Source organism: Stenotrophomonas sp. 63632_Sma, assembly GCF_056482875.1.
Genome location: NZ_CM151220.1, coordinates 2,597,799 through 2,822,836, shown reverse-complemented (window position 1 = coordinate 2,822,836; position 225,038 = coordinate 2,597,799). Strand labels below are relative to the sequence as shown.

At 66.5% G+C, this 225,038-nt stretch carries 206 protein-coding genes, 7 tRNA genes and 2 pseudogenes (1 of these 215 only partly in view); 111 read left to right on the top strand and 104 right to left on the bottom strand.

Annotated features, from left to right (window positions below):
• From ACZK45_RS13130 to ACZK45_RS13090, 9 genes and pseudogenes are all read left to right on the top strand, one after another.
• Positions 1-512: the 3' portion of a DUF4189 domain-containing protein gene (locus tag ACZK45_RS13130; protein WP_253144250.1), read on the top strand. The gene continues 25 nt to the left of window position 1, outside the view; 512 of the gene's 537 nt are visible here — the last part of the coding sequence; its start codon lies beyond the left edge, outside the window; the stop codon is at positions 510-512.
• A 44-nt stretch (positions 513-556) separates the two neighbouring features.
• Positions 557-1,321: pseudogene (locus ACZK45_RS13125) on the top strand (type IV secretion system protein); the annotation flags it as partial.
• A gap of 58 nt (positions 1,322-1,379) precedes the next feature.
• Positions 1,380-1,892, top strand: a complete 513-nt coding sequence (locus ACZK45_RS13120) for a DUF4189 domain-containing protein (protein ID WP_182266333.1) — start codon at positions 1,380-1,382, stop codon at positions 1,890-1,892.
• Between the two features lie 596 nt (positions 1,893-2,488).
• Positions 2,489-3,004, top strand: coding sequence for a DUF4189 domain-containing protein (locus ACZK45_RS13115; RefSeq protein ID WP_263010118.1), 516 nt, complete (start codon positions 2,489-2,491; stop codon positions 3,002-3,004).
• 719 nt (positions 3,005-3,723) lie between these two features.
• Positions 3,724-4,239, top strand: coding sequence for a DUF4189 domain-containing protein (locus ACZK45_RS13110; protein ID WP_164080294.1), 516 nt, complete (start codon positions 3,724-3,726; stop codon positions 4,237-4,239).
• A gap of 493 nt (positions 4,240-4,732) precedes the next feature.
• Positions 4,733-4,870, top strand: a pseudogene (locus tag ACZK45_RS13105) (TrbL/VirB6 family protein); the annotation flags it as partial.
• Between the two features lie 397 nt (positions 4,871-5,267).
• Positions 5,268-5,804: a hypothetical protein gene (locus ACZK45_RS13100; RefSeq protein ID WP_032129521.1), complete on the top strand. Its 537-nt coding sequence runs from the start codon at positions 5,268-5,270 to the stop codon at positions 5,802-5,804.
• 57 nt (positions 5,805-5,861) lie between these two features.
• A complete protein-coding gene (locus tag ACZK45_RS13095) occupies positions 5,862-6,869 on the top strand; it encodes an XVIPCD domain-containing protein (protein ID WP_182266331.1) in 1,008 nt (335 codons plus the stop codon).
• Between the two features lie 97 nt (positions 6,870-6,966).
• Positions 6,967-8,235 (top strand): hypothetical protein, encoded by a 1,269-nt coding sequence (locus ACZK45_RS13090; RefSeq protein ID WP_478444800.1) that lies wholly within the window; start codon positions 6,967-6,969, stop codon positions 8,233-8,235.
• A 54-nt stretch (positions 8,236-8,289) separates the two neighbouring features.
• Here ACZK45_RS13090 and ACZK45_RS13085 read toward each other — a convergent pair whose 3' ends face one another.
• From ACZK45_RS13085 to ACZK45_RS13075, 3 genes are read right to left on the bottom strand one after another with little or no spacing between them, the layout of a single operon-like run.
• Entirely contained in the window at positions 8,290-9,618 is a 1,329-nt protein-coding gene (locus ACZK45_RS13085) for an XVIPCD domain-containing protein (RefSeq protein WP_478444799.1), read from the bottom strand.
• On the bottom strand, positions 9,615-10,268 hold the full coding sequence (locus ACZK45_RS13080) for a hypothetical protein (protein WP_423163059.1): 654 nt from the start codon (positions 10,266-10,268) through the stop codon (positions 9,615-9,617). The genes ACZK45_RS13085 and ACZK45_RS13080 overlap by 4 nt, the downstream gene beginning before the upstream one ends.
• Before the next feature lie 43 nt (positions 10,269-10,311).
• Positions 10,312-10,968: a hypothetical protein gene (locus tag ACZK45_RS13075; RefSeq protein WP_478444798.1), complete on the bottom strand. Its 657-nt coding sequence runs from the start codon at positions 10,966-10,968 to the stop codon at positions 10,312-10,314.
• A 258-nt stretch (positions 10,969-11,226) separates the two neighbouring features.
• Between ACZK45_RS13075 and ACZK45_RS13070 the strand changes: the two genes are divergently transcribed.
• A complete protein-coding gene (locus ACZK45_RS13070; protein ID WP_478444797.1) occupies positions 11,227-11,733 on the top strand; it encodes a GNAT family N-acetyltransferase in 507 nt (168 codons plus the stop codon).
• A 22-nt stretch (positions 11,734-11,755) separates the two neighbouring features.
• Here ACZK45_RS13070 and ACZK45_RS13065 read toward each other — a convergent pair whose 3' ends face one another.
• From ACZK45_RS13065 to ACZK45_RS13055, 3 genes are all read right to left on the bottom strand, one after another.
• Positions 11,756-11,962, bottom strand: a complete 207-nt coding sequence (locus ACZK45_RS13065; protein WP_346484738.1) for a hypothetical protein — start codon at positions 11,960-11,962, stop codon at positions 11,756-11,758.
• A gap of 58 nt (positions 11,963-12,020) precedes the next feature.
• Complete coding sequence (locus tag ACZK45_RS13060; RefSeq protein ID WP_032129515.1) at positions 12,021-12,458, bottom strand: acetyltransferase; 438 nt, start codon at positions 12,456-12,458, stop codon at positions 12,021-12,023.
• Between the two features lie 68 nt (positions 12,459-12,526).
• On the bottom strand, positions 12,527-13,294 hold the full coding sequence (locus ACZK45_RS13055) for an NAD(P)H-dependent oxidoreductase (RefSeq protein WP_478444796.1): 768 nt from the start codon (positions 13,292-13,294) through the stop codon (positions 12,527-12,529).
• 78 nt (positions 13,295-13,372) lie between these two features.
• On the opposite strand from ACZK45_RS13055, the gene ACZK45_RS13050 reads away from it, so the two are divergent.
• From ACZK45_RS13050 to ACZK45_RS13030, 5 genes are all read left to right on the top strand, one after another.
• Positions 13,373-13,732 carry a winged helix-turn-helix transcriptional regulator gene (locus tag ACZK45_RS13050; RefSeq protein ID WP_253144234.1) on the top strand — a complete coding sequence of 120 codons (360 nt, stop codon included), beginning with the start codon at positions 13,373-13,375 and terminating at the stop codon, positions 13,730-13,732.
• A gap of 75 nt (positions 13,733-13,807) precedes the next feature.
• A complete protein-coding gene (gene tadA / locus ACZK45_RS13045) occupies positions 13,808-14,332 on the top strand; it encodes a tRNA adenosine(34) deaminase TadA (RefSeq protein ID WP_253144231.1) in 525 nt (174 codons plus the stop codon).
• A gap of 74 nt (positions 14,333-14,406) precedes the next feature.
• Complete coding sequence (gene orn, locus ACZK45_RS13040) at positions 14,407-14,979, top strand: oligoribonuclease (protein WP_107431636.1); 573 nt, start codon at positions 14,407-14,409, stop codon at positions 14,977-14,979.
• 156 nt (positions 14,980-15,135) lie between these two features.
• A complete protein-coding gene (locus ACZK45_RS13035) occupies positions 15,136-16,011 on the top strand; it encodes an EcsC family protein (protein WP_049398216.1) in 876 nt (291 codons plus the stop codon).
• Positions 16,012-16,150: 139 nt separating this feature from the next.
• Complete coding sequence (locus ACZK45_RS13030) at positions 16,151-17,266, top strand: alkene reductase (RefSeq protein ID WP_478444795.1); 1,116 nt, start codon at positions 16,151-16,153, stop codon at positions 17,264-17,266.
• A 129-nt stretch (positions 17,267-17,395) separates the two neighbouring features.
• On the opposite strand, the gene ACZK45_RS13025 is transcribed toward ACZK45_RS13030, so the two are convergent.
• Both ACZK45_RS13025 and ppsA read right to left on the bottom strand, forming a co-directional pair.
• A complete protein-coding gene (locus ACZK45_RS13025) occupies positions 17,396-18,289 on the bottom strand; it encodes a mechanosensitive ion channel family protein (protein ID WP_050509854.1) in 894 nt (297 codons plus the stop codon).
• A gap of 136 nt (positions 18,290-18,425) precedes the next feature.
• Positions 18,426-20,804, bottom strand: a complete 2,379-nt coding sequence (gene ppsA / locus ACZK45_RS13020; protein WP_014037623.1) for a phosphoenolpyruvate synthase — start codon at positions 20,802-20,804, stop codon at positions 18,426-18,428.
• 145 nt (positions 20,805-20,949) lie between these two features.
• Between ppsA and ppsR the strand changes: the two genes are divergently transcribed.
• The 5 genes from ppsR to ACZK45_RS12995 all read left to right on the top strand — a co-directional run bounded on the left by ppsR (position 20,950) and on the right by ACZK45_RS12995 (position 25,198).
• Positions 20,950-21,771, top strand: coding sequence for a posphoenolpyruvate synthetase regulatory kinase/phosphorylase PpsR (gene ppsR / locus ACZK45_RS13015; protein ID WP_006452040.1), 822 nt, complete (start codon positions 20,950-20,952; stop codon positions 21,769-21,771).
• Positions 21,772-21,919: 148 nt separating this feature from the next.
• Positions 21,920-22,429, top strand: a complete 510-nt coding sequence (locus ACZK45_RS13010) for a DUF1249 domain-containing protein (RefSeq protein ID WP_049398213.1) — start codon at positions 21,920-21,922, stop codon at positions 22,427-22,429.
• Positions 22,430-22,471: 42 nt separating this feature from the next.
• Positions 22,472-22,960 (top strand): NUDIX hydrolase, encoded by a 489-nt coding sequence (locus ACZK45_RS13005; protein WP_049462146.1) that lies wholly within the window; start codon positions 22,472-22,474, stop codon positions 22,958-22,960.
• Positions 22,961-23,085: 125 nt separating this feature from the next.
• On the top strand, positions 23,086-23,715 hold the full coding sequence (locus tag ACZK45_RS13000; protein ID WP_253145325.1) for a DUF2239 family protein: 630 nt from the start codon (positions 23,086-23,088) through the stop codon (positions 23,713-23,715).
• Positions 23,716-23,833: 118 nt separating this feature from the next.
• A complete protein-coding gene (locus tag ACZK45_RS12995; protein WP_478444794.1) occupies positions 23,834-25,198 on the top strand; it encodes an MATE family efflux transporter in 1,365 nt (454 codons plus the stop codon).
• A gap of 225 nt (positions 25,199-25,423) precedes the next feature.
• On the opposite strand, the gene ACZK45_RS12990 is transcribed toward ACZK45_RS12995, so the two are convergent.
• The gene (locus ACZK45_RS12990; RefSeq protein ID WP_049398211.1) at positions 25,424-26,074 is read right to left on the bottom strand and encodes a class I SAM-dependent methyltransferase; all 651 of its coding nucleotides are present in this window, start codon (positions 26,072-26,074) and stop codon (positions 25,424-25,426) included.
• A gap of 344 nt (positions 26,075-26,418) precedes the next feature.
• Between ACZK45_RS12990 and ACZK45_RS12985 the strand changes: the two genes are divergently transcribed.
• Genes ACZK45_RS12985 through ACZK45_RS12970 form a run of 4 tightly spaced genes read left to right on the top strand, consistent with a single transcriptional unit; the run spans position 26,419 to position 29,625 of the window.
• Positions 26,419-27,033 (top strand): CDP-alcohol phosphatidyltransferase family protein, encoded by a 615-nt coding sequence (locus ACZK45_RS12985; RefSeq protein WP_032130352.1) that lies wholly within the window; start codon positions 26,419-26,421, stop codon positions 27,031-27,033.
• A 22-nt stretch (positions 27,034-27,055) separates the two neighbouring features.
• Positions 27,056-28,132, top strand: coding sequence for a class III poly(R)-hydroxyalkanoic acid synthase subunit PhaE (gene phaE, locus ACZK45_RS12980; RefSeq protein ID WP_032130351.1), 1,077 nt, complete (start codon positions 27,056-27,058; stop codon positions 28,130-28,132).
• Positions 28,129-29,196, top strand: a complete 1,068-nt coding sequence (gene phaC / locus ACZK45_RS12975; RefSeq protein WP_121503565.1) for a class III poly(R)-hydroxyalkanoic acid synthase subunit PhaC — start codon at positions 28,129-28,131, stop codon at positions 29,194-29,196. The genes phaE and phaC overlap by 4 nt, the downstream gene beginning before the upstream one ends.
• Positions 29,197-29,253: 57 nt before the next feature.
• A complete protein-coding gene (locus ACZK45_RS12970; protein WP_478444793.1) occupies positions 29,254-29,625 on the top strand; it encodes a YfeK family protein in 372 nt (123 codons plus the stop codon).
• Between the two features lie 39 nt (positions 29,626-29,664).
• Here the strand turns inward: ACZK45_RS12970 and ACZK45_RS12965 are convergent, their stop codons facing one another.
• On the bottom strand, positions 29,665-30,477 hold the full coding sequence (locus ACZK45_RS12965; RefSeq protein WP_478444792.1) for an IS110 family transposase: 813 nt from the start codon (positions 30,475-30,477) through the stop codon (positions 29,665-29,667).
• Between the two features lie 416 nt (positions 30,478-30,893).
• Here ACZK45_RS12965 and ACZK45_RS12960 point away from each other — a divergent pair, with 416 nt between their 5' ends.
• The 6 genes from ACZK45_RS12960 to ACZK45_RS12935 all read left to right on the top strand — a co-directional run bounded on the left by ACZK45_RS12960 (position 30,894) and on the right by ACZK45_RS12935 (position 37,836).
• Complete coding sequence (locus tag ACZK45_RS12960; protein WP_006374017.1) at positions 30,894-31,097, top strand: PspC domain-containing protein; 204 nt, start codon at positions 30,894-30,896, stop codon at positions 31,095-31,097.
• On the top strand, positions 31,094-31,546 hold the full coding sequence (locus ACZK45_RS12955) for a hypothetical protein (RefSeq protein ID WP_346486579.1): 453 nt from the start codon (positions 31,094-31,096) through the stop codon (positions 31,544-31,546). The genes ACZK45_RS12960 and ACZK45_RS12955 overlap by 4 nt, the downstream gene beginning before the upstream one ends.
• A 789-nt stretch (positions 31,547-32,335) precedes the next feature.
• Positions 32,336-32,551: a hypothetical protein gene (locus tag ACZK45_RS12950; protein WP_005410085.1), complete on the top strand. Its 216-nt coding sequence runs from the start codon at positions 32,336-32,338 to the stop codon at positions 32,549-32,551.
• 207 nt (positions 32,552-32,758) lie between these two features.
• Positions 32,759-35,146: a Tex family protein gene (locus tag ACZK45_RS12945; RefSeq protein ID WP_478444791.1), complete on the top strand. Its 2,388-nt coding sequence runs from the start codon at positions 32,759-32,761 to the stop codon at positions 35,144-35,146.
• A gap of 207 nt (positions 35,147-35,353) precedes the next feature.
• Positions 35,354-37,543 carry a PAS domain S-box protein gene (locus tag ACZK45_RS12940; protein ID WP_164081376.1) on the top strand — a complete coding sequence of 730 codons (2,190 nt, stop codon included), beginning with the start codon at positions 35,354-35,356 and terminating at the stop codon, positions 37,541-37,543.
• A 62-nt stretch (positions 37,544-37,605) separates the two neighbouring features.
• Positions 37,606-37,836, top strand: coding sequence for a hypothetical protein (locus ACZK45_RS12935; RefSeq protein WP_049400551.1), 231 nt, complete (start codon positions 37,606-37,608; stop codon positions 37,834-37,836).
• 39 nt (positions 37,837-37,875) lie between these two features.
• Here ACZK45_RS12935 and ACZK45_RS12930 read toward each other — a convergent pair whose 3' ends face one another.
• Positions 37,876-38,964, bottom strand: a complete 1,089-nt coding sequence (locus ACZK45_RS12930) for a DUF5694 domain-containing protein (RefSeq protein WP_478444790.1) — start codon at positions 38,962-38,964, stop codon at positions 37,876-37,878.
• 95 nt (positions 38,965-39,059) lie between these two features.
• Here ACZK45_RS12930 and ACZK45_RS12925 point away from each other — a divergent pair, with 95 nt between their 5' ends.
• Together ACZK45_RS12925 and ACZK45_RS12920 are read left to right on the top strand one after the other, a co-directional pair.
• Positions 39,060-39,662, top strand: coding sequence for a GNAT family N-acetyltransferase (locus ACZK45_RS12925; protein WP_478444789.1), 603 nt, complete (start codon positions 39,060-39,062; stop codon positions 39,660-39,662).
• A 254-nt stretch (positions 39,663-39,916) separates the two neighbouring features.
• Positions 39,917-41,743: a methyl-accepting chemotaxis protein gene (locus ACZK45_RS12920; protein ID WP_478444788.1), complete on the top strand. Its 1,827-nt coding sequence runs from the start codon at positions 39,917-39,919 to the stop codon at positions 41,741-41,743.
• Here the strand turns inward: ACZK45_RS12920 and ACZK45_RS12915 are convergent.
• From ACZK45_RS12915 to ACZK45_RS12905, 3 genes are all read right to left on the bottom strand, one after another.
• On the bottom strand, positions 41,740-43,176 hold the full coding sequence (locus ACZK45_RS12915; protein ID WP_478444787.1) for a GGDEF domain-containing protein: 1,437 nt from the start codon (positions 43,174-43,176) through the stop codon (positions 41,740-41,742). The genes ACZK45_RS12920 and ACZK45_RS12915 overlap by 4 nt on opposite strands.
• Positions 43,177-43,291: 115 nt before the next feature.
• Positions 43,292-43,834 carry a GNAT family N-acetyltransferase gene (locus ACZK45_RS12910; RefSeq protein ID WP_478444786.1) on the bottom strand — a complete coding sequence of 181 codons (543 nt, stop codon included), beginning with the start codon at positions 43,832-43,834 and terminating at the stop codon, positions 43,292-43,294.
• Positions 43,835-43,904: 70 nt separating this feature from the next.
• Positions 43,905-43,990 (bottom strand) — tRNA-Leu (locus ACZK45_RS12905).
• A gap of 132 nt (positions 43,991-44,122) precedes the next feature.
• Here ACZK45_RS12905 and ACZK45_RS12900 point away from each other — a divergent pair.
• Entirely contained in the window at positions 44,123-44,503 is a 381-nt protein-coding gene (locus ACZK45_RS12900) for a response regulator (protein ID WP_032129385.1), read from the top strand.
• 69 nt (positions 44,504-44,572) lie between these two features.
• A complete protein-coding gene (locus ACZK45_RS12895) occupies positions 44,573-44,770 on the top strand; it encodes a hypothetical protein (RefSeq protein ID WP_010484956.1) in 198 nt (65 codons plus the stop codon).
• 45 nt (positions 44,771-44,815) lie between these two features.
• On the opposite strand, the gene ACZK45_RS12890 is transcribed toward ACZK45_RS12895, so the two are convergent.
• Positions 44,816-45,772 carry an SOS response-associated peptidase family protein gene (locus tag ACZK45_RS12890; protein WP_182266312.1) on the bottom strand — a complete coding sequence of 319 codons (957 nt, stop codon included), beginning with the start codon at positions 45,770-45,772 and terminating at the stop codon, positions 44,816-44,818.
• Positions 45,773-45,849: 77 nt separating this feature from the next.
• Between ACZK45_RS12890 and ACZK45_RS12885 the strand changes: the two genes are divergently transcribed.
• Entirely contained in the window at positions 45,850-46,266 is a 417-nt protein-coding gene (locus tag ACZK45_RS12885) for a GNAT family N-acetyltransferase (protein ID WP_010484960.1), read from the top strand.
• 165 nt (positions 46,267-46,431) lie between these two features.
• Here ACZK45_RS12885 and ACZK45_RS12880 read toward each other — a convergent pair.
• The 7 genes from ACZK45_RS12880 to ACZK45_RS12850 form a co-directional block, all read right to left on the bottom strand.
• Positions 46,432-46,507: transfer RNA gene (locus tag ACZK45_RS12880), tRNA-Glu, on the bottom strand.
• Positions 46,508-46,554: 47 nt separating this feature from the next.
• A tRNA-Ala gene (locus tag ACZK45_RS12875) sits at positions 46,555-46,630 on the bottom strand.
• A 46-nt stretch (positions 46,631-46,676) separates the two neighbouring features.
• Positions 46,677-46,752: transfer RNA gene (locus tag ACZK45_RS12870), tRNA-Glu, on the bottom strand.
• Positions 46,753-46,801: 49 nt separating this feature from the next.
• Positions 46,802-46,877: transfer RNA gene (locus tag ACZK45_RS12865), tRNA-Ala, on the bottom strand.
• Positions 46,878-47,062: 185 nt separating this feature from the next.
• Positions 47,063-47,138: transfer RNA gene (locus tag ACZK45_RS12860), tRNA-Glu, on the bottom strand.
• Positions 47,139-47,192: 54 nt separating this feature from the next.
• Positions 47,193-47,268 (bottom strand) — tRNA-Ala (locus ACZK45_RS12855).
• Between the two features lie 89 nt (positions 47,269-47,357).
• Positions 47,358-47,771, bottom strand: a complete 414-nt coding sequence (locus ACZK45_RS12850; RefSeq protein ID WP_032129382.1) for a heavy metal-responsive transcriptional regulator — start codon at positions 47,769-47,771, stop codon at positions 47,358-47,360.
• Positions 47,772-47,957: 186 nt separating this feature from the next.
• Here ACZK45_RS12850 and ACZK45_RS12845 point away from each other — a divergent pair, with 186 nt between their 5' ends.
• From ACZK45_RS12845 to ACZK45_RS12810, 8 genes are all read left to right on the top strand, one after another.
• Complete coding sequence (locus tag ACZK45_RS12845; RefSeq protein WP_478444785.1) at positions 47,958-49,025, top strand: GlxA family transcriptional regulator; 1,068 nt, start codon at positions 47,958-47,960, stop codon at positions 49,023-49,025.
• An 80-nt stretch (positions 49,026-49,105) separates the two neighbouring features.
• Positions 49,106-49,909, top strand: coding sequence for a TlpA disulfide reductase family protein (locus ACZK45_RS12840; RefSeq protein ID WP_032129380.1), 804 nt, complete (start codon positions 49,106-49,108; stop codon positions 49,907-49,909).
• A gap of 30 nt (positions 49,910-49,939) precedes the next feature.
• The gene (gene dsbG, locus ACZK45_RS12835) at positions 49,940-50,782 is read left to right on the top strand and encodes a thiol:disulfide interchange protein DsbG (protein ID WP_478444784.1); all 843 of its coding nucleotides are present in this window, start codon (positions 49,940-49,942) and stop codon (positions 50,780-50,782) included.
• A gap of 517 nt (positions 50,783-51,299) precedes the next feature.
• On the top strand, positions 51,300-52,733 hold the full coding sequence (locus ACZK45_RS12830) for a DcaP family trimeric outer membrane transporter (RefSeq protein WP_478444783.1): 1,434 nt from the start codon (positions 51,300-51,302) through the stop codon (positions 52,731-52,733).
• 76 nt (positions 52,734-52,809) lie between these two features.
• On the top strand, positions 52,810-54,162 hold the full coding sequence (adiC, locus tag ACZK45_RS12825; protein WP_006461445.1) for an arginine/agmatine antiporter: 1,353 nt from the start codon (positions 52,810-52,812) through the stop codon (positions 54,160-54,162).
• Between the two features lie 20 nt (positions 54,163-54,182).
• On the top strand, positions 54,183-56,471 hold the full coding sequence (locus ACZK45_RS12820) for an Orn/Lys/Arg family decarboxylase (RefSeq protein ID WP_006373744.1): 2,289 nt from the start codon (positions 54,183-54,185) through the stop codon (positions 56,469-56,471).
• A 28-nt stretch (positions 56,472-56,499) separates the two neighbouring features.
• A complete protein-coding gene (locus tag ACZK45_RS12815; protein WP_329913723.1) occupies positions 56,500-57,402 on the top strand; it encodes a cation diffusion facilitator family transporter in 903 nt (300 codons plus the stop codon).
• A gap of 176 nt (positions 57,403-57,578) precedes the next feature.
• Complete coding sequence (locus tag ACZK45_RS12810) at positions 57,579-58,013, top strand: RidA family protein (RefSeq protein ID WP_100434884.1); 435 nt, start codon at positions 57,579-57,581, stop codon at positions 58,011-58,013.
• On the opposite strand, the gene ACZK45_RS12805 is transcribed toward ACZK45_RS12810, so the two are convergent.
• The 9 genes from ACZK45_RS12805 to ACZK45_RS12765 all read right to left on the bottom strand — a co-directional run bounded on the left by ACZK45_RS12805 (position 58,010) and on the right by ACZK45_RS12765 (position 65,892).
• On the bottom strand, positions 58,010-58,723 hold the full coding sequence (locus ACZK45_RS12805) for an energy transducer TonB family protein (RefSeq protein ID WP_478444782.1): 714 nt from the start codon (positions 58,721-58,723) through the stop codon (positions 58,010-58,012). The two genes, ACZK45_RS12810 and ACZK45_RS12805, sit on opposite strands and share 4 nt — an antisense overlap.
• The gene (locus ACZK45_RS12800) at positions 58,716-59,516 is read right to left on the bottom strand and encodes a ChaN family lipoprotein (protein ID WP_478444781.1); all 801 of its coding nucleotides are present in this window, start codon (positions 59,514-59,516) and stop codon (positions 58,716-58,718) included. The genes ACZK45_RS12805 and ACZK45_RS12800 overlap by 8 nt, the downstream gene beginning before the upstream one ends.
• The gene (locus ACZK45_RS12795; RefSeq protein ID WP_478444780.1) at positions 59,503-61,974 is read right to left on the bottom strand and encodes a TonB-dependent receptor; all 2,472 of its coding nucleotides are present in this window, start codon (positions 61,972-61,974) and stop codon (positions 59,503-59,505) included. The genes ACZK45_RS12800 and ACZK45_RS12795 overlap by 14 nt, the downstream gene beginning before the upstream one ends.
• A 64-nt stretch (positions 61,975-62,038) precedes the next feature.
• Complete coding sequence (locus ACZK45_RS12790; protein WP_032129372.1) at positions 62,039-62,965, bottom strand: FecR family protein; 927 nt, start codon at positions 62,963-62,965, stop codon at positions 62,039-62,041.
• A complete protein-coding gene (locus ACZK45_RS12785) occupies positions 62,962-63,471 on the bottom strand; it encodes an RNA polymerase sigma factor (RefSeq protein WP_478444779.1) in 510 nt (169 codons plus the stop codon). Before ACZK45_RS12785 ends, ACZK45_RS12790 begins: the two co-directional genes overlap by 4 nt.
• Positions 63,472-63,594: 123 nt before the next feature.
• Positions 63,595-64,101, bottom strand: a complete 507-nt coding sequence (locus ACZK45_RS12780) for a hypothetical protein (protein ID WP_478444778.1) — start codon at positions 64,099-64,101, stop codon at positions 63,595-63,597.
• Between the two features lie 98 nt (positions 64,102-64,199).
• Positions 64,200-64,424: a hypothetical protein gene (locus ACZK45_RS12775; RefSeq protein ID WP_032129370.1), complete on the bottom strand. Its 225-nt coding sequence runs from the start codon at positions 64,422-64,424 to the stop codon at positions 64,200-64,202.
• A complete protein-coding gene (locus ACZK45_RS12770) occupies positions 64,421-65,122 on the bottom strand; it encodes a glutamine amidotransferase (protein WP_478444777.1) in 702 nt (233 codons plus the stop codon). The genes ACZK45_RS12775 and ACZK45_RS12770 overlap by 4 nt, the downstream gene beginning before the upstream one ends.
• A complete protein-coding gene (locus ACZK45_RS12765) occupies positions 65,119-65,892 on the bottom strand; it encodes a YggS family pyridoxal phosphate-dependent enzyme (protein ID WP_121503549.1) in 774 nt (257 codons plus the stop codon). Before ACZK45_RS12765 ends, ACZK45_RS12770 begins: the two co-directional genes overlap by 4 nt.
• A gap of 76 nt (positions 65,893-65,968) precedes the next feature.
• Between ACZK45_RS12765 and ptsJ the strand changes: the two genes are divergently transcribed.
• Positions 65,969-67,255 carry a MocR-like B6 salvage transcription factor PtsJ gene (gene ptsJ / locus ACZK45_RS12760; RefSeq protein ID WP_125894573.1) on the top strand — a complete coding sequence of 429 codons (1,287 nt, stop codon included), beginning with the start codon at positions 65,969-65,971 and terminating at the stop codon, positions 67,253-67,255.
• A 134-nt stretch (positions 67,256-67,389) separates the two neighbouring features.
• Here ptsJ and ACZK45_RS12755 read toward each other — a convergent pair whose 3' ends face one another.
• The 7 genes from ACZK45_RS12755 to ACZK45_RS12725 all read right to left on the bottom strand — a co-directional run bounded on the left by ACZK45_RS12755 (position 67,390) and on the right by ACZK45_RS12725 (position 76,161).
• On the bottom strand, positions 67,390-67,896 hold the full coding sequence (locus ACZK45_RS12755; RefSeq protein ID WP_006373615.1) for a hypothetical protein: 507 nt from the start codon (positions 67,894-67,896) through the stop codon (positions 67,390-67,392).
• Positions 67,897-67,977: 81 nt separating this feature from the next.
• Entirely contained in the window at positions 67,978-71,088 is a 3,111-nt protein-coding gene (locus ACZK45_RS12750; RefSeq protein ID WP_478444776.1) for an error-prone DNA polymerase, read from the bottom strand.
• A 6-nt stretch (positions 71,089-71,094) separates the two neighbouring features.
• Positions 71,095-72,504, bottom strand: a complete 1,410-nt coding sequence (locus ACZK45_RS12745; protein ID WP_125894577.1) for a Y-family DNA polymerase — start codon at positions 72,502-72,504, stop codon at positions 71,095-71,097.
• A 9-nt stretch (positions 72,505-72,513) separates the two neighbouring features.
• A complete protein-coding gene (gene imuA / locus ACZK45_RS12740; protein WP_125894579.1) occupies positions 72,514-73,128 on the bottom strand; it encodes a translesion DNA synthesis-associated protein ImuA in 615 nt (204 codons plus the stop codon).
• Positions 73,129-73,424: 296 nt separating this feature from the next.
• A complete protein-coding gene (locus ACZK45_RS12735) occupies positions 73,425-74,432 on the bottom strand; it encodes a cyclase family protein (protein ID WP_125894581.1) in 1,008 nt (335 codons plus the stop codon).
• A gap of 35 nt (positions 74,433-74,467) precedes the next feature.
• Positions 74,468-75,118 carry a DsbA family oxidoreductase gene (locus tag ACZK45_RS12730; RefSeq protein ID WP_478444775.1) on the bottom strand — a complete coding sequence of 217 codons (651 nt, stop codon included), beginning with the start codon at positions 75,116-75,118 and terminating at the stop codon, positions 74,468-74,470.
• 92 nt (positions 75,119-75,210) lie between these two features.
• Positions 75,211-76,161, bottom strand: a complete 951-nt coding sequence (locus ACZK45_RS12725) for a LysR family transcriptional regulator (RefSeq protein ID WP_478444774.1) — start codon at positions 76,159-76,161, stop codon at positions 75,211-75,213.
• A gap of 131 nt (positions 76,162-76,292) precedes the next feature.
• Here ACZK45_RS12725 and ACZK45_RS12720 point away from each other — a divergent pair, with 131 nt between their 5' ends.
• Complete coding sequence (locus tag ACZK45_RS12720; RefSeq protein WP_478444773.1) at positions 76,293-77,183, top strand: sterol desaturase family protein; 891 nt, start codon at positions 76,293-76,295, stop codon at positions 77,181-77,183.
• A 9-nt stretch (positions 77,184-77,192) separates the two neighbouring features.
• Here ACZK45_RS12720 and ACZK45_RS12715 read toward each other — a convergent pair whose 3' ends face one another.
• Both ACZK45_RS12715 and ACZK45_RS12710 read right to left on the bottom strand, forming a co-directional pair.
• Complete coding sequence (locus tag ACZK45_RS12715; RefSeq protein WP_478444772.1) at positions 77,193-77,897, bottom strand: helix-turn-helix domain-containing protein; 705 nt, start codon at positions 77,895-77,897, stop codon at positions 77,193-77,195.
• A gap of 300 nt (positions 77,898-78,197) precedes the next feature.
• Positions 78,198-78,632 carry a VOC family protein gene (locus ACZK45_RS12710; RefSeq protein WP_049429041.1) on the bottom strand — a complete coding sequence of 145 codons (435 nt, stop codon included), beginning with the start codon at positions 78,630-78,632 and terminating at the stop codon, positions 78,198-78,200.
• 337 nt (positions 78,633-78,969) lie between these two features.
• On the opposite strand from ACZK45_RS12710, the gene ACZK45_RS12705 reads away from it, so the two are divergent.
• Positions 78,970-81,765 carry a beta-glucosidase gene (locus tag ACZK45_RS12705; RefSeq protein ID WP_478444771.1) on the top strand — a complete coding sequence of 932 codons (2,796 nt, stop codon included), beginning with the start codon at positions 78,970-78,972 and terminating at the stop codon, positions 81,763-81,765.
• A gap of 100 nt (positions 81,766-81,865) precedes the next feature.
• Here the strand turns inward: ACZK45_RS12705 and ACZK45_RS12700 are convergent, their stop codons facing one another.
• A complete protein-coding gene (locus tag ACZK45_RS12700; protein ID WP_346486951.1) occupies positions 81,866-82,762 on the bottom strand; it encodes a LysR family transcriptional regulator in 897 nt (298 codons plus the stop codon).
• 105 nt (positions 82,763-82,867) lie between these two features.
• Here ACZK45_RS12700 and ACZK45_RS12695 point away from each other — a divergent pair, with 105 nt between their 5' ends.
• From ACZK45_RS12695 to ACZK45_RS12685, 3 genes are all read left to right on the top strand, one after another.
• Complete coding sequence (locus ACZK45_RS12695; RefSeq protein ID WP_346486953.1) at positions 82,868-84,226, top strand: MFS transporter; 1,359 nt, start codon at positions 82,868-82,870, stop codon at positions 84,224-84,226.
• Positions 84,226-84,612 carry a DUF4440 domain-containing protein gene (locus tag ACZK45_RS12690; RefSeq protein WP_346486955.1) on the top strand — a complete coding sequence of 129 codons (387 nt, stop codon included), beginning with the start codon at positions 84,226-84,228 and terminating at the stop codon, positions 84,610-84,612. Before ACZK45_RS12695 ends, ACZK45_RS12690 begins: the two co-directional genes overlap by 1 nt.
• 219 nt (positions 84,613-84,831) lie before the next feature.
• Positions 84,832-86,742 carry a CocE/NonD family hydrolase gene (locus ACZK45_RS12685; RefSeq protein ID WP_478444770.1) on the top strand — a complete coding sequence of 637 codons (1,911 nt, stop codon included), beginning with the start codon at positions 84,832-84,834 and terminating at the stop codon, positions 86,740-86,742.
• 404 nt (positions 86,743-87,146) lie between these two features.
• On the opposite strand, the gene ACZK45_RS12680 is transcribed toward ACZK45_RS12685, so the two are convergent.
• The gene (locus tag ACZK45_RS12680) at positions 87,147-88,100 is read right to left on the bottom strand and encodes a helix-turn-helix transcriptional regulator (protein WP_049398445.1); all 954 of its coding nucleotides are present in this window, start codon (positions 88,098-88,100) and stop codon (positions 87,147-87,149) included.
• Between the two features lie 57 nt (positions 88,101-88,157).
• On the opposite strand from ACZK45_RS12680, the gene ACZK45_RS12675 reads away from it, so the two are divergent.
• The 3 genes from ACZK45_RS12675 (at position 88,158) to ACZK45_RS12665 (ending at position 89,914) form a co-directional block, all read left to right on the top strand.
• Positions 88,158-88,451, top strand: a complete 294-nt coding sequence (locus ACZK45_RS12675) for a hypothetical protein (protein WP_125894599.1) — start codon at positions 88,158-88,160, stop codon at positions 88,449-88,451.
• A gap of 95 nt (positions 88,452-88,546) precedes the next feature.
• On the top strand, positions 88,547-89,305 hold the full coding sequence (locus ACZK45_RS12670) for an SDR family NAD(P)-dependent oxidoreductase (RefSeq protein ID WP_049398446.1): 759 nt from the start codon (positions 88,547-88,549) through the stop codon (positions 89,303-89,305).
• A gap of 159 nt (positions 89,306-89,464) precedes the next feature.
• Positions 89,465-89,914 carry an MgtC/SapB family protein gene (locus tag ACZK45_RS12665; protein WP_032129616.1) on the top strand — a complete coding sequence of 150 codons (450 nt, stop codon included), beginning with the start codon at positions 89,465-89,467 and terminating at the stop codon, positions 89,912-89,914.
• A 70-nt stretch (positions 89,915-89,984) separates the two neighbouring features.
• On the opposite strand, the gene ACZK45_RS12660 is transcribed toward ACZK45_RS12665, so the two are convergent.
• On the bottom strand, positions 89,985-90,377 hold the full coding sequence (locus ACZK45_RS12660) for a hypothetical protein (protein ID WP_049422813.1): 393 nt from the start codon (positions 90,375-90,377) through the stop codon (positions 89,985-89,987).
• Between the two features lie 238 nt (positions 90,378-90,615).
• Here ACZK45_RS12660 and lldP point away from each other — a divergent pair, with 238 nt between their 5' ends.
• The 5 genes from lldP to ACZK45_RS12635 all read left to right on the top strand — a co-directional run bounded on the left by lldP (position 90,616) and on the right by ACZK45_RS12635 (position 96,985).
• The gene (lldP, locus tag ACZK45_RS12655) at positions 90,616-92,274 is read left to right on the top strand and encodes an L-lactate permease (protein WP_369353638.1); all 1,659 of its coding nucleotides are present in this window, start codon (positions 90,616-90,618) and stop codon (positions 92,272-92,274) included.
• A gap of 53 nt (positions 92,275-92,327) precedes the next feature.
• A complete protein-coding gene (gene lldR / locus ACZK45_RS12650) occupies positions 92,328-93,092 on the top strand; it encodes a transcriptional regulator LldR (protein WP_012480578.1) in 765 nt (254 codons plus the stop codon).
• Positions 93,093-93,096: 4 nt separating this feature from the next.
• Positions 93,097-94,236 carry an FMN-dependent L-lactate dehydrogenase LldD gene (gene lldD / locus ACZK45_RS12645; RefSeq protein WP_014037557.1) on the top strand — a complete coding sequence of 380 codons (1,140 nt, stop codon included), beginning with the start codon at positions 93,097-93,099 and terminating at the stop codon, positions 94,234-94,236.
• Positions 94,233-95,939, top strand: a complete 1,707-nt coding sequence (gene dld, locus ACZK45_RS12640) for a D-lactate dehydrogenase (protein WP_478444769.1) — start codon at positions 94,233-94,235, stop codon at positions 95,937-95,939. The genes lldD and dld overlap by 4 nt, the downstream gene beginning before the upstream one ends.
• Before the next feature lie 161 nt (positions 95,940-96,100).
• Positions 96,101-96,985, top strand: a complete 885-nt coding sequence (locus ACZK45_RS12635; protein WP_049398451.1) for a hypothetical protein — start codon at positions 96,101-96,103, stop codon at positions 96,983-96,985.
• 95 nt (positions 96,986-97,080) lie between these two features.
• Here ACZK45_RS12635 and ACZK45_RS12630 read toward each other — a convergent pair whose 3' ends face one another.
• Positions 97,081-97,377 (bottom strand): I78 family peptidase inhibitor, encoded by a 297-nt coding sequence (locus ACZK45_RS12630; protein ID WP_006373100.1) that lies wholly within the window; start codon positions 97,375-97,377, stop codon positions 97,081-97,083.
• Between the two features lie 171 nt (positions 97,378-97,548).
• On the opposite strand from ACZK45_RS12630, the gene ACZK45_RS12625 reads away from it, so the two are divergent.
• Positions 97,549-98,205 (top strand): decarboxylase, encoded by a 657-nt coding sequence (locus tag ACZK45_RS12625; RefSeq protein WP_134951461.1) that lies wholly within the window; start codon positions 97,549-97,551, stop codon positions 98,203-98,205.
• Positions 98,206-98,272: 67 nt separating this feature from the next.
• Positions 98,273-99,049: a CDP-diacylglycerol diphosphatase gene (locus ACZK45_RS12620; RefSeq protein ID WP_478444768.1), complete on the top strand. Its 777-nt coding sequence runs from the start codon at positions 98,273-98,275 to the stop codon at positions 99,047-99,049.
• On the opposite strand, the gene ACZK45_RS12615 is transcribed toward ACZK45_RS12620, so the two are convergent.
• Positions 99,046-99,645, bottom strand: a complete 600-nt coding sequence (locus ACZK45_RS12615; RefSeq protein WP_121503533.1) for a GNAT family N-acetyltransferase — start codon at positions 99,643-99,645, stop codon at positions 99,046-99,048. The genes ACZK45_RS12620 and ACZK45_RS12615 overlap by 4 nt on opposite strands.
• Positions 99,646-99,864: 219 nt before the next feature.
• Here ACZK45_RS12615 and ACZK45_RS12610 point away from each other — a divergent pair, with 219 nt between their 5' ends.
• Entirely contained in the window at positions 99,865-102,591 is a 2,727-nt protein-coding gene (locus ACZK45_RS12610; RefSeq protein ID WP_478444767.1) for a TonB-dependent receptor plug domain-containing protein, read from the top strand.
• A gap of 42 nt (positions 102,592-102,633) precedes the next feature.
• Here the strand turns inward: ACZK45_RS12610 and ACZK45_RS12605 are convergent, their stop codons facing one another.
• Positions 102,634-103,959: an IS4 family transposase gene (locus ACZK45_RS12605; protein WP_478445890.1), complete on the bottom strand. Its 1,326-nt coding sequence runs from the start codon at positions 103,957-103,959 to the stop codon at positions 102,634-102,636.
• Positions 103,960-104,115: 156 nt separating this feature from the next.
• On the opposite strand from ACZK45_RS12605, the gene ACZK45_RS12600 reads away from it, so the two are divergent.
• Positions 104,116-104,748 carry a hypothetical protein gene (locus ACZK45_RS12600; protein ID WP_478444766.1) on the top strand — a complete coding sequence of 211 codons (633 nt, stop codon included), beginning with the start codon at positions 104,116-104,118 and terminating at the stop codon, positions 104,746-104,748.
• A gap of 27 nt (positions 104,749-104,775) precedes the next feature.
• Here the strand turns inward: ACZK45_RS12600 and ACZK45_RS12595 are convergent, their stop codons facing one another.
• Positions 104,776-105,417 carry a hypothetical protein gene (locus ACZK45_RS12595; protein ID WP_071229110.1) on the bottom strand — a complete coding sequence of 214 codons (642 nt, stop codon included), beginning with the start codon at positions 105,415-105,417 and terminating at the stop codon, positions 104,776-104,778.
• A 185-nt stretch (positions 105,418-105,602) separates the two neighbouring features.
• Between ACZK45_RS12595 and ACZK45_RS12590 the strand changes: the two genes are divergently transcribed.
• On the top strand, positions 105,603-106,763 hold the full coding sequence (locus ACZK45_RS12590; protein ID WP_478444765.1) for an amidohydrolase family protein: 1,161 nt from the start codon (positions 105,603-105,605) through the stop codon (positions 106,761-106,763).
• 49 nt (positions 106,764-106,812) lie between these two features.
• Here ACZK45_RS12590 and ACZK45_RS12585 read toward each other — a convergent pair whose 3' ends face one another.
• The 3 genes from ACZK45_RS12585 to ACZK45_RS12575 form a co-directional block, all read right to left on the bottom strand.
• Positions 106,813-107,250 carry a DUF3806 domain-containing protein gene (locus tag ACZK45_RS12585; RefSeq protein ID WP_478444764.1) on the bottom strand — a complete coding sequence of 146 codons (438 nt, stop codon included), beginning with the start codon at positions 107,248-107,250 and terminating at the stop codon, positions 106,813-106,815.
• Positions 107,251-107,426: 176 nt separating this feature from the next.
• A complete protein-coding gene (locus tag ACZK45_RS12580) occupies positions 107,427-107,900 on the bottom strand; it encodes a DUF3806 domain-containing protein (protein WP_182266284.1) in 474 nt (157 codons plus the stop codon).
• A 162-nt stretch (positions 107,901-108,062) separates the two neighbouring features.
• Entirely contained in the window at positions 108,063-108,944 is an 882-nt protein-coding gene (locus ACZK45_RS12575; protein ID WP_033833894.1) for a LysR substrate-binding domain-containing protein, read from the bottom strand.
• A gap of 122 nt (positions 108,945-109,066) precedes the next feature.
• Between ACZK45_RS12575 and ACZK45_RS12570 the strand changes: the two genes are divergently transcribed.
• Both ACZK45_RS12570 and ACZK45_RS12565 read left to right on the top strand, forming a co-directional pair.
• Complete coding sequence (locus ACZK45_RS12570; protein ID WP_121503527.1) at positions 109,067-109,768, top strand: ankyrin repeat domain-containing protein; 702 nt, start codon at positions 109,067-109,069, stop codon at positions 109,766-109,768.
• Positions 109,769-109,820: 52 nt separating this feature from the next.
• Positions 109,821-111,278 carry an amidohydrolase family protein gene (locus ACZK45_RS12565; protein WP_049398460.1) on the top strand — a complete coding sequence of 486 codons (1,458 nt, stop codon included), beginning with the start codon at positions 109,821-109,823 and terminating at the stop codon, positions 111,276-111,278.
• 51 nt (positions 111,279-111,329) lie between these two features.
• Here the strand turns inward: ACZK45_RS12565 and ACZK45_RS12560 are convergent, their stop codons facing one another.
• Positions 111,330-112,259: a LysR family transcriptional regulator gene (locus tag ACZK45_RS12560; protein WP_478444763.1), complete on the bottom strand. Its 930-nt coding sequence runs from the start codon at positions 112,257-112,259 to the stop codon at positions 111,330-111,332.
• A gap of 93 nt (positions 112,260-112,352) precedes the next feature.
• Between ACZK45_RS12560 and ACZK45_RS12555 the strand changes: the two genes are divergently transcribed.
• Positions 112,353-113,546 (top strand): MFS transporter, encoded by a 1,194-nt coding sequence (locus ACZK45_RS12555; RefSeq protein WP_478444762.1) that lies wholly within the window; start codon positions 112,353-112,355, stop codon positions 113,544-113,546.
• A gap of 744 nt (positions 113,547-114,290) precedes the next feature.
• On the opposite strand, the gene ACZK45_RS12550 is transcribed toward ACZK45_RS12555, so the two are convergent.
• On the bottom strand, positions 114,291-114,944 hold the full coding sequence (locus ACZK45_RS12550) for a response regulator (protein WP_107432195.1): 654 nt from the start codon (positions 114,942-114,944) through the stop codon (positions 114,291-114,293).
• Positions 114,937-117,966 carry a sensor histidine kinase gene (locus tag ACZK45_RS12545; protein WP_478444761.1) on the bottom strand — a complete coding sequence of 1,010 codons (3,030 nt, stop codon included), beginning with the start codon at positions 117,964-117,966 and terminating at the stop codon, positions 114,937-114,939. The genes ACZK45_RS12550 and ACZK45_RS12545 overlap by 8 nt, the downstream gene beginning before the upstream one ends.
• A gap of 96 nt (positions 117,967-118,062) precedes the next feature.
• Here ACZK45_RS12545 and ACZK45_RS12540 point away from each other — a divergent pair, with 96 nt between their 5' ends.
• The 7 genes from ACZK45_RS12540 to ACZK45_RS12510 all read left to right on the top strand — a co-directional run bounded on the left by ACZK45_RS12540 (position 118,063) and on the right by ACZK45_RS12510 (position 124,842).
• Positions 118,063-118,395 (top strand): hypothetical protein, encoded by a 333-nt coding sequence (locus ACZK45_RS12540; protein ID WP_197615415.1) that lies wholly within the window; start codon positions 118,063-118,065, stop codon positions 118,393-118,395.
• Positions 118,396-118,445: 50 nt separating this feature from the next.
• A complete protein-coding gene (locus ACZK45_RS12535) occupies positions 118,446-118,889 on the top strand; it encodes a helix-turn-helix transcriptional regulator (protein ID WP_053091059.1) in 444 nt (147 codons plus the stop codon).
• Entirely contained in the window at positions 118,886-119,542 is a 657-nt protein-coding gene (locus ACZK45_RS12530; protein ID WP_049422794.1) for a hydrolase, read from the top strand. The genes ACZK45_RS12535 and ACZK45_RS12530 overlap by 4 nt, the downstream gene beginning before the upstream one ends.
• Before the next feature lie 2 nt (positions 119,543-119,544).
• Positions 119,545-119,970, top strand: coding sequence for a DoxX family protein (locus tag ACZK45_RS12525; RefSeq protein WP_478444760.1), 426 nt, complete (start codon positions 119,545-119,547; stop codon positions 119,968-119,970).
• Between the two features lie 119 nt (positions 119,971-120,089).
• Positions 120,090-121,937: an amidohydrolase gene (locus tag ACZK45_RS12520; RefSeq protein ID WP_478445889.1), complete on the top strand. Its 1,848-nt coding sequence runs from the start codon at positions 120,090-120,092 to the stop codon at positions 121,935-121,937.
• Positions 121,916-123,199, top strand: coding sequence for an alginate export family protein (locus tag ACZK45_RS12515; RefSeq protein WP_478444759.1), 1,284 nt, complete (start codon positions 121,916-121,918; stop codon positions 123,197-123,199). Before ACZK45_RS12520 ends, ACZK45_RS12515 begins: the two co-directional genes overlap by 22 nt.
• Complete coding sequence (locus tag ACZK45_RS12510) at positions 123,193-124,842, top strand: MFS transporter (RefSeq protein ID WP_180837646.1); 1,650 nt, start codon at positions 123,193-123,195, stop codon at positions 124,840-124,842. Before ACZK45_RS12515 ends, ACZK45_RS12510 begins: the two co-directional genes overlap by 7 nt.
• A 113-nt stretch (positions 124,843-124,955) precedes the next feature.
• Here the strand turns inward: ACZK45_RS12510 and ACZK45_RS12505 are convergent, their stop codons facing one another.
• Entirely contained in the window at positions 124,956-125,780 is an 825-nt protein-coding gene (locus ACZK45_RS12505) for an alpha/beta fold hydrolase (RefSeq protein ID WP_049398471.1), read from the bottom strand.
• Positions 125,781-125,966: 186 nt separating this feature from the next.
• Here ACZK45_RS12505 and ACZK45_RS12500 point away from each other — a divergent pair, with 186 nt between their 5' ends.
• Complete coding sequence (locus ACZK45_RS12500) at positions 125,967-126,353, top strand: hypothetical protein (protein ID WP_180844359.1); 387 nt, start codon at positions 125,967-125,969, stop codon at positions 126,351-126,353.
• 69 nt (positions 126,354-126,422) lie between these two features.
• On the opposite strand, the gene ACZK45_RS12495 is transcribed toward ACZK45_RS12500, so the two are convergent.
• From ACZK45_RS12495 to ACZK45_RS12435, 13 genes are all read right to left on the bottom strand, one after another.
• Positions 126,423-127,136, bottom strand: a complete 714-nt coding sequence (locus ACZK45_RS12495) for a DUF2968 domain-containing protein (RefSeq protein ID WP_043402505.1) — start codon at positions 127,134-127,136, stop codon at positions 126,423-126,425.
• 99 nt (positions 127,137-127,235) lie between these two features.
• A complete protein-coding gene (locus ACZK45_RS12490) occupies positions 127,236-129,395 on the bottom strand; it encodes a TadG family pilus assembly protein (RefSeq protein WP_317217159.1) in 2,160 nt (719 codons plus the stop codon).
• An 8-nt stretch (positions 129,396-129,403) separates the two neighbouring features.
• Positions 129,404-129,862, bottom strand: coding sequence for a DUF3613 domain-containing protein (locus ACZK45_RS12485; protein WP_125894364.1), 459 nt, complete (start codon positions 129,860-129,862; stop codon positions 129,404-129,406).
• On the bottom strand, positions 129,859-130,755 hold the full coding sequence (locus ACZK45_RS12480) for a tetratricopeptide repeat protein (protein ID WP_125894366.1): 897 nt from the start codon (positions 130,753-130,755) through the stop codon (positions 129,859-129,861). Before ACZK45_RS12480 ends, ACZK45_RS12485 begins: the two co-directional genes overlap by 4 nt.
• Complete coding sequence (locus ACZK45_RS12475) at positions 130,755-131,690, bottom strand: type II secretion system F family protein (RefSeq protein WP_478444758.1); 936 nt, start codon at positions 131,688-131,690, stop codon at positions 130,755-130,757. Before ACZK45_RS12475 ends, ACZK45_RS12480 begins: the two co-directional genes overlap by 1 nt.
• A 28-nt stretch (positions 131,691-131,718) precedes the next feature.
• Positions 131,719-132,675: a type II secretion system F family protein gene (locus tag ACZK45_RS12470; protein WP_346485484.1), complete on the bottom strand. Its 957-nt coding sequence runs from the start codon at positions 132,673-132,675 to the stop codon at positions 131,719-131,721.
• Between the two features lie 2 nt (positions 132,676-132,677).
• A complete protein-coding gene (locus ACZK45_RS12465; protein WP_049398477.1) occupies positions 132,678-134,027 on the bottom strand; it encodes a TadA family conjugal transfer-associated ATPase in 1,350 nt (449 codons plus the stop codon).
• Positions 134,012-135,268, bottom strand: a complete 1,257-nt coding sequence (locus ACZK45_RS12460) for a CpaE/TadZ family protein (protein ID WP_032128075.1) — start codon at positions 135,266-135,268, stop codon at positions 134,012-134,014. Before ACZK45_RS12460 ends, ACZK45_RS12465 begins: the two co-directional genes overlap by 16 nt.
• A 27-nt stretch (positions 135,269-135,295) precedes the next feature.
• Positions 135,296-136,654, bottom strand: coding sequence for a type II and III secretion system protein family protein (locus tag ACZK45_RS12455; RefSeq protein ID WP_201116484.1), 1,359 nt, complete (start codon positions 136,652-136,654; stop codon positions 135,296-135,298).
• 18 nt (positions 136,655-136,672) lie between these two features.
• Positions 136,673-137,710, bottom strand: coding sequence for a Flp pilus assembly protein CpaB (gene cpaB / locus ACZK45_RS12450; RefSeq protein ID WP_478444757.1), 1,038 nt, complete (start codon positions 137,708-137,710; stop codon positions 136,673-136,675).
• A 23-nt stretch (positions 137,711-137,733) separates the two neighbouring features.
• Positions 137,734-138,210 (bottom strand): TadE/TadG family type IV pilus assembly protein, encoded by a 477-nt coding sequence (locus ACZK45_RS12445; protein ID WP_049398481.1) that lies wholly within the window; start codon positions 138,208-138,210, stop codon positions 137,734-137,736.
• A complete protein-coding gene (locus ACZK45_RS12440) occupies positions 138,207-138,752 on the bottom strand; it encodes an A24 family peptidase (RefSeq protein WP_478444756.1) in 546 nt (181 codons plus the stop codon). The genes ACZK45_RS12445 and ACZK45_RS12440 overlap by 4 nt, the downstream gene beginning before the upstream one ends.
• A gap of 88 nt (positions 138,753-138,840) precedes the next feature.
• Entirely contained in the window at positions 138,841-139,050 is a 210-nt protein-coding gene (locus ACZK45_RS12435) for a Flp family type IVb pilin (RefSeq protein ID WP_049398483.1), read from the bottom strand.
• A gap of 686 nt (positions 139,051-139,736) precedes the next feature.
• On the opposite strand from ACZK45_RS12435, the gene ACZK45_RS12430 reads away from it, so the two are divergent.
• The 4 genes from ACZK45_RS12430 to ACZK45_RS12415 all read left to right on the top strand — a co-directional run bounded on the left by ACZK45_RS12430 (position 139,737) and on the right by ACZK45_RS12415 (position 147,224).
• A complete protein-coding gene (locus ACZK45_RS12430; RefSeq protein WP_478444755.1) occupies positions 139,737-140,717 on the top strand; it encodes an AraC family transcriptional regulator in 981 nt (326 codons plus the stop codon).
• A gap of 235 nt (positions 140,718-140,952) precedes the next feature.
• Positions 140,953-145,914 carry a YadA-like family protein gene (locus tag ACZK45_RS12425; protein ID WP_478444754.1) on the top strand — a complete coding sequence of 1,654 codons (4,962 nt, stop codon included), beginning with the start codon at positions 140,953-140,955 and terminating at the stop codon, positions 145,912-145,914.
• Positions 145,915-145,975: 61 nt separating this feature from the next.
• Positions 145,976-146,812, top strand: a complete 837-nt coding sequence (locus tag ACZK45_RS12420) for an OmpA family protein (protein WP_346485491.1) — start codon at positions 145,976-145,978, stop codon at positions 146,810-146,812.
• Positions 146,813-146,933: 121 nt separating this feature from the next.
• The gene (locus ACZK45_RS12415) at positions 146,934-147,224 is read left to right on the top strand and encodes a DUF6959 family protein (protein WP_019659952.1); all 291 of its coding nucleotides are present in this window, start codon (positions 146,934-146,936) and stop codon (positions 147,222-147,224) included.
• Between the two features lie 85 nt (positions 147,225-147,309).
• On the opposite strand, the gene ACZK45_RS12410 is transcribed toward ACZK45_RS12415, so the two are convergent.
• Positions 147,310-148,137: a class I SAM-dependent methyltransferase gene (locus ACZK45_RS12410; RefSeq protein ID WP_180844364.1), complete on the bottom strand. Its 828-nt coding sequence runs from the start codon at positions 148,135-148,137 to the stop codon at positions 147,310-147,312.
• A gap of 63 nt (positions 148,138-148,200) precedes the next feature.
• Here ACZK45_RS12410 and ACZK45_RS12405 point away from each other — a divergent pair, with 63 nt between their 5' ends.
• The gene (locus ACZK45_RS12405) at positions 148,201-148,608 is read left to right on the top strand and encodes a MerR family transcriptional regulator (protein WP_346485494.1); all 408 of its coding nucleotides are present in this window, start codon (positions 148,201-148,203) and stop codon (positions 148,606-148,608) included.
• Between the two features lie 73 nt (positions 148,609-148,681).
• Here the strand turns inward: ACZK45_RS12405 and ACZK45_RS12400 are convergent, their stop codons facing one another.
• The 3 genes from ACZK45_RS12400 to ACZK45_RS12390 form a co-directional block, all read right to left on the bottom strand.
• Positions 148,682-149,398, bottom strand: a complete 717-nt coding sequence (locus ACZK45_RS12400; protein WP_024957423.1) for an MgtC/SapB family protein — start codon at positions 149,396-149,398, stop codon at positions 148,682-148,684.
• A 101-nt stretch (positions 149,399-149,499) separates the two neighbouring features.
• Entirely contained in the window at positions 149,500-151,272 is a 1,773-nt protein-coding gene (locus ACZK45_RS12395) for a chloride channel protein (protein WP_346485496.1), read from the bottom strand.
• Between the two features lie 62 nt (positions 151,273-151,334).
• Positions 151,335-153,416, bottom strand: a complete 2,082-nt coding sequence (locus ACZK45_RS12390; protein WP_346485498.1) for a TonB-dependent receptor family protein — start codon at positions 153,414-153,416, stop codon at positions 151,335-151,337.
• A 131-nt stretch (positions 153,417-153,547) separates the two neighbouring features.
• Here ACZK45_RS12390 and ACZK45_RS12385 point away from each other — a divergent pair, with 131 nt between their 5' ends.
• Positions 153,548-154,468: a M14 family metallopeptidase gene (locus ACZK45_RS12385; protein WP_346485500.1), complete on the top strand. Its 921-nt coding sequence runs from the start codon at positions 153,548-153,550 to the stop codon at positions 154,466-154,468.
• Positions 154,469-154,569: 101 nt separating this feature from the next.
• On the opposite strand, the gene ACZK45_RS12380 is transcribed toward ACZK45_RS12385, so the two are convergent.
• A complete protein-coding gene (locus ACZK45_RS12380) occupies positions 154,570-155,421 on the bottom strand; it encodes a LysR family transcriptional regulator (RefSeq protein WP_329810551.1) in 852 nt (283 codons plus the stop codon).
• Between the two features lie 160 nt (positions 155,422-155,581).
• Between ACZK45_RS12380 and ACZK45_RS12375 the strand changes: the two genes are divergently transcribed.
• Positions 155,582-155,935, top strand: coding sequence for an SMR family transporter (locus tag ACZK45_RS12375; protein ID WP_010485170.1), 354 nt, complete (start codon positions 155,582-155,584; stop codon positions 155,933-155,935).
• Positions 155,935-156,258 carry a DMT family transporter gene (locus ACZK45_RS12370; RefSeq protein ID WP_478444753.1) on the top strand — a complete coding sequence of 108 codons (324 nt, stop codon included), beginning with the start codon at positions 155,935-155,937 and terminating at the stop codon, positions 156,256-156,258. The genes ACZK45_RS12375 and ACZK45_RS12370 overlap by 1 nt, the downstream gene beginning before the upstream one ends.
• A gap of 125 nt (positions 156,259-156,383) precedes the next feature.
• Here ACZK45_RS12370 and ACZK45_RS12365 read toward each other — a convergent pair whose 3' ends face one another.
• The 3 genes from ACZK45_RS12365 to ACZK45_RS12355 form a co-directional block, all read right to left on the bottom strand.
• Positions 156,384-159,332 (bottom strand): TonB-dependent receptor, encoded by a 2,949-nt coding sequence (locus ACZK45_RS12365; RefSeq protein WP_478444752.1) that lies wholly within the window; start codon positions 159,330-159,332, stop codon positions 156,384-156,386.
• A 69-nt stretch (positions 159,333-159,401) separates the two neighbouring features.
• The gene (locus tag ACZK45_RS12360; protein ID WP_180837634.1) at positions 159,402-160,346 is read right to left on the bottom strand and encodes a FecR family protein; all 945 of its coding nucleotides are present in this window, start codon (positions 160,344-160,346) and stop codon (positions 159,402-159,404) included.
• Entirely contained in the window at positions 160,343-160,861 is a 519-nt protein-coding gene (locus ACZK45_RS12355) for a sigma-70 family RNA polymerase sigma factor (RefSeq protein WP_346485504.1), read from the bottom strand. The genes ACZK45_RS12360 and ACZK45_RS12355 overlap by 4 nt, the downstream gene beginning before the upstream one ends.
• Before the next feature lie 147 nt (positions 160,862-161,008).
• On the opposite strand from ACZK45_RS12355, the gene ACZK45_RS12350 reads away from it, so the two are divergent.
• Entirely contained in the window at positions 161,009-161,389 is a 381-nt protein-coding gene (locus ACZK45_RS12350) for a VOC family protein (protein ID WP_106468284.1), read from the top strand.
• Positions 161,390-161,584: 195 nt separating this feature from the next.
• Positions 161,585-163,564 (top strand): choline BCCT transporter BetT, encoded by a 1,980-nt coding sequence (gene betT, locus ACZK45_RS12345; RefSeq protein WP_049400600.1) that lies wholly within the window; start codon positions 161,585-161,587, stop codon positions 163,562-163,564.
• A 76-nt stretch (positions 163,565-163,640) separates the two neighbouring features.
• On the opposite strand, the gene ACZK45_RS12340 is transcribed toward betT, so the two are convergent.
• Complete coding sequence (locus ACZK45_RS12340; protein ID WP_125894395.1) at positions 163,641-166,265, bottom strand: TonB-dependent receptor; 2,625 nt, start codon at positions 166,263-166,265, stop codon at positions 163,641-163,643.
• 245 nt (positions 166,266-166,510) lie between these two features.
• The gene (locus ACZK45_RS12335; RefSeq protein WP_125894397.1) at positions 166,511-167,488 is read right to left on the bottom strand and encodes a zinc-binding dehydrogenase; all 978 of its coding nucleotides are present in this window, start codon (positions 167,486-167,488) and stop codon (positions 166,511-166,513) included.
• A 433-nt stretch (positions 167,489-167,921) separates the two neighbouring features.
• On the opposite strand from ACZK45_RS12335, the gene ACZK45_RS12330 reads away from it, so the two are divergent.
• The 4 genes from ACZK45_RS12330 (at position 167,922) to ACZK45_RS12315 (ending at position 172,261) form a co-directional block, all read left to right on the top strand.
• Positions 167,922-170,285 (top strand): ribonucleoside-diphosphate reductase subunit alpha, encoded by a 2,364-nt coding sequence (locus tag ACZK45_RS12330; RefSeq protein ID WP_253143729.1) that lies wholly within the window; start codon positions 167,922-167,924, stop codon positions 170,283-170,285.
• 144 nt (positions 170,286-170,429) lie between these two features.
• A complete protein-coding gene (locus ACZK45_RS12325; RefSeq protein ID WP_024957408.1) occupies positions 170,430-171,470 on the top strand; it encodes a ribonucleotide-diphosphate reductase subunit beta in 1,041 nt (346 codons plus the stop codon).
• 25 nt (positions 171,471-171,495) lie between these two features.
• Entirely contained in the window at positions 171,496-171,963 is a 468-nt protein-coding gene (locus ACZK45_RS12320; RefSeq protein ID WP_478445888.1) for a flavodoxin, read from the top strand.
• Positions 171,935-172,261, top strand: a complete 327-nt coding sequence (locus tag ACZK45_RS12315; protein ID WP_049461515.1) for a thioredoxin family protein — start codon at positions 171,935-171,937, stop codon at positions 172,259-172,261. The genes ACZK45_RS12320 and ACZK45_RS12315 overlap by 29 nt, the downstream gene beginning before the upstream one ends.
• Before the next feature lie 321 nt (positions 172,262-172,582).
• On the opposite strand, the gene ACZK45_RS12310 is transcribed toward ACZK45_RS12315, so the two are convergent.
• Positions 172,583-173,914, bottom strand: a complete 1,332-nt coding sequence (locus ACZK45_RS12310; protein WP_478444751.1) for an Nramp family divalent metal transporter — start codon at positions 173,912-173,914, stop codon at positions 172,583-172,585.
• Between the two features lie 116 nt (positions 173,915-174,030).
• Here ACZK45_RS12310 and mntR point away from each other — a divergent pair, with 116 nt between their 5' ends.
• Positions 174,031-174,501, top strand: coding sequence for a manganese-binding transcriptional regulator MntR (gene mntR, locus ACZK45_RS12305; protein WP_006372477.1), 471 nt, complete (start codon positions 174,031-174,033; stop codon positions 174,499-174,501).
• Positions 174,502-174,569: 68 nt separating this feature from the next.
• Here mntR and ACZK45_RS12300 read toward each other — a convergent pair whose 3' ends face one another.
• The 3 genes from ACZK45_RS12300 to ACZK45_RS12290 all read right to left on the bottom strand — a co-directional run bounded on the left by ACZK45_RS12300 (position 174,570) and on the right by ACZK45_RS12290 (position 179,278).
• Entirely contained in the window at positions 174,570-175,130 is a 561-nt protein-coding gene (locus ACZK45_RS12300; protein ID WP_478444750.1) for a thioredoxin-like domain-containing protein, read from the bottom strand.
• Complete coding sequence (locus tag ACZK45_RS12295) at positions 175,120-177,279, bottom strand: TonB-dependent receptor plug domain-containing protein (RefSeq protein WP_125894407.1); 2,160 nt, start codon at positions 177,277-177,279, stop codon at positions 175,120-175,122. Before ACZK45_RS12295 ends, ACZK45_RS12300 begins: the two co-directional genes overlap by 11 nt.
• Positions 177,280-177,538: 259 nt before the next feature.
• Entirely contained in the window at positions 177,539-179,278 is a 1,740-nt protein-coding gene (locus tag ACZK45_RS12290) for an autotransporter family protein (protein ID WP_293794648.1), read from the bottom strand.
• A gap of 40 nt (positions 179,279-179,318) precedes the next feature.
• Here ACZK45_RS12290 and ACZK45_RS12285 point away from each other — a divergent pair, with 40 nt between their 5' ends.
• The gene (locus ACZK45_RS12285; RefSeq protein WP_258015763.1) at positions 179,319-179,921 is read left to right on the top strand and encodes a hypothetical protein; all 603 of its coding nucleotides are present in this window, start codon (positions 179,319-179,321) and stop codon (positions 179,919-179,921) included.
• Positions 179,922-180,267: 346 nt separating this feature from the next.
• Here ACZK45_RS12285 and fabR read toward each other — a convergent pair whose 3' ends face one another.
• On the bottom strand, positions 180,268-180,924 hold the full coding sequence (gene fabR, locus ACZK45_RS12280; protein ID WP_005409961.1) for an HTH-type transcriptional repressor FabR: 657 nt from the start codon (positions 180,922-180,924) through the stop codon (positions 180,268-180,270).
• Between the two features lie 92 nt (positions 180,925-181,016).
• Here fabR and ACZK45_RS12275 point away from each other — a divergent pair, with 92 nt between their 5' ends.
• Both ACZK45_RS12275 and ACZK45_RS12270 read left to right on the top strand, forming a co-directional pair.
• A complete protein-coding gene (locus ACZK45_RS12275; RefSeq protein ID WP_253143733.1) occupies positions 181,017-182,087 on the top strand; it encodes a ferredoxin reductase in 1,071 nt (356 codons plus the stop codon).
• A gap of 11 nt (positions 182,088-182,098) precedes the next feature.
• Positions 182,099-183,247 (top strand): fatty acid desaturase family protein, encoded by a 1,149-nt coding sequence (locus ACZK45_RS12270; protein WP_088026244.1) that lies wholly within the window; start codon positions 182,099-182,101, stop codon positions 183,245-183,247.
• Positions 183,248-183,252: 5 nt separating this feature from the next.
• Here ACZK45_RS12270 and ACZK45_RS12265 read toward each other — a convergent pair whose 3' ends face one another.
• The 5 genes from ACZK45_RS12265 to ACZK45_RS12245 form a co-directional block, all read right to left on the bottom strand.
• Positions 183,253-183,588, bottom strand: coding sequence for a tetratricopeptide repeat protein (locus tag ACZK45_RS12265; protein ID WP_032129997.1), 336 nt, complete (start codon positions 183,586-183,588; stop codon positions 183,253-183,255).
• A complete protein-coding gene (locus tag ACZK45_RS12260) occupies positions 183,588-184,163 on the bottom strand; it encodes a flavin reductase family protein (protein ID WP_033833194.1) in 576 nt (191 codons plus the stop codon). Before ACZK45_RS12260 ends, ACZK45_RS12265 begins: the two co-directional genes overlap by 1 nt.
• A complete protein-coding gene (locus ACZK45_RS12255) occupies positions 184,160-184,789 on the bottom strand; it encodes a superoxide dismutase (protein ID WP_049462787.1) in 630 nt (209 codons plus the stop codon). Before ACZK45_RS12255 ends, ACZK45_RS12260 begins: the two co-directional genes overlap by 4 nt.
• A 397-nt stretch (positions 184,790-185,186) precedes the next feature.
• Positions 185,187-186,707 carry a thioredoxin family protein gene (locus ACZK45_RS12250; RefSeq protein ID WP_478444749.1) on the bottom strand — a complete coding sequence of 507 codons (1,521 nt, stop codon included), beginning with the start codon at positions 186,705-186,707 and terminating at the stop codon, positions 185,187-185,189.
• A 119-nt stretch (positions 186,708-186,826) separates the two neighbouring features.
• The gene (locus tag ACZK45_RS12245; RefSeq protein WP_478444748.1) at positions 186,827-187,276 is read right to left on the bottom strand and encodes a GNAT family N-acetyltransferase; all 450 of its coding nucleotides are present in this window, start codon (positions 187,274-187,276) and stop codon (positions 186,827-186,829) included.
• Between the two features lie 66 nt (positions 187,277-187,342).
• On the opposite strand from ACZK45_RS12245, the gene ACZK45_RS12240 reads away from it, so the two are divergent.
• The 9 genes from ACZK45_RS12240 to ACZK45_RS12200 all read left to right on the top strand — a co-directional run bounded on the left by ACZK45_RS12240 (position 187,343) and on the right by ACZK45_RS12200 (position 198,430).
• The gene (locus ACZK45_RS12240; RefSeq protein ID WP_478444747.1) at positions 187,343-188,278 is read left to right on the top strand and encodes a TIGR03571 family LLM class oxidoreductase; all 936 of its coding nucleotides are present in this window, start codon (positions 187,343-187,345) and stop codon (positions 188,276-188,278) included.
• A 125-nt stretch (positions 188,279-188,403) separates the two neighbouring features.
• Positions 188,404-188,715, top strand: coding sequence for a DUF3817 domain-containing protein (locus ACZK45_RS12235; RefSeq protein ID WP_053443181.1), 312 nt, complete (start codon positions 188,404-188,406; stop codon positions 188,713-188,715).
• A gap of 154 nt (positions 188,716-188,869) precedes the next feature.
• Positions 188,870-190,066, top strand: coding sequence for an MFS transporter (locus ACZK45_RS12230; protein ID WP_125895816.1), 1,197 nt, complete (start codon positions 188,870-188,872; stop codon positions 190,064-190,066).
• The gene (locus ACZK45_RS12225; RefSeq protein ID WP_125895815.1) at positions 190,063-191,256 is read left to right on the top strand and encodes an isochorismate synthase; all 1,194 of its coding nucleotides are present in this window, start codon (positions 190,063-190,065) and stop codon (positions 191,254-191,256) included. The genes ACZK45_RS12230 and ACZK45_RS12225 overlap by 4 nt, the downstream gene beginning before the upstream one ends.
• Positions 191,253-192,905 carry a (2,3-dihydroxybenzoyl)adenylate synthase gene (locus tag ACZK45_RS12220; protein ID WP_478444746.1) on the top strand — a complete coding sequence of 551 codons (1,653 nt, stop codon included), beginning with the start codon at positions 191,253-191,255 and terminating at the stop codon, positions 192,903-192,905. Before ACZK45_RS12225 ends, ACZK45_RS12220 begins: the two co-directional genes overlap by 4 nt.
• Entirely contained in the window at positions 192,905-193,537 is a 633-nt protein-coding gene (locus tag ACZK45_RS12215; RefSeq protein WP_478444745.1) for an isochorismatase family protein, read from the top strand. The genes ACZK45_RS12220 and ACZK45_RS12215 overlap by 1 nt, the downstream gene beginning before the upstream one ends.
• Positions 193,537-193,794 (top strand): phosphopantetheine-binding protein, encoded by a 258-nt coding sequence (locus tag ACZK45_RS12210; protein WP_478444744.1) that lies wholly within the window; start codon positions 193,537-193,539, stop codon positions 193,792-193,794. The genes ACZK45_RS12215 and ACZK45_RS12210 overlap by 1 nt, the downstream gene beginning before the upstream one ends.
• Positions 193,791-197,681 (top strand): amino acid adenylation domain-containing protein, encoded by a 3,891-nt coding sequence (locus tag ACZK45_RS12205; RefSeq protein ID WP_478444743.1) that lies wholly within the window; start codon positions 193,791-193,793, stop codon positions 197,679-197,681. The genes ACZK45_RS12210 and ACZK45_RS12205 overlap by 4 nt, the downstream gene beginning before the upstream one ends.
• The gene (locus tag ACZK45_RS12200; protein ID WP_478444742.1) at positions 197,672-198,430 is read left to right on the top strand and encodes a 2,3-dihydro-2,3-dihydroxybenzoate dehydrogenase; all 759 of its coding nucleotides are present in this window, start codon (positions 197,672-197,674) and stop codon (positions 198,428-198,430) included. Before ACZK45_RS12205 ends, ACZK45_RS12200 begins: the two co-directional genes overlap by 10 nt.
• A gap of 113 nt (positions 198,431-198,543) precedes the next feature.
• Here the strand turns inward: ACZK45_RS12200 and ACZK45_RS12195 are convergent, their stop codons facing one another.
• The 6 genes from ACZK45_RS12195 to ACZK45_RS12170 all read right to left on the bottom strand — a co-directional run bounded on the left by ACZK45_RS12195 (position 198,544) and on the right by ACZK45_RS12170 (position 206,587).
• On the bottom strand, positions 198,544-200,004 hold the full coding sequence (locus ACZK45_RS12195) for an esterase-like activity of phytase family protein (RefSeq protein WP_478444741.1): 1,461 nt from the start codon (positions 200,002-200,004) through the stop codon (positions 198,544-198,546).
• A gap of 21 nt (positions 200,005-200,025) precedes the next feature.
• Positions 200,026-202,344 (bottom strand): TonB-dependent receptor, encoded by a 2,319-nt coding sequence (locus ACZK45_RS12190; RefSeq protein WP_478444740.1) that lies wholly within the window; start codon positions 202,342-202,344, stop codon positions 200,026-200,028.
• Positions 202,345-202,656: 312 nt separating this feature from the next.
• Positions 202,657-203,094, bottom strand: a complete 438-nt coding sequence (locus tag ACZK45_RS12185; protein WP_239509137.1) for a DUF2894 domain-containing protein — start codon at positions 203,092-203,094, stop codon at positions 202,657-202,659.
• Positions 203,024-203,662, bottom strand: a complete 639-nt coding sequence (locus ACZK45_RS12180; RefSeq protein ID WP_478444739.1) for an OmpA family protein — start codon at positions 203,660-203,662, stop codon at positions 203,024-203,026. Before ACZK45_RS12180 ends, ACZK45_RS12185 begins: the two co-directional genes overlap by 71 nt.
• A complete protein-coding gene (locus ACZK45_RS12175; RefSeq protein ID WP_478444738.1) occupies positions 203,659-205,923 on the bottom strand; it encodes a DUF802 domain-containing protein in 2,265 nt (754 codons plus the stop codon). Before ACZK45_RS12175 ends, ACZK45_RS12180 begins: the two co-directional genes overlap by 4 nt.
• A 10-nt stretch (positions 205,924-205,933) precedes the next feature.
• A complete protein-coding gene (locus ACZK45_RS12170) occupies positions 205,934-206,587 on the bottom strand; it encodes a DUF3348 family protein (RefSeq protein WP_478444737.1) in 654 nt (217 codons plus the stop codon).
• Between the two features lie 145 nt (positions 206,588-206,732).
• On the opposite strand from ACZK45_RS12170, the gene ACZK45_RS12165 reads away from it, so the two are divergent.
• The 4 genes from ACZK45_RS12165 to ACZK45_RS12150 all read left to right on the top strand — a co-directional run bounded on the left by ACZK45_RS12165 (position 206,733) and on the right by ACZK45_RS12150 (position 209,692).
• Entirely contained in the window at positions 206,733-207,650 is a 918-nt protein-coding gene (locus tag ACZK45_RS12165) for a M14 family metallopeptidase (RefSeq protein WP_478444736.1), read from the top strand.
• 84 nt (positions 207,651-207,734) lie between these two features.
• On the top strand, positions 207,735-208,145 hold the full coding sequence (locus ACZK45_RS12160) for a hypothetical protein (protein WP_478444735.1): 411 nt from the start codon (positions 207,735-207,737) through the stop codon (positions 208,143-208,145).
• 2 nt (positions 208,146-208,147) lie between these two features.
• Positions 208,148-208,840 carry a hypothetical protein gene (locus tag ACZK45_RS12155; RefSeq protein ID WP_032129974.1) on the top strand — a complete coding sequence of 231 codons (693 nt, stop codon included), beginning with the start codon at positions 208,148-208,150 and terminating at the stop codon, positions 208,838-208,840.
• Between the two features lie 96 nt (positions 208,841-208,936).
• Entirely contained in the window at positions 208,937-209,692 is a 756-nt protein-coding gene (locus tag ACZK45_RS12150; RefSeq protein WP_478444734.1) for a DUF3307 domain-containing protein, read from the top strand.
• A gap of 49 nt (positions 209,693-209,741) precedes the next feature.
• Here ACZK45_RS12150 and ACZK45_RS12145 read toward each other — a convergent pair whose 3' ends face one another.
• The 7 genes from ACZK45_RS12145 to ACZK45_RS12115 all read right to left on the bottom strand — a co-directional run bounded on the left by ACZK45_RS12145 (position 209,742) and on the right by ACZK45_RS12115 (position 213,905).
• Positions 209,742-210,134, bottom strand: a complete 393-nt coding sequence (locus ACZK45_RS12145) for a diacylglycerol kinase (protein WP_478444733.1) — start codon at positions 210,132-210,134, stop codon at positions 209,742-209,744.
• An 82-nt stretch (positions 210,135-210,216) separates the two neighbouring features.
• Entirely contained in the window at positions 210,217-210,843 is a 627-nt protein-coding gene (locus ACZK45_RS12140; RefSeq protein WP_478444732.1) for a hypothetical protein, read from the bottom strand.
• Between the two features lie 49 nt (positions 210,844-210,892).
• Complete coding sequence (locus ACZK45_RS12135) at positions 210,893-211,429, bottom strand: Cif family virulence factor (protein WP_478444731.1); 537 nt, start codon at positions 211,427-211,429, stop codon at positions 210,893-210,895.
• A 72-nt stretch (positions 211,430-211,501) separates the two neighbouring features.
• On the bottom strand, positions 211,502-211,849 hold the full coding sequence (locus ACZK45_RS12130) for an RcnB family protein (RefSeq protein ID WP_253145074.1): 348 nt from the start codon (positions 211,847-211,849) through the stop codon (positions 211,502-211,504).
• 161 nt (positions 211,850-212,010) lie between these two features.
• On the bottom strand, positions 212,011-213,042 hold the full coding sequence (gene arsB / locus ACZK45_RS12125; RefSeq protein ID WP_478445887.1) for an ACR3 family arsenite efflux transporter: 1,032 nt from the start codon (positions 213,040-213,042) through the stop codon (positions 212,011-212,013).
• Between the two features lie 14 nt (positions 213,043-213,056).
• Entirely contained in the window at positions 213,057-213,560 is a 504-nt protein-coding gene (locus tag ACZK45_RS12120; RefSeq protein ID WP_317217368.1) for an arsenate reductase ArsC, read from the bottom strand.
• Positions 213,561-213,575: 15 nt separating this feature from the next.
• Positions 213,576-213,905: an ArsR/SmtB family transcription factor gene (locus ACZK45_RS12115; protein WP_478444730.1), complete on the bottom strand. Its 330-nt coding sequence runs from the start codon at positions 213,903-213,905 to the stop codon at positions 213,576-213,578.
• A gap of 17 nt (positions 213,906-213,922) precedes the next feature.
• On the opposite strand from ACZK45_RS12115, the gene arsH reads away from it, so the two are divergent.
• Positions 213,923-214,651, top strand: a complete 729-nt coding sequence (gene arsH / locus ACZK45_RS12110; protein ID WP_478444729.1) for an arsenical resistance protein ArsH — start codon at positions 213,923-213,925, stop codon at positions 214,649-214,651.
• Positions 214,652-214,681: 30 nt separating this feature from the next.
• On the opposite strand, the gene ACZK45_RS12105 is transcribed toward arsH, so the two are convergent.
• Positions 214,682-215,092 (bottom strand): MerR family transcriptional regulator, encoded by a 411-nt coding sequence (locus tag ACZK45_RS12105; protein WP_478444728.1) that lies wholly within the window; start codon positions 215,090-215,092, stop codon positions 214,682-214,684.
• 84 nt (positions 215,093-215,176) lie between these two features.
• Between ACZK45_RS12105 and ACZK45_RS12100 the strand changes: the two genes are divergently transcribed.
• Entirely contained in the window at positions 215,177-215,806 is a 630-nt protein-coding gene (locus tag ACZK45_RS12100) for a cation efflux transmembrane domain-containing protein (protein WP_478444727.1), read from the top strand.
• A 1-nt stretch (position 215,807) separates the two neighbouring features.
• On the opposite strand, the gene ACZK45_RS12095 is transcribed toward ACZK45_RS12100, so the two are convergent.
• The gene (locus tag ACZK45_RS12095; protein ID WP_478444726.1) at positions 215,808-216,749 is read right to left on the bottom strand and encodes an aspartyl protease family protein; all 942 of its coding nucleotides are present in this window, start codon (positions 216,747-216,749) and stop codon (positions 215,808-215,810) included.
• 307 nt (positions 216,750-217,056) lie between these two features.
• On the opposite strand from ACZK45_RS12095, the gene ACZK45_RS12090 reads away from it, so the two are divergent.
• From ACZK45_RS12090 to ACZK45_RS12075, 4 genes are all read left to right on the top strand, one after another.
• Positions 217,057-221,715, top strand: coding sequence for an RHS repeat-associated core domain-containing protein (locus ACZK45_RS12090; RefSeq protein WP_478444725.1), 4,659 nt, complete (start codon positions 217,057-217,059; stop codon positions 221,713-221,715).
• A gap of 94 nt (positions 221,716-221,809) precedes the next feature.
• Positions 221,810-222,229 (top strand): hypothetical protein, encoded by a 420-nt coding sequence (locus ACZK45_RS12085; RefSeq protein ID WP_125895737.1) that lies wholly within the window; start codon positions 221,810-221,812, stop codon positions 222,227-222,229.
• Between the two features lie 180 nt (positions 222,230-222,409).
• Positions 222,410-222,799: a hypothetical protein gene (locus ACZK45_RS12080; protein WP_180838515.1), complete on the top strand. Its 390-nt coding sequence runs from the start codon at positions 222,410-222,412 to the stop codon at positions 222,797-222,799.
• Positions 222,800-222,809: 10 nt separating this feature from the next.
• Positions 222,810-223,145 carry a DUF6984 family protein gene (locus ACZK45_RS12075; RefSeq protein WP_125895738.1) on the top strand — a complete coding sequence of 112 codons (336 nt, stop codon included), beginning with the start codon at positions 222,810-222,812 and terminating at the stop codon, positions 223,143-223,145.
• Between the two features lie 45 nt (positions 223,146-223,190).
• On the opposite strand, the gene ACZK45_RS12070 is transcribed toward ACZK45_RS12075, so the two are convergent.
• Positions 223,191-223,565 carry a hypothetical protein gene (locus ACZK45_RS12070; protein ID WP_180838514.1) on the bottom strand — a complete coding sequence of 125 codons (375 nt, stop codon included), beginning with the start codon at positions 223,563-223,565 and terminating at the stop codon, positions 223,191-223,193.
• 569 nt (positions 223,566-224,134) lie between these two features.
• On the opposite strand from ACZK45_RS12070, the gene ACZK45_RS12065 reads away from it, so the two are divergent.
• On the top strand, positions 224,135-224,464 hold the full coding sequence (locus ACZK45_RS12065; protein ID WP_180838513.1) for a hypothetical protein: 330 nt from the start codon (positions 224,135-224,137) through the stop codon (positions 224,462-224,464).
• Here ACZK45_RS12065 and ACZK45_RS12060 read toward each other — a convergent pair.
• A complete protein-coding gene (locus tag ACZK45_RS12060; protein WP_478445886.1) occupies positions 224,458-224,862 on the bottom strand; it encodes a ribonucleotide reductase subunit alpha in 405 nt (134 codons plus the stop codon). The two genes, ACZK45_RS12065 and ACZK45_RS12060, sit on opposite strands and share 7 nt — an antisense overlap.
• Positions 224,863-225,038 lie beyond the last annotated feature (176 nt).

The window sequence follows — 225,038 nt, the reverse complement described above, 5'->3', positions numbered from 1 at the left end:
GTGTAGTACTCCTGCTGGGTGTGGGAATCATTGCCTGCCAATTGCCACAGACGGCCAATGCAGAAGGTAGGTGTCCTCCTGGTCAGTATCCAATTGGCGGTCAGGGAGTCGGCGGCTGTGCTCCCATCCCAGGTGGTACCACTGGAGCAGGCCAAGCGTCGCCTGTTGCGACAGGGCGTTGGATCAAGACTTGGGGGGCCATCGCTTTAGCGAAGGGGGGCGATGTCGGCGTGGCTCTCGGTAAGCGAAAGAAGAGGGATGCGGCTTCGGAGTCCCTTGCTAATTGCGCACAGCGGGGGGCTACGGATTGCAGGGTGGTATTGGAGTTCAATAATCAATGTGCAGCATTCGTATCCCCCAGTGATGCAAGATTTGGTGGCTCCACGTTTGCGCGTGCGGCATCTGTTGATGCTGCGAGTAAGATGGCTGTGGATGCGTGCTTAAAACAGGGGAGCGATGGCTGTAAAGTGATTTATTCTGGATGCACCGAGCCTGAGTTTGATGCCTTCTGAGGTTGCGCTTATGAGTTTCTGGCTGAAAACGTAGAAATGCCTGATTAGCCGGAAAAGACCAGGCACCGGAAGAGCAGATCGACAAGAGTCTGGCTTGGATGCAGGTGGCGCTGTCCAGTATTGATGGCATCAAGATTCTGAATGACCCTGGATTGCAGGAAGACAAGACCCGGGCCATGTGGTTCATCGGCCTCGGCACCGGTGGTCCAGCGGTAACTGCGGGTTCAATGCTTCTGCGCTACGAAGTAGCAATGGCGTTGTTCATCGGATTCGGGCCGTTGTTCATTCTTTGCCTTCTGTTCGACCAGACCAAGCAGTTGTTCCAGCGATGGTTGTTCTATGGCATCGGAACCATGTTCTCGATGGCGGTGCTGGCGGCAATGGTGTCGATCGCACTGGAGATGGTGATTCGCGTGTCCGCCTCGTTCTGGGTGACAGCGCTGGTGAACAAGTTTCCGCTGATGGGCGCGTCCAGCGACGGCATGACCAGTCAGGCGATGCAGCAGGGCGGCATGGGATTGATCCTGACGACCCTGATTCTGACTGCGCCCCCAATGGCGGCCATGTTCTTCCAGGGCACCTTGGGTAGCTTCATGGCATATTCGCAGATAGGTGGCAGTGCTGGGGCTGTGTCGCCTGGTCCGAATGGCCAACCGGCAGGGAGCTATTACGCTCCTCCGAAGCCCTCTAACAGTACTGACGCTCCGACGGCGGGTCAGGATGCGGCTGCCGGGACAGCTCGCATGACCTTGCCACAGAACTCAGCGCCAACGATTCACGACACGGGCCTTCGCGGGGTGAATCGTTAACTTGATGCGTCGCCGGGAAGTTGGCGCAAATTCTTGATCTGCTGTCGAGTGGTTTCTTATGAGAATGAATAATTTTCTATTGCTGATTCTCCTGTTCCTTGCCCCACTAGTTGCATATGGGGAGGGGCGCTGCCCGCCAGGTCAGTATCCGATTGGCGGGCAGGGTGCGGGTGGCTGTGCCCCGATTCCAGCCTCTCAGGGTGAGGGGAGTTCCGGGCCGCGTGCGATAGGTAAGTGGATCAAGACCTGGGGAGCCATATCCCGATCTGTTGTGACCGGTGATGTGGGAGCTTCGGTTGGAAAGAGATCAAAGGCCGAGGCCGTCGCTGAGGCTCAGTCCCGCTGTGCGACATATGGTGCGAAAGATTGCTCTGTAGGGATAACGTATAAAAACCAGTGCGTCGCTTATGCGGATCCGGCTCCGGGCTCTAAAGGATTGATTTCAATGGCCGGTGGTCCAACGAGAGAGGCCGCTTCCACTGAGGTTCTGAAGTACTGTGCTGCTCACGGCGGTGGGCAGTGCACGATCAAGTACACGGATTGCAGTGAGCCAATCTTCCAAGAGTTCTGATTGCTCTATGGAGCTGGGTTGACACATCCGACGTCCAACACCTATCGCACTTTGGTAGAGGGATCTGAGTGGCTGGGGCCATCATGAAATGAACTCTCGAAGCTGAATTCGGGAGTTCGGTCCCATGCCCGAAGAAGTGGGCTGCGTGCGCGTCAAAAATGCTGACGCATCTGGCCCTCAATCGCAGGCGCTTTCCCGTCGATGAGGACTTTGGCGAAGAGCATTGCGGATGACGCTGCGCGGCGCAGAAGGGGGGGGCGTGGGCTTGATCCTGACGAACACTATTCTGACTATCCCCAATGGCGGCCATGTTCTTCAAGGGTACCTTGGGTAGCTTCATGGCATATTCGCAGATAGGTGGCAGCCCGGTTGCGCAGGCGCCGGGCCCTAGTGGACAGCCGCCGGGTAGTTACTACACGTCGGCCGCGCCGGAAAAGGGGCAGTCCGGCCAAGACAGTGGGGCGCATGATCGACATGCGACCGCACGTTCAACCCTTCCGTCGTCGGAATCCTCCAGGGTTGCCGAAACCGGTCTCAGAGCTGCACATCCCGGCAATCAATAGCCCCCAAGCGTACGGAGTAGAAGTGTGAAATACATGTTTCCTCTCATTCTTGTCGGCTTGCTCCTATGTTTGTTTGTGGCGGGTGAGGCGAGAGCGGAAGGGCGTTGTCCGCCAGGGCAGTACCCCATTGGTGGTCAGGGCGTAGGTGGATGCGCACCTATTCCGGGCTCCGGTACCGGTGGCGTCCAGAGCGGCCCCATTGCTACTGGGCGTTGGATCAAGACTTGGGGGGCCATTGCTGGGGCGGCAAGCACGGGCGATATGGGGGCTTCCGTTGGAAGGCGTTCCAAGCGAGAGGCTGTCTCAGAAGCGCTTGCTCGGTGCGCGACACATGGAGCGAAAGACTGCAAGATCGATACAACGTACAAGAACCAGTGCATCGCATATGCTGACCCTGAGCCGGGCAGCAAGGGAATAGTTTCTATTTCAGTCGCCGGCTCAAGAGAGGAGGCGACCAGTCGGGTTCTCTCCTACTGTGCGAAGAACGGTGGAGGGCAATGCAAGGTGTTGTACACGGATTGTGCTGAGCCAATATTTGAATCTTTCTGAGCTATGCCAGTCGAATCACAGGTGAGATTCTTGAATCGGCCTTTGCATGGGGATGGCCTGCCGAAAAGCAGGCCATCTCATTTTTCGGCGAGCTGGAGCAGCTGATCTAGTTGGTAGGGTTAGGTGTCGTCACTAATCACCTGAGTGCAGTTGTATGGGGTCGCCCTCGTCTGGGACATGGTAATTTTGGCGTCGGATTCGTTCTGAACAACGGCGCTGGTGAACACGCCAAGTTCCGTTCGACGAGCAACCTCTCCTCGAAGTAGGCTGCGTGCGCGTCAGAAATGATGACGCATCTGGCCCTCAATCGCAGGCGCTTTCCCGTCGATGAGGACTTTGGCGAAGAGCATTGCGGATGACGCTGCGCGGCGCAGAAGGGGGGGGGCGTGGGCTTGATCCTGACGGACACTATTCTGAATATCCCCAATGGCGGCCATGTTCTTCCAGGGCACCTTGGGTAGCTTCATGGCATATTCGCAGATAGGTGGCAGCCCGGTTGCGCAGGCGCCGGGCCCGAGCGGGCAGCCGCCGGGTAGTTACTACACGCCTCCGGCTCCAGAGAAGGGGAGCACCGGGCATGGAGCAAGCGGCGTGGGGCAGATGGGTAGATCAACTGGATCTCCACATGTTGCCGATAGGCCGTCGGATACAGGCCGATTTGCCAAGGCACCTATTTAGCCCGCGGAGATGCGCGTTGTCTGTGTAAGGAGAGTTGCCTGATGAGAATGATCCATTTGCTAGCGCCGTTGGTGTTCATGTTCGCCACATCGGCCCTTGAGGCTCGGGCTGAGGGGCGATGTCCTCCTGGGCAGTACCCGATCGGAGGGAAGGGAGTCGGTGGTTGCGCCCCGATTCCTGGAGGCGAAGGTGCAGCTACCAGTGGGCCCAGAGCGACGGGTAAATGGATCAAGACTTGGGGCGCAATATCATTGGCGCCGTCGGGCGCCTCTGGCTCCTCAACAGGGCGGGTACGGAAGACGGAGGCCGTTGAAGAGGCGCAGAGGAAGTGTGCTGAATCCGGCGGAGTGGGATGTAAGGTTACAATTACATATAAGAATCAATGCGTGGCCGCCGTTGTCGCCAGCTCGGGCACAGGTGGAACCACGCAGTTTGGTACCGGTGCAACGATCGAGAGTGCCACGGAGTTTGCCTCCCGCCTCTGTGCCTCGAAAGGAGGGAGCGATTGTGCTGCCGTCTACTCCGCTTGCTCTGAGCCGATCTTCGAGGAATTCTAAAAATCCAATAGCGAGTCTGTGGTCGTCCGACTGGCGTCCTGGCACAGTCCTTTATGGAAAGAATCCGGAAGATTGAATGTCAGGCAGGTCGAAATGGTGAGGTGCCCGGTAGTTGCGCGCTGGCTCGGGCGTTTGGCGTAGAGGCGAATCGGCTTCCGTAACTCGGGTGCGTGGTGGCGGAAGGATGAGTGACAGCGGATCAGATGCTGGATCTCGCATCGCCCCGGGATTGAGTGCGAGGCGGATTGGAGACCAATCCTCAATGGCAAGGGGATTGGACGTGAAAAGGCGTCGTTCCGACCTGCGGTGAGGAAATTTGGTGGCATGAAAGCACTTGGCACCAAGCGACTCGAGAGTCTGGGGTGAGAGCCTGCGGCTGAAGAAGCTGCACGCCGAGAAGTTTGATCGAGAACGACGGCATCCAGAATGCGATGCGAAAGGCGCATCTTTCTTAGGGGGGGATGCCCGTTTGCTGCGCTGTGGAAAAGGGCCGCAAGACTACCGGATAATCACCGGTCGCAGCCGCGACTCGACGATGGTCCTGGTAACCAACATGGCGCGGGCAGCGTTGATTGTGGCCGTTGCCACCAGCATGGGCATGTTCGGGCGCGATAAGCAGCGCACGCTTTCCGCGCAACCTCAGGCCGGCGGGGCTGCGGGAGGCGATGCATCCCCGGCGCCATCCACCGCGGATCTGTTTTTCGGATAAGCCACCATTCACGTTAACTGCGCTTTTTCTGTGATCAAGTGCGCTTTTCATCCCAAGCTCCCTTCGACGAGCCCCGCCTCCTCGAAGTAAGCTGCGTGCGCGTCAAAATCCCGACGCATCGGTGCCATCGAACGCAGGAGCTTTTCCGTCCATGAGGACTCTGACGACCCACGATGCGGATGTTGATTGCGACCATCGCAGACGCCGCAGGGCCGGGGCTATCATCCGCCATGGTGGACACCGGAGCCTGCAGCGCAGCGCATGGTTTCCCGGTCGTCGCGCGGGTACTGGAAAGTCAGGATTGAAGGAGTCGCAGGGGATGCAGAAGGGGAGTGGCGTACACATGGACAATGCCTTGGCGTTCGTTCCGTCCGGCGCGAACCTGCTGGAGGCGGTACGCGGCGATCTCACCGGCAACGGGATCGACGACCAGTTGCTGGTGATCGATCAACCGGCACCCGACGGCTTGGTGCCCGGCGAGCACGGTCCTAACCGGGTGTTGTTGCTGCTGCTGGGTGACGCCGCGGGCCGATGGCAGTTGGCCGCGCGCAACGACAAGCTGGTGCCGTGCTCCACCCGTGGGGGCATTGCCGGCGACCCCTTCGCGTACGTGACCATCGAGGATGGCGCGTTCAGTGTGATCACCAACGGCGGGAGCCGTGAGCGCTGGAGCAGCATCTACACGTTCCGCTACGTTCCGGCCGACGAGGCCTGTTGGGTGCATGGCGTGCAGCGCAGGGTGGTCGACACCGAGACCGAGGCCAGTCATACACGCGATTTCTCGGCGGCCGAACTTGGTCGGGTGCGGTTCGAGGATTTCGATCCGTCCGTTGTCGCCGACGTGAGCTTGCCCTGAGTGCCATGCCTGTGAGGAGGCGGGAGTACCCAACGATGATCGAGCAGGAGTTTCACCGTGTCGCAGGATAGAGAGTCGCAGTTGCTGCGGCAGGCCACGGAGGCCGGCATCACCTCGTCCCGGGAACTGGCCAACTTCATGGCGCAGGCCGGGCACGAGTCCCGTGGCCTGAGCCGGCTCAATGAAAGTTTCAACTTCACCCGGGGTATCTCGCAGATCCCGGTGGAAGCGGCGTGGCGCAATGGCAATGGCGCGCTTGAGGACGCCCGCCAGGACGCGTTGCGCGGCCGTCCGGAGAATCTGGCCGAGCTGATGTACGGCGGGCGCATGGGCAATGATGCGCCCGGCGACGCATTGAAGTATCACGGTCGCGGCTATCTGCCGCTGGTCGGCAAAGAGAATTACGAGCGTGCCGGCAAGGCGCTGGATCTGGATCTGGTGAATCAACCGGAACTGGCCGCGCAGCCTGAGCATGCGGGCCGTATTGCGGTGTGGCAGTGGCAAACGCGCGTGCCGGAGGCGGCGCGCGAGGATGTGCGCGAAGCGACGCGCGCGATCAATGGTGGCCTTAACGGCATCGAGGCCCGCCAGCAGCGATTCGATGCGTGGCAGCAGAAGCTGACGCCTGATGTGATGGCGCGGCTGGAGCGGGGCGAAGTAGGGGCGCCGGCGCAGCAGGCCACCCTGCGCGACATGTCGCAGCCGGGCGAGCCGGGACACGCCCTGTTCCAGGGGGCACGCCAGCACCTGCAGCAGATGGGGGTGCAGAGCGGACTGCGCAGTGAACAGGAACTGGACAACGCCGCCGGCGCGCTGGCGTTGAGCGCGCAGAAGGCCGGCCTGTCGCGTATCGATCATCTGCTGGCGGGCAACGACGGGCGCACGCTGTTTGCGGTGCAGGGCACGCTGGGAGATCCGGCGATGCTGCGTGCGTCCGTTGACCGGGAGCAGGCCGCCCAGCAGCCGCTGGCGCAGAGCAGCCAGCAGTTGGCTGCCAGTGTCGCCCAGCAGGACCCGGCGGCCGCGCTCGCCCGCGAGCAGGAGCAGCGTTCTCGATCCCTGTAACACCTGATGCCGGCGGGCAGGGGACCCGCCGGCGCTTTACGTACGACGCGTGGCGCCCTGTGGCGCCGACATGGAAACCCACTCGGAAGGACACCACATGCGAATCGTTCCCTCGAATGCCCGGCACGCCGCTGTCTGCTGCAATGCATCCGTGCGCCGCCTGCCGCCGCTCTGGCTTCTGTCACTTGGACTTGCCGCGGCGTCGGCTCAGGCTCAGGAGACAGCGGCGCCCGTCGTGGAGGCGCCCATCGCCGCCGAGGCGATCGTTGACGCGCCTGCAGGGATGGCACCTGTTGCAGCGCCCATGGCCACCGAAGCCGTTGTCGCGGCGCCGGCTCCCGATGTACCGGCTGCCGTGACACCTCCTGCGACACCAGTGGTGGACGCGCAGCCGGCGCCGGCTGCAGACCCGACGCATGTGCCCGTTGCACCCGCAGCGGCGGCGCCTGTCGCTGCACCGCCTGCTGTCGTCGAGCCAGCCGTCCCGGCGGTAGCTCCCGCGCCACCCGCCTTGGTCATCGCGCCGTTGCCGCCCGAGCAGGCGACCGAGCGTGCGCTTGGTGCCCGCTGCCCGGTGGATCTTGCTGGGCGGCTGGCGGCCCAGGGCGAGCTGCTGATCGGCGCCTGCCAGGGCACGATGCCGGCGCATCTGGCCGCGCTGCTGGTCGCGCTGCCCCAGCAGGACATCCACCTGCCGCGCAGCTGGCGCGAGCGTGAGGTGCAACAGAAGGTTTGGTTCAAGGCGGTGCCGGGCTACGGCCAGCGCCCGGACTTCATCGCGCGGATGGGCGACATCTGGGTGCGTTCGCTGGAAGGACGCGACGCCGACAGCACGTTCTACCTGGTGTCGGCACCGTTCACCTGCAGCGACCGGGTCGCCAACCGCGATGAGTACGGCGCGGAGCCGGTACGTGTGCCAGCGGGTGACTGCCGCGAGGCCTATGTGGCCCAGCGTGTGTACCAGGTTCGCGGGGACGCCGCGCCGAGGGATGTGACCGCCGATGCCATGCCGGCCATGCCCCAGGTGACGGAGGCCGATCGTGCGCGGCAGCTGTCGCGCGACGGCCGGATCAGCCTGGACTACAGCAAGTTGCAGTACGGCCCGGCCATGCGCTGGTTCGTGCAGTACCCGGAGGCAGCGCAGAAGGGCGGTCCGCGTGCCTACAGTGACTGGAACCGCGAGCACCTGGCCTTCGTGGTCTGGACTGGGGATCGCTTCGAGCTGCGCGAAAAGGTCGCGCGGGCGCAGTGGCCCTGTGATCCGGTAGCGCCGGGTGATCGCGCCTGTGGTGGCTTCCCGGATTCCGGGCCGGATCTGTTCGTGATCGCCAGTGCGTCCGCGCCGGTCGCGGCCTCCAGCCCCTGAGGCAGAGGGCCGAAGTGACGCGGGAGCCGGATTGACCGGCTCCCGCGCTGTTCATCAGGCCTGCATGCTGCGGGTCTGGTTCTGCTGTTGTTCCAGTTGCTGATCGCGGTCCTGTGCCAGGCGCTGTCCCGCAGCTTGCTGATCAATCCGCTGGCTGCTCTGCTCCAGCGGGGTGTTCATCGCCACGGCCGTGTCCACCGACACGCGCAGATGCGTCGGGTCGCCGCCCAGGCCCTGCACCGCGAAGCTGCGCGAAGCATCGGCATTCATCACCACCTCGTCGATGCGCTTGCCGCCTGCAGCGTGCATCTCCGCCGCCAGGCTACCGGCCAACTGCGTACTCATCACATCCGGCACGCGGCCGACACGAATGTCCTGCGCATGCACGCCACGGATCGCGTCGTTGAACAGCGGGTTGCCCAGGTGATTGGCATCGTCCATGCGCAGCATGCTGGTGTGATGGCCGTTCTTCTCCGCCTCGCGACGGGCCGGCTCACCGGGTTGCAGCGGGCCACGGATGTGGTCGTACAGATCGATGGCGCCGCCCGGGATGCCGCGTGCTGCACGGGTAACACCGCGGCGCAGTGATTCGACGTCGTCGCGGTACTCCTCGATCATCTTGGCGTTGTCTTTCGCCAGTTTCTGCGTTTCCGGGTGCTTCAGCGCCGAGCCTTCGTTGAGGAAGTTGCCCAGTTTGTGCGCGCCGAATGAGCTGGTGGCCGCGATGATCGGACGGTCTGGAATCAGATCACGCAGGGCGTGATTGCTGAAGCCGTTTGCCGCGAGCGTCTTGATTTCATCGGGCTTGGCGTAGATGCGGACCTGGCCGAAGTGGGGCGATGCAGCACTGACCGGATCGGAGGCCATGACGTGGTTGATCATGGTGTTGCCGCCTTCCGGAATGCGGTAGCTGAGGCTGACCGCGCCGTAGGCGTTGAAGGTCTCGCCCTTGACGTTGAAGTGGTGCGAGGTGATCTGGGCCAGGGCACCGCCGAGGGAGTGGCCTGTGACGGTAACTTCGGGCGGACGTTGTCCGAGATCGTGCCCTTCCTTCTTGGCATAGGCGAGGGCGCGTTGAGTCAGCGCGATGGCGTCCGGAGCCTGCACGTTGGTGCGGGCAACGACCATGCCACCATCGGTCAGAATTGCATCGCGTGCGATCTGTTCGGTGCCGCGATGTGCGACGACAATTTCATGGGTGTCGACTCGCTGGTAGATCGTTCCCTGATAGCCGTTCAGTCGATTATCGACGTGCTCGAGGATCTTGTACTCATGCCCGTTGATCGCTACGAGCTCTTCCTTGCCAGGAGCGCGTCGACCGACCGCACGGTCCTTGTACACGTCGTCGGAAATGTCCGCGTAGTCTTGGCTGCTGAGGCTCATTGGCGGACCTCATTGGCTTCAAGTGAAGCCGAGAACAGCGCATTCTGAAGTTCAGGGCGGAATTTGGTGGGATCTTCCTGCCCGCTTGCGCCGTAGTCAGGAATCTCGTTCACGCGCGGATAGTCTGCACGAGGATAGTGGCGAGTTTCGGTCTCGCCTTTGACGAACGGCGCTGCCTCAATGAACGACAGGAAGCGCGTTTCACCCTCGGCGCCAGTGGCTTTCAGCATCGCACCGGCGCCGCTGAATTCCCACTTGCAGACGCCACGGCCGTAGTAGTCCTCGTCCAGCATGCGATCAAGGTACACGGTGCCGCGGTACTCGCCGTCGGCGACCTTGCGCAGCTCCACCGGCTCCTGGCTGGTGATGCGTGCGGCGGTACCGGTGGCCGGTTCGATGTGCCCGCACTGGTCTTCGTTGGTCACGTCGTACTGCGCGACACCTTCAACCACCGCGAACTCACCGGGTGCATCCTTCAGGCGCAGTACTAGTTCATAGGCCTTGCGCGGGCTGGGGTTGAGCTTGGCGAGGCCACGCCCACCCTGGGCGACATCGGCTTCAGCAGCGGCACGTTCCTGGTTCATGGCGGTCTCCGGATTGCAGGCGGTCAATAGAAGCAGAGCAAGGCACGGAATCATCTTGTGGCGCAATGTCGGCCTCCTTTGGGGGTAGAGGGATGGTTGAACTGGCAGCTCATGGCGCGAGTTTCTGCACAGTGGTCGTGGTCGAGAACAGTGCGTCGCGCAGATCTTCGCTGTACTCTGATGGATTCTCCTCGCCACCGGCGCCATAGTTGGCGACGGTGGCGGCGAGTGGATAGATCAACTTTGGGTAGTAGAGCGTCAGAGGAGACTCGTTCTCCATGCGCTCCTTGTCGATGAACGTCAGGAATCGCGTATCCGCCTCGCCGGTCGTAGCGCGCAACATCGCACCGACTCCCGTCAGCGCCCAATGGCAGACACCACGCCCGTAGTAATCCTCGTCCTGCATGCGGTCGAGGTAGAACGTGCCGCGGTATTCGTTCTCGCCCACCTGGCGCAGTGCGATAGGTTCCTGACTGGTGATGCGGCCCGCAGTGCCCGTTGCAGGTACGATCCGCCCACATGCTGCATAGTTGCGTGCGTCGTACTGGGCAACGCCCTCGACCACCGCGAAGGGACCGGGGGCATCCTTCAGTGTCAGCACCAGCTCGTAGCCTTGCTGCGGTGATGGGTTGAGTTTGGCCAGGCCGCGCCCACCAGCGGCGACGTCGCGCTCGGCATCAGCATAGGGCGAGCATGCGGCCAGTGGGATAAGGGCGAGCAACGCCAGCAGCGGCTGCCTTTTCCTTTCAGGGAGCGCTACTCCCATGGCCTGATCCTGCATCGTGCGTCCATGTCCATATATCCTTCCTGGGTGACAGGTTTCTCGATTATGGAGCGTGTCAGGAACGCTGCGCCACCGTCGCGACGGGTTTTTGACGCGCGCGATGCGGTGTATTCCGGCGAATCGATTGCAGCACAGGGGATTCGGGCGTCGCGTTGGCCTTGCTGGCAGGGGCTGCTCGCGGTTGAATCTGCGATGTAAATCAATAATTCACGCATTCATCACATTATCAAAGGCGTTCTCTTGAACTGCATGATCCGCACCGAAACCACGGCCGACCACGCCGCCATCCATGCACTCACCGAGGCCGCCTTCCGCGAAGCCCCGCACAGCAGCCACACCGAGCAGTTCATCGTCGACGCCCTGCGCACCCGCGGGGAGTTGAGCATTTCGCTGGTCGCCGAAACTCAGGGCCAGGTGGTCGGCCACATTGCCCTGTCGCCGGTGACGGTCAGCGATGGCTGCACGGGCTGGTTTGGTCTGGGCCCGATCTCGGTATTGCCCGCGTGGCAGGGGCAGGGCATCGGTGCGGCCCTGATGCACGCCGCACTTGAAGCACTGCGTCAGCAGGGTGCACATGGCTGTGTATTGCTGGGCGAGCCGGCCTATTACGGGCGCTTCGGCTTCCGTGCCGAGCCGGGCCTGGTGTTGCCGGGCGTGCCGGCGGAGTACTTCCAGGCGCTTTCCCTGCAGCCTCCGCTGGCTCAGGGCGAGGTGCAGTACTCACCGGCCTTCGAGGCGACGGCCTGAGCCACGGCGGGCGTGCGCCCGCTCAGGGCGCGCGCCAGACGGTCGGTTCGGGTTGCGGCTTCGGAATGCGGTAGCCGCCGATATGCTCGAGAATTTCATTGGTACGACGCTGCTCGACCAGTACCTCACGCAGCAGGTTGCGCACGGCGAAGATGGCGAACGGCACCAGGATCCAGACCAGGCTGATGCCCAGCGCAAACAGGGTCAACAGGGCTTTTGCACCATCCATGTACGGCATTCCTTGATCGAAAGCAGCCACGCTAACACGCAGCTGCTGCCAACGGATGTCAGGCCTTATGCCGAAGGTGGATCAGCGGATACGGGCGGCCCTGCGAATCCAGCGGCGAACGACCGGTTTCGACAAAGCCCATGCGCAGGTAGAAGCCCACGGCCTGCGCGTTCTGTGCGTTGACGTCGGTGCTCAGCTGCGGGTGCAGGGCCAGTGCGTGCTGCAGCAGCTGCCGACCGATACCGGTGCCGCGCACGTCCGGATCGATGAACAGTGCTTCCATGTGGGTGCCGTCGATCAGCATGAAGCCCAGCGGCCGATCCTGTGCATCGACAGCAACGGTCATCGGCGCCTGCGGCAGGAAACCGGCGACTTCGGCATCGATCGCCAGGCGATCTTCAGTGCTGAGGAAGTCGTGGGTGGCGTCGACGGCGCGGCGCCAGAGATCGACAAGGGCGGCGCCGTCGTCGGCGCGAGAGGGACGGAGGGTGGTCATGTGTTCACCAAGGTGCTTGACAGGAATACGCATTGTGAAGCTTTCCGGCCGTGCCTGCAGGTGCGGGTTCATCCGGCGTTGCGATGGCGGATGAAGGGACTGTAGGCAGTCGCTTCCGCGCGCAGCAACACGCCATCCTCGAAGTCCTCACTGTTGTTGAAGGGCACGGTCGGCCACTGCCGCCATCGCGACAGTCGCTCGCGGTAGGAAAGGGTGGCTGCAACCAATGCTTCGTCGTGGGCCTGAATGCGTTCCGCTGCAAGCCCTGAACGCACGCCGTGCACCATATACGGCTCCATCACCTCGAAGCCGACGTAGCGCAGGCTGTACATCAATGGCCAGAGCAACAGCCGGGTATCGCCTTCGCGGCCGTCAACCGCGCATGCCCGCGCCGAAGAGCCGGTGGTGACGCTCAGCAGCGCACGCTTGCCCTGCATCACGCCGCGCTCGTGGCGTTGCCGGCTGTTGTACATCGGCCCGTAGACCAGCACGCGGTCCAGCCAGCCCTTGAGGATGGCCGGCGCCGCGAACCACCACAGTGGGAACTGCAGGATCACCAGGTCCGCGGCCCGCAGCAGTTGCAGGTGATGCTGCACATCGGTGGGCAACTGGTCGTGTTCGGCGCTGTAGCGTTGTTCGCGCTGGGGATCGAAGCGCTCGGGCTGCAGGCGCCGTGGATGGTGCCAGGCGGCTTCCAGCGGATCGAAGCTTTCTGCATACAGGTCGACCATGTCCACCTGCAGATTGTCGTGCCGCAGCTGCTCGGCCGCCTGCGTGGCCAGGTGGGCATTGAAGGAACGGGGTTCGGGATGGGCCAGCAGGATCAGGGCGCGCATGGGGCGAGGTGTTCGTGGAGTGTGCGACCATCCTCGCGATGCCGGCATGCCCCGGCAATTACGCACTTTGAGGTAACCATGGCCTTTCCCGGTGATGTCTATGCCGCCGACTGCTCGGCGCGCGATGCGCTGGCACTGATCTCCGGCAAGTGGGTGATGCTGCTGCTGCCGGCGTTGGCCGAAGGGCCGCAACGCAATGGTGCGCTGCTGCGGAAGATCGAAGGCATCTCGCAGAAGGTGCTGACCCAGACCCTGCGGCAGCTGGAGCGCAACGGCCTGATCGAGCGCTGCGATCTGGGCAGCAAGCCACTGCACGTGGAGTACCGGTTGACCACGATCGCACGCACTCTGGTCGACACGCTTGCGGCCCTGGACCGTTGGGCCGAGCATAATTTTCCGGCCCTGGACGCGGCCCGCGAGCGCTTCGACGCGCGTTAGCGGCGCCTGCACGGCCCCGGGCGTACAATGCCTCCCCGGCGGCCATCCTGGCCCAGTTGATACGCGAGAACCGCCATGACCGATGCCCTGGGTGTACCGGTGCACGACGCCGATGAACACTGGATGCGCCACGCGTTGGCGCTGGCCGAGCGCGCACAACGCGAGTTCGACGAGATCCCGGTGGGTGCGGTGCTGGTCAGTGCCGACGGCCAACTGCTGGGTGAGGGCTGGAACCTCAACATTGCTTCGCACGACCCCAGCGCGCACGCCGAAATCGTGGCCATGCGTTCAGGTGGAAAACTGCTCGCCAACCATCGCCTGCTCGGCAGCACCCTGTATGTGACCCTGGAGCCGTGCGCAATGTGCGCGATGGCGATCGTGCACGCGCGCATTGCACGACTGGTCTACGGTGCCAGCGATCCCAAGACCGGGGCCTGCGGCAGTGTGTTCGACCTGCTCGGCGATGGTCGCCACAACCACCGGGTGGAGATCCACGGTGGGGTGCTGGCCAAGGAAGCCAGCATGCGCCTGACCAACTATTTCCGCGCCAAGCGCGGCAAGCCGCCGCTGTTGCTGGAAGACCACGCCAGCGAGGGCTGAGGGGCGAACGGGTATGATGGGCGCCTCTTTCCATCACCGGTAGGCCGCGCGCCTGCCCAGCAACGAGGCGACACATGGCGGACAACGGCGCGGCCAACGAACGACTGATCTGGATCGACCTGGAAATGACCGGGTTGGATACCGACAACGATTCGATCATCGAGATCGCCACCGTGGTCACCGACGCCCAGCTCAACGTGCTGGCTGAAGGTCCAGAATTCGCCATCCACCATCCGCTGGAAACGCTGGAAGCGATGGACGAGTGGAACCGCAACCAGCACCGCCGCTCGGGCCTGTGGCAGCGTGTGGTGGACAGCACGGTGACCCTTGCCCAAGCTGAAGCGCAGACGGTGAATTTCCTGGCGCAGTGGATCCCGGCCGGCCTCTCGCCGATGTGCGGCAACTCCATCTGCCAGGACCGCCGCTTCCTGCACCGCCAGATGCCGCGCCTGGAGAAGTACTTCCACTACCGCAACCTGGACGTGTCCACGGTGAAGGAACTGGCCAAGCGTTGGGCGCCGACTGTGGCCGCGGGCGTCGGCAAGAACAGCAACCACACCGCGCTGAGCGACGTGCACGATTCGATTGCCGAGCTGCGCCACTATCGCCAGTTCATGGGCGCGCTGTCGGGGCTGCCGGTTGCCTGAACAACGACACCGGGCATGGCCCGGCGCTACCGGGTGACACGCGAACTGGTAGTGCCGGCCGCTGGCCGGCAATTCAGCGGCCTTCGTGACGTGTATCAGGTCGTCGCCAGCGGCTTGCCACCCTCCGTTCAACTCCCTGGCGCTAAGATCGGCGCCATGAACGAGCCCATCCTGCTTCCCCGCGACATTGCCCACGACGCCCGCGACTGGTCTGACCTGCAGCGGGCGGTGGCCCTGCTGGAAGCGCCGACCCTGACCGCGCGCATGGCCAATCTGGTCGGCACGCCGCTGGAGTTCGCGGTGAAGGCGCTGCCCAGCTCGGTCTCCAACCGCATCCACGGCGCGGTGCAGGCGGCGCTGACCAAGTCGGCGCAGGCGGCGCTGTGGAGCATGGACAACACCCCCGGCAAGGGGGCGTCCACCCGCTGGCACAAGCTGGCCGCAGCGACCTCCGGTGCGGTTGGCGGCGCTTTTGGTTTTGCTGCGCTGTTCATCGAGTTGCCGGTGTCGACCACCATCATGATGCGCGCCGTGGCCGACGTGGCTCGCAGCGAAGGCTTCGACCTGTCCGAGTTCAGTACCCGCCAGGCCTGCCTGGAGGTGTTCGCGCTGGGTGGCAACTCGCCGCGCGATGACGCCAGCGAGACTGGCTATTACCTGGCCCGGGGCTTCACCACCGATGTGATGCGCCATCTGTCGGCTGAGCTGGCCGGGCGCGTGGTGACCGGCCGTGACCTCACCCTGGGCGTGGCACCGAAGGAAGCCGGCAAGCTGCTGGCGAAGATGGTGGAGAAGGTGGCCGCGCGCTTCGGCGTGGTGGTCACCGAGAAATTCGCCGCACAGGCGGTGCCAATCGTGGGTGCCGCTGCCGGTGCGACGCTCAACACGATGTTCACCGATTACTACCAGGACATGGCGCGCGGCCACTTCATCGTGCGCCGGCTGGAGCGCAAGTACGGCGAAGACGTGGTGCGCACGTGCTATGACCGCGTGGCGCATGGCACGATCAGGATGGAACCCCGCCTGGAGTAGATCCACGCCATGCATGGATGAGCCTTCATGCATGGCCATCCTTGCCTGCCGGGCACAACTGTTTTGCCACAACACGCCTGTTGCCTTTCGCAGGCGGTCCCCATTCTTGCTGGCACTCCCCCCGCAAGAGATGTCCGCCATGTTGTTTACCTCCCACCGCTTGGGCGCCTTGACCCTGCCCAACCGAATCGTCATGCCGCCGATGACCCGCTCGCGTGCCGCCGACGGCAACGTTGCCACTGCGGAAATGGCCGCCTACTACGCGCAGCGGGCCAGCGCGGGCCTGATCGTCAGCGAAGGTACCCAGATCAGCCCGCAGGGCCAGGGTTACGCCTGGACCCCGGGCATCCACAGTGGCGAGCAGGTGCAGGGCTGGCGCCAGGTGACCGACGCCGTGCACGCTGCCGGCGGTCGCATCTACGCCCAGCTGTGGCATGTGGGCCGGGTCTCGCACGTCGCGCTGCAGCCCGGTGGTGCCGCGCCGGTGTCGTCGTCGGCGCTGCTGGCCGAGGGCGTGAAGGTTTTTGTCGACCCCACCGGCGCCGGCCCGGAAGCGGGCGTGGGCGAGATGATCCAGCACTCGATGCCGCGCGCGCTGGCCGAGGCCGAGATTCCAGGCATCATCGCCGACTACGCGCAGGCCACCCGCAATGCGCTGGCCGCCGGCTTCGATGGTGTCGAACTTCACGGTGCAAATGGTTATCTGATCAATCAGTTCATCGACTCGCAGGCCAACCAGCGCAGCGACGGCTATGGCGGCTCGCTGCAGAACCGGCTGCGTTTCCTGCGCGAGGTCGTGCAGGCGGTGACTGCAGAAGCCGGTGGTGAGCGCGTTGGCGTGCGCCTGGCGCCGCTGACGACGTTGCAGGGCGCGGTGGACGATACGCCGCAGGCCACCTACCTGGCGGCGGCACACCTGCTGGGCGAGCTGGGCGTGGGCTACCTGCACATCGCCGAGGCCGACTGGGATGACGCACCGCTGATGCCGGTGGCGTTCAAGCAGGCGCTGCGCATGGTCTACCCGGGCACCCTGATCTACGCCGGCAAGTACACCGCCGAGCGCGCCGAGCAGGCACTGACTGAAGGCTGGGCCGACCTGATCGGCTTCGGTCGCCCGTTCATCGCCAACCCGGACCTGCCCGAGCGCCTGCGTCTGGGGGCGGAGCTGAACCCGCCGGATCGCGCAACGTTCTTCGGCGGTGGTGCGGTCGGGTTCACCGATTACGCGACGCTGGAAGAAAGCGTCGCCGCCTGATCCTGGAGGTTGCCGGCCAGCGGCCTACATCACCGATGTATGGAGATGGGGTGGGCTACCAGCGGCACGGCACTACCAGGGTGCGCGGGGCAGGGTAGTGCTCGCCGGCTTCCACATTTCTGTTTGGGATCAGGGCTTGTCGCGCACCAGCGCGTCGGCCTCGACCACGCCGCCATCCTTGCCATGCAGGTACAGGTGCATGTCCTGCTGCGGGTACGGGATGTTGATGCCGGCCTTGTCGAAGCCCAGCTTGAGCTGCTCCAGCAGCGTGACCTTGGTACCGAACCAGTCGGCCGACTTCACGTAGCAGCGGATGCCAAGATTGATCGCGTGCGCGCCCAGCTCGTACACCACCACGTCCGGTGCCGGTGTCTGCAACACGCGCGGGTCGGCCTTCATCAGCGCCAGCGCGGTGTCGCGCGCCAGCTGGATGTTGTCTTCATAGCCGATGCCCACCACCAGTTCGACGCGGCGGGTCGGCTCGGCGGTCAGGTTGATGATCGGCGCAGCGGTGATCAGCGTGTTCGGAATGGTGGTGTGCTGATTGTCGGCACCGGTGATGACGGTCTGGAAGATGCGCACTTCGCGCACCGTGCCGGTTTGCCCGGCTACGGTCACCACATCACCGACGCGGAACGGGCGCAGCGTCACCAGCATGACGCCCGAGGCGATGTTGGACAGCGAATCCTTCAGTGCCAGGCCTACCGCCAGGCCGGCGGTGCCAAGCACGGCCAGCAGCGGGGTGATCTGCACGCCCAGCGTGCCGATTGCCAGCACCACCACGATCACCAGCGACGCGGCGTACACCACGTTGCGCAGGAAATTGCCCAGCATCGGGTCCACGCCCATGCGCGCGGTGGCGCGTGGCATCGCGTTGGACAGGCGTCGCGCCACCCACATGCCGACCAGCAGCACCACGATCGCGGCCAGCAATGGCACGCCGTAGGTCTCCAGGAGGCGTTCCCAATCGAGGGAGTGGAACCAGGGTGTTGCGGCGGGGGCGGGTGGGGCAGTGGCGAGCATGCGGGCTCCTTTGCAGCGGGGGAGGTGGCGCGCGCAGACGCCAGAAACAACAAGCCCCGCAGAGGCGGGGCTTGCATGCAGCTGAAGTATGGGCCGCCGCCGATGAAAGCGACGTCAGCCCTCAGCAATCACGGTCTCAGCCGTTCGCCTTCAGCTTGGCCAGGCGCAGCCAGGTGTCGACCACGGTGTCCGGGTTCAGCGACACTGACTCGATGCCTTCCTGCATCAGCCATTCGGCCAGATCCGGATGATCGGACGGGCCCTGGCCGCAGATGCCGACGTACTTGCCCTTGGCACGTGCCGACTTGATCGCCATCGACAGCAGCTTCTTCACTGCCGGGTTACGTTCGTCGAACAGATGCGCGACGATCGACGAATCGCGGTCCAGGCCCAGGCTGAGCTGGGTCAGGTCGTTGGAGCCGATCGAGAAGCCGTCGAAGATCTCCAGGAACTCATCGGCGAGCAGTGCGTTGGACGGCACTTCGCACATCATGATGATCTTCAGGCCGTTCTCGCCCTGCTTCAGGCCGTTCTGTTCCAGCACCTCGATGACCTTGCGGCCTTCTTCCAGGGTGCGCACGAACGGAATCATGACCCACAGGTTGTCCAGGCCCATTTCGTTGCGCACGCGCAGCACGGCCTTGCACTCCAGCGCGAAGGCGGCCGAGAAGCTCGGATCTACGTAACGGCTGGCGCCGCGGAAGCCGATCATCGGGTTCTCTTCGTGCGGCTCGTAGTTGCTGCCGCCGATCAGGTTGGCGTACTCGTTGGACTTGAAGTCCGACAGGCGCACGATCACGGCGTTCGGTGCGACCGAGGCGGTGAGGGTGGCGATGCCTTCGGCCAGGCGATCCACGTAGAAGCTGACCGGATCACCGTAACCGGCGATCTTCTCGTCGATCTTCTTCTTGGTTGCCGCATCCTGGCGGTCGTATTCCAGCAGCGCGTTCGGGTGGATGCCGATGTGGCTGGCGATGATCATTTCCAGGCGGGCCAGGCCGATGCCGGCGTTCGGCAGCTGGCCGAAGTCGAAGGCACGTTCCGGGTTGGCCACGTTCATCATGATCTTCAGCGGTGCCGGCGGCATGTTGCCCAGATCGGTGGTGGTGCGCTCGAAGCCCAGCTTGCCTTCGTAGATGAAGCCGGTATCGCCTTCAGCGCAGCTGACGGTGACCAGCTGGCCATCTTCGATGACCTTGGTGGCGTTGCCCGAACCGACCACGGCCGGCACGCCCAGCTCGCGCGCGATGATCGCGGCGTGGCAGGTACGGCCACCACGGTTGGTGACGATGGCCGAAGCGCGCTTCATCACCGGTTCCCAATCGGGATCGGTCATGTCGGCGATCAGCACGTCGCCCGGCTGCACGCGGTTCATGTCGTCCAGCGTCTTGACCACGCGGGCCACGCCCGAACCGATCTTGGCACCGACGGCGCGGCCCTCGGCCAGCACGTTGCCGCCCTTTTCGGTCAGCGCGAAGCGCTCGATCTGGGTGGCATGGCTGCGCGACTTCACCGTTTCCGGGCGCGCCTGCACGATGAACAGCTTGCCGCTGACACCGTCCTTGGCCCACTCGATGTCCATCGGGCGGCCGTAGTGCTTTTCGATGACCAGCGCCTGCTTGGACAGTTCCTGCACGTCCTCGTCGCTGATCGAGAAGGTGTTGCGCAGTTCGACCGGGGTGTCCTCGATCCTGACGCGCTCACCCGGAACATCCGAATACACCATGCGGATGGCCTTGCTGCCGAGCGAGCGGCGCAGGATCGCCGGCTTGCCGGCCTGCAGGGTGGGCTTGTAGACGTAGTACTCGTCCGGGTTGACCGCGCCCTGCACGACCATTTCGCCCAGGCCGAAGGACGAGGTGACGAACACCACGTCGCGGAAGCCGGACTCGGTGTCCAGGGTGAACAGCACGCCGGAGGAACCGACGCCCGAACGCACCATCAGCTGCACGCCGGCGGACAGGAACACGTCCTCATGCTTGAAACCGTGGTGCACGCGATAGGCGATGGCACGGTCGTTGTACAGCGAGGCGAACACTTCCTTGACCTTGTGCACGACGTCGTCGGCACCGGTGACGTTGAGGAAGGTTTCCTGCTGGCCGGCGAAGGAGGCATCCGGCAGATCCTCGGCGGTGGCCGACGAACGCACGGCCACGGCCACGTCGCCGCCGCCATTGTCGGCGCTCAACTGGGCGTAGGCAGTGCGGATGTCCTGGTCCAGCTGCGGCTGCAGCGGGGCATCGATCACCCAGGTGCGGATTTCCTTGCCCGCTGCGGTCAGCGCGTTGACGTCCTCGACGTCCAGCGTGGCCAGCTTGTCGAAGATGCGCTTGGACAGATCGTTGTGCGCGATGAAGTCCTTGAAGGCTTCAGCGGTGGTGGCATAACCGCCCGGCACCGAAACGCCCAGACCGGCCAGGTTGCCGATCATCTCGCCCAGCGACGAATTCTTGCCGCCTACGCGGGCCAGATCGGCCAGACGCAGTTCGTGCAACCACAGGATGTTCTCGTTCAAGCGCGATGCTCCGTTTGGCCATCGCCCGAGGCGGGCTGGAATGGCCGCGTCCGTAGGAAGAAGCCGATATGATGCCGGGCAGAGTACCGTCGGCACAAGCTTGTGCTGGCGGCCTTTTTAGGCTTCGTAGGGGGTAAAAGCGCGCATGTCGACCATCCGTCCGGTGTTCTACGTTTCCGATGGAACCGGTATCACCGCTGAAACCATTGGGCATAGCCTGCTTACCCAGTTCTCCGGGTTCAGCTTCATTACCGATCGCATGTCGTTTGTCGACGACCCCGAAAAAGCGCGTGAAGCCTGTGCCCGGATCCAGGCGGCAGGGGAGCGGTACCAGGTCCGGCCGATCGTGGTGAACTCCTGCGTGGACCAGAGCCTGAGCCTGATCCTGGCCGACAGCGGCGCGCTGATGCTGGATGTGTTCGCGCCGTTCATCGAGCCGTTGGAGCGTGAACTGGCCAGTCCGCGCCTGGCCCGGGTCGGCCAGGCGCACGGCATGGTGGATTTCGACACCTACCACCGCCGCATCAACGCGATGAACTTCGCCCTGACCCATGACGATGGCATCGCGGTGAACTACGACGATGCCGACGTGATCCTGGTGGCGGTGTCGCGCGCCGGCAAGACGCCCACCTGCATCTACCTGGCCCTGCATTATGGGGTGCGCGCGGCCAATTACCCGCTGACCGACGAAGACCTGGAAAGCGACCGCCTGCCGCCACGCCTGCGCAACTACCGGCGAAAGCTGTTCGGCCTGACCATCGACCCGGACCGGCTGCAGCAGATCCGCCAGGAGCGCCGCCCGAACTCGCGCTACGCAAACCTGGACACCTGCAAGCGCGAGGTGGCTGCGGCCGAGGTGATGTTCCAGATGGAGCGGATCCCGACCCTGAGCACCACCCATACCTCGATCGAGGAGATTTCCAGCAAGGTGCTGGCCACGCTGGGGCTGCAGCGCGAGCTGTATTGATCCTCATCTGGTAGAGCCGGCCGCTGGCCGGCTGGTGGATGAACCCTCGGCCGCGATGCAGAGCTGCCGGCCAGCGGCCGGCACTGCCCAGGGGTTGGCTTGCACGTGCGCGCCCCCACGTTGAAGCACCAACGTGTAGGATCGACCCATGGCCCGAGCCTTGCCCCGCACCGAACGCATTCCCCGCCTGAGCCGGCTGAGCTGGCTCATGGGCCTGTACGCGGAAAACTACCGCCATCTGGTGCGTCTGTTCGAACCGGCCGGACTGGTGGCGGGCAGCTACATTTCCTCGATCGGCGACGGCCTGGATGTCCGCCTGGACGTGATCGAGTGCCACCGCTACACGGTGGAACTGCGCCTGACCTACGACCTGGCCGACCCGGTCACCGGTGAGCCGGATCCGTCGGCCTATGTGCGTCTGTACCGTGACGCGCGCCAGGCCGAGACCACCCATTGCTACGTCGGCCGCCGCTGGCAGGACACGATGGGCCTGTATCCGCCGCCGGCGGAGCTGATCAGCCACCGCATGCGGATGAACACCTTCCTCGGCAAGTGGCTGGAGTACCTGGCCGAGCGCGGCCACGGCGTGGCCACCCTGCGCCGCGATCCCGACGGTGCTGGCACACCTGCCGAGCGCCGCCTGTCGCTGGTGCGCTGATCGGCCATAATCCACGGCTGACCTGCCGCTGGATGCTGCCCCATGCCGTACACCCCGATCGTCGCCACCCTGGGCTATGTGCTGTCGCCTGATCGTCGCCAGGTGCTGATGATCCACCGCAATACCCGTCCCGGTGACCACCACCTGGGCAAGTACAACGGCCTGGGCGGCAAGATCGAAGCGGACGAGGATGTGGCGGCCAGCATGCGCCGCGAGATCGCCGAGGAAGCCGGCATCGACTGCACCGGCATGCGCCTGCGCGGCACCATCAGCTGGCCAGGCTTCGGCAAGCACGGCGAGGATTGGCTGGGTTTCGTGTTCGTCATCGATGGATTCGAGGGCACCCCGCACGGCGGCAACCACGAAGGCACGCTGGAGTGGGTGGACCTGGACAAGCTGGACACCCTGCCGATGTGGGAGGGCGACCGCAACTTCCTGCCGCTGGTGTTCGACGCCGACCCGCGCCCGTTCCACGGCGTGATGCCGTACAAGGACGGGCGCATGGTGAGCTGGTCCTTCAGCCGCCTGTGAGCCGGGAAATCGGGTAGCTGCCAACCTTTGGTCGGCACGCTCTTCTGGCATATTAATACCCGGGCAATATTGACGGGAGAGAATTACCCGGGCAATATTCGCGCACCGCCTCTGATGCCGTTGCCATGCCTGCGTCCCGACTTCCTCCCTTCAGTTGTTTCGACGGCCATCGCTTGGTCGCTTCCGGTACGCCGGAAGTGGCCGCGCTGGCGCTGAAGCAACTGCGTGTCGACAACGCTGCCGGTCCGCTGCTGGTGTTCGACAACGCCACCGGCCGCACCCGTGATTTCGATACGCGTGGCAGCGACGCAGAACTCCTGGCGCGGGTAAACGAAGCGTTTCCCGCCGCCGTGGGGACGGATGCCGACGTCACTGCCGAAGAGGCGCCCGCAACCCCACGTGGCCGTGGCCGCCCCAAGCTGGGTGTGGTCGCCCGAGAAGTGACCTTGCTGCCGCGCCATTGGGCGTGGCTGGCCGAGCAGCCTGGCGGTGCCTCGGTGGTGCTGCGCAAGCTGGTGGAGGCGGCCAGCCGTGCCGGTGCTGACAAGGACCGCCAGCGTCGTGACAGCGAGCGTGCCTATCACTTCCTGCAGACCATCGCCGGTGACCTGCCGGGTTTCGAGGAGGCGATCCGTGTCCTGTTCGCGCATGACCGCGCGGGCCTGGAAGCGGCGTTGCGGAGTTGGCCCGCGGATGTGTGCGCCCACGCTCTGCGCCTGGCCTTCGACGATCCTGCGGACCACGCCGACGGCTGAGCCATCGCGCCGTTGCTGAGCGACGGCCCCACCTGACCGCGGGTCCAGGCCCGCTTCCCCTGTGCGTGCTTTGCTGGCGGAAACGCCGGGCAGGGCGGCGCCTTGCCCAGAGAACCCCATGAGCCCCCCTGTACATCCGATACCTCCGGCAGCACCCCCGCTGTGGCGCACCTATCTGACCCTGCTGCTGCCGATGCTGCTGACCAATGCGCTGCAGCTGGCCGCAGGCACGCTGGACAACATTTACCTCGGCCATCTGCTCGGCACACAGGCAGTGGCTGCAGCGGCTGCGTTCTTTCCGGTCTTCTTCCTGCTGTTGGCTCTGGTAATGGGCCTGGCGACCGGTGCGATGGTGCTGATCGGCCAGGCCTGGGGCGCGGGCCGCCTGCAGCAGGCACGCGCCGTGGCTGGCAGCGCGGTGGCGCTGATCCTGCTGCTGTCGGTGCTGGTGATGGCTGTGGGCGGCGGCTTCGCACCACAACTGCTGGTGGCGTTGGGCACGCCGGCAGCGGTCCTCAGTGAGTCCATCGTCTATGCACGCGTGCTGCTGCTGACGGCACCGGTGTTCTTCCTGCTGTGGCTGGCCACTGCGGTGAGCCGCGCGGTGGGCGATGCGAAGACACCGCTGCATGCGCTGCTGCTGGCAACGGTGGTCGGCCTGCTGTGCACGCCGCTGCTGATCCTCGGCTGGGCCGGCCTGCCGCAGCTGGGTTCGGCCAGTGCGGCAGTCTCGGCGGCGTTTGCCTCGCTGCTGGCCCTGGCCTGGCTTATGTGGCGGTGGCAGAGGATGGAGCACCCGTTGGCGCCGGGACGTGAGCTGCTGCGTGCCATCCGTTTCGATGGCGTGCTCATCCGCGCGATGCTGCGCATCGGCGTAACGTCATCGCTGCAGATGCTCAGCCTGGCCATTGCCGAAATCGTGTTGCTGGGCTGGATCAACCGCGACGGCTACACGGCCACGGCCGCCTACGGTGCGGTCAACCAGTTGATGAGCTGGGTGCAACTGCCTGCGATGTCGCTGGGGATCACCGCCACCATCCTCGCGGCGCATGCGATGGGCGCGGGGCGTACGGCACGGCTGCCCGCCATCGCTCGCACCGGTGTGCTGCTTGGGCTGGCGATGCTGAGCGTGGTGGTGCTGCTGGTGATGGCGCTGGCGCCCTGGCTGACCGGGCTGATTCTGGCGGCCGCAGAGGTGCGCGAATTGGCCGCATCGCAGCTGCGCACGGTGGTATGGGGCGTGCTGGCGATGGGAGGTAGCGCGGTGCTGGTCGGAGTGATGCGAGGCAGTGGCACGGTGATGTTGCCAGCGTTGCTGGGCATGGCAGCGGTACTGCTGCTGGAGCTGCCGTTGGCGATGTGGTTGCAGGCGCGGCATGGTCTGGCCGGGCTGTGGTGGGCGTGGCCACTGGGGCTGCTGGCGATGCTGGTGATGCAGGTGTTCTGCTTCGCGCATTGGCGGCGCCGGGTGCAGGCTGGGTAGTGCCGGCCGCTGGCCGGCAACGCGGAACGGTCCGGGCAGCCGGCCTGCGGCCGGCTCTACCACGCGGTCGGATCACAGTCGTTGCGGCGGCTGCGGTGGGTTGGCCACTGGTGATGCAGGTGTTCTGTTTCGCTCGCTGGCGCCGGGTGCGGGCTGGGTAGTGCCGGCCGCTGGCCGGCAACGCGGAACGGCCGGGGCAGCCGGCCAGCGGCCGGCTCTACCACTTCAGCGCCGCTGTGCCAGCAGCAGATGGAAGTGCTTTTCGCGGATCTGGCCGTCATTGCCGGCTGCGGATTCCCGGTGGCTGCGCCAGGCCGAGACGCGGAAGCCCGATACCCGCAGCGCCAGCTCCACCGCGTCCAGCTCATGCAGTTGGAAGTCGGCAGCAAATGGCAGGCTGCGCATGAAGCTGGCGTCGCCAAAGGCCAGGCACAGGCGGCCGCCCCGGCGCAGCACCCGCGCCAGCTCGTCCAGCACCGGCGCCAGGTTCGGCCAGAAGTACAGGGTGTTGACCGCCAGCGCGGCATCCATCGCGGCATCGGCGACCGGCAGCGCATGAGCGTCGCCGTGTCGCATCGCGGCACGCTCGGCCAACCCGGCGCTGGCCAGGCGCTGGTTGCCGGCCTCGACCATGGCGGTGGACAGCTCAATACCCAGATAGTGGCTGTCGGTGGCCTGCAGCATCAGCGGCGCGAAGGCCGCATTGCCGGGGCCGATCTCCAGGACCCGTTCGCCAGTGCCGACGGCCAGCAGCCCGATCGCGGCCAGGTTGAGTGCGCCGTTGCTGCGGTTCATCGAGTCAGCCACCGCCAGCGCGGCCTCGCCATGGGGCTGCCGCAGCTGTGCGGCCAGAGTGGGAGCATCCAGCATCATCATCGTCCGTTGCAGAGTTTCGGACGTGGCGGCGGCGGGTCCGCCGGTGACCATAGCGCCGACCTTGTGGCTTGGGAAGTAGGGAAACCCCGCTTCGGGGTGATGAGGAAATGTCCAGCGTCGCAGTCGGTGAGATCTGGTTGTCCACAGGGGGTGTGGATTACGCGTGGGCAACTTTGTGGATAAGCCGCGACAGGCGCCACCCCCCTAGGCTGTCAAGATGGGTGGCGAAAAATTCACCGCCGGTGAGGACAGGTGAGGGAGCGGTGAAGGCTGGGGCCTGCCAGCGCTGTCGCCAGTGGCGGCGCTCGCGGTAACCTGTGGGCCTTGATGCTCCGTGAGACCCCATGAAACGTCACTTCTCGATGCTGCGCGAATTCCAGCTGGCCGACTGGTTCACCCTGGCCAATGCTTTCTGCGGCACCGGTGCGGTCTTTGCCGCAATGCGCTTCCTGCAGGACGGCGAGCGCGGCTACCTGCTGTTCGGCATGGCGTTGATCCCGCTGGCTTTCATTTTCGACGCCCTCGACGGGCGCATCGCGCGCTGGCGCAAGTCCAGCTCCACCCTGGGCCGCGAGCTGGACTCGCTGTCCGACGTGATCTCCTTCGGTGTGGCCCCGGCGGCGCTGGCCTACGCCTGCGGCATGCAGGGCGGCTGGGACTGGCTGGTGCTGAGCTATTTCGTCTGCTGCGGCGTCAGCCGCCTGGCGCGCTACAACGTCACCGCAGAGGCGCTGGCCGGCGACGAGGGCAAGGTCGCGTATTTCGAGGGCACCCCGATCCCGACCAGCCTGGTGCTGGTGATCGTGCTGGCGATCGCCGCCGGTACCGATGCCATCGGCCAGAACATCTGGTTCGGCCAGTGGCAGATCGGCCCGTGGCAGCTGCACCCGATGGTGTTGTTGTTCGCCTTGTCCGGGTCGCTGATGATCAGCAAGACCCTGCGCATTCCCAAGCCATGAGCCAGCCCTGCGGAGGCCTGCGATGACCAGCTCGGCCCACGACGCCGGCAGCAGCGATTTCGAGACCCTGGCCCGGCAGTACTTCGGCGCCTGGGGCGATGCCCTGCGCCACGCCAGCACGCCCGGTGCGCCGGCAGGTGACGACCCCGGCAGCTGGCAACGGCTGTTCGACTGGTGGGGCCAGCTGTTGCCCGAGCAGGGGCAGGGCGCGCCGGAAGATGCCGTGCGCCGCTTCCGCGAACAGGCGGGCAGCTGGTACGGAACCATGCAGGAAGTGGCTGCGCGTTTCGCCGGCCGCGACGCCAGCAGTGCCGACGTAGCACAAGCCTGGCGCGAGGCGGTGCAGGGGCAGGGCGACGGCATGCTGCAGTGGATGCTGCAGGGCGCCCGTGGCAGCACCCACGCTGGCGCCGCTGTACCGGAGTTTGCCGCCTGGCTGCAGCAGTTCCAGCTGCAGGCCGGTCCGTGGCTGCAGAGCCCGGCGTTCGGGCCCGGCCGCGAGCACCAGGCGCGCTGGCAGGCGCTGCTGCGGGCGCAGGAGGAATACCAGCAGCATTCACGCGCCTACGTCGATCAGATCAAGCAGGCACTGGACGAGGCCTTCGCGCTGTTCGAGCAGCGCCTGGCCGAGCACGAGCAGCCGGGCAGCCAGCTGACCAGCGCCCGCGCGATGTTCGACCTGTGGATTGAAGTGGCCGAGGAGGCCTACGCCAAGGTCGCCATGTCCGAACCGTTCCAGCAGGTATATGCCGCACTCGGCAACGCTCAGATGCGCCTGCGCGCCGGCCTGCAGCGCGAGGTGGAACAGATGAGTGAACGGATCGGCCTGCCGACCCGCAGTGAGATGGACGCCGCGCACCGCCGCATCGCCGAGCTGGAGCGCAGCCTGCGCCGACTGCAGGCACAGGTGGCGGCCATGGCCGGTACGGGCGAGGTCGATCCGGTGGCACAGCCGGCGCCGGCGAAGGTGAAGCCGGTCGCGCGCAAGGCCGCGAAGAAGGCCGCGCCGGCAAAGAAGGCGGCTGCGAAAAAGGCGCCTGCGAAGAAGGCTGCACCAAAGGCAGCGCCTCGTACTTCCACGCGGACGCGTGACCGATGAAAGGACCGCTGGGCTTCAACGCTGATGACCTGATGCAGGAAACCCTGGCCATGCAGCGCAAGCTGATGGAAGGGCTGAAGCTGCTGCCGCAGGTGGAAGACGTGGACTACGGCGTGACCGCGCGCGAGGAAGTCTGGCGCGACGACAAGGTGGTGCTGTACCGCTTCGTCGGCGAACAGTCACCGACCCGGCGCACGCCGCTGCTGATCGTCTACGCGCTGGTCAACCGGCCGTACATGGTCGACCTGCAGGCCGACCGTTCGCTGGTGCAGAAGCTGCTGGCGCTGGGGCAGGACGTCTACGTGCTGGACTGGGGCTACCCGGATCGCTCGGAGCGCTTCCAGACCCTGGAGGACTACCTGCTGCGCTACATCGATGGCGCGGTCGATGCGCTGCGCGCGCGCGGTGGTGGACCGGTCGACCTGCTCGGCATCTGCCAGGGCGGCGTGTTCGCGCTGTGCTACGCCGCGCTGCGCCGGCAGAAGCTGGGCAAGCTGATCACCATGGTCACCCCGGTCGATTTCCACACCGCCGACAACATGCTCTCGCACTGGGCGCGGCAGGTGGATGTGGACCTGCTGGTCGACACGCTGGGCAACATCCCGGCCGACCTGATGAATGCCAGTTACCTGATGCTCAAGCCGTTCCGCCTGAACGTGCAGAAGTACGTCGGCCTGCTCGACATCCTCGATGACAAGGCTGCGCTGGAGGATTTCCTGCGGATGGAGAAGTGGATCTTCGATTCACCGGACCTGGCCGGCGAGGCGTTCCGCGACTTCATCAAGCAGTTCTACCAGGGCAACGGGCTGATGAACGGCACGGTGCGGATCGGCGAAGAGGCGGTGGATCTGTCGAAGGTGACCCTGCCGGTACTGAACATCTACGCCGAGCAGGACCATCTGGTGCCGCCGGATGCCTCGCGCGCGATGCGTGGACGCCTGGGCACCGAGGATTACACTGAGTCCAGTTTCCGTGGCGGCCATATCGGCATCTACGTGTCCGGTCGCGCGCAGCGCGAAGTGCCGGCCACGATCGATGGCTGGCTGAAAGCGCGCGACGCGTAAAGCCGGTTTCTTTTTTTTTGTAGAGTCGAGCCATGCTCGACTGCATGGAGGGTGATGATGTCGCAAAGGATTTCGATGCTGCTTGCCACGCTGCTGCTGGCAGCACCTGTTGCCCACGCCGCACCCAGTACGGATGCACGGCGGGAGATCGCCCAGCTGATCTCCAGCCTGGACGGCTCCCAATGCCGGTTCCAGCGCAATGGCAGCTGGTACGACGGCAGCGATGCGCGCGCGCACCTGCAGCGCAAGTACGACTTCCTGCTGAAGAAGGACATGGTGGACAGCGCCGAGCAGTTCATCGAGCGCGCCGCCAGCCAGAGCAGCATGAGCGGCAAGCCCTATCGCATCCAATGCCCGGGGCAGCCTGAACAGACCGCGGCCGCCTGGTTCGGCGCCCGCCTGCAGGCCCTGCGCCACCGCACGCCGTAGACATAGGGGCGGTGTAGAGTCGAGATCCTATGTTCGCGGTCAAGCCTGCTGGAAGCAGGCTTGACCCACCTTCAGCATGGCCGGATCGAAGTCCCGGCCGCTCTTGAACACGCCCCAGGCGATCTTGGCTAGTTTCCTTGCCAGAATGTTGAAGACGGCGGTGCTGGGGTGACCGCGTTTTGACAGCTCGTCGTAGAGCGGTTGCCCCCGACGACACCGCTTGAGCCCCATGGCGGCCATGTAGAGCATCTGGCGCAGCACTGGCGCGCCCTGTTTGGACAGCCGACGCCGTCCCGTTCTGCCGCCAGACTCGTTGGGCCGGGGATCCAGGCCCGTGCAGGCGATCCACGCGTTGGCGTTGGCCAACGGCCAGCGCGTCATGTAGTAAATCAGGTGAGCGGCGACGGCGGGGCCGATACCAGGGATGGTCAACAGGCGCTTGTAGAGCGTGCCATGCTCTCCATCGCGCCCCAAGCGCTGCAGTTCGCTTTCCAGCTCGGACAGCGTCCCAGCCAGAGCGCAGAACAGATCTGACAGCTCCCCGGGGGCACTTTTGCTTACCCCGAAGGATTGCTCCAGGCGCGCGCGTGTCTTTACCAGCGTCTGCCGCTTGCGCAGCAAATCGTGCATCTGCTGCTGCTCATCGGTACGCGGTACGTATTCACGCAGGCGATCGTTCTCCTTCTTCACGTACCGGGCGATCGCTTCGGCGTCCATGGCGTCCGTCTTGCCACGCGAGCCCGTCGCCCGGCCGTAGTGCTTGATCAGACGTGGATTGATCACATAGACAACGTGGCCTGCCTGGCCAGCCATCCGAGCCAACAACTCGTAGTACCGCCCCGTCGCCTCCATGCCAATCCGGCATCGCTGGGGCAAGGTGTTGAGCCACTGGGCTATGCCGGCCGGGTGTTGGCGATCCTGTCGCCGGCCTTGCGGTCGGCCACTGCCGGTACGAACTCCTTGGAGTCCACGTCCACGCCAATATCGAGAGAATCAGACATTTGTACGGCTCCCAGCTATCTTTAAGGGGCTGGGGTGGTACCGCACCGACGTTAGCTTGCCTACATCGACGATCCCCTTTGGGTGCCGTACGATCCTTTATCGACGTTCGTGTGCGGGATGGGGATCGCTCGACTCGTCTGTCGGCTAGTATCCGCAGATGCATGCTTGACGGTCCCTCCACCCTGGCTCCTACATACCTCGTAGGAGCCGGGAGGAACATACAAGCCATGTTCGACTGCTTTTTCCCGTAGCCCAGGAGAACCGCCATGAACACCACGCCGCGCACGCTGTCGCGTTCATTGAACGACCGCATGATCGCCGGCGTGATGGGCGGCATCGCCCATCGCTTCGGCTGGAATCCCACGTTGGTGCGGATCGTGTTCGTGCTGGTCTCGATCGGTTCGGCGGCCTTCCCTGGCATCCTGGTCTACCTGATCCTGTGGCTGCTGATTCCCAACGAGGCCGATTGAAGACTCCCGTGACGCCCCGGCCGGTCTGGCTGCGCGCGCTGCAGGTGCTGGGCGCGGTGTGGACGTCCCCCAATTCACTGCTCGGCCTGATCGGTGGACTGGCCGGCATGCTTGGCGGGGCGACGCTGCGCTGGAGCGGCCGTGACAGCGCGTTGGTGTTCGATCGCTGGCCGTGGGGGCCGGGTGGGGCGATCACCCTGGGCAATGTGATCCTGCACACCGGGCATGACCTGGGCATTTCCTGCCGCACCTATGCGCATCAGGCCGGGTGGGGCGTGGAGCCGCTGATCCGGCTGGACGACCACGAGCGCGCGCACGTCTACCAGTACCTGGTGCTGGGGCCGCTGTACCTGCCGGTGTACCTGCTGTGTGGCGGGGTGAGTGCGCGCAACCCGTTCGAACGCGCGGCCGATCATTTCGCCCGGTTCGGGCACGGCTGGTGGCCGTAGTTTCCAGCCAACGGCGCAGCCCCTCGTGGCTTGGTCGCGGAATATGTTTCATGTGATTGGGCCGGGCGGGGTGGGTTCGCGGGACACGCCGTAAACCCGTCCCTGGGGGCTTAGCCGCGGCATCCATGCCGCGGATACCCCGCCACCCCCACCCACCCGGCCGCTGACAATTTCCGTGCGCGCCAAGCCATGGAAGAGAATAAAGAACAGCAAAAGCGGGTCGCGCGCTGCGCTTGCTCGTGAGCCGAGCATGGCTTGGCTCTACAGGAAGCAACAAAGCAGCCGGCCAGGCCGCTTTTGCTTTTGATCTTCTTTTTCTTTTCCGTGGCTGGACGTGCCCGAAAACTGTCGGGGGTCGGTCGGGGTGGGTTCGCGGGACCGTTGGCGCCATGGGCCCGAGGCATGCCTCGGGCGGGTTGGGCAGGACGCCCAACCCCGGTCTTGCCGTGTGCGCAGGACAGCGCACACGAGCAAGGCGCCATCGAGCCCCCATGGACGGGTTTACGGCGTGTCCCGCGGACCCACCCCGACCGACCCAATCACATGAAGCGCAATTCGCGACCAAGCCACGAGGGGCTGCGCCGTTGGCTGGAAACCCCCGATTCGTTAGTCGGAAGTTAAAGATCCGTAAGCATTCTGCTGCGATCCCGCAGTCATCTGCATGCAACCGATCGTCATTAGCCTTCGTGACGTTCCAGTCAGGTTCGACGCGGTAAGCTCTCCCTCGATGAGCTCGCAGCATCGCTCATCGAGTGCAGTACGCAGTAGCAATTTGGAGGAATACATCACATGGCAATCGTTCTTTATGTCGGTGGTAGCAAGGATGGCGAGAAGGGCGTGGTGCCCTACGGCTTCAGCAAATCCCGCGCCGACACCGCGCTGGGGCCGGAGTTCTACACGGAGCGGTTCATGGAACTGCAGGGTGTCGGCAAGGTCCGCCTGATGGCCCTGGAAGGCATGCGTGACGAGATCGTCATGCAGCGCGCCGCCCGCCACTACCGCTGACCTTCGCAACACGCGGCAGGGCGCGCCCACCATCGCGCGCCCGCGCCGGCATCCCAGCCCAGGGCCAGTCCGAGCCCTCTTTTCGCCAGGATGCCGGCGTCCACTCCGGCCTCGCTGCTGAACCTCGCCCCCTGTCAATGCCTTGTCCGGCTCCGTCGTGGATTGCCAGAATGGGGTCTTCCCGTAACGCGGCACAGACCTGAAGCAATGCACGACGCCAAGAACGCCCAGAGCGCGCTCGCCCAGCAGATCGCCCAGACCATCGCCGACGAGATCGGTGCCCAGTCCACCCAGGTACGTGCCGCCGTCGGCCTGCTCGACGAGGGCGCCAGCGTTCCGTTCATCGCGCGCTACCGCAAGGAAGTGACCGGGGGCCTGGACGACACCCAGCTGCGCAACCTGGAAGTGCGCCTGACCTACCTGCGCGAACTGGAAGACCGTCGCGCGGCGGTGCTGGCCAGCATCGGTGAGCAGGGCAAGCTCAGCGACGAACTGCGCAACGACATCCTGGCCGCCGACACCAAGAGCCGGCTGGAAGACCTGTACCTGCCGTACAAGCCCAAGCGCCGTACCCGCGCCCAGATCGCCCGCGAGGCCGGTCTGGAACCGCTGGCTGATGGCCTGCTGGCCGACCCGACGCAGGACCCTCAGGTCTTCGCGGCTTCCTTCGTCGACACCGACAAGGGCGTGGCCGACACCAAGGCTGCGCTGGAAGGTGCACGCGCGATCCTGATGGAGCGCTGGGGCGAAGATGCCGCGCTGGTCGGTGAGCTGCGCACCTGGCTGGGCGAGACCGGCGTGATCCGTGCCCGCGTGGCCGAGGGCAAGGAAACCGAAGGCGCCAAGTACCGTGACTATTTCGAACACGCCGAGGCACTGGCGAAGATTCCCTCGCACCGCTTGCTGGCGCTGTTCCGTGCGCGCCGCGAGGAGATCCTGTTCCTGGAGCTGGACCCGGGCAACGAGGCCGAGGCCGGCCACCAGTACGCCGAAGGACGCGTGGCGCGCAAGGCCGGCATCGCCGATCAGGGCCGCGCCGCCGACCGCTGGCTGCTGGATGCCTGCCGCCTGACCTGGCGTGCCAAGCTGCACACCCATCTGCTGCTGGACCTGTTCAACCAGGCACGCGAAAAGGCCGAGGCCGAAGCCATCGCAGTGTTCGGCGACAACCTGAAGGACCTGCTGCTGGCCGCGCCGGCGGGCCCGAAGACCGTACTCGGGCTGGATCCGGGCATCCGCACCGGCTGCAAGATTGCCGTGGTCGATGCCACCGGCAAGCTGGTCGCCACCGACACCATCTACCCGCACGAGCCGCGCCGCCAGTGGGACCAGTCGCTGCAGACGATCAAGCAGCTGTGCGCCAAGCACAACGTGGAACTGATCGCGATCGGCAACGGCACCGCCAGCCGCGAAACCGACAAGCTGGCCGGCGAAGCGATCAAGGCTGCCGCCAACCCGAAGCTGCAGAAGGTGGTGGTCAGCGAGGCGGGCGCGTCGGTGTACTCGGCGTCCGAGTTCGCGGCCAAGGAATTCCCGGGGCTGGACGTGTCGCTGCGTGGCGCGGTGTCCATCGCGCGCCGCCTGCAGGATCCGCTGGCCGAACTGGTCAAGATCGAACCCAAGGCGATCGGTGTCGGCCAGTACCAGCACGACGTGGACCAGTACCGCCTGGCACGGGCGCTGGATGCGCGGGTCGAGGACTGCGTGAATGCCGTGGGCGTGTACGTGAACACCGCTTCGGCCGCGCTGCTGTCGCGCGTGTCCGGCCTGTCGTCCACGGTGGCCGAGAACATCGTGCGCCATCGTGACGACAATGGCCCGTTCAAGCGTCGCAAGGACCTGCTGAAGGTCGCGCGCCTGGGCGAGAAGACCTTCGAGCAGTGCGCCGGCTTCCTGCGTATCGCCGATGGTGACCAGCCGCTGGACGCCTCGGCGGTGCACCCCGAAGCCTACCCGGTGGTCGAGCGCATCGTGGCCAGCACCGCGCGCCCGATCAAGGCGCTGATCGGTGATGGCAGCTTCCTGCGCGGCCTGAAGGCAGAACAGTTCACCGACGACACCTTCGGCGTGCCGACCGTGCGCGACATCCTGAAGGAACTGGAAAAGCCGGGCCGTGACCCGCGTCCGGAGTTCAAGGCGGCGCGCTTCGCCGAGGGCGTCGAGGACATCAAGGACCTGCGCGAGGGCATGGTGCTGGAAGGCGTGGTCAGCAACGTCGCGGCCTTCGGCGCCTTTGTCGATATCGGCGTGCACCAGGACGGCCTGATCCACATTTCGGCGCTCTCCGATACGTTCGTGAAGGACCCGCGCGACGTGGTCAAGGCCGGCGATATCGTCAAGGTGAAGGTGCTGGAGGTGGACGTGGCGCGCAAGCGCATCGCCCTGACCCGGCGCCTGGACGATACCCCGGGCCAGGCCACCAGCCGCCCGGGCCAGCGCGATGACCGCGGCCAGGGGCAGGGGCCGCGCCGCGACGCAGGCGGCCAGAACCGCGGGCCAAACCGGGGCCAGGGCAATGGCGGCCGTCCCGCTCAGTCCGCGCCCCCGGCCAACAACGCCCTGGCGGAGGCCTTCGCCCGCGCCAAGCGCAGTTGAGGACCGTGTCCCCCGTCACGCTTGATTCGTGGCGGGGGACTTGTCGATTTTCCCCGTGATTGCGCACACTTGCGCCTGAGGGGGGCGTTTGGCCTCCCCGCTGTCGCTGGGGAGGGCCATGACGCCAGCAGGACCCGTTGTCTTCGTTGAGGGCTGCAGCGTTGTGCTGCGGCTGCTGCCCGCCTGTGCGGGCCGGGGACCGGATTGATGGCGGGCCAGGGAAACAACGGCAACGGGCTGCTCGAGCGGCGCCTGCAGGAACTGGCAGAGGAGCGCCGGCGCCTGGCCATGATCATCGACGGCACCGCTGCCGGTACCTGGGAATGGAACGTGCAGACCGGCGAAATGCGGGTCAATGCGCGCTGGGCGGAGATTGTCGGCTATCGGCTGGAAGAACTGGAGCCGGTGTGCCAGAAGACGTTCCTGACGCTGGTCCATCCCGACGATATCGCCCTGTCCGACGCGGCGCTCGAGGACCATTTCGAAGGCCGCAGCGACAACTATGTCTGCCTGTTGCGCATGCGCCACAAGAACGGCCAGTGGATGTGGATCCACGACCGTGGCCGCGTGTTCGAATGGGACGGGCAGGGACGACCGCTGTGGATGGCCGGTGCGCACGCCGACGTGACCGAGCTGCAGCAGGCGCGGCAGGATGCAGCCGAGAGCCGGCAGCGATTGCAGGCCGTGGTCGACGCGTCCGATGAGGTGGCGGTGATCGCGACCGATACCGAAGGCACCATCACCCTGTTCAATACCGGCGCGGAACGCCTGCTGGGTTACAGCGCGGAAGAAGTGGTCGGCCAGCGGCGACTGGGTGATTTCCACGATCCGGACGAGCTGGCGGCCTGGCTGCGTCCGCTGGCGGCTGCGGACGGAAGCCTGCCGGGCGCGTTTGAAGCACTCAGCGCCCGCGCCGATGAGCAGACCTATTCACGGCAGTGGACACTGCGGCGCAAGGATGGCCAGCCACGCCAGGTGCGCTTGTCGATCAGCCGCATGGATGGTGCCGGCGGCGCGCGGATCGGCTATGTCGGCATGTCCATCGACATCACCGAGATCCTGCAGGCGCGCGCCGAAGCACGCCTGTCGGCAGAGAAATTCGCCGGTGCGTTCACGTCGGCGGCGCTGGGCATGGCGCTGGTGTCGCTGGAAGGACGCTGGCTGGACGTCAATGACGCACTGTGCCGGATCCTGGGCTACCCCCGCGAAGAACTGCTGCAGGTTGATTTCCAGCGCCTGACCCACCCCGATGACCTGCAGACCGACCTGGCCCTGGTGCAGGATCTGCTGGCCGGGCGGCGCAGCCACTACCACCTGGAAAAGCGCTATCTCGATCGCGACGGCAAGGTGATCTGGGCGCGGCTGTCGGTGTCGCTGGTGCGCACCGAGCACGGTGAACCGCTGCATTTCGTGTCGCAGATCCAGGACATCAGCGCCCAGCGCAGCAGCGAGCAGCGCCTGTTCGAGAGCGAGCAGCGCAGCCGTATCACGCTTGATGCGGTTGCCGACCTGGTGCTCAGTGTCAGCCTGGATGGCCGTATCGACTACGCCAATGCCGCCGCAGTACGCACCCTGGCGGGTGATGGCGCGCTGTCGCTGGCCGGGCACAAGGTGCAGGACGTGCTGGCACTGACCACCGAATATGCGCCCGGCTCGGTACTGGATGTGTCGGTCCTGCTGGACCCGGAAAGCAATGCGGTGGACCTGCACGCCGATCTTCTGCTGCGCCTGGGCACGGCCACGATCCCGGTCGACCTGACCCGTGCCTGGCTGCGCGATGATGAAGGTCATGTACGCGGTGCAGTGTGGGTACTGCGTGATGACACCCAGCAGCGCGCGCGCCAGCGCGAAGCGCGCCATCTGGCCGAGATCGATCCGCTGACCGAGCTGAGCAACCGTCGCGGTTTCGAGGTGCATCTGCAGCAGGCGATCACCCGCGTCGAGCGAACTGGCCAGGCCGCGTCGTTGATGTACATCGACCTGGACCGCTTCAAGCCGGTCAACGACACCTGGGGCCATCTGGCTGGCGATGCCGTGCTGTGGGCGGTGGCCAGCGTGCTGCGCCACGGTGTGCGCGATTCGGACGTAGTGGCGCGTCTGGGCGGCGACGAATTCGCAGTGATCCTGTCCGGCTGCACGCCGCGTCGTGCCGCGCGCATCGGCGGTGAACTGCTGCACACCCTGGCATCGCTGTCGATTCCGTGGGACCGGGACCGCCTGCATGTGGGTGCCAGCATCGGTATCGCGCCATTGGCGGGTGGGATGAGCGTGGACCAGGCCGTGGCGGCGGCTGATGCCCAGTGCTACCGGGCCAAGGCAATGGGTCGCAACAACGTACAGGTGCAGGGCGAGGCCAGTGAGCTGCCCGGCGATGATTCCGAAGCCGCCGAGGGCTGATCTCAACCTGTGAGAGGGCGTGCGCGAATACTGCGCGCACATCCACTCATGCAGGTGATCCCATGAAGGTCTGGAACCCGGTTGCGATGCGGGCCTACGCCCCGGCGATGGTTGGCTGGTGCCTCGCGCTGGCCGCCTGCCTGCGTGCGGAACAGCTGCGCGGCGACCTTCACGCGCAGGCCCTGCTGCCGGTACTGCAGGGCGGCGCGGTCGCCCTGCTGGTGTTCACGCTGTCCTGTATCGGTGCCGCCAGCATCGTGCTGTGGCGGACGGGCAGGAACGCGGTGGAGTGATGCGGTGGATGGTCACCGCATCCTCCACGTCATGTTGCGTCAGCGCAGTACTTCATCCGAACTGACCAGCTGCACGTCGTGCATCAGATCGAGGTAAGCCTCGTAGTAGCCCTTGTGCGAGGCACCGACGATGGTCAGCATGCGGGTGCCTGGATGCTGGCCCAGGATGTCGCGCATGTTGGCGACCATGCGCAGGTTGCGGGTTTCCCAGTAGCCCACGTAGTTGCGGCCGAAGCCTTCCGGCGAGGGCTCGACGAGGGTCGCGCCGAAATCGCTGTTGAAGGCCACCATCGCGGCCTCGGGGGCGTTGTAGGCGCGATACATTGCGAGCAATCCATCCGGTTGAGCAAGATTGGCCTTCAGTCGTTCATCGGCCGCCCTGCGCGCTTTGACGAAGGAATTGTCCCAGGCACCGCGTATGGCGGCAGCGTAGGCCTTCTGCTGCGATTCCGGTGTTGGCGAATCTGCAGTGTGGTCGTCGACCGACCACAGGCGCTCCAGCCCCAGGCGTGCCGCAAGTACGCCGGCCACCAGTCCGGCCTCGTTGCGGCGGGCCATGCGCGTGTCGAGGAACTGCACCAGTTCCGGTGTCAGGCTGTCCGAAGCACGTCGCTCTTCCCTGGGCAGCCGCAGCCATTGGACGACTGCCGAGCTGCTTTCGCCCGCGGCCAGGAACACGGCGGCCAATCGGCGCCGCTGGGCAGCGGTTGGCGCCTTCGGCCAATCCGCAAGCAGGCGTTCCATCTCCACGTTGGCGCTGGGCACGTCCAGGCCGGTGGCGGCCTGCGCCGGTGCCGGATCGACGCAGTAGTCCGCTACGCTCTCCGCGTATCGGGCCGGATTGCGGCGCATGAAGTCACACTGCAGGCCGGACAGGTTCTCCACCGCGATCGCGGTGGGCCGCCAGGCTTCCAGGCGCTGCAGCAGAGGTTCCAGCATCGCCGGCGTGAAGGTCTCCGGCAGGCTGGACAGGTGCGGGCTGCCCAGCACCAGCACTTCGTTCGGGCGTCCTGCGGGTGGTCCCTTCAGCTGGTCGGGGTGGAAGGCGGGTCGATAGGCGGCGTCGTTGGCCAGCGCGCTGCTGCTGCACAGGGCCAGGAAGAGAAGGCTGGCAAAGCGAGGGAACATGCGATCTCCATGTCGATAAGCATCCTGCGGGACCTTCATGCTGGTCATTTTCTCCTGCTGGGGAATCCCGCATTGGTCATGTAAACCTTTCTGCCTTGAGCTGCATCCTTCTGCTGAGCGATGCTGCACGCAATGCCCAGGCGATGCAGAAGATGACATTGGACGACTGGACCATCGACAGTCCGCGGCTGCACCTCCGGCCTTTCACGCCCGGTGATGCCGACGAGGCATTTGTGGCAATCACACCCGGGCTGACCCGCTATATGGCGTTCGAGCCGCCACCCTCGAAGGAGGCGTTTGCTGGCGTCTGGCGGGCGTGGCTGCTTACCATCGCCGACGGGACCGACATCACGTTGGTGATCCGCAGGCGCGGGGATGGGGTATTCCTTGGCCTGGCAGGCCTGCATCGAGCCCGTGAAGCAGAACCCGAACTGGGCATCTGGATCGCAGAAGTGATGCATGGGCACGGCTATGGCCGCGAGGCAGTGGCGGCGGTGTGGTCGGCGGCCTCCGGGCGCCTGCGCTGTGCTGCGTTCCGCTACCCGGTGGCGGAACGGAACCGGTCCAGCCGTGCACTGGCTGAGTCCCTTGGTGGGCAGGCTGTGGCACGTGAGCAGGGCGTGAAGTACACGGCAATCGTCTACCGCATTCCGGCTGCAATGCACGGAGTTGCGACGGACGTCGCGGAATCCCGCTAAAGCGGCCGACGGCGTCGCCGATACTTCCTCTGGATCCCGCTCCAGTCACCCGCCGCAGGACCCCAGGCTGCCCCCGACGGGTGGTCCGCGCAGTGTGTTCCGCCGTTTCCAGATGCGATCGCACCCGCAGCAGACGTTCTTCGCAGTCGCTCGAGAGGTGCCCGTTGGCACCTGTAGTCCCTGGCAACTGATGTTGCCGCCGGGCATCCCGCCCGTCGGGTCACAACCGCTTACCGGACACCGAGGATCAGACAATGCTCATTCCAGGCTTCACGGCAGGCGCGCAGGCGCCGGCCGAGCTGCATACCCGTTGGTCGCCGTGGCGTGCGCTGCTTGGCGTGCTGGCGCCGCAGCAACGCACCAGCACAGAGGCGGCGATGACCGACCGCACCGAGCTGGAAGCGCAGGTGGCCGCGCTGCATCGCGTGCAGGCCGTCATCGAGTTCGCGCTCGACGGCACCATCCTGCGGGCCAATGACAATTTCCTGCAGGCGATGGGTTACCGGCTGGAGGAGATCCAGGGCAAGCATCACTCCCTGTTCGTCGACCCCGACCAGGCGCGCAGCGCGGAATACCGCGACTTCTGGGTACGCCTGGGGCGTGGCGAATATGACGCCGGACAGTACCGCCGCTTCGGCAAAGGTCTGCGCGAGATCTGGATCCAGGCTTCATACAACCCGGTGCTGGACCGCCAGGGGCGGCCGTACAAGGTGGTCAAGTTCGCGACCGACATCACCGCGCAGAAGCTGCAGGCGGCCGACTCGGCGGGGCAACTGGCCGCGATCGCCAAATCGCAGGCGGTGATCGAGTTCAGCATGGATGGCCGCATCCTGTCGGCCAATGACAATTTCCTGGCCGCTACCGGCTACAGCCTGGACGAAGTGCGCGGGCAGCACCATTCGTTGTTTGTCGAGCCTGAGCATCGCAGCAGCGTCGAGTATCGCCAGTTCTGGGAGAAGCTCGGGCGCGGCGAATATGACGCCGGCCAGTATCGGCGCCTGGGCAAGGGCGGGCGCGAGGTCTGGATCCAGGCATCCTACAACCCGATCCTGGACCTCAATGGCAAGCCGTTCAAGGTCGTCAAGTACGCCACCGACATCACCGCGCAGGTGCACGAGAACCAGGCCATGCAGCGCGCCGTGGCGCAGACCCGCGAGGTGGTGGCTGCCGCCAAGCAGGGCGATCTGACCCAGCGCGTGGCCACCGCCGACAAGAACGGGTCGATCGCCGAACTGTGCGAAGGCGTGAATTCGCTGGTCGAGGCGATGGCCGCGATCATCGGCCAGATCAAGTTCGCCGCGGACACCATCGCAGTCGGCGCGACCGAAATCGCACAGGGCAACAGCGACCTCTCGCAGCGTACCGAGCAGCAGGCGGCCTCGCTGGAGGAAACCGCGGTGTCGATGAAAGGCCTGGCCGAGACCGTGCAGCGCACGGCCACCAACGCGCGCCAGGCCAGCCAGCTGGCCGGTGGAGCGGCCGACGTCGCCGCTCGAGGCGGCACTGTGGTGCATGAAGTGGTCGAGACGATGGCGGTGATCAATGCCTCGTCGCGGCGCATCGTCGACATCATCGGAGTGATCGACGGCATCGCCTTCCAGACCAACATTCTCGCGCTGAACGCAGCGGTGGAGGCGGCGCGTGCCGGTGAACATGGCCGCGGCTTTGCCGTGGTCGCCACTGAGATCCGCGAGCTGTCGCAGCGTTCGGCCAGCGCAGCCAAGGAGATCAAGCACCTGATCGATGAGTCGGTTGCCAATGTGGGCGCCGGCACGGCGCAGGTTGAGAGCGCGGGCCGTACCATGGATGAAATCGTGACCAACGTGCGTCGGGTCAGTGACCTGATGACTGAAATCAGCACGGCCTCGCAGCAGCAGAGCGACGATATCCAGCAGATGAATCATGCGGTCGACCTGATCGATCAGGGCACCCAGCAGAACGCGGCCCTGGTCGAGGAGGCGTCGGCGGCGGCGCGCAGCATGGAAGAGCAGTCGGCGCAGCTGCTGCAGACCGTGGCCAGTTTCCGCGTGCAGGGCGGGGCCGGGCACCGGCACGGAACAGCGGGGCTGCACGCGGTCTAGGCGCGGCGACCGGACAGGTCTTCCTTGCTATCGGTGTCGCCGCGTACGCAGTTGCGTCCGGCATGTTTGGCGCGATACAGGGCCTGGTCGGCGCGTTCGACCAGGTCGCGCGGATCGCGGTCTTCGCCGGGTGCCTGCCAGGCCACGCCGATGCTGATGGTGACGGTGGCCTCGGGGGCGGGCAGGGCTGCGGCTTCGACCGAAGCGCGCAGCCGTTCGCCCAGGCCCAGTGCGTGGGCGGCATCGGGCGAGGGCAGGGCGGCGATGAACTCTTCGCCGCCATAGCGCGCCAGCAGATCGTCACCTCGTTGCAGGCAGCCATCAAGAATGGCGGCGACCGACTGCAGGCGACGATCGCCCTCCGGATGGCCATAGGTGTCATTGAGCCGTTTGAAGTGGTCGATGTCGATCATCAGTACCGCCAGCCCGAGTCCCTGGCGGCGTGCGCGGCCACGGGCATTGCCAAGAGATTCGTCGAAGCTGCGGCGGTTGCCCAGCCCAGTCAGCGGATCGCGCCGCGCCAGCGTTTCCAGCTCATCGCGCTGGCGCTGGATCTCCACCTGGCTCAGCACGCTGCGCAGGGCATAGCCGAGCATGGCACCAATGAAGCCCACCGTGGCCAGGGTGGGCTGCAGGCGCGCGACCAGCAGCGCCACCATCATCAGCAGCAAGGGCAGCATCAACGGCACGCCGGCGTCGACGATGCGGCGCAGGCTGCGCGATACCTCCACCGCCGGATAGCGGCGCTTGCTGGCGGCCATGACGGCCAGCACCACGAACAGTCCGCTGATCAGCAGGTCCCCCCAGTTGCCGTCAGGCAGCTGCGGCTGGTAGGTGTTGATGTAGAACGCCAGCAGGAAATAGCCCAGCGCGTAGATCGCAAGTGTCCGGAAGAAATCGCGGCGGTCGGGATTGTCCTCGGCGAGGAAGCGGATCAGCGCGAAGCAGAACACCAGGCTGTTCTGTAGGTTGCTCATGGCGTTCAGGCACTGCGTCCACAATGCGGCGTTGAAATGCGCCATCGCCCGCGTGTGCCCGAAGTACAGCAGCCACAGCAGCGCGATGATCAGCAGGTCCACCGCGCGGATGCAGCGGTTGCCGCCGCCCGGGCTGGCGGCCACGTAGGTCAGGGGGATGCGGTAGAACACGTACAGGATCAGCGAAGACACGGTCATCTGCGCAGGATCGAGGCCGGCCACATTGCGGTACAGCAGGGCGAGCAGGGCCAGCGAGAACAGGCCCACGGCAGCGCCCAGCGTCCGCCATTTGCAGGCCCCCTGGCGGCTGTCACGCGCACGCCGCACGCAGGCCAGTGCAGCCAGCAACGGCGCAGTGATCAGCATCAGGTAGGAGCCGACCGGGTCCTGCGGGCCAACAAAGGCAATGACGAGCGCGTGCGTGACCAGAAAAAACAGTGCCGCACGCAACGTCATGCATTCCCCCGCCCCCAGCTCCGGCTGGGATCACGATAGGCAGAAGCACGTGTGGCTTGCAAGAAAAGTGTGCGCTGCGTCTATTCCAAAGCTTGCCGGAAGTCGCAGTTGTGTTTCAGCATGGTGACGCGGAGCCTTCGACGCGGGCGTACATCCAGAAGTCACGGGGCTGTCCTCGAACCCGCCGGTAAGCGCGCAGCAGGCCTTCGCGCTGCATGCCGATGCGTTCCAGCACGGCGATCGAGCGGGCGTTGCTGTCCAGGACAGTCGCCTGGATTCGGACCAGAGCGAGTGCGGCATGGCCCCATTCGAGCACCGCGCGTGCTGACTGCGTGGCCAGTCCCTGACCCTGCCAGCGCGGATCGAGATCATAGGCAAGTTCGCCGCGGCCATGCGACAGGTCGATTCCGTTCAGGCCAACGGTGCCGATCAGCTGGCTGTCGGCGCCCACCAGCGCCCAGCGCTGGTCCGTTGCCGTGGGCAGGTAACCGGCGATCTGGCAGCGCAGTGCCCTTTCGGAAACGTCGCCCCAGCTGGTGTGCTCGGTCACGCCCGGCAGCGAGAGATAGCGGGCCCAGGCGGCAGCATCATCCACGTGCAGTGGACGCAGCCGTGCGGGCAGGGTGGCAGGGAGCGTGGGCAGGGCGGGCGCTGGCATCGTCGCCAGTGTCGGCGCCCGGGCCCTGAAAATGCAAAAGGCCAGGTCGGTGACCTGGCCTTTGATGCAGTGGTGCCGGTGAAAGGACTCGAACCTTCATGGGGTCACCCCCGGCTGATTTTGAGTCAGCTGCGTATACCATTCCGCCACACCGGCAGGCAGCGTGCGAGTGTAACCGAGGTCGGCACGGCTTTCATAGTGGGGAGGCCGATCGGGGCGCGTCCTGTCGGCTTCGGCCCTGTCATGGCTATACTGCGGCGGCTTGAATGCCTCCAGGAGCGGTAGCCGATGACAGTGTTGCAGGACCTGAGGGTGCTGGTGGTCGAGAACGACGAGATGAGTGCCGCACTGCTGCAGATGCAGCTGGTGCATGCCGGTGCGACGGTGGTGGGGCTGGCCGCGAGCGTGGCTGAAGCGCTGCGCCTGCTGCAGGCGTCGACCCCGGACGTGGCCCTGCTCGATTACCGCCTGGCCCGCAATGAGACCAGCGAGCCGGTGGCTGCGGCACTGTCGGCGCGCGGGGTGCCGTTCGTGCTGGCCACCGGGATGCAGGCCGAGCAGCTGCCCGAGCCGATGCTGGCCGGCGTGCTGCTGGTCAAGCCCTATCTCTCGGCAGATCTGAGCCAGGCGCTGGTACGCGCAGTGGGCCGCGCCAGCGCCAGCGCCTGATTGGCGCGTGCTGAAGCGGTGGGCGTATCCTGCCCGGGCCTGAATGCTCAGGCCTACAAGGAGAGTGGCATGAAGAAGTGGATCAAGCGCATGGTAGCTGCGGGTGTCCTTTCGATGGCGGTCTTCGGTGGTACGGCCTCTGCTGCGTGGTGTGGCCAGCCCTGTTTCCAGCTCTACAAGAGCTGCATCGCGCGGGGTGGAGAGGTCGAACAATGCCTGCAGGAACAGGCCTTCTGCGAAGAGGCGATGTGCGGCGGCAATCCCTGATCCATGAACCCCGCCCAGGCGGGGTTTTTCATCTGTGCGCGTTGTTCAGCCCGCTTCTTCGTATACGTAGCGGATCTCCTCGCGGTCGTCGAGGATGCGGTACTGCCGCGCCAGGTCATCCGGATCGGGATTGAGCCAGGCATCGAGGTGTTCCTTGCGGATGGGAACGACGCCGCGGTCATGGCCCGCAGCGGCGACGTCGTGCGGAGGCGTGTCGGTGATCGTGGCAAATGACAGGAGGCGACCTTCCGGTCCTTCCCATTCCGCCCACAGGCAGGCCAGCAGCAGGTCGCGCGGGGGATCGGGCCGGAACTCCAGCACCACGTCCTGATCCTTCTCATCGGCACCCAGCGTACGGCCGGCGATGGCATGGCGTGGCACGTGCTCATAGAACGCCTGCACCACCACCACGCCGTGGCGCAGCCCGAACGCACCGCGCCAATAGCCTTCCAGGCTGTCGCGCCGCGCGTTGTAGGTGCCCGGATATAGCACGTCGTTGCGCGCAGGCTTGTCCGGCAGCCGGCACTGGTAGCGCATCGGCTTGATCACGCGTTTGCCGCTCTCGCTGACCATCACCGGTGCGTAGGTGCCGGGGAAAATACGGTTGTCGCGCGGCAGCAGCTGCACCCGGTGCAGATCTTCCAGCCGAGCCTGCGCACGATCGATGCGGTTGCCGGCCACGCGCAGGTCGTTGCGTGCCTTCTGGGTGGGGCGGGTCGCCAGCGTGGCATTGGCAATATCGCGTCGCTCGCGCTGGCGGGCCAGCTCCGCTTCCAGATCCTGGCGTTCCTGCGCATGCCACTGCTGGATTTTCGCGACGATGTCGCGGCCCTGCTCGGTGCGCGCGCCGGCGAAGCCGTCATCCATCGCCTTGGGAGTTCTGGGGCGCTTCTTCCCAGGATCGTGCGCGTACAGCTCCGCGAATTCTTCCAGCGACAGGATGGCGCCGAACTCGCGCACCAGCTTGGCGTAGTCGGCGCGGATGAGGGCGGAATAGCACATGGGAACTCTGCGGGCGTGGGTCGCAGCAGCTGCGACATGGATGAGGCAGGATAGCCCGACCTACAGGGAGATAGCGCATGAATGATTCCGTCGCCTGCCAGTTCCGCGACGCCGTGCCCACGGTCGAAGACTATTGCCAGCTGCGTGTGCTGGCGGGCCTCAGTGCCAAGAGCCAGGAGGCGGCGGCACGCGCGCTGCCCAATACCCTGTATGGCGTGTGTGCCTACCAGGGTAACGAGCTGGTGGCGATGGGGCGCATCGTCGGCGATGGGGGCTGCCACCTGCAGGTCTGCGATATCGCTGTGTTGCCGCGCCTGCAGGGGCAGGGCCTGGGCAAGGAAGTGATGCGTCGCCTGGAGGGCTGGATGCAGGCGAACCTGCCGCCGTCGGCATACGTCAGCCTTCTGGCGGATGGTGAAGCGCACCGGTTGTACGCGCAGTTTGGTTTCGCACCCACCGCACCTGCATCGATCGGGATGTATCGCCGGTTCTGAGGTGTGGCCGAGTTGAAGCCATCCACGCATGGCGTGGATCTACTGGGCCAACCGGCCGCCGGATCCATCCCGGCCCTGCAGTAGATCCGCGCCATGCGTGGATAGGGCCTTCCCAGGAATCACAGGCAAAGAAAAACCCCGGCCGAAGCCGGGGTTTTAAAGAATTGGCGTCCCCACGGGGATTCGAACCCCGGTCGCCACCGTGAAAGGGTGATGTCCTAGGCCTCTAGACGATGGGGACGCACGAAAACTTCAAGTTGTAGATCCTTCGACGGCCTAATGTCGAAGTGGTGGAGCCAAGCGGGATCGAACCGCTGACCTCCTGCATGCCATGCAGGCGCTCTCCCAGCTGAGCTATGGCCCCAATGAAACTCCGGATGATCTGCCGGGAGCAGAGTCCGTTTTGAAACTGGCGTCCCCACGGGGATTCGAACCCCGGTCGCCACCGTGAAAGGGTGATGTCCTAGGCCTCTAGACGATGGGGACGCACGAAAAACTTCAAGTTGTAGAACTTTCGACGGCCTAATGTCGAAAGTGGTGGAGCCAAGCGGGATCGAACCGCTGACCTCCTGCATGCCATGCAGGCGCTCTCCCAGCTGAGCTATGGCCCCGTGTTACCGAGCCGCCTATCATACCTGCGTGTTCACGTTTGTGGAAGCTTTTTTTTGAGCTTTTTTCGTTCCGGTTCAACCGCGACCACGAGGGCAGGGGAACCGCAACGCCACAACCTGAATGCCGGTAGGCGGTGAACAAAAAAGACCCGGTTATCGGCCGGGTCCTCGTTGTTCGTGATGAGTGGCGTCCCCACGGGGATTCGAACCCCGGTCGCCACCGTGAAAGGGTGATGTCCTAGGCCTCTAGACGATGGGGACGCAATTCTCATCAATGTTCTTTAGCGACCTTTCGACGGCCTAATGCCGAAAGATTGGTGGAGCCAAGCGGGATCGAACCGCTGACCTCCTGCATGCCATGCAGGCGCTCTCCCAGCTGAGCTATGGCCCCACGTCGCTGAGGAGCGAAATAATAGCCTTGCCCCAGGGGGTTGGCAAGCATTTGTTGCACTTTTCTTCACGTGCGTTGCGAAGCCGATGTCAGTCGCCTTTCGCCTGCGCAGCGTCGTCGGTCAGTGCCGCCAGGATCGGGCACTGGTCCAGCGCGCCGTGACCTGGGCAGGCGTCGACCAGCAGCGAAAGTGCAGTGTGCATGCGTTGCAGCTCCGCCATCCGCTGTGCGATGTCCTGCAGGCGCGCCTGCGCGGTGTCGCGCACGCTGCCCATGTCCTGCGAATGGCGATCGCTCAATGCGAGCAGCTCGCCGATCTCTTCAAGGCTGAAGCCCAGCGCCTTGGCGCGGCGGATGAATCGCAGCCGGCGCAGGTCCTGCTCGCCGAAGATGCGGTAGCCACCCGCCGAGCGGGCCGCGGTCGGCAGCAGCTGCTGTCGTTCGTAGTAGCGCACCGTATCGATCGGTACGCCCGCCTGGCGGGCCAGTTGTCCAATGTTCATGGCGGATTCCTGCAGGGGCTGCCGACCATTGTGAAGCCTGGAGTCTGGTCGAGAGTCAAGGCTTGGCCCAGGTGCGCGCATTCAGCGCACTTTGCAACTTTCTTCATAGCCCCGCCGATGGACCAGTTCCTACCCTTCGCCTGAACCGGCCGTTCGATGGCCTGCAACGAACCGAGGAGGTGGTCTGTGGAAGGATTCAGGAACGAAGGATTCGTCGAGATCGCGGTGGTTGAATACCTGGGAGGTGATCCGTCTGCCGCCTCCGTACTGGCCGAAATGGCGCACGTTGCCAATCGCCTTGCCCAGCAGCAGCGTCGGCCGTTCAAGCGGGTGCTGGTCACCCGCTGGATCGTGCCGGCCAGCCAGACCGGGGTGCATCGTATTGCGGGTGCGGAAATGCTCGATGCGGCCATCCCGGCTGTGATCGCGGTTCCCGGCCAGATCAGTGCCGGCGCGTGCCTACGCGCGGACGAGGTCCTGCTGGACTGGCTGCGCGCGCACTATGACGGCGGCAGCCTGCTGGCCGCCGCCAGTGATGGCGTCAGCGTGCTGGCACGCGCCGGGTTGCTGGCCGGGCGTACGGTCAGTGGCCCCGATCTCGGGCGCCATCCAGGCCTGCAGGCGCAGGCCGCGAGCTGGGTGCCGAGCGAGCGGGCGCTGGTGGATGACGGTGACCTGCTGACGGTCGGCGGGGCCCAGGCCTGGCGCTTCCTTGGCCTGCGATTGTTGTACCGGCTGCACGGGCAGGGCGTGGCCAGTGCGGTCGCACAGCAACTGGGCATCACCGTGCCTGCCACGATCCAGCAGGACCTGGAGCGCTTCAGCGCCAACTTCGCACATGGCGATCGTGATGTGCTGAAGGCACAGCGCTGGCTGCACACCACGGCGGCACGCGGCGCCACCCTTGCCGCGATCTGCGAGGTCTCCGGGCTGGAGCCGCGCACACTGCAGCGGCGGTTCCTCAAGGCCACCGGCCTGCGGCCGATCGAATACTGCCAACGGCTGCGCATCGCCAAGGCGCAGACCCTGCTGCAGCAGGGGGCGGGTATCGATGAGGTGGCGTGGGGTGTCGGCTACGCTGATCAGAGTGCTTTCCGCCGGTTGTTCCTGCGCATCGTTGGCATGACGCCGGCCAACTATCGGCGTCACGTCAGCAGCAAGCGTCGCGAGCGGCCCTTGATGCCGTCGGTGGCAGGCAGCCTGCGCGGGCTGCAATCGCCGTCGGTGATGCAACTGGGGCGCAGCGCGGCCTGATGTCGGCGGCATCGTCGCGCTTGCAACCGGAGCGCGACACTTCGACCATGCAGTCAGTGGACGATTGAACAGGTGGTCTGATGTCGAGCGTTGGGCCGGTGCCGATGCCGGTGGTGTTGATTCTCGTGTGCGTAGTGATTGCCATGGCCGTGGCGCGTCTGTGGCCACGCAGGAAGGACGGCATGCCGCTGCCTTCTGCACCCAGCATGGTTCTGGACATGCTGCTGGTGGGCCTGCTGTGTGGTCGCATCAGCTTCGTGGCCTTGAACTTCGCGCTGTATCGCGAGGCGCCGTGGAGCATTCTGCAGATTGCCGATGGTGGCTACCACCTGGTGGTTGTCCTGGTTGCGGGATCGGCATGGGGGCTGTGGCGGGTGCGCCCATGGCGGGCGTTGCGCGCCCCGGTGCTGGGCGCAGCGTTGGCGGGTGTGCTGCTATGGGCGGGCGGTAGTCAACTGCTGTCCGCATGGCAGGAGCGGCAGATGCCCTTGCCGGTACTGCAGGTTGCTGATCTGCAGGGGGGCAGGGTTGATCTGCAGCAGTTCCGGGGAAAACCGCTGGTGCTGAATCTCTGGGCGACCTGGTGCGGGCCCTGCCGGCGCGAGATGCCGGTCCTGGCTGCGGCGCAGCAGGCGCATGCGGACGTGCAGTTCGTGTTCCTCAACCAGGGTGAAACCCTTGAGGAGGTCCAGGGTTTCGTTGCGCGCGAACGGCTGCTGCTGCACAACGTTTTGCTCGACGATGACGCTGCGGCATCCACGGTGCTGGGCGTGCAGGCCTATCCCTCGACCCTGTTCTTCGACGCCGAAGGGCGCCTGCGTGAACTGCACCTGGGCGAACTGACGGCAGCCGGTCTTGAACACAAACTGCGCCGGCTGCGGTAGCCTGCGCGGGCATCTCACTACGGAGTTCCCATGTTGTCGACTTCCCTGCGCACCGCCCCGGCGGTGCTGTTGCTGCCGGTCCTGCTGGCATTGGCCGCCTGCAGCCAGGCACAGACGCCACCGGGCAAGACCGCCGCGGCACCGGCAGCGAGCGCCACAGCCACGGCTAACAAGGGCGATCGCCCTGCGGTGCTGAAGGGCATCGAGAAGCATGGTTTCGAGGTCGTCGCAGAATTCGATGCCCCCGGTGGCCTGCGGGGCTTCGCCGGCGTGGTCGGCGGCCAGCAGCCGGCAGCGGCCTATGTCACCGCTGATGGCAAGCACGTACTGGTCGGCAGCCTGTTCGATGCGGAGGGCAACGATGTAGCCGCTGAGGCCGTTGAGAAGCTGGTGGCTTCGCCGATGTCGGCCAAGATGTGGACCAAGCTGGAAGCCAGCGCCTGGGTGCGTGATGGCAAGGTCGATGCGCCGCGCGTGGTCTACACCTTCAGCGATGCCAACTGCCCGTACTGCCACAAGTTCTGGGAAGCGGCACGGCCGTGGGTCGATGCTGGCAAGGTGCAGCTGCGTCACATCATGGTCGGCGTGATCCGCGAGGACAGCCCGGCCAAGGCCGCGGCGATCCTTGCCGCGCGTGACCCGAGTGCGGCGCTGCTGCAGAACGAGCACGATTTTGATCGCGGTGGCATCAAGGCGCTGCCGAACATCAGCCGCGAGATCGCTGGCAAGCTCGACGCCAATCAGGTGCTGATGATCGAGATGGGCTTCCAGGGCACACCGGGCATCCTGTTCCAGGACGCACAGGGCCAGGTGCAGCGTCGTGCGGGTCTGCCGCAGGGTGCCGATCTGCAGACGGTGCTTGGCCCGCGCTGAGTGGCGCCAGCCCCATGAAACACTGCGCAGGCCCGCATGGCAGCATGCGGGCCTGTCGCATTCCATGGCGGGCATTGCGGTTGCGGGCCCGCGCAACAGTGGTTCATCGTCACGTATGAATCGTGACTGACATCAAGCATCCCGCCTTGATTCCAATCAAGGCCAAAAACGACAGGCGGATTAGCCTGTGACGCATGGAATACAGCGTCAATGCGCGATGGATGCCGCGCTCGCCACGCCCTGATCAGGGTCGGCTGGCACAGCCATTCACGACACTCTCACTCCGTGCTTGTTACCCAGACCGCTGCGGTCGCCACCTCTCTGGCAGCGCGGCCTTGATGGCGTCGACATCGGTGCGGGCAGGGCAGTGTCATCGTCCTGTTGCCTGCCATGCGCAGGCTGGCCGGTGTCGTCGACGCAGTATCCGCATTTCCAGCAACGGCAGCACGAGGCCGGAGTGGCGCATGCGTGCGTCCTGTCTGCGTGCTGCGAACAGGGGTCGTCCAGGGAGGATGCAATGCGCGTGGCGGTACTGAGCCTGGCCTGTGTGACAGCACTGGCGATCACGCCGGCGTATGCACAGGTGGATGACAAGGAGGACGCGCAGGCGCTGCGTCGTGAGATTGCGGCCATGCGGCAGGCGCTGGAGGGCATGCAGCAGCGTTTGGACCGCCTTGAGCAGCGCGACGCAACCGTTGCGCCTGCTACAGCACAGGCACCCGCCGCCGTGGTCGCGCCTGCCAGCACTGCCAACCTGCTGCACCCCACCCAGGTACCGGGCGTGGCACAGCCGGTGCTGCCGCAGCGCGAATCGGTGGCCGATCCGTCCACCGCCGCGTCGCGACCGGACAGTGCGGCCGGCCCGACCGATCCGGATCTGAAGGGCTTCTTCCCCATTCCGGGTACTGACACGGTGATCCGTATCGGCGGTTACGCCAAGCTGGATGCCATCGCCGATTCGCGTGCAGCGGGGGATGAGGATCAGTTCATTCCCTCGTCGATGCCGGTCGGTGGCAGTCATCGTGATGTCTCGAACTTCAACATCCATGCCAAGCAGACCCGCTTCAGTTTCGAGGCGCGACGTCCGACCACGCACGGCAACCTGCGCTTCTACCTGGAGAACGACTTCTTCGGCAGTAGTGACGGCTACGAATTCCGGCTGCGCCATGCCTATGGCCAGCTCGGCAATACCTATGCCGGTTACGGCTACTCCAGCTTCATGGATCCGGACAGCCTGCCCGACACATTGGATTTCGAAGGTCCCGGCGGTGCCGGCTACCTGCTGGTGGCAGGCATCCACCACAGTTTCGCGATGGGCAAGGGCAACACCCTGACCGTCGCCGCCGAAGATCCGAAGACCGAACTGGCCGGCGCCAGCGATGAGCGAGCCGCAGTGAACCGCCTGCCCGACGTGACGGTGACCGCGCGCATGGAGCGCGACTGGGGCCACCTGCAGCTGGGTGCGGTGGCACGCAGCCTGGCCTATGACGGCGATGGCGAGCGCGACCGGCGTATGGCCGGTGGCCTGCAACTCAGCGGTTCGGCCTCGGTAGGCGAGCGCGACCTGCTGCTGTTCGGTGCCCTCGGCGGGCGCGGCCTCAGCCGTTACACCGCCGACCTGACCGGCTCCGGGCTGGACGCGGTGGTCGGTGCCGATGGCCGCCTTGATGCGCTGGACCTGCACGGTGGGTTCGTTGGCTACACCCACTACTGGTCCGAGCTGTGGCGTTCGAACCTGATCTTCGGCCAGCTGACCCTGGAGCGGAATGCTGCATTGGCAGCCGACGCATTCCGTCAGAGCCGCTACGGCGTGTTCAACCTGATCTGGAGCCCGGCACCGTCGTGGACGATGGGCATGGAGCTGCTGTACGGCCGCCTGGAACAGCAGAGCGGCGCGCGCGGCGACACGGTCCGGGTGCAGGGCAGTCTGCAATACAACTTCATCAAATAGGCGCCAGCGGTCGTACGCCAGCGTAACCGTCCCCACGCCCGGTTGTACCGGGCTCATGCCAGTACAGGAGATTGTCATGGCAGAAGCAAAGAAAATCGGGGTGGTCGGAGCCACCTTCCTCGTCGCCGGCAACATGATGGGCTCAGGCGTGTTCCTGTTGCCGTCCAGTCTGGCCAAGATCGGCACCGCCTCGATCTGGGGCTGGCTGATCACCACCGCCGGTGCGCTGCTGCTGGCCTTCGTGTTCGCCAAGCTGGGCAAGCTGGCACCGAAGGCCGGCGGTCCCTATGCCTATGCACGTGACTGGTTCGGGCCCTACATGGGCTTCCAGACCAATACCATCTACTGGTTCGCCAACTGGATCGGCAACGTCGCCATTCCTATCGCGGCGGTGGGCTACTTCAGCTACTTCTTCCCGATCCTGTCCGAGCCGCTGGTGCGCTGCATCGCGGTGCTTGTGCTGGTGTGGGCGCTGAGCTTCGCCAACATGATCGGTCCGGCCTTCGTCAGTCGCGTGCAGACGGTCACCACCAGCTTCGCGCTGGTGCCGATCCTGGGCATCGCCATCTTCGGCTGGTTCTTCTTCGATGCCGACATCTTCAAGGGCGCCTACAACGTGTCCGGTGAATCCAACTTCGGCGCGATCTCCAGTGCCGCGGCACTGACCCTGTGGGCCTTCATCGGCGTCGAATCCGCTTCGGTGACTGCCGGCGTGGTGGAGAATCCGGAAAAGAACGTGGCCCGCGCCACCCTGGCGGGCGTGTTCCTGGCTGCCATCGCCTACATCGCCAGTTCGTCGGTGATCATGGGCATGGTGCCCAATGGCGAGCTGCAGACTTCTGATGCACCGTTTGCACTGGCTGCCGCCAAGGCCGTCGGTGGCTGGGGTGGCGCGCTGGTGAGCCTGTGTGCCTTCATCGGCGCTGCCGGTTCGCTGGGCGGCTGGATCCTGCTGACCGCACAGAGTGCCAAGGCGGCCTCCGATGATGGCCTGTTCCCGAGCATCTTCAGCAAGACCAACAAGGACGACGTGCCGGTCAAGGGCGTGCTGATCGTGGCGGTGCTGATGACCCTGGCGGTGCTGGTCACTTCCACCTCGGAAACCGCGTCGGCCCAGTTCGACGTGATCACGTCGGCGGCGGTGGTGCTGACCCTGCTGCCCTACATCTACTCGTGCGTGGCCTGCTACTTCGTGGTCGAGCGCTCGCACACCCTGGTCCACACCGGTGCGTTCTGGACCCTGACCAGCCTGACCGTCGTTTACTGCCTGTGGGCGATCTACGGCTCGTCGGGAACCATCGTGCAGTACGCGTTCCTGTTCGTGCTGTTCATCACCGTGTTCTATCCCTTCTTCAGCGAGGAGCGCCGCCAGCAGCGGCAGCGCGCCCGCGAGGCCTCGGCCATCAGCGCCGGCGCCCAGCGTTCCTGAGTTAGACAAGGAGAATCAACGTGTACTTCAAGTCCCTGGACTACCCGGTCATTGTCATCGACAACGACTACGAGTCGCCGCGCATCGGCGGCATCCTGATCCGCGCCCTGGTGGAGGAGCTGCGCAGCAACGACCAGCGCGTGCTGTGCGGCCTGAACCTGGATGATGCCCGCGCCGGTGCCCGCACCTACGTGGCGGCCTCGGCGGTGCTGATCTCGATCGATGGCAGTGAAGAGGTGGATGGCGAGTTCCAGCGCCTGACCGCCTTCCTGCGCGAGCAGAGCGCACGCCGCGCCAATCTGCCGGTGTTCCTGTACGGCGAGCGCCGCACCATCGAGAAGGTGCCGAGCAAGCTGCTCAAGTACATCCACGGTTTCATCTTCCTGTTCGAAGATACCAAGAGCTTCATCTCGCGGCAGGTGATGCGCGCGGCCGAAGACTACATGAAGAACCTGCTGCCGCCGTTCTTCAAGGCATTGATCCACCATGCAGCCGAGTCGAACTACTCCTGGCACACCCCGGGCCATGCCGGCGGCGTGGCGTTCACCAAGTCGCCGGTCGGCCGTGCATTCCATCAGTTCTACGGCGAGAACACCCTGCGCAGCGATCTGTCGATCTCGGTGCCGGAACTGGGTTCGCTGCTCGATCACACCGGCCCGATCAAGGACGCCGAGAACGAGGCCGCACGCAACTTCGGTGCCGACCATACCTTCTTCGTCACCAATGGCACCTCCACCGCCAACAAGATCGTCTGGCATGGCACGGTGGCGCGCGGTGACGTGGTGTTCGTCGATCGCAACTGCCACAAGTCGCTGCTGCACGCGCTGATCATGACCGGTGCGGTGCCGGTGTACTTCACCCCCAGCCGCAACGCGCACGGCATCATCGGCCCGATCAGCCTGGACCAGTTCACGCCGGAGTCGCTGCAGCAGCGCATCGCTGCCAACCCGCTGGCCAGCCAGGCCTACAAGGCCGGCTCCAAGCCGCGCATCGCGGTGGTCACCAACTCGACCTACGACGGCCTGTGCTACAACGCCGAGAAGATCGCCGACGAGATCGGCAGCGCGGTCGACTTCCTGCATTTCGACGAAGCGTGGTACGCCTATGCTGCGTTCCATCCGTTCTACGAGAACCACTACGGCATGGCCAAGGGCAAGCCGCGTGAGCAGGATGCGATCATCTTCACCACGCATTCCACCCACAAGCTGCTGGCCGCGTTCTCGCAGGCGTCGATGATCCACGTACGCAACTCGGCGCAACGCAACCTGGATGCCGAGCGTTTCAATGAGTCGTTCATGATGCACACCTCGACCAGCCCGCACTACGGGGTGATCGCGGCCTGTGACGTGGCCTCGAAGATGATGGAAGGCGATGCGGGCCGCTCGCTGGTACAGGAAATGCACGACGAGGCCATCGCCTTCCGCCGCGCGATGCTGCACGTGCGCGATGATCTCGGTCGCGACGACTGGTGGTTCAGCGTTTGGCAACCCACCCAGGTCGAGCGCAGCCTGGACAAGGGCGATACGCCGGCGCCGCTGGTGGCCAAGCGCGAGGAATGGTACCTGCAGCCGGATGCGCACTGGCACGGCTTCGAGAACCTGGTCGACGACTATGTGCTGATCGACCCGATCAAGGTGACCCTGCTGACCCCGGGCCTGGCGATGGACGGCAGCATGGGCAAGCTGGGCATCCCGGCGGCGGTGCTGAGCAAGTTCCTGTGGGGCCGCGGCATCACCGTGGAAAAGACCAACCTGTACTCGGTGCTGTTCCTGTTCTCGATGGGCATCACCAAGGGCAAGTGGAGCACCCTGGTCACCGAGCTGATGGCGTTCAAGGAACTCTACGACCGCAATGCGCCGCTGAGCCAGGCACTGCCGACGCTGGCTGCCGACTATCCGAATGCCTACGCCGGTTGGGGCCTGCGTGACCTGTGCGATGCGCTGCATGCGTTCAACCAGGAATTTGCCGTGGCCAAGGTGATGCGTGAGATGTACGTGGATCTGCCGACGCCGGTGATGACCCCGGCCGATGCCTACAACCACCTGGTGAAGGGCGAGATCGAACGGGTCGACATCGAGCAGATCAGTGGCCGCATTGCGGCGACCATGCTGGTGCCGTACCCGCCGGGCATCCCGACCATCATGCCGGGTGAGCGTTTCGGTGACAGCGACGAGCCGATCATCCAGTCGCTGCGCATCGCCCGCGAGCAGAATGCGCGTTTCCCGGGCTTCGAGTCGGACGTGCACGGGCTCATCATCGAGCAGGAGGGTGATGCGGTTTCGTACAAGGTGGAGGTGCTGAAGGCCTGACCGGCAACGGTCGGCCGTTCGGCGAACGATGGATACCGCGCGCGAGCAACGCATCCTGAAGTTCTCGATCGGGGTCACCCTGGCGGTCAGCGCGGTCGGCTTCATCGGTGGCCTGCTGGTGGGATCGCAGGCCATCCTGTTCGACGGCGTGTACAGCCTGGTCGATGTCGCCCTGACCCTGGTGTCGTTGTCGGTGCTGCGGCTGGTAGCGCGGGAACAGAGCCCGCGCTTCCAGTACGGCTACTGGCATCTGGAGCCGATGGTCGAGGCGTTGGGTGGGGTTATCCTGTCGCTGGCCTGCGTGTACGCGCTGGCCAACGCCGTGATCGGTTTGACCACGGGCGGGCACGAAGTGAAATTCGGGCCCGCGCTGTGGTGGGCGGCGTTGCTGAGTGCCAGCAACCTGGCGATGGCGGCCTTCGTCGCGCAGCGGGCGCGGCATCTGCGCTCCGCGCTGTTGTGGCTGGATGTACGGGGCTGGCTGCTGGGCGGGTTGATGAGCCTGGCAGTGGTACTGGCCTTTGTGTTGGCGCTGGTCCTGCACGGTGGTGAGTGGCACCACTGGGTGCCGTACCTGGATTCGATCGTGCTGGCGTTGATCAGCCTGGCGGTGTTGCCAGTGCCGGCGCGGGGTGCCTGGAAGGCCATGCGCGAAGTGCTGCAGGTGGCACCGGATGATCTGGACCGGCGCGTGCAGCGGGTGATGCAGGCGTTCGTCGCCGAGCGTGGCTATGCCGGTTTCACCAGCCATGTGGCGAAGATGGGGCGGATGCGCTTCATCGAGATCCACGTGCTGGCTGACCCGGCCATGCCGTTGGGTTCAGTGGGCGAGGTCGATGCGATGCGCGACGAGATTGCGGTGCGGCTGGATGCGCGGGGCAGCACGTTCTGGTTGACCATTGATTTCACCGCAGACCCAGCGTGGACGTGACCACGCTTCTGTAGAGTCTTGCTCGACTGCTTCTGGTCGGTGGAAGTCGAGCAGGCTCGAGTCCACGGGAACGCGCGATCGTTGCGCGTGGCAGACCGGTCTGTTGCACCGGATCCATTTGACCTCAACCGGAGTTGAGGTCACAGACTGCCGGCATCCCCCACGAGGCGCGCGGCATGAACCTGCTGACCACACCGGACCTCAGCCATGGCCTGATGGAACTGTTCAATCCACCGGGTCTCTACGATCCTTCGGCCAACGGCTACTCACACGTGGCGGTGGTGCGCCTGCCGGCACGGGTGATCCATGTCGCAGGGCAGGGCGGCGAAGATGCCCAGGGCCGCCTCTCGCCCAGCTTCGAAGAACAGGTCGGGCAGGCGCTGGACAACCTGCAGACCGCGCTGCGATCGGCGCAGGCAAGTCTGGCCGATGTGGCGCGGCTGCGCATCCTGGTGGTCGACCACGATGAGGACCGGCTGGGCATCATTGCCCACCAGGTGCGACGGCGCTGGCCGAACCGCGCGGCGCCCACCTGCACGCTGATCCCGGTGCCGCGACTGGCGTTGGACGGCATGCTGTTCGAGATCGAGGCGGAGGCCTACGCCGCCTAGCGCAGGTAGTACTCCACCGGCACCACCAGTTCCTGCGGTGCCTTCAGTTCATCGGGAATGGGCGGCAGCGGCTGCGCGCGACGGAAGGTCTGCAGCGCAGCGTCATCGAGCATCGGCTGGCCACTGGACTGCTCCAGCCGCAGCGCCAGCAGGCGACCTTCGCGGTCGATGCTGGCCCTGACCCAGGCAGTGCCCTGCTGCCGGCGCGAGCGCGCGGCGGCAGGGTAATAGCGGTAACGCTCCAGCCGCGCCATCAGGCGGGCTTCCCACTGGTCGCTGGCGGCGCCGGCCTGGAAGTCCGCCGGTGGCGCGTCTGGAGCGGGCGGCGCGGCCGTGATCGATGCCGGTGCGGGACTTGCATCGGTCGCGGCCGCAGGCGGGGCGACCGGCAGCGGCTTTCGACCCGTCCCGCCCGTTTCGCTGGCGGCCAACTCGCCCTCGCGCGCGGCGGTGGGCTTCGGTGGCGGGGGCGACTTTTTCGGTTGCGATGCACGCGCCTGCTGCGCCTGGCTGGGGGTATCGGCCTGGCGCTCCTCTACGGGCTGTGGCGGCGTGGCCGGTGCCAGCAGGCGCAGGCTGATGCGCACGTCCTGCTCCGGCGGTGGCAGCATCGGCGGCATTGCAACCCAGTGCACCAACAGCAGCAGGGGCAGCAGGTGCAGGACGACGGTGATCACGATCGCCTGCCAGTGTTGGCCGCGCTCACTCATCGTCCAGCACCCACAGCAGATCGGCATCAGCAGCACCGACGGTTTCACCCGGCGAGGCCAATGCGATCACCAGCGCAGGCGTATCCGGTGGCAGGTAGCCCGGCACCCCGGTGCCGCGCAGCACATGCCAGCGACCGGCTACCAGCAGCGCGGGTGCGGGTGCTGCGGTCAGCACCTGTGCCATGCGCGTGTCGCGGGCCTGTTGCACGGCCAGCATCCCTTCCAGCATCGGTGCCGCGTCTGCGTGCTGGGCCAGAACCACATCCGACAGGCGTTGGCGGGCGGTGGGCACCGGGAACCGCACTGCATCAGCGGACGCCAGGTGGGCGTTGACCTCGACGCGCGCGAGATTGCCGCCGAACAAGGGGATGCCGGCAGCGGTGGCGTCCTGCACCAGCCCGCCGTAGGCGGTCCACGGCCATCGTGTATCCCAGCCCAGCAGCTCCTGCAGGCGTGCACCGTCGGCATGGTTGCCCTTGGCCAGCCAGCGCTGCACCCGCTGCAGGCGCGGCTGGCGTTCGCTGGCAATCATCTCCAGCACCAGCGCGCCTTGTGGACGCTGCTGCTGCAGCGCGTGCAGCAGCCAGCGCTGGGCAGCGTGGTCACCGGCCAGGTCGTGGCGTTCGCCCAGCAGCAGTCGCGGAGCGTTCGCTGCGCGCTTCACGAACGCAGCTTCGTCCAGGGTCTGGCCGCTGGCGAGGTCCAGCACCTTGCCGGGCATCGGCTGCGCGCTGGCCATCGACGCGAGCGCGAGCAGGCACAGCGGCAGCCAGTGGCGGCTAGAACGCCACATTGACGCCCATCGAGACGGTGCGGCCACGGCCGTTGCCGCGGTCCAGGATCGGACTGAAGATGCTGTCGATCGAGGCATTGTTGTCATAGGCCTTGTTCTGCAGGTTTTCGATGTTCAGCCACAGCGTGGTGTTGGCCTGCGGCTTGAAGCTGGCGTAGAAGTCCAGCAGCACGCCGGTGCCGCCGGTCTTGCGGGTCTGGAAGAAGTCGTAGCCTTCCTCGGTCGGACCGGAGTACTCGGCGCGCAGGCCGGCCTGCACGCGCTGCTGCCACCAGCGGCCGCCCACGTCCAGCGTCCAGTAGCGGTCGGGCAGGGCGGTGATGTCTTCCAGGTTGACGAACTCGATGGCCGGCGCGCTGGTGCGCGAGCGGGTCCAGCTCAGCGTGGCGTGGTAGTGCTCGCTGGCGTAATGGGCTTCCAGTTCGATGCCGCGCATGCGCACCACGCCGGGGTGGTTCATCCAGCGCGTGGTGGCGCTGAAGTCGTCGGCGTCCAGCACATCGGTCCAGGCATTGAGCTGCGGATCGCTGTCGATCGGCACCACGAACGGTTCCACTTCCGGCGGATGCACGATCAGCAGGTACTGCGGCTTGATGTAGTCGCGGATGCGGTTGTCGAAGCGGGTGACCCGCAGTTGTGCCAGGTCACCGTCGACCAGCAGCGAGTCGGTGCTGAGGTTGGCGCCGAACTGCAGGTTGCGCGAGCGCTCGCGGCGCAGGAACGGATTGGCGCCGATGCCGTCGGCGACGCTGGCGTCCTCCAGCGGGATCTTCTCGAAGAACATTTCCTGCACGCGCGGCGGCCGCGACGTGCGCGAGACCTCGGCGAACAGCTGCAGCCAGTCGGTGGCCTGCAGTGAAACCGCCAGGCTCGGGCTGAGTGCGCGCTCTGTGCGACGCACGTCGATGTCGCCGCCATTGATCTCCGCGCACTGGCCGGGCACATCCGAGCACACCGGGATGTGACCACGGATGCCGAAGCGGTCCTGGCGCAGTCCTGCGGTCAGGGCATAGATGTCGTACTGCAGCTCCAGCGTGCTGAACACACTGTCCAGCTGGCTGCGACCCTGCGGGTTGGCACCGCGCAGGATGGGCGTATCGGCCACATAGATGTCCGATTGGTGCTTGATGCCGGTGTTCCAGCGCGCCTGCAGTGCACCGATGTCGAAGCGGCTGGTGTTGTCCACGGTCCAGCTGCTAAGGCTGCTGTGGGTGCGGCGGCCGATGTAGCTGGAGTCCTCCACCGGCGGGTAGAACAGCCGGGTCTTGTTGCTGGCGAAGGTCGCACGCAGGTCGATCCACGGCGAATAGGGTGTGTAGTGGTAACTGGCGCGCTGGTTGCGCGCGGAAATCTGCCACGGATAGTTGTGGTAGAAGTCGTTTTCGTAACGCATGTGGCTCACGTCCAGCCGATGCTGGTCGCTGGGCTGCAGGCGCGCCTTCAACAGCCAGCTGCTGGGCTGCTGGCTGCCCGGGTCGGCGTTGTTCTTCTGCCCGCGTGCGGTCGCGTATTCGCTGCTGCGGCTGCTGCTGGCGGCGGCCAGCAGGCCGAACTGGCGGTCGCCACCCTCTTCGCTGTGGCGCCAGGCACCGGCGAAGGTACGGCCACTGCCGTAGCCATTGTTGCCGTGGCGGTAGCCCGCACGCAGGCCCCAGTCGCGCCCCTCGCCGAGCAGATCGTCGATGTCCAGCGTGCGGAAGTTGGCACTGCCGGCCAGCGTGCCGGCGCCATCACCACCGGCGACCGCACCGCGCTGCACGTCCACACCGGCCAGCAGGAAGGGATCGACATAGGCGAACGGGCCGCCCGAGCCGTGCCCGGCATTGTTGCGGAAGGTCTGGGTGACACCGTCGATCATGGTGTTGACCCGGCCGGCACCGGTCATGCCGCGGATGTTGACCTGCAGGCCCGGCTGGCTGCGCGAATGGAAGCTGTGGGTGCCGGGCATCGAGCGCAGCAGGCTGTTGCCTTCCTGGCGTTCGGCCATCGCCACGCGCTCGCTGCCCACCGGGGGCGCAAAGCCATCGCGGGTGGCCGGTACATATTGACTGGCGCCGGCACCCGGTGCCTGACCGTGTGCGGTAGTACCCTGCACCCGCAGCGGGCCAGTGCGACGGCTGCCATCGGCGCGTTCAGCCGGCGCCGGCTCCAGGGCGGCACGACGCGCATCGACGAAGCGCGGGCGCAGGCCGCTGCCTGCCAACAGGCGCGACAGGGCCTGCGCATCGTCGAAGTCACCGCGCAGCGCAGGCGCCGAATGGCCCGCGGGCAGCGCTGCGCCGATCACCAGATCGACGCCGGTCAGCCGGCTGTAGGCGTCCAGCGCGGCCGCCAGCGGTTGTGCGGGCAGATTGTAGGTACGGGTGGCGGTCTGTGCGTGGGCACTGCCGGGCAGCAGCGGAAGGGCACTGGTACAGGCCAGCGACAGGGCGAGGACAAGGGGGCGGGGGCACAGCATCGGGGGCTCCAGGGGCTGACGCAGAGCGTCGTCATCCTGGGTAGACGCAGCCGCAGGCCGGATGTCAGGGTCCATCACGCTGTTCCCTGCGTGGCGGCAGCCACACCTGTATGCCCGCGCCGAGGCGCAGCACGCGCACCTGCAACTGAGTGGCCAACTGGTCGCGGTTGCCGGCCGCACCGTCGGCACTGCCAAGCAGGGTGACCGGCTGCTGGCGCAGCTGCTCGCCGACGACCCACGTGTGCCCGCCATGCCAGCGGTCCAGGCCCTGCGTGACGTCGGCCAGTGGGGCCGAGACCCAATGCAGGCGCCGCTCGCGCCAGGCCAATGCTCCGGGGGCGGTCGTTGTTGCATGGGCTGTTGCCTGCCCATCGAAGCGCAGCTGTTCGCCGTGGTCAGCCAGCATGCTGACGTTGCCGCTGTCCACGCGCACGCGATGCTCGGTAACGGTGACCACGCTGCTGTTGCCCTGCACGGCAAGATCGAATGCGGTCCCCAGTGCAGTGACGGTGCCCTGTGGGGTATGCACCTGGAAGGGCCGGTCGGCATCGGCGGCGACCTGGAACCAGGCCTGGCCGCGCTGCAGCTGGAGCTGGCGGCGCTGCCCATCGATGCGCACCTTCACTTCGCTGCCGGGTGACAGCAGGACATGCGAGCCATCCCGAAGGGTCTCCTCGCGGATCTCGCCAGCGGCCGTTCGCAGGACCTGCGCTACGGGCGGCGACACATGGCGGCTGTAGAGACCCAGCGCGCACAGCAACAGAACCGCAATGCCGGCTTCGCGCAGGCGACGGCGTTGCCTGCGCTGCTGTTGCCGCTGCAGGCTGGGCAGCGTCGCACCGGCCTGCCACAGGTGTTGCAGATGCTGGTACTGCGCAGCATGGCGAGGGTCGGCCTGGTACCACTGCTCGAACGCGTTCTCGTCGCGGCCACCGTCGTGCCCGTCCAGCCACCAGCGTGCAGCTTCGCGCGCGATCGCGTCCAGGCTCATGCGCCCGGCACCTGCTGCAGGGCGACCAGTGCGCGCAGCAGATGGCCGTGCGCGGTCTGCCGGCTGATGCCGAGCTGGCGCCCGATCTCGGCCAGCGCCAACTGTTCAACCCGCGCCAGCAGGAACACCTGGCGCGAGCGCGGTGGCAGCGCGGCGATGATCGCGTCGAGGTGGCGCAGCTGTTCGGCGTCGAGCAGTCGCTGCTCGGGCAGCGGCGCAGGATCGGCGATGGCATGCAACTGCGTGTCATCCAGCGCTTCTTCGCGACGGCGCTGGCGTTGCCGGTAATGGTCGGCAATCAGGTTGTGGGCAACACGGTACAGGTACGCGCGGCCATTGCTCAGCAGGCCACTGGCGGCGACCTTGACGACACGCAGCCAGGTTTCCTGGACGACGTCATCGGCGTCGCTGCGTTGCGGGAGTTTGCGGCGGACATGGGCGTGCAGCGGCCGGTAATGGGCCGTGCACAGCTGCGCGACATCCGTCGGTTCGACAGGCGTGGACACGGGGCGGGCGACAACTGGGAAAGGGAACAGCCCGCGGCGGCAAGGGCAGCGGCTGCACCTTACAGCAAAAGAGAATCATTTGCATCTTTGGTGCGAGCGCAGTCCGCATGAGCCACCGCGGCGTCAGCGGGGACGATAATCGCAGTGGATCTGCAGGGCTTCGGTGGGATTGTGATGCAGCACGAATCCGCAGTGCTGCAGGCTGCGCTTCGCTCGTGCGACTGGCTCGGCATACCGGGCGACGCGGCGGTGCTGCCAGCGCGGCGGGGTGAACACGCCCAGGGGCAGCAGCCGCAGCCGCTCGCCGTGCAGTACCAGTGAGACATCGACATGACGGCCATCGATGTCGTGGCCGTTGGCGCCGAAGATGGCGTCGACTTCATCCCGGCGCTGCGGATAACAGGCACGGAAGAGGGTGATGCCGAGCCGACGCACCAGGCAGCGGAAGCCACCGAGACGGCTGTGGCTGGGTTCGAAGCCACGGGTGAGCAGTAGCCGCAGCCCCACAGGCAGCATTGCCTGAGCGTCGAGCAGGCGTTGCAGTACCTCTTCTTCCAGTTGGATGCGGGTGGAGGGCCAGCGCGGGGCGATGAGCAGTCCGTGGTGGTTGCCGCGTTGCAGGGTCAGCATCGGTGAAGCTTCGCACGCGGCCGAACAGCCGGGGTAGTGCCGGCCGCTGGCCGGCAGATTCGAGTACCGGCCAGCGGCCGGCACTACCGTGACGATCATCAGAGGTCGCGGTACTGGATCTGCGAAGCCAGTACGCGCAGGCCGTCGGCATTGCTGGACAGGATGCGCTCTTCGCCAACACCTTTCTGTCGTTTCAGCTGGAAGCCCTGATCCGCAGGCAGTTGTGCGGCGATGGCGTCCATGCGCTGCAGGGCATCAGGGCCGCTGCAGTCGAAGTGGCCCCAATAGACGCCATCGCGGTGGATCTGCAATCGATAGTTCATCGCGGTGTCTCCGGCAGGTCCTGCAGCCAATGGTCGAACATCGCGGTGGCGGCCGCGGCCAGTGGTGCGCCATAGCGACGCGCCTGCGCGCGCAGATCATTCGGATCGATGCCGGCCTGGGCCAGCTCCAGCGTGTGACCAATCAGCCAACGCTCGAACTGGCGCGCGTCCAGTTCCGGATGGCATTGCAGGGCCAGCGCGTGATGGCCGATGGCGAAGGCCTGGTGACGGCAGGCCGGCGTGCTGGCCAGGCGGCGTGCACCGGCCGGAAGCTCGAACGCCTCACCATGCCAATGCAGTACCGGAATGCCCTGCAGGGCCTGCAGCGGTGAACGCTGGCCTTCATCGGTCAGCAGCAGTGGCGCAAAGCCGATTTCCTTGCCGCCGCTGGGAGCGACACTGGAACCGAGTGCACGCGCCATCAGCTGTGCACCCAGGCAGATGCCCAGGGTTGGCCGCTGCTGCTGCAGCCGGCGCTGCAGCAGGGCGATGCTGTCGGTGACGAAGGGATAGGTCGCTGTGTCATTGGCACTGATCGGGCCGCCCAGCACCACCAGCAGGTCGGTCACTTCGGCCGGATCGAGCGCATCGACGCCGGCCTGCAGCACCTGCAGCTGCCAGCCTTGTGCCAACAGCAGAGGCTGCAGGGTGCCGAGGTCTTCGAAGGCGACGTGCTGCAGAACGACTGCGTGCTTCATGCCGGGGCTCCGCTGTTCGGCCAGTAGAAGCTGTCCGGGGTGGCGCGGGCGCCGAAGATGGCCTGGCCGACGCGGACCACGGTGGCACCTTCCTCGATGGCCACTTCGAAATCACCGGACATGCCCATCGACAGCTGCGACAGGTCAAGGCCGGGCGGGGCGGTGCGTTGCAGCTGGTCGCGCAGTTCGCGCAGGCGCACGAAGCAGGCGCGCACGCGCTCGACGTCGGGGGTGAAGATGGCCAGGGTCATCAGGCCGCGCACACGCAGGCGATCGAAGGCCGGCAGCTGCTGCACGAAGGCCTCGACCGCGTCGGGTTCCAGTCCGTACTTGCTCGGCTCGGCCGAGGTGTTGACCTGCACGAACACATCCAGCGTGCGGTCTTCCAGTTGCAGGCGCTGCTGCAGGGCCTCGGCCACGCGCAGGCTGTCCAGCGCCTGGAACTCGCTGGCAAAGCGCGCCACGTAGCGCGCCTTGTTGGTCTGCAGATGGCCGATCACCGACCAGTGCACGCCCAGGTCGGCCATCGTTTCGGCCTTGCGCTGTGCTTCCTGCACCTTGTTCTCGCCCAGTTCGTGGCAACCGGCGGCCACGGCCATGCGGATACGGGCGTCATCGACGGTCTTGCTGACCGGCAGCAGGCGCACGCTGGCCGGGTCCCGGCCGACGCGCGCGCAGGCATCGGTGATGCGTTGGCGCACCGTGACCAGGTTGGCGGCGATCTGTTCAACGGACTGGGCGACGGGCCAGTCGGCAGCGGCAAGGGGCATGCGGGCACCTCCAATGCAGGATGGCCAGGGTGGGATACACTGGCACAGGACAAGATATATTTTGGCATAGGACAAAATGAAAATCACCGGGCATAGCGCCGAGTCGATCTTCGACAGCATCCGCGACGGCATCGGCAAGGGCCGCCTGCCGGCCGGCAGCGTGCTGCCGCCGGTGCGTGAACTGGCCGAGCAACTGGGCGTGAACCGCAACACCGTGGCCGCTGCCTACAAGCGCCTGGATGCGGCGGGCCTGGCCAGCACGGCGGGCCGCCGTGGCACGGTGGTGCGCGGATTGCCGCCGACGCTGGCGCGCGAGGGCAGTACGCCCGGGCTGGCGCTGCAGGACCTGGCCGGTGGCAATCCGGATCCGCGCCTGCTGCCGAACCTGCGCCTGGCCCCGGCCGCGCCGCGTTTGTACGGCGTAGGCACGGTCGACCCGAGGTTGCAGGCGCTGGCAAGGGCCTCGCTGGATGCGGACTGCCCGGAGGGCTATGCGCTGGAGCTGACCCATGGCGCGGTTGATGGCATCGAGCGCCTGCTGGCGGCGTGGTTGCTGCCAGGAGACCGCATCGCGGTGGAGGATCCATGCTTCCTCGGTAGCCTCAATGTGCTCAATGCTGTGGGCCACGCGCCGTTGCCGGTGGCGGTGGACGCGCATGGCATGCAGGTCGATTCGCTGCGGCAGGCGCTGGAGGCCGGCGCACGCGCGGTGCTGCTGACCCCGCGGGCACACAACCCGACCGGGGCCAGCTTGGATGCGAAGCGGGCACGGGCGTTGCGGCAGTTGCTGGCGGCCTACCCGCAGGTGGCGGTGCTGATCGACGATCACTACGCACTGCTCTCGCAGCAGGCCTATCACTCAGTGCTGCCGCTGGATGGCCGGCGCTGGGCGCTGCTGCGTTCGTTGTCCAAACCACTGGGTCCGGACCTGCGGCTGGCCTGGCTGGCCTGCGATGAGGAGACCGCATCGCGGTTGCGGCTGCGATTGGCGTCCGGCACCGGCTGGGTCAGCCACCTGCTGCAGGATGCAGCGACTTCGGTGCTGGCGTCGGCAACGCAGCGGGCGAAGATCGCCTCGGCGGGTGAGCGCTACCAGCAGCGCCTGCAGTCGCTACAGGAGCTGCTGCGCGCGCATGGCATGCCGACGCCGCAGCCGATGGAAGGATTGAACCTGTGGCTGCCGTTGCCGGCCGACAGCCACCCACACGTGCTGGCACTGGCTTCGCGTGGATGGCATGTGCGTGCAGGCGAAGTGTTCGCGGTGGCGGCACCGGGCCATGGTCTGCGCATTACCTGCGCGGCGCTGGGATCGGCGCAGCTGCGGCAGCTGGCCGATGACCTGGCGGCGGTGTGTGGTTTGTAGCGTCGGGCCATGCTCGGCTTTGCTTCGCCTTTGTAGAGCCGAGCCATGCTCGGCTGCTGTTGGTAGAAGCAGTCGAGCATGGCTCGACTCTACATGACCGGTAGTCGAGCATGGTTCGACGCTACAGAAGCAGATCAAGGCGCGGCGTTCGCGCCCGGGCGCACGTAGTAGGACTGGCCGCTGTCATCGACGAACATCAGCTCCGGCTTGCCCTGCCAGGAGGTGAGCATGGCGCCGGTGTTGTTCTGGTGCTTGACCATGAGGCTGGCGCCACGGTCCGGATTGGCGACGACCTTGAACACTTCGGTGGTGCCGGTGGCATCGTCCAGGGTGAGCAGGGCTTCGCCGCCGCGGTCGCTGGTGCCGTAGCCGCCGCGTTCGGAGCCGTCGGGACCGAGCAGGATCAGGCCGGACAGGGCGGTGGCGCGCGGCCCCTGGGTGCGGCCTTGGCTGAGCGGATCGGGAACCGGTGCGCCGAGGATCACCCGCGGCTGGCCGCTTGCATCGTGAATGATCAGCCCGCGTGCCTCGATGATGCGCTGTGGCGATTGGCTGCGATGCAGGCTCCAGGCGGTCCAGCCGGAAACAAGCAGGGCGAGGGTCGAGACCACCAGGGTGGTCAGCAGCAGCGCACGGGACATCGGGTCGTCCTTCCTTGGATGTGCCGACGATAGCGGATGCAGACCGGCAATGGCCAGTTCGTTGTGTGACGTTGTGTATCGTCAATGGAAATCGCGGCTGTGGCTGCGCAGTCCCTGCAGCAGTTCATCCAGGCAGTGCATGCGCTGCACGATGACGTGCTGCACGCCATCGACGCGTTCCAGGCGGCCATCGATCTGCATCAGCTGGGTATCGACCAGCACCCGGTGCTGGCGATCGGCCAGGTGCCGCCAGACCACGGCGTTGATCATGCCGGTCTCGTCTTCAAGGGTGAGGAAGGTGACGCCACTGGCGGTCTGCGGGCGCTGGCGCATGCGCACCAGGCCGGCGATGCGCACGCGCCGGCCATGGCCGTGGGCAGCCAGTTGTGCGGCATCCAGGCAGCCACGGCTGCGCAGTTGCGCGCGCAGGAACGAGATCGGATGGCGGCCCAGCGTGGTGCCGGTGCTGCGGTAATCGGCCTGCATGTCTTCCCAGGCGCTGGGCAGGGGCAGTGGCACGCGGGCTTCGGTGGTGGCGCGGGCCTGGTCGAACAGCGGCAACCGGTTTTCCACGCCGGAGATATCCCAGCGCGCACGATGGCGATGGCCGCTGAGCCCACGCAGCGCCCCGGCATCGGCCAGCAGGCCCTGCTGGCGGCGGTCCAGAGCGGTACGCTGGCACAGGTCACCCACATCGTCGAACGGGCGCCGCGCACGTTCACGCATGATGGCCTGCACGGCGGGCTCGTTGCAGCCATCGACCAGGCGCAGGCCGAGCCGGATCGCGGCCGGCCCCTTGCTGAAATCCAGCGTGCAGTCCCAGTCGCTGTGGCGCACGTCCACCGGCAACACGCGGATGCCATGCCGGCGCGCATCCTGCAGCAGCTGGTCGGGGCTGTAGAAACCCAATGGCTGGCTGTTGATCAGGCTGGCGGTGAACGCGGCCGGGTGATGGCACTTCAGCCAGCAACTGTTATAGGTCAGCAGGGCGAAACTGGCGGCGTGACTTTCCGGAAAACCGTAGTCACCGAAGCCCTTGATCTGTTCGAACAGGTGCTCGCCGTACTCGCGGCTGAAGCCGTTCTTGAGCATGCCGGCCAGCAGCTTCTCGCGATGCGGTTCCAGGCCGCCACGGCGCTTCCACGCCGCCATCGAGCGGCGCAGGGCATCGGCCTGGCCCGGCGTGTAGCCGGCCGCTTCCACCGCCAATTGCATGACCTGTTCCTGGAACAGTGGCACGCCGAGGGTGCGCGCGAACACGCGTTCCAGCCGCGCTGGATAGAGTGGATTGTCTGGATCGTTCAACGCGTCAGGACCCTGCTCGCGCAGGATCCTTCGCCGTTCCAGGTAGGGGTGCACCATGTCACCCTGGATCGGGCCAGGGCGCACGATCGCCACTTCGATCACCAGGTCGTAGAAGGTGCGCGGCTGCAGGCGCGGCAGCATCGCCATCTGCGCGCGCGACTCGATCTGGAATACGCCGATGGTGTCGGCGGCGCAGATCATGTCGTAGGTCTTCGTATCCTTGGGAGGAATCGCATCCATGCGTCCTTCGTGCAGGCCATGCTGCTGCAGCATCGCCAGGCATTTGCGGATGGCGGTGAGCATGCCCAGCGCCAGGCAGTCGACCTTCATCAGGCCGGTGGCATCCAGATCGTCCTTGTCCCACTGGATGACGGTGCGGTCGGCCATCGCCGCGTTCTCCACCGGCACCAGGGTTGACAGCGGATGCTCGGAAATCACGAAGCCGCCCGGGTGCTGCGACAGGTGGCGCGGGAAGTCGATCAGTTCGGCGGTCAGCGCCAGCAGCCGCCGCATCAGCGGGGTTTCCGGATCGAAGCCGCGCTCGCGCAGGGTCTCCGGCAGCGGCACATGGCCGCCCCAGTGGTCCATCGCCGCGCCCAGTTCGTTGACCTGGTCCATCGGCAGGCCGAGTGCACGGGCCACGTCGCGGATCGCGCTGCGGCCACGGTAGCTGATCGCCACCGCGGTCAACGCCGCGCGCTCGCGGCCATAGCGCTTGAACACGTACTGCAGCACTTCCTCGCGGCGCTCGTGTTCGAAGTCGATGTCGATATCCGGTGGTTCGTCGCGCTCGGCGGAGATGAAGCGCTCGAACAGCAGGTTGCTGCGTGCCGGGTCGATCTCGGTCACGCCCAGTACGAAGCACACCGCGGAGTTGGCCGCCGAGCCACGACCCTGGCAGAGGATGTCCTGGCTGCGCGCGAAGCGCACGATGTCCTGCACGGTGAGGAAGTACGAGGCGTAGTTCTTTTCCCGGATCAATGCCAGTTCGTGCTCGATCTGTTTGCGTTGTGCCGGTTCGATGCCGCCTTTCCAGCGCCACGGGATGCCGCGCTCGACCAGCACGCGCAGCCAGCTGTCCGGGTCGTGGCCCTCGGGCACCAGCTCGCGCGGATAGGTGTACTGCAGCTGCTCCAGGGTGAAGTGGCAACGCTCGGCGATGCGCAGGGTCTCGGCCAGCAGTTCGGGCGGATACAGCTGGGCCAGCGCGGTACGCGGGCGCAGGTGGCGCTCGCCGTTGGGAAACAGGCGCCAGCCGGCCTCGGCCACGCTGCAGCGGTGGCGGATGGCGGTCAGTGTGTCCTGCAGGGCGCGGCGGCGGCGCACGTGCATGTGCACATCACCACTGGCCACCAGCGGCAGGTGGTGGCGTTCGCCGAAGGCCTGCAGCTGCTGCAGGCGACGCGCGTCGTCATGCTCATGGTGCAGCTCCACCGCCAGCCACAGGCGATCATCGAAGCCGGTGCGCAACAGTTCCAGATCGATGGCGGCCGGTTGCCGGTCCAGCCACAGGCACAGCAGGCCGTCGGGCAGGCCGAGCAGGTCCTCGCGCAGGCAGCGGTATTCGCCCTTGGCCGCGCGCCGCCGGCAGGTGGTGATCAACTGGCAGAGACCAGCATAGGCGGCCTGGTCGGTGCACAGCAGGGCCAGCTTCGGCCCGTCCTCGATCTGGAATTCGGCGCCGACGATCAGCGCCACGCCATGCGTCTTCGCCGCCTGCCAGGCACGCACGATGCCGGCCAGCGAGCATTCGTCGGTGATCGCCAACGCGCGGTAGCCCTGGCCGGCAGCGCGCGCGAACAGTTCTTCGGCGATCGAGGCGCCACGCTGGAAACTGAAGGCCGACAGGCAGTGCAGTTCGGCGTAGCCGGGCAGTTCGCTGTGCATGGCGGCTCAGCCGAACCAGCCGTGCAGCATCCACGGCGCATGCGGATCATTGCGGTCACGGAAAGCCCAGCCGCGCTGGCCATGCGCGGTTTCCACCACGTAGTAATCGCGGCGCGCATCGGCCTGGTCCCACCAGCCCGATTCGATCCGCTCCGGCCCGGTGACGATGCGCAGGCGCGGATCACGCAGCGGTTGTGGGGTGTCCAGCAGCCAGCCAGGGCGCAGCGGCCAGTACGACGGAGACTTGGCCGGCGGCTGGGTGCCACTGGCGCGTTCGGGGCGATGGTCGGCCTGCACCGCCAGCGGCTGCACGGCGTCATCGCCCAGCCGCGCCCGCAGGCGCTCGCGCAGCTGGTTCCAGGGCATCGCCTGTGCCGGCCGGGTATCGAACAGGTCACGCGCGGCGGGCACGAACGGTGGCAGCTGTTCGGCCTGCAGGCGCAGTGCGCGGCTGCCAGCGGGCAGGGCGAACGCTTCCATGCGGTTGCGCGCGATCTCGAACAGCAGCGCGGGATCGCGCTCGGGTGCCAGCAGGCCGATGGTCAGCACGCTGGCCGGCAGCAGGTCATGCTCGAAGTGCAGGTCGAAGCGCTGTACGCCGCCATCGCGCGAGCACAGGAAGGCCGCCAGGTCCAGCAGCAGGCGGCGCAGCGGGAACAGCAGGGCCTGGCTGGATTCGATCTCGTATTCGAATTCGATGCGCGCATCGAAACGATCCGGTGGCTGGTAGTAGCGCAGTGGCGCGGTGGGCAGGCCACGCAATGCGTCCAGCTGCTGCAGCACCTCGGGGGCGAAGCGCCGGGCCAGGCTGTCGCGCGGCAGTTCGAGCACCGCACCCAGCGTGCGCAGACCGGAACGACCGAGCACGGTCACCGCTTCGCTGGGCAGGCCGCAACGCGGCAACGGCAGCTGCGCCAGTGCCGCTGGCAGCTGCTGCGCATCGATGCTGAGGCCGTCGTGGACGTTGGCCAGCACGCGCGCGGCATGCGCGGTGGGCGCGGCCACCAGGCGGTGGCGGAAACCAAGCTCATGCAGTTCGCCGCGCAGGCGCTTTTCGATCGTCAGCCAGTCACCGAACAGGGCGCGACTGGCGCCGATCTCCATGACCAGCGCGTGCGGAAAATCGAGGCTGACCTGCGAGCTGTAGGCGTAGGCCCAACTGGCCAGCAGCTGCCGGGTGTGCTGTTCGGCGTTCGGGTCGTAGTCGTGCAGGTACATGTCCTGCACCAGCACCTGTGCGGCCGACAGCAGCATGCCCGGGCGCAGTCCCGCTGCGCGTGCCGACGGGCTGACCGCGCGCAGCACGCGACGCTGCGCCGGCCCCTGCAGCAGCACCAGTGGCCGCTGCGGGTCCGGCTGCAGGCGCAGCACGCTGTCCAGTGCCAGCTGCGGCAACAACAGGCAGGCCCAATGCATGACGCGGCCTCAGTGGGCGATGGCCAGTGGCAACGGCTGCGCCGGTGGCAGGCCGCCACGGCACTTCAGCACCCGCACCTGGCCGTGGTTGAGCTGCAGGCGCAGGCTGGCCGGGGAGGGGTTGCGCGCTGCCTGCGCCTCGCGGAACACGAAGCCCAGGCACTGGCCGCTGTCGGCAGCCACCTGCAGCCGGCGCAGTGAGCGGTCGTCGGCCTGGTGTGGCCAGCACAGCACCGCCGCGCAGGCCGCAGAGCGCAGGCACTGTTCGGCGGCCCACAGCGCCTGTTTCGGTGCGGCGTGGATGATCTGCAGCTGGGCCAGGTCCAGCCCGGCCGCCGCCCAGGCCGGGGCATGCGGGCGGTAGGGCGGGGCGACCAGCACGATCGGGCGGTCGCGCTGGCTCAGCTTCGCCAGCGCCGGCCAGACCAGCGCCAGCTCGCCGACGCCGGGCGCGGCCTGCAGCACCTCGCACAGCCCGCTGGCCGGCCAGCCACCGCCGGGCAGGCGTGCGTCCAGCGCCGGATGGCCACTGGCCAAGTGGTCGCTGGCCGGCCCCTGGCGGGCTGGGCCGCGCCACAGCTGGCGCCCGTCCAGCAGCCGGTCGAGGGCGACGACAGCACCCATCAGCCGATCCTCCAAGGGAGGCGCCGGGTTGGCTTGAAGCGGCAGGAACGGGCGGAAACGGCAGGCATGGCGCGAGTATCGACGGGCCGGTATCAGGGGCTGAGACCGGACATGCTACTCGCCTTGTGAGTAGAATTACTAATGAAATCGGAAGGTCGGGTTTCAGGTTGCTGAAGGGCTAAAGCATCCACGCATGGCGTGGATCTACCAGGGTTCTCTCCAGTAGATCCACGCCATGCGTGGATGGGAAAACGGTGCCGACCAGGGTCGGCACCTACAGGCACGGGCACTCCCGGTTACGGGCGCACCGGCAGCGCCACCGGGCGCAGCGGCGCGGCATCACCGCCGCGGATCTTCAGCGGGCCACCGATGAAGGCGAACTCATAGACCTTGTCGCGGGCCAGTTCGTCCAGCGCCACCAGCTCGATGATCGGCGCGCCCTGCTGGGCCAGCAGGTAGGTGTGCAGCGGCACGTAGTCGTCGGACACCTCCGAGGGGAAGGTCTCGAAGCTGAGGTTGTCGGCGCCGACGATCATCGCGCCGCTGTCCTCCACCAGGAAGCGCGCCGCGTCCAGGCCCATGCCCGGCGGGTTGGCCATGTAGGCCTTGGGCTGTTCGAACAGGCGCATGCGGCCGGTGCGGATCAGCACCACGTCGCCCTGCTGCAGCTTCACCTGCTGGCGTGCCAGCGCATCCTTCAGGTCCTGCCGGGTGACGCGGTAGCTGTCCGGCAGCATGTCCACGCCCTTGGCGCCGGCCACGTCGATCAGCACGCCACGCGCGATCAGCGGCGGGAATTTCTCGATGCCGGTGACGTTCCAGCCACGGTCACCGAGGTGCTTGTCGGCCTCGAAGCCGTTCCAGATCTTTCCGTGGATGCCGAAGTGGTTCAGCGCATCGATGTGGGTGCCGGTGTGGCTGTACATCGAGAACGCGGTGCCGGTGTAGCTGCGGGTGAGGTTCATGGTCTCGCCCACGCCCATCGGATCATCCATCACCGTGCCGCGCGGGGTGTGGGTCATCCAGAACTGGTAGTGCGGGTCGCCGGCATCCTGCCAGCTGGGCATGCCGACGTAGTATTCGGTGGCCAGGTCATAGGCCTTGCCGCCACTGACCCGCGACAGGATCGCTGCGCGCGAGGCGTCGGTGATCAGGTTGAGGCGGCCGATCTCGTCCTTCGGCCCCCAGGGGCTGGTGCCCACCTGCTGGCCGGAGGGAACGCGTTCGTGCGCGGATACGGTGGTGGAAGCGGCGGTGCCGGCCAGCAGCAGGGCCAGCGCGGTGGCCAGGGTACGTGGGGTCATGGGGAGTCTCCTTGCAGGGTGGGGGATGGTGCGGCTCAGGCCGCGACCAGGTGCGCCAGGGCTTGGCGCAGTTGCGGCAGCGGCAGGGTCTGCAGGCGCAGGCCGTTGCCGCCGATCACGGTGGGAATGGAGCGGATGCCGAGGGCCGCGGCTTCGGCACGGTCGGCCTGCACGCGCTGGCGCACTGCGTCGCTGCGCATGTGGTCAGCGAAGGCGCCACGCGGGTGGCCCAGTGCTTCGGCGATATCCAGCAGTACTTCGGCGTCGCCGATGTTGCGGTGCTGGTGCAGGTGCGCCCACTGCACGGCATCGAACATCGCGCCATGGGCGTCGTTGCCACCGAGCATGCCGGCGGCCTGGCAGGCCAGTGCGCCGAGCCAGCCGGACGGATACTCGAAGTCCTGTGCGCGCATGCCTTCGATATCGATGCGCGCAGTGTCTTCATGCGCGGCGCAGTCGGTCCAGTGGCGCAGGATGATCGCCTTGGCGCGCTCCATCGAGCCGAACACCTCGACCATCTGCGCGCGCGAGTCCTGCAGCACGAAGCTGCGGTGACGCACCTGGATGCCGATTTCGGCGGAGACCTGCTGCAGGCGCGGGGCCAGCACGAAGCACCAGCCGCAGACCACGTCGTGGAAGAAATCGACCACCGGCGCGGCGGTGGCGGGGGAAGGAACGGAAGACATCTGCCTGCCATCGGTGAGAGGGGAGGCGGCAGAGTAGGCAGCGCGGCGCGTCTGAAACAGCACGCCGCGGGCAGCTCAGTTTTCGCTGGCGGTTACGAATCCAGGCCAGCGCAGCCGGGCAGCTCGGCGTGCAGGAAATCGATGAAGGCACGCACCTTGGGCTGCAGGTGGCGCGAGGTGGGGTAGACCGCATGCACGAAGCGTGGCGGATAGCGGTGGTCGGGCAGCACCTGCTGCAGTTCGCCACGGGCCAGCGCCGGTGCCGCCAGGAACGAGGGCAGGGCGCCGATGCCCATGCCGGCCACCAGCAGGTCGCGCAGCAGCAGGCTGTTGTTGACGGTGACGCGCGCCGGCAGGGTGATCGTTACCTGGCCGTCGGGGCCGAGCAGCGGCCAGCTGCCGGGCGAGTCGGACAGGCTGTAGGCCAGCACGCTGTGCGCCTGCAGATCGTCCACCGTCTGCGGTGCCGGATGCTGCTGAAGGTAGGACGGAGCCGCGCACAGCACCTGCTGCAACGAGGCCAGGCGGCGCGCTACCAGTCGCGAGTCGTCCAGCTCGGCACGCAACCGCAGCGACACATCGAAACCTTCGCCCACCGCATCAAGCAGGCGGTCTTCCATCACAAGGTCCAGCGACAGTTGCGGATGCTGCTGCAGGAAGCGTGGCAGCAGCGGCGACAGCGTGCTCAGCGCGAATGATTGCGGTGCATTGACGCGCAGGCGCCCGGCCACGTCGCCGCGCTGTTCGGCGATGCCGCGCTCCAATGCATCCAGCTCGTCGAGCAGCCGGCAGCATTCGCGGTAATAGGCGTGGCCGGTCTCAGTCAGGCTCATGCGCCGCGTGGTCCGCTGCAGCAGCACCACGCCCAGGTGCGCTTCCAGCGTGCGCAGCTGCTTGCTGAGCCCGGCCGGCGACATGCCCAGGTCTTCGGCGGCACGGGCCAGCCCGCCGCGTTCGACGATGCGGCGGAAGGCACGCATCAGGTTGAAGGAATCCATGCCGGTCTCGGGCGCGATGAGGCCGCCATTGTAGATCCACGCCATGCGTGGATGCGGGAAACGTGGTGCCGTCCACGATGGTCATCCACCAGAGGCGCGCCGGGTTGCGCCGTTTGTTCAAGCCGGCCACCCGCATGCCGCGCCAGCATGCAGGCCCCTTACTTTCCGGATTGCCCATGAAGCACTGGATGCTCCGCCTGTATGCCCCGCTGTTCCTGCTGGGGTTCGTTGCCGCCGCCATCGTATGGGTCGGCCACTGTCACGGTGACCCGTTGTGGTTGCTGGCCCTGCTCGCGGTTGCCATCCCGGTTTCGTTCGCTGCCGAACGTGCCTGGCCGTATGACCCCGCGTTCAACCACGACCAGGGCGACAGCCTGCGTGACACCCTGCATGCGCTGGTCAACGAAAGCCTGAACCTGCTGTCGATCGCTGCGGTTCCGCTGCTGGCAGCCATCATTCCGTGGCAGGCCTGGCCGCTGCAGTGGCCATTCGCGCTGCAGGTGCTGCTGGCCGTCATCTGCGCCGATCTCGGCATCACCCTGGTGCACTATGCCAGCCATCGCATCGGCTGGCTGTGGCGGCTGCATGCGGTGCATCACAGCGTGACCCGCATGTATGGCTTCAACGGTCTGATGAAACACCCGCTGCACCAGGCGGCCGAAGCGGTGGGCGGCGTGCTGCCGCTGCTGCTGTTGGGCCTGCCGATGCCGGTAGCCGCGGTGTTGGCGTTCGCCATTGCCATCCAGCTGCTGCTGCAGCATTCCAACGTGGACATGCGTCCCGGCGTGCTGGGCCGGGTGATGGCCTGGGCGCCGCTGCACCGCTTCCACCACATGCGTTACGGCACCGCCGGCGACGTCAACTTCGGCCTGTTCCTGACTGTCTGGGATCACCTGCTGGGGACCGCCTTCGATGCGCCCGGCTATCGGCTGCAACAACGCGACCTCGGCATCGGCAGCCAGCCGGACTATCCGCGCGATTATCCCGGACAGTTGCTGGCGCCGTTCCGCGAACTGCCGCATGGCGAGGTACCGGAGCTGCCGGAAGGTCTGCGCAGGCGCGAATGATCGAACATGTCAGACCGCGTGCAGCTGCAGGCCCTGCAGCTGCGCGGCACTGATGCCGAACATGCGGCGCAGGCTGCGCGACAGATGGGCCAGGTCAGCGAATCCGGCCGCGTGCGCGCTGTCGGTCAGGCTGTGCCCGCGCAGATGATGCATCAGTGCGCGGCGCAGCCGTTGCCACAGCACCCAGCCGCGCAGGGTCACCGCCAGATCGGACTGGAAGCGTCGATGCAGCTGGCTGGTCGACAGATGTGCCGCCTCGGCGATATCGGCGGCTGGCACCGGCCCGGGCAGGTGCTGGGCGATACGGGACAGCGCGGCCTGCACGCGGCGGTCCAGCGGTTGCGGGCGGCTCAGCTGCGGCAGCCGTTCCTGCAGGGCGGTGATGTCGGCCGGCAGGGTGTGCAACTGCTGCTGGATCTGTTCGGGATCGGCATGCGCCGGTTCGAGGAACACCGTACAGCCCGCTTCCGGCGCCGACAGGATTGCGTGCGGCTGGAATGACGGCAGCCACAGCCGTTGGCCCTGCTGCCGCACCCCATCAACCTCGACCTGCCAGAGCGCGCCGTCGCTCAGCAACAGTTGATGGGCGTAGTGCGCGTGCGTATCGCTGCCACCGGCGTGGCCCTGCAGCACGGCCACGTGAGCATCCAGCAGCAGCGTGCCATTCCAGGGCAGGGCGGGAGAGGACATGGAGGAATTGTAGATCCACGCCATGCGTGGATGAATCTCCATCGAAATCGATTGATTCGACGATTGATCGAAGAACATCCACGCATGGCGTGGATCTACTGCAGATTGCGGCGAATTGTCCCAGGCGGGGTGGGTCCGGTTGCGGGGGCGTGAGCGCCATGGATGGCGCGATCGAGGCTACATGGATGTACTTGCGCCGTCCCCCGCAACCGGACCCACCCCGCCACCCCACAGGAAGCCCGCTGTTGCTTCGGCTGTTGCTTCTGAGGTTGCCGGCCAGCGGCCGGCACTACCGCGGGTGCCGGGCATAGCCCGGCCGTCACCTCATCGCCCCTGCGGATCCGGCCGGTGATGCACGTACTCGACCACGGTGCCATCGGGATGCACCGCATTGAACGCCGCCCCGGTCGGGACCACCTGCAGCGGGAAGATGATTTCAGCGCCAGCCGCCACCAGCTTGTCGTGATAGGGCCGAACGTCATCGACCAGCAGCGTCCCCGTGGTCGAAGTGAACGGCGCCAGCGCCGCCTCGCTGCCCTCGATCAACAGGAACGCACCGACCATCGCCAGACGCAGGCCGGCCTCCGGAAACGGGAACCCGGCATCGGCCACCACGCCCTGCAACTGCTCGTAGAACGCCACGCTGCGCTCCAGCTCACCGGGGGCCACGAACACCCGGATCAGCACGCGCGGCGCGCGCTGGCTGGAGGTATCACAGCGGTCGCGCCAGAGATGATCGAAGTCGCGGTGTACGGTCATGGGCTCGATTCGTGGCCAGGGATCTCCATTATCAGCAGCCTCGCGCGGCGCGCTGATGACCGCCGGTGATGGCCTGATAACCAGTGGCTGGGGTCGGCCTGTGACTTAGGTCCTGTTGACAGGTGTGAACGCCCTCGCACAATCTTCACATGATTGGGTCGCCCTGCGCGGCCCGGACAGGCAGGTTGTCACGCCGGGAGGAGGGTCCCAGGCGCAGACCGGCCCGTCCTTCGGCCTGCGGGACGTTGCCTGGCAACCCCTGCGCGGCATGAACGCTGCACCCTTCGGCGGCACTTTCCCTGGACCGATTGCCTTGGCAACGGAATTACGCCTGCCGATGAAAACGTTTACAAAGCCGCTTGCACTGTCCCTGGCGCTGTCAGCCGCACTGGCCGCCCCGGCCTGGGCCGACCCCGCCGCGTTCACTGTGCTGACCCTGGAACAGGCCCCGACCGCCGAGGCCATGCCGGCCCTGGCCGCCCAGCTGAAGACCCTGCAGGTGGACGCGGTGAGCGTGCGCCAGGTGCAGCGCGGCATCGGCCAGGTCGATCCGCTGCAGGTGCTGGCCGATGGGCTGGGCTACGCGTACCGCTTCATTGCTGCGGGCAAGGACGATGGCCAGACCCAGCGTGGCCAAGCCGTGCTGACCCGGCTGCCGATTGCCGCTGAGTCCGGCCCGGACCAGCCGGGATTGAACTACCTGCGCCTGGACGATGGTCGCCACACCGTGGCGGTGTACACCGATGCTGGTGCAGGTGCCGCGCAGCTGCCGGCGCTGGTCACGCGCTCGCGGCTCGGCGCACCGGCGGTGCTGCTTGGCGCAGTGGCCGGTGAATCGGCCAAGGCCGCAGGCTTCGACCCGGCACGTGTGGCGCTGGAAGCCGATGCCAGCTATTTCAGCGACGGCTTCCAGGCCGCCAGCAGTGCACCGTTCAAGGTGGAAGGCAGCGCCCTGCGTGCCACGCTGCTGACCCTGGCCTATGCCGCCGACAAGCACGGCGAAACGCCGTGGATGGACACCACCCTCAATGCCGATGCGCGCGCTGCGCTGCTGCTGAAGGCGATGACCGAGGATGAGAAGTTCCAGATGCTGCACAGCTACTTCGGGCTGGGCAAGGACGGTGGCCCGCTGCCGGAAGGTGCGGTCGGCTCGGCCGGTTTCGTGCCGGGCGTGGCGCGCCTGGGCATTCCGTCGCAGCAGTCGGCCGATGCCGGCGTCGGCGTGACCAATCCGGGTGGCATCCGCCCGGGTGACTTCGCCACGGCAATGCCGTCGGGCCCGTCCACCGCCTCCAGCTGGAACCGCGAAGTCGCCTTCGCTGGTGGTGCAACGATGGGCCGCGAGGCGTGGCAACAGCGCTTCAACATCCTGCTGTCGGGCAGCGTCAACCTGCAGCGCGACCCGCGCAACGGCCGCAATTTCGAGTACGCCGGCGAAGACCCGCTGCTGGCCGGTTCGATGGTCGGCGCGCTGATCCAGGGCGTGCAGAGCCAGCACGTGATCTCCTCGATGAAGCACTTCGCACTGAACGACATGGAGACCCGCCGCAACTTCCACGACGTGCGCATCGGCGAACAGGCCATGCACGAGTCCGACCTGCTGGCCTTCGAGATCGCGCTGGACGCCGGCCGCCCGGGCGTGGCGATGTGCTCGTACAACAAGATCAACGGTACCTACGGCTGCGAGAACGGCTACCTGATGAATCAGGTGCTGAAGCAGGAATGGAAGTTCCCCGGTTTCGTGATGTCCGACTGGGGCGGCGTGCACAGCGGTTCCAAGGCAGCGCTGGCCGGCCTGGACCAGCAGTCGGCCGGTGAAGTGTTCGATGCGGCAGTGTTCTTTGACGAACCGCTGCGCCTGGCCGTGCATGGTGGCGTGGTGCCGCAGGCGCGCCTGAACGACATGGTGGCGCGCATCCTGCGCACGATGTTCCTGCACGGCAACTTCGACAACCCGCCGCAGCACCAGAAGGTCGATGCCGAGGCTGGCTTCGCCGTCGCCCAGCGCACGGTGGAAGAAGGCAGCGTGCTGCTGCGCAATGAAGGCAACCTGCTGCCGCTGGCCGACAGCGTGAAGCGCATCGTCATCATCGGCGGTCATGCCGACAAGGGCGTGATCGGTGGCGGTGGTTCGTCGATGGTGGGCGTGACCGCCAAGGGCACCAACGCGGTGCCGGGCGTGCTGCCGACCACCTGGCCGGGCCCGGTGATCTTCCACCCGTCCTCGCCGCTGGAATCGCTGCGTGCGGCACGTCCGGATGCAACCATCGAGTATGTGGACGGCACCAACGCCGCCGCTGCGGCCAAGGCAGCCGCGCAGGCCGATGTGGCCATCGTGTTTGCCACCCAGTGGGCGGCCGAATCGGTGGACCTGCCGGACATGCAGCTGCCGGATAATCAGGACGCACTGATCTCGGCCGTGGCCAAGGCCAACCCGAAAACCGTGCTGGTGCTGGAAACCAACGGCCCGGTGCGCACGCCGTGGCTGGCGCAGGTGCCGGCGATGCTGCAGGCCTGGTACCCGGGCATCCGCGGTGGCGAAGGCATTGCCGCGCTGCTGACCGGCCAGGTCAATCCGTCCGGCCGCCTGCCGGTGACCTGGGTGGTGGACGAATCGCAGCTGCCGCGCCCGCACATCGACGGCCTCGGCTTCAAGCCGGCCAAGCCGTTCGGTGATGTGTTCGATTTCGATATCGAAGGCGCCAACGTCGGCTACAAGTGGATGGCAGCCAAGGGCCTGACCCCGACCTTCGCCTTCGGCCACGGCCTGTCCTACACCTCCTTCGCCTATGAAAACCTGAAGGTGAGCGTGGAGGGTTCGCGCCTGGTCGCCAGCGTCGACATCCGCAACACCGGCAAGCGCGCCGGTGCCGACGTCGCCCAGCTGTACCTGAAGCTGCCGGCCGGCAGCACCACGCCGATCCGCCTGATCGGCTACGACAAGGTGACCCTGCAGCCGGGTGAACAGCGCCGCATCCGCATCGAAGCCGAGCCGAAGACCCTGGCTCACTACGATGCGCAGGCCCGCCAGTGGAAGATCGATGGCGGCACCTACCAGGTGCAGCTGTCGCGCAACGCCGCCGAACCGCTGCAGACGGTGGACGTACAGCTGGTGGAGCAGGTGCTGCGCTGATGCCTGAAGGCATGGCCCCGCAAGGGGCCATGCAAAAAAGGGGACGGAGGGGATTAAGTCGTTTATGCATAAACGACTTAATCCCCTCCGTCCCCTTTTTTCAGGTGACAAACCACCCGTGCAGGAAATCGATCAGCTGCCGTACCTTCGGCGAGGGCTGCGTGCTGTGCGGGTAGACCGCGTACACGCTCTGCTGCGGGAACCGGTGCTGGCGCAGCACCGGGCGCAGCCGGTCCTGGGCCAGGTCGTCCTCGATCAGCCAGCGTGGCAGCACGGTGACCCCGGCGCCGGCCACGGCGAAGGCGCGCAGGCTGCTGGCGCCATCCACGCGCACCACTGCATTGCCCGGGTTGGTGGCGAACAGGGCGTCGCTGCCGTCAGGTGCAATCACCGGCACATCGGCAAGGCGCGGGTAGCCAAGGCGGGGCAGGGTGCCCAGCTGCACGGGGTCGTCGGCAGCATCGGCAGAGGGCAGGCGTGCCAGCAGGGACGGAGCCGCCACCGCGCACAGCGGGTGGCGCTCCAGTTCATTGGCGTGCAGGCCCGAATCGGGCAGGCGGCCGAGGCGGATGGCCAGATCGAAGCGTTCGGGAATCAGATCGGCCGGTGCCGGTGAGGTCGACAGGTGCAGCTGCAGGGCCGGATGCCGCGCACGGAACGCCTCCAACGCAGGAATCAGGCGCAGCTGGGCGTACTCCGGGGTGGTGGTCAGGCGCAGCACGCCCTGCAGCTGATGCTGGTCGCGGCGGGCGGCATCGATCGCCGCCTGTGCGGCGTCCAGCGCCTGCACGCAGTGCTGCAGGAACTGTTCGCCGGCCTCGGTCAGGGCCAGGTGGCGGGTACTGCGCAGCAGCAGGGTCACGCCCAGCTCCTGCTCCAGCCGCTTCAGGTTGAAGCTGACCACCGCACGGCTCAGGCCCAGGCGATCGGCGGCAGCGGTCAGGCTGCCGGCCTCGACCACTGCACGGAAGATATCGAAGCGATCAAGGCTGACCATGGCAATTCATTGTCAAAGCAGATTTGACAGTGTTGCAGTTGCTGTCGTGTTTTTCCAACAAGGCCCGCACGGCATGCTGGCCGCTTCCCTGCTGGAGCGTCGCCGATGCCGTCCCCCCGCCTGCGCCATGAGGCCATCTTCCTGCTGGTGTTCGCTCTGGATCTGGTCAACATGTTCATCGCCACGGTGGCCTATCCGGCGCTGGCGGCGGAACTGCATGCCGACGTCGGTACCCTGGCCTGGGTCGGCACCGCCTACATGCTGGGCCTGAGCGTGGTGATTCCGCTGGCGCCCTGGCTGGCCGCACGCTGCGGTGAGCGTCGCCTGCTGCTGGTGGCGTTGCTGCTGTTCGCCGCCTCCGCAGTGTTGGCCGGGGCTGCACCGGGTATTGGCTGGCTGTTGGGCTGGCGCCTGCTGCAGGGCCTGGCTGGTGGCCTGCTGATTCCGGTGGCACAAGCGGCAGCGTACCGACAGTGCACGCCTGACCAGCGTGGCGCGCTGACCCGCCGCATCCTGCTGGTGGCGCTGCTGGTGCCGGCACTGGCGCCTGCGCTCGGTGGGCTGCTGGTGCAGTGGTTGTCTTGGCGCGGTGTGCTCTGGGCCAGCCTGCCGCTGGCCGTGGTGGCGATTGGACTGGTGCTGGCGTGGATGCCGGCCGATGGCGCGTGTAGTGCGCCACGCCTGCAGGCCTATGCGCTGTCCACCGCGATGGCGGCGCTGGGCGCGCTGCTGCTGGCGTTGACTTGGCTGGGCGAGCCCGGACATCGGACCGCCGGTGCCGTACTGCTGTTGATCGCACTGCTGTTGGCGGCGGCTCACCTGCGGCATGCACGGCAGCAGGCGCAGCCACTGCTGCGCTGGTCGCTGCTGTCCCATCGCGGGCTGCGCCTGGCGATGCTGGTCTACCTGGCCGTACCCGGCGTGTTCATCGGCAGCCAGCTGGTCAGTACCCTGCAGTTGCACCAGGCCGGCTATAGTGCCGCGCGCATCGGCGCGCTGATGCTGCCGTGGGCGCTGGCCTCGGCCATTGCGATCACGGCCAGCAAGCGCCTGCTGACCCGCTTCGGCCCGGCCACAGTGCTGCGTGCGGGCATGCTCCTGCAGGCCTGCGGCCTGTTGTTGATGGCGCTGCTGCCACACCCGGTCTTTGCCATTGCCGCATTGCTGTTTGCCTTGATGGGCGCTGGCGGCAGCCTGTGCAGCAGCACGGCGCAGACGCTGGCCTTCCATGGGGTCGAGGGCGAAGCATTGGGCGATGCCAGTGCGCTCTGGAACCTCAACCGCCAGCTCAGCTTCTGCCTGGGTACCGCGGCCATCGCGCTGCTGCTGGCCTTGGCCATGCAGTGGCTGCCGGCCCGCGCCACCGGCGTGGCGCTGGGTCTGGCCGCTCTACTTACCCTGCTGCCGATGGCGTTGCTGCGCCGGCCGCAGTTGCTCACCCTTTCGCAACCGGAGAACACCTGATGGATACCACCGCAGAACACGAAGTCCACCACCTGCACGACAAGCTGCAGGCCTGGTTCCGCGCCGACGCCGGCACCGACGCGCTGGAGGACCTGATGGCGCATTTCTGCGCGGACTTCAGCATGGTCGGCATCGCGGGTCGCAGGCTGGACCGGAAGGCCGTGCAGGCACTGTTCGCGGGTGGTCATGGCGCGCGTCCAGGGCTGCAGATTTCCATCGACGCCGTGCAGGCGGTGGAAGCGCCATCACCGCTGGCGGTGCTGCGCTATCGCGAAGGGCATGCGATCGATGGCGGCGAGCCCGTATGGCGGGAATCGCTGGCGCTGCTGCGCCAGGAACAGGGGCGTTGGCGCTGGCTGGCGCTGCATGAGGTAACGGCAGCCTGATCGGTAGTGCCGGCCGCTGGCCGGCAACCGCGTACCGTGCCCGAGGTGGATGAAGTTGCCGGCCAGCGGCCGGCACTACCGGTTGCCGACGAGCGCAGCAGCTGGTCGCACATGTGCCATCAGTCCTGCCCACATCCACCGCAGAATGCAAAGCCTGCACACACTTCACGGCTCAAGGCAGGAGTAGGCTTGAGGCTTTCCTGCCGGGAGGGGTTGTCCATGCGTGTGCGTGCCGTCGCTGTAGCCATTGCCCTTTGCCTGTCCAGCACAGTGCTGGCCGCCGAAACCCCGCCGATGACCCCGGACATCAGCGGCAAGCCCTTCGTTGCCCCTGATGTCGGTCGTGACTACGACAAGCGCGTGGTGATGGTGCCGATGCGCGATGGCACCAAGCTGTATACGGTGATCGTGGTGCCCAAGGGCGCGCGCAATGCCCCGATCCTGCTCACCCGCACGCCTTACGATGCTGCCGGCCGCGCCAGCCGCAGTGATTCGCCGCGCATGCGCGACCTGCTGCCGCAGGGCGACGAGGTATTTGTCGATGGCGGTTACATCCGCGTATTTCAGGACATCCGCGGCAAGTATGGCTCCGAGGGCGATTACGTGATGACCCGGCCGCTGCGCGGACCGTTGAACAACACCAAGGTGGACCACTCCACCGACGCCTGGGACACCATCGACTGGCTGGTGAAGAACGTGCCGGAGAGCAACGGCAAGGTCGGTATGCTCGGCTCGTCGTACGAGGGCTTCACCGTGGTGATGGCGCTGACCGACCCGCACCCGGCGCTGAAGGTGGCCGCGCCGCAGAGCCCGATGGTGGATGGCTGGATGGGCGACGACTGGCTCAACTACGGCGCGTTCCGCCAGGTCAATTTCAACTACTTCGCGATGCAGACCGAGAAGCGCGGCAAGGGCACGCCGCTGCCCAGCCTCGGCTACGATGACTACAGCACCTTCCTGCGTATCGGTTCGGCCGGCGACTACGCGCGTTTCACCGGCGTGGACCAGCTGACCTGGTGGAAGAAACTGGTGGAGCACCCGGCCTATGACGGCTTCTGGCAGGGCCAGGCGCTGGACGCGGTGATGGCGAAGACGCCATTGAAGGTGCCGACCATGTGGCTGCAGGGTCTGTGGGATCAGGAGGACATGTGGGGTGCCAACCACGCCTACCAGGCAATGGAAGGGCGCGACAGCGGCAACAACCGCAACTATCTGGTGATGGGGCCGTGGCGGCACAGCCAGGTGAACTACAGTGGCAGCGAGCTGGGCGCGCTGAAGTTCGATGGTGATACCGCGCTGCAGTTCCGCCGTGATGTGCTCAAGCCGTTCTTTGACCAGTACCTGGTGGACGGTGCGCCGAAGGCGGATACGCCGCCGGTGCTGATCTACAACACCGGCGAGAACCACTGGGATCGCCTGAAGGGTTGGCCTCGCAGCTGCGACAAGGGCTGTACCGCCAGCAGCAAGCCGCTGTACCTGCGGGCCGGCGGCAAGCTGGCGTTCCAGGCGCCGGCGGCGGGCGAGGGTGACTTCGAGGAATACGTGTCCGACCCGGCCAAGCCGGTGCCGTTCGTGCCGCGCCCGGTCCGTTTCGGTGACCGTGACATGTGGACCACCTGGCTGGTCAAGGATCAGCGTTTCGTTGATGGCCGCCCGGACGTGCTGACCTTCATCACCGAACCGCTGACCGCGCCGCTGCGCATCGGCGGCGCACCGGTGGTGCACCTGCAGGCGTCGACCAGCGGCACCGACAGCGACTGGGTGGTGAAGCTGATCGACGTGTATCCGGACCAGGAAGCGTCGACGCCGGAGATGGGCGGTTACGAGCTGCCGGTGTCGCTGGCGATCTTCCGTGGTCGCTATCGCGAGAGCTTCAGCGATCCGAAGCCGCTGGCCGCCCACGAGGTGCTGCCGTACCGCTTCGACCTGCCCAACGCCAACCACACCTTCCAGAAGGGGCACCGGGTGATGGTGCAGGTGCAGTCCAGTCTGTTCCCGCTGTATGACCGCAACCCGCAGACCTACGTGCCGAACGTCTACCTGGCCAAGCCCGGCGATTACCAGAAGGCCACGCAGCGGGTCTGGCACAGCGCGGCGCAGGCCAGTTACATCGATCTGCCGGTGTATTGAGGTTGATGAGGTGCGCCGGGTGCGCGATACCCGGCGGTGCGCGGTCGTGCCGGCCGCTGGCCGGCATCCGTGATGGTGTGAGAGCGTGTCGACCAAGGTCGACACCTACCAGAGCGGAGCCATGGAAGTTCGATTCAGGCGGCCGCGATCGTGCCGGCCGCTTGCCGGCATCTGGGATGGTGTGAAAGCGTGTCGACCAAGGTCGACACCTACCAGAGCGGAGCCATGGAAGTTCGATTCAGGCGGCCGCGGTCGTGCCGGCCGCTGGCCGGCATCCGCGATGGCGTGAAAGCGTGTCGACCAAGGTCGACACCTACCAGAGCGGAGCCATGGCAGGTCGATTCAGGCGGCTGCGGTCGTGCCGGCCGCTGGCCGGCATCCGCGATGGCGTGAAGCAGAAGCTGCTATCCGACCTTTGAGGGTCCGGTGCGCCAGCGGCTGGGTACCAGGCCGAAACGCTTGCGGAATGCAGCCGCGAAGTTGCTGGGGTGGCGGTAACCACTGGCGGCCGCAGCCTGCTCGACAGTCCAGCCGTCCTCGCGCAGGCCCTGCTCGGCGTGGCGCATGCGTTGTTCGTGCAGGTAGTCGAACACCGAGCAGCCGTACTGCTGGGCGAAATGACGGCGCAGCGAGCTTGGGCTCATGCAGGCCAGCTGGGCCAGTTCGATCAGACTATGGGCGTGGCTGGGATCGTCATGCAGGTAGGCACGCACGCGCTCCAGGCGCTCGCGCTGGCCAGCCCGCAGCGTTCGTACATGGTCGGTCTGCAGATCCTCGGCCTTCAGCCCAACGGCCAGCAGCTGCAGTGCGACGCCTTCGCGCCACAACGCGTCGATGCCGTCCTCCCATGGGCTTTCGAACAGCTGGCCCAGCACCGGCAGCAGGGTATGCGGAATGGCCCAGTGGCGGCATTCCAGGTGGGTGTTGAGCGCGGTCTCCAACTGTGGCAGCTGGAACAGGTCCGGATCGATCTGGCCGGGCACCATCACGCTGACGCCGCGCATGCGCGTTTCGCCAGGATGCGCACCGGTCATCTCAACCTGTTCGCGGTGGTGCGCGGTCATCGCCGTACCAGCACGCAGGGTGAAACCACCACGTCGCGGAATGCGCACATCAACCTGGCCCTGCAGCATCACGCGGATGGCCAGGCCGGGACTCTGCTGGGCGGTGGCGACATAAGGGAAGCGATTATGGACGTCGGAGGCGATCAGGCTCATGCCGCCGCGCAGGAACTGCTCGTTGACCTCGCCATGGCCGGCCCACTGGTCGTCACGCAGGTGCTCCGGGTCGGCGCGGTAATCGAAGCCATGGCGGTGGCCGAAGCGGCGGTAATCAGCAAAAGTGAAATATCGGGACATCGCTCGGCACGTGCTTTGGAGGTGGACGCTGGCATTACCTCGCCCACGCGCTCTGCAATGCAGATGCAGATCCCGTCGTTACCCGTGCAGACATGCTGGGAAGCAGGGGCGTGGGCACGCTGGATGGTGGGGGAACACCAGGTTGAATGGAATGTGTCGAAGAAACTGGAAACGTTTCCCATTGTCGCCTTGATTCGCGCGCTTTTGATTTCAATATGGTCAAAACGATTGACGATTACGGCCAAAGTGAAAATGCCGCCGAACATACGCCAGCGTTTTGCATGCATATCCGTACGCAATTCCATACATCAACTTGAGTTGAGGTTTCATGGCTGGAACGATCACCCGTAGACGCGATGTCGGCCGGGCCATCACGAGCGGGCGCGTAGGGTGGGGCGGTTGGCCATTGCAGGTCACATCGATACCCCCACTGATGGAGAACGCAGATGATTGACTACCAGCTCACCGGCAAGACCGCGATCGTGACCGGCGGCGTGTCCGGTATCGGCCTGGCCGTGGCGCAGACGCTGGCCGCATCCGGTGCCCGTATTTCGGTCTGGGACCTGAAGCAGGATGCAGTCGATGCCACCGTGACGCAGCTGCGCAGTGCCGGTGCACAGGCCATCGGCATTGCGCTGGACGTTACAGACGACGCGGCCGTGGAGGCGGCGGTGCAGCGCACGATCAAGGAACTCGACGGCCTGCATGTGGCAGTCAACAACGCCGGTATCGGCGGGCCGGCCGCAAGCAGCGGTGACTATCCGATCGATGGCTGGCAGCGGGTAATCGACGTCAACCTCACTAGTGTGTTCCTGTGCCAGCGTGCGCAGATCCAGGCGATGCGCACGGCCGGAACCGGTGGCAGCATCATCAACATGGCCTCGATCCTGGGCCAGGTGGGCTATGCCGGTTCCACCGCGTACGTGGCGGCCAAGCACGGCGTGGTCGGGCTGACCCAGACCGCCGCCTGGGAGCATGCGGCCGACGGCATCCGTGTCAACGCGGTCGGCCCGGGCTTCATCAGCACACCACTGCTGGAGAAGATGGACCCCAAGGTGCGCGCCACGCTGGAAGGCCGCCACGCGTTGAAGCGGCTGGGCACGGCCGAGGAAGTGGCGGCGCTGGTTGCCTGGCTGGCCAGCGACGACGCCTCGTTCGCGACCGGCACATACTATGCGATCGATGGTGGTTATCTGGCGCAATGATCGAGTGCGTGAAGGTTACGCATGGCGATGGCCAGTAGATCCAGGCCATGCGTGGATGAGCGCCTGCGGTGAAGCATGCGGTGAAGAGGGCGTGCCATCGTCTTCACCGCCATCCCACGGCTGCCGAGCAACGCTCCGGGAAACGCCCGGAGCCTGCCCATGGAACTCACCCAGGATGTCTCGATCCTGCTGCGCGTGGCCGCAGCAATGCTGTTCGGCGGCGTGCTCGGTGTCGAGCGCGAGATGGGCAAGCACGCTGCGGGCCTGCGCACCCACATGCTGATTGCCGGCGCTGCTGCGCTGATTGTTGGACTCGGCGATTCAGTGGCAGAGCATTTCCAGCAGGAGCGTTACCGCGACCTGCTGCAGGTCGACCCGGTGCGCCTGATCGAAGCCGTGGTCGCCTGCGTCGGCTTCGTTGCCGCCGGCACCATTCTGCGTGGGTCACGCGAGGATCAGGTCAGCGGCCTGACCACGGCCAGCTCGCTGATCATGGCGGCGGCCATCGGCATCGCCGTGGGCATCGGCAAGTACGTGATTGCCATCGGGGTGAGCGTGCTGTGCGTGCTGGTGCTGGCGGTGATGCGGCGGTTGGAGAAGAAGATCTAAGGGGTTGAGGGAGTGGGATCAGAGTCCCTTCGGGGGATCTGATCGTGATTCCAAGGCGGAGTTGAAGCAGTCAGGTCTGCTGCGAAGTGTTGCGCTGCAGGATGGCCAGTGCTCTGGCCAGCATCTGGTCAGGAACATCCGTCGTAGCGCCGTACAGATCTGCGATTCCCACTTCAACGCAGGAACAGATCAGGTCATTCAACTCCTCGTGCTTGTCTGTGGCGATCTGCCCCAACAGAGATGGCGGCAATGGATCGCCTCGACCCGCGATCTGAAGCTCTGAGCCTGCCTGATCCCAGTCTGGCAGGGCCATGGGTTCGCCCGAATCCGGATATGCGCGCAGGTGGGCGATGAGCGCATCCAAGCCTGCATGATTGAGAAGGTTCGCTTCAGCGTAGCCGGCCAGGCAGTCAGCTGCCTGTTGCTGCATGGACTGCAGGTCGCGGGTGGGGGCGAGTGTCATTCGTGTACCAGAGATGGGGCAGGATCCAGTGTGGTGGATGCGCGCCACTGTCTCAACCGTCTTAATGGTCGTACCAATAATTGATTCTAGCCCTATGGTCTAATAGGCTCTTCGCGCAATCAGCGGTTCAATCTGCGTCCAGTGGCTCCATAAATCCATTATTGGTACGACCAATAATGCTGGAGCCCATGACCGCCCACCCCTGCGGTGTTGAACCCGTCCCCAGTCGAGAGTCTTCATGCAGCCCTGGCAACACCTGTACGACCCCGCCGGCAACCTGTGGTTGTCCAGCCTGATCGCGCTGCTGCCGATCGCGTTCTTCTTCGTCGCCCTGGCCGTGCTGCGCATGAAGGGCTGGCTGGCCGGCACGATCACCGTGGCCATCGCGCTCGGCGTCGCCCTGCTGTTCTACCGCATGCCGCTGAGCCAGGCGCTGGGCGCCGCCGGTTTCGGCTTCGTCTACGGCCTGTGGCCGATCGCCTGGATCATCATCGGCGCGGTATTCCTCTACAAAGTCTCGGTCAAGACCGGGCAGTTCGACATCATCCGCGCCTCGATCCTGTCGGTCACCGAGGACCAGCGCCTGCAGATGCTGATGGTCGGCTTCGCCTTCGGTGCCTTCCTGGAGGGTGCAGCCGGTTTTGGTGCACCGGTGGCGATCACCGCGGCACTGCTGGTCGGGTTGGGCTTCAAACCGCTGTATGCCGCCGGCCTGTGCCTGATCGTCAACACCGCGCCGGTCGCCTTTGGTGCGATGGGCATTCCGATCATCGTGGCCGGGCAGGTCACCGGTCTGGATGCCTTCGAGATCGGCCAGATGGCTGGGCGCCAGCTGCCGTTCCTTACGATCATCGTGCTGTTCTGGATCATGGCGATCATGGATGGCTGGCGCGGCATCAAGGAAACCTGGCCGGCAGTGCTGGTGGCCGGTGGCTCGTTCGCCATCGCGCAGTATCTGACCTCCAACTTCATCGGCCCGGAGCTGCCGGACATCACCGCGTCGCTGGCCTCGCTGGTCTGCCTGACGCTGTTCCTGCGCCGCTGGAAGCCGGTGCGGATCTTCCGTTTCGATACCGAAACCAGCGCCGAGGCGGCCGCACAGGCACTGGAGGCGCCGCGCTACAGCGTCGGCCAGATCGCCAAGGCGTGGTCGCCGTTCCTGATCCTCACCGCGATGGTCACGCTGTGGAGCATCAAACCGTTCAAATCGCTGTTCGCGGCGGGCGGCCCGCTGGAAAGCTGGGTGCTGAAGATCCCGGTGCCGGGGCTGGACCAGAGGGTGCAGAAGATGCCGCCGATCGTGGATGCACCGCTCAGCTACGAGGCGATCTACAAGTTCGACTGGTTCTCGGCCACCGGCACCTCGATCATCCTCGCCGCGGTGATCGCCATCATCGCGCTGCGCATGCCGGCCCGTTCGGCGCTGCAGACCTTCGGTGAGACCGTGCGTGAGCTGCGCATGCCGATCTACTCGATCGGCATGGTGCTGGCCTTCGCCTTCATCGCCAATTACTCGGGCCTTTCGGCGACGCTAGCGCTTGCACTGGCGCACACCGGTGATGCGTTCCCGTTCTTCTCGCCGTTCCTGGGCTGGTTGGGCGTGTTCCTGACCGGCTCGGATACTTCATCCAACGCCTTGTTCTCGGCACTGCAGGCGACCACCGCGCAGCAGATCGGCGTGTCCGACGTGCTGCTGGTGGCGGCCAACACCACTGGCGGCGTGACCGGCAAGATGATCTCGCCGCAGTCGATCGCCATTGCCTGCGCGGCGGTCGGCCTGGCCGGCAAGGAATCGGACCTGTTCCGTTTCACGGTCAAGCACAGCCTGATCTTCACCACGATGGTCGGCCTGATCACCCTGGCCCAGGCTTACTGGCTGACCTGGATGATTCCCTGAGCCATGCACGGTCAGTCGACCACCCGCTGCGCGCTTCGGGCCACAATGACGCCATGAGCACGCAACGTATTTCGGACAAGGTGGCCGCGCAGCTGCGCGGCCTGGTGCAGGAACAGCGGCTGCAGCCGGGTGACCGGCTGCCGGCCGAGCGTACCCTGGCGGTGCAGCTGGGGGTCTCGCGCACCGCGCTGCGTGAAGCCATCGCGCAGTTGGCCAGCCAGGGCCTGCTGACCGCGCGGGTCGGTGGCGGCACCTATGTGGCCGAACCGGCGGCGCGGGCGCGGCAGGCGCTGGATGAACCGCTGGCGCCCTACCTGCCGCTGTTCCAGGGCGATCCGGAATACCGCTTCGACGTGCTGGAGATCCGCCACGCGCTGGAAGGTGCCACCGCCTGGCATGCAGCGTTGCGCGCCACCGATGAGGATCGTACGCGCATCGCGCAGGCGTTCCAGACCATGATGGACGCGCACGGCAAGGATGACCCCACCGGCGAAGCGGAGGCCGACGCGGCCTTCCACCTGTCCATCGCGGAGGCCTCGCACAACCTCGTGCTGCTGCAGGTGATGCGCGGGCTGTTCGAACTGCTGCAGACCAACATCTCGCAGAGCCGCGAAAAGCTCTACACCTCGGCGAGGACCTTCTCGCCGTTGTCTGACCAGCACCGCGAGATGATGGACGCGGTGCTTGCCGGCGACCCCGAACGCGCGCGCGCCGCCGCGCATGCCCACCTCGAGTTCGTGCACACCACGCTGCGCACCCTCGATGACAACGAAGCCCGGCGTGCGCGGGCCTCGCGTCTACCTTCCCCACACGGTTGACCCCATGATCATCTCCGCCTCCACCGATTACCGTGCCGCAGCGCAACGCCGGCTGCCGCCGTTCCTGTTCCACTACATCGATGGCGGCGCGTATGCCGAGCACACGCTGAAGCGCAACGTTTCCGACCTGTCCGACATCGCGCTGCGCCAGCGCATCCTGCGCAACATGTCCGACCTGAGCCTGGAAACCGAGCTGTTCGGCGAAACGCTGGCAATGCCGGTGGCGCTCGCCCCGGTCGGCCTGACCGGCATGTATGCCCGGCGCGGTGAGGTACAGGCGGCGCGCGCGGCCGACAGCCGAGGCATCCCGTTCACCCTGTCCACCGTATCGGTGTGCCCGATCGAGGAAGTGGCACCGGCCATCCAGCGGCCGATGTGGTTCCAGCTGTACGTGCTGCGCGATCGTGGCTTCATGCGCAATGCGCTGGAGCGCGCGCAGGCTGCGGGCGTGACCACCCTGGTGTTCACCGTGGACATGCCGGTGCCGGGTGCGCGCTACCGCGATGCCCACTCCGGCATGAGCGGTCCGAACGCCTCGCTGCGCCGCATCGGCCAGGCCATCACCCACCCGCACTGGGCGTGGGACGTGGGCCTGTTCGGCCGCCCGCATGATCTGGGCAACATCTCCACCTACCGCGGCAACCCGACCGGGCTGGAGGATTACATCGGCTGGCTCGGCAGCAACTTCGATCCTTCCATTTCGTGGAAGGACCTGGAGTGGATCCGCGAGTTCTGGAAGGGCCCAATGGTGATCAAGGGCATCCTCGACCCGGATGACGCACGTGATGCGGTCAAGTTCGGCGCCGATGGCATCGTGGTCTCCAATCACGGTGGCCGCCAGTTGGACGGCGTGCTGTCCACCGCACGCGCACTGCCGGCGATTGCCGATGCGGTACAGGGCGATCTGAAGATCCTCGCCGATTCCGGCATCCGCACTGGCCTGGACGTGGTGCGCATGCTGGCGTTGGGTGCCGATACCGTGCTGCTGGGCCGTGCCTTCGTCTATGCACTTGCAGCGCAGGGTGAGGCGGGCGTGGCCAACCTGCTGGACCTGATCGCGAAGGAAATGCGCGTGGCGATGACACTGACCGGTGCGCGCCGCATCGCCGACATCGGTCGCGATTCGCTGGTCAGCCTGCCATGAGTGGCCACGATGCCGTGCTGGCGCAGTTGCGCGATGCGGTCGGCAACCGCCATGTATTGACCGGCGACAAGGCCACCCGCCGTTTTCGCCGTGGCTACCGTTTCGGCGACGGCCCGGTGCTGGCGGTGGTGCGCCCGGGGACGCTGCTGGAGCTGTGGCGTGTGCTGCAGGCGGCGGTGCAGGGCGGAGCGGCGATCATCCTGCAGGCGTCCAACACCGGCCTGACCGGTGGCTCGACCCCGGATGGCAGCGACTATGGGCGTCCGATCGTGCTGGTCAGCACGCTGCGCCTGACCGGCATCCAGCTGTTGAACGAAGGCCGCCAGGTGCTGTGCCTTCCTGGCGCGACGCTGGACCGCCTGGAGCAGACGCTGGCACCGCTCGGCCGCGAACCGCATTCGGTCATCGGCTCGTCCTGCATCGGTGCGTCGGTACTCGGTGGCATCTGCAACAACTCCGGCGGCGCGCTGGTGCGCCGTGGCCCGGCCTACACCGAGCTGGCACTGTATGCGCAGGTCGATGCGCAGGGCCAGCTGCAGTTGGTCAACCATCTGGGCATCGCGCTGGGCGATACGCCCGAGCAGATCCTGCAGCGCCTGCAGGCGGGTGACTACCGTGCTGCCGACGTTGGGGACGGCGATGGCCGCGCCGCCTCCGATCCACGCTACGCCGACGAGGTGCGCCGGGTCGATGCCGATACGCCGGCACGCTTCAATGCGGACCCCAGCCGTCACTTCGAGGCAGCGGGCTCTGCCGGCAAGCTGGCGGTGTTCGCGGTGCGTCTGGACACCTTCGAAAAGGAGGCCGCCGAGGTCTTCTATATCGGCAGCAATCGCACCGACAGCCTCACCGCGATCCGGCGCCAGCTGCTGACCGGCTTCGAACGCTTGCCGATTGCCGGCGAATACATCCACCGCGATGCCTATGACATCGGCGAGCGCTACGGCAAGGACAGTTTCCTGCTGATCGACCGCCTTGGCACCGCCCGCGTGCCGGCCGCCTTCGCACTGAAGAGCCGCGTCGATGGCTGGTTCGAGCGGTTGGGCCTGCGCGGCGTGACCGACTGGGTGATGCAGGTGCTGACCGGCCTGCTGCCCTCGCACCTGCCCAAGCGCATGGGCGAGTTCCGCCAGCGCTACGAGCATCATCTGCTGCTGAAGGTCTCCGCGCAGGACGCCGCGGAAACCGAGGCCTGGCTGCGCGGCTTCTTCGCCGACCATGAGGGCGGCTACTTCCACTGCACGGCCGATGAGGGGCGCAAGGCGTTCCTGCATCGCTTCGCTGTGGCCGGCGCCGCGGTGCGCTACCGCGAGGTACACCGCGACCAGGTGCAGGACATCGTCGCGCTGGACATCGCCCTGCGCCGCGATGATGCCGACTGGTTCGAGCAGTTGCCGGTCGATATCGATGGCCGCCTGCTGCACAAGCTGTATTACGGGCACTTCCTGTGCCACGTGTTCCACCAGGACTACATCGCGCGCAAAGGCGAAGACCCGATGGCGATCGAGCATGCGATGTGGGCGTTGCTGGACCAGCGTGGCGCCGAGTATCCAGCCGAGCACAACGTCGGCCACCTGTACCCGGCCAAGCCGGCGCTGGCCGGGTTCTACAGGCAGCTGGACCCGAGCAATACGTTCAATCCGGGCATCGGCCAGACATCGAAGGCGAAAGGGTGGGGTGGCTGCGACTGTAGTGGGCATTGACGGATACAACGTGGCTTTACTGTAGAGCCGAGCCTATGCTCGGCTGCAATTCCCGACAGGCACAGTCGAGCAAGCTCGACTCTACAAATGCAAAGTCGAGCAAGCTCGATTCTACCGGAGCAGCGGTTACCATCTGGATTCCACGAGCAGGAATCTCATCCATGCCCCCCGTCCTTGCCCGCACGACCGTGTGCGTTGCACTGCTGGCCACCCCGATGCTGGCGCTGGCGCAGGGCTCGATCCTGCCGCAGCAGCGTGACGCTGCGGGCAACGTGATGGAGCCGTTGGGGCAGGTGCTGATCGCCCATGAGACGGGGCCGGCGGGGCTCTACGAGTGCACGCGGGACGGCAACTGGTGCGTGCGCGTGCAGCCGGTTGCCAAAGATGGTGACCGGCCGACCGTGCTGGAAGTACTTGAGAAGGAACCGGGCCAGGGCACGCCACACACCTACCACGTCAGCATCGACGTGCCGCAGGAAAGCGAGCTGTCGCTGTGGCCGTGGATCGTGCGGCTGGCACCTGGCGTGGGCAGCGATGAACCGGTGACCGACCCGCAGCAGCGCGCCCGCCAGAATGTGCTGGTGGGTGGCATCGTCACGTTCAGCGCCATGTACTCCGGTGGAGGTGCCGACGCGTCCACGCTGCAACTGGCACGCGTGCGCCACCTGCAGGACGACATCCAGGTGGACGACGACGTGTTGACCGTGCCATGGCTGGGCAATGCGATGATCCGCGCCTGTTTCAGCGAACAGGACATCAAGCAGCGCGCAGGTGCCTGCCATGACGAATACGGCTTCTCGGCGAAGCTGGCGCTGGATACGGTCGCCGAGGGCATGCCGGTGCTGCGCTACCAGACCGTGGCGACCCGGTTCCCGGCCGGTGTTTCGCGCTTCGAGGATTCGCTGGCCAAGGGGCCGTTGAAGAAGCAGGATCTGCGCACCGAGCAGGACCCGGCGTGCACCTACACGCGGCTGTTCCGCTTCAGCGATGGGGTATTCCACCCCGACCAGGCGCTGCCGGATTGTGCGGGATATACCGAACCCTGAAATGTAGAGTCGAGCCATGCTCGACTGGTTTTCTGCGCGACCCATCCGAAAACCAGTCGAGCATGGCTCGACCCTACAAAAGCCCGCTGCCGCGCTTACTCGCAGCGGGTGGACGTGATGATGTTGTCCTTGTCCACAAACACGCGCAGGCGGTCCGGGCGGATGTCCTTGGTGGTGATGGTGCTGGGGCCGATCGGGTTGACCAGGCCGGCACCGCTCTCGCGGGACAGGCGACGGATGTTGGGCTCGTTGGCCGGCTGGCCGATCGCCCAGCCCAGCTGGCTGGCGTCGCAGCGGCCACTGCCTTTGACTTCCGGGCCAGGGGTGCTGACGCAGGCCGACAGCAGCAGGGCGGAGGCCGGCAGCAACAGGGACAGACGGAATGCAGACATGCGAGCGCTCCTGCGCAGGGGAAGATGGCGGGAACGATAGCACCGAGCGTGCGAAAGGCGTCAGCGCCCCGGTCATTGCCGGCACAGCGTGGTCATTGCATAGTGAGAGGAATAGCTGGCAGTACGCCAGCGGGCAGGCCGGGCCTTTCCGGCGCAGGTGTTGGATACGGTATGACGGCAGGCAGTTTCCGCGGCAAGGACAAGACAATGACGGCCCTGATGTTGTCGTTGCTGGGCGTGGCGTTTGCCGCCTCCGCTGCCGATCCGGAACCCGAGCAGGTCCAATCCCCGGTATTCGGCGCCTGGCGCAACCTGCAGACCGAATCCGGCTACGCGCCGGCGCAGCGTAACCTGGCCTTCGCCATGCTGCCGCAGGCGGCCACCCGCGGCGACCGTTTCGCCATCCTCGACCGCGAGGGCAAGCGGGCGGTGTGCTGCCTGCAGGTGGCCAGCCCCTCGCTGGGCGTCGCTGCGCTGCGCGGGGAGTACCACCTGCCGCAGGCCTGGGTGACGGACCTGAGCAATGGCCGTAGCCCTGCACGACCCTATGTGCCGCACGTCTATGCGATGCAGCGGGTGGACGAGCTGGCCGACTACAGCTTCGCCGATGTACCTGGCGCCTACAGCGACCTGGGCGGTCTGCTGATTCCGGAAGGTGCCGCGCTGGAGGCCGACGGCAGTGCCGTGCGCCTGGGGGACAGCCGCTACCCGCTGCAGTTCCAGCGCCAGCCGCACGCCGATGACGATGGCGCGCTGGACCGCTACAGCCTGCAGGCCGGCGAGGGTGCCGCCCCGATCGTGGTTGAAGTGCCGTTCGGCACCTACTGATTGCAGCTTCGCACTGGCTAGAATGCAGCGCGGCGCTGTCTGCCGTGCCTGCTCCGTGAGTCGTGCCGTGTCCTTGCGCCCCTTCCTGCTGTCGTCCCTGCTGCTGTTGTCTGCCTGTGCCAGCGCGCCTCCGCCGCCGGCCCATTCCGATGCATTGTGGCGATTGATTGAACGTGACTGCCAGGGCGCCGAAGGCCCGCGTGGCGATTGCCTGCGGGTGGAGACGGCAGCAGACCGCCGCGATGTGCTGGTCAAGGACGCGCACGGCGACTACCAGTTCCTGCTGATGCCGCTGGACAAGGTCAGCGGCATCGAGAGCCGCAGCCTGTACCAGCGTGGTGCACCCAACTACTTCGGCGCGGCCTGGCTGGCCCGCACCCACACCGAACGGGCGCTGGGCCAACCGCTGCCGCGCAACGTTGCCAGCCTGGCGCTGAATTCACCGCATGGCCGCTCGCAACATCAGCTGCATATTCACGTGGATTGCCTGCGTGCCGACGTGCTGCAGGCGCTGGACACGCATGCTGCCGCTCTGGGCAGCCAGTGGACACCGCTGCCGGTGCTGCTGCGCGGCCATCAGTACCAGGCACGCCTGCTGCCGGGCGCAGAACTGACCGCCAATCCGCTCAATCTGCTGGCCTACGACCTCGCAGGCGTGGACGACGTCGGCCAGTGGAGCCTGGTTGTGGCGGGCCGGGACGCCGTGCAGGGCGTCCCGGGCTTCATCCTGCTGGCCACCCGTGTGGACGCGGGCACCGGCAACGAGGCCAGCGCCGAAGAGCTGCAGGACCACGCCTGCTCGGTGCTGACCGGTGCCGGCAACGCGCTGGAGCGGATGCGCTAGTCCAGCACGCTGTGCTTGCTCCGCCACATGGGGGCGGTCAGCGCCAGCAGCTGGCGATCCTGCCAGCCATCCAGATCCAGATGATGGTCGCGCAGCAGGCCTTCCTGCTCGAAGCCGAAGGCCCGCAGCGCGGTGGCGAACGGATCACTGCAGTCCGGTGGCAGCATCACGAACAGGCGATGCAGGCCGACGTCCTCGAACAAGAACGGACACAGCGCCTGCAGCGCCGCGTCGGCATGCGGGTGCCAATGCTGCAGCGACAGCAGTTCGGCGCTGCGCGCGTGTAGTGATTGCAGCCGTACGTGCAGCTGGTCCAGTACGTTGCCGTGCTCGTCATCGAACACCCCCAGCAGCAGCTGGTCGTTGTCCTGTTCCAGGCGTGAGCGATGCATGTGGGCGAGGAAGCGCGCTTCCTCATCGATGACGGACGGATCGCGGCGGCCGCGCCGGCGGCGGTCATCGAACAGGCGCCAGCGCGGCAGGTCGGCACGCTGGAAAGGGCGCAGGGTGACCGGTGCGGCCTGCAGCTGCAGCAGGTGACGGCGCAGCACCGGGCGCAATGGGGGAAGGAGGGAAGTGGGGTACGGGGTCATCATCCCCGGCACGATGGCCGTGCCTGCAGCCCTGCACCATTCAAAACATTGCAAAAGTGTGGTGGATGGCACTGCGGGTCTGATTCGGTTCAGGCATAAGGCCATCAGGCCTGGTCATTTCCGTTGAAACCCCCCATTCAGGACACTTTCGTTACGGGATCGTTATGCGCCGTACAGGCCGCTGCCCCCGTACCACCACCCGCCCAACTCCCCAGGAAGCCCATGTCCGCCTCCCACAAGGCGCTGCGCCCGCGTCCGCTGGTGCTCGCACTGTCGTCCCTGATGCTGGTCTCGTTGCCGGCCTTCGCGCAGGAAAGCGCACCCACCACATTGCAGGAAGTGAAGGTCACCGGCTCGCGCATTCCACGCGCCAGTGTCGAGGGCCCGTCGCCGGTGACGGTGATCAGCCGCGAACAGATCGATGCGCAGGGCTACCGCAATGCCTTCGACGCACTGAGCGCGCTGACCGAGAACACCGGAAACGTACAGGGCGAGGACTTCGGCAACACCTTCACCCCGGCCGCCAACACCATCAACCTGCGCGGGCTGGGCCCGAACCGCACGCTGGTGCTGGTCAACGGCCGCCGCCAGGCCGACTACCCGCTGGCCTACGAGGGCTCGGTGAACGTGGTCAACCTGGCCAACATTCCCAGTGCGCTGATCGAGCGCATCGAGGTCCTGGCGGCAGGTGCGTCGGCGGTATACGGCTCCGATGCGATCGCCGGCGTGGTCAACATCATCCTCAAGGACCGCTTTGAGGGCGTGGATGTGAACGTGCGCGCCGGTGGCACCCAGCAGGGCGGCGGCGACAACCAGCGCGCGCAGGTGGTCGGTGGTAGTTCCGGCGAGCGTTGGGATGCGCTGTTCGGCTTCGAGTTCGATGTGCGCAAGGCGATCCACGCGCGCCAGCGCGATTTCATGGATTCGCTGGACGATGATCCGGCCGGCAAGGCACCGCAGGCGACCGCGATCGCCTATCGCCGCAATGCCGCCACCGGCCGCAACATCGATCCGGGCGTCACTGGCTGCGACGGGGCGTCTGACATCTATGGCGGCAGCGTGTTCCGCGCCTTCAACCCTCGCCAGGGCTGGTACTGCGGCAGCAACGAGGCCGCCGCCAGCTACTGGACCGTGCAGACCCAGAAGCGCAACCTCAATGGCTATGGCCTGCTGACCTTCCACGTCAACGAGACCACTGACCTGTTTGCCGATGTCGCCGTGGGCAGCGCGCGGATCTACAACAACACGCGTGCGCCGACCTGGACCTCGGCCCGCAACTACTTCTACAACCAGACCACCGGCAACCTGGAAAGCTGGTACCGCCGCTTCGCGCCGGAGGAAATCGGCGGGCTGCCGCGCAATGCCAACCGCTTCCTGGAAAACTCGTGGTCGTTCAACGTCGGCGCACGTGGCCAGATCGGCGACAGCGGCTGGGACTATGAGGCGGTCTACAGCCGCTCGCGATACGAGAACCGCACCCGCCGCCCGGTACTGCTGGCCGGTATCAACGAATACCTGCTGGGCCCGAAGCTGGGCGTGCGCAATGGCGTAGAGGTCTATGCGCCGGATCCCGCGCGCCTGTTCCAGCCGCTGAGCCCGAACGAGTACCAGAGTCTGTCCGGCTACCAGGAGAGCCGCAACGCGGCGTGGCTGCAGACCTTCAGCGCCAGCGTCAACGGCCGGCTGTTCGCACTGCCCGGTGGCGACGCAGCGCTGGCCGCGGTGGTCGAGGCTGGCAGCCAGGGCTATCGCAATCGACCGGACCCCCGACTGGGCAGCGGTGAATTCTGGAACACCAGCGCCGGTATTGGTGCCGGTGGCGAGCGCGACCGCTATGCTGCCGGCGTGGAGCTGCAGCTGCCGTTGCTGCAGTCGCTGACCACCACCCTGGCCGGGCGCTATGACCAGTACCGTGCCGGTGGTGAGCACATCGGCAAGGCGACCTGGAGCTTCGGCGTCGAGTTCCGCCCGATCGAGAGCCTGCTGATCCGTGGTACTGCTGCCACCAGCTTCCGGGCGCCGGACATGAACTACGTGTTCGCGACCGAGACGCGTGGTTACAACCCGGGCATGACCGACTACTGGCGCTGCCGCACCGCAGGCCAGTCGTATGACAACTGCGACTACAACGGTCTGTCGATCGATTACAGCAACCGTGCCAACCCGCAGCTGCAGCCGGAATCGGCCAAGTCGTATGGCTTCGGCGTGGTCTGGTCGCCGGCGGCTGGCCTGGATTTCAGTGCCGATTACTACGACATCCGCATCGACAACGAGGTGACCAGCCTCGATACCAGCCGCATCCTGCGCGACGAGGCCGATTGCCGATTGGGAAAGACGCTGGGCGGCGAAGCGCGTGACATCGGCTCACCGCTGTGCCAGGACGCGCTGTCGCGTGTGATCCGCAATCCGTCCAATGCAACCGTGCAGCCGGACCAGGTGACCCGTGTGCTGATCAATCCGATCAACGCCGCCTCTGAATCGGTTCGCGGCCTGGACCTGAAGGGCAACTGGCGTTTCGATGCCGGTCGCTATGGCCGCTTCACCACGCGCCTGGCCTACACCGTGGTGCTGGAGCACAAGTACCGGCAGTTCTCCGATGATCCGGAGCGTGACATCCGCAATTCGCTGGATGACTACCAGTGGCGCAGCAAGGCCAACGGCAGCATCACCTGGAACCAGGGTGACTGGACCACCACGCTGTACGGCAACCGCTTCGGCTCGCTGCCGAAGACCGATGGCAGTGGCCGCATCGCGCCGTACATGACGTACAACGCCAGCGTGTTCCGCCAGTTCGGCGAGAACCTGTCGGTGGGCGTGATCGTCAACAACCTGCGTGACAGCCGCCCGCCGGCGGACAAGAACGGAGGCGGCTGGCCGTTCTATCCGGTCGGCAACTACGATCCGTATGGCCGCCAGTACTGGGTGCAGCTGGACTACCGGTTCCGCTGATCCGGCAGGCGAACGAAAGGCCCGGCATTGCCGTAATGCTGTTCACTTAAGCGGTGCAGCCTTGCGATCGACGGGATAACGGGTTTTGGAGATCTTCACCGTCCTCGGAGTTGTTGGCCGGGGACGGTGCTCCAGGAAGAGGCTGGCGACGCCGGATCGCAGCTGGGATAAACGCCTTCCGGTAGCCGAAGCGGGTTGTGCCGCCGCCATCACGATCAGCTGCGCGGCGATGTAGTGGCAGGCAGGTTTGAAACGTATCTCCGAGGGTGCGCGGCCGTAGGCAACCGCCGCTTGGCTCGCCTCGCGGCGGATGATGTTGTACGCCAGCAGCAGCCCCCATACTTCCTGATACACCAGCTCGACGGTCTTGCTGCGCAGGGTCACTGCATTTCGCTGCATCGAGCTTTTGAGATCGCGGAAACCCAGCTCGATTTCCCAGCGCTCCTGATAGAGCGCGGCTACGGCTTTTGTGCTGTAGGTCCCTGCCGGTAGCGACGTCAGCACCGTCTTGATCCTGCCCTGATGCTCGTAGCTCACTTCACGCACCCGCCAGTGCGTGGGCAGTGCGGGATTCTTCTTCCGCGCCTGTGGAGAAACGCGCATTTCCAGCAGCCGATCATGCGCGTTGTAGCGCTCCACTTCTTCGGCCACCAGATTGCTCCGCGAGGGCGTAAGCCAGTGCCGCTCAGTACCGTTTCCGGCCAGGCTCAACAGCAGATCCGCGCCCCAGAAACCCTTGTCCAACAGAGTAATCGAGCGATCCGGGATCTTCTCGAAGAAGTCCTCTGCCAAACGCATTTCGCCTCGACGGTAGGGGCTGAGCCGGGCATCGAGCATGATGTGCGAGCGCACGTTCATCAGCGCCACCAGCCGCATCAGCGGATAAGGCGTCTGCCGTTCGGTGCCGGTATTGCCCGACCCAAAATGCGCACGTAGTTCTGGCGTGTCTGCGGTGCGCAGCAGGGCACCGTCAACGGCCAGCACCTGCAGGCCCTGCCAGTCATCGTCGGGATAGCGCTCGGCACCCCAATGCTGGCCGCACCTGCGGAAAAGATCCTCTACCGGATCTGCGCCAAGCCGCGCGCGAGCCTGGCTGATGCCGCTGCGTGCAGGCAGATCCAGCGATGCAAGGCCTTGGGCACAGATGTTCAGTCGCCTGGCCACCTCATGCACCGGTTCATCGCGGAACAGGGCCATGCCCAGCACCAGCCACAACACCTGATCGCTGGGTAATCTGCGCCTGCGGATGGAGGCCTGCGAGGAGAGTTCCAGCGCGCTGGACACCCATTCCACCGGGATGTTCTGGGTGAAGGTGCTCAGGTCGGAGAAATTGAACAGGTCACCAAGGTCGAGCAGTTGCTGTTGGATGGGCACAAAAAATCCGATGCCAGAAGACTGGCATCGGATTCTGATTGGCTCAGCTGCTTAAGTGAACAGCATTACGGCATTGCCGGGCTTTTCTTTGTGCAGTGCATCCGTGTTGCCTGCGAGCACATGGCATGCTGTGGCGATACACGGAGGAGGATGCGCATGGATGTCAGGGTGTGGAGTGTGATTGCAGTGGTGGCCATTGCAGGTTGCAGTGGCAGGCAGGCGGCCAGCGTGGAGGATGCCGCGGAGGTGGCCAATGCCGCGCCTGCGCAGTCTCACGCGCAGCCAGCGGAGCACGCTGGGCCATCGCGCGCGGCAACGGCATCGAGTGCCACGACGGCTGCCGCTGGGCTCGCGCAACCGGAGGGGCACTTCCTCGAGGGCGAGCGCATGCTGCTGAGCGAGGGTGCGGTGTCCGTGCAGAAGAGTGAGGCGCTGCTGGGTTCCGACAAGGCTTTCGCGCAGGCGATCAGCCAGTTCGAGCGCGATGCGGCTGGCCACCCGGAAGTGCAGGACCTGACCCGGCTCTACAGGACGGCCGCGACCCGGATCATCGGCAGCGACGGCACGCTGGTGTCTTTCGCCTGTGGCTACAGCCTGTGTGTTGGCGAGATCCGAAGCCGTACCGATGAGGATTTCAGTGCCTGGTCCGAGGCGATCGGCACGGACAAGGCGGCCCCGGTCTACAGTCTGACCACGGCGCCGATGACATGGGGCAGGGACCAGCGTGGTGGGCGCTTCGTGTTCTCGGTGGATCCTGCAGCCAACGCCATCACGGGCCCGTAGCCGGCGGATGCCCGGCGCCGCGGCGCGTTACGGAAGCGTCTGCTGCAGGTACGACTCGATGACGTAGCTGAAAGGCTGCTGCTGGCGGTCGCGCAGCAGGGCACGCACTTCCAGGATCACGCCGTGATCGCCTTCGCCCCGCGGCGGCCAGAACGTCTGGTCAGCCAGGGTCTGACGCTGGAAGCCGAGCGGGCCGACCACGCGACCGAACGGTTCGTCGGTGCTGTCCAGCACCTGGTTCATGGCCGGGCTGAGGTGACCAGGCAGGTACCAGTTGTCGGCCTCGGACAGCACGCGGCTGCCGCAGACCAGCTGCACGCGGCGATAGCGCAGGTCGGTACCCGGCTTCACGCCCAGCGCCTGCAGCACGTCGGCGGGGGCAGGCTTGTCCTGGCCGTGTATGCGAACGGCGCGCACCCGCGCCTGTTCGGCCAGGCCGTGCTCTGCGCACCAGTGTTCCAGCGTGGCGGTGGCGCTCTGCCCGGACAGCACGCGCTGGTGCAGGCGCTCGACCAGCGCAGCCGGGGCGATGCGCTGCTGGCCTGGCGGCGACTGCAGCGGCGCGGCGGCCGCAGCATCAGTGGCGGACAGGCTGGCGATCGGAGCGGCGGCAAGCAGGGACGCGGCCTGCCAGCGGCGGAGACGATCGTGGCGGTCGGACGGGCCCATGCGGCATCACAGCGGAAACAGGCGCCCATGTTACCCGTTCAGGGGGGTGCACGGCGTGGCTGCGACCGGTTGTCGCAGGGGGAATCATCGTTCTGATGAATGTGTGGCATCCAGATATTTCGTTGGCCGATGGCGGTGCCGGCGCGCAGGATGGCGGCCATGACTTGGCTTTCCGGGAGTTTCCGATGACGCTTCAGTTCGTCCACGGTGCGGTGGACCGCGCCGGCGCGCCACTGCATTTCCATATCCGTGATGGCCGCATCAGCGGGCTCACTGGCGAGGCCGCGCCGGCCGAAGGGGCGGAATGCGTCGACCTGCAGGGCTTCGCGGTGCTGCCCGGGCTGGTCGACGGCCACATTCACCTCGACAAGAGCTTCGTCGGCGACCGTTGGCACCCGCATCAGCCGGTGAACAGCCTGCGTGAACGGCTGGCGGTGGAAAAGGCGGCAGTGGCGGCTGCGACGCCGATGGTCGATCGCGCCGAGGCGCTGATCCGCCAATGCAGCGGCTTCGGCACAGTGGCAATGCGCTGCCATGTCGATATCGATGGCAGCACCGGCCTGCGCCACCTGGAGGCGGTGCGCGAGGCCGCATTGCGCTGTGCCGACATCATGCGCATCCAGCTGGTGGCGTTCCCACAGGCCGGGGTGATGTCCTGCGCTGGTACCGCTGCGGTGCTTGAGCAGGCCCTTGCTGCGGGCGTGGAGGTGCTCGGCGGCATCGACCCGACCACGCTCGACGGTGATGCCGAAGGCCAGCTGGCGCTGCTGTTCGGCTTGGCCGAGCGTTACGGCGTTCAGCTGGACATCCATCTGCATGAGCCCGGCGAAACCGGCCTGGCGCAGCTGCTGCGCATCGCCGCGCGCACCCGGGCCGCTGGCCTGCAGGGTCGGGTGGCGGTCAGCCATGCCTATTCGCTGGGCGACGTGCCGCTGGCGCGCGCGCTGCAGGTGGGCGAGGCGCTGGCCACGGCCGGCGTAGCGATCATGAGCAACGCGCCGGGCGATCATCCGTTCCCGCCGCTGCGCGCGCTGCATGATGCCGGTGTGCGCGTGTTCGCGGGCAACGACAACATCCGTGACTGCTGGTGGCCGTATGGCAACGGCGATCTGTTGCAGCGGGCGATGCTGCTGGGCTACCGCTCCGGCTTCCATACCGATGCCGACCTGATGCTGGCGCTGGACATGGTGACCACCCATGCCGCGCAGGTGATCGGGCTGCCGCAGTACGGTCTTGTGGAAGGGCATCCGGCCACTTTCGTGGCGGTGCGTGCCGACCACGGCCCGGCCGCTGTGGCCGGGGTGCCGGTGGAGCGGCGCGTGGTAGTTGATGGCCGTTGGCTGTAGATCCACGCCGGGCCAACCCGTGTAGCGCCGAGCCACGCTCGGAGGCTTTTCATACGTAATCGTCGGCGCGGGTAGCGACGAACTCTTCCAGCCACGCAAGCAGATGGGCGATGTCGATGAGCTCGCCCTGCTCGATGCGCTTGAGCAGCAGCGTGCTGGCGCCGATCTGCAGGCTGCTGTCGGCATAGCGCAGCACCGCGTCGATACCCCAGGCATCGGTCACCTGCATCCAGGCCAGGCCCGGCACGCGCTGGGCCAGGGTGTCACCGAACGCCACGCCCAGTGCTTCCCAGCCATCGCAGTCGTCGCGGTCGATCAGCTCGGCATCGACCACGCGCTGCAGCGTGGTGGCCGCCAGCGGCCACTGCACCGGCAACGTCGGAAAGCCGGCGGCCACGCGCGCAGCGATCAGCGAGCGCTGGTGCTGCAGATGCGTCTGCAGTGCAGCGGGCAGGGGATCGAAGCGGGTGGGGATTTCATCGGACATGGCGAGGCGCCGTGGGGCACGGAAACTTGGGCGACTGTAGCCGGCGATGTAGTGCCTTGGTGCGGCAGGTCTGATCAGATATCGATGATCAATGCGCGAACTCTGATTGCTCCCGCAGGTGCAGCATCAAGGTCCGTATACGTCATTCTGCGCGGCTCAATCGTCCTCTCATGGGCTCAGTTGGACTTTAGCGCTTGCTGGATGATGAGCTCCTCGAGGGCTTCAAGCAGATGATTGATCTCGATGGCCTCGCCTTCTTCGACGCGCTTGATCAACAGGGTGACGGCGCTGACGATGCTGTTGGCCTCTCCATAGCGGAGAACCGCATCGACGCCCCAGGCATCGGTTACCTGGGTCCAGGCAAGTTCCGGTACACGCTGTGCTAGACAGTCACCGAATGCGACCCCTAGTGCTTCCCAACCGTCACAATCATCGCGATCGATCAGTTCTGCATCGACTACGCGTTGCAGCGTGCTCGGCAGCAGCGGCCATTGAACAGGAACGGTGGGGAACGCAGATGCGACGAGGGCAGCAACCTGTGCACGCTGCTGCTGCATGTGCGCGATGAGTGCAGGTGGCAGCGGATCGAACCGCATGTCGGCTTCGTCCTTCGGAGCAGGGGTCAAAGTAACCTGGTACGTGCTGGTCATAGGCGGGGTAATCCGGAGAAGGGCGTTCACCACCCTATCGCCCAGACTTTGGGTACGCCATCAGTGGGCCGTTTGCGACAAGCATGTATTTGCTGGCGCACCAGTGCCCTTTTCGATGCCGGATGCTCGTTTCCATCCACGCATGGCGTGGATCTACCGTGGTCAATCCGGTTCGCGCTGCACCTGCCGCCACAGCTCGCTGGCCAGTGCGCGCACGGCATCATCGGCGTCCGCGCGATGCAGCAGGCCGATCTCGTAGTTGTCGATCACCGGCAGCTCGCGCTCTCCATCGATGATGCGGTGCTCGCGGCTGACCGCGCGGCGCGGCAGCAGGCTGATGCCGATGCCATCGGCCACCGCACCCTGGATGCCACTCAGCGACGAACTGGTGAAGGCGATGCGCCAGCGCAGGCCCAGCGCCTCCACGGCGTGGATCATCTCGTCGCGGTACAGCCCGCGTGGCGGGAAGGTGACCAGTGGCAGCGGGTCCTGCTGCAGGCAGCTGCTGCGCAGGCTGTCGATCCAGTGCATCGGCTCGCGCCGGCAATGCACCGCCTGGCGGCTGTTGCGGCGTTGCTTGACCAGCACCAGGTCCAGCTCGCCGTGGTCGAAGCCCTGCGCGAGGTCACGGCTGAGGCCGCTGCTGATCTCCAGCTTCACCTGCGGGTGGCGACGGCTGAAAGCGGCCAGCATGCGTGTGGTCTGCGCGTTGACGAAGTCCTCGGGCACACCGATGCGCACCGCGGTTTCCACGGTGGCGCCGGCCAGCGCCTGTGCCATTTCCTCGTTCAGGTCGAGCATGCGCCGCGCGTAGCCGAGCAGGGTGTGGCCGGCATCGGTGGGGTGTACGTCGCGGTGGCCGCGTTCGAGCAGGCGATGCCCGGCCAGTTCCTCCAGCCGGCGCACCTTCTGACTGACCGTGGACTGGGTCGAATGCAGGCGCGTGGCCGCAGTGGTGAAGCTGCCGCAGTCGGCCACCATCACCAGCGCCCGCAGCAGGTCCAGTTCGAACAGGGTTCTATTCGATTTGGCACTGTCTTGCATTTGAACATTTCACTTCTGGATACCAATGCCGACTTCTACCATGCAGGGCAGGGGCCGGCAATGCCCGGCTGTTGCTACCGTCGCACGGCGTTCCGTGGCGACGGTCATGAGGAGACACCGTCATGCGCGTCCATCGTTCCCCTGGCTGGCCTGCGCCGTTCGCGCGCGTGCTGCTGTTGTTCCTGCTGGCCATGGTCTCCCCGGCCTGCACCGCAACGTCCAAAGCCGACGTCGATGGCCGCCTGCGCGATGCTGCCAGCCGCGGCGATGCCGATGCGGTGCGACAGGCGATCGAGGATGGCGCCACGCTGGAGGCGCGTGATGGCCAGGGCCGTACCGCGCTGCTGCTGGCCACGCATGGCAACAATGTAGACGCCGCGCGTGAACTGATCGAAGCCGGCGCCGACGTCAATGCCAAGGACGCCATGCAGGACAGCGCCTACCTGTACGCCGGCGCGCGTGGACTGGACGAGATCCTGGCGATGACCCTGGCGCATGGCGCCGACCTGCGCAGCACCAACCGCTACGGCGGCACCGCCTTGATTCCCGCCGCCGAGCGCGGCCACGTCGCCACCGTGCGCACGCTGCTGCGTGCCGGCGTCGCTGTAGACCATGTCAACCGCCTGCACTGGACCGCGCTGCTGGAAGCGATCCTGCTCGGTGACGGCGGCGCGCGCCACGTGCAGATCGTGCAGCTGCTGCTGGAGGCCGGCGCCGACCCCGAGCTGGCCGACGGCGACGGTGTGACGCCGCTGGCGCACGCGCGCCAGCGCGGCTATACCGGAATTGAAACCCTGCTGCGCCAGCACGGCGCGGTGCGCTGAAGACTGTTCCCTTCCACCCCGCACGCTGGTCGTGCCCATCAGGATGCTGTCCATGTTCCGTTCCCGTCCGTTGTCCCTTGCCATCCTCCTTGCAGTGGCCCCGCTGTCGGCGTCTGCTGCCGAGCGCGCCGACCTGCTGATCCGCAATGCCACCGTGGTCGATGTCGAGCACGCCAGCACCCTGGCCGGACAGAGCGTGGTGATCCGTGGCGAGGATATCGTGGCCGTCGGCCCGGACGCGCAGCTGCGCAGCCAATGGAGCGCGGCCCGCCAGATCGATGCCAAGGGCAAGTACCTGATTCCGGGGCTGTGGGACATGCACGTGCACTTCGGTGGTGGCCCGGCGCTGATCGAAGAGAACAAGGCGCTGCTGCCGCTATATATCGCGCACGGCATCACCACCGTGCGCGACTGTTCCGGTGACCTGCCCGAGCAGGTGCTGCAGTGGCGCGGCGAGATCGCCAAGGGCACGCTGTTTGGTCCGCGCCTGCTCAGTTCGGGCGCGAAGATCGAAGGCATCAAGCCGGTCTGGAAGGGTACGATCGAAGTGGGCAGCGAGGCCGACGCCGACAAGGCGATCGCCCGCCTGCAGCACGACAAGGTTGATTTCGTGAAGATCACCGACAGCACGCTGAAGCCGGAGCTGTTCCTGTACTCGGCCAGTGCTGCGCGCAAGGCCGGCTTCAAGGCCTCGGGGCATATTCCGATGGCACTGACCGTGGAGCAGGCGGTCGATGCGGGCCTGGCCTCGATCGAGCATCTGGATTATGCATTCAAGGCCGGCAGCAAGGACGAAGCGCAGATCGCCGCCGACTTCGGTGCCGGTCGCATCGACCGCGCCGAAGCCAACCGCCGCCTCGACGCCAGCTTCGATCGTGATACGGCGATGCACGCCTACCGCGATTTCGCCAAGCGCGGCGTGTTCGTGACCCCGACCCTCAACGGTGGCCGCATCCTCGATTTCCTTGACCAGGATGACCACGCCAACGATCCGTACCTGGCCTACATCGGCCCGGGCCTGCGCGCGACCTACCAGTGGCGCGTGGACCGCGCGGCGAAGGCCACGCCGGCACAGATCGAAGCGCGCCACGCGCAGTACCACCAGGTGGCCGCGGTGCTGCCGATGCTGCAGGAAGCCGGTGTGACGATCATTGCGGGCACCGATGCGGGCTTCCTCAACTCGTTCAACTTCCCGGGCATCGCCCTGCACCAGGAATTGCAGCTGTTCGTGAAGGAAGGCCTGAGCGCACCGCAGGCGCTGTCGGCCGCAACCCGTTCCGGCCCGGCCTGGTTCGGCCAGATGGACCGCTACGGTGGTGTCGCACAGGGCAAGGCCGCCGATCTGGTACTGCTGACCGCCAACCCACTGCAGGACATTGCTGCCACCGAAAAGATCGACAGCGTGATCCTGCGCGGCAACGTGTATGATCGCGCCGCGCTGGACAAGATGCTGGCCGACACCAAGGCCAGGGTCGCAGCGTGGAATGCCGAGGCGGCCAAGGCCAACTGATTGCGGGGCGAGGCAGAATCCACGCATGGCGTGGATGATGCGGCCGATGACCTAACGCGGCGCCGGCCGCATTCCATGCAATTGCGGCAGCGCGGCCTTCATCGCATCGATGAAGGCGCGCAGCCGCGGCGGCTGCTGGCGCGCGGCGGGAAACACCACGTGTACCGGCAGTGCCGGCGCCTGCCAGTCCGGCAGCAGCTGCACCAGCCGCCCTTGTGCGAGATCGTCGGCCACCAGCCAGGCCGAGACCACCGCTGCGCCCAGCCCCGCACATGCGGCCTGCTGCACCACGAACAGGTTGTCGCTGAGCAGGCGCGGGCTGATCGACAGCGTATGCGCGCGGCCCTGTGCGTCATGCAGCAGCAGGCGTTCGCGGTAGTAGGTGACCAGCGAGATCCACGGCAGTGACTGCGCCTGTTCCGGCGTACTGACTGCTGTGGCGTCCACCAACGAGGGCGCTGCCACGACGATGCGCGGCACTTCGGCGAGCGGCAGTGCGACCATGCGCGGTTCGTCGACGGGGCCCACCCGCACCGCGCAGTCGATGCCTTCTGCGATGAAGTCCGGGCGCCGATCCTCGAGGATCCACTCCAGGCTCAGCTGCGGGTGCTGGGCGAGGAACGCGAGCATGGTCGGCAGCAGCTGCGCCTGGCCGAAGGCGTGCGGCACCATCACCCGCAAACGTCCACGCAGCGTTTCCGGTTCGCCGTGCAGTTCGGCCTGTAGCGACTCCCATTCGTCGACCACGCGTTGCGCATGACGCTGGCAGCGCAGGCCATCCTCGGTCAGCTGCAGGCCGTGGGTGGAGCGCTGCAGCAGGCGCAGGCCGAGCTGCCGCTCCAGTGCCTGCAGGCGGCGACTGACTGTCGGCTGGGTGGTGCCCAGCTGCACGGCCGCAGCAGACAGGCTGCCGGCATCGACGATGCGCAGGAAGGTGCGCAGCAGATCCAGGCGATCTGCGCCGTTGGCGAGGTCATTCATGCGTGTAACGTATGAAGAATATGTGCGCGAGCCTACTACAGACGCCTGGCGAATACGGGCAGGATACGCCCACTTCCTCCACCGGACTCCCCCATGTCTACCCCCTCGTTGTCTGTCGCCGCCGCACCTGCGACCGCGCCTTCCACCCCGTTGGTGCTGGCGATGGCGGCCGGCGCCGGCTTCTCGGTCGCCTCGCTGTACTACAGCCAGCCGATGCTGGGCCTGATCGCCCAGGATCTCGGCGCCGGCGAGCGCGCTGCCGGCCTGGTACCGACCTTGACCCAGCTGGGATATGCGCTTGGCATTCTGCTGCTGGCGCCGTTGGGCGACCGGTTCGACCGCCGCAACCTGATCCTGTGGAAGTCCGCGTTGCTGGCGTTGGCGTTGGGCGCTGCTGCGATGGCTGGCCACCTGCCGGGCCTGCTGATGGCCAGCCTGCTGGTCGGGCTGATGGCCACGCTGGCGCAGGACATCGTGCCGGCTGCAGCGGTGCTGGCGCCGGATGTGCAGCGCGGCCAGATCGTCGGCCGGGTGATGACCGGCCTGCTGCTCGGAATCCTGTTGTCACGGGTGGTCAGTGGCGTAGTGGCCGAAGCGTGGGGTTGGCGCACGCAGTTCGTGCTGGCCGCGGTATCAGTGGCGGCGATGGGAGCGGTGATGGCGCGTGCGCTGCCGCGCTTCGCACCGACCAGCACACTGCGCTATCCGGCGTTGTTGGGTTCGTTGCTGGCGTTGTGGCGGGAGCAGCCACAGCTGCGCCGTGCGGTGGCCAGCCAGTCGCTGCTGGCGGTGGGCTTCAGCGCGTTCTGGTCAACCCTCGCGCTGATGCTGCATGCACGGTTGGGGCTGGGTAGTGCCGCAGCGGGTGCATTCGGCATTGCCGGTGCGGCCGGCGCATTGGCCGCGCCGTTTGCGGGTCGATTCGCCGATCGCTTGGGTTGCCACGCCGTGGCGCGGCTGGCGATCGCGGTGGCGCTGCTGGGCTTTGGCCTGCTGTTGACCGAGTCGTGGCTGCCGGCCGCTGCGCTGCTACCGCTGCTGGTGGTGAGCGCGCTGCTGTTCGACTTCGGCTTCCAGTCGGCGCTGGTGGCGCACCAGACGTTGGTCTACGGACTGGTGCCGCCGGCACGCAGCCGGCTCAATGCGTTGCTGTTCACGGGCATGTTCATCGGCATGGCCGCCGGTGGTGCGCTGGGCAGCCTAGCGCTGGCGCAGTGGGGTTGGAACGGCGTGGCCTGGCTGGCGGTGGTGTGCGCGGGTGGCAGCCTGCTGCTGCGTTTGAGGTAAGGATGGTGTTCGGCAGGGCTTGCAGCCCTGCACCTGCTGGAAGCTGGAGCAACAGCAACAGCAACAGCAACAGCAACAGCAACAGCAACAGCAACAGCAACAGCAACGGCGGGTTTCCTGTGGGGCGGTGTCGGAGTGCGGGGACGCCGCAAGTACGTCCTTGTAGGCTTGGCAGCCGCATCCATGCGGCTGACACCCCGCACTCCGACACCGCCCCACCTCTGACAGATTCCGGTGGCTGTTGGTAGGTGTCGACCTTGGTCGAAATATCTGTCAGATATCGAATGAGTCATCCACGCATGGCGTGGATCTACTGTGTCGACCAAGGTCGACACCCACCAGGGCAATACGCCGTTCCGACAGATCGCGGCCAACTGTCGAAGGCGGGGTGGGTCCGGTTGCGGGGGCGTGAGCCGCATGGGTCGGGCGCATGCGCCCGACGGGTTGGGCAGGACGCCCAACCCCGGTCTTGCCGTGTGCGCAGGACAGCGCACACGAGCAAGCGGCGACCGAGCTTACATGGGTGAGGGCGCTTTGCTTGCGAAGCACGGCTTCGCAAGCGCCCGAACGCACAGCCGCCAGCGGCTGGGCCGGGCCCCGGAGGGGGACTTGCAGCGTCCCCGCACTCCGGCACCACCCCGCCATCCCATGGAAAGCCCGCTGTTGCTGTTGTTGCTCCTGAGGTTGCCGGCCAGCGGCCGGCACTACCGCGGGTGCAGGGCTGCAAGCCCTGCCGAACAACCCCTAATCGTGACCGCTGTCGTCCAGGCTGATGATCCCGCGCCGCAGCGCCTGGGTCACCGCATGCGTGCGATCACCCACGCCCAGCTTGTCCATCAGGCTCTTCATGTGCGCCTTCACCGTCTGCTCGGAAATCTGCATGCGCTCGCCGATGCGCTTGTTCGACAGGCCGCCGGCTACATGCCTCAGTACCTCGGTTTCGCGCGGCGACAACCGGTCTTCCACCACATGCGCGGCGATGCTGGCCGCCACCGCCGGGGGAATCGGTGCGCGGCGGCCGCCAGCGACCATGCGGATCGTATCGACCAGCTCATGGCGCAGCATGTCCTTCAGCAGATAGGCGCTGGCGCCGGCCTGCAGCGCGCGGACCGCGCGTACGTCACCACGGTAGGTGGTCAGCACGATGATGCGCGCGCGCGGGTCCATCGCGCGGATCCGCACGATCGCTTCCACACCATCCAGCCGTGGCATCTGCAGGTCCATCAGCACCACGTCGGGCTGCAGCCGCTGGTAGCAGGCGATGGCTTCCTCGCCATCGGCGGCTTCGCCGAGCAGGCGCAGATCGGGTTGTGCGCCCAGCAGCGCCGCCAGGCCGTCACGCAGCAGCGGGTGGTCGTCGACCACCAGCACGCCGATCAGGGCAGGGGACTCAGTCATGGTTTGCTTTACTCCAGGGCCAGCGCCAGCGCGATGGGCGGCGGTGATACAGGCGCCGGGCGGGAACCGCCAGCGCGACTTCGGTTCCCAGTCCGGCGCGGGTCCACAGCTGTAGTTCCGCACCGAGGCGCTGCGCGCGCTCACGCATGCCCTGCAGGCCCCAATGACCATGGCCGGCATTGTCGTCGGCGATGCCGACGCCATCGTCGCGCACGTGCAGCAGGAAGCACCGCGTGCCGTAGGACAGCTCCACTTCGATGGCGCTGGCGTTGGCGTGACGCAACGCATTGCGGATCGCCTCACGCCCGATCAGGAACACTTCTTCGGCCGCGTCGGCCTGCAGCGGTGGCGTTGCACCTTCCACGGTCAGGCGCAGTGGGTTGGTGCCATGCCCGGCGTACTCGGCGTGCACATCGGCCAGTGCCGAAGCGAGGTCGCGGCCAGCGAACGGTCCCTCACGCAGGGCATTGACCCGCTCGCGGCCCTCGGCCAGGTTGCGCTCGGCCAGTTGCATCGCCGATTCCAGCTGGCCGCGTACCTGCTCCGGGGTCTGCGGCGACTGGCTGATCGCGTGCAGGCGCAGGATCAGGCCCTGGCTGCCCTGCAGCAGGGTGTCGTGCAGGTCGCGTGCGATGCGTTCGCGTTCGCCATTGCGTTCCTGCAGGCGCGCGCGGAACAGCGCGGCCAGCTGCCCGCTGCGGATGCGCACCGCCATCACCAGCAGTGCGAGGATCGCGGCCGCACACAGCAGCTTGAACCACACCGTCTGCATGAAAGTGGGGGCGATGCGGAAGCTGCGACTGGCCGGTGCAGTGCTCCAGATGCCGTCTTCGTTGGCGGCTTCCACCTCGAACCGGTAGTTGCCCGGAGCGAGGTTGGTGTAATACGCGCGGGTGCTGCTGCCGGCATCCTGCCAGCCGTCGTCGACGCCGGACAGGCGATAGCGGTAGCGGTTGCGCTCCGGGCGCGCCAGCGACAGCGCCACGTAATCGATCTGCAATTGGCTGGTGCCGGCCGGAAGGCGCAGGCCATCGCGCAGTGGCTCGTGCTCACTGCCATACAGCACTTCGCCGATGCGCACGCTGGGCGCCATGGTGTTGACGTGCGAGCGGGTGGTGTCCAGCCAGGCCAGGCCCTGGTTGGTGGCCAGCCACAGCAGTCCGTCATCGGCCAGCGTGGCGGTGGCGATCGGTCCGCTCTGCAGGGCGATGCCCGGCATGCCATCCACCGCATCGAACAGGCGTGGCGTCACCGGCAGCCCGGTCCGCAGCGTCCGTCGCAGCTCATCGCTCCCCAGCCGGACCAGGCCACGGCTGCCATTGAACCAGAGGTGTCCGTTCGGATCGGCCACCATGCCGGTGATGCCTTCCAGTACACCGGCCATGTCGGTTCGCACCGGAACGAAACGACCGTTGCCAACGCGCGCAGCCAGACCGGCTTCGCCGGCGACCAGCAGCAGGTCCTGGTGATGCAGCATTGCGGTGATCGGCCCGACCGACAGGCCCTGGCTGGCATCGAAGCTCTCGATGTGGCCCGCGCTCATCCGGCGCAGGCGGCCGTCGGCATAGCCGAGCAGCAGCTGGCCATGGGCATCCAGCGCCAGCGATGAGCAGGCCTGCTCGGGCAGGCGGACCTCGCGCTGCCATTCGCCATGCAGGTAGTGCAGGACGCCGCGTTCACCCGTGCATACCCAGGCCTGCGCGTCGTCGGGGAACAGCAGGGCGTGCAGCGGTTGCCCGGTGAACGGGGCCGGCAGCGGGATCAACGAGGTGTGGCCGGCGACCGTGCGCGCAAGATTGACCCAATCGAACTGCCAGATCGGCGTGGGTGCCTGGCGCGCGGCGGCCTGCAGCTGCGGGGCACTGCCATCCAGCAGAGTGCGCCGCAGATCGTAGGGTTTGAGGTCTTCGCCATAGCCATACACGCGGCCATCGCTGGCCCGCACCAGCGAGCGGTAGGGATCACTCGGGCCCACTGCCAGGGTGTGCACGCTGCGTGCGCGGAAGCGGTTGAGGCCGAGATTGGTGCCGACCCAGAGATTGCCTTCGCGGTCGGCGATGATCGGCACCGCCGAGGTGGCGGTCAGCCCGTGCGGCGAATCGAAACGCTCCATGCGCACGGCGCGGCTGCCGTCGAAGGTGATGCGGGCGACGCCGCCGTGCGGGCTCATCGTGGCCCACAGCGCGCCATCGGCAGTGAACTGCAGGCGTGCAGCAACCAGTTCCGGAAGACGCCGCGCTTCACGTTCGCTGGCCGCCAACAGGCCCTGCGCGTTGGCCAGGGGTGAGGTGCCGCGCACCCGGTCGGCCAACCACACTTCACCCTGCGGGCTTTCGGCCAGCGTTGCCATCTGCGAGACCGCGATGCCGGTGTCCTCGAACGTGGTCTGGCCGGCCGCACGCATCCAGATCTTCAGGTCGGCCAGCACCCAGAACCTGCCCCGGCTGTCGTGCAGCACCCACTGCACACGGCGCTCGGGCAGGCCGGCTGCGGCCGGCAGTGGCTGCCAGCGCTGTCCATCAAAGCGGCGCAGCCCGCCATTGATCGCCGCCCACAGCTGGCCCTGGCGATCCTGGCTGAAGCGTGGGACCACGCCGACCGGCACCCCCTGCTCGCGGCCGTAGTTGTGCAGCCTCCCCTGTGCGAACCGGCTGATGCCGGCCTGGAAGTAGCCGATCCACAGGGCACCGTCGGCGGCATGCGCCAGCGTGACCATGTTGGTGGACGGGAACTGGCTGCCGACGGGCGCTGCCTGCCGTTCGAAGCGACGGCCATCAAAGCGGTACAGGCCCGAGCCGGTGGCCAGCCACAGCAGGCCGTCGCGGTCCTGGGTGATGTCCCAGATATCGCCGGGTGCACCCTGGCCGACCCGCCACGCGGTGTGCTCGTAACCGGGCAGCCCGCCGCTCACCGGCGGGCGCTGCACGGCAAAAGCGGGCAGGGCGGTCCACAGCAGCAGGCACGTCAGCAGCGTCGGCAGGCGACGCAGGAACGGGAAGGGGCGGCCACGCATGGCGCGCATTCTGGCAGGTGCGGGGCAGTCCGGGGTGACCCGAACGGGGTAGGCGGTCGCCGCCGCGGTCGGCTATCACGCCGGCATGTCCTGTGGAGCCCGGCCATGCAGCGCCTGTTCGTGATGTTCCCCGACCGCGGGCCGGGCATCGGCCTGCTGTGGCTGCGGCTGTGCCTGTCCGCGGCACTGTGCACGCCCGGCACGCATGCAGGCGGGTGGTCGGCGCTGTGCCTGCTGGCAGTGCCGATGCTCACGCTGGGTGTGTTGACGCCACTGGCCGTGCTGATGGTGGCCGTGGGCCTGTTCGCGCAGCAGGCGCCGTGGTCACAGGTGGTGCTGCCCTTGGCGCTGTTGATGTTGGGCCCTGGCGCCTATTCACTGGATGCGCGGTTGTTCGGTCGTCGCCTGCTCGGGCGTCGGCCTCCCCCATTCGGGTAGGTGCTGGCCTCGACCGACGGGGGTAGGGCATCGTGCGGCGGCCACGCACCATGGGGCACCCCCTCGCGGCGTCCCGCATGGCCACCGTCTTTTCGCCCGATCCGCCCGCCGTGGCGCTGGCACCGCAGCAGGCCGCCGCATTGCAGCGCGCCCTGCGCTATGTCGATGAGCACCTGTCGCAGCCGCTGCGGGTGACCGAGCTGGCCGCAGCCGCCTGCGTCAGCCGCTTCCATCTGGTGCGCCTGTTCCGGACCGGTACCGGCGCCAGCCCGCTGCGCTACGTGCGCCGTCGCCGCATCGAACGTGCGCGCCAGTTGTTGCCGGTCGCGCAGCTGCCGATGTCCTGCCTGGCGCAGCAGCTGGGCTTCTTCGACCAGAGCCATTTCGTCCGCAGCTTCCGCGCCGAGACCGGCTGCAGCCCCGGCCAGTACCTGGCCGGCGATGCGGCCCTGTTGCTTCCCCCTGATCGTGTTTCCAACGGAGTCCAACCATGAGCCTTGCCACCGCCACGCCCGCCCCGGCCCTGTTGTCGCCCACCGACCATGCCCTGGTGCTGATCGACTTCCAGTCGCAGATGGCATTCGCCACCCACACCATCGATATCTCCGCGCTGCGCAACAACGTGTCGTTGATCAGCAAGGGCGCCAAGGGCTTCAACGTGCCGGTGCTGCTGACCACCGTCGCCGAAGCGTCGTTCTCCGGCCCGATGTTCCCGGAACTGCCGGAGATCTTCCCGGGCCAGACGGTGTTCGACCGCACCTCGATGAACACCTGGGAAGACCAGCCGGTGATCGATGAGATCAACCGCATCGGCAAGCGTCGCCTGGTCGTTGCCGGCCTGTGGACCAGCGTCTGCATCGTGGGACCGGCGCTGTCGGCGCTGGCACAGGGCTTCGAGGTGTATGTGATCACCGATGCCTGCGGCGATGTCAGCGAAGAAGCCCACGAGCGTGCGATCACCCGCATGGTGCAGGCCGGTGCAGTGCCGATGACCAGCGTGCAGTACCTGCTGGAGCTGCAGCGTGACTGGGCGCGTGGCGAGACCTACGAGCTGACCACCGGCATCGCCCGCGACCACGCCGGTGGCTATGGCATCGGCATCCAGTACGCCAAGCGCATGTTCGGCGCGCAGGAAGGCGGGCACTGAGCATGCTGGCTGGCCATGGCCTCGACCTGGCCCTGCTGATGCTGCGCGTGGTAGCCGGGGGATTCCTGCTGCCACACGCGCTGGGCAAGCTGTTCGGTTGGTTCGGCGGTCCTGGGCTGGCCGGCTTCGCCACCGAACTGCGCGGCTTCGGCCTGCCAGCGGTGGCACCGCTGCCGCTGCTGCTGGCCCTGCTGCAGGTGCTGTCAGGGCTGGCCGTGCTGCTGGGCTGGCAGACTCGCGTCGCCGCGCTTGCAGCGGCGGCCTTCATCGGCTTCACCGTTCTGTTGGCCCTGCCCAAGGGCTGGTTCTGGATGCGCGGTGGCAGTGAGTACCCGTTGATGTGGACCACGGTACTGCTGGCCCTCGCGCTGACCGGGCCCGGCGCCTGGGCACTGGACGGCCAACGCCTTCCGGGAGATCTCGCATGAGTCACGATCCACTCGATCACGGCCGCCGCAACGTGGTGCTGGCCGGCAGCGCCGCGGTGGCGCTGGGTCTGGCCGGCCGTGCCGGTGCCGCACTCGATTCCACTTCCAAGGAGCGTCGCATGAGCACGCTGGTCATCCGCAATGCCCGCATCACCACCCTTGACCCACAGCAGCCGCATGCACAGGCACTGGCCGTGCAGGAAGGGCGTATTGTCGCCGTCGGCAGCGACGAGGAGATCATGCGTGGCTGGGGCAATGAAGCGACCCTGATCGACGCCCAGGGCCGGCGCCTGCTGCCCGGCCTCAACGACAGCCATACCCACCTGATACGTGGTGGCCTGAACTACAACCTGGAACTGCGCTGGGACGGCCTGCGTTCGCTGGGCGATGCCTTGGACATGCTGAAGGCGCAGGTCGATCGCACGCCTGCACCGCAGTGGGTGCGCGTGGTCGGTGGTTTCACCGCCACCCAGTTCAACGAGAAGCGCCTGCCCACGCTGCAGGAGCTCAACGACATCGCGCCGGACACGCCGGTGTTCCTGCTGCACCTGTACGACCGTGCGCTGCTCAACCGCGCCGCACTGCGTGCCTGTGGCTATACCAAGGACACCCCGGATCCGCCGGGCGGCCAGATCGTGCGTGATTCGCTCGGCAACCCGACTGGGCTGCTGCTGGCCAAGCCGAATGCGCTGATCCTGTACGCGACGCTGGCCAAGGGGCCGCGCCTGCCGATCGAGTACCAGGCCAATTCGACGCGTCACTTCATGCGTGAACTGAACCGGCTCGGCATCACCTCGGTGATCGACGCCGGCGGTGGTTTCCAGAACTACCCCGAGGACTACCAGGTCATCGAGCAGCTGCACCGCGATGACCAGCTGACCGTGCGCATCGCCTACAACCTGTTCACCCAGAACAAGGGCAAGGAAGTGGATGACTTCCGCGGATGGAGCGAGATGCTGCAGCCGCGGCAGGGTGATGACCTGCTGCGCCACAACGGTGCCGGCGAGATGCTGGTGTTCTCCGCGGCCGACTTCGAGTTGTTCAACGAGCCGCGCCCGGAACTGCCGCCGGAGCTGGAGCCGGAACTGCACGATGTGGTGAAGCTGCTGGTCGAGAAGCGTTGGCCGTTCCGCATCCATGCGACGTACGACGAGAGCATCACCCGCATCCTCGATGTGTACGAACAGGTCAACCGCGAGGTGCCGTTCGATGGCCTGCACTGGTTCATCGATCACGCCGAAACCATCACCCCGCGCAACATCGAGCGCATCCGTGCGCTGGGTGGCGGCATCGCCGTGCAGCATCGCATGGCCTATCAGGGCGAAGCCTTCGTCGAGCGCTACGGCGTGCAGGCCGCGCGGCATACGCCGCCGGTCAAGCGCATGCTGGCCGAAGGCGTGCCGGTCGGTGCTGGAACCGATGCCACCCGTGTGGCCAGCTACAACCCATGGGTGGCGTTGTCCTGGCTGGTGACCGGGCGCACCGTCGGCGGGCTGGCCCTGTATGGCGATGAGAACCTGCTCGAACGCGAGCAGGCGCTGCGCCTGTGGACCCAGGGCAGTGCCTGGTTCTCCGGCGACGAAGCAGTGAAGGGTACGTTGAAGGTCGGCCAGTTGGCCGATTTCATCCTGCTCTCGGCCGATTTCTTCCGCGTGGATGATGCGCAGATCGCCGACATCACCAGCGTGTTGACCGTGGTCGGTGGCCGCATCGTGCATGCCGACGGCGACTACGCCGGGCTTGCGCCGCAGCTGCCGCCGGCGATGCCGGACTGGTCGCCGGTCAACCGGTTCGGTGGCTACCACGTCGGCGGTACCGCCACCGGATTGGCCGCCGCCCATCGTCACCATCACGGCGTAGCCTGCAGCACTCACGGTGCTCATGGTCATGCGGCCCGGCACGCGGCGCCCACCGATGACCTGACCGCGTTCTGGGGCGCGATGGGATGCTCGTGCTTCGCGTTCTGAGCCTGGCATTGCTGGCCGCACCGTCGCTGGTGCAGGCCTGCGACGGCGGTCATTGCAGCGCGGCTGGGGACGGCCAGCTGCAATGGGATGCGTCGCTGCGTGTGCGTGGGCTGTACTACGACCCGACCCGGTTCGGCATTGGCGGCAGCGAGGATGGCTATGGCCTGCTGCGTGCCTTGGCATCGGCTACCTATGTGGAAGACACCTGGCAGGCGAAGTTGCAGCTGGGTGTGCATGGGGAGAATGGCAAGGCCGGCGGCCCGGGTCGCACCGACCGCAGCGCGCTGGATGTGCAGCAGGCGTACTGGCGCTGGCAGCGCGATGGCTTCCACCTGCAACTCGGCCGGCAGGAAGCCGGCTATGGCAGTTCACGGCTGCTGTCAGTGCGCGACGGGCCGAACATCCGCCTGGCGTTCGACGGTGCGCGTGTGGGTTGGAAAGGCCGCCTGGGTACGCTTGATCTGATGGCATTGCGGCCAGTGGAAAACCGACCGGGTGCCTTTGATGATCGCGGCGAGCACGGTGCCCACCTGTGGGGTGCCTATGCCACCACGGTGCGGGGACAGGGCGCGGGACAGTGGGATCTGTATCTGCTGGACTACCGCCGCGAGGGCGCGCGCTTCGCCGCAGGCAGCGGTGCCGAACGTCGGCAGACCGTGGGCGCGCGCTGGTTCGGCCAGGCCGGGGCGCTGGACTGGAACAATGAGCTGGTGGCGCAGGGCGGTGAGCTTCGGACGACCGCCGGCACCCTCGATATCCGCGCCTGGACGCTGGCGACCGATACGGGGTGGCGCTGGACGAACCTGCCGCTGCAGCCGCGGTTGGGGTTGAAGGCCGACATCGCCAGTGGCGATGGCAACCTGCATGACGGCCGCCTGGGAACCTTCAACGCCTTGTTCCCGAAATCGGCCTACTTCAGCGAGGCCAGCCTGCTGGCCCCGGCCAACCTGATGGACCTTCAGCCGACCCTGTCCCTGCGCCTGCACGACGCGGTGACGACGGAACTGGGCGTACAGATGGCCTGGAAGCATCGTCGTGCCGATGCGGTCTACACCACGCCGGCACCGCTGGTGGCGTTGCCAGGCAGCGCCGGTGGCGCGCGCCGCATCGGTAATCAATACAAATCCGAAACACGCTGGCAGGCCAGCGAACACTGGCAATGGCAGCTGCAGCTGGCCTGGGTCGATGCCGGTCCTGCACTGAAGCAGGCCGGAGGCCAGGACACGCTGTTCGCCTCGATCGTTGGAGCATGGCAATGGTGAACGCAACCGCGTCGCAACCCCCCGCACAGGCCGCAGGTGCCTGGTCCCCGCTGAAAATCCGGATGTTCCGCTCGATCTGGCTGGCGATCCTGGCCAGCAACATCGGCACCTGGGTCAATGACGTGGCCGCTGCCTGGGTGATGGCCGAGCGTACCGGCTCACCGTTGATGGTGGCGCTGGTGCAGTCGGCCACCACCGTACCGATCGTGCTGCTGGCACTGGCCGCCGGCACCCTGGCCGACATCGTCGACCGCCGCAGGTACCTGCTGGCCACCCAGGGCTGGATGCTGCTGGTCGCCGCGGTGATGGCGGCGCTGACCGCGATGGACATGCTGACGCCGCAGCTGCTGGTGCTGCTGACCTTCTGCATGGGCTGCGGTGCGGCGATGGCGATGCCGGCGCAGGCCGCGATCGTATCCGAACTGGTGCCGCAGCCGTTGCTGGCCTCGGCGGTGGCGCTGAACTCGATCGGCATCAACATCGCGCGCTCGATCGGCCCGGCCATCGGCGGTGTGATCGTCGCCCAGCTCGGCGCGGTCTGGGCCTTCGGTTTCAACGCCATCACCTTTGCCGCGATGCTGTTCGTGGTGTGGGGCTGGAAGCGCGACCCGAAACAGTCCAGCCTGCCGCCGGAAGGCTTCGGTGCCGGCCTGAAGGCGGGCCTGCGCTATGCCAGCCGCGCCGGGCGCCTGCAGGCGGTGTTGATCAAGTCGGTCGGCTTCTTCTTCTTTGCTGCAGCAATGAATGCACTGCTGCCGGTGGTGGTACGCGGCCAGATGCAGGGTGGGGCGGGGCAGTACGGCATGCTGCTCGGCTGCATCGGGATCGGTGCCGTGGGTGGTGCGTTGTTGCTGCCGAAGCTGCGCGCGCAGATGGATCGCGACCTGCTGGTGCTGCTGGCCACGCTGTCGCTGGCGCTCAGCCTGGTCGGGCTGGCGCTGACCCGCAGCTGGTACGTGCTGCCATTGGTGATGCTGATCAATGGCTTTGCCTGGATCACCGTGCTGTCGTCGCTGCAGATTGCCGCGCAGACCGCAGTGCCAGCGTGGGTACGGGCGCGTGCACTGGCGCTGTACATCATGGTGTTCTCCGCTGGCATGGCGGCCGGTGGCCTGAGCTGGGGCGCGCTGGCGCAGCGCACCTCGCCGGAGCTGGCGTTGCTGGTGGCGGCTGCCGGCGCGGTGATCGGCGGATTGCTGGTGTGGCGCGTGCGCATCGCTGGCACCGAGGATCTGAACCTGCGTCCGGCCGGGCACTGGCCTGCACCGGAACTGTCGGTGCCGGTATCGAACGATCGCGGCCCGGTACTGGTCACCCTGGAGTACCGCATCGACGAGGCTGACCGCGCCGCGTTCCAGGCGCAGATGCGCGCACTGGGCACGATCCGTCGCCGCGATGGCGCGGTGGTCTGGGGTGTGGTGGAGGACGTGGCCAGCCCGGGTATCCACCTGGAGTACTTCGTGACCCCGTCGTGGCTGGAGCATCTGCGCCAGCACGAACGCATCACTGCCGATGACAAGGCGATCCAGGAAGTGCTGCGCGGGCTGCATCGCGGTGAGCGTGCACCGGTGGTACGCCACTTCGTGGGCGGGCATGACCCGCTGCCGAAGACCGGGGTCCCGCACCACCACAGCGATATCTGACAAAAAAGGGGACGGAGGGGATTAAGTCGTTTGTGCACAAACGACTTAATCCCCTCCGTCCCCTTTTTTGCGACCGCAGAAGCGGCGGCGCCGTGGGTCGCCGCCGAGGGACATCACTTGCGTGCGAACGCCAGCAGGTCGGCGTTGAACCGGTCGGCGTGGGTGACGGTCAGGCCGTGCGGCGCACCTGCGTACACCTTCAACTCGGCGTCCTTGATGATCTGCGAGGACAGCTTGGCCGAGGCATCGAATGGCACGATCTGGTCGTCATCGCCATGCACCACCAGCGCTGGCACATCGATCTTCTTCAGGTCCTCGGTGTAATCCACTTCCGAGAATTCGTGCACGCAGTCGTACTGGCCCTTGACGCCACCGAGCATGCCCTGCAGCCAGAACGAATCACGCATGCCCTGGGTAACGCTGTTGCCGTCGCGGTTGGCGCCGAAGAACGGCGTGGTCAGGTCCTTGAAGAACTGCGAGCGGTCACCGCCGGTGCCCTTGCGGATGCCGTCGAAGACTTCCAGCGGGGTACCGGCCGGGTTGGCATCGGTCTTCAGCATCAGCGGCGGCACGGCGCCGACCAGCACCACCTTGGCCACGCGCTTGCTGCCGTGGCGCCCGATGTAATGGGCCACTTCGCCGCCACCGGTGGAGTGACCGACCAGGATCGCGTCCTTCAGGTCCAGCGCCTCGAGCACGGCGGCCAGGTCGTCGGCGTAGGTGTCCATGTTGTTGCCGTCCCAGGTCTGGCTCGAGCGGCCGTGGCTGCGACGGTCGTGAGCGATCACGCGGAAGCCGTTCTGGCCCATGAACAGCATCTGCGGGTCCCAGGCATCGGACGACAGCGGCCAGCCGTGCGCGAACACGATCGGCTGGCCGGTACCCCAATCCTTGTAGAAGATGCGCGCGCCGTCGGCGACGGTGACGAAGTTGCTCATTGTGGTTTCCTTGACGGAAGGGAGGGAGGGCGCTGGCGTGGATGCCGGTGCCTTCGGCAGTACAGCGCAGCGCCAGACCCACGACTTGCACGGCTGTGCTGGATTACGCCGGATGTGACGTGTATCGCTCTGGCACGAAGCCGTGCCGGCATCGAGGATGGCGGCAGCCCTGACGAGGAGCCTGCAATGTCGAACGCGTGTTGGAGCCCGCTGTTGTACCTGCTGCTGGCCACGGGGGCGCATGCTCAGACCAACGTCTACAAATGTGTGGACGGGCCGCATCCGGTCTACCAGCAGACGCCGTGCCAGGGGCGCGCGGAATGGCGCTGGGAGGTGCCGGCGGAGCCGCCCTCGACAGGTGCGAGCGCGGCCAAGGCAGCGAGCCCAGCTTCAATGCGTCCGCGTGTGGTGCAGCAGCGGCGTGCGCGGGCTGCACTGATAGCGATCAGCGCGGATCCCGCCGCCTGTGAGCGCGCGCGGCAGCATCGTGGGAAGGTGCTGGCCAATGGCAAGCGCATGGATTTCGTGCAGCGCCGGCAACTGGACGATGCCGTGCATGAGGCGTGCCGTTGAAATGGAATGGTGCCGAAAACGACAACGGCGCCCGTGGGCGCCGTTGGACGGCACGCCAGGCGCTGGACCTCAGCGACCGTCGCTGGCGGCCGCCGGTGCCGGCGAGGGCACGCTGTCCGGCTTGGGCAGGCTCAGCTCCGGGTTGCCCTGTTCGGCCTGCAGGATCTGGATGCGGCGCTGCAGGGAATCCAGCTGGCTGTTGGTGCTCTGCACGTCGCTGCTCAGGCTGACCGCCTGCTGCTGGGCCTGCTGCAGGGCAGCGCTGACCTGGGCCGACTGTGCCTGCTGCTGTTCCATTTCCTGCTGCAGCGTGCGCAGGCGCTCCTCGTTGTAGGCCACCAGGCGCTCGGTATAGCGCTTGCCGGCTTCCAGTCGGGTGGTGTCGATGTAGACCTGGGCCAGCTGCTCTGACTGCTGCGCGAAGGTGCGGTAGACACGCTCGGCGTTGTCGACGGCATCGGTCTTGATCACCCGCCAGAAGTTCTTCTCCTGGAACAGGGCGACGTAGTAGGTCAGGGTGTTGGCATTGAACAGCAGGCTGGCGCCGTAGTTGCCGTTGTAGGTGGTGCGCAGCTCGGTCAGCTGGCGGGCATCCATCAGCTGCTTGAGCTCGTCAACGGTGTTGCGCACCACCGGTGCGGTACGTGCGGCCGGCTCTGCGGCTGCTTCGCGGTCGCCACGGGCAGCCATCGCCGCCGGTGCCACCAGCATCATGGCCACGGCCAGCAGTGCCGCGCCGCGCGCGTGCCGGGCGAAGACCGCGCCCCCTGAAGTTTCTCGCATGTCTAGACCATCCACGGATGAGTGTGGGTTGAGATGAAGGTGGTTCCCCGCCGGGAGTCTAGCATGTGCGCGGGCGCCGCCAAGGGCGCCCGTCACGGGTCAGTAGACCAGCTGTGCGGGCGTGCACTGGATGGACTGGACATGCACATCCGTACGGCCCAGTTCCAGGCCCAGCACCTGCGCCAGCAGCGAGCGCAGCAGGGAGCCGACGCTGTTGAGCAGCGGCTTCAGGACGTCCAGGGCGGGCTTCAGCAGCAAGCACAGCAGGCCCGAACAACTGACCGGGCCATTGCCGGGGGCGGTGACGCCGTCGCCGGCGAACTGGTCCAGGAAGCCGGCATCGGCGGTCTGCAGGTAGGAAGTCAGGTTGTACTTCATGCAATTGTTGTAGGTGGTGTCATCCAGCGCGCCAATCAGGCTGTTGCACTGCTTGACCAGCAGCCCACCCACAAGCGCTCCCAGTACGCCATCGAGGAGCCCCGAGCCAACCCCGGTCACTGCGTTGCGGAATCCTTGCCAGACCTTGCCGTCGACCATGCAGGTCACCAGCACACAGCTGGTAGGTACCCCCTTGGTGATGTCCCAGTTTCCAAGTGGTTTCAATCCCTGCGTGCTGTCTCCGAATTCCAGCAGCTTGATGGTTGCGTCAACATCGTATCGCTTGCGACCAACGTTGGCTGCTTTCAGGTAGCGATCGGCCAACTGCGCTGCGGTCGAGCCCTGGCTCATGCCATCGTCGCGCGGATCGAGCATGCCAGACAGTACGCGCAGCAGTTCGCTGACCAGCTCGGACACGGCGGTGCCCACCTCCAGGGAGTTGACCTGGGTTGAACCGGTCGCGCCGGCGGGGAGGGTGAGGCTTTGCGTGTCGGTCAGCGTATTGACCTTGATGCTGTCATTGATCAACGGGGCGCCGAGCAGTGTGAGCATCTGTTCCTTCTGCAGGGTGTCGCCACAGACATTCTGCTTGGAGAACCGCTCGCTGTCGGCCACCTTGCCGACGCAGGCGCGCAGCACGGAAGACTCGACCTTGATCGTCGCCGTGGGAGGCGTGCTGCCACATTGCAGGCTGGTCAGGGTCGCCATTGCATTGGTCACGTCCGCATGGACCGGCAGCTTCAGGCGGATGCCCAGCAGTGAAAGCACGCCGCCTGCAACGGGAATGTTGTTGGTGTCGATGTCGAGGAAGACACGGATCTGCGCGTTGTAAGCGCGCGAGCCAACGCCACCGATGGCGATGGACGGCGGTTCCACCACAGCGGCTTTGGCATTGACCAGGCCCAGCAGGTTGAGTTCATCGACCGAGACCGCACGGCCGCCATTGGCGATGCTGATGCTGGTGCCGATCAGGTCCAGCACATTGACATCGGCCTGCAGCGCGCTGGAAATCGTTCCATCCGGCGCGACCACGCGTGCGAACAGGCCGCCACCGCTGTCATCGGAGCCGAGTTTCACCTCCAGCTGCTTGAGGTCGATGCCCTTCACGACCAGGGCATTCTCCAGTGCACTCAGGTCCACGTGGGCAACGCCCTGCTGGGTGAGCAGGTCAACGGTCGCCTGAAGGATCTTGCCCAGCTTGACCTTGCGGCCGGCCAGCAGATTGTTGAACTCCGCCACGCCCATGTTGACGTCGATCGGAATGCCCAGTGCCTGCAGCAGTCCGTTCGGGGTGATATGCGCCTGTGCAAGGCCGTCGTAGCCGAGCAGGGTGGTCTTGTCGAGGTCGGCACCCACCAGTTTCAGGACATTTCCCAGTGGCGTGTTGCCATTGATGCGCAGCAGTTGCGAGCCGACACTGAAAACCGCCGTCGGTTCTGCACGGCGCGCCACCGCCTGTGCGGTCACGGTCGGCAGGCTGCTGTTCTGCCCGAAGAAGGGAAGCACCGCGCGGCGGGTGATGACACGGACAGCATTGCGTTGATTCGCTGCATCGACGACCGGGCTGAAGTGCCCTTCGGTGGCGCGGGTCACGTTCCAGTTTCCGCAGCGGACTTCCAGGCTTCCTGCGAAGGTGTTCTGGGTGAGTGCGCTCTGCCGCGCAGCACTGTTGTCGCTGTTGTCCGAGGTGCACAGTTCCAGTCGCTGCGCTCCGGCCAGTGCGGCCAGATCAGCGACTTTCTGTGCATCGCGCTTGGCCCAGAACAGGTAACCGATCTCGATCAGGCCCAGCATCGCCAGCAGTGCCAGCATGACCAGCATCATGGTGATCGACATGCCGCCCCGTGGGCGGCTGAAACTGAACTGGCGTGGGCGTTTCATGGCCTACCTCAGCGTCCGGATGAGGATGATCCCTTGGACTTGGCGACATCGGCTTCAAAGAAGTCCGGGATCTCGTGTTCGAAACTCTTCATGTAGCGGGCGTAGCTCAGCGTCGCCTGGTCGCCGAGGATCGGCAGGTGCTGTCCGGCTTGTTGCCCCGATGCCTGCAGGCGGAACAGGTTGCGCGTGGTATCGCCGATCTGGCTGCGGCCGGGCCGCGGGGCTGCAGTGCTGCCGTCGGTGTTGGCCACTGCTGCAGGCGCCGCATGCGGCACCGGTGCTGGCGGGGCCGCCAGTTCCACGGTGGGCAGTGACTCGGACTGCAGCGGCTGCGAAGCCGACGCAGCCGGCGTGCTGCCGCCAAGCATCTGCCCGGTCAGCGGCTGTTGCTGCGCCTGCACGGCGGCGGCTGGCAGCAGGCAGATCAGAACGGGCAGCAGGCGTCGGGTCAGGGGCGTCGCGGTCATGGTGTGTTCCCGTTCGGGTGGTCGGAGGCGCTGAAGCGTTCCAGCATCGAGGGCGGCAGGCGCTGCGGATCGCGTTGATCGCGGCTGTCGCGGCGCGGTTCCGCCGCCAGTCGCGTGGCGCCGGGCGGGTTGCCGGCGGCATCGCTGGCGAGAGCACGGGCAGCGGCCGGCACGACTGCGGCGGCTGCCGCTGCGGCCTGGCGCTGCTGCAGGCGGGCACGGATCTGCGCCGCCTGCTGCTGGATGCTGAGCCGGGTCTCGTCGTTGAGGTTCGCTTGCTGGGCGAGGCGTTCGGCAGTGGCGGTGTCGCCCCGCAGTACCGCCCAGAGGGCGAGGTTGGCGGTGGCCTTGGCATTGCCCGGCGACAGCTCCAGCGCCTTGGCCAGGGGTTCGCGCGCGCGCTCGAACTGCCCGGCGCGCAGCCGCGCATAGCCCAGGTCGCCGAGATAACTTGTATTCAATGGCTGCAGTTCGGTCGCCCGCGCCAACGCCTGCTCACTGCCGGCGTCGTCGTCGCGGCGCGCGGCAATCAGGCCCAGGCCATGGGCGGCCGCGGCGGCCTGGGGGCCACTGGAAAGATCGCGGTACAGGGTGACCGCGGCATCGGCCTGGCCGGTCTCGCGCAGCGCGTCGGCCTGCAGCAGGCGCAACGCCGGCGGATCGCCGTAGCGCTGGCGGAAGGCGTCGACGTGGGCGAGCGAGGCATACCATGCGCCTTGCTGCTGCATGCGCTCGATCAGCTCCAGGTAGGCATTGCGGCTGTCCTGCGGTGCCGGTTCGGGCGCGGCCAGGCTGGGCGCGCGCAGGTACTTCGGCGTGGTCGATGCACAGCCGCTGGCGCCGGCAACGGCAGCCAGGGCAACAATGAGGCAGGAAGTGCGCAGGGCAGGCATCAGGGGGACCCCATCTTGGACATGGTGGTGGCCAGCGCGACCAGCGCCGGGCCGGCAAGGACCAGCATCAACGCTGGCAGCAGGGTCAGCATCATCACCACGGTCATCTTCACCGAGAGCTTGCCGACCTTTTCCTTCAGCGTGTTGCGACGCTGTTCGCGCAGGCGGATGCTGAACTGCCGCAGGGGCTCCTGCACCGCGCCGCCATGGGCGTGCACCTGCAGGATCAGCTGCATCAGGCTGGTCAGGTCATCGTCGGCACAGACCTCGCTCAGCCGGCGCAGCGACTGTGCGCGCGTGCGGCCGTGGGTATAGGCGATGTTGGCCTCCTGCAGCTCGCCGCCGAGGACCGGCAATGCATCGCGCAGCTTGTCGCCGAGCGTCTGCAGGCTCTGGTCCATGCTGAAGCCCACGCCCTGCAGCAGACGCAGCAGGTCGATCAGCAGCGGCAGCTCGTTGTCGACCGCTCGTCGGCGCCGTTTCACCCAGGAGGAGAGAACGAACTTGGGCAGCAGCAGGCCGGCGGCGAGGGCGCCGATGATCACCATGATCCTGGCCAGCCCGGTGACGCTGCTGAATGTCAGCACCAGTACCAGCACCAGCACGGCCAGCAGCAGGCGCAGGCCGAGGTAGATGGCCGTACCGCGGCGGGTGTTCCACCCGGCCAGATCCAACAGCAGCCGGTCTTCATTGGCCAGCAACGCCGTTTCCAGCCGGCCGCCGCTGAGGGCACGGCCGAAGCGTTCCAGCCAGCCCAGCGAATCGTGCCGCGCAGGCTCGGTGTCACGGGACGCCTCGCGCGGCTGCAGGGCGGTCTTCAAGGTGGCCGTTGTACGTTGCTCACGATGGCTGCGTACCCAGCCGCCGATACCGAGCAGGGCGATACCGGCGGCCAGCACGAGCAGGGAGAGGGCGAACCAGGCGCTGGCGCTCATCGGTTGTCTCCGGCGGGGCGAAGGGGGTTCATAGCGACTTGGCCAAGCGATACAGCAGGAAGCCACCGACAAGTTCCATGCCCAGTGCAAGCAGCAGGATCTTGTGGCCGAGCGGATCGTGCAGCACCGGCTGGAAGAAGTCCGGGCTGGTGATCGCCATCAATACCGCGCAGGCCGGTGGCAACAGGCCCAGCACCCACGCTGACATCCTCGTCTCCGAGGTAGTCGCTGCAAGCTCCTGCTGGGCCTGTTCCAGATCGCGCATGAAATCGCCCATGCGCTGCAGGATCTGGTCGGAGCGCCCGCCGATGCGCACGCTGACACCGATCACCACCGACAACACCTTCAGCACATCCATGCGATAGGGATGCGAGGCCTGTGCGAGTGCACGGTCCAGCTCCATGCCGCTGCGTGCAAAGCGCACCGTGGTGTCCAGCAGCCCGCGCAACGGCGCGCTCGTCTGCATCGACGCAACCTGGAACGCGGCCTGCAGGCTGTTGCCCAGTGCGGTCAGCCGCACCAGGTTGTCGAGGAAGTCCGGCAGCTGATGCAGCAGTTGCGCACGCAGCTTCGTGGTCCGCCGCATCACCCACAGCCAGCAGCCAAGCAGGTACAGCAGCAGGGTCAGCGGAAACATCCATGCGGTGCCCAGCCGCAGCATCGCCACCACCGACAGTACCAGCCCCGGTACCAGCAGCATGATGGGAATTTTCCAGCCGGTCGGCAGCCCTGCGCGCTGCAGCAGGCCATCCAGCGGCAGCACGCGGCGCCCGGCGCTGGCGGGCCGCGCCGGGTCGTTGGCAGCGGTGACGGACGGCCCGGCGGGTGCTCCGCCCGTGGCGCTTCCGCGCGAAAGCTGCTGCTCGGCGTGCCGCATTGAAACCTGGCGCTGCTCACGGCTGCTGGCCGTGCCCCACAGCCAGGCTGCCAGCGCCAGCAGCACCGCGATGATGCTCAGCATGCCCAGCAGCGCGCCGGTTCCCATGCTCAGAAGTCTCCGTAGAGCGATTCGCGCAGCTGCTGGCGGAACGGCTCCAGCTTGTGCGAGTGCGGATGGAAGCCCAGCCCGACCCAGCGATCGATCTCTTTGCCGTTGCCGTCGATCTGCAGCTCGTGGCGGAACATTTCCTGGGTGGTGATCAGGTTGTCGCTGACCCCGGTGATCTCGGTGATCGAGACCAGCACGCGGCGCCCGCTGCCCAGGCGCGAGATCTGCACGATGAAGTCGATGGCACTGGCAATCTGCCGGCGCAGGCTGTCCTCGCTGCCCTGGAAGCCGGCAAAGCCGGCCAGCATCTCGATCCGGTACAGGCAGTCGCGGGGCGAATTGGCGTGGATGGTGGCCATCGAGCCGTCGTGGCCGGTGTTCATCGCCTGCAGCATTTCCAGCACCTCGGCACCGCGTACCTCGCCGACGACGATGCGGTCGGGGCGCATGCGCAGGCTGTTGCGGACCAGATCGCGGATGCTGACCGCACCGTGCCCTTCGGCGCCGCCGATACGGCTTTCCAGGCGAACTACATGCGGGTGGTTGAGCGAGAGCTCGGCGGTGTCTTCGACGGTGATCACGCGCTCGTTCGCGGGGACGTAGCTGGCCAGGGCGTTCAGCAGCGAGGTCTTGCCCGAGCTGGTGCCGCCGGACACCAGGATGTTGCAGCGACCCAGTACCATCGCCTTCAGCAAGGCCTGCATCGGCGCATCGAAGGTGCCCTTGGCCAGCAGTTCATCGGGGGTGAACGGGTCCTTGCGGAACTTGCGGATGGACACCATCGGTCCATCCACCGCCAGTGGCGAGATGATCGCGTTGAGACGGCCGCCGTTGGGCAGGCGCGCATCGACCATCGGATTGGAGTCATCCAGGCGGCGTCCAAGCGGGGCGAGGATGCGGCGTAGGATGCGCAGCAGATGCGTATCGTCGGTGAAGCGCTGGGTGGCCCGCTTGAGCTGGCCGCCCTGGGACACGTGCACATCCTTGAAACCGTTGATCAGGATGTCTTCGATGGACGGGTCGTGCAGCAGGTCGTCCAGCGGGCCGAAGCCGGTCAGCTCCTTGACCAGGCCGTCGGCAACCACCTGCATCTCCTCTTCGTTGATCGGGATGCGCCACTCCTGGATGAAGCCCACCGTCTGCACCTGCACCCAGCGGGCGATGGTGTCGGGGGCCCAGGAATCGATGTCGATGCGCTCGTCCTCGATGCTGTTGAGCAGGTGCTCATGCGCGGCCGACAGCACCTTCTGGTACTGCTCGGTCTGCGCGAACGGCTGATGGCCCGGCGAGCTTTCGGGCAGCACCGGCCGGGCAACGGCATGCGGGAACGGGGTTACCTTGTCTTCCATTGCGATCCACCCAGGGCAAGGGAGAGTCTTTCCCGCAGGCCCTGCGCCTGGACCGGGCAGGCAGCCGGATCCAGGCGCGAAACCAGCGGGGCGAGGGCACGCAGGTAGGGGTCGCGCGGCGCATCCTGCAGCAGCAGGTGGCCCTGGCTGGCAGCCAGGCGCACGCGCGGTCGTTCGGGAAGCGTGGCCAGCAGGGGAACCTCGAAGCGGCGCGCGATCTGTTCCGGGCTCATGCCGCTGCTGTCATCGTGGCGGTTGATCACCAGCTGCAGGCGCTTCTCGCGTTCGCGCTGGCCGGCAAGATGCTTCAGTGCCTGGTCGAGCGACACCAGTGTGGCAATGGAGGCATCGGTGACCAGCCAGATCTCGTCGGCCTGGTCCAGCAGCAGCGGCGGCAGCTGACGCAGCGGGCAGCCACCGGCATCACACAGCACGCTGGCGAACACGGTGCGCAGGCGCTGCAGCAGCGCACCCGGATCGGACGGCGGTACCGCATCGCTGCCGCTGGCGCGGTCCAGCAGCACCAGTCCGGAATCGTGACGGGCCATGGCCGTACGGGCGAGGGTGGCGTCGATGCGACTGGCGTTGCGCAGCGCGTCTTCGTAGTGGAAGCGGCTGTCCAGGTTGAGGTACAGGGCGAGGTCGCCCGAAGGCTGGGCCAGCTCCATCAGCAGGCCATCCTGCTGCAGTGCCTCGCCCTGTGCCAGTGCACGGGTCTGCTGTGCCAGCACCGAAAGATGCGCGGCCAGCGTACTGGTGCCGACCCCGGCGCGCACGCCCAGCAGGACGATCAGGCGGGCCTTGTGCGCCTGCTGCGCGGCGGCGGCCGGTCGTGGTGACAGGGCGCGACGCAGCGCGGCCTCGATGCCGACGTTGTCGCTGTCCAGGTCCAGCACATCACGCAGGCCCGCCCGCAATGCGATGACGACACCTTCCACCTGGCCGGCACTGGTGGCACCGACGGCAACCAATGCCAGATCCGGCTCTGTCTGTTGCAGTTGCTGCGCCAGCACGCTGGAGGCGGCCGCATGTTCCGGGCGGAAGTCGAGCAGCACAAGGCTCTGCGGCCCGCGTTGCAGGTCCTGGGCGGAGGTCGGCGTGCTGCTGTCCTGCCAGTGCAGGGTGGTGGTTGGCGGCAGTTTGGCCGCCAGCCGGGGCAGCAGTTCGCGATCCATTCCGTACAGGACCAGGTTCATCGGCGGTCCTTGCGGATGCAGCGGCTGGGCAGTGGCGTAGGGCATGGGCGTGGTATCGCAGGCATCATGGAATCAGCGTGAGAAGCCGGGCACCGGGTCCTGGCTGATAGGACCCAGCAGCCAGGCACCCCATTCGGGCATGTGCGGCTTGGCCTCGCGGTCGCCGGGCAGCGGCAGCTCGGTGTTGCGTGCCAGCGGCTTCACCAGGCGTGGCGTGACGATGATCACCAGTTCCTTGTCCTGGCGCTTGTAGTCGAAGTTGCGGAAGAACGAGCCGATGATCGGCAGGTCACCCAGCAGCGGGATCTTGCCGACGCTGGAAACCACGTTGGAACTGACCAGGCCACCGATCACGAAGCTCTCGCCATCGCCCAGTTCGACCGTGGTGTCGGCGCGGCGGGTGGTGATGGAGGGAATCTGCACGCCGTTGAGCGCGATGGCGTTGCTGTAGTCCAGGTCGCTGGCTTCCGGTGCGACTTTGAGGGCGATGCGGTTCGGTGCCAGTACCGTCGGTGTCACGGTCAGGCCGATGCCGAAGGGCTTGTAGGTGATGGTGGTGGTGCCCAGCCCCTGCGGTTCCAGGATCGGCAGCTCGCCGCCGGCCAGGAAACTGGCGCTCTGCCCGGACAGCGCGACCAGTGTCGGCTCGGCCAGCACACGCGCCATGCCATTGCTCTGCAGCAGGTCGACGTCGGCATTCCACAGGCCCTTGGTCGAGCCGAACACCAGGCGGAAGGCCGAAGAAATGGGCGATTCGGCTTCGTTGCCGGAGTTGCCTTCCTTCATGCCGGGCAGGATGCCGGTGTTGCCCGGCAGCTGGCCGCCCGGGCGGGCGAAGCCGTAGGCGAAGTTGCCATTGCGGTTCTGGAAGCTGATGCCGATCTGCTTCAGTGCGGTCTTGTTGAACTCGACCACCTTGACCTCGACCTGGACCACGCCGCCGCTGCTCACCGTGGATGCGTCGGCAAGCAGGCCATCCTTGCCCAGGGCCATGGCGGCAGTCTTCTGCGCCTGCATGTGCGACAGCACGCTCTCGGTGCTTCCCTGCAGCAGGCCCTGATTGTCCTGCTGGGTGAATACCAGCCCGTTCGCGCCGGCGTCGGCCGCACCCTGCACCGCACTTTGTACCCGCACCTGCAGGCGCTGTGGTTCGGTCTGCTTGCGGTGCCAGAGCAGGAGCGTGGTGGTGCCCGGCGCCTTGCCGACCAGCAGGGCCTGGCGCTGGCCGCGCAGCATCACGATATCGGCCACGCCCGGATCGGCAATGGCGACCCGCTCCAGATCACCCGGCAGGGTCCAGGGGCGCTGCTCACGCGCCTGCAGCACCAGGTCGTCGGCGGCCACGCTTGTCGCCGGTGCCAGCAGCACCAGCAGCAGGGCCAGCCAGCGCTGGCGGGGGGAAGGGCGTGGACTGCGGCGACGTTCGGTCATGGATGCGCTCGATGCAGGTCAAAGGGAACCACGGGGGGCGGAGCTGTCACCTCGGATGATTTCGATGCCCGATGCGCGTGGGGCGCTGTGCCGTGGTGCGGGTACGCGTGCCGGGGCATCCTGGGTGCTGCGCGCGGGCGCGTTGCTGCGGCCGGCCAATGCATCGCCGTCGATGCCGGCGAAGGCGTGATTCTCTGGCCGCTGCAGCGCAAGCTGCTGTTCCGCATCCAGGCCACGCAGTGGATCAATCACCCCGCGTGCCTGCGGGAACAGCGCCAGATCGGGCTGGCCGGAATCGGCAGGGTTGCGCAGGGCGAGGAACAGCTTGCCCTGCTGTGCACCCAGCAGCAGCCGGTTGGCATCGGCCACCGGCACCGCCAGTACCGCGCTGCGTGCCGGCTGGGCGGTCCCGCTGCCCGTGCTCTGGGTGCTGCTGCTTCCGGTGATGTCGGCGGCGCGTGGATCGTTGCGGCCATCGGCCTCGTTGCTGGCAACAGCGTCATGGTTGGCCGGGGCGATGTCCTGCTGGCCATAGCTGAGCACGCGCAGGCGCGACAGCAGCAGGCGCGTCTGTGCGGCGTCGGCCGGGCCGCCGGCAGTGGATTGGGCAGTGCGCAGGTTGAGGAACACGTCGACGAAATCACCGGGCAGGATGCGGTTGCCGGCCCCCACCAGCTCGTCGACCGGGACCGCCAGTGCGCGTTCCCCGGGGCGCAGCTGCAGCGAGAATCCCTGCGCGAGTGCGTTGCTGCTGATCGCCGTGCCTTCGGCGATGTCCTGCACCGGCACCTTTCCGACCACGGCGGAAATGCTGGTGGCGGCGCCGGCAACCGGGGCGCTGCGCTGTGCGAGACGCAGTCCGTTGGCAGAGATCGGTTCGCCGGCCGGCAGTCGCGCCACCGCTTCCACCACGGTGATCGCCTGGGCTTCGCTCTGCGCTACCGGGGCAACCGTGGCCGGTGCGGCCGGCTTGCGCCCGATCATCAAGGCGATCACCGCCAGCAGCACGGCCAGCCCGATCAGGGCGACGGCAGCAATGCGGGTCAACTTGAGCATGGAACCGTCTCCTGTACCGAACGTCAGTTGCCGCTGCCGAGGTCGAGCTGAGCGACCGCGACGCTGCGGATGGGAGCCCGCATCACCCACTTGTAAAGCGTGGCGGTGCCGGGCAGGAAGGGATGGCTTGCGTAGTCGTAGCTGACCGTCACGGTCATGCACTGGGCGCTGGCCAGTCCGGCGCAGGGGGCCTGCGCGGAGACCAGAATGGCGTTGTTTCCGCCATTGCTGCAGTCGACCGGCTGACCCGAGAAGTTCAGCAGCCACTGCATCGAACTACGCGCCGCAACGCAGGCGGCGGTACGGCGTTCGTTGGCGCTGCCATAGCGCAGCGATGCACGTGCACCCTCGGCTGAGGCGGTTGCCAACGTCTGCTGGGCCGCCATGATCATCACGCCGGAGAACGTGAACAGCAGCAGCGGCAGCAGGCCCAGCATCAACATCAGCGCGAACTCGATGCTGGCCGCGCCACGTTGCCGGCGTCGGTTGTGGATGTTCATGCCACACCTCCGTACGTGCTGATGAAGACCCAGGCGATGGCGGATACCGCCAGGTAGGCGGCGTAGGGAATGCCTTGGCGTCCCTGGCGGGCGCTCTGCATCCCGCGCAGCGCCGGGTGCGAATGCCATTGCGAACTTGCCCGATGCATATGGGCTTGAAGGCCGATGGGCAGTACTGGGCCCAACCGGCGCGATACCAGCACCAGTGCGGCATGTGCGCCCGCTGCCAGGCTGGCCGCGATCCAGATCGGCAGCAGTGCCTGCCAGCCCAGCATCAATCCCAGTACCGAAAAGAATTTGACATCACCGGCGCCCATCCAGCGCACTGCATGGAAAGGCAGCAATGCGGCCAGGCCGAGCGCCGCGCCGGCAACGTGGGAAGCCCACGGCAGGCGCGGCGCGTTGAACTGTCCGGCGATGAGCACGACAACGGTGATCGCGCATGCGGACAGCAGCCAGGCGTTGGGCACCCGACGGGCGTACAGATCGCTGATCGCGATCCGCAGGCACACACCGATGGCCAGCAATCCCAGCAGTGTCATCGCACCCTCCATTGTCCGTCAGTGGACGGTCAGCCGCCGCCTTCTGCAATGAGCCGCAAGCGCAGCCGATGGCTGCGCGCGGTCCCGGTCAGCCCCCGCCGCCGGCAGGCGGTGCTGCACTACCGGAGGCCTTGGTGGCCAATGCGGAGAGATTGGTGAACAGGGTCTCGAAGAAGGACTTGATCTGCGCATTGCCGACCGCGATCAGGATGCCGGCAATCACAGCCGCCAGCAGGCCGTACTCGAGTGCGGTAACGCCATCTTCTTCCTTCAGGAACTTGCGGATCGATGCGTTCATGACGTTTGTCTCCCTCTACCTGTCTGCTACAGGACACCTGTTGGGCGGTGGCCCGGCTCCGCCGGGATCGTCCGTGGACCTCCGCACGTCCTGGCGGAGGAGGCACGGCGGGATGGACCCGCTGTGCTCAAGCAGGGTGATCGTTTCCAGGCGGGACGCCGTTCGCGCAACCGCGACCGCGCGGCGCGGGGCCGGTGGTCGACGTGTCGAGCGATACGTGCATGGTCATGCTGTCCCCCTGGGTGCGGTCATTATCAAAGACCGGATCACCGTGTTATCGACTTTGCCTGAATGGCGGCCGCCTGCAACCGGAACCTATATGCAAATTCGGCAGAATCCCATTGGTCCTTAATTTCAAAGCCGGGTTCTGTGACGGAAATCCGTTCGCCCGCACAACGATTCATCGACGTGCAGATAATGTGAGGCAGGCTTCAGGTCGCATGCGAAAACTGTGCCAAACGCGACAATCTGATTTTCACCTCTGTATCCATCTTATTCAACGCGGTGCAGATGTTTACCCCGTTGAATTATCGGGCATACTCGCATTCAAGTACTCGCGTTTCTTTTGGGGTGCGCACCTTGGCGGCGCGCATCCCGGTGATGGAAGAGATTCCATGAGAGGTGCGCGCCCTGTCAGGCAGTGGGGGCCGTACCGCACGGCGGATAATCGGGGGGACGACACTGTCATGGTCGATGGTGGGGTAGGAGACAGCGACGACAGCGGCCTGCGGTCGATCGACCTGGCGACGCTGAGCGGCGTGCTTCGTGTATGTGATGTCGAACTGCTTCTGCTCGATGGCAATGGGCCGCGGGCGGCCTTCGCGTCACGCGTGCACGAGGAGGCGTTGTTCTGCAGCATCAGCTGTGGATTCCATTGCCGTGGACGTTTCATGCTGCCGCCGGACTGGGCGATGCTGGGGTATCTGCATGCGACCGATGAAACCCTGAGCTGGTGCCATGGCGTACCACTTGCCCCTGGGATGGCGCTGACCGTGATGCCCGAGGGCATCAGCGAGTTCACCCTGAGCCCGGGCACGCACATGACCCTGATGCTGGTGCCGGTGGCACGTGTGCAACGCAAGCTGACCGAACTGAGCCTGCGCAGCACGCCGCCGGCCGGACAGGCGCTTTCACTGTTCAATCTCGCCAGCGAGGCCGCCCCGCTGGCACAGCATTACCAGCAGCTGCACCTGCAGCTGGGCCAGGGCACGGGCCTGCAGCCGGAAGAATCCGAGCGGCTGCTGCACGAACACGTGCAGGCACTGCTGGGTGCGGGTTCCGCCGAACGCCCGGGTTGCAGCCGTGCGCGGCGCACGCATTATCTGATCGCACAGCGGGCGGAAAACTTCATGCGCCTCAACCTGCGCCGCAATATCTACATGAATGAGATCTGCGACGCTGCCGGTGTCAGTGAGCGTGGGCTGCGCTACGCGTTCGAGGACCTGTTCGGTACGTCGCCCAATCGTTACCTGTCGATGCTGCGCCTGTGCGCAGCCTGCCGCAGCCTGTCGATGGCCGATTCCAGCCGCCGTTCGGTCAAGGCCATCGCCCTCAGTTGTGGCCTGTGGGACCTGTCGCGTTTCGCCGACAACTACCGCAAGGTCTTCGGTGAACTGCCGCGTGACACGCTGATGCGCGCACCCGCGCAGATCGGCCAGCCCGCCTGATCCAGGCCCCATAAGGGTTTCCCGGCGGTTCCTGCCGGAATTGCATATCCGCTTGCCGATATGGTTGCCGCTTCTGCATAACCGGCTGCCGATTCCGACCGTGGATTTGCCGGAATGCGCGATTGCCGTGCCGGAATGAAGTGCGCAGCCGCCGTTGCAAACGCTGAAATGTCAGTCACCTGCCTAACGGCAAGTCCACTGACATTCCAGTTGTTCGCCTACGGGGGAAATGCTCATGAACCGCATCTACCGGCGTGTATGGAACCGCCAGCTCAATGCTCTGGTTGTGGCCTCGGAACTGGCCACCGGCGATAGCGGCGGCAGCGCCGCCCGCGATCCGCGCAGTGTCCTGCTGATGCCGACCGCACTGGCCCTGGCCCTGCTGTGTGCGCTGGCCAGCGGGCATGCAGGAGCATCCGAATCCAATCAGTCGCTGCGTGATCTGCAGGCACTGGCCGCGAAGTACGCGCAGCCGATGCCGGTCAAGGTCGACGCAGAAGTCGCGCTGGCCGCGGCATCGCGCCAGGCGCAGAGCAGTCCGGCGATCAGCGCAGACGCGCGTGTGGGCCTGCAGCTGAGTACGACCTCGCTGCCGATCGTGCGCGACGTGCTGCCGGCTACCGTACAGGTGAAGCTGGCGGCGAACGCCGCGCCGAAGCAGGTCGCGGTTCCTGCACTGGCCGCCGATGTTCGCGCCAATGTCGGGCTGGGGCACGCAGCGTCCAATGTGGCGAAGATGGATGCCTCGCTGGCGGCCAACGTTGCGCCGTCCGCGCATGCGCCGCTCGGTGTGGCTGCGGATGCGCAGGCGAAGGCCAGGGTTGGCATCGCCGGTGCCCAGGTGGCCTCGATCGATACCGGTGCCAAGGCGGCTGCCGCTGTTGCTGGCGCATCCGCTGGCTCGCTGTCCGGCCTCAAGGCGTCCGTTGACGGCAAGGTGGATTCGCAGCTGAAGCTGGCGGGCCACCAGATCGACGGTCAGGGGCAGGTCAAGGCGACGGCAGCGGTCACGTTGCCGGCAAAGGAGGAGCTGCCGGGCGAGACCCATGATCGTGCGATCACCGCAGCTTTCGATACCGGTGTTGCCGGCAAAGTGCGCGTGCAAGCGCCCGATGGCCAGGAAGTCGTGGCCGACCGCAATCTGAAGCTGGCCGGCCAAGCGACTGTGGCAGCGCAGAACAGCGCACTGGGCGTGGGTGGCCTGGTGGGCGGCGTTGTCGGCGCGGCAGGTGGCGCCGTGGGTGGCGTCCTTGATGGCACCGTCGGCAACACGGTTGGTGCGGTCGGCGGCGCCTTGCACGGCACGGTCGGTGCGGTGGGCGGGGCAGTGGGCAGCACGCTCAATGGCGCCGTTGGTACGGTTGGTGCAGTCGGCGGCACTGTGGGTGGTGCACTCAACGGCACGGTCGGTTCGGTCGGCAGCACCGTCGGCGGCGCACTCAATGGTGCGGCTGGCACGGTGGGTGCAGTGGGTGGCGCCGTGGGCGGCACGCTCAACAATACAGTGGGTGCGGTGGGCAGCACCGTCGGCGGTGTACTCAATGGCGCTACAGGTGGCAGCACCGGCGGCCTCGGTGGCCTGCTGGGCGATACGCTCGGCAATGTCGGCGGCGCCGTCGGTAACCTGCTCAACGGCAACCTCAATGGCACCATCGGCAATCTCGGCAGTGCCGTGGGTGGCCTGGTCGGTGGCACGCTGAGCGGTCTCGGCCTGACCAAGCCCTCGGCGATCCCGCCGACCAGCCCGAAGGCGCCGGCTCCGGCCGATCCGAACGCGGGCCTGATCATCGGCACCGGTGGCCTGGTCGGCAATGTCGGGCAGCTGATCGGCCCGACCACCACCAGCCTGTTCGGCGGCAACGGCTACCTGAGCAACGGCAACCTCAAGCTCAGCAACGCCAACGTGATGCAGACCTACTCGACGGTCAATGTGCTGGGCCTGCCGGTGGTCAACCTGTCGCCGGTCGGCAGCACCCTCAATGGCCTGGGCGGCGCCGTCACCGGCGGCAGCTCGCACCTGACCCTGATCGGTGGTGTCACCTCCGACAGCTACATCTACAACATCAACAACGGCAATCCGGGCGGCCTGCTCGGGCTGCTGCTGCCGAAGGATTCGCCGGCATGGGCGGCCAAGTGCCTGGATATTGTCCTCGCCGACATCTCCTGCTGGGCAGTCAATGCGGCGCAGGACTACCAGGTGCTGATGGGTGACGGCGCCTTTGCCAACGGTTCGAAGGAAGTGGTGATCGGTGCCAATGCCCGCCACGAGCTGCCGAAGGTCGATGCCAACGTCGCCTTCCCGGGCGCCGGCACCAATGATCCGAGCAACCCGACCGGTGTGCCGACTGCGGACTACGCCGCACGCATGGGCCATTCGGTGATCGTCGGCGACAGCGCGGTGGGCACGGCCAACGGGCAGACCCTGCTCGGTGCCGAGGCGACCTCCAACCAGGCCAATTCGGTTGCACTGGGCTACCGTTCGGCCGCGCTGCGCGGTGCCCAGGCCAGCTACAGCGCCTATGGCCTCACTGCGCCGCAGGTCTCGGCCGGTGAAGTGTCGGTGGGTACCGCCGGTGGCGGCGAGCGCCAGATCACCAACGTGGCCGCCGGTAGTGTCAATACCGATGCGGTCAACGTGGCCCAGCTGAAGGGTGCCATCAGCCTGATCGATGATGTGGCGGCCGCTGCGGTGACCTACGATCTGGACGGTGCCGGTAATCCGAACTATCGCCGCGTCACGCTCGGTGCGGGCACCGGCACTACCACCATCGGCAACCTGGCCGGCGGTGCGGTCACCGCCGGCAGCCTGGAAGCGGTCAATGGCGGCCAGTTGGCGGCGACCAATGCGGCCATCGCCAGCTTCTTCGGCGGTCGCGCAGCCTTCGATCCGGCCAGCGGTGCCTTCACCGCACCACTGTTCGAGATCAGCACCATCTCCACCGGCGGTGCGATCGCCAAGGGTCTGTATGAGAACGCCACCGATGCCTTCGCCGCGGTCGATGGTTCGCTGGTCAATCTCAACACGCAGATCACCGACATCCGCAACGGTGGCACCAAGTATCTGCGGGTGAACTCGACCGGTACCGAGGCACTGGCCAGCGGCGCCGACTCGATCGCGGTCGGTACCAACGCCCGCGCCACCGCCGCCAACAGCATCGCGGTGGGTGCCGGCAGCCTGGCTGACCGTGCCAACAGCGTGTCCATCGGTGCCGCCGGTGCCGAGCGTCAGGTCACCAACCTGGCTGCGGGTACCGCCGCCACCGATGCGGTCAATGTCGGCCAGCTGCAGGCGTCGGAACAGGGGGCACTGCGCTATGACCTCAATGGCGATGGCAGCGTCAACTACGCCAGTGCCACGCTCGGCCAGACCGGCACGGCCACCACGCTGCGTAATCTCGGCCCGGGCCAGGTCAGTGCCACCAGCAGCGAGGCCATCAACGGTGCCCAGCTGTTTGCGGCCAACCAGGCCGTGGCCACCCACCTCGGTGGTGGCGCGGCGGTCAACGCCAGCGGCGAGCTGACCGCACCGACCTACTCGATCAACAACGTCGCCGCCAACGGCACCGTGACCAAGGGCAGCTACAACGACGTTGGTACCGCCTTCGATGCGGTCAGCAACTCGCTGGCCAACGTTGCCGACCAGACCGATGAGATCGACAAGCTGGCCGTGAAGTACGACGTCGATGGCAGTGGCAACGTGCTCAACAGCGTGACGCTGACGGGTACCGGCACCGGCGCGGTGAAGATCACCAACGTCGCCGCCGGCAGCATCCTGGCCGGCAGCAGTGATGCCATCACCGGCGACCAGCTGTTCAGCACGAACAGCACCATCGCCAACTACTTCGGTGGCACCACCGCGTACAACGGCACCACCAACGTGTGGACCGCGCCGAAGTTCAGCATCTCCAGCATCGCCACCGACGGCACCTTCACCAGCGGCGACTACAACAATGTCACCGCCGCCTTCACTGCGGTGGACGGCTCGCTGAAGGTCCTCAACCAACGCATCACCAACAACAGCGGTGGCAGTGCCTACCTGGCAGTGAACTCGACCGCAGCGCCTGCAACGGCTGCCGGTGCGGAAGCGGTGGCGGTCGGCCCGCAGGCCAGTGCGGCCGGTGCCAACAGCGTGGCGGTCGGCAACGGCGCCAGCGCCAGTGCCGGCAACAGCGTCGCCCTGGGTGCCGGGTCGGTGGCCAGCGTCGGTGCGCAGAGCGGCTACACCGGCGCCTATGGCCAGACCGGCGCCAGCAACTCGGCCGGTGAGGTTTCGGTCGGCAGCACCGGCAGCGAGCGCAAGATCACCCATGTCGCCGACGGTTCCGATACGTACGACGCAACCAACGTCGGCCAGCTGAAGAACGGCGTGAACTACGCCATCGACGAATCGAAGAAGTACACCGACCAGAAGATCCAGAACATCACCAACGTGGCCGGCAGCTTCCGCGCCAACAACACCAACAACCTGGCCGATCCGTCCGCCAGCGGTGCCAATTCGGCCGCAGGTGGCGCTGGCTCCACCGCCGCCGGTGCCAACTCGACCGCGCTGGGCAATGGCTCGCAGGCGCAGGCCGACAACTCGGTGGCGCTGGGTGCGGGTTCGGTGGCGAACCGGGCCAACACGGTCTCAGTGGGTGCCGCCGGTGCCGAACGCCAGGTGGTCAACGTGGCCGACGGTTCGCAGGCGACCGACGCGGTCAACGTACGCCAGCTGCAGGCCTCGCAGCAGGGTACGATCCGTTACGACACCACGGTGAACGGCGCGACCAACTACAACAGTGTCACGCTGGGCAGCACCAACAGCGGCCCGACCACGGTGCGTAACGTCGCCGCCGGCACCGCCGGTACCGACGCAGTCAACGTGGACCAGCTGAAGTCGGGCATGGCGCAGACCCTGGACTGGTCGAAGGCATACACCGACGAGCGCATGGGTGGCTTCGAGCGCGACCTGCGCAAGACCGACAACCGCGCCTCGGCCGGTATCGCCTCGGCTATGGCCACCGCAGCACTGCCGCAGCCCAGCGAAGCGGGCCGCAGCATGGCCTCGGTCGCCGCCGGCAGCTACAACGGCGAGTCGGGCGTGGCGGTTGGTATCTCCGGTGTCTCCGAAGGAGGGCGCTGGATCTACAAGTTCAGCGGCTCCACCAACAGCCGTGGCGAGGCCGGTGTGGCCGTCGGTGCCGGCATCCAGTGGTGATCCCCGCCGCCGGGCCGCACGCGCGGCCCGGCATCGCGGAAACGTCCAAAGGGGGAATGACATGAAACAGCATCGCATCGCCCGCACCGGCCAGGTGGCCGCAGTGCTGGGCCTGGTCCTGGGAATGGGCCTGCTGGCCGCCTGCCGCAGCCATGCGCCGGCCGCCGAAGGTCCTGCCGAAACCACCGCCGTGCAGTTCCCGGAGGCCTCGAAGGCCTCGCTGAAGGAAGGCATCTATCCCGACGTCGCCGACCTGCGCCGCTTCGCGCCGGGCATGAGCAAGCGCCAGCTGTACACGCTGCTGGGCACGCCGCATTTCAACGAGGGCATGTGGGGCGTGCGCGAGTGGAACTACCTGTTCAACTTCCGCACTGCGCAGGGCGCGGAGTACTTCACCTGCCAGTTCCAGGTGCGATTCGACAGCAAGGGCATCGCCCAGGGTGGCTACTGGAAGCCTGAATCATGTGCGGCGGTGCTGGACCCGCCGCGGCCGCCGGCCCCGCCTGCACCGGCGCCGTTGCCGGAGCAGCCGTTGCGCCTGTCCGCCGATGCGCTGTTCGGTTTCGACAGCGCGGTGCTCAGTGCCGAAGGCCAGCAGGCCGTGCAGGGCGTGCTGGCGCAGGTGCGCGAGGCCAGTCAGGTGCAGTCAATCCGGGTGACCGGGTATACCGACCGTATCGGCAGTGCCAGCTACAACCAGGCCCTGTCGCAGCGACGTGCCGAGGCCGTGCGCAGCGCGCTGGTGCAGGGCGGCGTGCCTGCAGCCAGCATCAGTGCCGAAGGACGCGGCGCGGCCGAGCCGATCGTGCAGTGCGAGCAGCGCAACCGTCGCGAGCTGATCGCCTGCCTGGCGCCGAACCGGCGCGTGCAGATCGCCGGAATGGCCCAGCCGCGCTGAGAGTCCCGCACCGGGGCCACGCCCCGGTATCTCGAGTCCCCCCTGACCGTCGGCAGGACGTGGCCACGTCTCCCCCGTTGTCCACGCCTGCCGGCGGCTCAGGTTTTCCATGGTGCACGCGATGAACGCCCAATTCCTGCCTCTTTCCATGAAGACGGAAACCACACTGAGTGTGTACGGCCAGCTCGGCAATCATGCGGTGGTGCGCATTCCCGGGCGGCGCCTGCCGGGGTTGATCCTGCAGGCCGATACCGTGGCCGGCTTCCTCGCCCAGCTGCAGGAAGCCCAGGCCTGCCTGCGCAGTGGGCGCGCACAGCGCACCGACGCCGAGCTGGACATGCTGATCGACGTGCTGCAGCAGTGGTATGCGCTGATTGAATCGCGCCTGGCGGACGCCGGCGAGGCGCTGTAGTAGAAAAAGGGGACGGAGGGGATTAAGTCGTTCTTGCCCCGGCTGTGCCGGAAACGACTTAATCCCCTCCGTCCCCTTTTTTGTATCAGGCGCGGGCGCGGACCAGCCAACAGGCGGCATCGACGCGCACACGGTCGCCTTCGATGAAGGGCGCGAACGCGGCCAGCGCCTTGTTTCGAAGTGCGTCGGCGCGGTCTTCGGGCAGGTTCCGCAGCGCCAAGCCCAACGGGCCCAGCTGGCCGACATAGGTCGGCAGTTCATCGCGGGCGATCGAGCAGGGCAGGTCTACCGCGACCAACTCCACATCCTTCCAGCCGGCGGCCTGCAACAGACGCTGCACGCGCTGGCCATCGGCAAAGGCAAATTGGCCGGGTGCTCCTGGCACCCGCGGCGGAAGCTCAAGTGCATCGCCGATCGCGCGTTCGGCCGTGGTCATGAACGGGTTCTCGTCGGCACTGCGCCAGGCGATGAAACGCAGCCCAGCGCCTGGCGTTGCAGCACGATGCAGGTTGGCGAAGGCGGCCTCGGTATCTTCGAAGAACATCACACCCAGCCGCGACTGGATCCAGTCGAAGTGCGCGGAGGGCAGCGGATGCTGCTGCGCATCGGCCACGATGAAGTCCGCGTCCAGTCCGGCCGCCTCGGCGCGCTGGCGGGCCAGTGCCAGCATCGGCGCGGAGATGTCCAGGCCGGTGCTGTGTGTCGCCGGGCGAGCGGCGGCTGATGCCAGCAGGCTCGCGCCGGTGCCACAGCCGATATCGAGCAGTTGCGTGACGGTTTGCGGAAGCTCGGCCACCAGCAGGTCGGCCATGGGCTGGAACAGGCCGTCGAGGATGGCCTGCTGGGCGACCCAGATCTGGCCGCCAGGGCCATTCCAGAGCGCATTCTGATCAACGGGGGATGTACTGGCCATGGCCTTGTCCTGCCGGGAAGTTGCCCATAGGTTGATGCTTGAAGGCGACTTGAGGTCAAGCCCATGCGTGAACTGGATATCGGCGAGGTGGTGAAGCGCAGCGACGTGCCGGCCTCGACCCTGCGTTACTACGAGCAGCTCGGGTTGTTGCAGTCGCTGGGCCGTCGCGGCCTGCGCCGGCAGTACGACGAGCAGGTGCTGGAGCGCCTGGCGTTGATCGGCCTTGGCCGGTCGGCCGGGTTGTCGCTGCAGCAGATCGGGTTGTCGCTGCCGCCTCAGCGCGGATGCATTACGCTGGATCGCGAAGCCCTGCTGGCACAGGCCGATGTGCTGCAGCAGCAGATCTCCCAGCTGCAGCGGGTGCGCCGTCATCTACAGCGCGCGGCGGCCTGCCCGGAAGCACAGGACGCGCGCCAGTGCGGTTCGTTCCGCAAGTTGTTGAGGGCCCAGCAGCGCCTGGCGGGTGGGTGAGAGAAGCGCATCCACGCATGGCGTGGATCTACTGCACCACAACCTCGGTAGATCCACGCCATGCGTGGATGAATCAATCGCGGGTACTGACTTCCCAGGTGGCATGCAGCACGCCCGGCACGTGCTCCATCCGCGCCAGCACAACGTCCAGCTCATCGGCACTCACGGCGGTACTGACCAGCACCGCGATCACATCGGTGGGCGCGTCGGCATGCTCGACCACCTGCACATCACCGACCGGATACTGCGCTGCTTCCAGCGCATCGACCAGGCGCTCGCGCACGCGCGGCACCGCTTCGGCATCCACACTCAGGCGCACCTCGTAGGTGGCCTCGGTGGCCGTCTCGTTGATCGGGATGCGGTTGATCGCATTCACCAGCGGCCGCAGCAGGGTGTTGCCGGCGATGATCAAGACCGTCAGCAGCACGCCTTCGGCCAGCATGTCCGCGCCGGTACAGCTGCCGACCGCCGCCGAGCACCACAGGGTGGCGGCGGTGTTGAGGCCGCGCACGTTCATGCCTTCCTTCATGATCACGCCGGCGCCGAGGAAGCCGACGCCGGAGACCACGTAGGAGATCACCCGCACTGCCTCGGCGCTGCCGGCGATGCGCATGCCCAGGTCGACGAAGGCAGCGGCGCCGACGGCGACCAGCACGTTGGTGCGCAGGCCGGCGGTGCGTTGGCGGTACTGGCGCTCGGCGCCGATCAGCGTGCCCAGCACGAAGGCGGCCAGCAGGCTGACCACGGTGTCGGCGAAGGGGCCGGCCTGGAAGGTTTCAATGAAGCGCATGGCCGGAGTCTACCCGGTCGAGGTGACAGTAGATCCACGCCATGCGTGGATTTCGAGGCGGCCAGAAACGACTTAATCCCCTCCGTCCCCTTTTTGCGGGGTCAGTCGGTGTCCTCGACCCGCTCGCCCATCAGTTCGCGCTGGCGCTTGTCCAGTTCCTCGGCGTAGCGCTTGCGTACGAAGGCTTCGGAGACCACGCCCAGCACCTGGCCGTCGGCAGCGACCACGGCCAGTTCGTCGGCCTGGGTGTGGTCGAAGCGCTGCATCACGGTGACCACGTCCGCGCTTGGCAGCAGTGACACGTCGCGGTTTTCCGCCAGTTCGCCGATCATGGTTTCGGGCTTCACGCCGTCGCCGTACACGCGCGGAATCTGCACGATGCCGGCGTAATGGCCTTCGCTGTCGATCAGGATCACGCGGCTGCCCGAGCCCAGTGGGAAGCGCTGGCGGAAGGTGGAGGCGTCGAGGTCGGCCGGCGCGGTGGCCACGCCCTTGCGCATCAACCGGCCGGCGTTGAGGTTCTGCACCCAGCCCACGTCGCGGGCGCTCTTGATGGTCTCGCCGCGCAGGTGCATGCGCCAGGTCGAGAACGAATAGCCGAACCACTGCCGCACGAGCGTGCTGGAGACCAGCACCGCACTCATCACCACGCTGGTCAGCAGGAAGTCGTGGGTGCCTTCCAGCACCAGCATGGCCATGGTCATCGGTGCGCCGACCACCGCAGCGGCCAGCGCTGCCATCCCGGCCAGTGCGGCCGAGGTGGCGTCGATCACCGGCACGCCGGTGGCCATCGCCAGCAGGCCGGCGAACAGGGCACCGACCAGGGTGCCCATGAACAACGAGGCGAAGAACAGGCCACCGCGGAAGCCGAAGCCCAGCGAGATGCCCGAGGCCAGGCACTTCAGGGTCAGCAGGCCACCGATCCAGATCAGTGGCAGATGCGTGGTCAGGTCCAGGTGCAGCGCGCCATGGCCGGACGACAGCACCTGTGGGCTGGCCAGTGCCAGCGGAATCAGCAGCAGGCCGCCCACCACCGGCCGGCCCCACAGTGGCAACGGGCTGCGCTTGACCGTGCCTTCGATCGAGGCGATCAACCGCATCACCGCGATGCCGACCATCGCGCAGCAGCAGCCGAGCAGACCGTAGATGGCGTAGTCGGCGGCGCGGACATCAATCGTCGAGGCGGCCGGCAGCAGGTAGGCCTCGATGCCGGCCTGGTCGGCCACGAATGCGCCAGCCAATGCAGCGACCGCCACCGGGGCCAGCGCGGCCGGGGTGTAGGCGCCGATGACGATCTCGAAGGCGTAGAACGCACCAGCCAGCGGTGCACCGAAGGCGGCGGCGATGGCACCGGCGGCACCGGCGCCGACCAGGATGCGCACATCGTTGCGGCGCAGGCGCATCACCCGGCCCAGCTGCGAGCCGCTGCCCGCGCCCATCTGCGTGTACGACGCTTCCAGTCCGACCGAGGCGCCACAGCCGTTGGACAGCAGGGTCTGGGTCAGCACGATCAGGTTGTCGCGCATCGACATGCGGCCGCCATGCAGGGCGTTGGCTTCCACCGCATCGAGCAGGGGCCGCTTGAGCCGGGTCGCAGCCAGGCTGACCAGCCCGACCAGCAGGCCACCGAGCGGCAGCACCAGCAGCGCGGTCCAGGTCAGCGAGGGCAGGGAGCTCAGGCGCATGCCGTCGTCCAGCCCGTACAGAGTGCCCTGCAGCCAGCGTGCGATGCCGGACTGCAGCAAGGTCAGGTAGCCGGCGATCAGGCCGACCAGCAGGGCAAGCGCAATGAACCACAAGTCACTGCCGCGCAGCCGCAGGCGCAGGCCCTGGAAGGCCGCATGCAGGCGCGATGGCGAAACAGGCAGTGACATGGTGGCGGCATGATACGCCGCCACCGTGATCGCCGCCGTCACTGCATCGGGCGGTTACTGCGTCAGAAGCGGTAGCGGCCCTGCGCGTAGAAGGTGCGCGGCGCAGCCACCATGCGGCCGGCGTTGCCATCGACGTTGCGGGTATACCAGCGCTTGTCGGCCAGGTTGTTCACGCCCAGCGCGATCTCGCTGTCACCCAGTCCCGGCACCTGCCAGGCCACCTGCGCGTTCCACAGGCGTACGCCCGGCACGCGGCCCACGCGCGCATCGGCGCTCTCGGCCCAGGTGTTGGCGGCGTCGGAGAACTGGCCGCTCTGGTGGGTGCTGGAGACATTGAAGGTCCAGCCGGCCAGTGCATAGCGTGCGCCGACGCTGTCGGTGTCGCGCGAGTAGAACGGCACGTCCAGGCCACGGTTGTCGCCGGACTGCTGGATCGCCTTGGTCCAGGTGTAGTTGGCGTACAGCTCCAGACCGGCCAGTGCGCTGTCTTCGGCGAAGCGGTACTCCAGCGCGCTTTCCACGCCCTTGTGGTCGGTGGCGCCGATGTTCTGGAAGGTCGGCGGGGTGATGCCTGGCACCTGCAGGATCTGGTTGTCGAAGCGCATCTTGAACACGGTCACTTCCGCGCGCAGTGCACCGTCCTGCCAGCGCGCACCGAGTTCGGTGGTCTTGGCGATTTCCGGATTCAGCGGGTTGCTGGCGGTCTGTGAGTTCAGCTGGATGTTCTGCACCGGCCCGAACGAGGTGGTGTAGTTGCCGAACACGGTCAGCTGCGGAGTCAGCAGGTAGGCGACGTTGATCGAGGGCAGGGCCTTGTCGTTGCGGCTGCTGAAGGTCGCCGCGCCACCCGCCTGGCGGCGGTCCATGTCGATCCACTCCATGCGCACGCCCGGGGTGATCCGCCACTGGCCGATCGCGATGCGGTCGTCGATGTAGAAGGCGTGTGCGTCGGTGGCGTTGTCGAAGCGGGTGGTGGCACTGGCCGCGCCGGTGCGGCGGGTGACTGTGTAGCTGCGGTCGTTGCCACGCTCTCGCAGGAAGCGGTAGCCGGCGGTGATGTCGTGCACGCTGGCGCCCCAGTGCAGGCGCTGGGTGTAGCGCGGCTCGATGCCGAGCACACGGTAGTCGCGCGGCTGCACGGTCAGCTGGGTATTGGCGGCGTTGATCAGCGAGCTGGCACGGCTGCTTTCGTTGTAATAGGCCAGTACCTCGAACTCGCTGTTGGCCGAGAGCGTATTGGTGTAGCCCAGGTCGATGCCGGTGCGGTGGCCTTTCCAGAAATCGGTGGGGCGTGTGTTCTGGAACGGGTCGGCTTCGTACTGGGCGCGGGTCAGGCCACCCGGGGTCAGCGAGCGCACATCGTAGTAGGAGAGCTTGGCGCGCAGTTCCTGCTGTTCGTCGATGGCGTACGCGAACTTCAGCGCGAGGTCGTTGAAACGGTCATCGCTGCCCTGGCGCCAGCCGCGGCCATCCTGGCCGGAGTACAGCAGGGCCGCGCCCAGGCCGTTGTCGCCGGTGCCGCCGAGGAAGGCGCTGTACTGGGTGCTGTCGCCGCCGCCGTGGTCGTAGGCGGTGTAGCGCACACCGGCTTCGCCGTGCAGGCCGGCCTCGGTGGGAATGGCGCGGGTGCTGAAGTTGATGATGCCGCCCACGTTCTGTGGGCCGTAGCGCACCGCGCCGCCGCCGCGTACCACGTCGATCGATTCGATGTTGGACAGGCTGGTCGGCGCGAACGACAGCTGCGGCTGGCCATACGGCGCCACTGCCAGCGGCACGCCATCGAGCAGCACGGTCGAGCGCGGCGAGTAGCGCCCGGTCAGGCCGCGCACGCCGATGTTCAGCGAGACCGAACTGCCGGCGGTGCTGGAGTTGTCGGTGACCTGCACGCCGGGGATGCGACGCATGGCATCGCCGATGCTGGCCGCGCCGCTGGCTTCGATGCGCTGGCGGTCCACCACGGTGCGCGCGCCAGCGAAGCTCTTCACGCTGTCATGCAGGCCGGTGCCCAGCCAGCTGCCGGAGACCTGGATGCTGTCCAGCGTGGTGGCGCCGTCCTGGGCGAAGGCGCTGGCGGCCGGAATCAGGCACAGGGCGAGGGCGGCAGCCAGTGGCAGGCGGGCCGTTTGCGGGGCGTGGGTGGGCATCGGTGCGGGTTGTGGAAGGTCGTAAATGAGAATTATTGCTGATTCCATTCGCCAATGGAATGCGTCTCCGGTTCATGCTGATGGGCCGGTGGTAAAGTGGGTGATTGCTTCCTGACTCGCTGAGATCCGCCATGTCCCAAGCCGCTTTCTACCCCGTCGGAACCCCTGGCCAGCCGTGGGGAGCGGCGGAACGGGAGGCGTGGCGTGGCCGCCAGCAGCGCCTGCGTCGCTATGACGAGGAAGTGCTGCCGCGCATCGAGGCGCTGGCCTCGCGCTTCGACAAGGTGGCCTATGGCCAGCTCGACTACGCTGGCGAGACCTACACCTTGTTCGCCCTGCGCAGCCGCGACTGGAACCCGGCACTGCCGGCTGCACTGGTCACCGGTGGTGTGCACGGCTACGAGACCAGCGGCGTGATGGGCGCGCTGGAATTCCTCGAAAAGCACGCCGCCGACTACGCCGGCAAGGCCAACCTGCTGGTGGCACCGTGCGTGAATCCGTGGGGCTTCGAGCGCATCAACCGCTGGAATTTCGATGCGATCGACCCGAACCGCAACTTCCGCGCCGATGGCCCGGCCCGCGAGTCGACCTCGCTGATCGAACTGATCGCACCGATCAAGGGCCAGTTCGTGCTGCACATCGACCTGCACGAAACCACCGACAGCGACGAGAGCGAGTTCCGCCCGGCGCTGGCGGCGCGTGATGGCAAGCCGTTCGAGCCAGGCCTGATTCCGGATGGCTTCTATCTGGTGGACGACAGCGAGGCCCCGCAGGCGGCCTTCCAGCAGGCGGTGATCGCCGCGGTGGAAAAGGTCACCCACATTGCGCCGGCCGACGACAAGGGCGAGATCATCGGTTCGCCGGTGGTGGCGCATGGCGTGATCGAGTACCCGCTGGTGAAGCTGGGCCTGTGCGCCGGCATTACCGGGGCGAAGTACACCACCACCACCGAGGTCTACCCGGACAGCCCGCGTGCGACCCCGCAGCAGTGCAACGACGCACAGGTGGCGGCGGTGTGCTCGGCGCTGGATTACGCGCTAGCCCATCGTTGACCGGTAGTGCCGGCCGCTGGCCGGCAACTGAAAAAGGGGACGGAGGGGATTAAGTCGTTTGTGCCACAAACGACTTAATCCCCTCCGTCCCCTTTTTCGGTTCACCCCAATGCGTCGGCCCACCAGAGTGCGGCCGGTCCCGGCGGCGTATCACGGCGCCACAGCAGGTCGCTGTGGATGCGCCGCGGCCAGCCGGGCAGCAGCAGTTCCACCATCCGCCCGCGGTCGTAGCGCTGTACCAGTGCGCGCGGCAGTTCGGCCCAGCCGAGGCCGTCCTCGGCCATTTCCATCACCATCAGGTAGTCGGTGGCGGTCCAGGCCAGGCCGGTGACCACGCGGGATTGATCGACTTCCGCGCTCAAGCGCACCTGTCTATGCCGCGCCAGCTGTGCGGCGGCGCGACGGCCAGCGCTGGCCAGCGGATGCTCGCGCGCCACATACACCGACAGCTCGCTGTGGTGCGCCAGCGGACGTGCCACCAGTCCGTCCGGATAGTGCTCCTGCCGTGGCAGCAGACCCAGCGCGGCGCGTCCGTTGCTTACCAGTTCCAGCACGTCCTCGCCCTCGGCATCCAGCCATTCCAGCTCGATCTCCGGGAACGCCTCGGCGAAGCGTTGCAGCACCCGTTGTTCCGGGTCCAGTTGGTAGACGTCGGAGAACGCCACGGTCAGGCGCGGTTCGACCGGTGCGGCCAGGCGTACGCTCAACTGCTGCAGGCGGGCATCGGCAGCCAGGATTTCCTGCGCGTGCCCAAGTACCTGGCGCCCGGCCTCGGTCAGCTGCGGGTAGCGCCCGCTGCGGTCGAACAGGCTCACGCCCAGGTCGGCTTCCAGGTGGGCGATGGCGGTGCTGACCGTCGATTGGGTCTTGCGCAGGCGCCGCGCCGCCGCCGAGAACGAGCCCAGCGCCGCGGCTTCCACGAAGGCCTGCAGGGATTCAGGGGAGTAGGGCATTGATCCATCGCTCCTGTCGATGGAATCCATTTTGATACCACCGTAAAAGGCGATGATACTGGCTTCCATCGCCCCCGTCTGCGGGGCGTTCCGGACCCTCCACGCACGGCGTGGATCTATTGAAAAGGCGGCGCGGTCCCCGCCCTGCAAGGAGTTTCACATGTCCCGTACTGTTCCCGCCCGTGGCGCGCTGGTCGCCTGGGCCTGCCTGACCGTGGCGATCGTCGCCGAAGTGGTCGGCACCTCGTTCATGGCCCATGCCGCTCGCGATGGCGGCTGGACCGGCTATCTGATCATGGCCGGCGCGCTGGCGCTGTCCTATTTCTTCCTCGCGCAGTCGGTGCGCCGCATCGCCGTGGGCGTGGCCTACGCAGTGTGGGAAGGCCTCGGCCTGACCCTGCTCACTGTGGTCGGCCTCACCGTCTTTGGTGAAAGCCTGTCGCTGCAGCAGCTGGCCGGCCTGGTGCTGGCAGTGGTCGGCATCGTCTGCGTCACCCTCGGGGAGGCGCACTGATGAATACCTTGGCGTTTTTTTTCGTGATCTGTTCGGCCTTGATCGACGTCGCCGCCAACATGATGGTGGCCAAGTCGGAAGGTTTCCGCCGCTGGCGCTGGGGCATCGCTGCAATCGTCATGGTCTGGATCGCCTTCGCCCTGCTCGGCCAAGCGGTGCGCTACATGGACCTGGCTACCGCCTATGCGATGTGGGGTGCGATCGGCGTGATCGGTACCGCCACCTGCGGCCGCCTGTTGTTCGGCAACCGCCTGCGTCCGATCGGCTGGGTCGGCATTGCGCTGGTCACTATTGCAGTGCTGCTGCTGAGTACCGCGAAGTGACGCATCGTTGCGCCAACCAAGGTTGGCGCCTACCAGAACCACGGTTGGCCCCTTCCAGAGCGTGAGCGGCCGCAAGCAAGCGCCCCGGGGATGATCTCCCCGGGGCGTTGCTGTTTCTGAAGCACTCAGAAGCGTGCGGTGAAGTTCAGCCGCGTGGTGCGCCCCGGGCCCGGCATCAGGCTCATCGCCAGCGTGTCCATGTAGTAGGTGTTGCGCAGGTTGCTGACCACCAGCTCCACTTCGCTGCGCGGCGTGAACTGCCAGCGCGCATAGAAGTCATAGATCGCGGTCGGCAGGTAGATGTTCTGCAGGCCGGTCGAGCCGGTGGTGTTCCAGGGCTTGTCCAGTTCGTGGGTGGGGCCGCTGTTGTAGGTGCGGCGGATGCCGGTATCCAGTCGCTTGTCGAACAGGCGGAAGCCCAGCGTGCTGTGAATCGAGTACTTCGGTGGGTTCTGCGCGTTGACGAACGAGGTGCCGAAGCCGCCGTCCACGCAGTCCGGAGTGGTGTCCAGCTTGCTCCACTTCGCATAGGGGTCTTCGCGCAGGCGCTTGGCGGTGGCCGCATCGCAGGTACGCGCGCGCTGGTAGTAGCTGGCCGACAGGTCCAGGTAGGCGATGCCGGCGTCATAACCGGATTGCAGCTCATAGCCAGACACCGTGTAGTTGTCGACGTTGTCGACGTAGAACGCCCAGTTGCTGGAATCGAAGCGACGGGTGATGGCGTTGTCGATATCGTTCTTGAACCAGGCCACCTTGAACGCCAGGCGGTCACCGTCGCGCCACAGGTCCTGCTTGAGCAGGCTGAGGCCGATGTCCCACGAGCGGTTCTTCTCCGGCTTGAGGTCGGCCACCGGTGCCGAGGTGCTGTTGCCCAGCGTCGACTCGAACAGGCTGGGCATCTTCCAGCCCTGCGCGTACTTCACGTAGAAGAACATGTCCTGATCGAGGTTGAAGCGCGCCTCTGCATACGGCGCGAAGCCGTGGCCGGAACGGCGGATCGCCGGCTTGTAGCCCCAGGCAGTGGGAATCTGCTTGGTATAGAAGCCGTTGGCGCCGCGCGGATCGGGAATGAAGCCGTCGAAATCGTAGGCCTGGCCCAGCGTGCTGTCGCCATAGGGCGTAGCGCGCAGCGAGTCATAGGTGTAATTGCCCTGGGCATCCGGGTACCACTCCTTGTACCAGCCGGGCAGCAGCTGGCCGCCCTTGCTCAGGCGCGCGAAGGTGTAGCGCAGGTCGCGCGATTCACTGACGAAGGCCACGCGGTTGCGGTCGCGGGTGCGGTAGTCGGTGAAGCGGCCGCCCGCGGTCAGCGACAGCCAGTCCCACGGCTGCCATTGCAGCGAGGCGACGACGCTGGCCTCGCGGCGCGTGCCCGAGCGCAGGTAGCGGTTGTTGTTGAAATCCACCGGCAGCACCGGTGAGTTGGGCGCGGTGTCCTCGTGCTGGAAGGAGGCGCCATAGCGCAGCGTCCAGTCGCCCAGAGCATTGCTGAAGCGCGTGGTGTTGCTGCTGTCCACGCCCCAGCGCTGGGTCTTCACGTCCGACTGCAGTCCCGGGCCGTAGGTTTCGCCCAGCGTGTCCGGCATCTGGTCGTTGGGCACGTCCTTGAACAGCGGCGTGTTGGCGATGTTGCTGTTGAACATGCGGCTGGTGGCGGTGGTAAACCACAGCGTGCTGCTCAGGTCCAGCCACGGATGTGCCTCGGGCCGGTAGCGGTGGCGCAGCGAGGTGGCGTTGACCCGCATTTTTCCCGGCTCGAACTGGAACATGGTGTTGGCCTTGTCCACGTAGGTCACCCATTCATTGGACTCACCCACGCGTCCGATCGCCGACGGCATGATCTCGCCGAAGCTGGAGTTGAAGTAGCGGTGGCTCAGCTCCAACCGCTGGTCCGGGTTGGGCGTCCAGGTGAATTTCAGCAATGCCGATTCGTTGTCGGTATGCGTGTTGAGCACCTCATCGCCCGGATGGAAGAGCTTGGATACGGCCTGGCTGGACATGCCGGTACCGCCGCTGGACAGGTGCTGGTTGTCGTAGCGATGCGCACCGTTGCTGCCGGCGAAGAAGTTGCCCTGGCGGCGCCGCGCATAGGCCGCGACCAGCTGCCAGTCTTCGCCACGCTGGGCGAAGGCCACGCTGCCATTCCAGTCGCGCGGGTCGCGCAGGCTGTTGCGGTTTTCGCTGCCGCGCGCGATCTGCTTGAAGGTGCGGGTGCGGTCGATGCTGTTGTCGGCCACGCCGCCGCGCATGCGCAGGCCCCAGGTCTGGCCATCATCGAGGATGTCATCGACGTTCAACGTTTCCATGTAGACCACGCCGCCGATCGCGCTGGCGGCGTTGGCGGCCAGGCTTGGTCCCTTTTCAATGCTGACCGCACTGATCAGATCGGGATCGAGATAGCTGCGCTGCTGCACGCCGGCATAGCCGCGGTACACGTCGATGGCCTGCTGGCCGCCGTCGATGATCACCGGCACCCGGTTCTGGCCCTGCAGGCCGCGGATGTTGACGTCCAGCGCACCGCCGTTGCGAACGTCAGCGGTGTGCACGCCCACCGCACCGGCCAGCACGTCGCCGATCGACTGGCCGCGGAAGCGTTCCAGTTGCTGATGGTCCAGGTGCACGCGGGAGCCGCTGTCACGGTAGACCGCATCGGCATCGGCGAGGCCCCACGGTGAAGCGCCTTCGCCGGCCTGGCCAGCCACGCGCAGGGTGCCGATCTGGCGTACCCCGGCTTCAGCGGTGGGTGCCGCCTGCAGCACCACACCGCTGGCATCACGCTGGAAGGCCAGGCCGGTGCCGGCCAGCAGCTTCGCCAATGCGGCGTCAGTACCGAGCGTGGCCTGCACGCCGCTGCTGTGGCGGCCGCGGGTCAGGCGCGCATCGGCAGCGATCGACAGGCCCGACTGCTGGCCGAACGCGGTCAGGGCCTGGTCGAGCGGGCCGGGCGCAATCTGCCAGCGGACCGCAGCGGCGGTCTCCTGTGCATGGACCGAGGCAGGCAGCAGGCAGGGGGTCGCCAGGGCCATGCACAAGGCGATGGCCAGGGGGCGAGGGGAGGGGCAGGGCAGTTTCATGGGGGCGGCAACATCCGCAATGGGTTCCCTTGTAGTGCCCGGTGAGCGCGCAGAAAGGGAACCGCGATTTCAAAGCGGACGCACGACGGTCCACCACGGCCAGCGCTGCTCGACACGGATCGGCAGGGCGCGGGCCAGCAGATGCAGCGCCTGGGTGCTGTCCAGGCGTGGCAGTACTGCCGTGACCTTCAATGCGGCGAGCGCCGGATCACAACCCAGATAGCCCTGATGGTGGCGGGCCAGCTCATCGATGACGCGGACCAAAGGCGTGTCCTGTACCTGCAGGCGTCCGTCCTGCCAGTCACCGCGCAGAGGATCGGCAGCGACCGTTGTGAGCCCGCCCATCGGGCCGATCCGCACCGCGCCTCCGGCAGCCACATCCAGCGCCACACCGAACATCGGCAGGCAGCGCACCACGCCCTCGAGCACATCCAGGCGGCTGCCCTGCGCCTCACGACCGACCGCGAAGCGGGTGCCGATCGGCTGCAGGCGTGCTCCCGGCACATGCACGGTCAACGGCTGGCCGGCGAACGCAGGGTGATGGCCGGTCTGCAGCAGCAGCTCGCCACGCAGCAGATGCAGGGCGCGGCGGCCGCCGCCGATGTCGATGGTGACTTCGCTGTCGGCGTTGAGCCACAACTGGCTGCCATCAATCAGTCTCCAGTGCCCGGTGTGCCCGGCAACGGTGCGCTGCGTCTGCAGGCCGCGTTGCGCCTGCAGGCCATGCCGGCCCAGCAGTGAAACCGCGCCGATGCCAAGTGCACCACCGAGGCTGCACAGAGCCTGCCGGCGACGACGGCCTGCGGCATCCAGCGCGGTGGCGGCGGCCGGCGCCGACAGTGGAGCAAAGGACTGCCAGACCGTCTCGACCCGGCGCCACGCATCGGCATGGCCAGCATCGGCATGCAGCCATGCGTGCCATCGCTGCTGGTCGCTGTCACTCCAGCCCTGCTCGCGCAGCGCGAACCACTCTGCCGCCTGCTCCAGCGCCGGGCTGGCCAGTGCGGCATTCATGCCGTGGCATCGCCGGACAGGCGCAGGCAATGCAGCATCGCCTGCGCCATGTATTTCTTGACCATGCGCTCGGATACGCCCAGCTGTTGGCCGATTTCCGCATAGCCCAGGCCGGACAGCCGGGCCAGCAGGAACGCACGCCGCGGGCGTTCGGCCAGGCCGGCCAGCATGTCGGCGATGGCGTGCAGCAGTTGCAGTGCCTGCGTGCGTTCTTCCGCCGATGGATGCACCGGCTCCGGTTGGGCGGCCAAGGCCGTCAGGTAGGCGCGCTCCAGATCCGCGCGCTGCCAGTGATTGACCAGCAGCGCGTGCGCGATGGTGCTGAGATAGGCACGCGGCAGGCGCAGTTCGGACGGATCGACACGACGGCTGAGCAGGCGCACGAAGGTGTCCTGGGTCAGGTCGGCGGCGCAGTCGGCGTTGCGGGTGCGGCGGCGCAGCCAGCTCAGCAGCCAGCCATGGTGTTCGCGGTAGAACCCCGCCAGCGCGGTGCTGGAGGCGGCGGGCACGGCCATCGGCATCGATCATTAATGAGAATGATTCCCATTATAGTGTGATCGGGAGGTGTACGACAAACCCTGTGCAGGGGGGGCAACGGCCAGGGCGTTTGCGATGACCGCCGGGCTCGCCGACACTGCGGTCTTTCCGCAGGGAGTGCCCGCATGTTCAGCCACATCACCGTTGGAACCAACGACATGGACGTCGCGCATCGCTTCTACGATGCCCTGTTCACCGCATTGGGCGCCCGTCCCGGTGTCTTCGATGACAAGGGGCGGCTGGTGTACTTCAAGGACGGCCGCATGTTCATCGTCACCGCACCGATCGATGGGCAGCCGGCGTGCCATGCCAACGGCGGCACGATTGGTTTCACCCTCGACAGCGCCGAGGCGGTGCGTGGCTGGCAGGATGCGGGCGTGGCCCATGGTGGCACCGCCATCGAAGACCCGGCCGGCATCCGCACCATGGCCGGGCGCCAGCTGTTCCTGGCCTACCTGCGCGACCCGGATGGCAACAAGCTGTGCGCGGTGCACGTAATGTCGTGATTGGCCAGTACGCGCGTGGCCGCGATGCACGCGGTCCGCGCGCGGCTGCGCTCGCAGGCACGCTTCGGCGCGCGCGTGATAACACGGAATGGTGGGCCGGGCCTGTGACCGCAGGCCGCAACTTCATGCTCTGTCCACTGCGGTTCAGCCAGAATCGATCGGCTAACCCTTTGATCTACCGGAGAACGCCGCCCCATGGAAGTACTGGAGCCGCAACAATCCCCGGTGCGCACTCTTCGACCTGTGTTCGCCTTCGCGGCGATCGTTGTCGTGGCGTTCGCGCTGTTTGTCAGCCTGTTCCCGCTCGGTGCGGGCCGCCTTCTGGTCAAGGCGCAGGACTGGGCCGCACTCAATGTCGGCTGGTACTACCTGCTGGCGATGACCCTCTACCTGGTGTTCGTGGTCGGCGTGGCGCTGTCCAAGTACGGTGGAATCAAGCTCGGTGCCGACCATGACGAGCCGGAGTTCAGCTATCTCTCCTGGGCCGGCATGCTGTTCGCCGCCGGCATCAGCATCACCCTGTTCTTCTTCTGCGTCTCCGAACCGCTGACCCATTACCTGCAGCCGCCACAGGGCGATCCGGCGGCCGGTGAGGCCGGCGCGCGCCAGGCCATGCAGCTGCTGTTCCTGCACTGGGGCCTGCACGGTTGGGGCGTGTTTGCACTCGCTGCGATGGCGATGGCCTACTTCGCCTACCGCCACAATCTGCCGCTGGCCCTGCGTTCGGCGCTGTACCCGCTGATCGGCAAGCGCATCAATGGCCCGATCGGCTACACCGTGGACGCGCTGGGCATTGTCGCCACCGTGTTCGGCATCGGCGCCGACATGGGCTTCGGCGTGCTGCACCTCAACGCCGGCCTGTCGCACCTGTTCAACATCCCGCACTCCAACCTGGTGCAGATCATCCTGGTGGTCAGCATGATGGGCGCGGCGGTGGCCGTGGCCGTTTCAGGCGTGGAGAAGGGCGTGCGCTGGATGGCCAACATCAACATGCTGCTGGCGATCGCGCTGGTGCTGTTCATGCTGTGCGCCGGGCCCACCCAGTATCTGCTCAGCACGCTGATGCAGAACCTGGGCGACTACCTCGGCAGCGTGGTCGGCAAGAGTTTCGATGTGTACGCCTATGGCGGCCGACCGGAATGGCTGGGCGGCTGGACGGTGTTCTACTGGGCCTGGTGGATCGGCTGGGCGCCGTTCGTCGGCCTGTTCATCGCCCGCATCTCGCGTGGCCGCACCATCCGCGAATTCGTGTTCGGCGTGCTGCTGATCCCGCTCGGCTTCACCCTGGCGTGGCTGTCGATCTTCGGCAACAGTGCACTGGACCAGGTGCTGCACCATGGCCAGCAGCAACTGGCGCAACTGGCGGTGGATGATCCACCCACCGTGCTGTATGCCCTGCTGGATGGGTATCCGTGGAGCAAGGCGGTGATCGCCGTGACGGTGTTCGTCAGTTTCATTTTCTTCGTGACATCGGCCGACTCCGGCGCGGTGGTGCTGTCCACGTTGTCCTCGCATGGCGGGGCGCCGGAGGATGATGGTCCGCGTTGGCTGCGCGTGTTCTGGGGCACGGTGATCGCGGTGCTGACCGCCGGGTTGCTGCTGGCCGGCAGCATCGATGCGCTGAAATCGGCGGTGGTGCTGGCGTCGCTGCCGTTCTCGGCGGTGTTGTTGCTGATGATGTGGGGCCTGACCCGCGCCTTCAGTGACGAATCGCACCGCAAGCGCGCGCTGCAGTACCGTCCCTCGCCGCTGATCGGTGACGACCGCCACCACCAGGGCTGGCGCCAGCGCCTGAGCCAGGCCATGCACTTCCCGGTGCGCGACCAGGTCTACCGCTTCATGGACGACACCGTGAAGCCAGCGATGGAGGCGGTGGCCGAGCAGCTGCGCGGGCAGGGCTGGGATGTGGCCACGCGGTTCGAGGCCGGCGACATGGAGTTGACGGTGAACCACGGCGAGCAGCAGGACTTCCTGTACCGGGTGATCCTGAGTGGCTACCTGACCCCGTCGTTCGCCGCGCAGCAGCTGCGCAACCAGCGCTACTACCGCGCTGAAGTGCACCTGTTCGAAGGCAGCCAGGACTACGACCTGGTCGGCTACAGCCGCAAGCAGATCATCAACGACATCATCAGCCAGTACGAACGGCACCTGCAGTTCCTGCACCTGAGCCGCTGATGCACGTTGATGGTAGTGCCGGCCGCTGGCCGGCAACGCGAACGGGGCGGCGCATCACCGCCGCCCCGATATCGCATCAGAACCGGTAGCGCGCCCCCAGCGAGACGAACTGCCCGCGCAGGTTGTACTGGCTGATGTCGAAACCGTTGGAGCCACCGGCCGGGTCGAACGGCGGGTCCTTGTCGGTCAGGTTCAGCACCGACAGCGACAGCGTGGTGTTGGGAATACCTTCGTAGGCCACGTAAAGATCCAGCTGGTGATACGGCTTGATGCGGTCACGCAGCCCCGGGTTGCTGGTGACCGTCGCCACACGCTGGTCGTAGCCACTCACGTACTGCAGGCTCAGCGTGCTGCTCCAGTCGCCCACCGCCCAGTTCAGCGAGGTGGTGCCGCGGGTGCGCGGCAGTGCGCCGTGGCGGTTGTTGCCGGCCCCGTCATAGGGCGCCTGGCCGGCCACCAGCGGCTGCTTGAAGCTGAGCAGGTGGGTCCAGCTGCCGGCGACGGTGAAGTTGCCCCAACCGTCGGTGCGGAAGGTACGGCTGGCGTCCAGGTCCAGCCCCGAGGTGGTCAGTTCGCCCTGGTTGGCGTACTGGTTGGTGATGAATTGGATGCGTCCGTTCTCGCGTTGTACGCGGCCCGGGAACAGGGTCGGGTTGTCGACGATGAACTGCGCACTGTCAGGCTTGACCAGGTTGTCCTGTTCGATGCGGTACCAGTCCAGGCCGATGCTGGTATCGCCATCCGGCGACCACACCGCACCCACGTTGAAGTTACGCGAGCGCTCGGCCTTCAGGTCAGGGTTGCCGGTGCGGATGTTGGTCACGCCGCGGCTGCCGCCCGGTTGCAGTGGGTCGAACGGATCGATCACCGAGCCGTAGCTGACGGTCTGGCCCGGCGCGATTTCGGGCAGCGACGGTGCACGGAAGCCGCGCGAGAACGAGCCGCGCAGCAGCAGGCTGTCCAGCGGCTGCCAGCGCAATGCCACCTTCGGCGAGAACGCCTTGCCGAAGTCGTCGTAGCGGTCGCCGCGACCGGCCAGCTGCAGTTCCAGCGTGCGGTGCAGCGGCACGCTCAGTTCTGCGTAGGCGGCACTGACCTGGCGCTCGCCGTTGACCACGTTGATGGCCGGGCGCAGCTCGGTACCCGACAGCACCTGTGCGCTGGTGCGCGCATCCAATGATTCCTTGCGGAACTCGGCGCCCCAGGCGAAGCCGACTGCACCGGCCGGCAGCTCCCACAGCGTGGTCGACGCCTTTACGTTCAACGCGTGCAGCTTGTACCAGCCCGGACGCTTGGTCTGCAGGCGCAGTGCATCCAGCGCCCCCGGCGTGCTGGACGGGTTGAGGAAGTTGTAGCTGCCATCGCGCAGGATCTGCTCGAAGGCGTAGCGGTTGACGAAGTTGTCGACGTACTCGCGCTGTGCACTCTGCGAGGTCAGCGCTGCCACTTCCCAGTCCCAGCGCTCGCCACTGCCGCGCACGCCGGCCAGGGCACGGTAGAACACCTGGGTGTTGTCCTTCAGGCGCGGGCCGAGATCGAAGAAGGTGTACTCGAACGGCAGCGGCGTGCTGCCCGGGTTGTTCGGGTGGCCGACCGGCAGCACCGCCGGCACATCGATCAGGGTGCCGGTGGCCGGGTTGTAGGCACGCAGGCCCGGCCCGACGGTCAGTGGCGCGCTGAAGATCTGGTCGGCCTTGTTGTGGCTGTACAGCACATCGGCGAAGGCCTCGACGCTGTCATTGAAGCGGTAGGTCGCACTCAGCGACGCCTGCAGGCGCTCGGCGCCGGGCTGCAGGGTCTTGAACGGCTGCGCATTGAAGGCGCAGGCCTGGCCGGGCAGGGTGCTGCCGAAGTCGCTGTACGGGCGCAGCTGGCTGCCGTCGGGGCAGTTGGCGAACGGTTGCGGCGCACGCGGGTTGCTCAGCCAGTTGCCACCGGCAGTGGACCACCCGGCCAGGCGACCACCGGGCTTGTCGCGGAAATCGCCGCTGCGGGTATAGGCACGGTCATCGCCATCGAGGCGGTCGCGCTTGAGCAGATCCAGCCCGAACAGCACGTTCCAGCCCTGCTGTTCCAGATCACCGAAGCCGGCCAGCAGGTTGGCCTTGCGTTCGTTCAGGCCGCCCTGGGTGGCGGTACCGAAGCCGCCGCCGACTTCCACGCCCTGGAAGTTCTTGCGCAGGATGATGTTGATGACGCCGGCGATGGCGTCGGAGCCGTACACCGCCGAGGCGCCATCCTTCAGCACTTCGATGCGCTCGACCGCACTGATCGGCAGCGCGTTGAGGTCAACGAAGGTGTCCTGGGTGTTGAGCGCGAAGCCGAAGTTGGACACCCGATAGCCGTTGACCAGCACCAGCGTGTTCTTCGGTGACAGGCCACGCAGGCCGATCGATGCAGAACCGGCGGCGAAGCTACCGGTGTACTGCTCGTCGAAGCTGTTGCCGGCATTGGCCGACAGGTTGCGCAGCACGTCGGTGAGGGTGGAACGACCGGTCTGTTCGATCTGTTCGCGGCTGACGATCTGCACCGGGTTGGGCCCGGCGGTATCGCTGCGCTTGATGTTGGAGCCGGTCACCAGCACAGTGCCGAGGGTGGTGCTGTCCTTGCCGGAATCGGCGGTTTCAGCGGCGCCGGCAGCGCCGGCGGTGAGGCCCAGCGCGATCGCGCCGGCAAGCAGGTTCAGGGTGGTGCGGTACATGGAAGCGACAACGCCAAACGGGGGAGGAGCCGTCAGTACCGCACGCAGCCACGTGCGCCTTCCAATGACGAAAGCGCATTCAGTTATACATCACAGGTTCTTAACGAAGTGGCTGCTTCTTGCTCTCGGTGGGTGCGGACCGTTGGTCCGCACGCTCCTGTAGAGCCGAGCCTACGCTCGGCTCCGCACACTGACAGGAAAGCAGCCGAGCATGGCTCGGCTCTACAGAAGGCAGTGCCAGCCCATCACGGCCGCAGCAGCACCTTGCCGTTGCGGCCCGAACCCGCACCGGCCTTTGCTGCCTGGGCGATGTCGTCCAGCGCGAAGACCTGCTCCACCGGCAGGGTCAGTTCGCCGCTCGCCGCGCGCTTCAGCAGTTCGCCAACCAGCCGGCGCTTGTCCTCCACCGCCATCGCCTGGCTGACCTTGCTGCCCCAGAAGCCCTTCACCGTGGCTTCCTTGTAGATCAGGCCGCCGGCGGGAATGCGCATCGGCTCGCCGCTCATCACACCGAACGACACCAGGGTGCCGTGGTGGCCAAGCAGGTCGACCAGATCGCCGCTGGCGTCGCCGCCAATGGAATCCACCGCGGCCGCGGCCTGCGCTTCGCCGGTCGCCTCACGCACGCGATCCTTCCAGCCGTCCACCGAGGTGTCGAACACATGATCGATGCCCAGCGCTTTCAACTGTGCGACCGCATCGGCATTGCGCACCAGGTTGGCCACATGCACGCCACGCGCCCGCGCCAGCATCGCCAGCGATTTGCCCACCGCGCCGTTGGCAGTGTTCTGCACGATCCACTGGCCCGTCTCGACGTGCAGGAACTCCAGCAGCATCAGCGCGCTCAGCGGCATCGCGATCAGCTGTGCGGCCATTTCGTCGGGGATCGCCTCCGGCATCGGAATCACCATGCGTGCCGGGGCGATGAAGGCCTCGGCCCAGGTGCCGTGCACCGAGGCGGCGGCAACCCGCTGGCCGATCTGCAGGCCGTCGACGCCGTCGCCGAGTGCATCGACCACGCCCAGTGCTTCACTGCCCCCGATCGCCGGCAGCGTTGGCTTGTAGCCATACAGGCCGCGCACGGTCAGCAGGTCGTGGTTGTGGATCGAGGCCAGCACGGTGCGGATGCGCACTTCGCCGGGGCCGGGCTCGGGCAGGGCGGCATCGGCAATGGCGAGGACGTCGGCCGGGTCGCCGAAGGAGGGGTACTGGGCAGCGCGCATGGGCGGTGTTCCGGGGAAAGTTGATGTTGTACCGAACTGGGGACGCAGGGGATGTCGACAAGGCGCCGCCGGTGCAACACGGCATCCTGCGACTGATCGTCGCGACATGTGCTGATTACCGCATCTTGTGTTGACGGCTCCGAGTATCCCCACTATGTTGTGGCCGTCACTCCCGGTCAGCCGCCGCCGCCGGACATGCAGCAAACGTCCCGCGGCCCGCCCCTGAAGGCTTGCCGTGTCGACGCGGCCGCCATCGTGCGGACCCAGATCGCCCCCACGGCCCGGATACCGGCCGCAGGCGCAGGCTGTTGCCGACGATCTGGTGTTCCCGCGCTTTGGCATCCCACCCCGACCGCCCCGTGCGCCGGTATCGCGTGCAGGGCCGCCATGGCATCGACCGCCGACGCGCGTGCGAGCCTGGAGTTTCACCACCATGACCGACAGTACCTTCCGCGTGGCCGATCTGGCCGGCGCTGGCGACGCCTTGCGCGCCGGTGGCGAGCGCGTGCCGACCTGGATCACCAAGGAGGCCGGCAACCGTCGCCTGCCGTTCGAGGCCGAGCGCCTGCAGCGCAGCATCGACGCCGTGCATGCCGAGTTCCCGCAGCTGGATGTGAGCGACTACCGCCGCGTAGTGCAGGCGATGGTCGAACGCAAACCGAGCATCAGCGCCGATGACCTGGTCGATCTGCTGATCCGCGAGGCCGAATCGCGCGTGGACCTGGTCGCGCCGGAGTGGGAACAGTTTGCCGCGCGCATCTACCTGCGTCGCCTGTACAAGCGCGCCAGCCGCAACCGCTTCTACGACGTCGGCCTGAAGTACGGCTCCTACGTGGGCCTGCAGGAAAGCCTGGCCGATCGCGGCATCTACAGCAACGACATCCTGCGCTGCTACTCGAAGGAAGAATTGCAGCAGGCCGGCGAGATGATCGATCCGGAACGCGATCGCCTGTTCGCGTACAACGGCCTGTACCTGCTGGCCACGCGCTACCTGGCCAGCGACCGCAGCCGTGAGGTCTACGAACTGCCGCAGGAGCGCTGGCTGACCATCGCGCTGTACCTGATGCAGGAGGAAAAGCCGCGCGAGCGGCGCATGCAGCTGGTCGGAGAGGCGTACTGGGCGCTGTCCAACCTGTACATGACGGTGGCCACACCGACCCTGGCCAATGCCGGCAAGGTGGGCGGGCAGTTGTCGAGCTGCTTCATCGACACGGTGGACGACAGCCTGCAGGGCATCTATGACTCCAACACCGATATCGCCCGTGTGTCCAAGCACGGCGGTGGTGTTGGAGCCTATCTGGGCTATGTGCGCAGCAGCGGCGCGCCGATCCGTGGCGTGGCCAATTCCTCCGGCGGCGTGGTGCCGTGGATCAAGCAGCTCAACAACACTGCGGTGTCTGTTGATCAGCTCGGCCAGCGTAAGGGTGCGGTGGCGGTGTACCTGGACATCTGGCACCGCGACATCGAAGCCTTCATGGACCTGCGCCTCAACAATGGGGACCAGCGTCTGCGCGCGCACGATGTGTTCACCTCGGTGTGCGTGCCGGACCTGTTCATGGAAGCGGTCGAGCGTCGCGCCGACTGGTACCTGTTCGACCCGCACGAGGTGAAGCAGGCCAAGGGCTGGTACCTGCAGGACTTCTACGACGAGAAGCGTGGTTCGGGCAGCTTCCGTGACCGCTACGCCGAGCTGGTGGCCGATGAGCGCATCAGCCGCCGCACGGTGAAGGCCATCGATCTGTTCAAGCGGATCATGCTCAGCCAGCTGGAGACCGGCAACCCGTTCCTGTTCTACCGCGACGAGGTCAACCGCCGGAACCCGAACAAGCACGCGGGCATGATCTATTCCAGCAACCTGTGCACCGAGATCCTGCAGAACATGAGCCCGACGCGGATGATCCAGGAGATCGTCAGCGGCGACCAGATCGTCACCACACGCCGTGCCGGTGACTTCGTGGTCTGCAACCTCTCCTCGATCAACCTCGGCCGGGCGATCAGTGCGCCGGATGACCTGCTGGCCACCGATGTGCTGGAGCGCCTGATCCCGATCCAGGTGCGCATGCTCGACAACGTGATCGACCTCAACGCGTTGCCGGTGCCGCAGGCCACCATCACCAACCGCAAGTACCGCGCCATCGGCCTGGGCACGTTCGGCTGGCACCACCTGCTGGCGCAGCAGGCGATCCAGTGGGAATCGCCGGATGCCGAAGAGCTGGCCGACCGCCTCTACGAGCGCATCAACTTCCTGACCATCCAGGCCAGCGCGCAGCTGGCAAAGGAAAAGGGCAGCTACCCGATGTTCGCCGGCAGCGACTGGCACAACGGCCGCTACTTCAGCGATCGCGACTACAGCGGCGCGGCCTGGGACAGCCTGGCCCGCGAGGTCGCCACGCACGGCCTGCGCAACGGTTGGCTGCTGGCCGTCGCGCCGAACATGAGCACCGCGCAGATTGCCGGTTCCACCGCATCGATCGACCCGATCTACAGCGCGTTCTACTACGAGGAAAAGAAGGATTTCCGGCGTCCGGTGGCTGCACCGGGCCTGTCGCTGGAGACCTGGCCGTACTACGAGAAGGGTGCCTACAAGGTCGACCAGTTCGCCAGCGTGCGCCAGAACGCGCGCCGCCAGCGCCACGTCGACCAGTCGATCAGCTTCAACCTGTACGTGCCCAGCACGATCCGCGCCAGCACGCTGCTGGAGCTGCACCTGAGTGCCTGGCGCGAAGGCCTGAAGAGCACCTACTACGTGCGCTCCAACGACATCGACATCAGCGAATGCGAGTGGTGCTCCAGCTGACCACCGGCGACCCACGGTAGTGCCGGCCGCTGGCCGGCAACCCCGCGATCTACGGTAGCTAGCCGCCGGCCGCAACCCCGCGATCCATGGTAGTGCCGGCCGCTGGCCGGCAACACGATAGAAAGAGAACGAAGGCAGGAACCCATGGCAACCCCCCTCGACCGCATCAAGATCCTCGAACCGCGCCATCCCAACCGCAGCACCGGCATCATCAACGGCCGCACCAGCGGCATCCTCAACTGGAACGACATTCCGTACCCGTCGTTCTATCGGGCCTACAAGGAGCTGTCGACCAACTTCTGGATTCCCGACGAGGTCGACATGAAGCTCGATGCCCGCCAGTACGGCGAGCTCAACGCACGCGAAAAGAACGCCTACGACTCCATCATCGGCCTGCTGGCCACGCTCGACTCACCGCAGACCCGCTTCATCTACAACGTGGCCGAGTACATCACCGATCCCGCCGCGCATGCCAATGCAGCGATCATCGGCCAGCAGGAAGTGATCCACAACGAGAGCTACAGCTACGTGCTGGCCTCGATCACCGACCTGCCGAACCAGAACCGCATCTTCGAGATCGCCCGCACCCATCCGACCATCATCAAGCGCAACGCACCGATCATGGGCGCGTATGACGACTTCATGCGCGAGAAGACCGCCGAGACCCTGCTGAAGTCGCTGATCCAGTCCTCGATCCTGGAAGGCATCAACTTCTATTCCGGTTTCGCCTACTTCTACAACATGGTGCGGCAGAACCGCATGAACGGCACCGGCAAGATCATCAGCTTCATCAACCGCGACGAGCTGGCGCATACCAAGTTCATCAGCGAGCTGATCCGCGCCATCATCGGCGAGAACCCTGAGCTGCAGACCAACGAGCTGACCGCCTACGTGCACCAATCGTTCGAGCATGCGATCGAGCTGGAGACGCAGTGGTCGTCGGAGGTGCTGGACGGCATCGATGGCATCGACGTGGACGAGATGGTGCGCTACGTGAAGTACCGCGCCAACAAGATGGCCGGCATGCTCGGCATCGAGCGCCTGTACAGCGACACCACCGACAACGTGATGCCGTGGATCAAGGCCTACGCCGACAACTTCACCGAAACCAAGACCGACTTCTTCGAGATGCGCAATGCAAGTTACAAGAAGACCAACGTCGACAACGGCTTCGACGACCTCTGAGCCCAGCGAAGCGCTGAGCATCCTGCTGGTGGTCGCCTCGTTGAGCGGCAACACCCGCGAGCTCGCTCGGCAGATTGCGGAGCGTTGCCGCGCAGCGGGCCATGCGGTGCACTGGCAGGAGGCCGACGACCTGCGCCAGGCACCGCCTCTGGCCGCCGATGAGGCCGACCTGGTGTTGCTGGGCTGCTGGACCGACAACGCCGGCCGCACGCCGTCGGAGATGAAAGCCTGGGTGGCCGGCATCGCCGAGCGCGGCGAGCGGCCACGGCAGCTGGCGGTGTTCGGTACCGGCGAGACGCAGTGGGGACAGGAGTACTACTGCGGCGCCGTGCACCGGCTGATCCGCTACTTCCGCAGCGACTACCCGCCGCTGGAGATCGAACAGATGCCGCATGGCGTTTGCCATTCCGCGGCCATCGAGGCCTGGACCGACGCGGTCCTGGCCCATTACTGGAGCAACACCGATGCAGATCATCGACGCCACCACGCCTGAGCAGTTCCAGCAGCTGCTGGCCGAACATCCGAGGGTGCTGGTGGATTTCCACAAGGACCAGTGCCCAGGGTGCCGGATGCTGGAGATGTCGCTGCACCGCGTGGCGACCAGCAGTGCAGGGCAGGGCATCACCCTGCTGCGCGTGCAGCTGGAAGTGCTGGGTGAAGCGTTCTTCAGGGGACTGGGGTTGCGGCAGACGCCGACGCTGTCCCTGTTCCGTGACGGCGACGAACGCACCCGCCTGGCCGGGTTCCAGTCGCCGCAGCAGATTGAAGCCGCCATTGCGCTGTATCTGTAGAGTCGAGCGATGCTCGACTGCTGTTCGCGCGGTGATGGAATGAGTCGAGCATGGCTCGACTCTACAAAGGCATACACGCGTGGCGTGGATCTGCTGGCGGGATTTGCTTTCTGTAGAGTCGAGCCATGCTCGACTGCTTTGCGCGCGGTGTGCGATGAGTCGAGCATGGCTCGACTCTACAAAGGCATCCACGCATGGCGTGGATCTGCTGGCGGGATTTGCTTTCTGTAGAGTCGAGCCATGCTCGACTGCTGTTCGCGCGGTGATGGAATGAGTCGAGCATGGCTCGACTCTACAAAGGCATCCACGCATGGCGTGGATCTACTGGCCGTTGAAGGTATCCACCAGCAGCTTCACGTTCAACGCCACGATCACCAGCGCGATCACCCAGGCGATGCTGCCCAGCCAGCGCGGGGCCACCAGCGCGCCCATCGTCACCTTGTCGGTCACGATCCGCACCAGCGGGATGATCGCGAACGGCAACTGCATCGACAGCACCACCTGGCTCAGCACCAGCAGCTTTACCGCGCCCTGGTCGCCGAACAGCATGATCACCACCACCACCGGAATGATCGCCAGCGCCCGCGTGATCAGCCGCCGCAGCCACGGCGGCAGACGCAGGTGCAGGAAGCCTTCCATCACGATCTGGCCGGCCAGCGTGGCGGTCACCGTTGAATTCAGGCCCGAGGCCAGCAGCGCAATTGCAAACAGCGTCGCAGCGGCGCCCACGCCCAGCATGGGCGCCAGCAGCTGGTGCGCCTGCTCGATGTCTTCCACATCAAATCGGCCATTGGCATGGAACACCGCCGCCGCCAGGATCAGGATGCTGGCGTTGATGAACAGTGCCAGGGTCAGTGCAAGGGTGCTGTCGGTCACTGCCCAGCGCAGCGCGCTGCGTCGGCCTTCATCGGTGCGCGGGTAGGCACGGGTCTGCACGATGGACGAGTGCAGATAGAGATTGTGCGGCATCACCGTGGCACCAATGATGCCGATGGCGATGTACAGCGCGTGCGGATCAGTTACCACCTGCGCGCGCGGAATGAAACCGCCCAGCACTTCCATCACCGGCGGTGCGGCCAGCGCGATCTGCACCATGAAGCAGGCGAAGATCACCATCAGCAATGCGATCACGAAGGCTTCCAGCGCACGGAAACCGCGGTTCATCAGCAGCAGCACCAGCAGCGTGTCCAGGGCGGTGATCACCGCGCCCCACAGCAACGGCAGGTCGAACAGCAGCTTCAGCGCGATCGCGGTGCCGATCACTTCGGCCAGGTCGCAGGCGATGATCGCCGCCTCGCACAGCGCCCACAGCGCCAGGTTCACCGGCTTGGGGTAACGCGCGCGGCAGGCCTGGGCCAGGTCCATGCCGGTGGCGATGCCGAGCCGCGCCGACAGCGCCTGCAGGATCACCGCCATCAGGTTGGAAATGAGGATGACCGACAGCAGCAGGTAGCCGAAGCGCGAACCGCCGGCGAGGTCGGTGGCCCAGTTGCCCGGGTCCATGTAGCCGACCGAGATCATGTAGCCCGGGCCGAGAAAGGCCAGCAGGCGGAACCACCAATGGCCCTTGTCGGGCACCGCCACCGAGGCGTTGAGCGCACCCAGGCTGGCCGCAGTGGAGGCCGAAGGGTCGCGGGGTGCCAGGGTGTTCATGGCTCCGAATATAGCTCCTGCTATAGTCATTAGCAATGTGAAACAATCGTCTTTATCGCGTTACTGGTCCAGAATTCAGGTTCAACACCGGAACAACCGGAAGGACAGGCGCAGGCGTGGGCAAGACCGACGATTCGACATCGCTGAAAAGCACCCCCTTGATCGAGGCCGAGCGCCAGGTCGAGAGCTTCCGGCAAGTGCGCGAGGCGCACCGGATGGAGCTGGTGGAGGACTATGTCGAGCTGATCTCGGACCTGCTGGCCGACGGCGGCGAGGCCCGCCAGGTCGACATCGCCACCCGGCTGGGCGTAGCCCAGCCCACCGTGGCGAAGATGCTGCGGCGGCTGGCCCGTGATGGCTGGGTGGTGCAGCGGCCGTACCGCGGCGTGTTCCTGACCCCGGAAGGCGAGGCGCTGGCGCATGCCAGCCGCCAGCGCCATCAGACCGTGGAGCGTTTCCTGCTGGCGCTGGGCGTGGACCCGGATACCGCGCGGCGCGATGCCGAGGGTATCGAGCACCATGTAAGCGAGCAGACGCTGGCGCTGTTCGAAGCGTTCGTGCGCAAGGCTGAGGGCGAGGCGCCGTAACGGTAGCGCCGGGCCATGCCCGGCGGCCGTAAGGCTGCGTCAAGCAATTCGCCGGGCATGGCCCGGCGTTACCGCGATTGGATGCCGGCGTTGGGGCAATGGGCCTGCTGCTGCGCACACGCCTGCTTCGTCCATTCCTTCAACACGGGCTGCAGGCCTTCGTAACGCCGGCCTTGCCAACCATTGGCCAGCACCTTGCCGTCAGCATCGATCAGCACCAGATTCGGCGGTGCCAGCCCAGCCAACGCCTGCAGTGCCGGCATGCGCGCGGCGCGGCGCGGGTCCAGCACCGGCCACGGCATGTCCTGCGCGTGCATGTAGCGGCGCAGCGCGGCCTCGCTCTCATCCAGGCTGACGTACACCACTTCGGTATCGGCGCCGGCCTCGCGCAATGCGTCACGCACGCTGCGCAGTGTGGGTACGAAGGCATGGCAGGGCGCGCACCAGTCGGCGCCGAAGTACAACGCCACCAGCTTCGGTGGCGATGACCACTGCATCGGCCGCAGCGAGCGCTGATCCGGCCGCACCAGCGAGGCCGAGACCTGCGCGTGGAGGTCCGCAGCCATCGCCGGTGCGGCCAGCAGCACGGCACAGGCCAGCAACAACGCTCGTAGCGGCTTAGAACGCATAGCGCAGGTTGACGTACCACGAGCGCGCGAAGCGCGGCCCATAGACATAGTCGCTGTCACGCAACGCACCCACCTCCAGATCCTTCTGGCGCTGGTCGAACACGTTCTTGACGCCTGCGGCCACCGACACTTCCTGCTGCGCCTGCGCGCCCAGGTGACGGTGCCAGCGCGCACCCAGATCGGTCACCAGGAATGAACGCGTGCGGTGCAGTTCGCCCAGCCGGTTGTTCAGCACCGACATCGGCCCGGTGTGGCGCAGCGCGACGAAGGTCTCCCACGGCTCGGCCGGCATCCAGCTGAGCTGGGCCAGGCCGGTCCAGCGTGGGGTCTTCAGGTAGTCCCGGCTTTCGATCACGGTGTCGCCGCCGTCGCCGGTGTCGTCGAAGATGCGCTGCGGTTCGCGGAAGCGCGAGCGGTACCACGAGGCACCCGCGGTCAGGCGCCACTGTGGCGACGGCTGCCAGCCCAGGTTGGTTTCCGCCCCCAGCACGTTGGAACCGGACGCGTTGTAGCGCAGCTGACTGAGCTGTCCGTCATCGCCGCGCTGGATCTCGCCCAGTGCGAAGGTGTCGCGGATGCGCGCATACGAGGCGGTGGCATCCCAGCTCCACACCGGATTGGCCGGGTCAGATCGCCAGTCGAAGCCGAACAGGGTGGTCAACGCGCGCTCTTCCTTCAGGCCGTCGGTGTTGCGCACGCGCACCTGTTCGCCACCCAGCGTATCGACATGCACATCCTCGACGAAGATTTCCGGTGCACGGAAGCCAGTGGCAACGCCTGCCCGCCACTTCAGGTTGGGCGTGGCCTGCCAGGCCAGCGCGATGCGCGGCGAGAACACCGCGCTGTCCAGCTCCGAGCTCTTGTCCACGCGCGCACCCAGCACCAGGTCGACGTTGTCGCGCAGGCTCCACTCGTCCTGGATGAAGGCGCCCAGGTTGTGGAAAGTGGCATCCTCCAGCACTGCCAGGCGCTGCCCGTCACCGGTGCGGTTGTCGTCGCGCAGTGACTCGTGCTTGTACTGCACGCCGAAGGCCAGCGCGTGCGCACCCAACCGCCAGTTCAACTGACTGTCGATGTAGTGCAGCGGGTTGTGGGTGCGGCCGTACTGGCGCCATGAGCGTGAGGCGGCGCTGCCGGCTACGTTCGGATCCAGCTGCGACGGGTCATAGCCAGGCGCAGACGGATCGGTGACCACATCGCCCAGGCCGCCATAGAAGCTGTCACGGTCGATGTCGGCGAAGGCATAGGCCAGGCGGAAATCGAGGTCGGCATTGATCTCCTGATCCCACGACACGCTGCCTCGGCGGTACTTCGTATCCAGCGATTCGGCGATGTTGGCCAGGTATTCGGGCTGGTCCAGGCGGTTGCCGCCGCGGCGGGTTTCATCGGTCACCTGCAGGTCCAGGCGCAGCCGCGTGCCCGGCGTGGGCGCATACCAGGCCTGCAGCCCGCCGACCTTGAGGTTCTTGCGGGTGATCTCGGTATAGCCGTCACCGTTGTAGTCGATGCCGCTGTTCCAGTTGCGCTGGGCAATCACCGACAGCCCGGCGTCGGCATCCTTGGCCACCAGGTCGAGGCGCACATCGGCGTTCTTCTGCGGCGTGCCTTTCAGCACATCCACGCCGGCCTGCACATGGCCGCCGCTGCGCGCCGGCAGTGGCGGGATCAGGTTGATCACACCGGCCACCGCGCCCGGGCCGTACAGCGCCGAGCCGCCGCCCTTGACCACTTCGATGCGGTCGACGAACCCGGCCGGAATCTGTTCCAGGCCGTACACGCTGCCCAGCGTGGACAGCAGCGGGATGCCATCGAACAACAGCTGGTTGTAGGCGCCGGGCAGGCCCAGCAGCTGTACCTCGCTGGTGTTGCAGTTCTGGCAGTTGCTTTCCACGCGCAGGCCGTTGATCAGCTCTGCGGCACGCGAGAAGTCAGTGGCCGCGCGCAGCGCGATGTCTTCCTTGCGCAGCACTTCGGTGCGGATCGGGACATCGGACAGCAGGCGTTCGCTGCGGGTGGCAGTGCTGACCTTGACCTGCACACGGTCCAGCTCGGTCGGCTTCGGTGTGGCTGCCAGCGCAGGCAGCGGCAGGGTCAGGGCGATGGCGGCAGCCAGAGGCAGCCGGCGGGAAAGGGGTCTGGAAACGGGCATGAAGGCGTCGTCCTTGGGAGAGGAAAGGCGGCGAGGGCGACCTGGCTGACGCATATAAAAGCAGAGGGTCATAGATATAGCAACGGCTATATAAATAAGTCCGTGCAATCACGAAGCCGAAAGCAGGGTCAGAACATCGCGGACGACGGCGTTATAACATTACAATTAAGCGCCAGAACCCTGCCGGATGTCATGCCCGGCAGGGTGCGATCGAAATCGAGGAACGCCGCCCCGGTCTGGCCCCAGGGCGGCGAGGGGCTTACCAGGCGGCGCGCAGGCCGACCTGGGCACCGTGGTTGCGATAGCCGCTGTCGCCACGCTGCACACGCAGGTCACCCCATGCGCTCCAGCGCTGGCCCAGCTGCAGCTGGGCACCGGCCTGCACTTCGTAGCGGTTCTCCGGCGTCTTCGCGCTCAACGACTCACTGTTGAAGCGCATGGCCTCATCGCGCTGGCCACGCAGCCAGTTCGCCGCCAGGAACGGCTGCACGCGGTTGCCCTGCAGCGTGCCCTGGCCAAACAGGCGAACGCCGAGGCGGCTGTTGAGGCCGCCGCCGCGACCATCCTCGACCGTGGTGCCATTGTTTTCGACCAGGCTGTCACCGTCGTAGTCGGTCCAGGTCAGCTGCGCCTGCGGCTGCAGGTACAGCGTGCTGGCCTCACTGCTGCGGATGGCCCAGGCATATCCGGCTTCCAGCGACGCACTGCGGGTCCTGGAATCGTAGGTCTCGCGGGCGATGCCTTCGCCCTGCACCTCGTTGTCGAAGCGCGCCGCCTGCAGCCAGCCGTCCACATACAGGCCGGCACTGCTCTGTGCATCCTGCACCCAGCCCAGGTAGACACCGGCCGACTTGCCCTTGACCTTGCCGCGCGTGCCATAGCCGCTCAGCGTCGACACCGCCTGCGTGGTCGCCTCGCCGGTGCCCAGCATCACGCCGACCTGGCCACGGCCATCGCCCCAACGCCAGACATCGCTGCCCAGCTGCAGGGTGTTGATGTGGGTACGGGCGTCAACCTGGCCGGCCACGTTCGCCTGCAGCTGGTCACGCCCGGCGCGCACCCAGGTGCCGATGCGGGCGCGGTCGAAGCCGGGCTCGCCGCGGTCATGGCGGCGCAGCTGGAACATCTGCACGGCCGCGGCCTGGTTGGCCAGGTACGCGCCCGGCTCCGGACGCAGTACGGGGACCGGATCGACGGGATTGACCGGGTCCACCGGATCGACCGGGTCAACAGGATCGACCGGATCCACCGGACCAGTGCCCTGGCACTCCGGCAGCGCCGGATTGATGTCGCACGGATTGCCGGTGTAGGCCGAGGTCAGGTACCAGTTGCCGTTGGTCGCGCCCGGAGTGCCCTTGCGCAGGAAATACTCGTACATGCCGCCGATGGCGCGGCCCTGCAGCGCGAGGTGACCATTGCTGGCACCGTCCACCTGCATCAACGGAATGCCGTTGACGGTCTGTGCACCAGCGCCGGCAATGTTGTTGACGGTGACCTGGGTGGTGCCGCTGGTATCACCGGTCACGTGCATGCGCGAGCTTGCCGCGTCGTCGCCGGCCAGTACCGTGTTGAAGTGCAGGGTGCCGCCATTGCCGGCGTAGTTGCCGTTGACGGTCAGCTGCGGATAGGCCGCCGTACCCGCAGCACCGAGGAAGATATTGCTGCCTGCACCCAGGGTGAGGTTGCCGGTGTTGCTGTCGCCGGACAGCGTCCAGCGACCGCCCTGGTCGACGATGACGTCGGCCGGGCCGAGGATGCGGCCGGTGAGGTCGAGACCGTCAAGGAAGCGCAGCGTGCCGGTGGCGGTATCTGCGATGGTGAAGTTACCGGCCAGCGTGGAAGTTCGGCCGCTAAAGTCGAACCGGGCACCTGCATTGGCCTGCAGGAGGTTGCCGTTGCCACCCTTCAGCGTGGCGCCGTTCTGCACAATGAAGCGGTTGACCTGCGGAGCTGAGCCCTGGGTATTCGCGCTGAGCGCTGCGCCAGCGGTTCCTTCCACCGAAGAGCCATCGACAAGTACGTACCACCCATCTGGGCCCATGGCGGGCTGGCCGCCGGCGTTGTGTCTGCTGTCGATGCCATCCTGCGCGCCGACGACAGAAGAGCCGCTGCGTAATTCCAGAATGCCCGCCAGCATCAGGACGCCGTGCACATCGCCAGCAAAGGCCGTCGATGAGGCACGGATGGTTCCGCCACCCGAAATGCGCGAAGCCGTAAAAGGACTTTCGACGCGGCTGTTTGAAATGGCGATGACTGTGCGCGCCGATGTCGGGTTGGACAGAAATGCACTGGTGTTCAGGCCGGCCAGCGTGCTGCCTCGGATGTCGCCGACGGAATCCATCAACGAGACCAGGCCGGCGGATGCGTTACTGAGGGTGAGTGTCGAATTCTGCGAATTTACTGAGCCTACTCGAGTACCGTCGACGTTCAGCTGCGAATTGCCACGGAGCGTGAAGTCCTGCCCGACCCAGACATGGCCCGGAACGACCGTAGCGGACGCGCCGTTGTTCAGATCAACGGCCGCGGCCTCCATGGAGGGCACGAGAATCAGCCCGGCGAGTGCAAGTGCCAGCCGTGATCGGACAAGCGTGGAAGGAAACTTCGGCGTGAACTGCATCATGCGCATGGGTGTTTCTCCTTGAAGCTCATTGGGGGGGACCTGCATCCGCAGGACCGGAGGCGGCACTGTGCGGATCGGGTCTTGCCTGGGCCATGCAATTAATCTGAAAGGACTGCAGCGGCACTTGCCGGATTCAAACCCCGTTCAATAACTCACCAAACTGAATGGAGCGCGCGGTCTGAATAATTCAGCGTGCGTGAGACCGCAGTGAATGGCGCGTGCAGGATGCTCAAGCTGCGCATCTGCAATCTAGATCTGTGACAGCGTCCACAGTCCATCGGCGCCGTGGCGCTGCGTGGCGGGCTTCATGGAGCTGGGGCGGGTCAGAGCCCTTTCCCCTGGAAAGGGGTCCGACCCAGGGGCCTCGATCAGCCGCGGCGGAACGCGGCGGGGGTACGGGCGCCGACGATGATCATGCGGATCATCGTGGAGATCTGCTCGACCAGCTCCGGATCCTTCTCCGGTGGCAGGTCCATGGCGGTGGCACCCATCGCGAACACCAACCGGGTGATGGCCTTGGCCACCAGTTCCGGGGCATGCAGTACGGCGCCATCCAGTGCGGCCAGGCGCACCAGGTCGTGCTGCAGCTCTTCCTCGAAGTAGTGCAGCTCGCGTTCGACCGCATGCTTGAAGTCGTCCGAGCCGACCGCGCCCTCGCGCAGCAGCACGTGCAGCAGCTTGTCGTCGGCGCGCAGCTGTTCCATGAAGGTCTCCACCGAGACCCGCACCACGCTGGTGGCGGTGGAGGTGGCGCGCTGCCGGGCCTCGCCGATGATGGTGCGCAGCGAGCGGCCGGCCGCATCGATGAGCGCCACGGCCAGTTCGTCCATGTCGCGGAACTGCCGGTAGAAGCTGTTCGGCGCGATGCCAGCCTCACGTGCCACTTCGCGCAGGCTGAGCGTGGACAGGCTGCGGTGCGGCCCGATCAGTTTCAGGGCAGCAGCCAGCAGATCCTCGCGGCTCACCGTACGGCGGGCCGGGCTGTTGGCATCTTCGGGCGTCGACAAGGCGGTGGCGGCGGCCATGGGGGTTCCGGTGGGGCGAGGCTGAATCATACCCAATCCGGTTCAATATACACATGTATACACAGGTGTATGTGCGCCCGTATAGTGCGCCCATGAGCGCTGTCGTCCGTCCGTCCCTGTTCTCTCCGTACCGCTGGGTCTCGCCGTCGCTGTTCGATTTCTGGGCGGGCCAGCTCAATCCCCTGTGGACCCTGCGCGAGCCGGTGGCCCGCCTGGTCCGGCGCGAGCCGGCCGGCGAGGGCGCGGCGACCCTGGTCCTGCGCACCAACCGGCACTGGGCCGGCATGCGCGCTGGCCAGCACGTCACTCTCGGCGTCGAGATTGAAGGGCGCCTGTGGCAGCGCAGCTACAGCCCCACCGCACTCGGTCGGCGCGAGCTGGCGATCACCGTCAAGGCGGTCGATGGCGGCCGGGTCAGCCAGCATCTGGTCAATCATGCGCAGCCGGGCGAACTATTCCGCCTCGATGCCGCCTTCGGCGAATTCCATATGCCGGCCGCGGCGCCAGTGCTGCTGCTGGCGGCCGGCAGTGGCATCACGCCGATGCGCAGCCTGCTGCGCGACACCTGCCAGCGCCCGCTGGCGGCGCCGGTGGACCTGTTCTACTGGGAGCGCACCGCTGCCCATCTGCAGTTCCGTGATGAACTGCAGGGGCTGGCCGCAGCGCATCCGAACCTGCGCGTACACCTGCTGACCACCCGCGAGGGTGAGGTGCCGGCCGCGCGTATCGATACCCATGATCTGCAGGTGGCCGGCGATGACACGCCGTTGGCGCAGCGCCATGTGCTGGCCTGCGGCCCGGACGGCTTCGTTGCCGCCGCGCGTGAACGCCTGGCACATCAGGTGGCCGGCTTCCAGGCCGAAGCCTTCACCCCGCCGGCGCCGTTGCGCGATGCCAGCAGCGAAGGTGAGGTGTCGCTGACGCTTGCGCGCAGTGGCCGCCAATTGAGCGTGCCGCGTGGCCGCTCGCTGCTGGAAAGCCTCGAAGCCCATGGCATCAAGCCCAAACACGGCTGCCGCATGGGTATCTGCAACAGCTGCAGCTGTGACCGCGTCAGTGGCGCCACCCGCCACCTGCGCACCGGCGACCTGCAGTCCGAATCGGCACAGCCGGTGCGGATCTGCGTGAGCGCACCGACCACCGACCTGACCCTGGATCTCTGAGGACGCCTGCCATGACCCGCGCTACCGACCGTGCCCTGAGTACTGCCGAGATGCATGCCTTCGGTGAGGAACTCGACGCGATCCGCGACCGTGTGATCGGCAGCCTCGGCGCCTCCGATACCCGCTACATCCGCCGCGTGGCCGCCGCCGTGCGCTGGTTCGGCGTGGGTGGCCGTGGCCTGCTGTTCCTGGCGGCGTTCTCGCCACTGTTCTGGATGCCGCTGCTGTGGCCGGCCGCGATCACCGGCACGCTGCTGCTGGCGCTGTCGAAGATCCTGGAGAACATGGAACTGGGCCACAACGTCATGCACGGCCAGTTCGACTGGACCGGCGACCCCAAGCTCAACGGCAACACCTACGAGTGGGACATCGTTGCCACCGCCGACAACTGGCGCAAGACCCACAATTTCCGCCACCACACCTACACCAACGTGCGTGGCATGGACGATGACATCGGCTACGGCCTGCTGCGCATCTTCCCGGAACAGCGCTGGAAGCCGTTCTACCTGCTGCAGCCGATCATCGCGCCGATCTTCGCGCTGCTGTTCCAGTGGGGCGTGGCCGCGCAGGACCTGCGCCTGGGCCGTTGGCTGAAGGGCCGCATCAGTGGCCGTGCGATGTGGATGCAGACCCGCCCGGTGGCGCGCAAGATGCTGCGCCAGGTTCTGAAGGACTACGTGTTCTTCCCGCTGCTGGCCGGTCCGTTCTTCCTCACGGTGATGCTGGGCAACCTGGTCGCCAACGGCCTGCGCAACATCTGGACCTATGTGATCATCTTCTGCGGCCACTTCACCGCTGAATCGGAAACCTTCCCGAAGGAGTGCCTACGCAATGAGTCGCGCGGTCACTGGTACCTGCGCCAGCTGCGCGGTTCGTCCAACATCAGCGGCGGCTTCCTGATCAACGTGCTGTCGGGCAACCTCAGCCACCAGATCGAGCACCACTTCTATCCGGATCTGCCGGCCAACCGCTATGCGGCCATCGCCAAGGAAGTGAAGGACATCTGCCGCCGCTACGGCCAGCACTACAACAACGGCTCGCTGCCGCGCCAGTTCGGCCAGGTGGTCTGGCGCATCCTGCGCCACGCGTTCCCGAGCAAGCCGCGCCGCCTGCCGATGTCGGACATCATGTCCGCACCGGCATCGGCCAACGCGGGCTGATCGACTCAGCCCGCTTTCGCCAGGTCCGCCTGCTCGCGGTCCAGGCGTCGCAGGAATACCTGCATTTCCTTGCGTGCCTGCTGGTCGCCCTTGCTGCCGGCCACGCTCAAACCGCGTTGCCACGCTTCGCGCGCCGCCTGCGGCTGGCCACTGGCCAGCCAGGCCTTGCCCAGCAGCTTCCACGCTGCCGAATACTGCGGATCAAGGACCACGCAACGGCCCAGATGGGTCGCTGCGCGCACCGGGTTGCCGGCATCCAGCCAGCCCTTGCCCAGGCCGAAGCGCAGCAGCGCGCCGTCCTTGCCGCTGGCCAGCATGCATTCCAGAGCCTCGATGTTCATCAGCGCACCTCCACCAGCAGCTCGGCCGGTCCCGGCTGGAAGCGGCCGCGATGGAACAGCAGTGGCGCGCCGCCGTTCTCGTGCACTTCGATGATGCGGCCGGCCAGCAGCAGGTGATCGCCTACCGGCCACTGCGCATGGCGGGTGCAGGTGAGATGCGCTACCGCACCGGCGATGCGTGGCGGGGCGTCCTCGTCGTCATCCAGCAATGCCAGACCGTCGAAGCGGTTGCGTACCTGCGGATCGGCAAAGCGCCGGGCCAGTGCTTCCTGGTCGGCCGCCAGCACGCTGATCGCAAAGCGGGTGGCGCGCTGGAAGGTGGAAAGACTCTGCGCGTGCAACGCCAGGTTCCACAGCACCAGTGGCGGCTGCAATGACACCGGCACGAACGAATTGATGGTCAGGCCGATGGGCTTGCCCTGCGCATCGCGCGCGCAGACGATGGCCACGCCGGTAGGAAAGTGGCCGAGCAGCCGCCGCAGTGCCCGCGGCGGCATCTCGACCGACGGCACCGGGGCCGGGGCGGGGAATACCCCCGCCCACGGCCCGGCGTACGGCAGTGTCTCGCCGCTCATGAGGCCCTGGCCTGGCGGTAGCGCCGGCCGACCTCGGCCCAGTTGATGATGTTGAAGAACGCACCGATGTAGTCCGGGCGGCGGTTCTGGTAGTGCAGGTAGTAGGCGTGTTCCCAGACATCCAGTGCGAGGATCGGGGTATTGCCGGACAGGCCGACCGTAGCGCCCATCAACGGGCTGTCCTGGTTGGCGCTGCTTTCAACCTTCAGGCGGCCGTCGCGATCGCTGGTCAGCCAGGCCCAGCCACTGCCGAAGCGGGTCTGCGCGGCCTTGGTGAAGGCCTCCTTGAAGGCATCGAAGCCACCCAGATCGCGGTCGATGGCGGCGGCCAGCTCATCATCGGGCGTGCCGCCGTTGGCGCTGAGCACGGTCCAGAACAGGCTGTGGTTGGCGTGGCCACCGCCGTTGTTGCGGACTGCGCCACGCTGCGCCTCGGGCACTGCATCGAGGTTGGCGATCAGCGCCTCGACCGGCTGCTCGGCGATGCCGGCCTGCTCGATGGCGGCATTGAGGTTGTTGACGTAGGTCTGGTGGTGCTTGCTGTGATGGATTTCCATCGTGCGCGCATCGAAGTGCGGCTCGAGGGCGTCATAGGCATAGGGGAGCGGGGGAAGCGAGTACGACATCGAAGCAATCTCCGTGGGGAAGGCCAAGGGGGCTGGCCGTGGGGAGACTGTTATCGCACCTCAACAATGGTTGAGGTCAATAGATCAAGAGGTCAAGACGGAGGCGTGGTAGTGCCGGCCGCTGGCCGGCATTCAGCGAAGGTCGGGTTGTAGCCCGGCGAGGCACTACCAGAATCCGCTTTCCGAACCCTCACCGGCGCGCTGATGCGCTGCCCGCGCTCGCAGGAAACCGTCAGGAGGGGGCGGGGGCCGCTGGACAGGACCGTTGGCGCCAAGGATGGCGCCATCGAGCACCATGGAGGGGCTTTTGCGTGTCCTGGCCAGCGGCCCCCGCCCCCTCCCACACGGATCAACAAAAGCGCCGGCCGGCGAACCAGCCGCCAGCGCTTTCATCAACTCAGCTCAACCAGTCCTTACAGGCGCCATCCACCTGGTCACCGCACGCCTGCTGCATCCGCTGCTGCAGCCGTGCCAGCGTCTCCGCACCCTGGTGCTTGCCGCTCCACGTCTTCAACTGCCCGGCCAGGCGCTCGAAACGCTGGCGGGTACGCTGGTGGTAACCCGACGGCTGTGCCTCCAGCTCGGCGATCAGCGACGCGGTCGCCTGCTCGATGCGCGGTGCATCGTCCGGCGCCAGCTTCAGCAGGCCTTCCACGTACAGCACGCCCCATTGCACGCGGGTGGCCGGGCCCTGTGCACCATCGTAGGCGCGCTTCAACCACTCCAGCGCACCGGCGGTGTCGCCGCGCTGCTCGGCCAGTTCGGCCAGCTCGGGCATGTAGTAGTACGGCTGCTCGCTGCGCTTCAGCTCGGCCAGCAACAGCGCCTCGGCACCCGCGTCGTCACCTACCTCGCGCAATGCGTACACCGCGCTGCTGATCGTGGCCTGGCGTGCATGCGCATCGGTGGCGGCGGCATCAGCAGCGGCCACGCGCTGCTTGACCCGCTCGACCAGCGGCGCGGGCAGTGCGCCCTTCGGCTGCTGCTGGCGGGCCAGCGATACTTCGGTCAGCGCACGCGACAACGCGTCGTCGGCGCGATCACCGCGCTCGGCATCGGCGCGCTCCAGTGCGACCAGCAATTGCTGGCCCAGGGTGTTGGACGTGGCCGGGCCTGCACTGGCCTGCTTGACCAGCTGCACACCTGCATAGCCGAGCAACTCACGGTTGCGGCGCACTTCCGCCGGTTGTGCCAGTACGGCCTGCAGCAGCTCGCGCACTTCGGTGGGCGAGGTATCGGGCTTTTCGGCTGTAGCCAGAGCCAGCAGGGCGAAACGGCGCTGCAGGGCGGCGTCGGGTGCCGCCCTGGACAACTGGCGCAGCACATCCTGGCTCCTGCGCTCGCCGGCCAGGCGGTTGGCGTCCACTTCCCAGCCATAGTCGCCCAGCACCTGCCAGTCTTCGGCGGCCAGCCGGTCCGGCGTTGCCAGCGCGGTGGCCAAGGTGGCGGCAACAGCACTGCGGCGGCCTGCAGCGACGGTCAGGGCCCGGGTCAGTTCGGCGGCGTCATTGCCACCGGCCACGCGGGTGATTTCGTTGCGCTGTGGGTCCAGCACGATCAGGGTCGGATAGCCGCGTACGCCGAAGCGTTCGCCCCAGGCCTGCGCACCTTCCTCGTCGCCATCCAGGTAGACGGGAACGAATTTGCTGGTCAGCGCGATGAAGGCCGGGTCCTTGAACAGGCCCGCCTTGAGCTGGTTGCACGGCGGGCACCAGACCGCACCCCAGTACAGCAGCACCGGCTTGCCGCTGTCGGCGGCTTCGGCGAAGGCATCGTCCACATCGCCCTGGCGCCAGGCGATGGCGGATGCCGGCGCGGGTGCCTCGGCAGAGTTGGCGGTGGATACCGGGGCCGGGGTGCAGGCGCTCAGCGCCGAAGCCAGCAGCAACACGGAAAGCGCGACGCGCATCGGCAGCATCTCGAAGGGCAGGGTGACAGGCCATTGTAGGAACCGCCGGGGAGCCTGCTGATTCAGTTTGCTTATGACAGGCGTGCCGCAGGGCATGACGCCCACCGGGCATTGCCGGGCGGATGCCTTCAGGCCGCTGCCCGCACCATCTGCTGGTACACCAGCCCGTTGAACTCGCCGACCTCCCCATCCAGCACAAAGCCATAGCGCAGGTAGGTAGGCACTGCGTTGAGCGAGGCGCGCACCGTCAGTACCGGCTCGCGTACCTGCGGCAGCACGGCTTCGAACAAGGCATGGCCGATACCTTGGCCCTGGCACGCGGGATCGACGAACAGCATTGCCAGGTGCCGGCCCTCCTTCAGTTCGACCATGCCGATTACGCGCGCATCCTGTTCGGCCACCAGGATGTGGTTGTCACCCTGCAGGCGCGCACCAAACGCATCGGCTGCTGCGACACTGCCGAAGGCGGCGATGCCGGCCGCGCTGAGAGACGGCGCCACTGCCTCGTTGAACGCAGCCAGGCACACCGCGCTGATCGCGGGCAGGTCATCGACGTGGGCAGGGCGGATCGTCAGCATGTAGTGTTCTTCCAGTGGTGGGCGGCGCGTCATCGTCGCCGCAGGTCTGCACGCTAAGCTGGCGGCATGAGTGATTTCAATCCTGCTTATGCTGCCTTGTTTCCGCAACAGGGTCTGAGCCTGGGCCTGATGACGCCTGTCGCCGCACATGGGCTGGCCGATCCGCATGAAGCCAGGCGGATCGCGCGGTTGGCCGATCATCTTGGCTTCGCCGCGCTTTGGACCCGCGATGTACCGTTGATGGTGCCGCAGGGCCCGGATGCAACAGCGAGTGCGCTGGATGACCCGTTCCTGTGGCTGGGCATGCTGGCTGCCGCGACCGAGCGCATCGTGGTCGGCAGTGCAGCCATCGTGCTGCCATTGCGCCAGCCGTTGCAGGTGGCGAAGTCGGCGCTGAGCCTGGATCGGATCAGTGGCGGGCGCTTCGTGCTCGGGCTGGGTTCGGGTGACCGCCCGGAAGAATTTGCCGCGTTCGGCGAGGATCTGGAGGGCAGGGCGGCGACGTTCCGTGAGCGTTGGACGTTGTTGCGCGCAGCGCTGTCACCGGAGACCGATGAGCGGACCGCCGTACTGCAGGCGACCGGTGGTTTCGACGTGCTGCCGGCGCCGGCAACGCGCATTCCGATGCTGGTGGTGGGTACTGCGCGGCAGAGCCTGCAATGGATCGCGCGTGAGGCCGAAGGCTGGGCCACCTATCACCGCGAGGAGGTTGCGCAGGAAGGGCGCATCGGCCTGTGGCAGCAGGCGCTGGTGCAGCGTGGCGGGGCAGGCAAGCCGTTCGTGCAGTCGATGCTGCTGGACCTGCAGACGGATCCGCAGGCGCCAGCCGAGCCATTGCCGCTGGGCCTGAAGGTCGGCCGCGATGGTCTGCGTGACTACCTGCTGCGCGTGCATGCGCAGGGCGTGGCACATGTGATGTTCAACCTGGTCGACAACGGGCGGTCGATGGGCGCCGTGCTGCGCGAGATCGGCGAGCAGGTTCTGCCGGATGTGCTCCGGTAGGTGTCCACCTTGGTGGACACGTTCCAGCAGTCGAGCACGGCTCGACTCTACATGGGGTTCGCATCTGCGTATCATTCGCATTTGATATCCTGATGCCGGAGCTCCGCGTGACCCAACGTTCCCCCATGCACCCGACCGGACGCCTGTTCGCCGCGGTCGCTTTCATCGAGGCCGTGACCTGGGCCGGCCTGCTCATCGGCATGTGGATGAAGTACGGCCCGATGGCCAACGTGGCGCTGGTCAAGCTGTTCGGGCCCCTGCACGGCGTGGCCTTCCTGGCCTATGTGGCGGTCACTCTGTTCGCGGCGGTGCGGCTACGCTGGCCGTGGTGGGCCAGTGCCCTGGCACTGCTGGCGGCGATCCCGCCGCTGGTGACGCTGCCGCTGGAGTGGTGGTTCAAGCGTCGTGGTCTGCTGGGCCTGCGTGCAATGCGCTGAACCCACTGTTGCATGCCCATTCAAGAGAATGGGTATCAAATGCAAATACGAGCCGTTATCATTTAAGGATGGCATCGGGCCCTGAGCAGGACTGATGCCAGGCGGGGGCGTACAGACGCACCCGGCCATCCTTTCCTGTTACGGCTGGTGTTTCATGCACGCACGTCCCGTCGTTCCCGGCTTGCCGGCGCTGGTGTTGGCTGCCCTGATCGGCACCATGGCGATGATGTCCTTCGTCGCCGTGATCGGCCCGGTGGTCCGCATGCTCGGCTTGTCCGAGTGGCATGCCGGCCTCTCGGTCACCGCCGCCGGTGTGTTGTGGATGCTGGCCGCGCGCCCGTGGGGCCAGCTCAGCGACCGCATCGGCCGCAAGCGCGTGCTGATGCTGGCGATGAGTGCCTACACCGTGGTCTACATCGCGCTGGCGGTGTTTATCGACGTGGCCCTGCAGGCGGTGCCGCCTGTGTTGGTATCGGTGCTGGTGCTGGTCGGTGCGCGTGGCCTGATCGGCCTGTTCTACGCCGCGGTGCCTCCTACCGCTGCCGCGCTGATTGCCGACAAGGCACCGACCGGGCAGCGTGCGAAATTCCTCGCCCGCCTGGGCAGCGCCAACGCACTGGGCATGGTGCTTGGCCCGGCCGCCGCTGGCTGGCTGGCCTATACGAATCTGTCGCTGGCGCTGTATGTGGCCGCATTGTTGCCGCTGCTTGCGCTGGCATTGCTCGCGTGGCGGTTGCCGGCCACACCGCCGGTGGAGAGCGCTTCTGCGCAACGCCGCCAGCCGATGAGCCGTCTCGACCCGCGCCTGCGCCTGCCACAGCTGGCGGCGTTCATCGCCATGGTCTCGGTGACCATCGCGCAGGTGACGGTCGGCTTCTTCGCGATCGACCGCCTCGGCCTGGATGCAGCGGCGGGCGCGCGCATGGCGGGTATCGCGCTCACAGCGGTTGGCGTCGGCCTGATCCTGGCGCAGGCGCTGGTGATGAAGCTGGAGGTACATCCACGCCGCTGGATCGTCCTCGGCGCGCTCATTTCCGGCATCGGCTTCGCTTCGGTGGCGGGCGTGCAGCAGGCCTGGCAGTTGCCGGCGGCGTACGCGCTGGCCGCGTTCGGCATGGGTTTCGTATTCCCCTCGTTCCAGGCGCTGGCCGCCGATGGGGTGGAGGCGCACGAGCAGGGCGCCGCGGCCGGCACGGTGGCGGCCGCGCAGGGGCTGGGCATGGTGGCCGGGCCGATGCTCGGCACGCTGTTGTATCGCGGCGGGCCCAGCCTGCCTTACCTGCTGGTCGGCGCGCTGCTGCTGTTGCTGTGCGCGCTGGCCGCAGCGCATCGAATGAAGGAGACCCCATGAACGATTCCCTGATGCAGGGCGCGTGGCCGGAGGCTGCGCCAGCGCCGCAGGAGAACACCGACGACGCGTCGCTGTTCCTGCTGCAGCATGCGGGCCAGCACGTGCACGCACGCGGGTGCCGCGCCGCGCTGCCGGCCGGTGCACTGGCGACGCTGGCAGAGCGCGTTTCGGAGTTCTTTGCCCAGCAGCGCGGCGGTCCGGGCCTGTTGGTTGGCGCGGTGCCGTTCGAACCGCGTGCGGACGATGCGTTGTACCAGCCCGAGCGCCTGCTGCCGGCGCTGGCACTGCAACCTCAGGCCGCACCGCCGCTGGACGGCGCCCTGCGGGCCGAGCCTGTGCCGCAGGACTATGCGTCAGCGGTTGCCGCGGCGGTGCAGGTCCTGCGTGCGCCCGAGCAGAACCTGCACAAGGTGGTGCTGGCGCGCAGCCTGTTGGCACGCACCCGCGAGGCGCTGTCGCCGGACGTGCTGCTGGCACGCCTGGGCGCGGATCCGTCGGTGGCGACCTACGCGGTGCCGTTGCCGGTGGAGCTGGGCCAGGCGCCGGCGTGGCTGGTGGGGGCAACCCCGGAACTGCTGCTGCGCAAGCGCGGTGCCGAACTGTTGTCGCATCCGCTCGCCGGTTCAGCACGCCGCAGCGCCGATGCCGCCGAGGACGAGCGTGCCGCGCAGGCGCTGCTGGCCTCGACCAAGGACCATGACGAGCATCGCCATGTGGTGGACGCCATCGTCGAGGGCCTGGCACCGTACTGCAGCCACATCGATGCACAGCCACGGCCGGTGCTGCATGCCACCGCCAGCATGTGGCACCTGGGCACCCGCATCCATGCCACCCTGAAGGATCCGCAGACGTCTGCCGCCGAACTGCTGGCACAGCTGCACCCCACACCGGCGGTCTGCGGTACGCCGCGGCTGGCGGCACTGCAGCGCATCCGCGAACTGGAACCGGTGCCGCGCGGCTTCTACGCCGGCGCCGTGGGCTGGCTGGATGCGCAGGGTGACGGCGACTGGTACGTGGCGATCCGCTGCGCACGCCTGCAGGGCACGCAGCTGCGCCTGTATGCCGGTGCCGGCATCGTCGCCGAATCGGAACCCGAGGCCGAGGTGGCCGAAACCGCGGCGAAGTTCGCTGCCCTGTTGAACGCGCTGGGTGTCCATGAATCCGCGCCCTCCATCGAGCCTGCCGCATGACTACCTCCATTGATCCCTCCCGCCTGCCACTGCAGCAGGTGTGGCCTGATGAACTGATGGCGCGCTATCGCGAGGCCGGTCACTGGCGCGGCGAGACCTTCCCGGCGTTCCTGCGCGAGCGCGCGGAACGCTATGCGGATGACATCGCGGTGGTCGCCGGCGATGTCCGCCTGAGCTACGCGCAGCTGTGGCACGAAGCCGGTCGCATCGGTTCCGGACTGCTGGCACTCGGCCTGCAGCCCGGTGAGCGGGTGCTGGTGCAGCTGGGCAACACCGCCGGATTCATCACCACCGTATGCGGACTGTTCCGTGCGGGTCTGGTGCCGGTATATGCGTTGCGGGCGCATCGCATCACCGAACTGGTGCACTTCGCCAACAAGGCCGAGGCCAGTGCCTACATCACTGCCGACCTGCGCGATGGCTTCGATCATCGCGGGCTGGCGCGGGCGCTGCAGGCCGAGGTGCCGGCACTGCGCCACGTGGTCATCGACGGCGATGCGGCGGAGTTCACCGCGCTGGAGGCGCTGCAGGGCGATCGCAGCGAGCTGCCGGCCGACCCGGATCCGCAGTCGGTGGCGTTCCTGCAGATCTCCGGTGGCAGCACCGGCCTGTCCAAGCTGATCCCGCGCACGCACGACGACTACATCTATTCGTTCCGCGCCAGCAATGACCTCTGCGGCATCGACCGCGACAGCGTCTACCTGGTCGCGCTGCCGGCCGCGCACAACTTCCCGATGAGTTCGCCCGGCTTCTTCGGTGCGCTGTATGCAGGCGCCCGCGTAGTGCTCAGCCCCGGCCCCGGCCCGGATGCGGCGTTCCCGTTGATCGCCCGCGAGCGCGTGACCTGCTGTGGCCTGGTGCCTCCGCTGGCGCTGCTGTGGGCGCAGGCGGCCGCCAGCAGCAAGCATGACCTGTCCAGCCTGCAGGTACTGCAGGTGGGCGGCGCCAAGCTGGTGCCGGAAGCTGCGCGGCGCGTGATCGACGGCCTGGGCTGCACCCTGCAGCAGGTGTTTGGCATGGCCGAAGGCCTGGTCAACTACACCCGGCTGGATGATCCGGAGGAACTGATCGTGGCCTGCCAGGGCCGGCCGATCAGTCCGGACGACGAAGTGCGCGTGGTCGATGACCACGACCAGCCGGTGGCTGAGGGCGAAGTGGGCCATCTGCTGACCCGCGGCCCGTACACCATCCGTGGTTACCACAACGATGCGGTGGCCAACGCGCGCTCGTTCACCGACGATGGGTTCTACCGCACCGGCGACCGCGTGCAGCAGTTGCCCGGCGGCTATCTGGTGGTGCAGGGCCGTGCCGGTGACCACATCAACCGCGCGGGCGAGAAAATCTCCGCCGAGGAGATTGAAGATCACCTGCTGGCCCACCCTGGTGTGTTCGACGCGGCCGTGGTCTCCATTCCCGACGAGTATCTCGGTGAGCGCAGCTGCGCGTTCGTGATCCAGCAGGGGGAGCCGATCAAGGCGCCGGCACTGAAAGCCTGGATGCGTACGCGCGGCCTGGCGGCGTTCAAGGTGCCGGACCAGGTCGTGTTCGTCGACAGTTTCGATACCACCGCGGTCGGCAAGATCAGCCGCCGCGAACTGCGCGCGCAGCTGCGTGCGCGTCATCTGCAACAGACAGGAGGAACGCGCTGATGGCGCTGCCCCGTATCACCAACTATTCCTTGCCGACCGCTGCCGAACTGCCGCAGGCGCGTGGCCCCTGGCGCCCGCAGCGTGATCGTGTCGCACTGCTGGTGCACGACATGCAGCGCTATTTCCTGGCCGCATTCGATGCCGGGAACGCACCGCTGCGGCCGGCGGTGGACAACATCGCGCGCCTGCTGGCGCATTGCCGCGCGCACGGTATTCCGGTGTTCTACACCGCCCAGCATGGTGACCAGGATCGCCGTGACCGTGGCCTGCAGGCCGACCTGTGGGGCCCGGGCATGCGCAGCAGCGCCGATCATGAGCCGATCATCGAGGCGCTGGCACCGCAGCCGGCCGAGCATGTGCTGGTGAAGCACCGCTACAGCGCGTTCCAGCGCAGCAACCTGGAGACGCTGATGCGAGTGCGTGGGCGGGACCAGTTGCTGGTGACCGGCGTGTACGCCCATATCGGCTGCACCGCGACCGCGGTCGAGGCCTTCCAGCGTGACATGGAGGCCTTCATCGCAGCCGATGCGGTGGCCGATTTCTCACGTGCCGATCACGATCAGGCGCTGCACTGGATCGCACGCACCTGTGGCGTGCCGATGACCACCGATCAGTTGCTGGAGGTGCTGTGATGGCTGCCACGGGTGATGCGCTGGATCTGGAGCGGATGCGTGCCGACGTTGCGCGCGTGCTGGAGTGCACGCCGGCCGAGATCGGTGACGACGACAACCTGATCGACCTGGACCTGGACTCGATGCGCATGCTCGGCCTGGTTCTGGCCTGGGGCAACACCGGGTTGCCGCTGGAATTCTTGCAGTTGGCCGAGCACACCACGCTGCGCCAGTGGTGGGGCGTGGTGCAGACGCTGCAGGCCGCGCAGAACGCATGAACGCCGCCGCGCTGGCCACGCCGGTGGCGCTGACCGAGGCCCAGGCCGGACTGTGGTTCGCACAGCGGCTGGCACCGGGCAATCCGTCATTCAATACCGCGCACGCGGTGTGGATCGACGGCCCGTTGGACGTGGCCGCGTTCATTGCAGCGGCAGACCAGGCTGCAGGCGAGGCCCAGGCCTTCGCATTGCGCTTTGCCGAAGGTGCCGATGGTCAGCCGCTGCAGTGGCATGACCCGGCACACGTGCCGTTGCTTTCGCTGCGCGATCTATCCGTCGAGGCCGAGCCGGCATCGGCGGCGCGTGCCGTGATGCAGGCCGACCGGCTCAGCGCGGTCGATCCGACCCGCGACCGCATAAGCCAGCAGGTGTTGTTCGATCTGGGTGGGCAGCGCTGGGTCTGGTATCTGCGTGTGCATCACCTTGCAGCCGATGGCTATGGCATGGCGCTGTTCACTGATCGCGTATGCGCCTTATATGCCGGTCGTGCGGGTGAGGCACTGCCGGGGCTGGCGGGCGTGCTGGCCGATGATGCCACCTATCGTGCCGACCCGCGTCGCACGCAGGCCGGGCAGTGGTGGCGCGAGCAGATGCAGGGCGCGCCGGCGGGCGCGGGCCTGGCCGGTACGCTTGCGGCCAGTGACGACGCGCTGCGCTGGGTGCAGCCGCTCGATGCTGCATTCCGTGAGCAGCTGCTGCAGGCATCGTTGCGTTGGCTGCAGCCCTGGCCGGATGTGCTGGCCGCGTTGTCGGCCGAGTACCTGCGGCGGATGAGCGCCGCCGATGAAGTGGTGCTGGGCGTGCCCTACATGGGGCGGCTCGGCAACGCGTCGGCGCGGGTGCCGGCGATGGTGATGAATGTGCTGCCGCTGCGGGTGGCGGCCGGCGAGGGCAGTGTCGAGGCGTTTACCCGGGTATTGGGCCGGCAGCTCAGCCAGGGCCGCAAGCACGGCCGCTACCGTGGCGAGCAGTTGCGCCGCGACCTGGGCCTGGTGGGCGCGCAGCAGCGCCTGCACGGTCCGCTGGTGAATGTGCAGCCGTTCTACAAGCCACTGGCACTGAACGGCGTGCGGGCGACGCTGGAAGTGCTGTGCACCGGGCCGGTGGATGATCTGACGCTGGGCTTCCGTGGCGACGGCCAGCACCTGCTGGATCTGGAGATCGAAGCCAATCCCGCGTTGTACAGTCGGGAGGATGTCGAGGCGCACGCGACCCGGTTGCTGCATTTCGTATCGGCGGCGCTGGAGGCCGGAGACATCGCGGCGGTGCCGCTGGCCACCGTCGCAGAAGCGCAGCAGGTGGTGCATGGTTTCAATGCCACCGCGCATGCGCTGCCACAGACTACGTTGGTTGAACTGCTGCAGCAGGGCATGGACCGTGACCCGCACGCGCCTGCGCTGGTGTTCGGCGACACCAGGCTGGACTACGCAACGCTGGAAGCGCGGAGTTTCGCGCTGGCGGCACAACTGCGCGCGATGGCGGTCGGTCCGGGCAGTGTGGTGGCGGTGGCATTGCCGCGCTCGCTGGAACTGGTGATCGCGCTGGTGGCGGTGCTGCGTGCGGGTGCCGCCTACCTGCCGCTGGACCTTGCCCATCCCGATGAGCGCCTTGCGCGTATTCTCGCCTCGGCGCAGCCGGCGTGCGTACTGGCTGCGGCAGAGGTATCGGCGCGCATGGACGGTGTGCCGGTGCTTGCCCCCGACCAATGGACCGCGCTGAGTTTCGCAGCACCGTGGGCCGATCCGGCGCCCAGCGATGCAGCCTATGTGATCTATACCTCCGGTTCGACCGGCGAGCCGAAGGGCGTCGTCATCGAGCACCGCGCCATCGTCAACCGCCTGCTGTGGATGCGCGAGCACTACGGCATCCGTTCCGATGACCGTGTTCTGCAGAAGACCCCGGCCACGTTCGATGTTTCGGTCTGGGAATTCTTCCTGCCGCTGCTGTGCGGCGCGACGCTGGTGGTGGCGGGTCCGGACGCGCATCGTGATCCGACCGAGCTGGCGCGGCTGATCCGCGCGCATGGCATCACCACGGCGCATTTCGTGCCGTCGATGCTCGATGCCTTCCTCGCCGCACCGGCCTCCGAGGGCCTGCAGCTGCGCCGTGTGTTCACCAGTGGCGAAGCGCTGGACGCATCGCTGCGCGATCGTTTCCATGGGCGCGTGCAGGCCGAACTGCATAACCTGTATGGCCCGACCGAAGCGGCAGTGGACGTAAGCTACTGGCCGGCTTCGGCGCAGGACCGCTCACGGCCGGTACCGATCGGCTTCCCGGTCTGGAACACCCGCCTGTACGTGCTGGACGCGCGGATGCAGCCGCTGCCGGTGGGTGTGCCGGGCGACCTGTATCTGGGGGGCGTGCAGCTGGCGCGCGGCTATCTCGGTCGCGATGACCTGACCGCCGAACGCTTCCTGGCCGACCCCTTCCTGCCAGGGGAGCGCATCTACCGCACTGGCGACGTGGCGCGCTGGCGCAGCGACGGCGCAGTCGAATATCTGGGCCGCAGCGACCACCAGGTGAAGCTGCGCGGCCTGCGCATCGAGCTGGGCGAGATCGAGGCGGCACTGCGTACGCTGCGGGGCATGGAGCGGGTGGAAGTGCTGCTGCGCCAGGATGCACCCGGTGATGCCCGGCTGGTGGCCTATGTGCCAGCGGCGCTTGCCGATGCCGTGATGCTGCGCAGCCACTTGGCCACGCGCGTGCCGGACTACATGGTGCCGTCGGCGTTCGTTGGCGTGGATCAGTGGCCGGTGACCGCCAACGGCAAGCTCGACCGCACCGCCTTGCCGAAGCCGCCGCAGAACGAGATTGCCGGACTGGCGCCGCGCACGCCGCTGGAACAGGAACTGGCAGTGCTGTTCGCACAGGCGCTGGGCCGCGAGGCAGCGGTGGCAGTGGATGCGGACTTTTTCAGTCTCGGCGGCGACTCGCTGTCCGCGGTGCACCTGCTGCTGGCCATCGAACAACGCTGGCGCTGTGACCTCGGCCTCGGTGCCTTGTTCGCGCAGCCGACCGTGGCCGCGTTGGCGACGCGCATTGCCGAGCCACCCGCGCTGGCCGACCACGCGTTGGGGCCGGTGATCTCGTTGGCTGCCACTGATGCTGACGGGCCCACTCCGTTGTTCGTGCTGCACCCGGCCGGTGGCATCGCCTGGAACTACCGGACGCTGGCGCGCGCCCTGCAGCCGGCACGCCCGGTATATGGCCTGCAGTCGCCCGCGCTGGATCCGAAGCAACCGTTGCCGTCCAGCATCGAAGCCATGGCCAATGACTATGTGCAGCGGGTGGTCACGCTGCAACCGAAGGGACCGGTGCATCTGCTGGGCTGGTCGGTGGGCGGCATCCTCGCCCAGGCGATGGCGGTGCGCCTGCATGAAATCGGCCGTGAAGTCGGTGAACTGGTGCTGCTCGACGCCTACCCCAGCGAATGCTGGCGGGCCGAGCCGGAACCGGATGCCATCGCCGCACTGCGTGCGCTGCTGGCGATTGCCGGCCATGACCCGGATGCACATCCGGAGCTGGACAGCCGTGAACGCATTCTCGGCTTCCTGCGTCGCGGTGGTAGTGCGCTCGGCAGCCTGCCGGATGTAGTGCTCGATGGCGTGGTGCGTGCGGTGACCGGCACCAACCGGTTGATCCGCGAACACATCCACCAACCGTTCGACGGCACGCTGGTGCACGTGCGCGCTGGCCGGGATCATCAGACGCGGCCGCAGCTGCAGTCGGCGTTGTGGCGCACGCACGCGCGCAAGGTGCAGGCGCTGGAACTGGCGTTCCTGCACGCCGAGCTGACCGGCCGCGATGCGGTGGCGCAGCTGGCACCGTGGTTGTCGGCGCGCCTGCGCCACTGGGATGAGCAACAGGAGATCGCAACATGCAGTTGACCGGTTTTGAAGGTCGCGTGGCACTGGTGACCGGTGCCTCCGGTGGCATCGGCGAGGCACTGGTACGGCTGCTGGCGGAGGCCGGCTGCACGGTGGTGGCAACCGACCGCGAGGCGCCCGTGGTAATGGATGCACGTGTGCAGGCGTTTGCGCTCGATGTGACCGACAGTACTGCCGTAGATGCACTGGTGGATCGTGTAGAAACCAGCATTGGGCCGATCGGCCTTGCCGCCAGCGTGGCGGGTGTTCTGCATGTGGGAGCTGTTGCGGAGACCACAGATGCAGATTGGCGCCGGGTGTTCGCAGTCAACGCCGATGGCGTGTTCCATGTTGGCCGTGCGCTGGCGCGGGTGATGTCACCGCGAGGCCAGGGCGCGATCGTCACCGTCAGTTCGAATGCCGCCGGCGTGCCGCGGCACGGCATGGCCGCCTATGCCGCGTCCAAGGCCGCCGCCACGATGTTCACCCGCTGCCTCGGGCTGGAGCTGGCGCCGCTGGGCATCCGCTGCAATATCGTCGCCCCGGGTTCAACGCTGACCCCGATGCAGACCGGCATGTGGCAGGACGAGCGTGGCGCAGAGCGAGTTATCGCCGGCAACCTGGAGACGTACAAGGCCGGCATCCCGCTGCGCAAGCTGGCCACCCCGGAAGACATCGCGCACTCGGTGATGTTCCTGCTCTCCGAGCAGGCCGGGCACGTGGCGATGAGCGACCTGTACGTGGACGGCGGCGCCACCCTGCGCGGGTGAGCTTTGTAGAGTCGAGCCATGCTCGACTGCCTTGCGGCATGAGTCGAGCATGGCTCGACTCTACAGGGTGTATCGGGTTGATCCGGTAGCGCCGGGCCATGCCCGGCGACGTCTCAGGGCAGGGTCAGTCGGTAGACCAGTAGGCGGTTGTCGTTGTCGTACGGGCTGTCGCAGGATTGGCCCTGCATGCGGCAGTGGCGGGCGATGAAGTCGTTGTCGTTGCCGATCAGCAACAGCATGTCGTTCGGATGCTGCGGGTCCAGCGCTGGCAGTACGTCCATGGCTTCCCACTTTTCCGAGAGCAGCCCGGCATGCGGGCCGCGCTTGGTGTCCAGGTCAAGGCCGGCACGCGCCAGCTGCGGGCGGTCGAGCAGGTTCAGCAGTTCGTCGCTGCGTGCGGGCACGATGCCGTCCTTCAACACGGTACCCGCCGGGTCGGCCAGCACCGAGGCCGTACCGGACTCATAGTTGCTTCCTGCCAGGTTGCTGGCATCGGCCACATCCACCAGCAGCACCGACTTGTAGACGATCGGGTGATCGCCGTCCTTGCCCAGACCGTTGCCATCGCGGGCCAGCAGCAGGAAGCGGTGGGCATCCAGTGCACGCAGCTCGCTCTGCGCGGCGGTACGGTCCAGCTTGCCCTTGCCGTCGTGTGCATAGGCGGGCAGGGCCATCACGTAATGGCCGATCGGTTGCTGCGGCGTCGGCGAGGCCGTCACGTCGTAGACCAGCACGCGGGTGTTGATGCGCCCGGCCGCGTTGCCTTTTGCGCTGTCCTGCAGCGTCGCGCTCTGAAGGGCCACGAACAGGCGGGTACCGTCGGGCGACAGGCCCATGCCTTCCACGCCCTGGTTGTTGCGGCGCCCAGTCTGCGGTGCCGCCAGCGAACCGAAGGTGCGCTTGCCATCGCGCTGCGGACGGATCGCCGGCGGCGCCACGATCACACCCTGCAGCTGACCATGCGCATCGAAGTAGTAGACGTTGGCGGTGTACTCGTCGCCGATGTAGAAGTGGCCATCGGCGGTGAACTGCAGCGACTCGGCATCCAGCGAGACCTTGCCCGCGCCTGCGCCGCTGGCGGGCGAGGGCAGCACCACCTCGCGCTGCGTGATCGTGTGGTCCCCCGGGTCGGCACCGGTGAACGGCTGACCGTTGAAGTCCTTCAGCACCACGCCCTTGTCCGGCACCATCAACAGCGTGCCGAGCGCACTGGGCTTGCCAGGGGAAACGTCGATATGCAGCTGCATGCGTTCCACGCGGCCGGCGTAGTCGTAGAACAGGCCTGCCTCGGGGTCGTTACGGCCGCGGTCAGGCAGTGTCCAGAGCACGCCTTCGTAGCCGTTGGTGGTGCGCTTCCAGGTGCCAGGCTGCACCGCCAGCGACGAGAACGAGCCCAGCGTGTCGCCGAGGAAGTCCACCGTGCCTGCCGGCAGCCGCCCGGCCGCGACCAGGCCCTTGTCCACATAGGTACGACCACCCAGCTGCAGGGTGCGTGGGGGCGCACCACTGGCCTCATGTGGTGCGGAGTATCCGCTGGCGGAGAGGGTGGCCAGCAGCAGGGCGGTCGTGAGCATCAGCGGACTCCGGGCGGTCGATCAGAAGCGAAGGTCGATCGTACCGAACACCTGGCGCGGTGCCGAGGCATGGAACACGTACAGCTTGCCGGCCGGGTCGCTGGGCGCGAACACGCTCGAATCCAGGTTGCTGGCGTAGCGCTTGTTGGTCAGGTTGGTCACGTTGAACGACACACGCATCCCCTTGGCAAAACCGACCTGGCCGAAGTCGTAGCCACCGGCCAGGTCGAATACGGTGAAGCCACCGAAGCCCTGGTCGTTGCTGTAGGTGTAGAAGCGCTCGCCGGTGTACTTGCCACGCAGGCTGGCGAACCAGCCGTTGTCACGCCAGGTGATCTCGGAGGCCAGCAGCTGCTTGGGCGTATCGGTCTGGATCCTGCCCTTGATCTGCTGCTCCACACCGGCCTGCACGTAGTTGGAAGCGTAGGTCGAACGGTTCAGCGAGGCCGAGGTGTACCAGCTGAAGTGCTCGTTCGGGGTCCACAGCACGGTCAGCTCGGCACCGCGGCTGTCGACGCCGCCGACGTTGTAGAAGCGGTTGCCGCAGGTCGGGCCCACCGGCTGGCGCGAGTCACAGGGGTTGTACTGCAGCAGGCGGTTGTCGAAGCGCACGCTGTAGGCCGCGATCGAGGCCTGCAGGGTATCGGTGACGAAGCGGTAGCCGGCTTCCAGCGAGCGTGACTCCTCCGGCTTCAGGTTGCCCTGTGCGTTCCAGGTCGCCTGGCTGACCGCCTGCGGGCCCAGCTTGAAGCCGCCCTGGAACATGGCGATGTTCTCGGCGTAGCTGGCGAAGATTTCGTGGTGCTCGGTCAGGTGGAAGTTGGCGCCGATGCTGGGCAGGAAGTTCTTGCTGGCCTTCAGCGAACCGGTGGCGAACTGGTTGTTGGAGGTCGGCGAGATCGGCGTCTTCGCATCGCCCGGCAGCGCTTGTGCATCGGAGGTGGCGTGCGGGCTCTTGGCCCCGAACTCCAGAGTCAGGCGGTCATCGAGCAGGCGCCAGGTGTCCTTCAGGAAGAACTGGTGAGTCTTCCAGCGGGTGCGTTGGGCAAACACGCCGACATCGGAGGGCAGGGTGTTCATGCCACTCAGGTCACGCGGGCCGTCCACGGCGGTCTGGTAGCGCTCGGCGCTGCTGGTGTTGCGCTCGTACCAGACGCCGCCTTCGATGCGGTGCGCGCCCAGCTCCCAGTCGAACGACAGCGTGCCGCCATCGCGGTCGATGGTGTAGATGGTGTTGCGGAAGATGATCGGGATCTCCTGCGCGGTGCCCTTGTTCGACCACCCGCCGCTGTTCCAGTTGTGGCCTTCGCCGCGGTCGTCGTGGTGGTAGGCCAGGGCGCGCAGGCTGAAGCCATCGGCCAGGAAGAAGTCGCCGGCCAGGTAGTACAGGTTGTCGTCACGCAGGATCTGGCCGGCGGTGAAGGCACCATCGGAATCCTTGTCCGGGCCGCTGCTGTCGCACTTCTTCGCATTGAAGCTGGCGGTGTTGCAGTAGGCCTTGGCCACGGCCTTGTTCCAGTCCGGCGCGTAGCCGCCCCAGTCCCAGCCCAGGCCGCGCGACATCTCGTCCTTGGACAGGTAGAAGTAGTCCGCCTGGGTGGTGCGTGAGGTATCGACGAAACCGGTGATCTGGCCGCGGCCAAAGTTCCACACGCCCTTGGCGTTGAACTGCTTGGTGGTGGATTTGTTGTAAGCGGTCTGGTCGTTCCACAGATCGGAGACGGCATTCATGCCGGAAACGTAGCCGGAGAAGCCGTTGTACTCGCCGCTGTCCACGCGCACGAAGGTGCGGCGGTTGGCATCGCTGCCGAAGGTCTGCACCACGCGGCCACCCAACTCCTGGGCTGGGCGGTCAGAGGTATACGAGATGGTGCCGCCGAGGTTGCTGGTGGACGGCGTACCGAGGCTGCCGATGCCCACCGCCAGTTCCGCGCCGGCCATGTTCTCGCTGATCAGCGCACGGTTGATGGTCAGGCCGTTGTAGTTGTTGTACGCGCCGTCGCCCAGCGGCACGCCGTCGAGCGTGTAACCGAGACGGGTGGAGTTGAAGCCGCGCAGGCTCAGTGTCATCGACTGCTCGTTGGTGCCCAGCGCATCGGCCGACTGCGCGTTGACGCCAGGCAGTAGATTGAGCGTCTTCTGCAGGCTGGTGCCCGGCGGCAGGATGTCGAGGTTCTCGCGGGTGATGCGCTGCACCTGGCGCGCTTCACCGCTGCCGATCACCGAAACCGCATCGAGATCGGTGGCGGACGTGCCAGTGGAGGTCGGGGCAGCATCCTGCGCCCAGGCCGCGGGAGCGAGCGCGATCGACAGCGCAGCGGCCAACAAAGTCTTCGTCATGTTACGGACACTCAGGCAGGCACGAGCCACCGCACGGGCGCGGAGCTCATGGAGTTCAAAAGGGGAGACAAGCGATGCGACCGGTGGCGCTGCAGGCGCCGTGGTTCAACGTGAAAATGGTGCGCTAGACAGATGACTGTCTGGTGACACCGCTACACGCGTGCATGCCGACGCGTGCATTGGTAGATGCCAACCTTGGTTGGCATGCGCGGCATCGTTGGTGGAGCGCCAACCAAGGTTGGCGTCTACCAGGAGCGCGGAACAGGATTGTCGTATCCAGGGGGGCCGAACGAGGTCGGCATCAACGCGCGATCAACCCGCGTTGCGCGGCTTGCGCGTGCGCTTTGGCTTCGCGGTATCGCCGCCGCTGGCGGCGCCATCCTGCAGCGCCTGCAGCCAGGACAGGGTGTCCACGTAGTCGATGAAGTGGCGCAGGTAACCGGGGCTGGTCGCCTGCATCGTATCGAGCATGCGTTGCACCAGCACCGCCGAGTTCAGCGGGCCGCCGTCGGCCGGGGCCTCGGTGCGCAGCGAACGGCGCACCTGCAGTTCGCTGCGCAGTTCCGACCACTCGCGCTGCACCTGCTGCAGCATCGGCACCTGCGGGTAATGCGGCAGCGAACGCGATCCCGCATCGAGATCGCGCACCAGTGCGCGCAGGCCATCCAGTGCGGGTGGCTTACTTGGCATCCGCGGCCTTGGGCTTGGGAATCGGTGCGATTTCCACGCGACGGTTGCGCGCGCGGCCATCTTCGCTGGCATTGGAGCTGACCGGCTGCTCGCTGCCGAACGCGGCGGCGAACACCGCGTCGGCCGGTACGCCATCGGCAATCAACGTGCGGGTCACGGTCAGTGATCGCTGCGCGGACAGCTCCCAGTTGTCGGCAAAGCGACGGTTGCCTTCGCGCACCGGCGCGTCATCGGTGAAGCCGCTGACCATCAGGATCTCTTCGCGCGTGCTCAGGTAGGCGGCCAGCGGTGCGGCCAGGCTGCGCAGCAGCTCCTGGCCTTCCGGCTGCAGCTGGTCGGAGTTCAGCGCGAACAACACGCTGCCACTGATGCCGATGCGTCCATCGACCAGGGTCACGCGACCGGCCGCCAGCGGGCCCGCCAGCGCCTGTTCCAGGGTCTGCAGGCGCTTGGCTTCGGCCTGGCGCTGCTTCACTTCCTGGTCCAGCCGCTGCGACAGCTCCAGCTGCACGGCGACCACACCGACGAGTATCAGCACGAACGCGCCCAGCAGCACCGACATCAGGTCGCCGAAGGCGGCCCAGATCGGGGCGTGTGAGCCGCCGTCGACCTCCAGCTCGTCGCTCATGCGCTGCCGGCCTTGCCGCGGCGCGCGGCCAGCTGCTGCAGTTCTTCCATCACCTGCTTCTGCGACAGCAGGCTGAGGTCGACCACCTCGCGCGCCTGCGCCACGTAGTAGGCCAGCTGCTCGTCGCTGCGCGCCAGCGAGGCATCCAGTGCCCCGCCTATCTGTTCCAGACGGCCGGACAGCTCGGTGGAGGCGCTGCCGAACTGCGCAACCGCGTCGCCGAAGGCGCCAGCCAGCTGGCCGACGTCACCGGCGCTGCTGCTGAGCGCTGCGGCAATGCCATCCAGCTTGCCGGTCTCGGCGGCGATATGGTCGGTGAAACGGTTGCCGACACGTTCCAGCAGCTCGGCCGAACCGCCGACCAGCGCGTCCACCGCGCTGCGCTGCTCGTGCGAGGCGTGATTGATCGCATCCAGCAGGGTCTGCACGGTGGCCAGGAGGCGGCCGCGCTCTTCCAGCATCGCGTTGTCGCGCACCAGGCTCTCGGAGAGCGTGCTGCGCAGCTCGTTGATGACGTCGGCGGCGGCCTTCGGCGCAGCGGCGGCGGTCTGCAGCAGGGTGGACACTTCCGCCAGCGTGGCGCTGGCCTGGGCGCGACCGTTCTCGCCGATCTGCTGTGCGGTGGCCGCCAGCGTGTCGCAGACCTGCTGCTGCTGCGCGGCCAGGCGTTCGCCGTTGGCCTGCAGGCGCTCGGCCAGGTCGGTGGAAACGTGCTGCAGGGCATCGCTCCAGCGCTGCAGGCGCTGTTCGTCGCCGGCTTGCAGCTGGGCCTGCAGCGCGGCGTGGGCCTGCTGCAGTTCGGCACTGACCGCATCCCAGCGCGCCTGGCGCTGCTGCTCGCGGCTGTCCAGGCGGGCCTGCAGTTCGGCGTGCGCGGTGGCGGCGGCGGCCTGCGCGGCCTGCCACTGCTGCGAGCGCTGCTCTTCATGATCCTGCAGCAGCGCCTGGCTGGCGCTGTGATGCTGTTCCAGTGCCTGCAGCAGCGCCTGCGCACGCGCGTCCAGATGCTCGCTGGTGGCCAGCAATGCCTGCTGCTGGCGTTCGAGCAGCGCGGTATTCAATGCCTGCTGCTGTTCGGCGGCGGCGCGCCAGGCCTCGGCATTGCCGCTGGCATCGGCCTGCAGGCGCTCGCCGATGCGTGTCACCAGTGCTTCGGCCTGCGTGCCCTGGCCATCGCTGAAGGCCTGCAGGTGCTGACGCAGATCACTGACCAGTGCCTGCTGTGTCTGGCTCTGTTCACTCAACGCCTTGGCCCAGCTGGCCTCGGTCGCCACGCGGCTGCGCTCGAAGCCTTCGCTCAGGCCAGACAACTGCTGCTGCACCGCCTGTTCGACACGGGCATGCAGCGCCTCACCATGGTGGGCCAGTCCGGCCAGGGTGGTCTCGGCCATCGGCTGCAGCGCGCCACCGATGGCGGCGGCGCTGGCCTCGGCACCCTCGCGCAGCGACTGCTGCAGCGAGACGGCCAGGCGTTCCTGCAGCGCCTGACTCTGGGTCAGGAACTCGGCCTGGCCGGCCAGCAGGCGCTCATTGGCGGCCGCACTGTGCTGTTCGAAGGTGCTGGTCATCGCCTGCAGGCGGTCGACCAGCGCCGGCAGCGCGGCAGATTGTGCCTGCAGCAGGCGCAGCGATTCGGCGCGCTGCCAGGCCTGCGAGTACGGGTGCAGGTCGCCGGCAATGGCACGGTCCAGCTGCTGCACGGCCTGCAGGCGGTCACGGCGCAGCAGCGCCGCCAGCAGGCCGAGCATGGCCGAGCTGGCCACACCGGCGATCGAGGTGCCGAATGCCACGGCCAGGCCCTGCACCGGCGAGGCCAGCGAGCCGCGGATGGCGGCCATGTCGGTCGCGCTCTGCAGGGCCAGGCCGGTTCCGCGCAGCGTGTCCATCATGCCCAGCAGGGTGCCGAGCATGCCCAGCAGCACCAGCAGGCCAACCAGGTACGGGGTCAGCACCGGCGCGGGCAGGGCGGTGCGCTCGCCTTCCACGCGCAGGCGCACGGCGTTGCGCAGGCCCACCGGCACGCGCTCCAGCCAGGGGGCCAGGCTTTCTTTGGCACTGGACAGGTCGCTCAGCGCGCTGCGCAGGCCGTTGCTGGCCTGGCGATAGCGGTACAGCTCCACGCCACCGGCGATGTAGCAGGCCGCGATGATCGCCGCCACCGCTGCACCCAGCGGATGCACCGAAACGTAGCCAATGCCGATCCAGCACACGGCCAGCAGGCCGACAAGGAAAACAACGACATGGAAAGCAGTTCTGGACATGGTGTTCCGGTCAGTGGGAGCGCAGGGCGTCTTGCAGCCCTTCGATCGGGTGGAAGCGCAGCTGCAGCTCGGCAAGCAGCAGGGTGCGCATGTCATGGCGGAAGGCCGCGCGCCAGCCGGGCTGGCCGTGCACGCGTTCAAAACGGGCGCCGAGCACCGCCGGCGCAGTGGCCAGCAGGCTGTGCTCGCGCGGGGTGAGGGTCTGTTCCATCACCGCATCGACCTCGGCCAGCCGTGCCAGCTCGGGTGAAACCTGCACCAGCTGGTCGCGCAGGCGGCCGCGCAGGCGCCCGGTGGCGGTCTGGATGGCCTGCTGCAGCACCCGGTAGCGCTGGCGCAGCGAGGCGAAATTGGGTGCGGCGGCGGCTTCGGCCAGGTCCAGCAGGCGCTCGGCCTCGGCATCCTCACTGATCGAGGCCAGCAGGCTGGCATGGGCCTGGGCGCAGTCGTCCAGCACATCCCCGGCCGCTTCGGCGGCCTCGCCCGGCTCGGGCAGGCGTCCGCCGAGCGCCCCGGACAGGGCCACGGCACGGCTCCAGTCCACCCACTGGCCGAGGCGATCGGTCAGGGCGGGACTGCTGGCCGGCATCGCGCCGTCGCTGAGACGGGCGAGCAGGCGGAGGAATTCCGGTCCACCCAGGACCGGCTGCGCTGCGTTCGCCATCAAGGGGTGAGGGGCCAAAAACCGTTGATTTTACAACCAGATGACCCTGCCTGGATGAAGGCGGGGCGGGGGGAGGGGACCCGCAGGCGCGACAAGGCTTAGAATGACCGGCTGCACCCATCCCGTTCGACCCTTGGAGTACCCAATGACTGTTGCGCAGTTCTACCCGATCGGCACCCCCGGACAGCCCTGGGGCGACGCGGAACGCGCACAGTGGCGGGCGCGCCAGCAGCGTCAGCGCAGCTACCACGACGACGTGGTGGCCGCCCTTGAACGCCTGGACGACAGCTTCGATGTGATCCAGTACGGTCAGCTGGACTATGCACCTGACCATTACCCGCTGTTCGCCGTGGTCAACCACGACTGGAACCCGGCGCTGCCGACCGCGCTGATCACCGGTGGCGTGCATGGCTACGAGACCAGCGGCGTGCACGGCGCGCTGCAGTTCCTGGAACAGGAGGCCGAGCGTTACTTGGGCCGGCTGAACCTGATCGTGGCGCCGTGCGTCAGCCCGTGGGGCTACGAGCGCATCCAGCGCTGGAACCCGGATGCGATCGACCCGAACCGCAGCTTCCGTGACGGCGGCCAGATCGAGGAAGCCGCCGCGCTGATACGCTGGGTGGCCGAGCGCAAGCCGAACCTGCTGGTGCACCTGGACCTGCACGAGACCACCGACAGCGACCTGCAGGAGTTCGATCCGGCGCGCTGCGCCCGCGACGGCAAGCCGTTCGAGCGCGACACCATTCCGGATGGCTTCTACGTGATCGGCAACAGTGAAGATCCGCAGGCCGAGTTCCAGAAGGCCCTGATCGCCGCAGTGGCGCCCATCACCCACATCGCCCCGGCAGACGCCGAAGGCAACCTGGTCGGCCTGCCGCTGCAGTCGCCGGGCGTGGTCTGGGGTGAGTCGCGTTCGATCGGCGCCTGCGCCGGCTTCACCGACGCGCGCTTTGCCACCACCACTGAGGTCTACCCGGACAGCCCGCGTACCAACCCGCAGGAATGCAATGATGCGCAGGTGGCGGCGGTGTGCGCAGGCCTGGATTTCGCCCTGACGAAGTAAGGCACGTGGACGTGCAAGCGGACCCGGCAGGTTCCTGCACGATGCGCCGGGTCATAGGATCGATTGTCGGGTTACGATCGGGCGATGACCACGATCAAGATTCTGCTCCGGCCATCACTCGTGTCGGTCCTGGTAGCGACGACCGCACTCGGTGGATGCAAGCTGTCGGCGCTCGATCTGACGCCGCCGCGGGTGATCCAGCTGTCCTGCAGCAGCACAAGCGCCACGCCCCAGGCGCCGATGGTGTTGATCCTGGACTCCGGCCAGGCGTCGGTGGTCTGGGTCAACCGTCCGAGCGCGCGCGCGGGCAAGCTGGAGGTGGAGGCAAACGTGTATCGGCTGGATTTTCCGCCGGTCGCTGGCGCGGGCAGGCTGCAGGCGGTGATCAACCGCTACGACGGTAGAATGGCGTTGAGCGGGCCCGGCACGGATGTGGCCGGCGCTGCCCAGCCGCAGATGTCCTGTGAGGTACAGCCTGTGCAGCCCAAGGTATGAACATGCCCGATACATCGTCTGATCTGATTGCCGTGCTTACCGGCGACCTGGTCAAGTCCACGGAGATGGACGCGGCCACCATTGATGACGTCCGTGAAGTGATTTCCGTTGCCGTGGCCCAGGCCATGGAGTGGCCTTTGCCGGGCATTGTCGGCCCCGAGTTCTACCGGGGCGACGCCTGGCAGCTGGCGGTCACCCAGCCGCACGGTTTCCTGAGGTTGGCGACCTGGATCAAGGCCAAGCTTGCCGCGTCGGAGTCGCGGGCGCGCACGCGGATCGCGATTGGACTGGGTACGGTAGAGGCATTGGACCGGAAGGCGGTGTCGCGTTCGCTGGGTGAGGCATTCGTGCTGTCCGGTCGGTTGCTTGAATCCATGGGGCGCACGCAGGACATGGACGTAGCCCTGCCAGTACAACGGGAGGATCTGTACTGGTTACCGGCAGTGGTGTCTGCCTGTGATGTTATTGTCGCGCGCTGGACACGCAGTCAGGCTGAGGTGGCGTCGTTGTTTCTGATCCCCGATGCCCCCTCGCAGTTGGAAGCTGCCAATGCGTTGAACCGGCACCGACAATCGGTGAACCGGGTCTATCACGATGCTGGCGTCTTTGCCTTGCTGGCGCTGATCACCGCGGCTGAACGTGCACTGATGCAGCCGTACGGGAGCGTTCACGGCTCTGGAAAAGCAACTAAATAGCGTTGCTTTGGCTTAAGCAACTAAATTTCGTTGCTTTTCGCGGCGACTTGGCTATCGCGACGCGAGCCACAGGAAGGACTCACAGGCAGAAAGGACATGCTTGAAACGCTGCTCGTACTGTTGACCGCTCACCTTGTCGCCGATTTCGTGCTGCAGACCACGAAGATGATCGCGCGCAAGCAGGAACTGCATGGCCTGCTGCTGCACGTAGCAGTGGTGCTGCTCGTCATCGCCGCGCTGACCGGTTCAATCAACCCATGGGTCTATCTCATCATCGGTTTCAGCCATGCGGTGATGGACTGGATCAAGGTGCATTGGCTCCCCGATGGCGTGCACGCATTCGTCATTGACCAGTTGGTGCATATCGCCTTCATCGTGTTGATCGCGTTGATGTTCCCTCACGTTGCCCGCGATGGCTGGTACGGGATGATCCCGACCCAGGTCCAACTGTTGATGTATCAGGGCATGTCGATCGCGAGCGGCTTGATCCTGGTGGTCAACGTCGGCGGCGTCCTGGTGGAGAAGCTGCTTGCGCCGTTCACGGCAGGACTCAAGATGGGAAGCGCCGAATCGGCGCCTACGACCGCAGCCGTGCAGGGCGACGATCACAAGGGCATGCAGACCGCAGGGCGCTATATCGGGCGGCTGGAAAGAGGCCTGATCTTCATGTTCCTGCTGCTGGGCCAGCCGGAGGGCGTGGGGTTGATGCTGGCCGCCAAATCGGTGCTGCGCTTCGCCGACCGGCAGGCGCGGGCACACACCGAATATGTGATCATCGGTACCATGCTGAGCTTCGGTTGGGCCATCGCCGCAACCATGTTGACCAAGCTCGCCATCTCGCATTGGCGCTAGCGGCTGCGGCGTTGTGGCACCGGGCCATGCCCGGCGGGTCGGGCGCGAGCTAACCCAGCAGGATCACGCCCCACACCGTGCCGACCATCAGCAGTGCGGTGGTCTGGGCGGCGCTACCCATGTCCTTGGCGTTCTTGGACAGTGGGTGGTGGTCAAGCGAGATGCGGTCGACCACCGCTTCGATGGCCGAGTTCAGCAGCTCCACCAGCAGGCTGATGAAGCAGACCGCCAGCACCACGGCGCGTTCGACCTGGCTGATGTCCAGCAGGAACGCGGTGGCGATCAGCAGCGCATGCAGCAGCAACAGCTGCCGGAATGCGGCTTCGCCACGGAAGGTGGCGATGAAGCCGTCGCGCGAATGGATCAGCGTATGGAAGATGCGGCGAAGGCCGGTCTTGCCATGCGGGTACTTGCCGCTGTCCTTGGGGGAGGGTGGCTGCATGCCGGTCCTGCCATGAAGTGATCTCACGACAGGATGTGCAGGCGGGCGTCGGGAAAGCGTCGGACGCCCGTTGGATTTTCCTTCAGCCGGCCTGGCGCTGCGCCTGGATGGCCTGGTCGAGGGCATCCAGATCGTCGGTCGGCGAGGCCAGCCATGCCGGGTACGCCTCGGTCTCGACGAAGGCGGAGGATCGCAGCACATCATCGAATGCCGGATTGTCCTTCTCCGCATGGCGCAGCAGTCCGGACATCAGCCCGCAGATGCGGACGGCCGCCTGGAAGGCACCCTGCAGCGAACCGGCCGGCTCGGTGACCGTGTTGAGGAAGGCCGCATAGGCCGGGCCATCGAAGATGAAGTCCTCGCACTGCTGGAAGGCTTCGCCGCTGAGATTGGTTTCGCCGGAGACGTGCCGGGAGAATCCCCAGGACCAGATGTCGAGGAAGCGCAGGTCATCCAGCATCCGGCGCGCATCGTCATTCAGTGGAACGGCGCCGGACAGGGCGTGCTCCAGCGTGACCGCCGCGAAGGGCTCGGTACCCTGGTGGGCCAGGAAATCGCTCAGGCAGCGCAGCGCACCGGGATGATGCGGGTCCAGTTGCAGCGCCCGGTAGATCACGCGGGCGCCTTCCACATGGCGGCCCTGGGCGATGAAGATGTTGAGCGCGTGGTGGGCGAGCTGGTCGGCGCTGAGGTCGGCAATGCGGGTCATCGGGTCTGGTTGGCATGGACGAACGGTGGGCACCAGTCTGACAGATCACTCATTCGGCCGGGCTGCGTGAATCGCGGATCGAATAGATCACCGAGAAGATCTTCCAGCCCTGTTCGGTACGGATCAGCTGCCACATTTCCTTGCCCCAGTTGGTCTTCACTCCATCGTCGTGGAAGCTGTAGTCAAACGACACCGAGGCCACATCGCCATCCGTTTCGATCTTCGTATTGGAGAATTTCTCCTCCTTCGGTTTCGGCGACGCAACGACGCCGTCGATCAGCGCGATGAAGTTGTTGGCGGGAATCTGCCGTGCCTTGATCGCATCGGGCTTGGCCTTGCGGATGTCCTGCAGGCGCACATCCTCGGAGACAAACTGCCAGCCGATGTCTTCCGGTTTGTCGGAGAAGAACAGGCCCATGTAGGTCGGCTTGTCCTTGTTGATCAGCGAGGTGCGGAACGATTCGACCACCTGTTCGATGGCTTTTCCATCGGCTGGACTGTGGGCTGGACTGTTGTTGCCGGCATGGCCTGGCGAGGCTGACAGCAGAAGCGCGAGGAGGGCGAGTGGTGCTCTTGATGTCTGCATCTGCAGCTTCCGGGGACAAGGGGATGCTGCCGGGGCATTTCGTTACATCAGCGCCCCGGCGCATCCCCTCATTCAACGATGCAGCGCGTCGATGATCAACCCGGTAGCAATCTCCACCAACAGGTACTCGCTATCGGACTGCCGGACCCAACGCTGGTCGCGGCCCGGCTCGCGCAGGTGGTAGCGCGCATAGTCATCCACCCAGTAACGGCGGTCCACTTCCGCCCATGGCAGGCGCTCGCCGCGACGCCAGGCCTTCTTCTGCCAGCCTGGCGGCGGCGCATCACGATTGTGCGGGCCACCGGCGTGCGGCGGTGGCCCGTTGCCGCGCGCATGGTGCGGCGGATCGGCGAAGGCGGGTGCCGCGGCCAGCGCGGCAGCCGTGGTCAATGCAATGGCGAACAGGCGTGTGGTGTTCATCGCAACCTCCGGGCCTTGCCGCTGCATGCGGCGTCGTGCCGTGGAGTATGGATCAAGGAATGTGAACGGACTTTTGAGCTGTCACCGTTGCAGCAGGGCGCATTCCACGGCGTTGCAACTGGCGGCTCGGGCACGACGCAGCGGCCTCCGGCATGGCTGCCTCAGGCGCGCTCGCGTGCCTCATACCAGTCGCGCGACCGGTTCACGATCTTTACCACCGAAAGCATCACGGGGACTTCAATCAGCACCCCTACCACCGTAGCCAGCGCCGCACCGGAGTGGACACCGAACAGGCCCACGGCCGTCGCCACCGCCAGTTCGAAGAAGTTGCTGGCGCCGATCAGTGCCGACGGCCCGGCCACACAATGCGCCACACCCAGGCGCCGGTTGAGCAGGTAGGCCAGGCCGGAGGTGAAATAGACCTGGATCAGGATCGGGACCGCGATCAACGCAATCACCAGCGGCTGCTGCACGATCTGCTGGCCCTGGAACCCGAACAGCAGCACCAGCGTCAGCAGCAGCGCCGACAGTGACAGTGGCCCCAGCTGGCGCAGCGCCGTCTGCAGCCCGGATTCGCCATGGCGCGACAGGATCCAGCGCCGCAGCAATGCGGCCACCAGTACCGGAACCACGATGTACAGGCCGACCGACAGCAGCAACGTATCCCACGGTACGGTGATGGCCGACAGCCCCAGCAGCAGCGCCACCACCGGCGCATAGGCCACCACCATGATCGCGTCGTTCAGTGCCACCTGGCTCAGCGTGAAGTTGGCATCGCCGCGGCACAGGTTGCTCCATACGAACACCATGGCCGTGCAGGGCGCGGCCGCCAGCAGGATCAGGCCGGCGATGTAGCTGTCGATCTGGCCGGCGGGCAGCCAGTCCGCAAAGACGTGGCGCAGGAAGAGCCAGCCCAGCAGCGCCATCGAGAATGGCTTCACCGCCCAGTTGATGAACAGCGTCACCCCGATGCCTTTCCAGTGCTGGCCCAGCTGGCGCATCGCACCGAAATCCACCCGCAGCAGCATCGGGATGATCATCAGCCAGATCAGCACCGCCACCGGCAGGTTGACTTTGGCCACTTCAGCCGCCGCCAGGGAGGCGAAAGCACCTGGCAGGACGTGCCCGAGCAGCGTGCCGACGATGATGCACAGCGCGACCCAGAGCGTCAGGTGGCGCTCGAACAGGCCCATGGGTGCCGCTGTGCTCATGGCGTGCGCGCTGCCGGCAGCAGATGGCCGATCTGGTCCAGCGCCTGCTGCAGCATTCCGCGGTCCTGCCACACGTGCCCGGGCAGCGCCAGCAGGGCCTGCACGCGTGCCTTCACGATGGCATGCGCGTGGGCGAAGGCGGCAGCCTTGTCGGCATCGCTGCCCTCTGCCTCGGCCGGGTCCGGCAGGCCCCAATGGCTGCGGATGAAATCACCGAACACCACCGGGCAGGCTTCCGCTGCCGCCGCATCGCAGACGGTAATCACCAGGTCCATCGGAGCCGCGTCGGCGAACTCATCCCAGGATTTGCTGCGCAGTCCCGCCACCGGAATACCTTCCGCGCGCAGCTGTGCAAGCGCGAACGGATTGACCTGGCCGGTCGGGTGGCTGCCGGCACTGTAGGCCGTGAAGCGGTCGCCGCCCCATGCGCGCAGGGTGGCTTCGGCCAGCACGCTGCGCGCGCTGTTGCCGGTGCAGAGAAACAAGATGGAGCGGGACATGGTGGCGTTTCCGAATCAGCAGCTGCAGGGATTGCCCAACGGCGCGCACTGTTCGCTGGGCGAACCGGCGCAGCAGTTGTGCGTGAGGTACTCGATCAGGCCGGTCATTGCGCTGAAATTCGCGCGGTAGCAGACGTGGCGGCCCTGGCTCTCGCTCTCGACCAGGCCGGCCTGTACCAGCTCCTTCAGGTGGAAGCTGAGGGTGGCGGGAGGAACCTGGAGCGTTGCGGCGATGTCGCCGGCCATGCGACCGGCCGGGCCGGCTTCGACCAGCAGGCGGAAGGCCGCCAGGCGGGTGGCGTGGCCGAGCGCGGTGAGCGCAGCGATTGCATTCGATGTTTCCATATTTCTAGAATAGTCGAATGAATAAGCCGATCACAAGTCCTTCGTTGCCCCATCTGAGGGAAGCCTCGCTTCCCCAGCCTGATCACCAGCGGTTGGCCGCCGAACGCCAGGGGCCGCCACGCATCCTGCTGTTGTACGGCTCACTGCGGCCGCAGTCGTTCAGCCGCAAGCTGGCACTGGAGGCCGAACGCCTGCTGCAGCATCTGGGCTGCGACACGCGCGTGTTCGATCCACATGCCTTGCCGCTGCTGGACAGCGTGGAGAAGGGGCATCCGGAAGTGCAGCGGCTGCGCGAGTGGTCGCACTGGTCGGAAGGGCAGGTGTGGGTCAGCCCGGAGCGGCACGGCACGGTGACCGGCGTGTTCAAGAACCAGATCGACTGGCTGCCACTGGAAGATGGCAGCGTGCGGCCGACCCAGGGCAGGACGCTGGCGGTGATGCAGGTCTGCGGCGGCTCGCAGTCGTTCAACACGGTCAATACGCTGCGGGTGCTGGGCCGCTGGATGCGCATGCTGACCATTCCCAACCAGTCGTCGGTGGCCAAAGCCTGGCAGGAGTTCGACGAAGACGGGCGGATGAAGCCTTCGCCCTACTACGATCGTGTGGTGGATGTGGTCGAAGAACTGGTGAAGTTCACGCTGCTCACCCGTGGCCGCGCCGACTACCTCGTGGACCGTTACAGCGAGCGCAAGGGCGAGGCGCTGGCGGCGGAGCTGGCGCGGGCGGCGGGAGCGACCGGCGTCTAAGGCGGGTGCCGAATCGCGTGCGGTTCCTGCTCAGCTAGCCGGCGCGGGCTGCAGGGCTTCCAGCACCCGGCAATCGGCCACGCGCCCGCCGGGGCAGTTGCCGATCATCCGCTGCAGTTCACCCTGCAGCGCTTGCAGGTCGGCAATCCTGCGCGCGATGTCGGCAATGTGTGCCTTCACCACGTCATCCACCGAACTGCACTGGTGCTCGCGTTGCTCGCCGAAGGCGATCAGTTCGCGGATCCGCTCGATGGCGAACCCCAGCTCGCGCGCACGGCGCACGAATGCCAGCCGCCGTTGGTCCTGTGCGTCGTAGCGGCGGTAGTTGCCCTGCGAACGCAGCGGCGGCTGCAGCAGGCCGATCTTTTCGTAATAGCGGATGGTCTCTGCCTTGGTGCCTGTCTGGCGGGCCAACTGGCCGATGGTGAATGGGGCTGTCATGGGCTTGACCTTGTAGGGGCTACAAGGTTGATAAAGGCAGCTCCCTTTCATTTCAAGCCCGGGCACGCCCGGCGGAGCGCCCCCATGGACCAGTGCTGCGGCCACAAACGCCAGGAGCTGGCATCGATAGCGCTGCACAGCGCCCAGCGGCGGGTGCTGGTGGCGGTGCTGGCGATCAACCTGGCGATGTTCTTCATCGAGTTCGGCGCGGGCCTTGCCGCGCGATCCAGTGCCCTGCAGGCCGATGCGGTCGACATGCTGGGCGATGCCATCGTCTATGGCCTGAGCCTGTGGGCGGTAAACCGGGGCGCGCGCTGGGAAGCGGGCGCGGCGCTGGCCAAGGGCCTGCTGATCCTGGCCTTCTTCGTGTTCATCGTGTTCGAAGTGGCCGGAAAGCTGGTCAACGGCGTGCCACCGTCCAGCACGCTGATGCTGGTGTTCGGTGGCATTGCGCTGGTGGCGAACCTCACCTGCCTGGCGCTGCTGTGGCGTTTCCGCAGCTTGAACATCAACATGAAGAGCACGTTCGAGTGCTCGCGCAATGACGTGGCCGCGAACCTGGGGGTGCTGGTGGCCGCAGGTGGCGTGGCGATGACCGGGCGCGGCTGGCCGGATATTGTCGTTGGCGCAGTGATCGCCCTGTTGTTCCTGAGGTCGGCAGTGGGCGTGATCGCTGAAGCGTGGCCGGCATGGCGGGCAGCACGCCGACAGTGACTCAGTTGCGGTTGTGCCTGCTTGGGCAGACTGCCACCTGTTGGCTGCGCTGATCGATCAGCACCACCGCTTCCTGCAGCGCATGGGCGCCCACCACCGCTTCGGGATAGCGGTCGGACACCCGTACGTGCAGCCCCTGCAGTGCCAGGCCGCCAATCAATACGGTGGCATCCAGCCGTGCGCGTCCGCCATCGACCTCGCCGTGACTGAGGGTCAGTCGATCCCCGGTGGTCACTGCGGTACCGGCGGCCTGCCGGAAGAGTGCAGTGGGCAGCACCATCGCGACGTTGGCGCCGGTGTCCAGCTGCGCCTCCGTGCTGACTGCTCCAATCTTCACCGGGATGCGGAAGGCGCGTGCATAGGCCAGCGTGTCTGGTTGCGCGGGCAGGAGATCGATGTCGCGGCGGAACTGCAGGCGCCGTTGCGGGTAGTCGATGATCAGCACGCCATCAGCGAAGAATCCGCGCGCAAGGATGCCGTCGAACACTGCGTCTTTGGATTGCCGTGCGTTGTAGTCGCGGGTGAGCGCGGTCACGTCGCTGTGGCGCAGCCCGTCGAGCGCCAGGGCGTCGATGCGCACTGTGTCGGCCCGCGCTGTCTGCACGCCGTCGGAGTGGCGGGTGCTGGCGTCCGCGGGTAGCGCCAGTTTCCGCACCAGACGGCTGTCCGCGCGGGCCATGCCGCTGGCGCCGGTATCGATGGCGAAGCGGTACGGGCCGCTGCCGTTGACCTGCACCTGCACATGGATGCGCCCGTCGATGACGTCAAAGGGAACGTCGATGATGCGCTCGCCCGGGCGGGCGGGGAGGGTACAGGTGCTATCCGCCACGGGTGAGGCGAGGGTGGCCACGGGAAGCGTCAGCAGAGTGAGGATGGCGATGGCAGTGCTGCGCCAACGGCGAGTGCCGAGTGCGGTACGGCGATGCGGGGGAATGCGCCTCATGATCCTGTTCCATGGGTGTCCAGGATCTTCTGATGCGTGAGGGATGCAGGCGGTTGCAGGTGTTTCCTGCCCGCAGGCTGCTCCGAAAGCTGTCGCGGTAATCGGCTGGATCTGGAATCCGCGCGGGTGGAAATGTGACGGATGTCGCGGGCCTTGACTTGAATATGTCACCGTCTTCAACGATAAAGGCGGCATGTGGCACTGCCGCATTCCGGACCAGGGACGATCCGAAGCATGACGTGATGGGGCTCTACCCCCGCGTTCTCGTTCCCGCCGGCGCTGTGTTCGTCCAGGAAGGAGAACAGGGATGTTGGAACGACTGAAGACCCTCTCGCGTGCCGTGCTGGCGATTGCTGCCGTCGGCTTCGTCGCCCCTGCTGTGGCACAGGCGCAGGAAAGCAAGATCACCTGGCGTATTTCGCAGCCCGGCGGCGATGCGACCCAATACAAGACCCAGCAGGCGGCGGTGGCCGCCATCAAGAATCTGCCGGCGCCCAGCCCGTTCCCGCCGGAGTTCCAGTTCGGCTGGCAGTCTGTCGACAAGATCAAGTCGAAAGTCGTGGACTTGAACGGAAACACGTCGATCACCTACTGGATGGGGAAGACGCAGCCCTCCGACCCGGACTGGTCCTACATCGGGCGTGACATATTCCCGACGGAAGAGGCGATGGTGGCCGATTTTCTTGCGGACCAACAAGCCAGCAATCCCGTGTGCCCCGGGGCGGCGGTCACTCCGTCTGGCGATTGGTTTGCGGCTTCGCCCGATCAGGAAGGTGTCATCGAGTCGCGCTACTACGATCTGACTTCAATGGCTGGCAACAATACGGCTGAATCGCCCTGCACCCCGTACACCGGGACGGTTGCGGTCGCGCGTACCCGGCGCTTGAATTGCCCGGTTCCGCTCACGCAGTGGTCCAACAAGCACAGCGCCTGCGTCAGCGAAGAGTTCGTTGCGACCATCACCTCGAAGTCGCAGAAGTGCGACAAGGACGGCGGCAACGGTAGCTGCCCCATGTCCCGCAACGATACAGCTGCGAACATGAGTCCGATTCCCGACAATGACCCGGCCTCCAACGGCGGTACCTGCGACGGCAATGTCGGCAACCCATGTGATGTTAAAACGGGCGAGAAGTATGAGATTGCGCCGGACTTCGATCTTGGCTGGATCGCACTGACGCGTTTCTATCACTCCGGCATTTCCACGTCCTCCGGTGGCTTCGGTTATGGCTGGACCCATTCGCTGGGCGCCCACCTGGCACTGGATGGCGCTGACAGTGTGGGCATCATTGAAAGCACCGGTTTCCAACGGGCATTCAAGAAGATCGGCCAAGCCTATGAGGCGGACGACGACAGTGGTGATCGTCTCGTCCAGAACGGTAACTGGACGCTGTATTCGGCGGGTTCCATCTCGACCTTCGGCGCGGACGGGCGTCTGATCACCAAGCGCTTCCCGGATGGCACGTCGCTGACCTATATCTACGATGACAGCGACCGCCTTGCGGCCGTCACCCACAGCAGTGGCCGCACGCTGGAGTTCGTCTACCAGTCCAACGACTATGAGGCGCTGATCAGTTCGGTACTGGTCGAAGGCATTGCGCTCGTCACCTATACCTACACGCCGCAGAACCAGGTTGCCACGGTGGCCTATGCGGGTGGCGGTTTGCGCACGTATCACTATGAGAATCAGGACTTCCCCCAGCACCTGACCGGCATCACCGCCGAGGACGGCCGGCGCTACAGCACCTTTACCTATGATTCCATCGGTCGTGTGATCTCCAGTCAGCATGCGGGTGGTGCCGATGGCGTGACGCTCGCCTACAGCCCCAACGGCGGTGCGGTCGTGACCGATGCGCTGGGGCGGCAGACCGACTACACCCTGACACCCGGCGGCGATAGCGCTCCGTCGCGCAAGGTGACCGGCCTGACCGATTTGCAGGGAACCGTCAGCCGAACCTACTACGACCAGAGTGTCGACTTCCGCCGTCGCCTGGATACCTACACCGATCGTCGCGGCATCCAGACCAAGCACACCTATGCGCAGGGCACCGATGCGGCGAGCGGTCGTGCCGTCAGCATCCATACCGTGACCGAAGCGGTCGGCCTGCCCGAGCAGCGGGTGGTGACCACCGCGCGCGACGTCGAAACCAATGCGGTACTGACCACCCGGATCGGCAATCGTGAAACCCGCACTTCCTTCAATGCCCGCCGCCAGCCGACGGCCAACATGGTGACCGACACCGCATCCGGTCAGACGCGCATCACCAGCTACACGTACTGCGAAGCCGCTGATGTGGCGGCGGCGGGCAGCTGCCCGGTGGAAGGGCTGCTGAAGAGCGTGGATGGCCCGCGCACGGATGTGGTCGATGCCGTTACCTATGCCTATTACCCGGCGGATGATGCAGGGTGCGCCACCGGAGGTGCCTGCACCTATCGCAAGGGCGACCTGCACAGCGTGACCAATGCGCTGGGCCAGACGGTCGAGACCTCGGCCTACGACGCGTTCGGGCGGCCGTTGTCGGTCAAGGACGCCAACGGCGTGGTCACCGATTACACGTACCATGCTCGCGGCTGGCCGACCTCGATCACCGTACGCGGCGCGACCACTGCCGAGAATCGGGTCACCCAGATCAGCTACTGGCCTACCGGCCAGGTGCAACAGATCACCGAGCCCGACGGCAGCAGCGTTTCCTACGTCTACGATGCTGCGCTGCGCTTGACCGACATCGAGGACAACGCAGGCAACACGATTCACTACACACTGGACAATGCCGGCAACTGCCTCAAGGAAGACACGCTGGACACCGGTGGCACGCTGCGCCGTACCCTGGCACGCACGTTCAACACGCTCGGCCAGCTGACCGCGCTGAAGGACGCAGGCAATCACGCTACCGGCTTTGCCTACGATGCCAACGGCAACCTGCAGACGGTGACCGACGCACTGCAGCGCGTGACCAGCCAGCAGTACGACCCGCTGAACCGCCTGGCCCAGACCCTGCAGGACGTGGGCGGCGTCGCGGCGGAGATCCGCAGCCAGTACAACGCGCTGGACCAGGTCACCCAGATCACCGATCCGAAGGGACTGCACACCACCTACGCCTACAACGGGTTCGGTGACCTGACCGGCCAGGTCAGCCCGGACAGGGGCGCCAGCAGCTTCACCCTGGATGCGGCCGGCAATCGCAAGACGGCCACCGATGCGCGTGGCGTCACCGCCACCTATCACTACGATGCACTCAACCGCCTGATCGGCGTCGCCTATCCGGACCCCAATCTGGATGTGGGCTACAGCTATGACGTGGCGCCGGCTGCCTGCGCCACAGACGAGCGCTTTGCCAAGGGGCGCCTGGGGCAGGTGCTGCATGCCAATGGCAGCACCCAGTACTGCCATGACCGCTTCGGCCAGGTCACCCGTAAAGTGCAGACGATCAATGGTGTCGCCAGCACGCTGCGCTACGCCTACAGCAAGTCGGGCCGCCTGACCGCGCTGACCTACCCCGACGGCAGTGTGGCCGACTACGTGCGCGATACTCAGGGGCGCATCAGCCAGATCGGCCTGACCCGGCCCGGCCAGGCCCGCCAGATCGTGGTGAACAACGTGACCTACGCGGCCTTCGGCCCGGCGACCAGTTGGACCTATGGCAACGGCCGCCAGCTGCAGCGTCCGCTGGATCTGGACTACCGCCCTCAGGCGGTGCATGACCCGGCCGCAGGCGGCCTGTCGCTGGGCTATGGCTATGATCCGGTGGGTTCGATCACCGAACTGAAGAACGGCACAGGCTCGACGGTGCTGGCCAAGTACGCTTACGACGCGCTGGGTCGCCTGACCCAGACCCAGGACGGTACGACCGGCACACCGATCGAAACCTATGCGTATGACGCCACCGGTAATCGCACCGCGCTGACCACCTCGGCAGGTACCGCCAGCTACACCTATCCCGCAACCAGCCACCGCCTGACTGCGGTGGATGGCGAGGCGCGCACCCATGACGCAGCGGGCAACACCACCAGCATCGGCAGCAAGACGTTCACCTACAACGATGCCAATCGCATGAACGCGGTGAAGCAGGGTAACGCCACATTGGAGAGCTACGGCTACAACCATCGTGGCGAGCGCGTGCTGCGCAGCCCGGCCGGTGGCGCTGCTCAGATCACCCTGTATGACGAAGCAGGGCAATGGCTGGGCAACTACTCGGCCACGGGCCAGGCGCAGCAGCAGGCCATCTGGCTGGACAACTACCCGGTGGCGCTGATCAATGTGCCGGCTACTGGCGTGCCGGAGCTGGCCTACGTCCAACCAGATCATATGGGTACGCCGCGCGTGGTGATCGACCCGGTGCGCGATGTCGCGATCTGGGATTGGAGCAACAAGAGCGAAGTGTTCGGCAACCAGATTCCGAGCGCTGATCCGGATGGTGATGGTGTGGCGTTCGAGCTGGCGCTGCGCTTCCCGGGCCAGCAGGCGACGGATGCGAGTGGGTTGTTCTACAACAATCAGCGGGAGTATGACCCGGTAGTTGGGCGGTACTCGCAGAGTGATCCAATTGGGTTGGAAGGCGGAATCAGTACATTTGCCTATTCCGAATCTGATCCCGTGCTGAACATCGATCCATTCGGTGAGATGTCGGGACGTCGCGGGGAACGAAATCAGACGCGCTCGCCGGATGGGACCAACAATCCTGGAAAAAAGTGGAAGGATGATCCCAAACGCCCTGGATGGGGATGGCAGAAGGACTCCAATACGGGAAAGTCAACCTATAAGAGGAAGCCGTCGTTCCTGCTTCCACCCAAGGCAATCGGACCCACGCTCGCACTCAGAGTTGCTCTTCAGGTTGCTTGCGAGAATGGAGATGTTAACGCGTGCAAGACCCTGTGTAGTCTCTTTCCAGAGGTTTGCGGGGCGGTAGACTTCACAGAGCCGAATGTAGCAATGTGCCCTACGGATGGTTCGACGTCACTGCTCTTCTAGATGAACTGCAAGATGGGCTATGTTTCATTTGGAAAGGGCCGGGAAGATCTTCGCTTGCTGGCAGGGATGCTGGCGCTGACTTGAGGCTTACTAGGTGAAGAGGTTGCATGCGCGTGCGGTCAAGGAAATGGAGGTAGTCACTCCTGCCGGGATGAGGAAGATGGTGCTGGGCCTGTTTCATCGTCGGCATGATTACGGCGACTTTGACCTTTTGGAGGTTGTGGCTGAACTTCACAAGCTTGGGATATCAACACTGAAGCAGTTGAGGCTCCTTCTAAAAAGGCACCGTCGTTCAATTCTCCATGATGAGAAAAGGAAGATGTCTCGCGCCGAAACTGTGCACCTTCTTTCGCAATTCGATTCGCGAGGTATCGACTCGCACACTAACACTGCCTGGTTTGCGGTTCCTGGTGTTGTGCGAGAGGCCCTTGAAAAGGAGTTTGGCTGGGAAGTGGTGAAACAGTTCCATGAATACGAGCCGGAGGAGGGCTGCGATCAAGAAGGGACAGAGTGAGTTTGCGCACGTATCAATCTTCGCTGTTTTCGCTTCAATTCCATTTCGTTGGATGCGATGCGGCCTATGAATTCGGTTCTGATGAGGTTGGCGTGCCCAATAGCGTCCTTTTTGTGAGAATGGCTCTTGGCGAGGCTAGGCGCCAGGGGCTCCGTGGTTGTTTCCCCGGAGTTCCAGTCTATGAACCAAGATTTCAACTCCCTTGAATGGTGTGACGCCACGTTGCTGGCCATCAACATCAACAGAAGCAATCCTGGCGTATGCGACGAGGTAAGGGTGCGAGCGCGTTGGCCGGATGGCCGGCAGGCAACCGTTTGCTTCTCGGAAGCCTACGGGTGCTCGGCGCTCATGAACTTCGGCGTACTGGGTGACGAGGGAATTGAGTTTGCCATGGTGGATGATGACGAGCCGGGACTCGCTGATCTTCTTGATCGTTGGAAGGCGGTCGGCTATCCGCTGTCCGGTCTGAAGTGTTTTCGTATCGAGACCAGCTCGACCGGAAGCGTCATTCTCATCTACGCCAGGACATGGCGGATCGAGAATCAGCCGATGGCGGACGCGGTGCCCTGAAGGACATCCCGTGCCCAGGTTCCTCACCCCCGACGAGGTCTCCCTCATCCACAGGCTGCTGCCGGAGACGACCGAGCTGTCCGAACGGTTGTTGAAGGATCTGGCGCTCGCTCAGGTGGAGGATGTGGGTGTCGTCGGATTCGGGGGCGTGGTGTTCCTGTCCAGCACGACCCAGCTTTTCGGCAGTGACATTGCTACGGCCATGCTTGCCGATGCCGACGGCGTGCCGGTGAGAGTCACCCTGTGCCTGGATAATCACGATCAACTCTTCGAGCTGGAGCTGTGCAAGGTGGACTTCTCTTCGATCATCGGCGTCGATCTGAGAAGTGCTTTCAGCGAGCACTGACGCCTGCTGAAAGCGGTCCTCGCTGAAGGCCGTGGCGCATGGCATTCACCCTTCAGGCTGCAACCGCCCCACCGCCTGCGCGCACAATGACTGGCTGGCCAGTACCAACCCCTCCATCACCCGGTCGCCCACGTACTCTTCCGGTTCGCCGTTCTGGCCGGTGCGCTCCGCCGCCAGCAGCATTTCCAGCACCACACGCAACCCGCTCAACGCGCAATCGGCATCGGCCAGGGCCAGGCAGCGCCCGGGCAGCTGATGCCGCTCCGGCCAGGGTTGGCCATCGGCCGCCGCACCGACGCCGATGCGATGGAGGTTGGCAATGAAGGTGTTCCTGTCCACTGCGGGCACAGCCTGTGGCGAACCGTCGTCGTGGGCGGTGCTGCGATAGGCGTGCAGATGCGGGAAGTCCGATTCGTTCATGGCAAGGCTCCGTGCAGGGCAATCGGTAGCCGCCACCCATAAAAGTGGCGGGCGGTACGTGGTTCGAACACCGGGTTGATGTCAGTCCGGCGGGCCCGGAAGCCCCCACGCACCGCCCGCCATAGCCGGCAGACGGATTGCCAGCCGGCGCCACGCTGAGGTGACGCCGGCTGGCAAGCGCATACATCAACATCAACTCGGGTGTTCGAAGCCCGGCCACCCTTTTCCGGTGGCACGCCATCTGAGCCCCTGGCGCTGTGCAATGCCAATCAGAAGAGTTGCAAACATCGCTCGATTGGAGACGCTTTCGGCATTCTCCCACGCTGTTAAGCACTGCCAGCGCTGGCTGGCGTGGTGATCCGCCCGAACCGTGCAATCTGCGACAGGTGTCGAGGTTGGGGGAGGGAAGGGCGCGGGTGGGGAAGCGCGATGGCGACAGGCTCCGCGCAAGTCTGAGTCGAGCATGGCTGGGCCGCACCGAGGCCAAAGCGTGACGTGCGACTCGGGTTGACGTTCCCAGCCACCAAGCGCAGGCTGGTCCGGCACGTTTCCTAACCAGAAGGAGACTTATGACCGCCACCGCTTCCGTGCACCCAACCCCCGACGCCCAGGGCCGTTCCCGCCTCTGGAGTGTGTTCTGGCTGCAGGGCGTCATTCCCAGCAACATTCTGTGGGCCGTGGCTCTCTGGGCGCTGGCCAACCAGCGCACCCCGCTGCTGCTGGGGGTGTTTGCCTTACTGCTGCTCTATACCGGCTGGATCATCCCGGCGGTATGGCGGGCGGCGCCCTCCGCGCACAACGCGAACCTGGGCGTGGCCGCGCGCGGGCTGACCGTGGCCTGGGGGCTGAACACCGTGCTGGTGATCTTCTTCCTGACCCTGCAGCTGGTGGCTCAATAGAACTGAACAGGCTCGCCGCTCCGGTCGAAGGCGGCGAAGCGGCCGATCTGACCGTCATGGATGGCGTTGACCATCAGCTTCAGCGGGCGCGCGGCCTCATCGCTGTTGGGGGCGAAACCGGCGCGACCATCCAGCGCCGCCACGAAGACCAGGTCCCAGTCGATGCCGGTGGTGGTGGATTCGGTGGCCAGCGCCTGGAAGCTGGGCACCTCGGCTGGCAGCTTGTCCACGCACAGCACCGGCGACAGGGTGCCGCCCTCGCGGCGGTCATGCCGGTCGCGCTGGTCGTCGGTGGGCGATTCGGGCAGCTCGGCGCGCACGAATACGAACAGCAAACGTTGCGGTTCAGCCTGCTGGCCTGCGGCGTGCAGCAGCTGCTGGAAATCGTTCATCATCATGAGGGTTGTCACACGCCCGCTGCACGGAAAGCCGCATGCTGCCACAACGCCTGCCGCGCAGGGCCGAAGACGATTGATTTAAGTCATGCCCATGGAACTGACTGCCGCGTACTCTGGCAATCGTTCCAGCAGACGAGGGTTTCCGGGCCGTTCCGGGTACAGGCAAGACGGTGGAG

Bases quoted from the DNA above. Each gene is read 5' to 3' on its own strand.
- ACZK45_RS12375 (WP_010485170.1), top strand. From the start codon at position 155,582: ATGTCCCGTACTGTTCCCGCCCGTGGCGCGCTGGTCGCCTGGGCCTGC.
- ACZK45_RS12500 (WP_180844359.1), top strand. From the start codon at position 125,967: ATGTCGAACGCGTGTTGGAGCCCGCTGTTGTACCTGCTGCTGGCCACG.
- ACZK45_RS12670 (WP_049398446.1), top strand. From the start codon at position 88,547: ATGATTGACTACCAGCTCACCGGCAAGACCGCGATCGTGACCGGCGGC.
- ACZK45_RS12120 (WP_317217368.1), bottom strand. From the start codon at position 213,560: ATGTCCCGCTCCATCTTGTTTCTCTGCACCGGCAACAGCGCGCGCAGC.
- ACZK45_RS12780 (WP_478444778.1), bottom strand. From the start codon at position 64,101: ATGCTGACCCTGCAACGCGGCAACCACCACGGACTGCTCATCGCCCCG.
- ACZK45_RS12230 (WP_125895816.1), top strand. From the start codon at position 188,870: ATGCACGCACGTCCCGTCGTTCCCGGCTTGCCGGCGCTGGTGTTGGCT.
- ACZK45_RS12185 (WP_239509137.1), bottom strand. From the start codon at position 203,094: ATGGCCGCGCGCGCAACCGTCGCGTGGAAATCGCACCGATTCCCAAGC.
- ACZK45_RS12385 (WP_346485500.1), top strand. From the start codon at position 153,548: ATGTCCCAAGCCGCTTTCTACCCCGTCGGAACCCCTGGCCAGCCGTGG.
- lldP (WP_369353638.1), top strand. From the start codon at position 90,616: ATGCAGCCCTGGCAACACCTGTACGACCCCGCCGGCAACCTGTGGTTG.
- ACZK45_RS12575 (WP_033833894.1), bottom strand. From the start codon at position 108,944: ATGCAAGACAGTGCCAAATCGAATAGAACCCTGTTCGAACTGGACCTG.
- ACZK45_RS12145 (WP_478444733.1), bottom strand. From the start codon at position 210,134: ATGCAGCCACCCTCCCCCAAGGACAGCGGCAAGTACCCGCATGGCAAG.
- ACZK45_RS12595 (WP_071229110.1), bottom strand. From the start codon at position 105,417: ATGGGCCCGTCCGACCGCCACGATCGTCTCCGCCGCTGGCAGGCCGCG.
- ACZK45_RS12715 (WP_478444772.1), bottom strand. From the start codon at position 77,897: ATGGCGTGGATCTACAATTCCTCCATGTCCTCTCCCGCCCTGCCCTGG.
- ACZK45_RS12165 (WP_478444736.1), top strand. From the start codon at position 206,733: ATGACTGTTGCGCAGTTCTACCCGATCGGCACCCCCGGACAGCCCTGG.
- ACZK45_RS12795 (WP_478444780.1), bottom strand. From the start codon at position 61,974: ATGCTGTGCCCCCGCCCCCTTGTCCTCGCCCTGTCGCTGGCCTGTACC.
- dsbG (WP_478444784.1), top strand. From the start codon at position 49,940: ATGTTGTCGACTTCCCTGCGCACCGCCCCGGCGGTGCTGTTGCTGCCG.
- ACZK45_RS12325 (WP_024957408.1), top strand. From the start codon at position 170,430: ATGGCAACCCCCCTCGACCGCATCAAGATCCTCGAACCGCGCCATCCC.
- ACZK45_RS12100 (WP_478444727.1), top strand. From the start codon at position 215,177: ATGGACCAGTGCTGCGGCCACAAACGCCAGGAGCTGGCATCGATAGCG.
- ACZK45_RS13065 (WP_346484738.1), bottom strand. From the start codon at position 11,962: ATGGATGGTGCAAAAGCCCTGTTGACCCTGTTTGCGCTGGGCATCAGC.
- lldR (WP_012480578.1), top strand. From the start codon at position 92,328: ATGAGCACGCAACGTATTTCGGACAAGGTGGCCGCGCAGCTGCGCGGC.
- ACZK45_RS12370 (WP_478444753.1), top strand. From the start codon at position 155,935: ATGAATACCTTGGCGTTTTTTTTCGTGATCTGTTCGGCCTTGATCGAC.
- ACZK45_RS12475 (WP_478444758.1), bottom strand. From the start codon at position 131,690: ATGAGCGCCAGCGCCTGGTTCGCCCTCTCCCTGCTCGTGCTGGCCGCC.
- ACZK45_RS12175 (WP_478444738.1), bottom strand. From the start codon at position 205,923: ATGTCCAGAACTGCTTTCCATGTCGTTGTTTTCCTTGTCGGCCTGCTG.
- ACZK45_RS12690 (WP_346486955.1), top strand. From the start codon at position 84,226: ATGGATACCACCGCAGAACACGAAGTCCACCACCTGCACGACAAGCTG.
- ACZK45_RS12730 (WP_478444775.1), bottom strand. From the start codon at position 75,118: ATGTCTTCCGTTCCTTCCCCCGCCACCGCCGCGCCGGTGGTCGATTTC.
- ACZK45_RS12135 (WP_478444731.1), bottom strand. From the start codon at position 211,429: ATGCAGACATCAAGAGCACCACTCGCCCTCCTCGCGCTTCTGCTGTCA.
- ACZK45_RS12235 (WP_053443181.1), top strand. From the start codon at position 188,404: ATGCACCCGACCGGACGCCTGTTCGCCGCGGTCGCTTTCATCGAGGCC.
- ACZK45_RS12695 (WP_346486953.1), top strand. From the start codon at position 82,868: ATGCCGTCCCCCCGCCTGCGCCATGAGGCCATCTTCCTGCTGGTGTTC.
- ACZK45_RS12460 (WP_032128075.1), bottom strand. From the start codon at position 135,268: ATGCCCTACGCCACTGCCCAGCCGCTGCATCCGCAAGGACCGCCGATG.
- ACZK45_RS12440 (WP_478444756.1), bottom strand. From the start codon at position 138,752: ATGACACTGCTGGGATTGCTGGCCATCGGTGTGTGCCTGCGGATCGCG.
- ACZK45_RS12425 (WP_478444754.1), top strand. From the start codon at position 140,953: ATGAACCGCATCTACCGGCGTGTATGGAACCGCCAGCTCAATGCTCTG.
- ACZK45_RS12965 (WP_478444792.1), bottom strand. From the start codon at position 30,477: ATGGAGGCGACGGGGCGGTACTACGAGTTGTTGGCTCGGATGGCTGGC.
- ACZK45_RS12550 (WP_107432195.1), bottom strand. From the start codon at position 114,944: ATGACTGAGTCCCCTGCCCTGATCGGCGTGCTGGTGGTCGACGACCAC.
- ACZK45_RS12630 (WP_006373100.1), bottom strand. From the start codon at position 97,377: ATGTCTGCATTCCGTCTGTCCCTGTTGCTGCCGGCCTCCGCCCTGCTG.
- ACZK45_RS12130 (WP_253145074.1), bottom strand. From the start codon at position 211,849: ATGAACACCACACGCCTGTTCGCCATTGCATTGACCACGGCTGCCGCG.
- ACZK45_RS13010 (WP_049398213.1), top strand. From the start codon at position 21,920: ATGGCCCGAGCCTTGCCCCGCACCGAACGCATTCCCCGCCTGAGCCGG.
- ACZK45_RS12200 (WP_478444742.1), top strand. From the start codon at position 197,672: ATGCAGTTGACCGGTTTTGAAGGTCGCGTGGCACTGGTGACCGGTGCC.
- ACZK45_RS12250 (WP_478444749.1), bottom strand. From the start codon at position 186,707: ATGCTGCCGATGCGCGTCGCGCTTTCCGTGTTGCTGCTGGCTTCGGCG.
- ACZK45_RS12065 (WP_180838513.1), top strand. From the start codon at position 224,135: ATGACCGCCACCGCTTCCGTGCACCCAACCCCCGACGCCCAGGGCCGT.
- ACZK45_RS12225 (WP_125895815.1), top strand. From the start codon at position 190,063: ATGAACGATTCCCTGATGCAGGGCGCGTGGCCGGAGGCTGCGCCAGCG.
- ACZK45_RS13030 (WP_478444795.1), top strand. From the start codon at position 16,151: ATGTTGTTTACCTCCCACCGCTTGGGCGCCTTGACCCTGCCCAACCGA.
- ACZK45_RS12585 (WP_478444764.1), bottom strand. From the start codon at position 107,250: ATGTCCGATGAAATCCCCACCCGCTTCGATCCCCTGCCCGCTGCACTG.
- arsH (WP_478444729.1), top strand. From the start codon at position 213,923: ATGAATAAGCCGATCACAAGTCCTTCGTTGCCCCATCTGAGGGAAGCC.
- ACZK45_RS12415 (WP_019659952.1), top strand. From the start codon at position 146,934: ATGAACGCCCAATTCCTGCCTCTTTCCATGAAGACGGAAACCACACTG.
- ACZK45_RS12710 (WP_049429041.1), bottom strand. From the start codon at position 78,632: ATGACCGTACACCGCGACTTCGATCATCTCTGGCGCGACCGCTGTGAT.
- ACZK45_RS12360 (WP_180837634.1), bottom strand. From the start codon at position 160,346: ATGAATGCCGCACTGGCCAGCCCGGCGCTGGAGCAGGCGGCAGAGTGG.
- ACZK45_RS13085 (WP_478444799.1), bottom strand. From the start codon at position 9,618: ATGAGCCTCAGCAGCCAAGACTACGCGGACATTTCCGACGACGTGTAC.
- ACZK45_RS12465 (WP_049398477.1), bottom strand. From the start codon at position 134,027: ATGGAAGACAAGGTAACCCCGTTCCCGCATGCCGTTGCCCGGCCGGTG.
- ACZK45_RS12070 (WP_180838514.1), bottom strand. From the start codon at position 223,565: ATGAACGAATCGGACTTCCCGCATCTGCACGCCTATCGCAGCACCGCC.
- ACZK45_RS13110 (WP_164080294.1), top strand. From the start codon at position 3,724: ATGAGAATGATCCATTTGCTAGCGCCGTTGGTGTTCATGTTCGCCACA.
- ACZK45_RS12340 (WP_125894395.1), bottom strand. From the start codon at position 166,265: ATGTACCGCACCACCCTGAACCTGCTTGCCGGCGCGATCGCGCTGGGC.
- ACZK45_RS12365 (WP_478444752.1), bottom strand. From the start codon at position 159,332: ATGAAACTGCCCTGCCCCTCCCCTCGCCCCCTGGCCATCGCCTTGTGC.
- ACZK45_RS12525 (WP_478444760.1), top strand. From the start codon at position 119,545: ATGCTGGCTGGCCATGGCCTCGACCTGGCCCTGCTGATGCTGCGCGTG.
- phaE (WP_032130351.1), top strand. From the start codon at position 27,056: ATGACCAGCTCGGCCCACGACGCCGGCAGCAGCGATTTCGAGACCCTG.
- ACZK45_RS12080 (WP_180838515.1), top strand. From the start codon at position 222,410: ATGAACCAAGATTTCAACTCCCTTGAATGGTGTGACGCCACGTTGCTG.
- ACZK45_RS12435 (WP_049398483.1), bottom strand. From the start codon at position 139,050: ATGAACGCATCGATCCGCAAGTTCCTGAAGGAAGAAGATGGCGTTACC.
- ACZK45_RS12570 (WP_121503527.1), top strand. From the start codon at position 109,067: ATGCGCGTCCATCGTTCCCCTGGCTGGCCTGCGCCGTTCGCGCGCGTG.
- ACZK45_RS12515 (WP_478444759.1), top strand. From the start codon at position 121,916: ATGCTCGTGCTTCGCGTTCTGAGCCTGGCATTGCTGGCCGCACCGTCG.
- ACZK45_RS12295 (WP_125894407.1), bottom strand. From the start codon at position 177,279: ATGCCCGTTTCCAGACCCCTTTCCCGCCGGCTGCCTCTGGCTGCCGCC.
- ACZK45_RS12265 (WP_032129997.1), bottom strand. From the start codon at position 183,588: ATGAACATCGAGGCTCTGGAATGCATGCTGGCCAGCGGCAAGGACGGC.
- ACZK45_RS12610 (WP_478444767.1), top strand. From the start codon at position 99,865: ATGTCCGCCTCCCACAAGGCGCTGCGCCCGCGTCCGCTGGTGCTCGCA.
- ACZK45_RS12530 (WP_049422794.1), top strand. From the start codon at position 118,886: ATGAGCCTTGCCACCGCCACGCCCGCCCCGGCCCTGTTGTCGCCCACC.
- fabR (WP_005409961.1), bottom strand. From the start codon at position 180,924: ATGGCCGCCGCCACCGCCTTGTCGACGCCCGAAGATGCCAACAGCCCG.
- ACZK45_RS12245 (WP_478444748.1), bottom strand. From the start codon at position 187,276: ATGCTGACGATCCGCCCTGCCCACGTCGATGACCTGCCCGCGATCAGC.
- ACZK45_RS12810 (WP_100434884.1), top strand. From the start codon at position 57,579: ATGAACCTGCTGACCACACCGGACCTCAGCCATGGCCTGATGGAACTG.
- adiC (WP_006461445.1), top strand. From the start codon at position 52,810: ATGGCAGAAGCAAAGAAAATCGGGGTGGTCGGAGCCACCTTCCTCGTC.
- ACZK45_RS12720 (WP_478444773.1), top strand. From the start codon at position 76,293: ATGAAGCACTGGATGCTCCGCCTGTATGCCCCGCTGTTCCTGCTGGGG.
- ACZK45_RS12830 (WP_478444783.1), top strand. From the start codon at position 51,300: ATGCGCGTGGCGGTACTGAGCCTGGCCTGTGTGACAGCACTGGCGATC.
- arsB (WP_478445887.1), bottom strand. From the start codon at position 213,042: ATGGGCCTGTTCGAGCGCCACCTGACGCTCTGGGTCGCGCTGTGCATC.
- ACZK45_RS12950 (WP_005410085.1), top strand. From the start codon at position 32,336: ATGGCAATCGTTCTTTATGTCGGTGGTAGCAAGGATGGCGAGAAGGGC.
- ACZK45_RS12920 (WP_478444788.1), top strand. From the start codon at position 39,917: ATGCTCATTCCAGGCTTCACGGCAGGCGCGCAGGCGCCGGCCGAGCTG.
- ACZK45_RS12895 (WP_010484956.1), top strand. From the start codon at position 44,573: ATGAAGAAGTGGATCAAGCGCATGGTAGCTGCGGGTGTCCTTTCGATG.
- ACZK45_RS12910 (WP_478444786.1), bottom strand. From the start codon at position 43,834: ATGCCAGCGCCCGCCCTGCCCACGCTCCCTGCCACCCTGCCCGCACGG.
- ACZK45_RS12390 (WP_346485498.1), bottom strand. From the start codon at position 153,416: ATGCCCACCCACGCCCCGCAAACGGCCCGCCTGCCACTGGCTGCCGCC.
- ACZK45_RS12330 (WP_253143729.1), top strand. From the start codon at position 167,922: ATGACCGACAGTACCTTCCGCGTGGCCGATCTGGCCGGCGCTGGCGAC.
- ACZK45_RS12700 (WP_346486951.1), bottom strand. From the start codon at position 82,762: ATGGTCAGCCTTGATCGCTTCGATATCTTCCGTGCAGTGGTCGAGGCC.
- lldD (WP_014037557.1), top strand. From the start codon at position 93,097: ATGATCATCTCCGCCTCCACCGATTACCGTGCCGCAGCGCAACGCCGG.
- ACZK45_RS12535 (WP_053091059.1), top strand. From the start codon at position 118,446: ATGGGGCACCCCCTCGCGGCGTCCCGCATGGCCACCGTCTTTTCGCCC.
- ACZK45_RS12680 (WP_049398445.1), bottom strand. From the start codon at position 88,100: ATGTCCCGATATTTCACTTTTGCTGATTACCGCCGCTTCGGCCACCGC.
- ACZK45_RS12495 (WP_043402505.1), bottom strand. From the start codon at position 127,136: ATGCGAGAAACTTCAGGGGGCGCGGTCTTCGCCCGGCACGCGCGCGGC.
- ACZK45_RS12990 (WP_049398211.1), bottom strand. From the start codon at position 26,074: ATGATGATGCTGGATGCTCCCACTCTGGCCGCACAGCTGCGGCAGCCC.
- ACZK45_RS12745 (WP_125894577.1), bottom strand. From the start codon at position 72,504: ATGCATTGGGCCTGCCTGTTGTTGCCGCAGCTGGCACTGGACAGCGTG.
- ACZK45_RS12355 (WP_346485504.1), bottom strand. From the start codon at position 160,861: ATGGCCGTGCCCGCCGCCTCCAGCACCGCGCTGGCGGGGTTCTACCGC.
- ACZK45_RS12455 (WP_201116484.1), bottom strand. From the start codon at position 136,654: ATGACCGAACGTCGCCGCAGTCCACGCCCTTCCCCCCGCCAGCGCTGG.
- ACZK45_RS12090 (WP_478444725.1), top strand. From the start codon at position 217,057: ATGTTGGAACGACTGAAGACCCTCTCGCGTGCCGTGCTGGCGATTGCT.
- ACZK45_RS12490 (WP_317217159.1), bottom strand. From the start codon at position 129,395: ATGAAACGCCCACGCCAGTTCAGTTTCAGCCGCCCACGGGGCGGCATG.
- ACZK45_RS12970 (WP_478444793.1), top strand. From the start codon at position 29,254: ATGTCGCAAAGGATTTCGATGCTGCTTGCCACGCTGCTGCTGGCAGCA.
- orn (WP_107431636.1), top strand. From the start codon at position 14,407: ATGGCGGACAACGGCGCGGCCAACGAACGACTGATCTGGATCGACCTG.
- ACZK45_RS12635 (WP_049398451.1), top strand. From the start codon at position 96,101: ATGCCCCCCGTCCTTGCCCGCACGACCGTGTGCGTTGCACTGCTGGCC.
- ACZK45_RS12060 (WP_478445886.1), bottom strand. From the start codon at position 224,862: ATGATGATGAACGATTTCCAGCAGCTGCTGCACGCCGCAGGCCAGCAG.
- ACZK45_RS13025 (WP_050509854.1), bottom strand. From the start codon at position 18,289: ATGCTCGCCACTGCCCCACCCGCCCCCGCCGCAACACCCTGGTTCCAC.
- ACZK45_RS12945 (WP_478444791.1), top strand. From the start codon at position 32,759: ATGCACGACGCCAAGAACGCCCAGAGCGCGCTCGCCCAGCAGATCGCC.
- ACZK45_RS12210 (WP_478444744.1), top strand. From the start codon at position 193,537: ATGGCTGCCACGGGTGATGCGCTGGATCTGGAGCGGATGCGTGCCGAC.
- ACZK45_RS12220 (WP_478444746.1), top strand. From the start codon at position 191,253: ATGACTACCTCCATTGATCCCTCCCGCCTGCCACTGCAGCAGGTGTGG.
- ACZK45_RS12940 (WP_164081376.1), top strand. From the start codon at position 35,354: ATGGCGGGCCAGGGAAACAACGGCAACGGGCTGCTCGAGCGGCGCCTG.
- ACZK45_RS12555 (WP_478444762.1), top strand. From the start codon at position 112,353: ATGTCTACCCCCTCGTTGTCTGTCGCCGCCGCACCTGCGACCGCGCCT.
- ACZK45_RS12285 (WP_258015763.1), top strand. From the start codon at position 179,319: ATGGCGGGCTGGCCGCCGGCGTTGTGTCTGCTGTCGATGCCATCCTGC.
- ACZK45_RS12590 (WP_478444765.1), top strand. From the start codon at position 105,603: ATGACGCTTCAGTTCGTCCACGGTGCGGTGGACCGCGCCGGCGCGCCA.
- ACZK45_RS12660 (WP_049422813.1), bottom strand. From the start codon at position 90,377: ATGACACTCGCCCCCACCCGCGACCTGCAGTCCATGCAGCAACAGGCA.
- ACZK45_RS12405 (WP_346485494.1), top strand. From the start codon at position 148,201: ATGCGTGAACTGGATATCGGCGAGGTGGTGAAGCGCAGCGACGTGCCG.
- ACZK45_RS12485 (WP_125894364.1), bottom strand. From the start codon at position 129,862: ATGACCGCGACGCCCCTGACCCGACGCCTGCTGCCCGTTCTGATCTGC.
- ACZK45_RS12420 (WP_346485491.1), top strand. From the start codon at position 145,976: ATGAAACAGCATCGCATCGCCCGCACCGGCCAGGTGGCCGCAGTGCTG.
- ACZK45_RS13100 (WP_032129521.1), top strand. From the start codon at position 5,268: ATGCAGAAGGGGAGTGGCGTACACATGGACAATGCCTTGGCGTTCGTT.
- ACZK45_RS12770 (WP_478444777.1), bottom strand. From the start codon at position 65,122: ATGAAGCACGCAGTCGTTCTGCAGCACGTCGCCTTCGAAGACCTCGGC.
- ACZK45_RS12750 (WP_478444776.1), bottom strand. From the start codon at position 71,088: ATGCACAGCGAACTGCCCGGCTACGCCGAACTGCACTGCCTGTCGGCC.
- ACZK45_RS12240 (WP_478444747.1), top strand. From the start codon at position 187,343: ATGAGTGATTTCAATCCTGCTTATGCTGCCTTGTTTCCGCAACAGGGT.
- ACZK45_RS12260 (WP_033833194.1), bottom strand. From the start codon at position 184,163: ATGAGCGGCGAGACACTGCCGTACGCCGGGCCGTGGGCGGGGGTATTC.
- ACZK45_RS13060 (WP_032129515.1), bottom strand. From the start codon at position 12,458: ATGACCACCCTCCGTCCCTCTCGCGCCGACGACGGCGCCGCCCTTGTC.
- ACZK45_RS13055 (WP_478444796.1), bottom strand. From the start codon at position 13,294: ATGCGCGCCCTGATCCTGCTGGCCCATCCCGAACCCCGTTCCTTCAAT.
- ACZK45_RS12470 (WP_346485484.1), bottom strand. From the start codon at position 132,675: ATGGGAACCGGCGCGCTGCTGGGCATGCTGAGCATCATCGCGGTGCTG.
- cpaB (WP_478444757.1), bottom strand. From the start codon at position 137,710: ATGCTCAAGTTGACCCGCATTGCTGCCGTCGCCCTGATCGGGCTGGCC.
- ACZK45_RS12410 (WP_180844364.1), bottom strand. From the start codon at position 148,137: ATGGCCAGTACATCCCCCGTTGATCAGAATGCGCTCTGGAATGGCCCT.
- ACZK45_RS12310 (WP_478444751.1), bottom strand. From the start codon at position 173,914: ATGAACACCCTGGCACCCCGCGACCCTTCGGCCTCCACTGCGGCCAGC.
- ACZK45_RS12105 (WP_478444728.1), bottom strand. From the start codon at position 215,092: ATGACAGCCCCATTCACCATCGGCCAGTTGGCCCGCCAGACAGGCACC.
- ACZK45_RS12805 (WP_478444782.1), bottom strand. From the start codon at position 58,723: ATGAGTGAGCGCGGCCAACACTGGCAGGCGATCGTGATCACCGTCGTC.
- ACZK45_RS12930 (WP_478444790.1), bottom strand. From the start codon at position 38,964: ATGTTCCCTCGCTTTGCCAGCCTTCTCTTCCTGGCCCTGTGCAGCAGC.
- ACZK45_RS13075 (WP_478444798.1), bottom strand. From the start codon at position 10,968: ATGGGAGTAGCGCTCCCTGAAAGGAAAAGGCAGCCGCTGCTGGCGTTG.
- ACZK45_RS12140 (WP_478444732.1), bottom strand. From the start codon at position 210,843: ATGACCCGCATTGCCGACCTCAGCGCCGACCAGCTCGCCCACCACGCG.
- ACZK45_RS13090 (WP_478444800.1), top strand. From the start codon at position 6,967: ATGCGAATCGTTCCCTCGAATGCCCGGCACGCCGCTGTCTGCTGCAAT.
- ACZK45_RS12505 (WP_049398471.1), bottom strand. From the start codon at position 125,780: ATGAGCAACTTCGTCACCGTCGCCGACGGCGCGCGCATCTTCTACAAG.
- ACZK45_RS12935 (WP_049400551.1), top strand. From the start codon at position 37,606: ATGAAGGTCTGGAACCCGGTTGCGATGCGGGCCTACGCCCCGGCGATG.
- ACZK45_RS12615 (WP_121503533.1), bottom strand. From the start codon at position 99,645: ATGATGACCCCGTACCCCACTTCCCTCCTTCCCCCATTGCGCCCGGTG.
- ACZK45_RS12685 (WP_478444770.1), top strand. From the start codon at position 84,832: ATGCGTGTGCGTGCCGTCGCTGTAGCCATTGCCCTTTGCCTGTCCAGC.
- ACZK45_RS12545 (WP_478444761.1), bottom strand. From the start codon at position 117,966: ATGCGCGCCATGCGTGGCCGCCCCTTCCCGTTCCTGCGTCGCCTGCCG.
- ACZK45_RS12890 (WP_182266312.1), bottom strand. From the start codon at position 45,772: ATGTGCTATTCCGCCCTCATCCGCGCCGACTACGCCAAGCTGGTGCGC.
- ACZK45_RS12095 (WP_478444726.1), bottom strand. From the start codon at position 216,749: ATGAGGCGCATTCCCCCGCATCGCCGTACCGCACTCGGCACTCGCCGT.
- ACZK45_RS12625 (WP_134951461.1), top strand. From the start codon at position 97,549: ATGACGGCAGGCAGTTTCCGCGGCAAGGACAAGACAATGACGGCCCTG.
- ACZK45_RS12850 (WP_032129382.1), bottom strand. From the start codon at position 47,771: ATGAACATTGGACAACTGGCCCGCCAGGCGGGCGTACCGATCGATACG.
- ACZK45_RS12480 (WP_125894366.1), bottom strand. From the start codon at position 130,755: ATGCCTGCCCTGCGCACTTCCTGCCTCATTGTTGCCCTGGCTGCCGTT.
- ACZK45_RS12765 (WP_121503549.1), bottom strand. From the start codon at position 65,892: ATGCCCCTTGCCGCTGCCGACTGGCCCGTCGCCCAGTCCGTTGAACAG.
- ACZK45_RS12600 (WP_478444766.1), top strand. From the start codon at position 104,116: ATGCGCATGGATGTCAGGGTGTGGAGTGTGATTGCAGTGGTGGCCATT.
- ACZK45_RS12560 (WP_478444763.1), bottom strand. From the start codon at position 112,259: ATGAATGACCTCGCCAACGGCGCAGATCGCCTGGATCTGCTGCGCACC.
- ACZK45_RS12445 (WP_049398481.1), bottom strand. From the start codon at position 138,210: ATGAACATCCACAACCGACGCCGGCAACGTGGCGCGGCCAGCATCGAG.
- ACZK45_RS12775 (WP_032129370.1), bottom strand. From the start codon at position 64,424: ATGAACTATCGATTGCAGATCCACCGCGATGGCGTCTATTGGGGCCAC.
- ACZK45_RS12725 (WP_478444774.1), bottom strand. From the start codon at position 76,161: ATGGCGTGGATCTACAATGGCGGCCTCATCGCGCCCGAGACCGGCATG.
- ACZK45_RS12205 (WP_478444743.1), top strand. From the start codon at position 193,791: ATGAACGCCGCCGCGCTGGCCACGCCGGTGGCGCTGACCGAGGCCCAG.
- ACZK45_RS12195 (WP_478444741.1), bottom strand. From the start codon at position 200,004: ATGCTCACGACCGCCCTGCTGCTGGCCACCCTCTCCGCCAGCGGATAC.
- ACZK45_RS12985 (WP_032130352.1), top strand. From the start codon at position 26,419: ATGAAACGTCACTTCTCGATGCTGCGCGAATTCCAGCTGGCCGACTGG.
- dld (WP_478444769.1), top strand. From the start codon at position 94,233: ATGAGTGGCCACGATGCCGTGCTGGCGCAGTTGCGCGATGCGGTCGGC.
- ACZK45_RS13035 (WP_049398216.1), top strand. From the start codon at position 15,136: ATGAACGAGCCCATCCTGCTTCCCCGCGACATTGCCCACGACGCCCGC.
- ACZK45_RS12395 (WP_346485496.1), bottom strand. From the start codon at position 151,272: ATGTCACTGCCTGTTTCGCCATCGCGCCTGCATGCGGCCTTCCAGGGC.
- ACZK45_RS12300 (WP_478444750.1), bottom strand. From the start codon at position 175,130: ATGCGTTCTAAGCCGCTACGAGCGTTGTTGCTGGCCTGTGCCGTGCTG.
- ACZK45_RS12180 (WP_478444739.1), bottom strand. From the start codon at position 203,662: ATGAGCGACGAGCTGGAGGTCGACGGCGGCTCACACGCCCCGATCTGG.
- ACZK45_RS12840 (WP_032129380.1), top strand. From the start codon at position 49,106: ATGTCGAGCGTTGGGCCGGTGCCGATGCCGGTGGTGTTGATTCTCGTG.
- ACZK45_RS12115 (WP_478444730.1), bottom strand. From the start codon at position 213,905: ATGGAAACATCGAATGCAATCGCTGCGCTCACCGCGCTCGGCCACGCC.
- ACZK45_RS12215 (WP_478444745.1), top strand. From the start codon at position 192,905: ATGGCGCTGCCCCGTATCACCAACTATTCCTTGCCGACCGCTGCCGAA.
- imuA (WP_125894579.1), bottom strand. From the start codon at position 73,128: ATGGGTGCTGTCGTCGCCCTCGACCGGCTGCTGGACGGGCGCCAGCTG.
- ACZK45_RS12800 (WP_478444781.1), bottom strand. From the start codon at position 59,516: ATGTGGCGTTCTAGCCGCCACTGGCTGCCGCTGTGCCTGCTCGCGCTC.
- ACZK45_RS12665 (WP_032129616.1), top strand. From the start codon at position 89,465: ATGGAACTCACCCAGGATGTCTCGATCCTGCTGCGCGTGGCCGCAGCA.
- betT (WP_049400600.1), top strand. From the start codon at position 161,585: ATGGAAGTACTGGAGCCGCAACAATCCCCGGTGCGCACTCTTCGACCT.
- ACZK45_RS12270 (WP_088026244.1), top strand. From the start codon at position 182,099: ATGACCCGCGCTACCGACCGTGCCCTGAGTACTGCCGAGATGCATGCC.
- ACZK45_RS12580 (WP_182266284.1), bottom strand. From the start codon at position 107,900: ATGACCAGCACGTACCAGGTTACTTTGACCCCTGCTCCGAAGGACGAA.
- ACZK45_RS13005 (WP_049462146.1), top strand. From the start codon at position 22,472: ATGCCGTACACCCCGATCGTCGCCACCCTGGGCTATGTGCTGTCGCCT.
- ACZK45_RS12735 (WP_125894581.1), bottom strand. From the start codon at position 74,432: ATGACCCCACGTACCCTGGCCACCGCGCTGGCCCTGCTGCTGGCCGGC.
- ACZK45_RS12915 (WP_478444787.1), bottom strand. From the start codon at position 43,176: ATGACGTTGCGTGCGGCACTGTTTTTTCTGGTCACGCACGCGCTCGTC.
- ACZK45_RS12150 (WP_478444734.1), top strand. From the start codon at position 208,937: ATGCTTGAAACGCTGCTCGTACTGTTGACCGCTCACCTTGTCGCCGAT.
- ACZK45_RS12675 (WP_125894599.1), top strand. From the start codon at position 88,158: ATGCAGATGCAGATCCCGTCGTTACCCGTGCAGACATGCTGGGAAGCA.
- ACZK45_RS12275 (WP_253143733.1), top strand. From the start codon at position 181,017: ATGAGCGCTGTCGTCCGTCCGTCCCTGTTCTCTCCGTACCGCTGGGTC.
- phaC (WP_121503565.1), top strand. From the start codon at position 28,129: ATGAAAGGACCGCTGGGCTTCAACGCTGATGACCTGATGCAGGAAACC.
- ACZK45_RS12565 (WP_049398460.1), top strand. From the start codon at position 109,821: ATGTTCCGTTCCCGTCCGTTGTCCCTTGCCATCCTCCTTGCAGTGGCC.
- ACZK45_RS12790 (WP_032129372.1), bottom strand. From the start codon at position 62,965: ATGAGCCTGGACGCGATCGCGCGCGAAGCTGCACGCTGGTGGCTGGAC.
- ACZK45_RS12155 (WP_032129974.1), top strand. From the start codon at position 208,148: ATGCCCGATACATCGTCTGATCTGATTGCCGTGCTTACCGGCGACCTG.
- ACZK45_RS12540 (WP_197615415.1), top strand. From the start codon at position 118,063: ATGCAGCGCCTGTTCGTGATGTTCCCCGACCGCGGGCCGGGCATCGGC.
- tadA (WP_253144231.1), top strand. From the start codon at position 13,808: ATGACCGATGCCCTGGGTGTACCGGTGCACGACGCCGATGAACACTGG.
- ACZK45_RS12400 (WP_024957423.1), bottom strand. From the start codon at position 149,398: ATGCGCTTCATTGAAACCTTCCAGGCCGGCCCCTTCGCCGACACCGTG.
- ACZK45_RS12380 (WP_329810551.1), bottom strand. From the start codon at position 155,421: ATGCCCTACTCCCCTGAATCCCTGCAGGCCTTCGTGGAAGCCGCGGCG.
- ACZK45_RS12815 (WP_329913723.1), top strand. From the start codon at position 56,500: ATGGATACCGCGCGCGAGCAACGCATCCTGAAGTTCTCGATCGGGGTC.
- ACZK45_RS12160 (WP_478444735.1), top strand. From the start codon at position 207,735: ATGACCACGATCAAGATTCTGCTCCGGCCATCACTCGTGTCGGTCCTG.
- ACZK45_RS12430 (WP_478444755.1), top strand. From the start codon at position 139,737: ATGGTCGATGGTGGGGTAGGAGACAGCGACGACAGCGGCCTGCGGTCG.
- ACZK45_RS12520 (WP_478445889.1), top strand. From the start codon at position 120,090: ATGAGCACGCTGGTCATCCGCAATGCCCGCATCACCACCCTTGACCCA.
- ACZK45_RS12510 (WP_180837646.1), top strand. From the start codon at position 123,193: ATGGTGAACGCAACCGCGTCGCAACCCCCCGCACAGGCCGCAGGTGCC.
- ACZK45_RS12995 (WP_478444794.1), top strand. From the start codon at position 23,834: ATGAGCCCCCCTGTACATCCGATACCTCCGGCAGCACCCCCGCTGTGG.
- ACZK45_RS12255 (WP_049462787.1), bottom strand. From the start codon at position 184,789: ATGTCGTACTCGCTTCCCCCGCTCCCCTATGCCTATGACGCCCTCGAG.
- ACZK45_RS13120 (WP_182266333.1), top strand. From the start codon at position 1,380: ATGAGAATGAATAATTTTCTATTGCTGATTCTCCTGTTCCTTGCCCCA.
- ACZK45_RS12755 (WP_006373615.1), bottom strand. From the start codon at position 67,896: ATGTCCCGTGCGCTGCTGCTGACCACCCTGGTGGTCTCGACCCTCGCC.
- ACZK45_RS13000 (WP_253145325.1), top strand. From the start codon at position 23,086: ATGCCTGCGTCCCGACTTCCTCCCTTCAGTTGTTTCGACGGCCATCGC.
- ptsJ (WP_125894573.1), top strand. From the start codon at position 65,969: ATGAAAATCACCGGGCATAGCGCCGAGTCGATCTTCGACAGCATCCGC.
- ACZK45_RS12335 (WP_125894397.1), bottom strand. From the start codon at position 167,488: ATGCGCGCTGCCCAGTACCCCTCCTTCGGCGACCCGGCCGACGTCCTC.
- ACZK45_RS12705 (WP_478444771.1), top strand. From the start codon at position 78,970: ATGAAAACGTTTACAAAGCCGCTTGCACTGTCCCTGGCGCTGTCAGCC.
- ACZK45_RS12900 (WP_032129385.1), top strand. From the start codon at position 44,123: ATGACAGTGTTGCAGGACCTGAGGGTGCTGGTGGTCGAGAACGACGAG.
- ppsR (WP_006452040.1), top strand. From the start codon at position 20,950: ATGTCGACCATCCGTCCGGTGTTCTACGTTTCCGATGGAACCGGTATC.
- ACZK45_RS12315 (WP_049461515.1), top strand. From the start codon at position 171,935: ATGCAGATCATCGACGCCACCACGCCTGAGCAGTTCCAGCAGCTGCTG.
- ACZK45_RS12885 (WP_010484960.1), top strand. From the start codon at position 45,850: ATGAATGATTCCGTCGCCTGCCAGTTCCGCGACGCCGTGCCCACGGTC.
- ACZK45_RS12170 (WP_478444737.1), bottom strand. From the start codon at position 206,587: ATGGCGAACGCAGCGCAGCCGGTCCTGGGTGGACCGGAATTCCTCCGC.
- ACZK45_RS13050 (WP_253144234.1), top strand. From the start codon at position 13,373: ATGGCCTTTCCCGGTGATGTCTATGCCGCCGACTGCTCGGCGCGCGAT.
- ACZK45_RS12190 (WP_478444740.1), bottom strand. From the start codon at position 202,344: ATGACGAAGACTTTGTTGGCCGCTGCGCTGTCGATCGCGCTCGCTCCC.
- ACZK45_RS12350 (WP_106468284.1), top strand. From the start codon at position 161,009: ATGTTCAGCCACATCACCGTTGGAACCAACGACATGGACGTCGCGCAT.
- ACZK45_RS13115 (WP_263010118.1), top strand. From the start codon at position 2,489: ATGTTTCCTCTCATTCTTGTCGGCTTGCTCCTATGTTTGTTTGTGGCG.
- ACZK45_RS12960 (WP_006374017.1), top strand. From the start codon at position 30,894: ATGAACACCACGCCGCGCACGCTGTCGCGTTCATTGAACGACCGCATG.